The sequence below is a fragment of the Nonomuraea turcica genome, from assembly GCF_030718205.1.
GTDB lineage: Bacteria > Actinomycetota > Actinomycetes > Streptosporangiales > Streptosporangiaceae > Nonomuraea.
The window spans coordinates 167097-387130 of record NZ_JAUZQF010000011.1; the positions used below are offsets into that span (position 1 = coordinate 167097).

General features: G+C 69.2%; 220 protein-coding genes, 1 tRNA gene and 1 riboswitch (2 of these 222 cut by a window edge). Of the genes, 100 read left to right on the forward strand and 121 right to left on the reverse strand.

Annotated elements, in window-relative coordinates:
• The 5 genes from Q9G87_RS28090 to Q9G87_RS28110 form a co-directional block, all read right to left on the reverse strand.
• Positions 1-615, reverse strand: partial view of a hypothetical protein gene (locus Q9G87_RS28090; RefSeq protein ID WP_305919484.1) — the 5' portion only. It extends 603 nt beyond the left edge of the window; only the first 615 of its 1218 coding nucleotides appear in the window; the start codon lies at positions 613-615; its stop codon lies off the left edge, out of view.
• The gene (locus tag Q9G87_RS28095) at positions 612-896 is read right to left on the reverse strand and encodes a hypothetical protein (RefSeq protein ID WP_305919485.1); all 285 of its coding nucleotides are present in this window, start codon (positions 894-896) and stop codon (positions 612-614) included. The genes Q9G87_RS28090 and Q9G87_RS28095 overlap by 4 nt, the downstream gene beginning before the upstream one ends.
• The gene (locus Q9G87_RS28100; protein ID WP_305919486.1) at positions 896-3538 is read right to left on the reverse strand and encodes an SUMF1/EgtB/PvdO family nonheme iron enzyme; all 2643 of its coding nucleotides are present in this window, start codon (positions 3536-3538) and stop codon (positions 896-898) included. The genes Q9G87_RS28095 and Q9G87_RS28100 overlap by 1 nt, the downstream gene beginning before the upstream one ends.
• Positions 3535-4290, reverse strand: coding sequence for a class I SAM-dependent methyltransferase (locus tag Q9G87_RS28105; protein WP_305919487.1), 756 nt, complete (start codon positions 4288-4290; stop codon positions 3535-3537). Before Q9G87_RS28105 ends, Q9G87_RS28100 begins: the two co-directional genes overlap by 4 nt.
• A gap of 711 nt (positions 4291-5001) precedes the next feature.
• On the reverse strand, positions 5002-5253 hold the full coding sequence (locus tag Q9G87_RS28110) for a GntR family transcriptional regulator (RefSeq protein WP_305919488.1): 252 nt from the start codon (positions 5251-5253) through the stop codon (positions 5002-5004).
• A 166-nt stretch (positions 5254-5419) separates the two neighbouring features.
• Between Q9G87_RS28110 and Q9G87_RS28115 the strand changes: the two genes are divergently transcribed.
• Genes Q9G87_RS28115 through Q9G87_RS28125 form a run of 3 tightly spaced genes read left to right on the forward strand, consistent with a single transcriptional unit; the run spans position 5420 to position 6158 of the window.
• Positions 5420-5602 carry a hypothetical protein gene (locus Q9G87_RS28115; RefSeq protein WP_305919489.1) on the forward strand — a complete coding sequence of 61 codons (183 nt, stop codon included), beginning with the start codon at positions 5420-5422 and terminating at the stop codon, positions 5600-5602.
• Positions 5599-5889, forward strand: a complete 291-nt coding sequence (locus Q9G87_RS28120) for a hypothetical protein (protein WP_305919490.1) — start codon at positions 5599-5601, stop codon at positions 5887-5889. The genes Q9G87_RS28115 and Q9G87_RS28120 overlap by 4 nt, the downstream gene beginning before the upstream one ends.
• 8 nt (positions 5890-5897) lie before the next feature.
• Positions 5898-6158 carry a hypothetical protein gene (locus Q9G87_RS28125; RefSeq protein ID WP_305919491.1) on the forward strand — a complete coding sequence of 87 codons (261 nt, stop codon included), beginning with the start codon at positions 5898-5900 and terminating at the stop codon, positions 6156-6158.
• Between the two features lie 134 nt (positions 6159-6292).
• On the opposite strand, the gene Q9G87_RS28130 is transcribed toward Q9G87_RS28125, so the two are convergent.
• Both Q9G87_RS28130 and Q9G87_RS28135 read right to left on the reverse strand, forming a co-directional pair.
• A complete protein-coding gene (locus Q9G87_RS28130) occupies positions 6293-6910 on the reverse strand; it encodes a LysE family translocator (protein ID WP_305919492.1) in 618 nt (205 codons plus the stop codon).
• Entirely contained in the window at positions 6907-7656 is a 750-nt protein-coding gene (locus tag Q9G87_RS28135) for a metallophosphoesterase (protein WP_305919493.1), read from the reverse strand. The genes Q9G87_RS28130 and Q9G87_RS28135 overlap by 4 nt, the downstream gene beginning before the upstream one ends.
• Before the next feature lie 91 nt (positions 7657-7747).
• Here Q9G87_RS28135 and Q9G87_RS28140 point away from each other — a divergent pair, with 91 nt between their 5' ends.
• Positions 7748-8365 (forward strand): CGNR zinc finger domain-containing protein, encoded by a 618-nt coding sequence (locus Q9G87_RS28140; protein ID WP_305919494.1) that lies wholly within the window; start codon positions 7748-7750, stop codon positions 8363-8365.
• 160 nt (positions 8366-8525) lie between these two features.
• Here Q9G87_RS28140 and Q9G87_RS28145 read toward each other — a convergent pair whose 3' ends face one another.
• From Q9G87_RS28145 to Q9G87_RS28175, 7 genes are all read right to left on the reverse strand, one after another.
• Entirely contained in the window at positions 8526-9008 is a 483-nt protein-coding gene (locus tag Q9G87_RS28145; RefSeq protein ID WP_305919495.1) for a PPOX class F420-dependent oxidoreductase, read from the reverse strand.
• 38 nt (positions 9009-9046) lie between these two features.
• Entirely contained in the window at positions 9047-9886 is an 840-nt protein-coding gene (locus Q9G87_RS28150) for an MFS transporter (protein WP_371825836.1), read from the reverse strand.
• Between the two features lie 447 nt (positions 9887-10333).
• The gene (locus tag Q9G87_RS28155; RefSeq protein ID WP_371825837.1) at positions 10334-11509 is read right to left on the reverse strand and encodes an ABC transporter permease; all 1176 of its coding nucleotides are present in this window, start codon (positions 11507-11509) and stop codon (positions 10334-10336) included.
• The gene (locus Q9G87_RS28160) at positions 11506-12189 is read right to left on the reverse strand and encodes an ABC transporter ATP-binding protein (protein WP_305919497.1); all 684 of its coding nucleotides are present in this window, start codon (positions 12187-12189) and stop codon (positions 11506-11508) included. The genes Q9G87_RS28155 and Q9G87_RS28160 overlap by 4 nt, the downstream gene beginning before the upstream one ends.
• On the reverse strand, positions 12186-13253 hold the full coding sequence (locus tag Q9G87_RS28165; protein ID WP_305919498.1) for a peptidoglycan-binding protein: 1068 nt from the start codon (positions 13251-13253) through the stop codon (positions 12186-12188). Before Q9G87_RS28165 ends, Q9G87_RS28160 begins: the two co-directional genes overlap by 4 nt.
• Positions 13254-13258: 5 nt before the next feature.
• Positions 13259-13879, reverse strand: a complete 621-nt coding sequence (locus Q9G87_RS28170; protein WP_305919499.1) for a hypothetical protein — start codon at positions 13877-13879, stop codon at positions 13259-13261.
• 80 nt (positions 13880-13959) lie between these two features.
• On the reverse strand, positions 13960-15528 hold the full coding sequence (locus Q9G87_RS28175; RefSeq protein ID WP_305919500.1) for an alpha/beta fold hydrolase: 1569 nt from the start codon (positions 15526-15528) through the stop codon (positions 13960-13962).
• A 146-nt stretch (positions 15529-15674) separates the two neighbouring features.
• Here Q9G87_RS28175 and Q9G87_RS28180 point away from each other — a divergent pair, with 146 nt between their 5' ends.
• From Q9G87_RS28180 to Q9G87_RS28190, 3 genes are all read left to right on the forward strand, one after another.
• Entirely contained in the window at positions 15675-16967 is a 1293-nt protein-coding gene (locus Q9G87_RS28180) for a sensor histidine kinase (protein ID WP_305919501.1), read from the forward strand.
• Positions 16964-17623 (forward strand): response regulator, encoded by a 660-nt coding sequence (locus Q9G87_RS28185; RefSeq protein WP_305919502.1) that lies wholly within the window; start codon positions 16964-16966, stop codon positions 17621-17623. The genes Q9G87_RS28180 and Q9G87_RS28185 overlap by 4 nt, the downstream gene beginning before the upstream one ends.
• A 275-nt stretch (positions 17624-17898) precedes the next feature.
• On the forward strand, positions 17899-18333 hold the full coding sequence (locus Q9G87_RS28190) for a DUF3592 domain-containing protein (protein ID WP_305919503.1): 435 nt from the start codon (positions 17899-17901) through the stop codon (positions 18331-18333).
• A 220-nt stretch (positions 18334-18553) separates the two neighbouring features.
• On the opposite strand, the gene Q9G87_RS28195 is transcribed toward Q9G87_RS28190, so the two are convergent.
• Complete coding sequence (locus Q9G87_RS28195) at positions 18554-19642, reverse strand: hypothetical protein (protein WP_305919504.1); 1089 nt, start codon at positions 19640-19642, stop codon at positions 18554-18556.
• Positions 19643-20372: 730 nt separating this feature from the next.
• Here Q9G87_RS28195 and Q9G87_RS28200 point away from each other — a divergent pair.
• Positions 20373-20906: an SgcJ/EcaC family oxidoreductase gene (locus Q9G87_RS28200; RefSeq protein ID WP_305919505.1), complete on the forward strand. Its 534-nt coding sequence runs from the start codon at positions 20373-20375 to the stop codon at positions 20904-20906.
• On the opposite strand, the gene Q9G87_RS28205 is transcribed toward Q9G87_RS28200, so the two are convergent.
• The 4 genes from Q9G87_RS28205 to Q9G87_RS28220 form a co-directional block, all read right to left on the reverse strand.
• Complete coding sequence (locus Q9G87_RS28205) at positions 20869-22227, reverse strand: sensor histidine kinase (RefSeq protein WP_305919506.1); 1359 nt, start codon at positions 22225-22227, stop codon at positions 20869-20871. The two genes, Q9G87_RS28200 and Q9G87_RS28205, sit on opposite strands and share 38 nt — an antisense overlap.
• A complete protein-coding gene (locus tag Q9G87_RS28210) occupies positions 22224-22898 on the reverse strand; it encodes a response regulator transcription factor (RefSeq protein ID WP_305919507.1) in 675 nt (224 codons plus the stop codon). Before Q9G87_RS28210 ends, Q9G87_RS28205 begins: the two co-directional genes overlap by 4 nt.
• Before the next feature lie 376 nt (positions 22899-23274).
• Complete coding sequence (locus tag Q9G87_RS28215; protein ID WP_305919508.1) at positions 23275-23616, reverse strand: hypothetical protein; 342 nt, start codon at positions 23614-23616, stop codon at positions 23275-23277.
• 536 nt (positions 23617-24152) lie between these two features.
• Positions 24153-24728: a TetR/AcrR family transcriptional regulator gene (locus Q9G87_RS28220; protein WP_305919509.1), complete on the reverse strand. Its 576-nt coding sequence runs from the start codon at positions 24726-24728 to the stop codon at positions 24153-24155.
• 84 nt (positions 24729-24812) lie between these two features.
• On the opposite strand from Q9G87_RS28220, the gene Q9G87_RS28225 reads away from it, so the two are divergent.
• Together Q9G87_RS28225 and Q9G87_RS28230 are read left to right on the forward strand one after the other, a co-directional pair.
• Positions 24813-25172, forward strand: a complete 360-nt coding sequence (locus Q9G87_RS28225) for a DUF4267 domain-containing protein (RefSeq protein WP_305919510.1) — start codon at positions 24813-24815, stop codon at positions 25170-25172.
• Between the two features lie 109 nt (positions 25173-25281).
• Positions 25282-26592, forward strand: coding sequence for an FAD-binding oxidoreductase (locus tag Q9G87_RS28230; protein WP_305919511.1), 1311 nt, complete (start codon positions 25282-25284; stop codon positions 26590-26592).
• A 456-nt stretch (positions 26593-27048) separates the two neighbouring features.
• On the opposite strand, the gene Q9G87_RS28235 is transcribed toward Q9G87_RS28230, so the two are convergent.
• Entirely contained in the window at positions 27049-27510 is a 462-nt protein-coding gene (locus tag Q9G87_RS28235) for a hypothetical protein (protein WP_305919512.1), read from the reverse strand.
• A gap of 290 nt (positions 27511-27800) precedes the next feature.
• Positions 27801-28208, reverse strand: coding sequence for a nuclear transport factor 2 family protein (locus Q9G87_RS28240; protein WP_305919513.1), 408 nt, complete (start codon positions 28206-28208; stop codon positions 27801-27803).
• A 62-nt stretch (positions 28209-28270) separates the two neighbouring features.
• On the opposite strand from Q9G87_RS28240, the gene Q9G87_RS28245 reads away from it, so the two are divergent.
• On the forward strand, positions 28271-28840 hold the full coding sequence (locus Q9G87_RS28245; protein WP_305919514.1) for a TetR/AcrR family transcriptional regulator: 570 nt from the start codon (positions 28271-28273) through the stop codon (positions 28838-28840).
• 227 nt (positions 28841-29067) lie between these two features.
• Here Q9G87_RS28245 and Q9G87_RS28250 read toward each other — a convergent pair whose 3' ends face one another.
• A complete protein-coding gene (locus Q9G87_RS28250) occupies positions 29068-29658 on the reverse strand; it encodes a TetR/AcrR family transcriptional regulator (protein WP_305919515.1) in 591 nt (196 codons plus the stop codon).
• 80 nt (positions 29659-29738) lie between these two features.
• Here Q9G87_RS28250 and Q9G87_RS28255 point away from each other — a divergent pair, with 80 nt between their 5' ends.
• Positions 29739-30212, forward strand: coding sequence for a nuclear transport factor 2 family protein (locus Q9G87_RS28255; protein WP_305919516.1), 474 nt, complete (start codon positions 29739-29741; stop codon positions 30210-30212).
• A 79-nt stretch (positions 30213-30291) separates the two neighbouring features.
• Here Q9G87_RS28255 and Q9G87_RS28260 read toward each other — a convergent pair whose 3' ends face one another.
• From Q9G87_RS28260 to Q9G87_RS28270, 3 genes are all read right to left on the reverse strand, one after another.
• A complete protein-coding gene (locus Q9G87_RS28260; RefSeq protein WP_305919517.1) occupies positions 30292-30909 on the reverse strand; it encodes a cadmium resistance transporter in 618 nt (205 codons plus the stop codon).
• 11 nt (positions 30910-30920) lie between these two features.
• On the reverse strand, positions 30921-31262 hold the full coding sequence (locus Q9G87_RS28265) for a sterol desaturase family protein (protein ID WP_305919518.1): 342 nt from the start codon (positions 31260-31262) through the stop codon (positions 30921-30923).
• Positions 31263-31355: 93 nt separating this feature from the next.
• The gene (locus Q9G87_RS28270) at positions 31356-32771 is read right to left on the reverse strand and encodes an ABC transporter substrate-binding protein (RefSeq protein ID WP_305919519.1); all 1416 of its coding nucleotides are present in this window, start codon (positions 32769-32771) and stop codon (positions 31356-31358) included.
• A 428-nt stretch (positions 32772-33199) separates the two neighbouring features.
• Between Q9G87_RS28270 and Q9G87_RS28275 the strand changes: the two genes are divergently transcribed.
• Positions 33200-33727: an RICIN domain-containing protein gene (locus Q9G87_RS28275; RefSeq protein ID WP_305919520.1), complete on the forward strand. Its 528-nt coding sequence runs from the start codon at positions 33200-33202 to the stop codon at positions 33725-33727.
• Between the two features lie 251 nt (positions 33728-33978).
• Here the strand turns inward: Q9G87_RS28275 and Q9G87_RS28280 are convergent, their stop codons facing one another.
• Both Q9G87_RS28280 and Q9G87_RS28285 read right to left on the reverse strand, forming a co-directional pair.
• Positions 33979-34446 (reverse strand): GNAT family N-acetyltransferase, encoded by a 468-nt coding sequence (locus tag Q9G87_RS28280; protein ID WP_305919521.1) that lies wholly within the window; start codon positions 34444-34446, stop codon positions 33979-33981.
• A gap of 235 nt (positions 34447-34681) precedes the next feature.
• Positions 34682-35278 (reverse strand): TIGR03086 family metal-binding protein, encoded by a 597-nt coding sequence (locus Q9G87_RS28285; RefSeq protein WP_305919522.1) that lies wholly within the window; start codon positions 35276-35278, stop codon positions 34682-34684.
• 227 nt (positions 35279-35505) lie between these two features.
• Between Q9G87_RS28285 and Q9G87_RS28290 the strand changes: the two genes are divergently transcribed.
• The 6 genes from Q9G87_RS28290 to Q9G87_RS28315 all read left to right on the forward strand — a co-directional run bounded on the left by Q9G87_RS28290 (position 35506) and on the right by Q9G87_RS28315 (position 40064).
• Positions 35506-35997 (forward strand): YfbM family protein, encoded by a 492-nt coding sequence (locus tag Q9G87_RS28290; RefSeq protein WP_305919523.1) that lies wholly within the window; start codon positions 35506-35508, stop codon positions 35995-35997.
• 164 nt (positions 35998-36161) lie between these two features.
• Complete coding sequence (locus tag Q9G87_RS28295) at positions 36162-37085, forward strand: NADP-dependent oxidoreductase (RefSeq protein WP_305919524.1); 924 nt, start codon at positions 36162-36164, stop codon at positions 37083-37085.
• A 20-nt stretch (positions 37086-37105) separates the two neighbouring features.
• Positions 37106-37507: a DUF6640 family protein gene (locus tag Q9G87_RS28300; RefSeq protein WP_305919525.1), complete on the forward strand. Its 402-nt coding sequence runs from the start codon at positions 37106-37108 to the stop codon at positions 37505-37507.
• A gap of 95 nt (positions 37508-37602) precedes the next feature.
• Positions 37603-38100 carry a hypothetical protein gene (locus tag Q9G87_RS28305; RefSeq protein WP_305919526.1) on the forward strand — a complete coding sequence of 166 codons (498 nt, stop codon included), beginning with the start codon at positions 37603-37605 and terminating at the stop codon, positions 38098-38100.
• Positions 38101-38265: 165 nt separating this feature from the next.
• Positions 38266-38811, forward strand: a complete 546-nt coding sequence (locus Q9G87_RS28310; protein ID WP_305919527.1) for a TetR/AcrR family transcriptional regulator — start codon at positions 38266-38268, stop codon at positions 38809-38811.
• Positions 38812-38867: 56 nt separating this feature from the next.
• Entirely contained in the window at positions 38868-40064 is a 1197-nt protein-coding gene (locus tag Q9G87_RS28315) for an MFS transporter (RefSeq protein WP_305919528.1), read from the forward strand.
• 344 nt (positions 40065-40408) lie between these two features.
• On the opposite strand, the gene Q9G87_RS28320 is transcribed toward Q9G87_RS28315, so the two are convergent.
• Both Q9G87_RS28320 and Q9G87_RS28325 read right to left on the reverse strand, forming a co-directional pair.
• Complete coding sequence (locus tag Q9G87_RS28320) at positions 40409-40894, reverse strand: hypothetical protein (RefSeq protein WP_305919529.1); 486 nt, start codon at positions 40892-40894, stop codon at positions 40409-40411.
• Positions 40895-41043: 149 nt separating this feature from the next.
• Complete coding sequence (locus tag Q9G87_RS28325; RefSeq protein ID WP_305919530.1) at positions 41044-41469, reverse strand: spore-associated protein A; 426 nt, start codon at positions 41467-41469, stop codon at positions 41044-41046.
• A gap of 247 nt (positions 41470-41716) precedes the next feature.
• Between Q9G87_RS28325 and Q9G87_RS28330 the strand changes: the two genes are divergently transcribed.
• From Q9G87_RS28330 to Q9G87_RS28340, 3 genes are all read left to right on the forward strand, one after another.
• Positions 41717-42160 carry a hypothetical protein gene (locus Q9G87_RS28330; protein WP_305919531.1) on the forward strand — a complete coding sequence of 148 codons (444 nt, stop codon included), beginning with the start codon at positions 41717-41719 and terminating at the stop codon, positions 42158-42160.
• An 80-nt stretch (positions 42161-42240) separates the two neighbouring features.
• A complete protein-coding gene (locus Q9G87_RS28335) occupies positions 42241-42699 on the forward strand; it encodes a hypothetical protein (RefSeq protein ID WP_305919532.1) in 459 nt (152 codons plus the stop codon).
• 122 nt (positions 42700-42821) lie between these two features.
• On the forward strand, positions 42822-43109 hold the full coding sequence (locus Q9G87_RS28340; RefSeq protein WP_305919533.1) for a DUF4287 domain-containing protein: 288 nt from the start codon (positions 42822-42824) through the stop codon (positions 43107-43109).
• Between the two features lie 96 nt (positions 43110-43205).
• Here Q9G87_RS28340 and Q9G87_RS28345 read toward each other — a convergent pair whose 3' ends face one another.
• Positions 43206-43691 (reverse strand): phospholipase A2, encoded by a 486-nt coding sequence (locus tag Q9G87_RS28345; protein WP_305919534.1) that lies wholly within the window; start codon positions 43689-43691, stop codon positions 43206-43208.
• A 433-nt stretch (positions 43692-44124) separates the two neighbouring features.
• Between Q9G87_RS28345 and Q9G87_RS28350 the strand changes: the two genes are divergently transcribed.
• Complete coding sequence (locus Q9G87_RS28350) at positions 44125-45006, forward strand: hypothetical protein (protein WP_305919535.1); 882 nt, start codon at positions 44125-44127, stop codon at positions 45004-45006.
• Between the two features lie 191 nt (positions 45007-45197).
• Here the strand turns inward: Q9G87_RS28350 and Q9G87_RS28355 are convergent, their stop codons facing one another.
• The gene (locus Q9G87_RS28355) at positions 45198-45896 is read right to left on the reverse strand and encodes a DUF998 domain-containing protein (RefSeq protein WP_305919536.1); all 699 of its coding nucleotides are present in this window, start codon (positions 45894-45896) and stop codon (positions 45198-45200) included.
• Between the two features lie 184 nt (positions 45897-46080).
• Here Q9G87_RS28355 and Q9G87_RS28360 point away from each other — a divergent pair, with 184 nt between their 5' ends.
• Positions 46081-46746 carry a TetR/AcrR family transcriptional regulator C-terminal domain-containing protein gene (locus Q9G87_RS28360; protein ID WP_305919537.1) on the forward strand — a complete coding sequence of 222 codons (666 nt, stop codon included), beginning with the start codon at positions 46081-46083 and terminating at the stop codon, positions 46744-46746.
• 303 nt (positions 46747-47049) lie between these two features.
• Positions 47050-47436 carry a hypothetical protein gene (locus Q9G87_RS28365; RefSeq protein ID WP_305919538.1) on the forward strand — a complete coding sequence of 129 codons (387 nt, stop codon included), beginning with the start codon at positions 47050-47052 and terminating at the stop codon, positions 47434-47436.
• Between the two features lie 223 nt (positions 47437-47659).
• Here the strand turns inward: Q9G87_RS28365 and Q9G87_RS28370 are convergent, their stop codons facing one another.
• The 5 genes from Q9G87_RS28370 to Q9G87_RS28385 form a co-directional block, all read right to left on the reverse strand.
• Positions 47660-48118 carry a hypothetical protein gene (locus Q9G87_RS28370; RefSeq protein ID WP_305919539.1) on the reverse strand — a complete coding sequence of 153 codons (459 nt, stop codon included), beginning with the start codon at positions 48116-48118 and terminating at the stop codon, positions 47660-47662.
• A 194-nt stretch (positions 48119-48312) separates the two neighbouring features.
• Positions 48313-51150, reverse strand: a complete 2838-nt coding sequence (locus tag Q9G87_RS28375; RefSeq protein WP_305919540.1) for an AfsR/SARP family transcriptional regulator — start codon at positions 51148-51150, stop codon at positions 48313-48315.
• Positions 51151-51361: 211 nt separating this feature from the next.
• Positions 51362-54541: a CARDB domain-containing protein gene (locus Q9G87_RS28380; RefSeq protein ID WP_305919541.1), complete on the reverse strand. Its 3180-nt coding sequence runs from the start codon at positions 54539-54541 to the stop codon at positions 51362-51364.
• Positions 54542-54584: 43 nt separating this feature from the next.
• Positions 54585-54719, reverse strand: coding sequence for a LuxR C-terminal-related transcriptional regulator (locus Q9G87_RS60810; protein ID WP_371825838.1), 135 nt, complete (start codon positions 54717-54719; stop codon positions 54585-54587).
• Positions 54716-56131 carry an aminotransferase-like domain-containing protein gene (locus tag Q9G87_RS28385; protein ID WP_305919542.1) on the reverse strand — a complete coding sequence of 472 codons (1416 nt, stop codon included), beginning with the start codon at positions 56129-56131 and terminating at the stop codon, positions 54716-54718. The genes Q9G87_RS60810 and Q9G87_RS28385 overlap by 4 nt, the downstream gene beginning before the upstream one ends.
• On the opposite strand from Q9G87_RS28385, the gene Q9G87_RS28390 reads away from it, so the two are divergent.
• The gene (locus Q9G87_RS28390; protein WP_305919543.1) at positions 56130-57368 is read left to right on the forward strand and encodes an aminotransferase class V-fold PLP-dependent enzyme; all 1239 of its coding nucleotides are present in this window, start codon (positions 56130-56132) and stop codon (positions 57366-57368) included. The genes Q9G87_RS28385 and Q9G87_RS28390 overlap by 2 nt on opposite strands.
• Before the next feature lie 60 nt (positions 57369-57428).
• Here the strand turns inward: Q9G87_RS28390 and Q9G87_RS28395 are convergent, their stop codons facing one another.
• The 3 genes from Q9G87_RS28395 to Q9G87_RS28405 form a co-directional block, all read right to left on the reverse strand.
• Complete coding sequence (locus Q9G87_RS28395; RefSeq protein WP_305919544.1) at positions 57429-57884, reverse strand: GTP-binding protein; 456 nt, start codon at positions 57882-57884, stop codon at positions 57429-57431.
• Positions 57788-58228: a rhodanese-like domain-containing protein gene (locus Q9G87_RS28400; protein ID WP_305919545.1), complete on the reverse strand. Its 441-nt coding sequence runs from the start codon at positions 58226-58228 to the stop codon at positions 57788-57790. The genes Q9G87_RS28395 and Q9G87_RS28400 overlap by 97 nt, the downstream gene beginning before the upstream one ends.
• Before the next feature lie 21 nt (positions 58229-58249).
• Positions 58250-58345, reverse strand: a tRNA-Sec gene (locus tag Q9G87_RS28405).
• Between the two features lie 291 nt (positions 58346-58636).
• On the opposite strand from Q9G87_RS28405, the gene Q9G87_RS28410 reads away from it, so the two are divergent.
• Positions 58637-58837, forward strand: coding sequence for a helix-turn-helix domain-containing protein (locus tag Q9G87_RS28410; protein WP_371825844.1), 201 nt, complete (start codon positions 58637-58639; stop codon positions 58835-58837).
• Positions 58838-58919: 82 nt separating this feature from the next.
• Positions 58920-59411, forward strand: coding sequence for a cupin domain-containing protein (locus tag Q9G87_RS28415; protein WP_305919546.1), 492 nt, complete (start codon positions 58920-58922; stop codon positions 59409-59411).
• 261 nt (positions 59412-59672) lie between these two features.
• Here Q9G87_RS28415 and Q9G87_RS28420 read toward each other — a convergent pair whose 3' ends face one another.
• The 3 genes from Q9G87_RS28420 to Q9G87_RS28430 form a co-directional block, all read right to left on the reverse strand.
• Complete coding sequence (locus tag Q9G87_RS28420) at positions 59673-60203, reverse strand: RICIN domain-containing protein (RefSeq protein ID WP_305919547.1); 531 nt, start codon at positions 60201-60203, stop codon at positions 59673-59675.
• A 147-nt stretch (positions 60204-60350) separates the two neighbouring features.
• Positions 60351-61043, reverse strand: coding sequence for a tetratricopeptide repeat protein (locus Q9G87_RS28425; RefSeq protein WP_305919548.1), 693 nt, complete (start codon positions 61041-61043; stop codon positions 60351-60353).
• Positions 61044-61349: 306 nt separating this feature from the next.
• On the reverse strand, positions 61350-61751 hold the full coding sequence (locus Q9G87_RS28430; RefSeq protein WP_305919549.1) for a hypothetical protein: 402 nt from the start codon (positions 61749-61751) through the stop codon (positions 61350-61352).
• Between the two features lie 423 nt (positions 61752-62174).
• On the opposite strand from Q9G87_RS28430, the gene Q9G87_RS28435 reads away from it, so the two are divergent.
• Positions 62175-65936 carry an nSTAND1 domain-containing NTPase gene (locus tag Q9G87_RS28435; protein WP_305919550.1) on the forward strand — a complete coding sequence of 1254 codons (3762 nt, stop codon included), beginning with the start codon at positions 62175-62177 and terminating at the stop codon, positions 65934-65936.
• A 592-nt stretch (positions 65937-66528) separates the two neighbouring features.
• On the opposite strand, the gene Q9G87_RS28440 is transcribed toward Q9G87_RS28435, so the two are convergent.
• The 3 genes from Q9G87_RS28440 to Q9G87_RS28450 form a co-directional block, all read right to left on the reverse strand.
• Entirely contained in the window at positions 66529-67314 is a 786-nt protein-coding gene (locus Q9G87_RS28440; protein ID WP_305919551.1) for a class I SAM-dependent methyltransferase, read from the reverse strand.
• Between the two features lie 53 nt (positions 67315-67367).
• On the reverse strand, positions 67368-67916 hold the full coding sequence (locus Q9G87_RS28445; protein ID WP_305919552.1) for a type II toxin-antitoxin system Phd/YefM family antitoxin: 549 nt from the start codon (positions 67914-67916) through the stop codon (positions 67368-67370).
• A gap of 69 nt (positions 67917-67985) precedes the next feature.
• Entirely contained in the window at positions 67986-68348 is a 363-nt protein-coding gene (locus tag Q9G87_RS28450) for a DsrE family protein (RefSeq protein WP_305919553.1), read from the reverse strand.
• A gap of 116 nt (positions 68349-68464) precedes the next feature.
• Here Q9G87_RS28450 and Q9G87_RS28455 point away from each other — a divergent pair, with 116 nt between their 5' ends.
• Positions 68465-69157 carry a winged helix-turn-helix transcriptional regulator gene (locus Q9G87_RS28455; RefSeq protein WP_305919554.1) on the forward strand — a complete coding sequence of 231 codons (693 nt, stop codon included), beginning with the start codon at positions 68465-68467 and terminating at the stop codon, positions 69155-69157.
• Between the two features lie 13 nt (positions 69158-69170).
• Here the strand turns inward: Q9G87_RS28455 and Q9G87_RS28460 are convergent, their stop codons facing one another.
• The 4 genes from Q9G87_RS28460 to Q9G87_RS28475 all read right to left on the reverse strand — a co-directional run bounded on the left by Q9G87_RS28460 (position 69171) and on the right by Q9G87_RS28475 (position 73941).
• Positions 69171-70697, reverse strand: coding sequence for a nitrilase-related carbon-nitrogen hydrolase (locus Q9G87_RS28460; RefSeq protein WP_305919555.1), 1527 nt, complete (start codon positions 70695-70697; stop codon positions 69171-69173).
• A complete protein-coding gene (locus Q9G87_RS28465; RefSeq protein ID WP_305919556.1) occupies positions 70694-70930 on the reverse strand; it encodes a hypothetical protein in 237 nt (78 codons plus the stop codon). The genes Q9G87_RS28460 and Q9G87_RS28465 overlap by 4 nt, the downstream gene beginning before the upstream one ends.
• Before the next feature lie 100 nt (positions 70931-71030).
• On the reverse strand, positions 71031-73376 hold the full coding sequence (locus Q9G87_RS28470) for a LuxR C-terminal-related transcriptional regulator (RefSeq protein ID WP_305919557.1): 2346 nt from the start codon (positions 73374-73376) through the stop codon (positions 71031-71033).
• Between the two features lie 88 nt (positions 73377-73464).
• A complete protein-coding gene (locus Q9G87_RS28475) occupies positions 73465-73941 on the reverse strand; it encodes a MarR family winged helix-turn-helix transcriptional regulator (protein ID WP_305919558.1) in 477 nt (158 codons plus the stop codon).
• 92 nt (positions 73942-74033) lie between these two features.
• On the opposite strand from Q9G87_RS28475, the gene Q9G87_RS28480 reads away from it, so the two are divergent.
• On the forward strand, positions 74034-74486 hold the full coding sequence (locus Q9G87_RS28480; protein WP_305919559.1) for an SgcJ/EcaC family oxidoreductase: 453 nt from the start codon (positions 74034-74036) through the stop codon (positions 74484-74486).
• 43 nt (positions 74487-74529) lie between these two features.
• On the opposite strand, the gene Q9G87_RS28485 is transcribed toward Q9G87_RS28480, so the two are convergent.
• From Q9G87_RS28485 to Q9G87_RS28500, 4 genes are all read right to left on the reverse strand, one after another.
• Positions 74530-75162 (reverse strand): response regulator transcription factor, encoded by a 633-nt coding sequence (locus Q9G87_RS28485; RefSeq protein ID WP_305919560.1) that lies wholly within the window; start codon positions 75160-75162, stop codon positions 74530-74532.
• The gene (locus Q9G87_RS28490; RefSeq protein ID WP_305919561.1) at positions 75159-77213 is read right to left on the reverse strand and encodes a sensor histidine kinase; all 2055 of its coding nucleotides are present in this window, start codon (positions 77211-77213) and stop codon (positions 75159-75161) included. The genes Q9G87_RS28485 and Q9G87_RS28490 overlap by 4 nt, the downstream gene beginning before the upstream one ends.
• Before the next feature lie 23 nt (positions 77214-77236).
• Positions 77237-77869: a hypothetical protein gene (locus tag Q9G87_RS28495; RefSeq protein WP_305919562.1), complete on the reverse strand. Its 633-nt coding sequence runs from the start codon at positions 77867-77869 to the stop codon at positions 77237-77239.
• Between the two features lie 265 nt (positions 77870-78134).
• Positions 78135-80846: a SpoIIE family protein phosphatase gene (locus Q9G87_RS28500; protein ID WP_305919563.1), complete on the reverse strand. Its 2712-nt coding sequence runs from the start codon at positions 80844-80846 to the stop codon at positions 78135-78137.
• Between the two features lie 272 nt (positions 80847-81118).
• On the opposite strand from Q9G87_RS28500, the gene Q9G87_RS28505 reads away from it, so the two are divergent.
• The 9 genes from Q9G87_RS28505 (at position 81119) to Q9G87_RS28545 (ending at position 90734) form a co-directional block, all read left to right on the forward strand.
• Positions 81119-82012, forward strand: coding sequence for an ABC transporter ATP-binding protein (locus Q9G87_RS28505; RefSeq protein WP_305919564.1), 894 nt, complete (start codon positions 81119-81121; stop codon positions 82010-82012).
• On the forward strand, positions 82009-82731 hold the full coding sequence (locus Q9G87_RS28510) for an ABC transporter permease (RefSeq protein WP_305919565.1): 723 nt from the start codon (positions 82009-82011) through the stop codon (positions 82729-82731). Before Q9G87_RS28505 ends, Q9G87_RS28510 begins: the two co-directional genes overlap by 4 nt.
• Entirely contained in the window at positions 82731-83867 is a 1137-nt protein-coding gene (locus Q9G87_RS28515) for a sensor histidine kinase (RefSeq protein ID WP_305919717.1), read from the forward strand. Before Q9G87_RS28510 ends, Q9G87_RS28515 begins: the two co-directional genes overlap by 1 nt.
• Complete coding sequence (locus tag Q9G87_RS28520; protein ID WP_305919566.1) at positions 83864-84457, forward strand: response regulator transcription factor; 594 nt, start codon at positions 83864-83866, stop codon at positions 84455-84457. The genes Q9G87_RS28515 and Q9G87_RS28520 overlap by 4 nt, the downstream gene beginning before the upstream one ends.
• 116 nt (positions 84458-84573) lie before the next feature.
• Positions 84574-86439: a vWA domain-containing protein gene (locus Q9G87_RS28525; RefSeq protein ID WP_305919567.1), complete on the forward strand. Its 1866-nt coding sequence runs from the start codon at positions 84574-84576 to the stop codon at positions 86437-86439.
• A complete protein-coding gene (locus Q9G87_RS28530; protein ID WP_305919718.1) occupies positions 86436-87809 on the forward strand; it encodes an extracellular solute-binding protein in 1374 nt (457 codons plus the stop codon). Before Q9G87_RS28525 ends, Q9G87_RS28530 begins: the two co-directional genes overlap by 4 nt.
• A gap of 132 nt (positions 87810-87941) precedes the next feature.
• Positions 87942-88538 (forward strand): LGFP repeat-containing protein, encoded by a 597-nt coding sequence (locus tag Q9G87_RS28535; protein WP_305919568.1) that lies wholly within the window; start codon positions 87942-87944, stop codon positions 88536-88538.
• Between the two features lie 35 nt (positions 88539-88573).
• Positions 88574-89095, forward strand: a complete 522-nt coding sequence (locus tag Q9G87_RS28540; protein ID WP_305919569.1) for a hypothetical protein — start codon at positions 88574-88576, stop codon at positions 89093-89095.
• Positions 89096-89195: 100 nt separating this feature from the next.
• Positions 89196-90734, forward strand: a complete 1539-nt coding sequence (locus Q9G87_RS28545; protein WP_305919570.1) for a serine/threonine-protein kinase — start codon at positions 89196-89198, stop codon at positions 90732-90734.
• A gap of 4 nt (positions 90735-90738) precedes the next feature.
• Here Q9G87_RS28545 and Q9G87_RS28550 read toward each other — a convergent pair whose 3' ends face one another.
• From Q9G87_RS28550 to Q9G87_RS28565, 4 genes are all read right to left on the reverse strand, one after another.
• Positions 90739-91581: a hypothetical protein gene (locus Q9G87_RS28550; protein WP_305919571.1), complete on the reverse strand. Its 843-nt coding sequence runs from the start codon at positions 91579-91581 to the stop codon at positions 90739-90741.
• A gap of 177 nt (positions 91582-91758) precedes the next feature.
• Positions 91759-92187, reverse strand: coding sequence for a DUF6294 family protein (locus Q9G87_RS28555; protein ID WP_305919719.1), 429 nt, complete (start codon positions 92185-92187; stop codon positions 91759-91761).
• A gap of 170 nt (positions 92188-92357) precedes the next feature.
• Positions 92358-93110 carry a DUF429 domain-containing protein gene (locus Q9G87_RS28560; RefSeq protein ID WP_305919572.1) on the reverse strand — a complete coding sequence of 251 codons (753 nt, stop codon included), beginning with the start codon at positions 93108-93110 and terminating at the stop codon, positions 92358-92360.
• Between the two features lie 71 nt (positions 93111-93181).
• Positions 93182-93841 (reverse strand): maleylpyruvate isomerase family mycothiol-dependent enzyme, encoded by a 660-nt coding sequence (locus tag Q9G87_RS28565; protein ID WP_305919573.1) that lies wholly within the window; start codon positions 93839-93841, stop codon positions 93182-93184.
• 137 nt (positions 93842-93978) lie between these two features.
• Here Q9G87_RS28565 and Q9G87_RS28570 point away from each other — a divergent pair, with 137 nt between their 5' ends.
• Positions 93979-94362, forward strand: a complete 384-nt coding sequence (locus Q9G87_RS28570; RefSeq protein ID WP_305919574.1) for a nuclear transport factor 2 family protein — start codon at positions 93979-93981, stop codon at positions 94360-94362.
• Between the two features lie 6 nt (positions 94363-94368).
• Here Q9G87_RS28570 and Q9G87_RS28575 read toward each other — a convergent pair whose 3' ends face one another.
• From Q9G87_RS28575 to Q9G87_RS28585, 3 genes are read right to left on the reverse strand one after another with little or no spacing between them, the layout of a single operon-like run.
• A complete protein-coding gene (locus Q9G87_RS28575; protein WP_371825845.1) occupies positions 94369-95109 on the reverse strand; it encodes a class I SAM-dependent DNA methyltransferase in 741 nt (246 codons plus the stop codon).
• A gap of 48 nt (positions 95110-95157) precedes the next feature.
• Positions 95158-95871, reverse strand: a complete 714-nt coding sequence (locus Q9G87_RS28580) for a hypothetical protein (RefSeq protein WP_305919576.1) — start codon at positions 95869-95871, stop codon at positions 95158-95160.
• 51 nt (positions 95872-95922) lie between these two features.
• Entirely contained in the window at positions 95923-96465 is a 543-nt protein-coding gene (locus Q9G87_RS28585; protein WP_305919577.1) for a hypothetical protein, read from the reverse strand.
• Between Q9G87_RS28585 and Q9G87_RS28590 the strand changes: the two genes are divergently transcribed.
• Positions 96431-96619 carry a response regulator transcription factor gene (locus Q9G87_RS28590; protein ID WP_371825839.1) on the forward strand — a complete coding sequence of 63 codons (189 nt, stop codon included), beginning with the start codon at positions 96431-96433 and terminating at the stop codon, positions 96617-96619. The two genes, Q9G87_RS28585 and Q9G87_RS28590, sit on opposite strands and share 35 nt — an antisense overlap.
• A 10-nt stretch (positions 96620-96629) precedes the next feature.
• Here Q9G87_RS28590 and Q9G87_RS28595 read toward each other — a convergent pair whose 3' ends face one another.
• From Q9G87_RS28595 to Q9G87_RS28605, 3 genes are all read right to left on the reverse strand, one after another.
• The gene (locus Q9G87_RS28595) at positions 96630-97868 is read right to left on the reverse strand and encodes an FAD-dependent oxidoreductase (protein ID WP_371825840.1); all 1239 of its coding nucleotides are present in this window, start codon (positions 97866-97868) and stop codon (positions 96630-96632) included.
• Between the two features lie 113 nt (positions 97869-97981).
• Positions 97982-98929 carry a pectate lyase family protein gene (locus Q9G87_RS28600; protein ID WP_305919578.1) on the reverse strand — a complete coding sequence of 316 codons (948 nt, stop codon included), beginning with the start codon at positions 98927-98929 and terminating at the stop codon, positions 97982-97984.
• A gap of 10 nt (positions 98930-98939) precedes the next feature.
• On the reverse strand, positions 98940-100526 hold the full coding sequence (locus Q9G87_RS28605; RefSeq protein ID WP_305919579.1) for a pectate lyase family protein: 1587 nt from the start codon (positions 100524-100526) through the stop codon (positions 98940-98942).
• A 364-nt stretch (positions 100527-100890) separates the two neighbouring features.
• Between Q9G87_RS28605 and Q9G87_RS28610 the strand changes: the two genes are divergently transcribed.
• Positions 100891-102174 carry an ArsB/NhaD family transporter gene (locus Q9G87_RS28610; protein WP_305919580.1) on the forward strand — a complete coding sequence of 428 codons (1284 nt, stop codon included), beginning with the start codon at positions 100891-100893 and terminating at the stop codon, positions 102172-102174.
• Here the strand turns inward: Q9G87_RS28610 and Q9G87_RS28615 are convergent.
• Complete coding sequence (locus Q9G87_RS28615) at positions 102167-102616, reverse strand: nuclear transport factor 2 family protein (protein WP_305919581.1); 450 nt, start codon at positions 102614-102616, stop codon at positions 102167-102169. The two genes, Q9G87_RS28610 and Q9G87_RS28615, sit on opposite strands and share 8 nt — an antisense overlap.
• 70 nt (positions 102617-102686) lie before the next feature.
• Here Q9G87_RS28615 and Q9G87_RS28620 point away from each other — a divergent pair, with 70 nt between their 5' ends.
• Positions 102687-103241: a TetR/AcrR family transcriptional regulator gene (locus tag Q9G87_RS28620; RefSeq protein ID WP_305919582.1), complete on the forward strand. Its 555-nt coding sequence runs from the start codon at positions 102687-102689 to the stop codon at positions 103239-103241.
• Here Q9G87_RS28620 and Q9G87_RS28625 read toward each other — a convergent pair.
• The 3 genes from Q9G87_RS28625 to Q9G87_RS28635 are packed head-to-tail and all read right to left on the reverse strand — an operon-like array spanning position 103219 to position 106924.
• On the reverse strand, positions 103219-105477 hold the full coding sequence (locus Q9G87_RS28625; protein ID WP_305919583.1) for a xanthine dehydrogenase family protein molybdopterin-binding subunit: 2259 nt from the start codon (positions 105475-105477) through the stop codon (positions 103219-103221). The two genes, Q9G87_RS28620 and Q9G87_RS28625, sit on opposite strands and share 23 nt — an antisense overlap.
• The gene (locus tag Q9G87_RS28630; RefSeq protein WP_305919584.1) at positions 105474-106463 is read right to left on the reverse strand and encodes an FAD binding domain-containing protein; all 990 of its coding nucleotides are present in this window, start codon (positions 106461-106463) and stop codon (positions 105474-105476) included. Before Q9G87_RS28630 ends, Q9G87_RS28625 begins: the two co-directional genes overlap by 4 nt.
• Positions 106460-106924, reverse strand: a complete 465-nt coding sequence (locus Q9G87_RS28635; protein ID WP_305919721.1) for a 2Fe-2S iron-sulfur cluster-binding protein — start codon at positions 106922-106924, stop codon at positions 106460-106462. Before Q9G87_RS28635 ends, Q9G87_RS28630 begins: the two co-directional genes overlap by 4 nt.
• 97 nt (positions 106925-107021) lie before the next feature.
• Between Q9G87_RS28635 and Q9G87_RS28640 the strand changes: the two genes are divergently transcribed.
• Positions 107022-107663: a TetR/AcrR family transcriptional regulator gene (locus Q9G87_RS28640; RefSeq protein WP_305919585.1), complete on the forward strand. Its 642-nt coding sequence runs from the start codon at positions 107022-107024 to the stop codon at positions 107661-107663.
• A gap of 46 nt (positions 107664-107709) precedes the next feature.
• Here Q9G87_RS28640 and Q9G87_RS28645 read toward each other — a convergent pair whose 3' ends face one another.
• From Q9G87_RS28645 to Q9G87_RS28670, 6 genes are all read right to left on the reverse strand, one after another.
• Positions 107710-109746 (reverse strand): sensor histidine kinase, encoded by a 2037-nt coding sequence (locus Q9G87_RS28645; RefSeq protein WP_305919586.1) that lies wholly within the window; start codon positions 109744-109746, stop codon positions 107710-107712.
• Between the two features lie 65 nt (positions 109747-109811).
• Positions 109812-113804: a galactose-binding domain-containing protein gene (locus Q9G87_RS28650; RefSeq protein ID WP_305919587.1), complete on the reverse strand. Its 3993-nt coding sequence runs from the start codon at positions 113802-113804 to the stop codon at positions 109812-109814.
• 16 nt (positions 113805-113820) lie between these two features.
• Complete coding sequence (locus tag Q9G87_RS28655) at positions 113821-115617, reverse strand: glycoside hydrolase family 127 protein (RefSeq protein ID WP_305919588.1); 1797 nt, start codon at positions 115615-115617, stop codon at positions 113821-113823.
• The gene (locus Q9G87_RS28660; RefSeq protein ID WP_305919589.1) at positions 115610-116374 is read right to left on the reverse strand and encodes a carbohydrate ABC transporter permease; all 765 of its coding nucleotides are present in this window, start codon (positions 116372-116374) and stop codon (positions 115610-115612) included. The genes Q9G87_RS28655 and Q9G87_RS28660 overlap by 8 nt, the downstream gene beginning before the upstream one ends.
• Positions 116371-117285 carry a carbohydrate ABC transporter permease gene (locus Q9G87_RS28665; protein ID WP_305919590.1) on the reverse strand — a complete coding sequence of 305 codons (915 nt, stop codon included), beginning with the start codon at positions 117283-117285 and terminating at the stop codon, positions 116371-116373. Before Q9G87_RS28665 ends, Q9G87_RS28660 begins: the two co-directional genes overlap by 4 nt.
• Complete coding sequence (locus tag Q9G87_RS28670) at positions 117282-118442, reverse strand: ABC transporter substrate-binding protein (protein ID WP_305919591.1); 1161 nt, start codon at positions 118440-118442, stop codon at positions 117282-117284. Before Q9G87_RS28670 ends, Q9G87_RS28665 begins: the two co-directional genes overlap by 4 nt.
• A 228-nt stretch (positions 118443-118670) precedes the next feature.
• Here Q9G87_RS28670 and Q9G87_RS28675 point away from each other — a divergent pair, with 228 nt between their 5' ends.
• The 10 genes from Q9G87_RS28675 (at position 118671) to Q9G87_RS28725 (ending at position 126176) form a co-directional block, all read left to right on the forward strand.
• Entirely contained in the window at positions 118671-119684 is a 1014-nt protein-coding gene (locus tag Q9G87_RS28675) for a LacI family DNA-binding transcriptional regulator (protein WP_305919592.1), read from the forward strand.
• Positions 119685-119748: 64 nt separating this feature from the next.
• Complete coding sequence (locus tag Q9G87_RS28680) at positions 119749-120018, forward strand: sulfurtransferase TusA family protein (protein WP_305919593.1); 270 nt, start codon at positions 119749-119751, stop codon at positions 120016-120018.
• Positions 120019-120085: 67 nt separating this feature from the next.
• Positions 120086-121108, forward strand: a complete 1023-nt coding sequence (locus Q9G87_RS28685; protein WP_305919594.1) for a LacI family DNA-binding transcriptional regulator — start codon at positions 120086-120088, stop codon at positions 121106-121108.
• A gap of 116 nt (positions 121109-121224) precedes the next feature.
• Complete coding sequence (locus Q9G87_RS28690) at positions 121225-121950, forward strand: CAP domain-containing protein (protein WP_305919595.1); 726 nt, start codon at positions 121225-121227, stop codon at positions 121948-121950.
• Positions 121951-122453: 503 nt separating this feature from the next.
• Positions 122454-123107, forward strand: coding sequence for a response regulator (locus Q9G87_RS28700; protein ID WP_305919596.1), 654 nt, complete (start codon positions 122454-122456; stop codon positions 123105-123107).
• Positions 123108-123136: 29 nt separating this feature from the next.
• Complete coding sequence (locus tag Q9G87_RS28705) at positions 123137-123454, forward strand: DUF3140 domain-containing protein (RefSeq protein ID WP_305919597.1); 318 nt, start codon at positions 123137-123139, stop codon at positions 123452-123454.
• 3 nt (positions 123455-123457) lie between these two features.
• Positions 123458-123808: a nuclear transport factor 2 family protein gene (locus Q9G87_RS28710; RefSeq protein WP_305919598.1), complete on the forward strand. Its 351-nt coding sequence runs from the start codon at positions 123458-123460 to the stop codon at positions 123806-123808.
• Between the two features lie 37 nt (positions 123809-123845).
• Positions 123846-124058, forward strand: a complete 213-nt coding sequence (locus Q9G87_RS28715) for a hypothetical protein (RefSeq protein WP_305919599.1) — start codon at positions 123846-123848, stop codon at positions 124056-124058.
• A gap of 144 nt (positions 124059-124202) precedes the next feature.
• The gene (locus Q9G87_RS28720) at positions 124203-124868 is read left to right on the forward strand and encodes a CGNR zinc finger domain-containing protein (RefSeq protein WP_305919600.1); all 666 of its coding nucleotides are present in this window, start codon (positions 124203-124205) and stop codon (positions 124866-124868) included.
• A gap of 87 nt (positions 124869-124955) precedes the next feature.
• Positions 124956-126176: an MFS transporter gene (locus Q9G87_RS28725; RefSeq protein WP_305919601.1), complete on the forward strand. Its 1221-nt coding sequence runs from the start codon at positions 124956-124958 to the stop codon at positions 126174-126176.
• Here Q9G87_RS28725 and Q9G87_RS28730 read toward each other — a convergent pair.
• The gene (locus Q9G87_RS28730) at positions 126085-126684 is read right to left on the reverse strand and encodes a TetR/AcrR family transcriptional regulator (protein WP_305919602.1); all 600 of its coding nucleotides are present in this window, start codon (positions 126682-126684) and stop codon (positions 126085-126087) included. The two genes, Q9G87_RS28725 and Q9G87_RS28730, sit on opposite strands and share 92 nt — an antisense overlap.
• A gap of 47 nt (positions 126685-126731) precedes the next feature.
• Between Q9G87_RS28730 and Q9G87_RS28735 the strand changes: the two genes are divergently transcribed.
• Positions 126732-127670, forward strand: a complete 939-nt coding sequence (locus tag Q9G87_RS28735) for a beta-ketoacyl-ACP synthase III (RefSeq protein ID WP_305919603.1) — start codon at positions 126732-126734, stop codon at positions 127668-127670.
• On the opposite strand, the gene Q9G87_RS28740 is transcribed toward Q9G87_RS28735, so the two are convergent.
• The 3 genes from Q9G87_RS28740 to Q9G87_RS28750 form a co-directional block, all read right to left on the reverse strand.
• Positions 127640-128317: a glycosyltransferase family 2 protein gene (locus tag Q9G87_RS28740; protein ID WP_305919604.1), complete on the reverse strand. Its 678-nt coding sequence runs from the start codon at positions 128315-128317 to the stop codon at positions 127640-127642. The genes Q9G87_RS28735 and Q9G87_RS28740 overlap by 31 nt on opposite strands.
• Positions 128318-128693: 376 nt before the next feature.
• Complete coding sequence (locus Q9G87_RS28745) at positions 128694-129662, reverse strand: NAD-dependent epimerase/dehydratase family protein (protein ID WP_305919605.1); 969 nt, start codon at positions 129660-129662, stop codon at positions 128694-128696.
• 36 nt (positions 129663-129698) lie between these two features.
• Entirely contained in the window at positions 129699-130301 is a 603-nt protein-coding gene (locus Q9G87_RS28750; protein ID WP_305919606.1) for a TetR/AcrR family transcriptional regulator, read from the reverse strand.
• 64 nt (positions 130302-130365) lie between these two features.
• On the opposite strand from Q9G87_RS28750, the gene Q9G87_RS28755 reads away from it, so the two are divergent.
• Both Q9G87_RS28755 and Q9G87_RS28760 read left to right on the forward strand, forming a co-directional pair.
• A complete protein-coding gene (locus tag Q9G87_RS28755; protein WP_305919607.1) occupies positions 130366-131646 on the forward strand; it encodes an FAD-dependent oxidoreductase in 1281 nt (426 codons plus the stop codon).
• 131 nt (positions 131647-131777) lie between these two features.
• Complete coding sequence (locus tag Q9G87_RS28760; RefSeq protein WP_371825841.1) at positions 131778-132794, forward strand: fatty acid desaturase family protein; 1017 nt, start codon at positions 131778-131780, stop codon at positions 132792-132794.
• A 9-nt stretch (positions 132795-132803) separates the two neighbouring features.
• On the opposite strand, the gene Q9G87_RS28765 is transcribed toward Q9G87_RS28760, so the two are convergent.
• Entirely contained in the window at positions 132804-133022 is a 219-nt protein-coding gene (locus Q9G87_RS28765) for a hypothetical protein (protein WP_305919608.1), read from the reverse strand.
• 31 nt (positions 133023-133053) lie between these two features.
• Here Q9G87_RS28765 and Q9G87_RS28770 point away from each other — a divergent pair, with 31 nt between their 5' ends.
• The 4 genes from Q9G87_RS28770 (at position 133054) to Q9G87_RS28785 (ending at position 136944) form a co-directional block, all read left to right on the forward strand.
• Positions 133054-134178 carry a sensor histidine kinase gene (locus tag Q9G87_RS28770; protein ID WP_305919609.1) on the forward strand — a complete coding sequence of 375 codons (1125 nt, stop codon included), beginning with the start codon at positions 133054-133056 and terminating at the stop codon, positions 134176-134178.
• Positions 134175-134843: a response regulator gene (locus Q9G87_RS28775; RefSeq protein WP_305919610.1), complete on the forward strand. Its 669-nt coding sequence runs from the start codon at positions 134175-134177 to the stop codon at positions 134841-134843. The genes Q9G87_RS28770 and Q9G87_RS28775 overlap by 4 nt, the downstream gene beginning before the upstream one ends.
• Positions 134844-134939: 96 nt before the next feature.
• On the forward strand, positions 134940-136193 hold the full coding sequence (locus tag Q9G87_RS28780) for a cytochrome ubiquinol oxidase subunit I (RefSeq protein ID WP_305919611.1): 1254 nt from the start codon (positions 134940-134942) through the stop codon (positions 136191-136193).
• 10 nt (positions 136194-136203) lie between these two features.
• Positions 136204-136944, forward strand: a complete 741-nt coding sequence (locus tag Q9G87_RS28785) for a cytochrome d ubiquinol oxidase subunit II (protein ID WP_305919612.1) — start codon at positions 136204-136206, stop codon at positions 136942-136944.
• A 24-nt stretch (positions 136945-136968) separates the two neighbouring features.
• On the opposite strand, the gene Q9G87_RS28790 is transcribed toward Q9G87_RS28785, so the two are convergent.
• Positions 136969-137694 carry an SDR family NAD(P)-dependent oxidoreductase gene (locus Q9G87_RS28790; protein WP_305919613.1) on the reverse strand — a complete coding sequence of 242 codons (726 nt, stop codon included), beginning with the start codon at positions 137692-137694 and terminating at the stop codon, positions 136969-136971.
• Between the two features lie 66 nt (positions 137695-137760).
• Between Q9G87_RS28790 and Q9G87_RS28795 the strand changes: the two genes are divergently transcribed.
• Positions 137761-138357, forward strand: coding sequence for a TetR/AcrR family transcriptional regulator (locus Q9G87_RS28795; protein WP_305919614.1), 597 nt, complete (start codon positions 137761-137763; stop codon positions 138355-138357).
• Between the two features lies 1 nt (position 138358).
• Here Q9G87_RS28795 and Q9G87_RS28800 read toward each other — a convergent pair whose 3' ends face one another.
• Positions 138359-140020, reverse strand: a complete 1662-nt coding sequence (locus tag Q9G87_RS28800) for an alpha-amylase family protein (RefSeq protein ID WP_305919615.1) — start codon at positions 140018-140020, stop codon at positions 138359-138361.
• A 117-nt stretch (positions 140021-140137) separates the two neighbouring features.
• Here Q9G87_RS28800 and Q9G87_RS28805 point away from each other — a divergent pair, with 117 nt between their 5' ends.
• Positions 140138-140551, forward strand: a complete 414-nt coding sequence (locus Q9G87_RS28805) for a PPOX class F420-dependent oxidoreductase (protein ID WP_305919616.1) — start codon at positions 140138-140140, stop codon at positions 140549-140551.
• 33 nt (positions 140552-140584) lie between these two features.
• On the forward strand, positions 140585-141052 hold the full coding sequence (locus Q9G87_RS28810) for an SRPBCC domain-containing protein (protein WP_305919617.1): 468 nt from the start codon (positions 140585-140587) through the stop codon (positions 141050-141052).
• Here Q9G87_RS28810 and Q9G87_RS28815 read toward each other — a convergent pair.
• Positions 141042-142445 (reverse strand): MFS transporter, encoded by a 1404-nt coding sequence (locus Q9G87_RS28815; RefSeq protein WP_305919618.1) that lies wholly within the window; start codon positions 142443-142445, stop codon positions 141042-141044. The two genes, Q9G87_RS28810 and Q9G87_RS28815, sit on opposite strands and share 11 nt — an antisense overlap.
• A gap of 80 nt (positions 142446-142525) precedes the next feature.
• Between Q9G87_RS28815 and Q9G87_RS28820 the strand changes: the two genes are divergently transcribed.
• Complete coding sequence (locus Q9G87_RS28820) at positions 142526-143389, forward strand: helix-turn-helix domain-containing protein (RefSeq protein WP_305919619.1); 864 nt, start codon at positions 142526-142528, stop codon at positions 143387-143389.
• Here Q9G87_RS28820 and Q9G87_RS28825 read toward each other — a convergent pair.
• Entirely contained in the window at positions 143386-144366 is a 981-nt protein-coding gene (locus tag Q9G87_RS28825) for an aldo/keto reductase (RefSeq protein WP_305919620.1), read from the reverse strand. The genes Q9G87_RS28820 and Q9G87_RS28825 overlap by 4 nt on opposite strands.
• Positions 144367-144754: 388 nt before the next feature.
• Here Q9G87_RS28825 and Q9G87_RS28830 point away from each other — a divergent pair, with 388 nt between their 5' ends.
• The 3 genes from Q9G87_RS28830 (at position 144755) to Q9G87_RS28840 (ending at position 147112) form a co-directional block, all read left to right on the forward strand.
• Entirely contained in the window at positions 144755-145627 is an 873-nt protein-coding gene (locus Q9G87_RS28830; protein ID WP_305919621.1) for a LysR family transcriptional regulator, read from the forward strand.
• Between the two features lie 32 nt (positions 145628-145659).
• Positions 145660-145860: an EF-hand domain-containing protein gene (locus Q9G87_RS28835; protein WP_305919622.1), complete on the forward strand. Its 201-nt coding sequence runs from the start codon at positions 145660-145662 to the stop codon at positions 145858-145860.
• A gap of 64 nt (positions 145861-145924) precedes the next feature.
• Positions 145925-147112, forward strand: coding sequence for a helix-turn-helix domain-containing protein (locus Q9G87_RS28840; RefSeq protein WP_305919623.1), 1188 nt, complete (start codon positions 145925-145927; stop codon positions 147110-147112).
• Positions 147113-147128: 16 nt separating this feature from the next.
• Here Q9G87_RS28840 and Q9G87_RS28845 read toward each other — a convergent pair whose 3' ends face one another.
• Together Q9G87_RS28845 and Q9G87_RS28850 are read right to left on the reverse strand one after the other, a co-directional pair.
• Positions 147129-148412 (reverse strand): hypothetical protein, encoded by a 1284-nt coding sequence (locus Q9G87_RS28845; RefSeq protein WP_305919624.1) that lies wholly within the window; start codon positions 148410-148412, stop codon positions 147129-147131.
• Positions 148413-148497: 85 nt separating this feature from the next.
• Positions 148498-151038, reverse strand: coding sequence for an MMPL family transporter (locus Q9G87_RS28850; protein WP_305919625.1), 2541 nt, complete (start codon positions 151036-151038; stop codon positions 148498-148500).
• A gap of 211 nt (positions 151039-151249) precedes the next feature.
• Between Q9G87_RS28850 and Q9G87_RS28855 the strand changes: the two genes are divergently transcribed.
• Complete coding sequence (locus Q9G87_RS28855; protein WP_305919626.1) at positions 151250-152512, forward strand: MFS transporter; 1263 nt, start codon at positions 151250-151252, stop codon at positions 152510-152512.
• Here the strand turns inward: Q9G87_RS28855 and Q9G87_RS28860 are convergent.
• A complete protein-coding gene (locus Q9G87_RS28860) occupies positions 152494-152973 on the reverse strand; it encodes a hypothetical protein (protein ID WP_305919627.1) in 480 nt (159 codons plus the stop codon). The two genes, Q9G87_RS28855 and Q9G87_RS28860, sit on opposite strands and share 19 nt — an antisense overlap.
• A 111-nt stretch (positions 152974-153084) precedes the next feature.
• Positions 153085-153723 carry a hypothetical protein gene (locus tag Q9G87_RS28865; RefSeq protein ID WP_305919628.1) on the reverse strand — a complete coding sequence of 213 codons (639 nt, stop codon included), beginning with the start codon at positions 153721-153723 and terminating at the stop codon, positions 153085-153087.
• A gap of 71 nt (positions 153724-153794) precedes the next feature.
• On the opposite strand from Q9G87_RS28865, the gene Q9G87_RS28870 reads away from it, so the two are divergent.
• The 7 genes from Q9G87_RS28870 to Q9G87_RS28900 all read left to right on the forward strand — a co-directional run bounded on the left by Q9G87_RS28870 (position 153795) and on the right by Q9G87_RS28900 (position 160379).
• Positions 153795-154424 (forward strand): helix-turn-helix domain-containing protein, encoded by a 630-nt coding sequence (locus tag Q9G87_RS28870; protein ID WP_305919629.1) that lies wholly within the window; start codon positions 153795-153797, stop codon positions 154422-154424.
• A gap of 80 nt (positions 154425-154504) precedes the next feature.
• A complete protein-coding gene (locus Q9G87_RS28875; RefSeq protein WP_305919630.1) occupies positions 154505-155674 on the forward strand; it encodes a homogentisate 1,2-dioxygenase in 1170 nt (389 codons plus the stop codon).
• The gene (locus Q9G87_RS28880; RefSeq protein WP_305919631.1) at positions 155662-156438 is read left to right on the forward strand and encodes a hypothetical protein; all 777 of its coding nucleotides are present in this window, start codon (positions 155662-155664) and stop codon (positions 156436-156438) included. The genes Q9G87_RS28875 and Q9G87_RS28880 overlap by 13 nt, the downstream gene beginning before the upstream one ends.
• On the forward strand, positions 156435-157538 hold the full coding sequence (fahA, locus tag Q9G87_RS28885; protein ID WP_305919632.1) for a fumarylacetoacetase: 1104 nt from the start codon (positions 156435-156437) through the stop codon (positions 157536-157538). Before Q9G87_RS28880 ends, fahA begins: the two co-directional genes overlap by 4 nt.
• A gap of 80 nt (positions 157539-157618) precedes the next feature.
• Positions 157619-158797 (forward strand): L,D-transpeptidase, encoded by a 1179-nt coding sequence (locus Q9G87_RS28890; protein ID WP_305919633.1) that lies wholly within the window; start codon positions 157619-157621, stop codon positions 158795-158797.
• Between the two features lie 70 nt (positions 158798-158867).
• Positions 158868-159299 (forward strand): NfeD family protein, encoded by a 432-nt coding sequence (locus Q9G87_RS28895; RefSeq protein ID WP_305919634.1) that lies wholly within the window; start codon positions 158868-158870, stop codon positions 159297-159299.
• 3 nt (positions 159300-159302) lie between these two features.
• Positions 159303-160379 carry an SPFH domain-containing protein gene (locus tag Q9G87_RS28900; RefSeq protein ID WP_305919635.1) on the forward strand — a complete coding sequence of 359 codons (1077 nt, stop codon included), beginning with the start codon at positions 159303-159305 and terminating at the stop codon, positions 160377-160379.
• Positions 160380-160424: 45 nt separating this feature from the next.
• Here the strand turns inward: Q9G87_RS28900 and Q9G87_RS28905 are convergent, their stop codons facing one another.
• Genes Q9G87_RS28905 through Q9G87_RS28925 form a run of 5 tightly spaced genes read right to left on the reverse strand, consistent with a single transcriptional unit; the run spans position 160425 to position 163916 of the window.
• Complete coding sequence (locus Q9G87_RS28905) at positions 160425-160994, reverse strand: hypothetical protein (RefSeq protein ID WP_305919636.1); 570 nt, start codon at positions 160992-160994, stop codon at positions 160425-160427.
• Complete coding sequence (locus Q9G87_RS28910) at positions 160991-161578, reverse strand: RNA polymerase sigma factor (RefSeq protein ID WP_305919637.1); 588 nt, start codon at positions 161576-161578, stop codon at positions 160991-160993. The genes Q9G87_RS28905 and Q9G87_RS28910 overlap by 4 nt, the downstream gene beginning before the upstream one ends.
• 28 nt (positions 161579-161606) lie before the next feature.
• Positions 161607-162308 (reverse strand): nucleotidyl transferase AbiEii/AbiGii toxin family protein, encoded by a 702-nt coding sequence (locus tag Q9G87_RS28915; protein ID WP_371825846.1) that lies wholly within the window; start codon positions 162306-162308, stop codon positions 161607-161609.
• A 15-nt stretch (positions 162309-162323) separates the two neighbouring features.
• Positions 162324-162701, reverse strand: coding sequence for a hypothetical protein (locus tag Q9G87_RS28920; RefSeq protein ID WP_305919638.1), 378 nt, complete (start codon positions 162699-162701; stop codon positions 162324-162326).
• 45 nt (positions 162702-162746) lie between these two features.
• Entirely contained in the window at positions 162747-163916 is a 1170-nt protein-coding gene (locus Q9G87_RS28925) for a Gfo/Idh/MocA family protein (RefSeq protein ID WP_305919639.1), read from the reverse strand.
• 239 nt (positions 163917-164155) lie between these two features.
• On the opposite strand from Q9G87_RS28925, the gene tdh reads away from it, so the two are divergent.
• The 3 genes from tdh to Q9G87_RS28940 are packed head-to-tail and all read left to right on the forward strand — an operon-like array spanning position 164156 to position 166805.
• Positions 164156-165256: an L-threonine 3-dehydrogenase gene (tdh, locus tag Q9G87_RS28930; RefSeq protein WP_305919640.1), complete on the forward strand. Its 1101-nt coding sequence runs from the start codon at positions 164156-164158 to the stop codon at positions 165254-165256.
• Positions 165256-166425, forward strand: coding sequence for a glycine C-acetyltransferase (locus tag Q9G87_RS28935; protein WP_305919641.1), 1170 nt, complete (start codon positions 165256-165258; stop codon positions 166423-166425). Before tdh ends, Q9G87_RS28935 begins: the two co-directional genes overlap by 1 nt.
• A gap of 59 nt (positions 166426-166484) precedes the next feature.
• The gene (locus tag Q9G87_RS28940; protein WP_305919642.1) at positions 166485-166805 is read left to right on the forward strand and encodes a hypothetical protein; all 321 of its coding nucleotides are present in this window, start codon (positions 166485-166487) and stop codon (positions 166803-166805) included.
• An 18-nt stretch (positions 166806-166823) separates the two neighbouring features.
• On the opposite strand, the gene Q9G87_RS28945 is transcribed toward Q9G87_RS28940, so the two are convergent.
• From Q9G87_RS28945 to Q9G87_RS28955, 3 genes are read right to left on the reverse strand one after another with little or no spacing between them, the layout of a single operon-like run.
• Positions 166824-167378, reverse strand: a complete 555-nt coding sequence (locus Q9G87_RS28945) for a type VII secretion system-associated protein (protein ID WP_305919643.1) — start codon at positions 167376-167378, stop codon at positions 166824-166826.
• 6 nt (positions 167379-167384) lie between these two features.
• Positions 167385-168395 carry a scabin-related ADP-ribosyltransferase gene (locus Q9G87_RS28950; RefSeq protein ID WP_305919644.1) on the reverse strand — a complete coding sequence of 337 codons (1011 nt, stop codon included), beginning with the start codon at positions 168393-168395 and terminating at the stop codon, positions 167385-167387.
• A gap of 51 nt (positions 168396-168446) precedes the next feature.
• Positions 168447-168800, reverse strand: a complete 354-nt coding sequence (locus Q9G87_RS28955) for a YbaB/EbfC family nucleoid-associated protein (RefSeq protein ID WP_305919645.1) — start codon at positions 168798-168800, stop codon at positions 168447-168449.
• Positions 168801-168946: 146 nt separating this feature from the next.
• On the opposite strand from Q9G87_RS28955, the gene Q9G87_RS28960 reads away from it, so the two are divergent.
• From Q9G87_RS28960 to Q9G87_RS28975, 4 genes are read left to right on the forward strand one after another with little or no spacing between them, the layout of a single operon-like run.
• Positions 168947-169849 (forward strand): LysR family transcriptional regulator, encoded by a 903-nt coding sequence (locus Q9G87_RS28960; RefSeq protein ID WP_305919646.1) that lies wholly within the window; start codon positions 168947-168949, stop codon positions 169847-169849.
• Positions 169850-169909: 60 nt separating this feature from the next.
• On the forward strand, positions 169910-170455 hold the full coding sequence (locus Q9G87_RS28965) for an RNA polymerase sigma factor (RefSeq protein ID WP_305919647.1): 546 nt from the start codon (positions 169910-169912) through the stop codon (positions 170453-170455).
• Positions 170452-171309 carry a hypothetical protein gene (locus Q9G87_RS28970; RefSeq protein WP_305919648.1) on the forward strand — a complete coding sequence of 286 codons (858 nt, stop codon included), beginning with the start codon at positions 170452-170454 and terminating at the stop codon, positions 171307-171309. The genes Q9G87_RS28965 and Q9G87_RS28970 overlap by 4 nt, the downstream gene beginning before the upstream one ends.
• A 22-nt stretch (positions 171310-171331) precedes the next feature.
• A complete protein-coding gene (locus Q9G87_RS28975; RefSeq protein ID WP_305919649.1) occupies positions 171332-172501 on the forward strand; it encodes an MFS transporter in 1170 nt (389 codons plus the stop codon).
• On the opposite strand, the gene Q9G87_RS28980 is transcribed toward Q9G87_RS28975, so the two are convergent.
• The 6 genes from Q9G87_RS28980 to lhgO form a co-directional block, all read right to left on the reverse strand.
• Positions 172479-174194: a YfjP family GTPase gene (locus Q9G87_RS28980; protein WP_305919650.1), complete on the reverse strand. Its 1716-nt coding sequence runs from the start codon at positions 174192-174194 to the stop codon at positions 172479-172481. The two genes, Q9G87_RS28975 and Q9G87_RS28980, sit on opposite strands and share 23 nt — an antisense overlap.
• On the reverse strand, positions 174191-176203 hold the full coding sequence (locus Q9G87_RS28985; RefSeq protein WP_305919651.1) for a GTPase family protein: 2013 nt from the start codon (positions 176201-176203) through the stop codon (positions 174191-174193). The genes Q9G87_RS28980 and Q9G87_RS28985 overlap by 4 nt, the downstream gene beginning before the upstream one ends.
• A gap of 75 nt (positions 176204-176278) precedes the next feature.
• Positions 176279-176965, reverse strand: a complete 687-nt coding sequence (locus Q9G87_RS28990; protein WP_305919724.1) for a response regulator transcription factor — start codon at positions 176963-176965, stop codon at positions 176279-176281.
• Positions 176966-177009: 44 nt separating this feature from the next.
• Entirely contained in the window at positions 177010-178413 is a 1404-nt protein-coding gene (locus tag Q9G87_RS28995; RefSeq protein ID WP_305919652.1) for a sensor histidine kinase, read from the reverse strand.
• A gap of 8 nt (positions 178414-178421) precedes the next feature.
• Entirely contained in the window at positions 178422-179114 is a 693-nt protein-coding gene (locus Q9G87_RS29000) for a response regulator transcription factor (RefSeq protein WP_305919653.1), read from the reverse strand.
• Between the two features lie 17 nt (positions 179115-179131).
• The gene (gene lhgO / locus Q9G87_RS29005; protein ID WP_305919654.1) at positions 179132-180334 is read right to left on the reverse strand and encodes an L-2-hydroxyglutarate oxidase; all 1203 of its coding nucleotides are present in this window, start codon (positions 180332-180334) and stop codon (positions 179132-179134) included.
• Between the two features lie 108 nt (positions 180335-180442).
• Between lhgO and Q9G87_RS29010 the strand changes: the two genes are divergently transcribed.
• Positions 180443-180811, forward strand: a complete 369-nt coding sequence (locus Q9G87_RS29010; protein WP_305919655.1) for a hypothetical protein — start codon at positions 180443-180445, stop codon at positions 180809-180811.
• A gap of 134 nt (positions 180812-180945) precedes the next feature.
• Here the strand turns inward: Q9G87_RS29010 and Q9G87_RS29015 are convergent, their stop codons facing one another.
• Positions 180946-181959, reverse strand: coding sequence for a hypothetical protein (locus tag Q9G87_RS29015; RefSeq protein ID WP_371825847.1), 1014 nt, complete (start codon positions 181957-181959; stop codon positions 180946-180948).
• A gap of 60 nt (positions 181960-182019) precedes the next feature.
• On the reverse strand, positions 182020-183318 hold the full coding sequence (locus tag Q9G87_RS29020) for an MATE family efflux transporter (RefSeq protein ID WP_305919657.1): 1299 nt from the start codon (positions 183316-183318) through the stop codon (positions 182020-182022).
• Positions 183319-183368: 50 nt separating this feature from the next.
• Here Q9G87_RS29020 and Q9G87_RS29025 point away from each other — a divergent pair, with 50 nt between their 5' ends.
• On the forward strand, positions 183369-184337 hold the full coding sequence (locus Q9G87_RS29025) for an aldo/keto reductase (RefSeq protein ID WP_305919658.1): 969 nt from the start codon (positions 183369-183371) through the stop codon (positions 184335-184337).
• A 109-nt stretch (positions 184338-184446) separates the two neighbouring features.
• Here Q9G87_RS29025 and thpR read toward each other — a convergent pair whose 3' ends face one another.
• From thpR to Q9G87_RS29045, 4 genes are all read right to left on the reverse strand, one after another.
• Positions 184447-185004 (reverse strand): RNA 2',3'-cyclic phosphodiesterase, encoded by a 558-nt coding sequence (gene thpR, locus Q9G87_RS29030; RefSeq protein ID WP_305919659.1) that lies wholly within the window; start codon positions 185002-185004, stop codon positions 184447-184449.
• 12 nt (positions 185005-185016) lie between these two features.
• Positions 185017-186243 carry an MFS transporter gene (locus Q9G87_RS29035; RefSeq protein ID WP_305919660.1) on the reverse strand — a complete coding sequence of 409 codons (1227 nt, stop codon included), beginning with the start codon at positions 186241-186243 and terminating at the stop codon, positions 185017-185019.
• A gap of 23 nt (positions 186244-186266) precedes the next feature.
• The gene (locus Q9G87_RS29040; protein WP_127936955.1) at positions 186267-186719 is read right to left on the reverse strand and encodes a MarR family winged helix-turn-helix transcriptional regulator; all 453 of its coding nucleotides are present in this window, start codon (positions 186717-186719) and stop codon (positions 186267-186269) included.
• Positions 186720-186843: 124 nt separating this feature from the next.
• Positions 186844-188286: an NCS2 family permease gene (locus tag Q9G87_RS29045; RefSeq protein WP_305919661.1), complete on the reverse strand. Its 1443-nt coding sequence runs from the start codon at positions 188284-188286 to the stop codon at positions 186844-186846.
• A gap of 82 nt (positions 188287-188368) precedes the next feature.
• Here Q9G87_RS29045 and Q9G87_RS29050 point away from each other — a divergent pair, with 82 nt between their 5' ends.
• Together Q9G87_RS29050 and Q9G87_RS29055 are read left to right on the forward strand one after the other, a co-directional pair.
• Positions 188369-188578 carry a DUF2530 domain-containing protein gene (locus Q9G87_RS29050; protein WP_305919662.1) on the forward strand — a complete coding sequence of 70 codons (210 nt, stop codon included), beginning with the start codon at positions 188369-188371 and terminating at the stop codon, positions 188576-188578.
• 116 nt (positions 188579-188694) lie between these two features.
• Positions 188695-190173, forward strand: coding sequence for an alpha/beta hydrolase (locus Q9G87_RS29055; protein ID WP_305919663.1), 1479 nt, complete (start codon positions 188695-188697; stop codon positions 190171-190173).
• Positions 190174-190350: 177 nt separating this feature from the next.
• On the opposite strand, the gene Q9G87_RS29060 is transcribed toward Q9G87_RS29055, so the two are convergent.
• Positions 190351-193386 carry a sacsin N-terminal ATP-binding-like domain-containing protein gene (locus Q9G87_RS29060; RefSeq protein ID WP_305919664.1) on the reverse strand — a complete coding sequence of 1012 codons (3036 nt, stop codon included), beginning with the start codon at positions 193384-193386 and terminating at the stop codon, positions 190351-190353.
• Between the two features lie 407 nt (positions 193387-193793).
• A complete protein-coding gene (locus Q9G87_RS29065) occupies positions 193794-194600 on the reverse strand; it encodes a DUF3027 domain-containing protein (RefSeq protein WP_305919665.1) in 807 nt (268 codons plus the stop codon).
• A gap of 198 nt (positions 194601-194798) precedes the next feature.
• On the opposite strand from Q9G87_RS29065, the gene Q9G87_RS29070 reads away from it, so the two are divergent.
• On the forward strand, positions 194799-196316 hold the full coding sequence (locus Q9G87_RS29070; protein WP_305919666.1) for an MFS transporter: 1518 nt from the start codon (positions 194799-194801) through the stop codon (positions 196314-196316).
• A 54-nt stretch (positions 196317-196370) separates the two neighbouring features.
• On the opposite strand, the gene Q9G87_RS29075 is transcribed toward Q9G87_RS29070, so the two are convergent.
• Together Q9G87_RS29075 and Q9G87_RS29080 are read right to left on the reverse strand one after the other, a co-directional pair.
• Positions 196371-196766 (reverse strand): cold-shock protein, encoded by a 396-nt coding sequence (locus Q9G87_RS29075; protein WP_305919667.1) that lies wholly within the window; start codon positions 196764-196766, stop codon positions 196371-196373.
• 89 nt (positions 196767-196855) lie between these two features.
• Positions 196856-197476 (reverse strand): HAD family hydrolase, encoded by a 621-nt coding sequence (locus Q9G87_RS29080; RefSeq protein WP_305919668.1) that lies wholly within the window; start codon positions 197474-197476, stop codon positions 196856-196858.
• 100 nt (positions 197477-197576) lie between these two features.
• On the opposite strand from Q9G87_RS29080, the gene Q9G87_RS29085 reads away from it, so the two are divergent.
• Together Q9G87_RS29085 and Q9G87_RS29090 are read left to right on the forward strand one after the other, a co-directional pair.
• Positions 197577-197972, forward strand: coding sequence for a hypothetical protein (locus Q9G87_RS29085; protein ID WP_305919669.1), 396 nt, complete (start codon positions 197577-197579; stop codon positions 197970-197972).
• Positions 197973-198006: 34 nt separating this feature from the next.
• Positions 198007-198624: a TetR/AcrR family transcriptional regulator gene (locus Q9G87_RS29090; RefSeq protein WP_305919670.1), complete on the forward strand. Its 618-nt coding sequence runs from the start codon at positions 198007-198009 to the stop codon at positions 198622-198624.
• On the opposite strand, the gene Q9G87_RS29095 is transcribed toward Q9G87_RS29090, so the two are convergent.
• Positions 198617-199474 carry a hypothetical protein gene (locus Q9G87_RS29095; RefSeq protein ID WP_305919671.1) on the reverse strand — a complete coding sequence of 286 codons (858 nt, stop codon included), beginning with the start codon at positions 199472-199474 and terminating at the stop codon, positions 198617-198619. The two genes, Q9G87_RS29090 and Q9G87_RS29095, sit on opposite strands and share 8 nt — an antisense overlap.
• 45 nt (positions 199475-199519) lie before the next feature.
• On the opposite strand from Q9G87_RS29095, the gene Q9G87_RS29100 reads away from it, so the two are divergent.
• The gene (locus Q9G87_RS29100) at positions 199520-201850 is read left to right on the forward strand and encodes a helicase C-terminal domain-containing protein (RefSeq protein WP_305919672.1); all 2331 of its coding nucleotides are present in this window, start codon (positions 199520-199522) and stop codon (positions 201848-201850) included.
• Here Q9G87_RS29100 and Q9G87_RS29105 read toward each other — a convergent pair.
• Positions 201828-202520 (reverse strand): hypothetical protein, encoded by a 693-nt coding sequence (locus tag Q9G87_RS29105; protein WP_305919673.1) that lies wholly within the window; start codon positions 202518-202520, stop codon positions 201828-201830. The genes Q9G87_RS29100 and Q9G87_RS29105 overlap by 23 nt on opposite strands.
• A gap of 315 nt (positions 202521-202835) precedes the next feature.
• Between Q9G87_RS29105 and Q9G87_RS29110 the strand changes: the two genes are divergently transcribed.
• From Q9G87_RS29110 to Q9G87_RS29120, 3 genes are all read left to right on the forward strand, one after another.
• Positions 202836-204314 (forward strand): class I adenylate-forming enzyme family protein, encoded by a 1479-nt coding sequence (locus Q9G87_RS29110; RefSeq protein WP_305919674.1) that lies wholly within the window; start codon positions 202836-202838, stop codon positions 204312-204314.
• A 78-nt stretch (positions 204315-204392) separates the two neighbouring features.
• Positions 204393-204749: a DUF4190 domain-containing protein gene (locus Q9G87_RS29115; RefSeq protein ID WP_305919675.1), complete on the forward strand. Its 357-nt coding sequence runs from the start codon at positions 204393-204395 to the stop codon at positions 204747-204749.
• Positions 204750-204811: 62 nt separating this feature from the next.
• On the forward strand, positions 204812-206464 hold the full coding sequence (locus Q9G87_RS29120) for a DNA repair helicase XPB (protein ID WP_305919676.1): 1653 nt from the start codon (positions 204812-204814) through the stop codon (positions 206462-206464).
• Between the two features lie 234 nt (positions 206465-206698).
• On the opposite strand, the gene Q9G87_RS29125 is transcribed toward Q9G87_RS29120, so the two are convergent.
• On the reverse strand, positions 206699-207034 hold the full coding sequence (locus Q9G87_RS29125; RefSeq protein WP_305919677.1) for a hypothetical protein: 336 nt from the start codon (positions 207032-207034) through the stop codon (positions 206699-206701).
• 166 nt (positions 207035-207200) lie between these two features.
• On the opposite strand from Q9G87_RS29125, the gene Q9G87_RS29130 reads away from it, so the two are divergent.
• Both Q9G87_RS29130 and Q9G87_RS29135 read left to right on the forward strand, forming a co-directional pair.
• Positions 207201-209204, forward strand: coding sequence for a HelD family protein (locus Q9G87_RS29130; protein ID WP_305919678.1), 2004 nt, complete (start codon positions 207201-207203; stop codon positions 209202-209204).
• A gap of 27 nt (positions 209205-209231) precedes the next feature.
• Positions 209232-209798, forward strand: coding sequence for a YbhB/YbcL family Raf kinase inhibitor-like protein (locus Q9G87_RS29135; protein WP_371825842.1), 567 nt, complete (start codon positions 209232-209234; stop codon positions 209796-209798).
• 75 nt (positions 209799-209873) lie between these two features.
• Here Q9G87_RS29135 and groL read toward each other — a convergent pair whose 3' ends face one another.
• From groL to Q9G87_RS29160, 5 genes are all read right to left on the reverse strand, one after another.
• Positions 209874-211499, reverse strand: a complete 1626-nt coding sequence (gene groL / locus Q9G87_RS29140; RefSeq protein ID WP_305919680.1) for a chaperonin GroEL — start codon at positions 211497-211499, stop codon at positions 209874-209876.
• Positions 211500-211830: 331 nt separating this feature from the next.
• Positions 211831-212031 carry a cold-shock protein gene (locus Q9G87_RS29145; RefSeq protein ID WP_127936975.1) on the reverse strand — a complete coding sequence of 67 codons (201 nt, stop codon included), beginning with the start codon at positions 212029-212031 and terminating at the stop codon, positions 211831-211833.
• 243 nt (positions 212032-212274) lie between these two features.
• The gene (locus Q9G87_RS29150; protein WP_043633550.1) at positions 212275-212550 is read right to left on the reverse strand and encodes a MoaD/ThiS family protein; all 276 of its coding nucleotides are present in this window, start codon (positions 212548-212550) and stop codon (positions 212275-212277) included.
• A gap of 23 nt (positions 212551-212573) precedes the next feature.
• Positions 212574-213809 (reverse strand): threonine synthase, encoded by a 1236-nt coding sequence (gene thrC, locus Q9G87_RS29155; RefSeq protein ID WP_305919681.1) that lies wholly within the window; start codon positions 213807-213809, stop codon positions 212574-212576.
• 13 nt (positions 213810-213822) lie between these two features.
• A riboswitch (SAM riboswitch) is annotated at positions 213823-213964 on the reverse strand.
• A gap of 79 nt (positions 213965-214043) precedes the next feature.
• Positions 214044-214598 carry an RNA polymerase sigma factor gene (locus Q9G87_RS29160; protein WP_305919682.1) on the reverse strand — a complete coding sequence of 185 codons (555 nt, stop codon included), beginning with the start codon at positions 214596-214598 and terminating at the stop codon, positions 214044-214046.
• A gap of 31 nt (positions 214599-214629) precedes the next feature.
• Between Q9G87_RS29160 and Q9G87_RS29165 the strand changes: the two genes are divergently transcribed.
• Positions 214630-216054, forward strand: coding sequence for an alpha,alpha-trehalose-phosphate synthase (UDP-forming) (locus tag Q9G87_RS29165; RefSeq protein ID WP_305919725.1), 1425 nt, complete (start codon positions 214630-214632; stop codon positions 216052-216054).
• On the opposite strand, the gene Q9G87_RS29170 is transcribed toward Q9G87_RS29165, so the two are convergent.
• From Q9G87_RS29170 to Q9G87_RS29180, 3 genes are read right to left on the reverse strand one after another with little or no spacing between them, the layout of a single operon-like run.
• The gene (locus tag Q9G87_RS29170; RefSeq protein WP_305919683.1) at positions 216051-216626 is read right to left on the reverse strand and encodes a hypothetical protein; all 576 of its coding nucleotides are present in this window, start codon (positions 216624-216626) and stop codon (positions 216051-216053) included. The two genes, Q9G87_RS29165 and Q9G87_RS29170, sit on opposite strands and share 4 nt — an antisense overlap.
• A 35-nt stretch (positions 216627-216661) precedes the next feature.
• Positions 216662-217432, reverse strand: coding sequence for a trehalose-phosphatase (gene otsB, locus Q9G87_RS29175; protein WP_305919684.1), 771 nt, complete (start codon positions 217430-217432; stop codon positions 216662-216664).
• Positions 217433-217471: 39 nt separating this feature from the next.
• Positions 217472-217771, reverse strand: a complete 300-nt coding sequence (locus Q9G87_RS29180; RefSeq protein WP_305919685.1) for a DUF3263 domain-containing protein — start codon at positions 217769-217771, stop codon at positions 217472-217474.
• A 117-nt stretch (positions 217772-217888) separates the two neighbouring features.
• On the opposite strand from Q9G87_RS29180, the gene Q9G87_RS29185 reads away from it, so the two are divergent.
• Both Q9G87_RS29185 and Q9G87_RS29190 read left to right on the forward strand, forming a co-directional pair.
• Positions 217889-218713, forward strand: a complete 825-nt coding sequence (locus tag Q9G87_RS29185) for an SAM hydrolase/SAM-dependent halogenase family protein (protein ID WP_305919686.1) — start codon at positions 217889-217891, stop codon at positions 218711-218713.
• A gap of 229 nt (positions 218714-218942) precedes the next feature.
• A protein-coding gene (locus Q9G87_RS29190; RefSeq protein ID WP_305919687.1) for a S8 family serine peptidase crosses the window boundary here: on the forward strand, positions 218943-220034 show its 5' portion. 33 nt of this gene lie beyond the right edge of the window; only the first 1092 of its 1125 coding nucleotides appear in the window; its start codon is at positions 218943-218945; its stop codon lies beyond the right edge, outside the window.

Genomic DNA, 220034 nt, shown 5'->3' on the forward strand with positions numbered 1-220034 from the left:
GCTGGAGAGCCGGAGGATCTCACTGTCGGCCGGTTCGAGGTTCTTCGGGTCGGGGGGATAGTCGAGCAGGCTGCTGCGCGAAGCGAGGGACCACAGCCACTGGCAGGCGGGTGCCCAGCGCCAGTACCGAGGCTGGCGGTAAAGGCGCGGCAGACCTGACCCCGCCGAGGTGACGAAGGAGACGGTGAAGGGGCGGGCACCTGGCTCGATCTTGGCTTGGCCGCCGACGAGCTCCTGTGGGTCGAAATCGGTGAGCGGGGCGTTTCTGCGCCCGGCCAGTGCGCGCAGCAGCGCGATGGGGGCTCCCCGCATGAGCCGTACGTGGATCGCCACCAGCCCGCAGGCGTCCGGCTCGTCGGTCACGCGGAGGGCTTCCACACCGGTGACTGCGACGTCGCCGATGACGCGGTGGGACGCATCATGCCAGCGTCTGGGGTACGCCTCGTCGCCATACAGCACGCGGGCCGCCTTGGCGCTGTAGTACTCGCTGCGCGCCTCCGCGGTGGAGCGGACCTGGCCGTGTCGGAGGACCAGCGGCCCCGGCTCCCAAGCGGGCGCGGAGGGAAAGCGGGCCTCATAGACGACAATGATGATCCTTCGTGCCAGCCGGGTCACCGGTAGTAGTCCTCCACGTCCGGAAGGTCCATGCGGATGACGTAACAGGCGCGTTCAGAGTCCTCCAGGTCCACCAGGAACCGCACGCGTTCACCCGTCCGGACGGTTCTGAATCCCTCGGTCACGATGTCGGCGTACATGAAGGAGTGGTGCGTGCCCGTGTCAGCGTCACGGACGATGTAGGTGCCCTGACGCCCGCCTTGCCCACTGCCGTACGGCTTGCGGTCGACGATGTAGCCGAACCGCTGCCCACCGGTTTCGCCCGCCCCTGCGCCGCTCATCACAGCTCCTCGACGCATCGGAAACCGATCGCGTTGCTGCAGCCTCGCCGCCGTGCCAGCCCCTTGGAAGAGGACTGCAGCGCCCGGTAGGGATTGTCGTAGGAGCCACCGCAGATGACCACCTCGTTCAGGTCGTCGAGCACCGTGCCGGTGATCTCCCAGACGTTCCCTGCCATTTCCCGGATGCCGAAGGGGGAGACGTTGCCGGGGTGCGCATCGACCGGGCAGGGCATGCCCTGACTCAGCCGCCCGCGGTCGAGCTCCTCCCGCCACGCCTCGTAGGTGATCAGCGCACGGCCACTCCAGGAGTCCGCGCTGCTGACGATATCCAGGTCGATCTCGTCGCCCCAGGGGAACAGCCGGCCGTCGGCCCCTCGGGCGGCGGCCTCCCATTCCAGCGAGGTTGGCAGGCGCTTGCCTTCGAAGCGGGCGAAGGCGTAGGCGCTCCAGTAGTTGACGCAGACCGCCGGATGGTTCTCGTACGCCGGGTCCGTGAAGTACTCCTGGACCTTGAGCCGTTCCTGCCACGGCTCGTGCGAGTACTCTTCGGGCTTGTCCGGATGATCCCACTGATGTGAGCCGTGGTGGCGCACCGCTTCCAGGAAACGGTTGTAGCGGCGGACGGTGACGGGGAAACGATCGAAGCGGACAGGCCGCTCGACCCGCCGGAGCATCAGGTGGTGGCTCAGCCCGACCAGGTAGACACCGGCGGGCAGGACGCAGTCGTCAGCGGCGCTCTCCTGCCGGGACCTGCGATGGAGGAACTCGCGGACCTGCTCGGTCAAGCGTGGACTCGCTCCGAGGACCGCTTCCCGGTTGGCCGGGTCGCGGAGGAACTCCGCAGCCAGCAGCTCCTGGTAGGCACTGTGGACCAAGGCGACCGCGGACGGACCGGCGAGCCGGAACAAGGCCCGTAGCCGGAACGCCTCGTGGGTGAGCCGCCCGCCGTCGAAGAGCTCGATGCCCAGATCGTTGACGAGGTCCACGAACGTGAAGACCGTACGGCCGCGCAGGAAGGCCGACCCGAAGTACGCCGTGATCGACGGCAGAGCGGAGGCCAGCCCAGCCGCACCCGCGACGTGTGAGATGTGCTGCCCAGCCAGGTCGGCCAGATGAGGCAGGCCTCGGCTCCGATCGAGGTCAAGGTTGTCGGCCAGCCGTACCTCCAGCGGCGAGGCGGAGACGGTGACGTCGTGCAGGCGCAGCGCGGAGAAGCGTGGCACGAGCATCGGATTCACGCCCTGGGCGTGAAGCTGCTGGACCAGCTTCTCCGAGACCAGGGCCGTGCCGTCCAGCAGTCGGCGCACCTGCGGGGAGTCCTCCAGGAAGGAGACCCGGGAGGTGGTGATGACCGCCGATTCCGCCGACAGGACCTGGGCAATCTCGGTGAACAGCTCCAGGAACCCGGCTTGCGTCATCGACGGCACAGCCTCGTCGATGCCGTCCAGAGCGCAGAGCACCGACCCGGAACGGGCAAAGTAGTGGAACACCTCGAAGACGTACGCGCCCTCCACAGCCATGTATGGGGTGAGGATGCGGGTGACGAAATCGCGGAACTCCTCGTCCGGCAGCTTGAGGCTCATGTCGAAGTAGAAGCGGTACCGTCGTCGGCTCGCCGTGGCCGAGCGCGCGACCAACCGCTTGAGCAGCGTCGTCTTTCCGCTGCCCGACCGGCCGACGATGAGCAGGTTCCCGCCCGAGGCCGCCACCTCGTCCAGCAGTTGGTCAGCCGCGCCGACGCGCGAGATTTGCTGTTCGCCAGTGCGTTCGTCGGTGGTGAGCAGGTCGCCTGAGACGGTCAGCCTTCCGGTCTCCAGCAGTTGCGGGTAGGCGCCGACGATGTCAGCCAGATGACGGTCCAGGTCGACGAAGGCGTCCATGAACCGGTCGTATGTGAGCACTCGATAGTCGCCGCCCAGCGGGCTCGGCGCGTGGCTGATGCCGTTCTCCTCCAAGATCAGGAAGCGGGTGAGCTTCGGCAGCCGGGTCTGCAGCAGTTCGCCGTCGGTGGCTTCAAGGACCTGAACCACATCGTCGACGTTCCTGCTCAGCAGCAGCTCGACGTACTCGCTGCGGAGCCCACGCTCCCGGAAGAACAACTGATAAACGGTATTGCGGGACAGCTCGAACCGCTTGACCGGCTGGAAGCCGAGGGTGAGGTACAGACCCGCGAGGAATTCGGCCTTGGCCGCCACCTCCGGGGCCAGCTTGGGCACGTCCCCGCTCAGGATGCCGCTCCCGGTGCTGCTGAACCATGCCAGTACGTCCAGCAGCCGACGGACAGCGGCGAGCCCGTCCTCGTCCGCGATCTCGTACCCGTCGTGGGTGGACCTGTTCCGCAGCCGCTGGATGTCGCGGAGCGAGTCGAGGACGTTGCTGCTGCGGATGTACGGCTGCGCTCCCTTGATCAGCTCGTTCAGCGCTTTCCCGCCTGGATCACCGGGAATGTTGTGGTGCCGCCAGAGCTGTTTGAGAATCCGCTCGGTGATCTTTCCGACCAGGGCGATCGCGTTCTCGGGATAGCCGTCGCCGAGTGACTTGATCGGGCGCTCGAAGTCCAGGCCGAGATGGCGGGCGACCCGGGAATGATCGTCCAGCTCGTTCTTCAGCTGGAACAGGCGACTGTCGAGCTCGATGCTCACACGGTCTCCTTCGTCCCGAGCACGAAGGCGAACCGATCCCGGAACCGGACCTCGGGACCGGGATGCTTACGGTGGATCTCGGAGATCCCGGCCTCGATCTCGGCGCCGTCGAAGCTGGACAGCAGCGACATGTACCGGTCGCGGACCATTTGTGCGTAGCGTTCGACGGTGAACGCGAGTGGGAACTCGTCGTAGGTCAACTCGGTGCGCAGAGCGCTGCGGGCCATCGCGGCGGCGATGTCTTCCGGGTCGGGCTGCCGTTCCCTGAAGAGTTTCAGGGCCGCTTCGAACAGCGGGTAGTCGATGGTCGTGGGCAGCATGACGACGAGGATCCGTCCGCCCGGCCGTAGGAGGCGAGTCAGCCCGGCAAGGATGCGCGGCGGATCAGCCACGTGATGGAGCACCTCTTTGAGAAGGATGGCGTCGTAACCGTCATGCGGCGGTGCGCCGCGGCCTTCGGCGAGCTCTTCGACTCCCGCGTGCAGTGTGATCAGCCGCTCCCCCGCGGGAAGCTGCGCCAGCATCGCGGAGGAAAGGTCCGCGCAGACCACTGTGTTCGCCCGCTCAGCCAGACCGCGGGCGTAGAGGCCGGTCCCACATCCGAGATCCATCACCAGATCTCCCGGCTCGGGCTGCAAGCGGTCGAGAATGGCGCCGGTCATCCACTGAATGAACTCCGGGCTGTAGGCCCAGTTCTCGTCGTACTTGTCCGCCAGGCGCTTGTAGTGAGCCCGCGTGACATCGCTCCCCACGAGATGTTCCCTCCAAGCCGAGGCACCAGGGCAAGCCTCAGCATCCGACGGGCGGCAACGCCAGTCAACCGAAGGGTCAACCCTTATATGGGGTTTCGATCAGTGATGTCTGAGATCTTCCGTGTACTGTGGCCGCTCTCTCCTACGGCGAGTACTGCAAGTTTCAAATCCGTTCGCGGACACTCTTCTCGACCAGGCTTTTCGTACGCTGAACTGCAATTTTTCGGCCGCAGGTCCATTACTCCCAGGCCCCTTGCAGACCGCTAACGGCACCCTATGCAGCCCTAGGACCGCGATCCGGGGAGTATGGCTGGGATGATCTTGAAGGTGTTTCCCAGGCCATTGCTGCCATGGTGCCTTGCAGCGCCCCACATGAGGAATGTTGTCGCGGGCTGACGTCGCACCGTCTAACACTTCAGACCAATCCCAGCGATTCGGTTGCTGCGATAGGTGGAGCGACGTCCAATGGCCTCATATCTTGGCCTCAACCTCGATTCAAGCCTCTCTGAGATGCTGGCTTGATAACAGAGAGAAGTAACGAAAGATCTTGTGAGCGGCTCGTCCGCCACCGAGAGGTGGCAATGGCCGCTCTTGGCGACCCGCCTGCCCATCTGGCCTCTAGTAAGTGCGACAGAAGAAAGCGGACTCCGCCCACAATCTCCTCAAGAGCTGGGGGCGTTCTGGCACTTCAACTTAGTTAGTCGCTTGCGCCTAGCTCTCGGATGCCGTTGCGTCGCTGGGCTGGCTGACGAAAGTTCCCTTGCCGAGGACCGAATAGAGTGTGCCGTCCGCGAGCAGGGCGTTCAGCGCCCGTCGGGCTGTCCCTTTGGACACGCCCAACTCCACTGCCAACCGCGGCTCACCAGGGACTGGCATGCCGGGTCGGTACTCCCCTTCTGTGATCCTGCGCCGGATCTCATTTGCTACGGCTTGCCAGCGCAGCTCATCAGGCTTGAAGTCCATGTAGGTAACGATAGGAACCCATAGGTGCCCTTTCATTCCCCGGGGTACCTAGGGGTACCCCTAGGTAGCACTAGGAAGGCAGGCGTAGCATTCGAGAAAGCAACGGGCCCGTCCAGCGATGCAAGCGCCGGGACGGGCCCTTGATCGGACACGGGAGGTCCGACCCATGGGCAACTCAATCACAGACGTTCGATTCACGCCGCTGCTGACCGCGGAGGTCCAGGCCGTACTGGAGAGACACGGCTATCGGGTGCCCTCCGAGGGCGATCACGTCCACGAGCTCGTCATGGCTCGCGTCGACATCGCGCTCAAGAACCTCGTCGAGGTCTTCGAAGGGAGGACCTGGTGACCTGGCGAGACGAGATCCCCGACTTCCACGGCCCGCACGTCGAGCCGCCCAAGCCGGGCCACCTCACCCTCCCCTGGTACGAACCGGCCAACCGGGCACAGCGCATCCGCGTGGTCTCGCACACGTGCGAGTGCAAGGTGACGACGTACGAACTGTGCACCGCCGCCGGCCAGGGCTTCGTCCGCCGTACCGACCGGGAGAAGGGCACCGTCCGTGAGACCGCCTGGACGTTGATCGCGACCGCGAGGCACACCTTCGATCAGATCCTCCAGGGCGAGGCGCGATGAGAAGGGAAATGAAGACCTTCACCGTCACCATCGCCGGCACGGAGCGATTCGACGGCGAGGCACCTTACACCTGGGCCGTGGAGGCGCCTGACGTGACGAGCGCCATGAACAAGGCCCTGGCCTACCACGCGCTTTCGCAAGAGCAGCGATTGTGCGACCTGGAAATCGATCCTCTTCACACGTTCGAGGGGCTTCCCCCTGAGGACTGCGGATATCACTGGAACGACCTGCGCCCTGCTGCCCTAGACGCAGAAAGCGCTGATGGATGAGGTCGAGTGCTGCAGCCAAGGCCTCGAGAACGGATGCCCGGGCGCGCCTCGCGGGAGCTACGCGCCTAGCGAAGAGTTATGGGGGCGCCGAGCGCATCACGATCTCGCCCTGACGCCGCCAACCGCGACGTCGCCTACGTCGCGGCGGCCCGGACGCCGAGGATGACGAGCGCCACCGCCGCTACCCTGCCAACCGCACGCTTGAAGCGGGCCTTGCGCATGAAGTTCGCCCCTTGGTGGATGAGGGTCGTCCAGGTCAGCAGCCACACCGCCATCAGCAGGGCATGGGCGGTGGCCAGGGTGAGGATCTGCCCGCCGAGGGGACGGCCGGCCTGGATGAACTGCGGGACCAAGGTCAGGTAGATGGAGGCGGCCTTCGGGTTGAGTACGTTCGCGAGCAGGGCTTGGGTGTAAACGGAGCCGGTCCGTTTCGGCTGTTCCGTGAGCGTGGGAGGTGGGGTCAGGGCGGTGGAGCGCCAGGTCCACAGGCCCAGGCCGACGAGGTAGGCCGCGCCGAGGAGTTTGACAATGGCAAAGGCCTGGCTGGAGTGCATGACGAGCGCCGACAGGCCGGCGATGGCCAGGGTCGCGTGCGTGTACAAGCCGCTGACCGTACCGAGGATGACGGGGAGAGCTTGGCGGCGACCGCCGGTCGTGACGTGCTGGATCAGCAAGGTCAGGCTGGCGCCCGGAGTGGCGATGATGGGCAGGATCGCCAGAAGGAACGCGGCGACCGCGTACGGGTGGATCATGCCGGGAGCACGACGCGGTAGTGAGTGGTGAGGCGGAGGTCGTCGTCCAGGATGTGGAAGGCGAGTCCGGGCGGTTGCTCGCGGTCGGCGGGCTGGTCGCCCTCCCACGGCAGGCGCAGGGTCCAGGTGACAGCCGGTGCGACGATCAGGGGGCGGCCTGCGAAGGTGGAGGCGGCCGCGGTGTGTGCGTGGCCGGTGAGCACGGCGACGACTTGGGGGTGGGCGTGGAGCAGCGCGGCCAAGGCGTCAGGCCCTTGTAGCCGCTCTGAGTCGGGCAACGGGTGGTGGAGTTCGACGGGCGGCTGGTGGAAGGCGATCAGCGCGGGCGTGTCCGGGGTGAGCCCGTCGAGGGTGGTGTGCATCCAGGCGAGGGTTTCGGAGTCCAGGCGGCCCTCGTCGTGGCCGGGGATGGTGGAGTCGCACATCAGGATGGCGGTGCCGGCGATGTGGTGCACCTGGTTGATGGGGCCGGGACCGGGTGGCTGCCGCAGCAGCGCCTTGCGGTAAGCGGGGCGGACGTCGTGATTGCCGGGGCAAGTGAGCACCGGGAAGGGGGCGGCCAGGATCTCGGCGGCCTGCTCGTACTCGGCCTCCTCACCGTGATCGGCGATGTCACCGGTGACCAACAGGGCGTCGACCGGGCTGGGCAGGGCCCTCAGATAGTCCATGACCCGGGTGGCGCGCCGGGTCGCTCTGTCAGTGCCGTCGAGGTGTAGGTCGCTGATCTGGGCCAGCAGCAACGTCACGTGCGTCTCCCGCCAGGTGTCTAATGGTTAAATAAGATTTAGCGTTAGGACCTTAAGGTATGGAGGGGACGTAGGCAACCGGGAGGTTCGAGTGGAGCGCTGGCCGGCCCTGGAACTGGCGAGCACGATCCGTCACGACGGCAACGGCGGTGTCGCCGACGACCTGGCAACATTGCAGAGCGCGACCCGCTGGATCCACCAGCAGGCAGAGTTGCTGGCCGGCCACGTCGACCTTGCAGGGCTCACGATGGGCGAGGAACTCAGGAGCGAGATCGTCGAGTTGCGTCGGGCCGTGCGGGCGCTGTTCGCACAGGCGGTCAGCCCGGCGCCGCCCAGCCGGGCCGACGCCCATCGGCTGATGCCCGCCAAGCAGGCGCTGACGCACCTCAACGCGGCGGCTGCCGGTGAGGCAATCGTCCCGCAACTTGACTGGCCTGAGGGCGGGACACCTCGTACGGGAGTGTTGTCGGCCGAGCGCGACGCTAACGTCCGGCTGATCGCCGGCTTGGCACGGGCCGCCATCGATTTTCTGAGCAGTCCGCAGCGTGAGCAGTTGCGGGCCTGTAACGCGCCGCGCTGCGTACGCTACTTCGTCAAGAGCCACGGGCGGCAGGAGTGGTGCAAGCCGTCATGCGGCAACCGCGCCCGGGCGGCACGCCACTACCAGCGTCACAACGCCACGGCCGCCCGAGACCTGCCCGGGTCCTGACCGCCTCGGAACCTCGCCGTAAATCGATCAGCCGTTCCTGAGTGATGTGACACGGCCGCGAAAGTCTGGACCACGCTGCTTACGGCCGAAGCTGACGGGGTAGTGTCAGCGGCGCCGAGCAGGTCGGGGACGGCCGCGCCTCTCAACCACTCGCCTGTCCCTATCCTTCGGCGGGGATGTCCAGGGCTGTGCCGTACAGGCGCGAGACGTGCAGTCTGATCACCACGCGGCGCTCGTCGACCAGTTGCCGGAGGAAGGCGGCCTCGTCAGCCGGGTCCTCGAAGCCTGGCGTGAGTGACAGCAGCTCCTTGCCGACCGCGTCTCCCGGCTCGGTGGTCACTTCGGACACCTCCGCGTCGCCCTCGGCGACGGCGAACGACCAGACGTTCGGCCCGTTCACGTGCAGCGACAGGCGGGGGTTGGTGCGGACGTGGCGAGCCTTGAGGCGGCCGTCCGTGGTGGAGACCCGGATGATCTGCTCGACGGGGTTCCAGTTGTACATGACGGTGGACAGGTGGGGGTGGCCGCTGCGCTTGACGGTGGCCAGGACGCCGAACTGCCGGCCGGCGAGCAGGCTGCTGAGTTCCGCGTCGGTGAGGATGCGGGGTTCGGCGGGGCCGGAGTTCGTCTCGTTGTCGCTCATGTGAATCGAATCCTGTCTGTGCTGGTGGGGACGGTTGGTCAGGCTACGGGGATGGGCTGGGCCGCCTGCTGCGGGGCAGCGGTGTCTTGCCTGGGCTGACGCAGGACGAGGAGCGCGGCGGTGAAGGCGGCCACGAGCAGGGCCGCGGCGATGGCGAAGGCCACGTGGTAGCCGCCGGTCAGCGCGGCCGGCTGGCTCTGACCGGCGGCCAGCAGCTGATCGGTGCGGGTGGCGGCCAGCGTGGAGAGTACGGCGACGCCGAAGGCCATGCCGATCTGCTGGGTGGTGTTGAACAGTCCGGAGGCCAGGCCCGCGTCGTCGACCTTGGCGCCGGACATGCCGAGCGCGGTCAGCGCGGGCAGCACCAGGCCGCCACCTGCGATGAGTAGCATCACCGGGAGCAGGTCGGTGAGGTAGTCGGCCCGCACCGGGATGCGTGCCAGCCAACCCATCGCGCCGAGCAGCAGCACCAGGCCTGCCAGCAGGACGGCGCGCTCCCCGAAGCGGGTGTTGAGCCGGGCCGAGACGAACAGGGACACCCCGCCGATGGCCAGTGCCGCGGGCAGCATCGCCAGGCCGGTCTCCAGCGCACCGTAGCCGAGGACCTTCTGCATGTAGAGCGCGACGAGGATCTGGAAGGCGAACATGGCCGACAGGGTGAGGATCTGCACCAGGTTGGCACCTGACACGTTGCGGGAGCGGAAGATCCGCAGCGGCATCAGCGGCGCCTTGGCGCTCGCCTGACGCCAGACGAACGCGGCCAGCAGGGCAAGCGACACTCCGCCGAGGCCGAGGGTGTGGGCCGCGAGCCAGCGCGATCGAGGGGGGTTATCAGACATGGGACTTCTCCTGCTCCATAGAGTGACAGGAGAGACCATAACAGATAGTTTTGTTATAGACGATCCGTTGTGGACCTATTTAGGCTCGCTGCCGGGCGCGCCGTATCACTTGCGGCGCCTCGACGGGGGTCGCAAGATGTCCTGTGGCGACCAGGCGATTCATCGCCCGCAGGAGCGCCTCGCGTGATTCGACGGCGAGGCACCCTATACCTGGGTCGTGGAGGCGCCTGACGTGATGACCGCCATGAACAAGGCCCTGGCCTGCCACGCGCTTTCGCAAGAGTAGCGATTGTGCGACCTGGAAATCGATCCTCTTCACACGTTCGAGGGGCTTCCCCCTGAGGACTGCGGATATCACTGGAACGACCTGCGCCCTGCTGCCCTAGACGCAGACAGCGCTGATGGATGAGGTCGCGTGCTGAAACACGCCTTCACCCCGGCATGCTGAAGCCCGGCGCGACGGGTTTGCCCGTCGCGCCGGGCATGTCAGACGGTTCGCAGTGCCTCGGTGGGTTGCATGCGGGCGGCGCGAATGGCGGGGAGCAGCCCGGCGATGGCGCCGATGGCGACGGCCGCGCCCAACCCGCCGGCCCAGGCCAGCGGGGGTACCACGGTGGCCCAGTTCTTGAGGTGGGTGTAGATGGTGGTGGCCAGGGCGCCGAGGGCCACGCCGGCGAGGCCGCCGAGCGCGGCCAGCAAGATCGCCTCCGACAGGAACTGCAGGCGGATGTCTGCTCTGGTCGCTCCGAGGGAGCGGCGTAGGCCGATCTCGGAGCGGCGTTCCAGGACCGAGATGACCATGGTGTTGGCGACGCCGATGCCGCCGACGAGCAGTGCCACCGCGCCTAGGCCCAGGAACAGGCCGTTGAGCGCGGATTGGGCGGCCGCGCGGGCGACCAGGGCGGAGGAGGGCTGGCTGACGTTGACCTCGCCGGGGTTGCGCGGGTTGGTGGTGGCGGCCAGCACCTTATGCACGTCGGTCACTTGTTCGGTGGTCGCTCGCACGTAGATCGTGGTCGGATGGCCGTCGAAGTGCAGGTATTTTTCGGCGGCCGGATAGCCGATCAGTACTGCGGAGTCGATCTCCGGTGTCAGCTTCGCCGGGTTGAGGATTCCGGCGATGTAGAACCACTGCCCGCCGACCCAGATGCGTATCCCCTGGTGGATCTTCGCGATGCCGAGACGCCGGGCGGCGTCGGCGCCGAGGACGGCGACCGGTTGCCGGGCGGTGGCAGCGTTGAGATAGGCGCCTTGAGCCAGGCTGGTGCGCACCCCGCCGGGCAGGTCCAGGCTGGCCGCGTTGACGGTCAGCGAGTTGGTGTTGAAGGCGGGGACGTAGGGGTTGCGGAAGGCGTTGGCCTTGGTTTTACCGGTGTGTTCGACCTTCTCGACCGGGCCGATCCTGGCGATCATCCCCGGCGCGTCGTTGGGCAGCTTCGCATTGTCGCCGCCCACGGTCTGGCCGGGGGTGACGGTGAGCAGATTGGTGCCCAGCTTGTCGATCTCGGCCAGCAACCCGGCCTGGGAGGAGGCCGACAAGCCCAGCACGGCCACCATCGCAGCGACGCCGATGGCGATGCCGAGCGCCGACAGGGCCGCCCGCATCCGCCGGGTCCGCAGTCCCAGACTGGCCACCCGCGCCAGGTCGGCCAGATACATCATGACTCCCGCCCATCGGCGACGATATGCCCGTCCAACACCTCGATGCGGCGGGGCAGCCTCGCGGCCAGCTCCCGGTCGTGCGTGATCATGATGATGGTGGCGCCTTCGGCGTTGAGCTCCTTCAGCAGTGTGAAGATCGCGGCTCCGGAGACGCTGTCGAGATTGCCGGTGGGCTCGTCGGCCAGCACGATCGCCGGGTTGCCGACCAGCGCCCGGGCGATCGCGACCCGCTGCCGCTCACCGCCCGACAACTGCGGGGGGCGGTGGTCCAGGCGATGCCCGAGCCCGACCCGCTCCAACGCCTCGGACGCTGCCTGCAGTCTGGCGCGATGTTTAACGCCCGTATACAGCATGCCGTCGGCCACGTTCTCCAAAGCAGTGGCGTGCTGGGCCAGGAAGAACTGCTGGAAGACGAATCCGATCCGCATCGCCCGCAGCTTGGCCAGGGAGCGGTCGGACATGCTCGCGACGTCGTCGCCGACGATGTGGACCGTGCCCGAGGTGGGCCGGTCCAGGGTGCCCATGACTTGCAGCAGCGTCGATTTGCCCGACCCGGACGGCCCCACGATGGCGACCAGTTCGCCGGCCTCGACGGTGAAGCTGGCCTCTTGCAGCGCCACCACCGGTGTCGCGCCAGGGTAGAGCTTGGTCACCCTGTCCAGTTCCAGAACTTTCGTCATGACGCCGGCACCACGATGCGCTGACCTTCGGCCAGGCCGTCGCCGGTGACCTCGACCCTGCCCTCGCTGTCGTCGAACAGCCCGGTCGTCACACCGACCAGCCGATGCTGGCCACCGGTGCCCACGACCTCGACCGCGTAGCCGCCACCGGCCAGCGCGAGCAGCGAATTCACCGGCACGGACAGCACGTCCTCGGCGGTGCCGGTGATAATCGAGACCTGTACCGGTGCCTTGTCCAGGCTGCCGGTCTGCTTCGGCCTGGTCGGCCGGATCTTCACCTCGATGGTGGTCCCGCTGTCGGAGGTGGTGGCGACCTTGCCGACCTCGGAGACCACGCCCGGCACGGTCTTGCCGTCGGGCAGCGTGATGATCACCTTGTCGCCGACGGCCACCTGGCTCTGCTGGCCGGCATTCAACTCAACGGTGACCTGCCGGGCCGTGGAGGATGCCTGAAGCACCACGGTGCCGGCCGCCGTCTGCGCGCCGCTGACCGCGTTCACCTTCAGCACCCGGATCGTCTTGGCCGGCACGAACACCGCCTGGCCGAGCGAAAGGTTCCCCCACTCTTCCAGCCCGACCTTGTCCTGCAGTTCCCGAAGCGCGTTGTAGGTGGCCCTGCCGAAGTAGTCGGATTCAGGGTCGAGCTCATCCTTGGTGGCGTAGCCGAGCGCCACTAGCGCGGCGTTCAGCTGCCGGACGTCCACGCCGTCGGCGCCCCACGACAGCGACCGGTAGATGGGAACCGCACCGTAGAGCAGCATCACTGGCTTGCCGTCCACCCGGTAGAGCACTTTGCCCGCGGTAACGACCTGGCCCACGGCGGGCAGCTTGGTCACCGTGCCGGCGGCCTTGTTGACGATCTGGTGGTTGCCCGCGTAGCCAAGCGTGCCGTTCTGCAGGGTACGGGCCGACAGCGTGCCCTTGGTCACCTGTGCCACGCCGGTCCTGGCCGCGCTCTGGGCGGTGGTGCTCGCAGCGGGAGCGGCGAACGGGTCGGCGCCCAGGAACCAGACACCACCGGCCACCAGCACGCCGGCCGCCACCAGCGCGGCCACCCAGCGCATCGCACTCAACTGCCGCCGCCGGTCTTGTCGGGGGTCATGTTCCGGATGCTCTGCGGCTGGTATTGCTTGCAGGCTTCCTCGGCCTTCTTGAACTGCGGCGTGTTCGGGTCGTCGTTGAGTTTGAAACCGCCACCCGCGTCAGGGTCGGGGAACGACGGCACGCCGTTGTCACGCATGCACGCGGCGTACTTGAGCTTGTCCGCCGTGGACCACGTCGCGTTGGGGTCGGTCTGCGGGGGCGGGGCGGGCATGAACTCCGCGCAGGCCTCGGCAGCCTTCTTGAACGCCGGGGAGTTGAGGTCGATCCCCTCTCCCATGCCCTTGCCCGGCTCCGGGTCCTTGAAGTTCGGCACGCCGTTCTCTCGCACGCACTGGGCGAAGGCCACCGGATCGGCCTTGGAACCGCCCTGCGGGGCGGCGGCGGACGCCGAACCGGCCTGCGGCGCCATGGACGCCACAGTCCTGCCGGGTTCCTGGTTGTTCCCGCAGGCCGCGCCGGCCAGCGCGACGGCGGCCAGTGCGAGAGCCAGAGCGACGGCCCGCGCGGTGCTCCTGCGTGAGCGCTTCCGTCTGGCCACGCTCCGGCCGAGGGGGCTGTCCATGTCGTTCTCCATATCGATCTCCATCGTGTGCAGGTTGGAGGTGGCCCGGTCGCCAAGGCGGCACGTGTGGTGGCCGACCCGGCGACCGGGCGGGACCGCGTCGGCTATTTCCCGGGTACGGCAGTGCCGTCGCAGCCGCGGTCGATGCGGCCCGTGGTGAAGTACGACACGAGCTCGGTGGCGCAGTCCGGCACGCGCAGGACGGACCCGTGCACGTCGTCGGCGACGGTGAAGACGGTGCCGCCGATGGCGGCGTGCATCTGCTTGGTCCACTCATACAGCGAGACCGCTTCGTAGCGGTGTCCGGCCAGCACCAGTGACCCGCCGCCGCGCTGCACCTTGATCTTCTGCACCGGCAGCGGCCAGCCCGCGCACTGGGCGGAGAAGCTGCCGGCCCGCCCGGTGACCGGGTTGCGCGCGAGTCGTCGCTGGTAGGTGGTCCAGGCGTCGGAGAAGCCGAGCCGGCTGGGGTCCTCGTTGCAGAAGACCGCCTGGCCGGCGGTCGCGTTGAACCGCTCCGGGGCGCCGGCCGCAGGGCGCTGCAGAGCACCCTGCCCGAGGAGTTTCTTCAGGGCAGGCGGCACGGTGTCGCTCTCGTCCCGCATTTCCTTGAATGCCTGGGCGACCTGCGGCCAGTCCGGTGTGCTCTGGATGGCCAGCATGGCGACCGTGGCACCGTCGGCGACCATCTCCCAGTCGATGTAATGCCTCGGGCTCTCGTCGTAGGCGCGGCCGAGCGCCAATACCTTGGTCCGCACCCGCTTCGCAGTGGTGCCGAGGCCGTAGGTGTCGTTGCGCTTGGCGATCCAGGCCGCCATCCGCGTGAAGTGGCGCTCGGTGCCCGCGGCGTGGCCGTCCTCGAAGTCGTCGAGCCGGAAGTTCACCGGCGCCACGCTGTCCAGGAACATGCGTCCGACGCTGCCCGGGAACGTGCTGCGGTAGACCGCGCCCAGCCAGGTGCCCCAGGAGATGCCCAGGAAGCTGAGCTTGCGCTCGCCCAGCGCGATCCGCACCCGATCCAGGTCGCGGGCCGAGTTCAGGGTGGTGAGCTGACCGAGGAAGGCGGGATCCGAATTCCCGCATGCCTTGTTCGCCGCGACTCCGCTGTCGTGGAGGCGCTTGGCCGTCTCCTTGGTCAGCGGTCCCGGCTCGGGCGGCCCGCCCTGGCCCTGGGGGGACGGGCAGTCGACCTTGGTGCTGTAGCCGACCCCGCGGGGATCGAAGCCGATCAGGTCGTAGCGGTCGTTGAGTTTGGCGTTCGCCTGGTTCATCGAGGCGATCTGGAGCGGGAACAGGTAACCGGCGGCGCCTGGCCCGCCCGGGTTGAGCGCCAGGCTGCCCAGCCGGTGCTTGCGGTCGACGGCCTTGACCCGGGTCATCGCGATGGTGATCTGCCGTCCACGTGGTTTGCGGTAGTCCAGCGGAACGCTGACGGTTCCGCACTCCATCCGGCCAAGCAGCGCACGGAATTTCCGCCGTTGCTCGTCCGTGACGGCGAGGGTACGGATCACGTCGTCGGAGTAGGCGGGACACGACCGCCACGTGACCGAGGCCAGGGCTTGCCCGCTCGCAGCCGCCGCGACGGGCGAGCCCGCGATCAGCCCGGTCAAGGTGACGGCACTCGAGGCTACGGCGACAACCGCGCGGCCGGTCAGAAATCCACGTTGAGTCATGCGGCCAACCTTGCTGGCAGCGGTCGTGCACATGCGTCCGCCCTCAGCCACACGCGGGCATCTGTCGCCAGATGTATCCGGGCGCCGCCGGATCAGACTTGCGGCAGACGCGGGCGCATCGGTCCTGGCCATAAGCTCACAGGATTATGACGGCTCTTCGCGCGTGGTCACGCTCGCCGATGCTGCAGGACGCGGCGTCGGCCGCGGTGCTGCTCGTGACCTGCGTGCTGGTCAACGCCCCGAATGCGGTCGTGGGCAATACAGCGGGCACCCCCGTCGCCGGACAGGACGAGCAGCTCGCCCTGTGGTGGGCGGCTACGGCGCTCGCCGCCGCCGGCGTCGCGCTCCGCAGGCGCTGGCCGCTGCCGATGCTCGCCGTCTGCGTGCTCTCCGCCGCGGTGCACGTGGCGCAGGCCGCACCCCTCATGATCATCGATTTGAGCGTGCTGGTCCTGCTCTACACCGTGGCCACCCGCTATGCGCGGGTCGTCTCGCTCGCGGCTCTGACCTGCCTGTTGCTTCTGGCCGCCGGATGGAGCCTGTACGGCGAGGGCCCGATACCTGGCCCATCCGATGTGCTCTCCACGGGCCCCGGCCCGGTCACCCCATCCGGCCCGAAGGAGGTCATGAGGGTCCATCGCCAGGCCTCGGCCGATGACTGGAGCGGCCTGTCCGTACTTGGCTCGGTCTTGCTCGCCTCCTGGGCCATCGGCTCCGGCGCCCGCAACCGCCGCGCCTATCTCGACGAGCTCCACGCGCACGCCCAGGACCTCGAACGCGAGCGCGACCAGCAGGCCGCGCTCGCGGTGGCCGCCGAGCGCGCTCGAATCAGCCGGGAACTGCACGACGTCGTGGCTCACGGCCTGTCCCTCATGGTGATCCAGGCCCAAGGCGGCGCCGCCGCACTCGACAACAACCCGGCCGGCACCCGGACCGCGCTGGAAACGATCGTCACCACCGGCCGCGACTCCCTCGCCGACATGCGACGCGTGCTCGCCGCGGTCGGCGAGGTGGACGACGCCTGGCATCCACAGCCCGGCCTCGCGCACCTGCCCGCCCTACTCGTGCAGGTGAACAAAGCAGGCACGCCGGTACGGCTGCGTGTCGAGGGCTCACCCGTGACCCTGCCCGCGACCATGGATCTGTCGGCCTACCGCATCGTGCAGGAAGCCTTGACCAACACCATGAAACACGCTGGAACGGGCGTCGCGGCCAGCGTCGTCCTCACCTACCACGAGGCGGAGATCGGCATCGAGATCAGCGACAGCGGCCGCGGCCGGACCGGGGACACAGGCACCACTAACGTCGGCTCAGGTAACGGGCTGCGAGGTATGCGCGAGCGCGTCAAACTGCTCGGTGGCACGTTCGCCGCAGGCCCAGGGCCCAGAGGTGGGTTCGCCGTACGGGCAGCGCTCCCGATTCAGGGGCACACCACGTGATCCACGTACTGCTCGTCGACGACCAGGCCCTCGTCCGTACCGGCTTCCGCATGATCCTCGACAACGCCCACGACATGCAGGTCGTCGGCGAGGCAGGCGATGGCGCGCAGGCCGCGGAGATGGCCCTCGAACTCCAGCCCGACATCGTGCTCATGGACGTCCGGATGCCCGAGGTCGACGGCGTCGAGGCGACCCGCCGCATCTGCACCGGCACCAGCCAGGTTCGGGTGCTGATCCTGACGACCTTCGACCTCGACGAGTACGTCTACGCCGCCCTCCACGCCGGCGCCAGCGGATTCCTCCTCAAGGACACCCTCGCGCCCGACCTGCTCTCGGCCATCCGCGTGGTCGCACGCGGCGATGCGGTCGTTGCGCCCAGCGTGACCCGCCGGCTCCTCGAACGATACGTCGGCATCGGCGCCGCCCAGGCCGTACCCGCCGCCGGGCTCGACGTCCTGACAGAACGCGAACGCGAGGTGCTGAGCCTCATAGCCCGCGGCCTGTCCAACACCGAGATCGCCGAGTACCTCTTCCTGTCCGAGGGCACCGTCAAAACCCACGTCAGCCGCGTGCTGGCCAAACTCGGCTTGCGTGACCGTGTCCAGGCCGTGGTCTTCGCCTACGAGAGCGGCCTGGTACGCACCGGAGCCACCTAGGCACTGTCGAGCGGGATTGAGTGCGTGACCAGGCCATTGCTGCCCTTCCGGCGGACGCCCGGAGGACCGTCGGCACACGGGAGCGCGGCCGGGCAGCGAGATGTCCATCTAGCGGGCGCGCTTCCCACCGCCAGACGAGGAGCCACAGGTCCTTGACGGCCTCCGCGCTATGCCCGGGACACTGAGCCTTAGGGCCCATCGCGGCCCCTCGCCCTTCGTGAAGGAGCAGGATCATTCCTTGGGCGTACGTCGAGGAAGGGAACGGGGTCACAGCGATGGGGAGCCTTCTGCTAGCTCTGCTGGCATTCGCGATCAGCGGCACCGCGTTCTGGCAGGTCCGTCGCATGTCCGCCTCACATCGGCGTACGCGCGACTGGCCGACCATAACCGGACGTATCATCCATAAATCGATCACCGGAGAAGGCAGACGTTTTCGGGCTCTGGTGGCATATTCCTACACGGTCGACGGTGTCCAGCACACCAACGACAAGATCGGACGGATCGGCTTGTCCTACGGTCCGCAGAACTCGATCCAAGCGTTCGTCGACCGGCTGCCCGATCAGCCGCACGTTCACTACAATCCAGCCGACCCAATGGAGTCGTATCTGTTCGACCCGCCGAAGTGGCTGGCCTGGGTGGTGCCGACCATGGCACTGTTCGCGTTGTTCGTGGGCTTCGTCTGGCTGTCCGATGCGATCGGGTCGGCCTGACCCCCGTTCCCCGGCCAGTCCTCGAAGGAGCCACAACCCGGGTGGCTCTGAATGAGAGTGTTGGATCTGGCCCACGCCTGGTCTCGCACACCTGCGAGTGCCGCCGAACGACGTACGAGCTGTGCGCCGCCGGCCAGGGCTTCGTCCGCCCCTGGCCGCCCGGCCGTACATCTGAGGTCCGGCGATCCCACCGGGGACGGCGCCCGGGGGATCGCGGTGGTCAGAGGAAGTTGGCGATGCGAAGCACAGCGAACATGTCCTTGTCGCGCACGTCCTCGCCCGGTGGAGCCGAGTACGGGTAGACGGACGCCTCGACGCCGACCCACCCCTGGAACTGCCCGTTGTCGTCGATGATCTGCATCAGCGGCTTGACGTGCGAGTTACCGGTGTAGCACGGCGGCTCGTAGGGATCGGTGGCCGGGTCGTTGTCCTTGAGCGCCTGTTCCATTGCCAGGCAGCTGCAGAAGTGCCACAAGGTGTCCCGGCGGTCACCGTTGGAGATCATGGCAAGGTAGTACTGGATGGAAGTGATGTTGGGTGTGGTGCCGCCGCCGTAGGTGGGACAGCCGCCCTTCTGGCAGGCCGCGGTGGACGATGGCTGCAGGTAGGTCAGGCACCACGAGTCCTGGTCGCACTGGGTGTACGACGGGAGTTGGAAGACGCTCTTGCTGAGGTCGGCGGGCGGGGTGAGTATCTTGTTCGACCAGGACCACTGCCGCAGGTACAGCGTGCTGCTGTACTGCTCCACCGTTTCCATGGCCCGGCGAGTGCTGAAGCCGGAGGTGCTGCCGTAGCCGAAGCCGTGGGTGGCCTTGGTGTTGTACTTGAACTCGAGCTTGGCCAAGGTGCCGGCGGAGTTCGTGCTCACGTACCATTCCTCCGACCAGGAGCCGGAGGAGACGTTCCAGGTGATGTGCAGCACGTCGCCCGAGAGGCTGAAGGTGCCGGTCCGCTCCTCGGTGGGCGGGTCTGTGTATGCGTGGGCGGTGCGCACGTAGCAGGGCAGCACCTTGTCGAAGGGCGCCGTCCGGTCGGTGCAGTTGGAGCTGCCCGCCAGCGTCCCAGTCTTCGTGCGCGGGATCTCAGTGCGGCGCGCCTGCTCCCACGTCCAGGTGCGGGAGCTGACGGTGCCGCTGGTGGAGAAGGTGTACCAGGACAGGCGTCCCCAGTTCTGGTACGCGCTGTCGGGGGTCAGGTGCGCCGTGGCGACCACGTAGTACGGCCTGCCGCCCGGCAGCGCCGCCGCGGCCTGCGCCGGGGATGCCGCGAGGAGAGGTAACAGGAGTAGCGAGACAAGGAAGAGCCGCATGGAACCTCCGATTTCGGTCTGTGCCGGAACTCCATCTCTCGGCAAATATTAGCCGATCTTTGACTTACGGTCAGGACCCTAATTTGCGCGCACGGTAAGGTGATCCCAGCGGCCGGCCAGGAAGCCGGGGGCGAGGCGGGGCGGTACGTGAGGTCGCCGCCGGGGGCACGGTCATCGATCCTGACGTGGTCCACCAGCTGCTGGTCCAGCATCGCGCGCACGATCCGCTGGACGCGCTCTCGCCACGCGAACGCGAGGTGCTCGCGCTGGTCGCCGAGGGCCGGTCGAACAGTGCGATCGCGCGCGCCTGTACGTGTCGGAGGCGCCGTGGCCAAGCACGTCACCGGCCTCTACACCAAGCTGAGCCTCGGCCCGGACGCCGACGATCACCGCAGGGTTCTCGCCGCGCTGACCTTTCTCCGCTCGCGCTGACCTCGAAGCTGCATGGACGATTCGCAGTTCTGGTGTCCTCGGAGACAGCACTGGGGCCGTGACCCGGAGTCCTATCCCGAGCCGGAAACCCCCGTGGCGCTGGCCCGGTCGTATGAATGCTGATCCACCTGTCCCATACAGGCGGCGACCCACATCCCCTGAGGTGACCGGACCGTAACTCTGAGTGATTTGTCCAGGCGCTTCCCTTACGCGCCCTTGGCGCTGGACTGGTCTTATCCCGCTGCTCGCCATGGTGGTTGCGAACATTCCCCCAATTCGCACCGGAGTATGGGAGATCATGGTGAATCTTCGAGTTTCTACCTGCGCAGCCCTCGCCGCAGGAGCCGTTCTTCTCGTCACGGCCACGGGCGGCGGCCAGGCGACGGCCCAGACCCACGCGGCGCCCGCCGCAGCCAAGCCGGCCCAGCCAGCCGCCGCGGCCAAGCCGTCCAAGGCGCAGATCGCGGCACTCTTCATCACCTGGAACGCCGCCCTGACCAGCGGCGACCCCCGAAAGGTCGCCGACCTGTACGCGCCCGGCGCCGTCCTTCTCCCCACCGCCTCACCCAAGATCCGTACCAACCGCGCGCAGATCGTGGACTACTTCGAGCACTTCCTGCAGAAGAAGCCGACGGGCAAGAAGATCCGTACCATCGTCAAGGTCCTGGACGCCGACACCGCGATCGACACCGGCCTGTACCGTTTCACCCTCACCGGCAAGGACGGCAAGAAGCAGGCGGTCGACGCCCGCTACACGTACCTGTACGAGAAGCGCGGCGGCAAGTGGCTGATCGTCAACCACCACTCCTCGGTGCTGCCGCCCGAAGCCTGATCCGCACACACAGCCCGCCGCCGGGAGCGTCGCGCAAGGCGACGCTCCCACCGTCGTCGGTCACCAGTTGCTTGACGATAGCCAGGCCCAGGCCGGAGCCGGCCCGCCCGGTGAGTCCCCGGCCGCGCCAGAACCGGTCGAAGGCCCGGGCCTTCTCGGCCGGCGGCATGCCGGGCCCTTCGTCGAAAACGTCGAGCACGACTTCGTCGCCGCGCGGCTCCACCCGCACCGTGATCGTGCCGCCGTCCGGAGAGACCTCCAGGGCGTTGGACAGGACGTTGTCCAGGACCTGGTCGAGATGGCCGGGGCTGGCCATGACGAGAGGGCGGGGATCGGGCGGCCACGCGATCGTGAAGCGCACGCCCCGCTCTTCACCCGCCACGCGCCAGACGCCGAGGCGCTGCTCAACGATCTCGGCAAGCGGCAGCGGCTCGGCGGCGGTGGCCTCGCTCTCGGCCCTGGCCAGCACCAGCAGGCCGTTGACCAGGCGGCTCATGCGGACGACCTCGGCGGTCGCCTGCTCCACGTCCTCCCGTACGTACTCGTCGTCGACGCCGTCGGCGATGTTGTCCAAGGACAGCCGGAGCGCGGTGAGCGGCGTGCGCAGCTGGTGGGAGGCGTCGGCGACGAAGACCCGCTGGGCGTTGATCAGGGTCTCCAGCCGTTCAGCGCCAGAGTTCAGGGTCCTGGCGAGGGTCTGCGTCTCGGCCGGGCCGGTGACTGGGGAGCGGGCGGTGAGGTCGCCGTCGCCGAACTTGCTGGCCATCTCGTGCAGCTCGCGCAGCGGCCGGGTGAGCCGCCGCGCGGTGAGCGTCCCGAGCACCGCCGCCACCGCCAGCACGGCGGCGGCCAGGACCGCGCGGAAGCCCCAGACCTGCCACAACCGGTCGTTGAGCTCGCCGGGTGGGTAGACGATCCGTACCGCGCCGACGATCCGCCGGTCGGCGGCCCGCGCCGGCACCGTGACATAGAGCGAGGAGTCCCAGCGGACGGTGACGTCTCCCTGGAGCGCGCGGGTGAAGTCCGCGTCGCCGGCAGCCGTGGGCGCGGGCAGCGGCGGCACAGCGCCCCGGCGGAAGGAGATCACCTCGACCCTGCCGGGTGTCTCCTGCCCGTACGCCTCCGCCATGCGAGCCAGGGCCTGCCGGGCGGGTGCGTCGTCGTTGGCCAGCAGCAACGCCATCGTGGTGGCCTCGCGGCGGACGCCCAGCTCGATGTCCTCGCGCAGTTGCGTGGTCAGCGTGAAGGCGACGGGAACGGTGAAGGCCGCGAGCGCGACGGCGACCAGCAGCACATAGCTGACGATCAGCTGCCGGTTCATGGTGATCCGGGGCCGACGACGAGCCGGAAGCCGACACCCCGCACCGTCTCGATGGCGAGCACGCCGGCGAACTTGCGGCGCAGCGCCGCGACGTGCACGTCGAGGGTCTTGGTGGGGCCGAACCAGTTGGCGTCCCACACCGCTTCCATGATCTGCTCGCGGGTCATCAGCGCCCCCGGCTCTTCGGTGAGGAAGGCCAGCAGCTCGTACTCCTTGGGGGTGAGCGGCACCTCCTCGCCGTCGACGTACGCGCGGGCGGCTCTGCGGTCGACGCTCAGCCGGCCGTAGCGGTCAGGCGCGACTTCCACCTTCTCCTGCGGCGGCTTCACCCGCCGCATCACCGCCCTGATGCGGGCGATCACCTCGCGTACCCCGAATGGCTTGGACACGTAGTCGTCGGCGCCGATCTCCAGCCCGACCACGCGGTCGGTCTCGTCGCTGCGCGCGCTGATCACAATGATCGGCACCTCGCCCCGGGCTCTCAGCGCACGGCACACGTCCAGGCCGTCCGTGTCGGGCAGCCCGAGGTCCAGCAGGACCAGATCGGCGGGCTCAGCCTGCAGCGCCGCCGCTCCGGTCGTGACCCAGACCACCTCGAACCCGTACCGCGTCAGGCCGCGGCGCAGCGATTCAGCGATCGGCTCGTCGTCTTCCACCAGCAGTACGCGCACAAGAGCATCCCGGAAGTGCAGTCGCGGTTCGGATGACAGGGGAGTTTATGGCCTGCCTGGCGTATCCGGGCCGGTCGGCAGGGATGGTCGCGCCGCCTACGTTGATGATCGGCGACCGGGCGTTTCGGCGCGGATGGAGCGCCCGCTGTCGGTGGGCATGTCGGGATCGGTCGACCAGGTCATCAACTGCTGCGCGCTACCCAGTCCCGTCTCTAGACACCTCCGATGCGGCTTTGCGCCGCTGGCACCACTCTGCCGATCGTAGTGGCGAGCGTGGCTCCGAGGACGCTGACGCCGACCAAGGTCAGCCAGATCGCGGCTGCCCCGCTGGACAGCAACCCGGAGAGCGCGACCGGAGCGACAGCTCCTGCGACAGTCACGGCGAGCTGATTGAGGGCCAAGTACCGGCCGCGGAGAGCGTCTGGGGCGCTCTCGGCAGCGACAGTCGAACCGGCACCAGCACCGCGAGGGCACCGATGAGCAACCAAGTCGCAGAGCCCCCGACAAGACCGACCATGCCCCAGCGCGGCAGCCGGGCCATCTGCGCACCCACTGTGCCCAGGATTATCGCCAGCAGGAACATGTCCGGCAGGAGAGCGGTCCCGTCGAGCTCTTCCTCCTGCATGTCCGCCCAGATGATGGCCGTGGGGATAATGCCCGTCACCAACCCGATGAGGGCTGCACGCCCCAGGACAGCTCTGGTCGATAAATCCCGCATGTTCCTATTGTTGCCGCTGGCCATGCCAAAACGAGTTCAGAACAACTCGATCGAGGGCGAAGGTGAGCTGGTCAGCCATCGCGGGAGAGCTGACCTTGTACTGATCAGCGGCCCGAACCCTCGGCGACGATGGTGTTGATCGAGCGGGGACTCGGGAAGCACAACCACCTTTCGCGAAGTGATCGCGCCCGCGTGGCCTGCTCTCGAGTGGGCGCGTCCAGGGCAGAGCACCGTCAGCCAAAGCCTCTCGTCTCGCGACACTACGCGCGCACTCCGCTAGACCGCCTAAAGCTGGCGTGTGGCGTGTTCGGCCAGGGCCTGGTAGATGCTGGCCGGGCATGGGTTACGACCTTTGCGCCCGCCGGTGGGGATGATCAGGTCGGGCTGGATCTGTTCGACGGACTCGCGGGCGGCCCTTACGGCGTGGCCGGTCCACTTGGCGTGCCGGCGATCTGGGTGGCGAGGAAGCCGAGCCGCTCCGTTTGGCCGTTCGGGGGGTCGCCGCCGTGTGGAACGACTGACCGTACGTGGCTGGGTCAGCGGGTGGCGCTGAGCTGGTCGAGCAGCAGTGTCAGGCGGGCCTCGCGGCCTGAGGCGGGGAGTCGGCCGCCGCGGGACAGGACGATCAGCCCGTGCAGGGCGCTCCAGGCGACCTCCGTCAGGATCGCCGGGTCGCGGCCGTCGGCGAACTGCGCGACCCCGGACAAAAGCGCCTGGAAGCCGTCCCGGAGCGGCTCCGGGGTGTCGTCCTGGCCGAACGGGAGGTCCACGGCCATCGTGAACATGGCGTCGTACAGCGCGGGATTCTCCTCGGCGAACGCCATGTAGGCCCTGGCCAGCCCTTCCAGCGCGGCCCGCGGCTCGCCCGTCCGGGTCGCGGCGCGCAGGCGTACGGCCAGTTCCGTGAAGCCCTCCAGCGCCACCGCCGCGACGATGGCGTCCTTGCCGGCGAAGTGGCTGTACAGGACCGGCTGGCTGTACTCGATCTCGTCGGCCAGGCGGCGGGTGGTAACGGCGTCCCAGCCCTCGGACTCGGCCAGCTTGCGGGCGGTCTTGACGATCAGGTCGTGGCGCTGGGCGCGTTCGCGTTCTCTGCGCTGCTGTGTGGACACCCTCCAGATGCTAGCACCGCTAGACAAGTGAGCGCCGTTAGGCTAGCGTCGCTAATACTTCTAGCAACGATCGAAGGAGACGGCATGGTTACCATCGCCACCTGGCTCGCCGGACTGATCGCCATCGGGATCATCCTCATCGGCATCCGCTTCCTGCTGCAGCCGGTCGCGTCGGCGGCGGGCTACGGGGTTCCCGTGTCCATGAACGCGTACCTGACCGTCAAGGGCGTACGGGACATCACGGCCGGGCTCGTCGTGCTCCCGGCCCTCGTGACGGGAAACCAGCACATGCTCGGTTGGCTGATTCTCGCCAGTGTGTTCGCCCCGCTGGGCGACATGGTCGTCGTGCTCAGGAACAAGGGTCCGCGGGCGGTGGCGTTCGGCGTCCACGGCCTCACCGCCGCGGTGATGGTGGTGATCGCGGCCATTCTCATCCTGGCGTGATCGAGGTTTCGGGCCTAATCCTTGTCCGGGCTGGTCAGGGCGCCGTCCTTGCCGTAGTGCAGCACGGTATTCCTTCGCATTTTCTGAGAACTCGAAAAGGGAGACGACGATGACGATCAACGATCTGCGCGGTGTCCTCAAGGGGCGCGTGCTCCTGGCCGATGACGACGGCCTTGAACAGGCGGCCACCGCGTGGAATCTGACCGTCAGGCAGCCGGTGGCGGCCGTGGCGGAGGCCGCGGATGCCGATGACGTGGCAGCGCTCGTGCGTTACGCGCGGCGGACGGGTATGACCGTGACCGCGCAGCCGAGCGGGCATGGCGCCTCGGGTGATGTGGAAGGCCTGATCCTGTTGCGTACCGGCCTGCTGAACGAGGTGGAGGTACGCGCGGAGGAGCGCGTGGTCCGGGTGGGCGCGGGCGCGAAGTGGGGGCAGGTGCTGGCGGCGGCCGGTCCGCTGGGTCTGACTGGCCTGTCCGGCAGCGCGCCGGGGGTCAGCGTGACCGGCTACACCCTGGGCGGTGGGGTCGGCTGGTTCAGCCGCAAGTACGGCTTGGCCTCCGACAGCGTGCGGGCTATCGACATCGTGGACGCCGATGGCGAGCCGGGCCGGGTGACCGCCGAGTCCGATCCCGAGCTGTTCTGGGCGCTGCGCGGCGGTGGCGGGGACTTCGCGGTGGTGACCGCCCTCGAACTCGAGCTGTATCCCGCGCCAGTCCTGTACGGCGGGCGCGTGATCTGGCCGGAGCACCGGACCAGGGAGGTGTACGACGCGTTCCTGGAGATCACCGCCGAGGCGCCGCGTGAACTCAGTGTCTGGATCAACCGGCTCAAGCCACCCGGCGCGTCGCCGATGGTGACGCTGGATCTGGCCTACTTAGGTGAGGCGGCTCAGGGGGAGGACCTGCTGGCGCGCATCGACAAGATCGAGGGCGCGATCTTCGACAGCCGCGGCGTCGTCCCGGTTGCCGACCTGGGTGACATCGCCGCCGAGCCCACCGATCCGGCCCCATCCATCGCTCGCGCCGAGCTGCTCACCGGCCTGGACGCGGACGCGGTGGAGCTCCTGCTGGCCAAGCCGGTCGAACCGCTCATCAACGTGCAGATCAGGCACCTGGGCGGGGCGCTCGCCGAGCCGGGCGACGGGGCCGGTGCGAGCGGCGCAGTGGCTGAGCCGTACCTGCTCGGCCTGGTGGGTCTCGGCCTGCCGCACGCGGCCGATGCGACGCGCGCCAAGCAGGCCGAGGTCGTGGCCGACCTGGATGCCTACATCAGCGGCCGCAAGCCGTACACCCTGCTGTCCCCCGGTGAGACGGCGGCGAAGTCCTTCTCCGGCAGCGCGCTCGCGCGGCTGCGGGAGATCAAGCGGGCCCGTGACCCCCACAACGTGTTCCGCGCGAACTACCCGGTGCTCGGATAGATCGGTTCCCAGTTGGTCGGCCGCCTTGGTGTAGCGCTCGGTGATGCGCCGCTCGGCCGCACCGTGGTCGCTCAGCGCCGTAGCGACCTCTTGATGATGTTGCCCGGCGGAAGGCCGGCATCAAGCCGACTGCCGCTGCGGCTCCGGCGGCAAGTCCGGTTCGCACCGCCTCAATTCGAAGCTTGGCCCGCTCTAGTTCCGTCGGCACTTTGTCGGTCGTACTGAGCAGCCACGCGGTGGTGATCCAGATCGCTGTTCCTGCGGCGATGGCGGCGACGACCATCCAGAGTCCGGCCGCGAGGGGTCGAAGTGTGGGTAGTGATCCGGGTCTCCACCACCACCAGTTGGAGGCCAGTCTCTGTAGCAGGCGGTGGCCGAACCGCTCGTTGTCGTCTGTCGAGCGCTGGACGCTATGTTGATCTCCAGGATGTGGCGACCCGACTGCCACGCCTCAGATCAGGGGTAGAGCGTGTAGGTCTTGGTGTTGTTGCACACGATCGTGCCCGGGAGGCAGCGCTTGGCCCTGATCGTAATCCGGTCGAGGTTGGTGCGGGTCGTGGACCATTTGAAGCTCTTGTGGCCCTTGTTCCGGCCGGCCTCCTTGTACCCGCCGTAAATTTCGTTGCCGTTGCTCTTCTTGAAGGAGACCTCGACCACGGTCGTCCAGACGTCGTTCTTGGTGTCCGTCACGCTGCCGCGCGCCTCGCCGTAGCCGTTGCTGCAGAGCTTCAGGACGTAGCTGACGAAGCCGTCCTTCGTGTTCAGCTTGCTCCACTTGTCCTTGCAGCCGGCCGAAGAGACGCTCGAGGAGGCGGTGGTGGTGGAGGCCGTGGCGGTCGTGGCCGGCGTCAGCACGGCGAAGGCCGCAGAGACCCCGACAACAGTGGCGAGCATCTTCGAGGGGGAGAGCTTCCGCATGAGATTCGATCCTTGTCAGTTAACGAGAACTTCGCGGTGCTCCGCCTGTGATCAGAACACCGCGAAGAATGCTAAACACCGGCGGTATAGCAGTGGTATGTCCACAGCATGTCGTGGGTCGAACCCCCTGCCCCGGTGGGAGCGGCCAGATATCTCTGAAGGCTCGCGGCCACTTACAGATCTGGCGCACATCTCGTGATGGTTACGATTCGATCTTGAACGCTGGCCTTGGTCCGGATCGGCTAGGTGACGGGCGCACAGGGGTCACCCGAGGCAAATATGGTGGCGTTTCAACCAGTCACCGGCGCGAGAGCTTCGTGCCAGCGCGCGGTGTCGGTGTACTGGTGCAGCCAGGAGATCTGCCCATCGGTGACGCGCCACAGGTGGACGAACTCGGCCTGGTAGGCGCGTCCAGTGGCTCGCGCGGCGCCTCGGTAATGCCCGGTGACCACGACGATCCCATCGGTGGTCTCATGCCAGGCCTCCTCGAAGGGGGCGGTGTCGTACTCGGCGAAGACCGCGCCCCAGACCCGGGTGAGCGTCTCCTGCGGCCCCTGGAAGGTGCCTCCGGCGCCGCACGGCATGCCCGGTGCGGTGTGGGCCTGGAATTGCGGATGGAGGAGGGCGAGGATCGCGGCGCCGTCGCCTGCTTGGGCAGCGCTGTAGAAGCCTTGGACGATTTCGGACCCCGTGGGCATGTCGCTCCTTAGTAGACGACATATTCTAGAATGAGTTCACTACTATCATGGAGGGACGCCCAGTGGGAAGAGCAGCCAAGTTCAGCCAGGACCAGATTCTCAATGCGGCTTTGGCCATCACGGCCGAGGCCGGACTGGGCGCCGTCACGATGGCCGCCATCGCCGCCCGGCTCGGCGCTCCGACCGGATCGCTGTACCACCGATTCAGTTCCCGCGATCTCTTGCTGGCCACCGTGTGGATACGTAGCGTGCGGAGTTTTCAACGCGGGTTCGTCGAGGCCTTGGCCACCGGCGACGCTCAGGCGGCCGCCCTGCACACACCGAGGTGGTGCCGCCGGCATCCCGCGGAGGCCGCATTGTTGTTGCTCCATCGCCGACAGGAACTGGCCACCAGATGGCCTGCCGAACTCGGCGCGGACCTCGACACGTTGAACGCCCAGGTTTCGGACGCACTGAACTCCTTCATCGCCCGCTATCCCGGCGTCGACCGCGAACGGCTGACCTTCGCCACGGTTGATGTCCCATACGGCGCAGTCCGGCGCTATCTGCTGGAACGACGCTCGCCGCCACCACTGGTCGATGAGCTGATCACATCTGCCTGCCACGCAGTACTCCCGCTGCCAAATGCATGACAGTCCACACAGTCGCAATCAAGATCGAAACGTAACCATCACGAGATGTGCGCCAGATCCTGAGTTTGAACAGCGCTGAGGGCCGATCCACGCCGGGAATGTCGGTCAGAAATGACAGCGCCCACGAGCACTTAGAAGATCACGGCGTGGTTGATCAGCGACGGCGGAGTACGGCCAGTCAGGGATCATCTGGTGCTTGGTCTTCTCGCTGAACTTCAACGACAAGCTTAGTCGCGCATGCCGTCGAAGAGGATGGTCAGCGCGCGATGGCGGAACTGCTCGCTCCACCCATCGGTCATCGCCCCTTGGCAGATCGCCGCGAGCAGGGGGATCAACTCATCGGGTCGCAGGTCGTCGCGGACGGCGCCTGCCTTCTGGGCGCGCTCGAGCAGCATGTCGACGGCGGGCCGGAGGCGTGTCAGGGCGTCGCCGACATGGACCCGAGTTCCGGTTTCGGCGAGTCGCTCGAACAGGGCCCTGTTCTGGGCACTGATCGCCATGACGCGGGCGCAGAACTCGAAGAGGGCTGTTGCGGCTTCGGAGTCGTTGACCATCGCGTCGACTTCAGTGATGAGTCGGTCCAGCAGATTCATCACCACAGCCGCGAGGAGTTCGGGTTTGGTCGGGAAGTGGCGAAACACCGTGCCGATCGCGACACCGGCGCGTGCGGCCACGGCCTCGGTCGAGGCCGACGCGCCTTGCTCGGCGAACACGGCTTCGGCCGCCTCCAGGATGCGGCTTCGATTGCGGCGAGCGTCGGCGCGAACTGGTCGTTCACCAGCACCGTCGCTGGCAGGCAGCACGCTTTCTCGATTCATCGGTCCTCCAACAGTTGCCAAGGTGAGTGTGACTCATTATGTTGTCGAGTCCCACTCACTTTAACTCAGGAGATTCGACCATGACCCGAACCACGACTGAGACAGCAGGCCCACTCGCGATCTACGCCCGCATGCAGGAAGCAGTCCTGAACGGGGACGGCGCTGACGCAACACTCCTTCCAGCTGAGTTGCTGGCCGAAGATGTCGTGGTAGAGACGCCGTTCGCCCCTCCAGGCATGCAGCGCTATGAGGGTCGCGAGGCGTGGCTGTCGTACTACCGCACCGGCGGCGCGGGCCTGCTGGTGCGGTTCGAGCAGTTCCGCGAACTGACCACCCACCAAACCGACGACCCCGAGGCCATCGTCGTCGAATACGAGCTGACCGGAACGGTCATCGCCACCGGCATTCAGGCCTCGGTGACCTGCATCGCCGTGCTGCGGATCCGCGACGGCCTGATCAAGCATTGGCGCGAGTACCAGGACATCCCGGCGATCACCGAGGCGCTGACCCGGCCACCGCAGGACCTCGCCGGCGCAGACGCGCCAGCCCAGTAGCGCTCGGACCTGACACAGCCGCGGTGGTGCTACCAACTCCAACGCCTACCGTGGTGACGACGCCGCGCGCAACCGGGGGTCAGAAGATCGTGGCCAGGATGCCGGACTCGGCGATGATGACCACGCCGATGGCCATGAACACCAGCGGGACGATCCAGTGGCCGTGGCGTTCGACGGCGGCAATGACGGCGCGGTGGGAGCTGAGCCAGGAGGCGGCCAGGCACCATACGGCGACCCCGGCGGCGAACACCGCGATGGTCAGGATGGTGGCGGCCGGGCCGATGGTGCGAAAGACTGGGGTGTAGACGGAGATGTTGTCGGCCCCGTTGGCGATCGTCACCCCGGCCACCGAGACCACGCCCGTCGCCGTCGCTCGCCCGCTGTACTCGCCGCCGCCGGAGGCGCGCAGCGCGCCGAGCAGGCCGCGCACGCCTAGGGCCAGGGGGATCAGCCCGAGCAGGCCCACCCACCGCTCGGGCAGCAGGGCCAGGCCGAGCGCGGCGATGACCGAGATCGCCACCAGCGCACCGATGCCGGCGTACTGGCCTGCCCAGATCTGCCACGGCCGCAGCACGCGCCCGGCGCGGGCGGACAGGAACAGCACCGTCAACACGACGAGGTCGTCGATGTTGGTGCCGGCGAACATGGCGACGGCCGCAGCCAGGGTGGGGGCGAGTTGGTCGGCGAGCACGGTCATGACCGGCGAACCTACCGGGCGGCACTGGCAGCGTCCTGCCCGGCCTGAGGTGGAGGCGGGGTGAGGTCGGCATGGCAAGCGCCGGAGGCGCGGAAGCGTTCGGCGAGCTGGGCCAGGTAGGCAGTGGGGTAGTTGGCGGCCATGCCGAGCACCTCGGAGGTGAAACGGCGGGCCGGATCGTAGGAGAAGGTGCCCAGCAGGTGATCCCAGGCCAGAGTGAACAGGCCGAAGTTGACGTCGCCGATGCCGGCCCACTTCAGGTGGTGAAAGCGGTGGCCTTCGTTGAGGGCGAGCACGTACTTGAATGCGCCGACGTGGTAGTCGGCGTTGGAGTGCTGCAGCAGCAGTTGCACCGCCACAGCCAGGGCGAGGGGTGCGCAGGCGTGCGTTTCCCTGGCCGAGCCACCTTGTCATTGGCGTTATTGCGGCCCGTGTCTGGCAGGGCATCAGCCTGCGATGGAGGCGTTGGCCTCCGTGATGAACTTCCGTGCGGCGTCGTCAGGGGTCATCCGGCCGAACAACACCTCATCCGTATACCGCTTGAGGATGCCCTCCATGGCGCTGGCGAGCTTCGGCGGGGCGGCAGGCGGATCCGTGAGCTCGCCCTTGATCTCGTCGAGGAAGGCCAGCGTCTTCCTGTCAGTCTCCGAAAGCTTGTCCTGGACCGCCGCCAGCACCTTGGAGCTGGCCGGAAGGCCGCGGTCACTGAGGATGATCCGGCCCGCCTCCGGGTCGTTGATCATGAAGTCGATGAACTTGGCGGCCTCGGCCGCGTGCTCGGACTTCGCCGAGGCGGTGTAGAACATCGCGGGCTGCAGGAACATGCCGCCGGCGGAGGCGCCCTGTACCTTCGGCATCCGCAGCAGCTCCATTTCCTTGCCGCCCGACGCCTTGCTGATCGCACCGAGCTCGTTGCTCCACCACATCCCCATCGCGCCGTTTCCGGTGGCGAACAGCGACCGGTCCGCGTTCTGGGCACCGAGCTCAACGCTCTTGGGGATGTCAGGAGAACCCTTGGTCTTGGCCAGCTTCCGGTGGATGGCCCACCATGCCTTGAGCGTATTGGGCGAGACGCCGATCTTGTTGCCGTCGTAGAAGCGGTCGCCCCGCTGAGCGGCGAAGATCTGCAGGAAGGCCGGATTGAAAGCCTGCTGCGTGCCGTAGACCTTGCCGCCGGCCCCTGCGGTGATCTTCGCCGCCAAGTCGATGTATTCTTCCCAGGTCCACGTGGTGTCGTCGGGTAGTTTCTGCCCCGCGCTCTCGATCGCCTTCGGGTCCACGACCAGGGACCAGGCGTTGACCCCGGTGGGGATGGCGACCTGCTTGCCGTCGATCGAGCCGGTGGCCAGCACCTTGCCGTCGATGTCGGCAGTGTTGACCCTGCTGGAGAGGTCGGCGAGCGTGCCGCGCTCGGCGTACTCCCGCAGGCCGCGGATCTCGATCGTGATGACGTCAGGCGTATCCTCGCCCGCGACCTTCGTAGCCAGCGTCTCGTAGTAGCTGCCGAAGCCGGAGAACTCTCCCACGACGTCGATGTTCGGGTTCTTCGCCTCGAACCTCTTGATCGCCTCTTCGGTCATCTTCTGCCGAGCGTCAGTGCCCCAGTAGGAGAAGCGCAGCTTGATCTTGCCGTCGGCGCCTTCGCCACCGCAGGCCGCAGTGATCACCAGCACAGCAGTGGCCAGCAACGCTACCGTCCACATCTTCTTGCCAGAGCCCACGGCTCCTACCTCCTGGGGGTGGAGGACCTGCTTCGGTCCTGGGGTGATCACACCATGGATCAGGTACTTCGTTCCGGCCAGGAAGAGGTCGAAGATCAGCCCGAGCGCGCGTTGATCGGCATGGCGAGCATCGGGGCCCACGACGACTCTCCGCCGGAGTCAAAGAATCCTGCAAGGTTACCGGGGCAGAGAAGTTGTCGGAATTATTCAGGCGGAGGAAAAGGCCGAGAAAGTCGGTCCGTGCCTAAATGAGCGTTTAGTCCTTTTCGATCCCGCGTTCAGGTAATGCGTCATGCGGGGGTGGATTCGCCGGCGAGGCGGCGGGTCATGAGGTCGATTATGGCGATGTGGATCACGGCTTAGGAGCTGGTGACAGGGCCTCGTAGTCGCGGGTTTGACAGAAGGAAAACATGAGCCAGCCTCGGGGTGCGCTTGACCACCCAGGGGTGCGGAGGCCACATAAGCCCCGGCTCGGCCATCGACTGATCGCGGCACGTTTCGGGAAATCTCGCCTGTCAATTGCATAGACGAGAATGTGGGTCCCTCCTTCGACGGAAAGGTGCGTGCTCATGCCTCGATTGCTGCGCCGTTTGGCGGTCATCGCAGCAAGCCTTCTCCTCGCGGCGGCGACGGTCGTCGTGCCGGCCTCGGCATCGTCCGGTCTCGCGGCGCCCAGGATCGTCTACATCAAGCAGAAGCACTCCCCCACCCGGCACCTCGGAGTGCTCGGCTTCGCCGAATCCCGGGATCCGGTGAACCAACTGCTCGGCTCGGAGCAGTTATGGGAGATGAACGTCGTCTCGACGCACCAGGGCGCGTGGGTCGTCACCTTCAAGCTGTATGGGTCGAACCTGTGCCTGGACAAGTCCCTCGACACGTCCACGAGCAACATCGTCTACCTCTACACCTGCCTGGGGACGGCTAACCAGCGGTGGCTCCTGCAGCGAACGGGATCCGTCACCGGCGCGAATCTTCATTACATCAGGACCTATTATCAGGGCACCCCTGGAAACTGTCTCCGCACTTACACGACAGGCAATTCCATCGTCGGGAATTGCGCGGATGAGCTGGACGAATACGCCATTTACGTGATCTGAGCCGAATGGCGTGACCACCTCCTCATGCCGATCCGCGCATCTACGAGGGGCAGCGTCGTACGGGGCTGCTCAACGTGGCGCCTCTGGCTGGAGGTGGAGATGGTGCGCCCTGCGGCATCGGGCGCCTGCGAGTCGGCGCGAGCGCGGTACCGGGGCTGTAGCGGGCCGGACGATCGCGCCGACTGCTGATCCGGCTGACGTTGGATCCGCGATGATGTGCGGCTCTGGTTCGCTTTCTGGCAGCAGCTCATTCAGACAGGCACTTCAAATATGAGCTCGAGGCCGTCCACCTCGTCCCATTGCTCTCCGACCTCGACGAAGCCGAATCCGGAAATCGTGGCCAGGGACGCGGTGTTCCCGGGACCGATCGTCACCCGTGCAGTCCTGACTCCGGATTCGGCTGCGGCCCGGCGCATCAACTCGGTCAACATCGTCCTGGCGTACCCCTGACGACGGTAGCCAGGAGCCACCGAATAACCGATCTCCACCATGCCCATCTCGTCCGGCGGCCCGTGGAAACCGGCATACCCCACCACGACGCCCTCGGGCTCGGCCACTACGGCTCGGGTGAGCCACCCCACGCTACCCGGGTCCGAGGCCAGCTGATTGATCCGATACCCCCAGACCCACTTCGCCTGATCGGTAAGGAAGTACTCCGTGAGCTCGACTCCTGCCTCGACACTGGCCCGGGCAAGGTCGTCATCCAGCAAGGCGGTCATGGCCGTGCTCGTCAGATCAACAAATCTCACTGACTTCAATCCGGTAGGGGCCGGGGGCAGGCGTCCAAACTCATCTGTCACAGCGCAGATGATCGCGGAGCGCCCTGGCCCGTGTCCAACGGGTTTCAGAGTGGTCGATGTCCAACCCGGCTCACGTCGCGACCTCAAGGCGCTCACTTGACCCACGACCCGGTGAACGTTTCCGGTCACAGCAATCGCCAAACCACCTTGATGGTCACGCCAGTTTGGGCGTCCACGCGGGGTCGCGACCGGCGAAGCCGAGTGCGCGGTCGAACGCCGGGGCGTCCTCGGGGACCTCGACCACCGGTCCGAAGAGCCCTTCCCGGCTGGCTGCCTGGTCCGGTTGCGCCGAAGCGCTGGTGAACGCGAGGACGGCCGCCGTGTCGGCCGGGTTGCACGTGAACGGCTGGCCGGTGGCGCGGGCCAGGTCCCAGCCGTGCAGGACCAGTTCGTCCAGCGCGACCATGCCCATCTCTTGAGCGGGCATCGTCACGCCGCCGGCCTCGGTCATCCCCTCCCAGGCGATCGGGTCACGCCAGGCCTCCACCAGCTCATCGAGCCGCTGCGGAAGCAGCGTGCGCCACTGCGGATCGAGACGCTCGGCATTCGCGCTCGGCCCTGGTCCGCCTTCGGGCGGGGTGGTCTTGCGGGCCGCCCAGGTGAACGCGATCGACAAGCCCATGAGGTGGTCGAGCAGTGCGGCGACCGGGGTGTCAGCGCACGGCGTTGGATCGTCCAGTTGGTCCTCGGTCACGCCATCCAACAGGCCTACCACTTCGCGGGCAGCGGACTCCAGATCGATCATGGGCATGGCGGTTTCCTCTCCGTCGGACCTCATTCGCTGCACCCGTGCTGACTCCCCAGGATCGAAGAAGTCATCGGTTGCCGCCGACAATCTCCCGTCCGCGCGGCGGTATCCGCTGAGCGAACGCCACGCACCGCAATGCTGAGACCAAGCGCTCGCTCAGCGGCGTACGCGCCGGCGGCCGAAAGCTTGGCGGTACGATGCGCTCGGCCGTAAGGATCTTCGGAGGCAGCATGACAGGCCGTGGTGTTCATTTCGCTTTGTCCCGAGTGCAGGAGCAGCGGTTGCTCGCAGCGCCCGATGACGAAGCGGTCATGGGCCTCATCGAGGAGATCGAAGAGGAATGGGCCCGGCCGTTCCTCGTGGAGACGGACAAGGCTTGGGACGCGCTCCATCGGTGTCTGAGTGACGGAACGCTGGAACTCGATGCCGGCGGGTACCCGCTGACGTACGCCATCCTGGGTGGACGGCAGCTCTATGAAGGCGACGACTATGTCGTCCGATACGTGACCGCTGAACAGGTGCGGGATATCGCGACGGCGCTCAGAGACGTCAACGAAGCGTGGTTGCAGGGCCGCTACCTCGCGTTGGACACGACTGACTATGCCGGACCGCATACCGTGGACGACTTCCGGTACACCTGGGCAAGTTATAAGGATCTACGGCATTTCTACGACTTGGCGGCGGACGAAGGCCGCTCCGTGATTTTCACGGTAGATCAGTAGCGATCGGCCGATCGTTCGGGACGACAGTGGACAGAGCAGATAGCGGGCGTCCGTGACCTCACCCTAGGCGATCTACGGCGAAGAGCCTGCTGCTCTTCGGGCTAGGTGAAACCGTTCGAACGGCCAGTGCCGCTCGGCCGAACGGCCGGGCCAGGCTATGCGACATGAAGGCACTCATCGCTTCCTCATATGCTCCTGTTGATCAGCTCTCGGTCGCCGAGGTCCCGACATCTTCCCCCGGGCCCGGTGAGGTCTTGGTGAAGGTGGTGGCAGCGGCGCTCAACCCGCTCGACGCCAAGCTGGCCACTGGAGAACTGAAGGAGATGTTCCCTGTCCAGCACCCGTTCGTCCTCGGCATGGACGCCGTGGGGATCGTGACGGCGGCCGGCGAGGCGGTCTCCGGGTTCGCCGTGGGCGACGACGTGGCCGTCTACGGGCGCGGCACCCTCGCCGAGTACGTGGTCGTCCCCGTGGGTCCAGGGCTGGTGCATCTGCCGCGCGGGCTGGACGCGGTGCGGGGGGCGGCGTTGGTCACGGTCGCCATGACAGCCGAGTGCGTCATCGCCGCCGCGGAGGTGAAACCGGACCACGACGTGCTGGTCGTCGGCGCGACCGGCGGAGTCGGCGGGCTCGCCGTCCAGTTGGCCGCTCAGGAGGGTGCCAGGGTATTCGCCACGGCCGCGCCCGCTGACACCGCCTACGCCCGCGACCTCGGCGCGCACCTGACCATCGACCACACCGGCTCCGACACCGTCGAAGAGGCGTTGCGGCTGCGCCCCGAGGGGTTCGACACCGTTATCGACCTGGTCAATGCGGGTGTCACCCTGAGGGCCACGGCTCGTGCCGTACGGCGGGGCGGGCGGCTGGTCTCGACCCTCTACGGACCTGAGACCATCGACGACCTCACACCGGTGTACGTCTACATGACCCCCGAATCCGGCGACCTGGCACGGCAGGCCGCGCGAGTGGCCGAAGGGCGACTGGCGGTCGACGTCGCCGCGACGTACCCGTTCGCCCGGTCCCCTCAGGCGGTGGCCGACCTGGTCGCGGGTGTCTACACCCGCGGCAAGGTCGTGGTCACGTTCTGACTTCACCAAGGAGAGGCACGATGAGCGCAGGCAAGATCATCCTAACCGCGACCGCGCTGTTCACCGCGATCAGCCCGTTCGTGGCGGACTGGAACGAGACCCACATCCACAACCCCAACTGGCCGCCGCACGCCAAATTCCACAACGGGCAGACCATGAGCATGGGAGCGGCACTGGGACTGTCCACGCTGGCCTCGCTGTGGTTGCGGCGCACGGAGCTCTCCCATGACCGCCTGCTCGCCGCCACGACGGCGGCCTCGCTGTACTGGATCACCCAGGCGTCGGCGGCGCTCTACCCTGACGCCGACTTTTACGACCCGGAAACGCCGAGGCTTCCCGCGAACCAGATCGTGCTGTTCGTGCTACCGATCCTCGGCCTCAACGCGGCGGGATACGCCCTGGAACGCCGCCGTCTGCGGTGAACCAGGCCGATGCTAAAGCCACAACGATCGAGACAACGGACTATCCCTGCCGAAGGGGCAGGACCGTCCGATGTCAGCGCGCGAGGGGACACAGAGTGAAGAAGAAGACGAGCGTTGTCACGGGGGCGATCGTGGCGGCGGCCGCGGCTGTGACGCTCGCCACGCCGGCCCAGGCCGGTGCCGGTTCTGCCCAGGGTCCAAACCCGTACAAGCCCCACGCGGTGTGCGGAAGCGGGTACACGTTCGTCAAGCGGGTCGACATCCGGGCCGCGGACGTCTACCTCATGTGGAACAGGCAGAAGAACACCAACTGCGTGGTCACGCTGAAGAAGAAGGACGTCGGAACGCCAACCCCCGTGACCGCCTCGCTCCACCGGGCGGTGGACGGCAGGCCGGCCACCCGGCCTGGCCTGGGCAGCATCCAGCGGGGCTCCTTCAAGTACTACGCGGGCCCCGTCTACGTCCGCGCGACCGGGGCACTGCGGCTCGGCAATGCCTCGCACCTGGAGACATGCGTGTTCTGGGCGGGAAGCACCAGTCATGACGTCGACCCCGGCGCGTGGATCCACTGCAACCCCAGGCCCCGCGACTAGGAGCTGTTTCTCGGATAGGTGCGGAGCCAGGTGGAGGGGTGGCGCGACTATGGCGTGTTTCTCGCCTCTCTCCACCTCCTATTGCACCGATCGGTGTAAAACAAGTAGCGTGCCCGTATGGCGAGGCCGAGATCATTCGATGAGGACCGGGTCCTGGACACTGCGATGCGCACATTCTGGGCGAACGGCTACGAGTCGACCTCGACCAGGGACCTGTGCGAGGCGCTCGGCCTGGACCGCAGCAGCGTGTACAACGCCTTCACCAACAAGCGCGAGCTGTTCAAACGCGCATTGACCCGCTACATGGACGCCACCACTGCCGACCAGCTGCGGATCCTTGACAATCACGAGCTGCCGGCGATCGAGCGGATCCGCGCGCTGTTCGCCAAGATCCTCCAGACGGAAGCCGCGAACAGGCGCGACGGCCACGGCCTCGGCTGCCTGACCGTCAACACCACGATGGAGCTCGCCGGCCGCGACCCGGAGATCGCCCTGATGCTCGCCCGCGACACCGAGCGCCGAGTCGTCAACCTGAGTGCCGTCATCGAGAGCGGGCAGCGCGACGGCACCATCGGCTCCACCCGCGATCCCGCCGAACTCGCCAGGTTCGTCAATGCCGTGATCGCCGGGATCCGGGTGGCCGCTCAGGGCGGCGCCGACGACGCCACCATCGAGGCCATCGCGGCCACGGCCATGGACGCCCTGGCCTGACGTCTGCCTTTTCATGCCCAAGTTCTACACCGATTGATGCAAAAAAGGAGTTCCCCTTGCCCAGAGCCGTCTACGTCCTGGCCATAGGCATTTTCGCCATGGTGACCAGCGAGTTCGCCGTCGGAGGCCTGATGCCCGAGATGGCAGGTGGACTCGGCGTGACCATCTCCCAAATCGGCTATCTGATCACCGCCTTCGCGGTGGCCATGTCGGCGGGCGGGCCGCTGATGACCGTCGCGCTGGTACGGATACGCCCGAAACCCGCGCTCATGCTGCTGTTCGCAATCTTTCTGGTGGGCAATGTGCTCGCGGCGCTCGCGCCCTCCTACTCGATCATGATGCTCGCACGCGTCATCACCGGAGTCGCCTCCCAGGCCTTCTTCGGAGTCGCCATCTCGGTGGCGGTCCAGCTGAGCCGCCCAGAGGTACGCGGCCGCGCCCTCGCCATCGTCCTGAACGGATTGATGCTCGGCACCCTGCTCGGGCTGCCCCTGTCCACACTGATCGGCGGGCAGCTCGGCTGGCGCGCCGCCTTCTGGGCCGTCGGCGCCCTGACCGTCATCGCCGCACTCGCCACGATGATGGGCGTTCCCAGGCTCGGGCGTGCTGACGGCGCCAACGGCAACTTCCGGCAGGAGGTGGCGGTCTTCAGGAACGGCCGGCTGTGGCTGGCGCTGTCGACCAGCACCCTCATCATCGGCGCGACCTTCGCCGCCTTCAGCTATCTCAGCCCGATCCTCACCCAGGTCACCGGGTTCTCCTCGGGGGCCGTTCCCCTGCTCCTCGTCGCGTACGGCGCAGCCACCGTGATCGGGAACTACATCGTCGGCCGCCTGGCCGACAAACACACCACCAGCGTCCTGCTGTCCGGGCTGATCCTCAACACGATCTTCCTGGCCGGGTTCGCAATATTCGCCCACCTCAGCGTTCCCGCAGTGATCGCCATGCTGGGCGTCGGGCTGGTTGGAGTGACCATGAACCCCGCGATGGCCGTACGCATCCAGCGCATCGGCAACCCGGGGCCACTGGTCAACACCGTCCACGCCTCCTTCATCACCCTCGGGGTGATCGTCGGCTCCTCGGTCGGCGGGCTGGCCATCGACGGCTTCGGGTTGCGGGCTCCCCTCTGGCTAGGCGTCGGGCTGGCCGTACTCGGGATGGTGTCCCTCCTGCCCGAGCTCGGCCGTACCAGGGCGCAGTCACCGACGGAGAGTCTCGCTCAGGAGCGCGTCGAAGCCGCCACCACCCCCTGACGCGCCGCACAAACCGAAACCACCACCCACCGACGCGAGGCTCGGGCCGACCGCACAACGGGCGGCCCGTCCGCACGAGAGCCCGCCCGCTCGCACGATGGTGCGCCCTGCGGCACCGGGCGCCTGCGAGTCGGCGCGAGCGCGGTACCGGGGCCGTAGCGGGCCGGACGTGCGCGCCGCGCCGGTGCCCGGAACGGCGACCAGGTCCGACCAATGGAATCCGGTGTTCGCCGGAGTGACGCTCTTCCGGGTCAGCACGCCGCCCGAGCACGGTCTCCCGCTGGCCATCGCCGTACACATGACCGATCGTTGGGGGCGGTGTGAGCACCCCGCCCCGAAGCGGGTCACCTGCCGCAGTTACCCCACTCGTCGCGACCGCCCTTCCCCACCCAGGCCGAGTCTGGGCTCTGGATGGTGCCCGAGTACTTGACGCACAGGCCACGCGCGAACAGCTTCGTCGGCTTGGTGTGCCTGCTGTAGACGCCCGAGGTCGTCTTGGAGGAGGTCAGCGGAGGAGTGGTGGTCTGGACGGTCAAGGTGGCGCCCATCCGGACCTTGGCGTAGGCAACGTCGAACAGAGTCCGGAACGTCACTACGCAGTTGTAGCCGGTCCTCCTGTTGTAGAGCAGAAAGACCTTGCCGAGCTGGCGGCCCTGCCTGTCCTTGATCGTCCGGACGCCGTCCTTCACCACACGGAAACCGTTGCCGCAAACGCTCTGCGGCGTCTCGGTGGCCGCCTGCGCGGGCGCGGCGGCGGCGAGCGTTCCTGCGGCGAGGAGGGATGCGGCGACGATCGTCTTCGCGGACATGAGCACGGGGGTTCCCTTCATAGATCGAACACCGGATTAGAGACCGTGTCCGATCAAGAAGTTCACTGGTTCTCGTTCAGGCTCTCCACGACTCGCGCCGATCGTGCTGGTGTGGGACAGGGTGCCCTCCACATTCCCCCTGGAGGCCACCCGGTCTGGTCACAAGAGGTTCAGCCGCAGTGCACGTTGTTGAGCTTGACGCTCGTCCACGCCGGTGAGATTCCTTCTACGTCAATACACTGGCCGGGCGCGGAGACGTACACCGGGCCGGCGTAGTACTTGTAGTTGTCGGCGTCGGTGTCTTTCCCGCTGCCATCGCCTCTGGATATTATGACGCCCTTCCAGCTCGTGGTGTTGGCGTAGGGGCCGTCGCCGTAGGTCACGGCGCAGTTCTTGCCGGTGCTGGAGCTGTAGTACACCTCCAGAATGCCCGTACGGTACCCGTACTTTTCGATGCCGATGCTGTAGACACCGACCCGGGAGTAACTGCTGCCGCAGGGTCCAGCTGCGCCGGCCGGGGCGGCGCCGGCCACCAGCGTGGTAGAGGCAGCCAGGGCCGCGCCGGCCAGGAGGGTCGCAAGCTTGCGTGTGCGCACGAAAATCCTTTCGATGGCCATTGGTGTGATGATCATGACTACCACTGACTCACGACCCCCGCCCACGAGTCGTACTCGATGTGAGGATTCGCACACGGTTCCGCCCTGGGCTCCGGACTCGTCGAAGGCACCGTGAACCGCGGTCACGAAGCGTGAGCATACCGACGCTATACCGGAGGTTCGTATGGTGATCGGCACTGCTTGAAAGTGAGCGGTTTCGAAGAGCGAGCTAGTAGGAGATTCCTTCGTGAAGATGAACTTGCGTCGACGGAAGTGGGCCACCGCGATCGCCGCCGGAGTCCTGGTCGCCCTGACCGGCCTGTCCATCAACGCTCCCGCGGCCTCGGCCGCCAGCGTCTCCGGTTGTAAGAGCTCGAAAACGTTCAGCTACTCGACCGGCTGGGCGAAGATCAGTGGCGCCGTTGCGCGGGATTGCAAGGTCACGTCCGGCTCCCAAACCTACTACCGCCAGGACTTCGTCAGCTTCACGCTCAGGGACACGAAGTGCGACCGGTCCGGCCCCCGCGCCTACATCTATCACGGCAAAGTCGCAATATGGAACAAGTACAACAGCTCCGGTTGCGACAAGTCCGTGACCGGGACCGGGTGGACAAACAGCGCCGGCAAGATCTGGTACGTAAGGATGAACAGCGACAAGCAGGGCATGACCGACTACGTGAAGATCAGCTGATCAACAGCACCCCCGGACGTCACCGGTGCCTCTCCCGGGTGATCGATCGTAAGAGGTCTGATCGCAATAGCATGAGCGCCATGCATCCGCCCGCGCCGCACACCCCATGGAGCCAGCCGCCGCAACCTGTTCCCTCCGGAGGGCAGGCGCATCTCGTCCTCGAGGTGAAGCGGCATTGGCTCGGCTTCATGCTGGGTATGATCACACCCAAGATCATCCTTAATGGCCACCAGATGCTGGGCCGATGGGGCCTCAACACGATCCCGCTTCCTCCCGGCCAGTACCACCTTCACGTCCACCTGCCTTATTTACTCCCCGCACGGATCGGCCCTGCGGACCTGACGGTCTGGCTCCAGCCCGGAATGGCACTCGAACTCGAATACCGCGCCCCCCTGTGGGCCTACTCCCGAGGCGCCCTCGGCCCCGCCCCCCAGCCATGGAACGGAAAGGGCTGTATGATCGCGCTACTGGCGATCGCGTGCGGCTGGTTGGCGCTCCTGCTGATTTTGATCGTCGTTTTGGTGCTCTCCAGCCGGTAGGGCTGAAGCGCTCGTCCGCGGCCGCGGCATCGGTCGTCCTGCGGCGGACACCTGCTGCTGGGGCGGGTGACCTATGAATCGGACGCTACGGGGCGGGATCCCCCCGCAGAATGGAGACACCCATGTCCTTCCAGGCATACCTCGACAACATCGAGGACAAGACCGGACTGACACCACGCGAGTTCATCGCTCTGGCGAAAGAGCGCGGCTTTGACGACCCGTCCGTGAAAGCCGGAGTGATCATCGACTGGCTGAAGCAGGACTACGACCTTGGGCGTGGGCACGCGATGGCGTTGGTGCACGTGATCAAAAAGGGGCCGAGGATCGACGCCAAGCACGTCGGCAGTTCGGGCTCCCATCGCGACGAGTCCGACACGCTGTGGTTGGACGGCAAGAACAACCGGCCCTGACGGAGCTGGCTCGGCTGCCCCGTTCAGCATCCGCCGCGCCTACTACTGTCGTTCGCCTTCATGAAGGACCGTTTGGCGGCACAGGCGGGGCTGATATTACGCATTGGCCGCCCTGACGGCTTTGTAGTATGTTCCCGCGAGGGTCAGGCAGGTCTTCCTCTTCGCGGATGATGAGGCCTTGAGGCACACGTTGCTCATGTCGAAAAGAAACGCCTTGTCCACCTGCAACTTGTAAGTGTTCTTCCATTGGGTGGAGCCGACGAGGTGCTTGGTGTTCGCGTAACCGAAGTCGTGACGCGCGCAGGGGGTTCTGAAATCGAAACCCCCTGGCTTGTCCGGGCTGTAGTCACAACCGTCAGTAGTCCAGCTGAACTTGTACTGGACGACCCAGGTCTGGCTCTTGTTCTTCCGCATGAGGGCCCACTCGTCGAAGCTGGACATCGTGTCCTTGGTGATCGCCTTGGCCTTGGCGGTTATGGTCGCCTTCGAAAGGTCCAGGGACGCGGCACCGGCTGCCACCGAATGGGTGAACAGCGCTGTGGCGGCGATGGCGAGCACTGCGACCACCCGCATGCTTTTCATGGAGGCTCTTTCCTGTGAGGGAATGACGGCTTCTTATCCGAGACCGGGGAAAGAGTCGCAGTGACGTCCGCCTCAGCACAAGGAAACCGCAGGAAAGCAGCGTGCGGATATACCCCCGGCATACCTCCGCGGCTCGGCACTTTATGGGGAACGGATCGCTCGGGATCTGCGAGTGAGTGAGCGGTCGGTGGGTCGCTGGCAGCGTTCTAAAGAAGCCGCCGAGATTGGTCTGAGGACCGCATCCAAGCCGAGAAGTGGGTTAGACGTCGTTCCAGCACACCCCGACCTGGTGCGCTGTGCGCGGGAATACCGGGCCAGCAGGTAAATAGGCGTGGAGCAGCGCGAGGCTGGGGCCGACGGTGATGGGAGTCAGGGACGTGCTCCTCCCAGAGTGGGGAGACACCCGCGCCCCCAACCCTTGAGAAGGGTTTCCTTGAACACCTCAACAGCGAGCATCCTCACCGTGCGCAAGCGGGCCATCCTCGTGACTCTCCTCGTGATGCCGGCCGCGGCCGGCATGACGGTGCTGGCGAACCCGTCCTCGGCCGACGTTCCCGACCTGGAGTTCGTCGAGCAGTCCACCGGCTACGACTCCGACGACAAGGGCATCGACGTCACCTGCCCGGACGGGAAACGGGTCCTGGGCGTGGGGGCCGACCTCGACGGCGCGCGCGGCAAGGTCGTCATCGATCAGGTGGTGCCGACCACGTACTCGGTCAACGCCTACGCCTACGAGTACGGCTCCCGGTACAACACCGGGACCGGGGATGACTGGCGGCTCCGGGTGTGGGCCTTCTGCGGCAACCCGCACGGGGCCACGGTGATCAGTTCCAGAGAGAGCAACTTCGACCCTGACGACAGCAAGGTGGTAACCGCTCCCTGCCCCGCCGGCTACGACGTGCTCGGCAGCGGGGCCCAGCTCGACGGAGCCCGGGGGGAAGTGGTCATCGACGAGATGATCCCGTCGGCGACCAGCGTCGCGGTCGGTGCGATCGAGGACGACCGGGGACTCAACGCCAACTGGAAGATCCGGGCGTACGCGATCTGTGCCGAGAACCGGCCAGCCGGGCTGGAGATCGTCTCCCGTGACGGTGACGGCCCGATCACCTCGGACGACAACGACAGCACCTACGCCCACTGTCCAGGCAAGCAAGCCTTGGGCAGCGGGTTCGACATCATGGACGGCGGCGGCGAGACCGGCATCGAGAAGCTCATCCCGGGGAGCGACACCGTCGTGACCACCGCGGTTGAAGACTGGGACGGCAACAGCAGAGACTGGTTCGTCCGCGCGTACGTGATCTGTGCCAACGACTAGAGCGGTGCACTTCGTCGTTCTCAAGCCGTAACCAGGGCTGCCACCACGCTGTGCGGCCCCCTTTAAGGACGGGCTGGCGGCTGGACTCCCAAGCCCCGGACACCACCAGCCCCGGCACGGCCATACGGGGCTGGTGGTGGTGCTGGGCAGGCGGCCGCGGCGTGTGCCCTAGCGATCCTTGGTCGCTAGTGTCATGCGGTCGCGCCTGCGTGTGCGTCCTTTCGAGCTGAGCCATGCGTGCTGCGCAGTCGCACCGCGAGCACCGAGGCCCATCCCCAGCCCAGGAAAGCCATGGCGCGCAGCAGCAGGCTCAAGGGTTGCGGATCCTCGCCGCGGTCCGACAGTGCCGCCGCCAGTGCGTAGAGCGTGGGGAGCGCCGCGCCCGTGGCGGCGCAGTAGGCAGCCCACCCACGCGCTCCCTGTGCGGCGAACCGGCGGGCGAACACGAAGCACGCCGCGATCAGCCCGCCCATCACCACGATGAAGGCGGTGCCGTGCAGGACGTAGTGCCAACTTGGATCCTCAGGGAGGCCCTGCGGCGCCCCGGGCGGGTAGCCCCACGCCGGGTCGGAGACGAAGACCCCGGCGCCGATTAGGCCGATCCCGTAGGCGCCGATCAGCAACGGCCCCCAGGTCCCGCCGGGGCCAGGGTGCAAAGCCCGTCGTAGCCCGACCGCGAACGCGACGTTCAGCAGTCCGGTGGCCACGAAGTTGGTGATTTGGATCCACCCCAGCTCGCCCAGGCTCAGCATGCTGAGCGGGTGCACGCGGGGATCGAAGCCAGGGCGGGTGTAGTCCTGGATGATGACGACGAGGAGGAACAGCGGCCCGGCTAACATGCCGCACGCCAGCAGAGCCCTGGTCAGTTGCTGCTGTGGCAGGTTGGACATTTCTCTCCCGTCTGTAACCGAGCCTGATGGTCCAACGATCATTGGCGCCGTATGGCACGCGGTGGTGTTCGGGCGCGCTCGTGCTGTCACCCCCGGTGTCGCGCCGGCTGCCCGCACCATTTCCTTATCACTGCTAATGCCTTATCGCTGATAAGGTGCCTCAGCGGCGCTAAAATGTCAATCGATGGACGAAACGACGCCGGCACCGCGCCAAGGGCTGACGCGGCACACGGTGGTCAGCGCCGCGCTGAAGCTGCTCGACGAGGTCGGCCTGGACGGGTTGACCACCCGCCGCCTCGCCGCGGAGCTGGGCGTGAAGTCACCCGCCCTTTACTGGCACTTCCGCAACAAGCAGGAGCTGCTCGACCAGATGGCCGAGGCGATCCTGCTGGCCGGCGGGATGGGGCCGCCCCGCGCCGGCGAATCCTGGCAGGACTGGCTCACCCGCCGGGCCCGCAACTACCGCAGGGTGCTGCTGGCCTACCGCGACGGGGCCCGCGTGGTCGCCAACGCCCGGTTGGGGCCCGCTGCGATCAGGCTGTTCGATCAGGAGCTGACCGCCATGGTCGGCTGCGGGTTCACCCCGGTGCTGGCGCTCCACACAATCGCGGCGATCTCCCGCTATGTCACCGGGTTCGTCCTCCAGGAGCAGGCTGAGCGTCAGGAGGATACGCGGACCCCGGCGGAGCAGTTCCTGGCGCTGGCCGAACTGCTTGACGGCGGCACCTCGGCCACCTTGATCGCGGCGATCCGCGAGGGCGGCAGTCCGCTCGGCGAACAAGCCTTCGAGCATGGCGTTGGAGTGCTGATCGACGGCTCCGCCGCAGCTTTGGCCAGACATCAGGCTTGAGCCGCCGGGCGAGGTGACTTGTGCGGGTCCGGTCTTGGGGGTGCCCGTTCCACCAGGCGTCCAGGCGGATCAGGTTGAGCGCGACGGCGGAGACAGACGCGGGGACCTCGCGATCGGCGGTGCTACGAACGAGACCCCCAAAGGGATTCACAATTCCGTTATTCATGACAAAAATCACATAGCCCGATATTTGAAGCTATACGGGACATTTGGTGCGTAATACCGGGCGCAATACACGCAACGAAGCACGCTGATCGTCTGGAGCCGCCGGCGCGGCGTGCGGATCTAGGGAGGCACACCACGATGTCCAAGATCACTAGGCGTGTGGCGACTGTGACCGCCACTGTGGCAGTAACGGGCGGCGTCACCCTCGGCGCGAGCGGAGCCGCCTCAGCGGCCACGTACGAACACCGGGACCACAGCCACTCCGTCGCCACCAGCTATGGCGAGCGGCCGGGTGACCGGCACCACGACCGGGTCTTCTTCGTCAACGGCGAGCGCTTCCGGTTCGACGGCCACCACTTCTTCGTGTGGGTCGACGGCAAGTGGAAGCTGGTGTCGCGCGCCTTCGCCCGGCATCACCTCTTCGACCGCGACCACGACTGGGGCCGCTTCTCCCGTGACCACAAGAAGCACGAAGACAGAGACCGGTACGGTCACGACCGTCACAGCGACTACGACCAGTACTGAGGTCGGAAACCGGGCCGGTCCGGCGACGGCGCCGGGCCGGCCCGCCCATGTCCGAGAGGGTGTCTGCTCACGGTGAAGGCGAGCCGATGATCCCCGCGATACCGACGATGATGCTGACGACGGTGTTGATGCCGTTCAAGAAGGCCACACAGGCAACCTTGGCACACCCGTCGAGGGCTGTGCGGGACCGTGAAGGACAGCAACTCCGACGGCATCGGTGTGCCTAGCCGACCCACCGGGCGGTGTACATGATGCCGTATTTCTTGATATAGCCGTGGACTCTGACCCTGCCGTTGTCGTAGTCCATCGCCGGCCCGGCGTAGGAGGAATACCTTCCGGAATCGACGGCGTCCCAGCCCACCTTCCACTCCGCGTCGGTCGGGCTGGGGCGGCCGCAGCAGGTGTCCCGCTTGTTGTCCAGGCCGTCATTCAGGCGGACGGACATCCACTGGGTGCCCTTGGAGTTGTACGCCACCGTCCGGGCGCACATCATCCTGGCGTACACGTAGACCTCCAAGTAGCCGACTTCCGCCGGAGTCTGGCCTCCCTTGACGGGCACCTTGGCGATCCGCGTCCCTGAGCAGCCGGCCGTCGCCGCGGACGCGGGCGCCGTCATCGTGGCCATGCCGGCCACGGACATGGCCGTGACGGCCATGGCCGCCATCGTTCTACGCAGTCGCATCTGAGCTTGCTCCCCGAGGTCGTGCCGATACGTGTCACAGGTCTTCGCACAGCGCGATCGCTGTCCGAGACAGGCAGCAACGCTAGAGCCCGGGGTCCTCGTTTCGTCCTCGTAGGATCCTCGCCACTCGCCGTTCCGGAGTTCGGTGCGGCCAAGTCGGCCGAGCTCCCCAGTGGATCCGGCGAAACGGCTCGTCAGCTCACTGGGAGCGCCGCCAGCCTGGCCCGGGCCAGACCGGCATCGGGGTGGTCCAGCTCGTCGAACACGGTCAGGGCCTGCCGCCACGCCAGGCGGGCCGCGCCGATCTCGCCGACGCTCTGGTGGGTGTCGCCGAGGTGGAGGAGCGTTTCGGCCATATGGAAGCGGTGTCCGACCTCGCGGGCCAAGGTCAGGGATCGCTCGTAACTTGTGATGGCCTGCTCCCACTGGCCGAGATGGTGATGGGCGTAGCCCAGGCTGTCCATGGTGGTCGCAAGCCCGTGGGGGTCTTCTGTTTCGTCGTACAGGGTGAGGGCCTGACTGCAGTGGAGGAGGGTCTTCTCGTACTCGCCGAGCAGGGCGTGGAACCAGCCGATCGAGTTGAGGGCCCGGGCCTGTCCGGACCGGTTGCCGGTGGTCCGGTAGAGATCGAGTGCCTGCCGGGCGTGACGGAGAGCGTCCTGGTGCCGGTCCCACAGTTCGAACATGCTCGACAGCTGGCCGTGGGTGTGAGCCTGGCCGGTGCGGTCGCCGAGCCGGCCGTACAGATCGAGGGCCCGCTGGTAGTGAGTGTGGGCCTCGTCGTACTGCGCCAGCCGGGTGCAGGCCCAGCCGAGGCCGCGGCTGGCATGGGCCTGCCCGGATTGGTCGCCTTCGCGCCTCGCGGCCCCCAGTGCGGTGGCGTGGACGGCGGCGTAGTCGCGCCAGTATCCCCGGCGGTCGAGGAAGTCGGTGAGAGTCCAGGCCAGCTGCCAGGCGTGGGTGCCGAACCCGGTTTCGGCCGCCTGCTCCGCGGCCGCGAGCAGCACCGCGTGCTCGGTGGCGAACCAGGCCAGCGCCTCGTCGTGATCCCCGAAAGTCTCACGAACCACGCCGGGCGGGATCGGCGCCAGTGTGATGCGCTCCCGGTGTGGGTTGAGCAGCCGGTTGGCGGCCTCTGCGGCATGGAGGTAGTGGCCGAGAAGGCGGCGGAGCGCGGCCTGGCGCTCGGTGGCCGGTTCGTGGGCGTGAACCAGCTCGCCGGCGTAGGCGCGCATGAGGTCGTGGAAGGCGTAGCGGCCGGGCGCGTGCTCGATGAGGAGATGGGCGCGGGTCAGCTCGGCCAGCAGCGAACGCGCCCGGGACGCCGGGACGCCTGCCAGGCTCGCCGCCGCGGACACCCCGAGATCCGGGCCGCGATGCAGCCCGAGCAGCCGGAACAGCCGCGCCACATCCTCGCCGAGGATCCGGTAGGACCAGGAGAACACCGCCCGGACCTGCGTGGCCGGGTCTCCGACGTCGAACGCGTCCAGCCGACCGGCGGGCGCGCCCAGCTTGCCGGCGACGGACGCGAGGGAGAAGCCCGGCTGGACGGCGGCCTGGGCGGCCACGACGGTCAGCGCCAGGGGCAGCCGCGCGCACCGGGCGATGATCTCCGCCACCGCCTTCGGCTCGGCGGCTACCCGATCCGCGCCCAGGCGGCGGGCCAGCAGCTCCCGGGCCTCGGCGGCGGGGAGCAGGTCCAGCGGCAGCGGGTGTGCACCCTCTGCGGCGACCAGGCCGGGCAGCTGGTTGCGGCTGGTCACCACCACCACACAGCCGGAGGAGCCGGGAAGCAGGGGACGGACCTGCTTGGCGTCGTGCGCGTTGTCCAGCACGATCAGCACCCGGCGCCCGGTCAGCAGGCTGCGATAGAGGCCTGCCTGTGCCTCGACGGTCGCCGGGACCCGCTCCGCCGCCACGCCGAGTGCGGACAGGAACCCTCGCACCGCCTCTGCCGGGGTCATCGCCGCCCTGTCCGGATCGAAGCCCCGCAGGTTCACGTACAGCTGTCCGTCGGGAAAGAGGTCGCGGACCCGGTGCGCCCAGTGCACCGCCAGAGCGGTCTTGCCCACGCCCGCGGTGCCCCACATGGCGGAGACGACCACCGCGGTCGGCTGCCGTCCGGCCCCGGCCAGCACACCGTCCAGCCAGGCGAGTTCGGCCTCGCGCCCGGTGAATCCGTACGCGTCCAGCGGCAGCATCGCCGGGGCACGGCCGGTCACCGGCTCCCTGGGCGAGGGCGCGTCACTGGGGCCAGGCTCCCAGAGCGGGGACCCGTCACCGGGGCCGGGCTCGCACCGCAGCAGCGCGTCATGCAGTCGCCGCAGCTCCGGGCCGGGGTCGAGACCGAGCTTGCCGGTCAGCCGCGCCCGCAGGCCACGATAGATCTCCAGCGCGTCGGCCAACCGGCCCGCCTCGGCCGTCGCCCGCATCAGCAATCCGACCAGGGATTCCCGGAAGGGGTGCCGGTCCACCAGCGCCAGCAGCTCCACGATCACCTCTTGATGGCGGCCCAGCGACAACTCCAGCGTCAGGCACTCTTCCCAGACGACCATCTGGCGTTCTTGCAGAGCTCTGGCGGCGTTCTCGAAGCGCGGACCGCCCACGCCGGTCAGCGGCTCGCCCCGCCACAGCAGCAGCGCCCGCCGGAACGTGGCGGCGGCCGCGGCGGCATCGGCAGGCGCGGTTTGCCGCGCCTGCGTGACCAGCTCGTCGAAGGTCTGGGAGTCCAGGCAGCCGGGGGCCGGTCGCAGCAGGTATCCCCCTCGCACCGTCATGATGAGGTCGTCGGCCGCTCCGGCACCCACGAGCGTCCGCCGTAGCCGCGTCACCAGATCCTGAACCTGCCGCCGCGCGGTGGCCGGGGGGTTCTCCCACATGCTGTCGAGCAGCCGGTCGACTGTGACGACCTGGCCGGCCTCCAGCAGCAGCGCCGCGAGCGCCCTTTCCTGACGGGGGCCGTGCAACCCGACCGGGCGCCCGTCCGCCCTCACCTCAAGCGGCCCCAGGACACCGAACCAGATCGCAGCCAACGGGTACCGTCCAAAAGATCGAATCCACGCTCGAAGATCCCGGATCTCCGATGGAGACTATCGTTTCGTCCAATATGGATGCACCCAAAGCCATCAAAATGGACGCCGCATCGGCTCCCTTTCTGCCCGCATTCGTCGCTCCCGGCCGGGGATCGCACAGGTCACATGCGGGTGGCCCGCCGCGGACGGTCGCGGCGGGCCTGTCCTGGGCTCAGTAGCGTTCGCTGAGGTTGAGGTTGATCTCGGTCAGTACGGTCGTCGCCTTGCCGTACCGGAGCAGGTTCGTGAGGTTGTCCGGCAGCCGCAGGGTGGCCTGCGCGTGGCGGGCGGCCTGGCCCACGGACCTCAGTTCCAGCGCGGCGGCGACCAGCGAGACGATCTTCGTCGCGGCGTTGATCCGCCGGTCAGCCAGGTTGAGGTAGGTGGTCAGCAGCTGGGCGCGGAGGAGGTCGGACTGGCTGATGGACAGGGCGAAGACCGCCTTCACCTCGGCCCGGGTGAGGACGCCGTCCGGGGCCGAGCCGTCGGCTCCGTCGAAGCGGGAGTCGGTCGCCTGGATACGGGCCAGCAGTTCGGTGGTCTGCCGGTCGGCGTGCAGCTGCCAGGACAGCTGTGGCCATGGGTTTCGGGTGGGTGCGACCTCGGTGATGCTGGTGGAGGCCGTCGCGGTCACCGGCTCGTAGACGCAGCCGTTCCCGTTCCCGTACGAGGCCGTGGCGGAGTCGGGGATCTCGTTCCCGGCGACGAACAGCAGGCTGGGCCGGGCGGTGAACTGGACACCGGAGCTCGCGCCGCCGGCGAGCGATCCGAGCGACCAGGTGAGCGTGGTCGTGCCGTCCGGGTTGGCGGTCACGGACGAGGGCTTGGGCCCCGTGCCCTGGTCGAGGGCCTGACTGTAGTGGACCTCGGACGGGAGGGTGTCGGTGAGGGTCACGTTGGTGGCCGTGCCGCTGCCCACGTTGGTGACCTTCAGATCGATCGTCATCGCCTCGCCGGCGTTGACGGTCGGCGGCGCGCTCTTGTCCAGGGTGAGCTTCGGGGCATGCACAGTGGTCGTGGCCGTCGCGGTGTTGTTGGCCGTGTTCGCCTCGGCTCCGCCCTTGGTGTCGCGCGCGGTCGCCGTGGCCGTGTTGGGCAGGACGGTCCCGTTGGCGGTGTCGCAGGGGATCGCATAGCTGAACGTCTCGGTCCTGGACAGTCCCGCGCCCAGGTAGGGCACCTGGCGCGACTGGGTGCCGCCGCCGGGCGGGGTGTCGGTCAGGTCGATCGCCGTCGCGGCGCCGGTGCCGACATTGTCCAGCTTCACCTGGTAGTTCAGGGTGTCGCCGGGCTCGGCGTCGGACCGGTCGACGGTCTTCGTCGTGGCGATGTCGGGGTCGTATTCGTTGAAGAAGGACAGCTCCTGCCGTACCGCCGTGTCGAAGTCGAGCTCCTTTGCCGGCTCGCCGCCCGCGCCCGCGCCGGCGCAGAGTGACGGGCTCGTGGTCGTGAAGTAGCTACTGCAAGCGGGCCCGTCGGTGTCGGGGGACTGTGCCGCCCGGAACCTGACGGCCGACCAGTCGTCGTGATCCTTGAGGGGCGGACTGCCCTTGTTGTCGTTGATGTCCACGTCCACCGTGCCCGCGTCGATGATCGGCCTGCCGGCGGCGTCGCGGTTGTCGTTCCAGTTGAGCGGCCCGTTGCCGATGTCCGACCGCAACAGCCTGGGCCCGCCCGCGGTGGGGTTGTCATGCCACCAGAAGGTGTAGTCGGTGCCGTCCTTGATCCCGTCCGCCTCGTTCAGCTGGGGCTCCTTCAGCTCGGGAAGTTTCCCGCTCGAGTAGCCGAGGCGGACCGCCCCCTTCTTCCAGTCCCGCAGCTCGTCGACCAGCAGCGGCGGCGGGCTGTTGGGAATCCCCGTCTGGAAGAAGTAGTTCATGACGCTGATGTAGTTGGGCTTCCAGTTCTCGCCGGTGTCGCCGCCGTGCTGCAGGCTCAGCGCGTGCCCGAGTTCGTGCATGATGGTGCCGGCCTGGTCCTGTTCGGTGCCGACCCAGGCGTCGTCGGCGCCCGTATTGGGGGTGAGCACCTGCCGGTCGGTCGGGTGCGAGCTGGTCGTGTTGCAGGTGCGGTCAGGGCCCACGTGGATCTGGGTTCCGATCACCGTGTCGTCGCCGGCGCGCGTCGTCTGCAGCATGCCGTCGCCGGCGTAGTCACTGCCGAAGTCCGCCACGCACATGGTTCGCCATGAGCCAAGGGTGACGATGAAGTCCTTGTTGTTGTCTCTGGTGGGTTCGCAGCATTGCCCCGACGTTCCCGGGTCGGGCGTGCTTGAGGATCCGCTGCCCTGCATGATGTCATGCGCGAAGATCGCATAATGTGCGTACGGGGCCAGCTCCGCGGGGAAGTTGGCGGTGCGCGCATTGCGGAAGTCGTTGTTGTTGTTCAGGCCCATGGTCGCTTGTTCGGGAAGCTGCGTTCCCAGAATGTGGATGAAGTCGACGCCGTCCCGGTGTGTCCCCGGGTAGGGGCACGGATTCTCCGCTTTGACCGGCGCCGCGTCGAAGGCGTTCTTGACCAGGGTGATCGCGCCATCCTTGGGCCGGTGGGAGTGCCTGGCGTCGGCCATGAAGTCGGTCTGCAGGATGATCGTCTTACGGCATGGGTCGGCGCCGCGCGCTGGGAGGTCGGCGATGACCGCGCCGTTGCGGTCGCGTACCCCGGAAAGCTCAATGATGTCCGGGATGCCGTCGTGGTCGGTGTCGGGCAGCACGGTGGAGACGGTGATGCCGAGCCTGGTCTTCCTCCCGTCGTTGTCCCTGGGGAAACCGTGGTCGCCGTTGCCCTCGACGCAGCTCTGGCCCTTCGGCTGGCCGGTTTGGGTGTGAATGCAGGGCGTGCCGAAGACGATGCCGTCACCCGACAGGGAGCCGGAGCGGAGGTCGTAGACGAGGTTCAGTTCGAGATCGTTGCGCTGGGGGCTGATGTCCATCCTGTCGTCGTTGGTGTTGAGGCCGTCGTCCCAGTCCCACAGGGTGACGGTGATCTCCACGGTCGGCTTGTCACCGGGCAGGTCCGTCTTGGTGAAGCGCCAGCCGTTGGGCGCCTCGGGCAGGCCGAAGGGTTCGAATTCGTCGTCCTGGATCCGCGGGCCCACCTCGAGGGGCCCGTCTGCGATCTTGACTCTCGGGAAATAGTCCCCATCTCCTTCGCCCCCGCTGTCCGGGTCCTCGACCTGCAGGAGATAGTCGATGGAAAAGGTCAGCGACAGGGTCGGGGCCGCCGCTGCGGCCGGTGTGGCTAATACCGGAATCAAGGCGACGAGCAGCCCGCCGATCGCCCCGAGCGTGAGCAGCCGGCGCCACGACGCAAGCCGCCCCTGCCACGTTCTCGCTCCACGTTTGACGCCCACGGTCGTTCCTCCTGAGGGTTTGCCCTGCAGAGGAGCGTCCGGCTTATAGCGCGCTCACGCATGAGTAGCCCCTACTCAGGCCGGGCCGGAGCAGAGAGCTCAGATACGTCTTCACGGTCGTCTCGCCGATGAACAACGACGTGACGATCTGCGTATTGCTCAAACCCTTCGCGATCAACTGCGCGTGCCGGCGGCGTGCTCGTCGGCGGACGCGAGTCGGCGTGCGGCTTCGATCAGCTCGGTGCGGTCGGCGGTGGCGGCGAAGCCGAGGCGTAGGTAGGCCGCCGGGAGTTCGGTGGCGAAGTAGCGGTTACCGGCGCTGACGGCGACGCCGTGCTGACGGGCCGTGTCGGCGATCACGGTGTCGTCGGTGCCGTACGGCAGGCGGACCCACAGGTGCAGTCCGCCTGTGGGGATGCAGGTGAGGGTCCAGTGGGGAAGTTCGTGCGTGACCGCGGCCGCCAGCGCTCCGCACCGCTCCCGCAGGGCTGCGGCGAGAGAACGGACATGCCGTTCCCACGTGGGAGAGCTGAGGAGTTCGAGCGCTGTTTCCTGGAGCGGGCGCGTGACGAAGAAGTCGTCGACCAGGCGGGTGGCGCGCAGGCGTTCCATCACCGGGCCTCGGGCCACCAGGGCACCGATGCGCAGGCTCGGCGCAGCCGGTTTGGTGAGCGAGGTCAAGTAGACCACGGTGCCGTCGCGATCGTCGGCCAGCAAGGGCGGCGGCACCGGCGTGCCGTGACCGAGGTGCCGCGCGAAGTCGTCCTCGATCACGAATGCCCCCGCCGCCCTGGCCGCATCGATGATCTGTCGGCGGCGTTGTGGCGCCAGCACGGTGCCGGTGGGGTTGTGATAGGCCGGCTGGCAGTACAGCAGGCGTGCGCGGGTCATGGCGAAGGCGTCGGCCAGGAGGTCGGGTTGCAGGCCGTCGGCATCCATCGGCACCGGTACCGGGCGCAGGCCGGCTGCCCTGGCGGCGGCTATCGCTCCCGGATAGGTGGGCGACTCCATCAGGATGGGGTCACCCGGCGCCGCGATGGCCCGGAACGCCATGGACAGGGCGCTCTGCCCGCCGGCCGTGACCAGGATGTCGTCCGCGCTCACGCCGCCGCCGGCCATGGTGGCGAACACGCTGCGCAGGGCCGCCAGGCCGCTGGCGGGGGCGCGGTCCCAGGCGTCGGGGCGGCGTGCGGCGCGGGCCAGCGCCGCGGTCAGGATCTGGGTGGGCTGGAGCGATCGATGCAGGTAGCCGCCATCCAGCATGATCGTACCCGCGGGTGACGCACCGACGGCGCCGGTGAGGATTCGGGTGTCCACGGTCCGGTCGGCGAGGGTGACGGTCTGCCAGGCGGTGTCGGCCACATTGGCACGCCGCTGGGCGCGTGCTGCCACGTACGTGCCGCTGCCTGGACGGGTGACCACCAGGCCCTCGGCGGCGAGCGTGGCGAGCGCCTGTGACACGGTGGCGGGGCCGACCTGGTAGCGCCGGATCAGCTCGCGGCTGCTGGGCAGACGGTCACCCGGTGCCAGCCGGTCGACCACCGCGCGCATCCGGGTCGCCAACTCCGCAGAACTGCTACTGTCTGACATGAGAACCGATAATAGCGCTTCCAGGATTTCCCCAGAATCGCTTCTGGACGTCGCGGCCCTGCGCGCGGACACCCCCGGCGTCGGCGACGTCGTGCACTTCAACAACGCCGGTTGCGGTCTGCTGGCCGCGCCTGTGCTGGCCGCGATGGTCGACCACCTGCAGCTGGAGGCGAGCATCGGTGGCTACGAGGCCTCGGCCGCCCGCGCCGAGCAAGTCCGCGAGTTCTACGCCGAGACCGCTGCCCTGATCAACTGCGCTCCCGAGAACATCGCGTTCGCCGGTAGCGCCACCCACGCGTTCTCCACCGCCCTGTCGGCGATCCCGTTCGAGGCAGGTGATGTCATCCTCACGACCCGCAACGACTTCATCTCCAATCAGATCGCCTTCCTGTCGCTGAGCAAGAGGTTCGGCGTGCGTTTGGTGCACGCTCCTGACGCGCCCGAGGGCGGGGTGGACGTGGCGGCGATGGCCGCCCTGATGCGCGAGCACCGGCCCCGGCTGGTGGCCGCCACCCACATCCCCACCAACTCCGGCCTGGTCCAGCCCGTCGCCGACATCGGCCGACTCTGCCGCGAACTGGATCTGCTGTACCTGGTCGACGCCTGCCAGTCGGTCGGCCAGTACCCGATCGACGTCGCGGAGATCGGCTGCGACCTGCTCACCGCCACCTGCCGCAAGTTCCTGCGCGGCCCCCGCGGCTCTGGCTTCCTGTACGTGTCCGACCGCGTCCTGCGCGCCGGCTACGAGCCGCTGTTCATCGACATGTACGGCGCGCGCTGGGTCGAGCCGGGCCGCTACCAGCCCGTCGAGACGGCAGCCAGATTCGAGGACTGGGAGTTCCCCTACGCCATCGTCCTCGGCTGTGCCGCCGCCGTACGCTACGCCCGCCAGGTCGGCATGGACGCCATCGCCCGCCGTACCCCCGCCCTGGCCGCCGGCCTGCGCGACAGGCTCGCCGATCTGCCGGGAGTCCGCGTGCTCGACCACGGTCGGCAACTGGGCGCCCTGGTCACCTTCGCCATCGACGGCTGGCAGCCGGAGCCGTTCAAGGCCGCCATGGACGCACGCCGTATCAACTCGGCGCTCAGCTTCCGCCACTTCGCGCAGTTCGACTTCGGCGACAAGGACATCGACTGGTGCCTGCGCCTGTCGCCGCACTACTACAACACCGAACAGGAAGTGGACCAGGTCGTCGCGGCGGTCGCCGACCTCAGCGTCGCAGCGCGGCAGCCGTGACGACCGCTGAACCTCTCACCGAGCCGGCCACGTCTCGATCTGGGTCCTGCAGATCAATACCTAGCCGGGCTTAGCCCCAGAGCTTGTCACCTGGACCGTACAGTCCCTACGACCCCCGGTCACATGGTGGAATGGGCGATGCGGTCCGCAGACCCGGGGGATGTCGAGGCACTGTGGCGCGCTCACGATCATGACCGCGGGAGCCGGGCCGATACCGGCGAGCATGTTGGAGACGAACCGCTCATGCCCAGGAACGTCAACGAACGCCAACTGCCGTCCCGACCCGAGCGTGGTCCAGGCGAAGCCGAGATCGATGGTCATGCCCCTGCGTCGCTCTTCGGCCCAGGGGTCGGGCTCCATCCCGGTGAGTGCCCGGATCAGGGTCGACTTGCCGTGATCCACGTGACTTGCGGTCGCGATCACCCACGTGTGAGCTCGCTGCGGGCAGGCTCGCCTGGACCTCGTGGGCGGGTGGGGGTGGCGAGGCGGATGACCTGGAGCCCGGCCGCCGTCCATGCCTGGAAGCCACCGATCACATCAGTGGCGTTCGGCAGCCCGATCTGTCTGAGGGACGACGCGGCGAGGCTGGAGGAGTAGCCCTCGTCGCACAGGATGATCCACTGGATTTCTGCGGAGGTGGCCTCGGGGATCCGCGCGTCGCAGAGCGGATCAAGCCGCCACTCCAGATGGTTGCGTTCGATCACGATGGCGCCGGGCACTTCGCCACCGCTTCGACGCTGAAACTCCGGCCGCGTGTCCACGATGAAGGCATCGGCGCTGCCCGCCACGGCCCAGGCCTCGGCAGGCAGCAGGCGACGTAGTCCGCCACGTGTCTGAGCCAGCAACTCGTCGATGCTCACGGCGCTCCAGGGGGTGTGATCTGGCGGAGACGGACGAGAATCGAACTCGCCGCGCCGAGATACTCGGCGCCACCGGTTTTGAAGACCGGGAGGGCCACCAGGCACCTGGACGCCTCCAGCGGTGATCTTAGTCATCCCGAACGCGAAGGTGGAGGTTTTCGGCCCTATCACGATCGACAGACTCTGGCCACGCCACAACGCGGGCCGCCCCGGACTGCCGCTCAGCACGCCGCTCGGTAACGTTCGAGCGCAGAAGATCTGCGAGCGTGATCATTGGGGTCCGGTGACCGAGACCTTCGCAAGGCAGGTGTGATGGCTGGCTACCACACCCGCTGGGAGCGTCCTCCCGCGTGAGATGACGATCGCGAACGGATCGCCATCCGCGAGGCGCTGGCCTTCGGCAAGGCCCTGTACGACCGGCGCGTGGCCCTCGGCCTGAGCGTGACCGAGGTCGCCGATCGAGCAGGCATGACCGAGGATGAGATCGAGTGCATCGAGGAAGGCGGCACCACTCCGACCATCGCGCTGCTGCGCCGCCTGGCAGCGGATGTCCGCCTCACGCCCGGCCATGACCTCGGATCAGTGTGGTTCGAAGCGCACGCCGCATAACGATGTACGCCCCGCACATTCACCCCGTGAGCGGCTGGGTTGCGGCTACGCCGCCGCGGCAAGATAGCCAAGGGGGTGTGCTATGCCTGATCTCATCAAGGGCAAGACGCTGATCGCCAGGGACGAGGGCGACGACGCCAGCGGGGTCGTCATCAAGCTTTACGGCGAGGAGACGAACGGGGCCGTCTCGATCATCGAGCAGCCGTTCGAGCCGGGGTTTCTCCTACCACCACACGTGCACCAGAACGATGTCTGGCTCTACGTGCTCGAGGGGGAAATGCACGCCCGGGTTGGCGACGAGATCGTCAAGGCGACACCCGGCTGCTGGGTGCTGAAGCCGCGCCGGGTCCCCCACACCATGTGGAACGCGGGACCCGAGCCTGCACGCATCATCGAGGTGTACACGCCGGGTGGATTCGAGCTCTTCTTCAAGGACTTCGGAGACCGGTTGAGCCAAGGGTCGATCGGGCTCGACGAGCTGAATCGCCTTGGCGAGCCGCACGGCATCCGTTTCTTCGACGACTGGATTCCCGACCTCAAAGCGGCCTACAACCTGCGCGTCATCGGCGAGTAGCTCCTCGCCGCCCCGCCAACCCTCACCCCAAGCAGGTGCCATGGGCGCCCGTCACAGGAACGGGCGACCGGTCGAAGTCGTCCGGGTGCGCGCGGGCTTGGTCGATGCCGGTGACGCGCGGCACGGTGGCGGCGATGCGGCCGATCTGCTGGTCGGGTGCGGTCGCGCTGTGGCGGGGCGGCGCAGCAGCGGGCCGAGGAGGAGTAGCGCCGCCCCAAGGTCTATTCCGTGCTTCCTACCTGATCCCGGCAGCGACACCGCCTAGCCGACCTTGGTAATCTGCCAAGCCTGCTCGCTGCCTCCCTTCTTGCATGGCCACTGGATGGCGGACTTGCCCTTGCGCGCTTCGCCGTGGCCGATCGCCAGGCACATCTGGGTCGCGCCGTTCATGAAGTGATACGCCCGGAGCTCGTCCTCCGGGACGCCCTTGACTCGCAACAGCCGCTTGGGCTTCCAGCGCTGCGCCCACCCGCCGTTGCACGGCCACTGGATGGCGGACTTGGCCCTGCGCGCTTCGCCGCCACCGATCGCCAGGCACATGCCGGTGGCGGCGTTGGCCAGGTACCCATCGGACGACATCAGCCATTGCTGTTCCGGAGCATGGGTGCACGGCCACTGGATGGCGGACTTGCCCTTGCGCGCTTCGCCGTGGCCGATCGCCAGGCACATGCCGGTGGCGACGTTCTTGAGCTCGACGACGGCTCCGCTGGATCCGGTTGCCGCCTGGGCGGGAACCGCCAGCAGGCCACCGGCCAGCGTGACGCCGGCCAGAAGTGTGATCGCTGTACGCATATGTTTCGTCCTCTCGTGGGTTGTTGGGGGTTAGCCCCAGTTCGGGGACGTACTTATAGACAGTGGAGCCGCTGACCCCGAGTAGGCGCGATGGAGGAGACAGTGTTCTGCGGTCGGGTGAGCAGGTCGCGGGCGTGCCGGACCTGCTCAGGGGCCATCGCCGGCAGTCGGGCGAGGCGCTGGCGATCGGCGTGCTTCCTCGTCGCGGCCGAGCGCGGAGATGACGACGTCGAGGCCGGCCAGGGCATGGGCGAGGCCGGCGCGGTGCTGCTCAGGGGAGGCTGCGGCCAGCTCCCGATGAATGGTGACCGCCTCTTTCGCCAGGGGCAGCGCTTCGGCCGGCAGGCCGCGTTCGGTCAGGGTCACGCCGAGGTCGGCGAGCACGTCTGCGAGGTCGGCCAGGTAACGGCCGGGGGAGGCCGCAGCCAGTCGCCGGTAGATGGCGATGGCCTCTCGCTCGGCGCGCAGGGCGTCGGCCGGCCGGTCCAGCTCCGCCAGAGTCGTCCCAAGGTTGATGAGGGCATCGGCGAGGTCGGCCAGGTAGTCGTCGGGGGAGGCCGCGGCCAGCTGTCGGTAGACAGAGACTGCTTCCTCCTCGGCGTTCAACGCCTCGCCATGCCGGTCGAGCTCGGAGAGGGTCACGCCGAGACTGGTCAGGCAGGTGGCGAGCTCGGTCAGGTAGAGCTCGGGGGAGACCGCGGCCAGCCGCCGGTAGATGGCGATGGCCTCTCGCTCGGCGCGCAGGGCGTCGGCCGCGCGGTCCAACTCCCCGAGATGCACCTTTTCCATGAGCAACCGAGCCCGCCTGCTCCCCTCGCCCTCGTCCGGGACTTCCGCCACAGCTCATCCCTCCATCGACATCGGGCGGCAACCGCTGCGGTGCCGCTCTTTCCTCAAGGGCCGTCACGGGCCTGGAGGCGTGACGGTCTTTCAGGCGCGGTGGGTGCGGCTTGGACGGTTTGGGCCCACGCACACTGTGCTGGTGCTCTGCGCTCTTGTGGGCCTTGAGTGTCTGGCCGGGCCACCGGGGCAGGGATCAGAACCAGGAGGTGCAGCGCCACGTGCGGCCGGCCTTGGCACAGGCGCGCTCTTGGCCTGCAACTCGAATGCGGTCCACCAGCCGGCCTGGGCAGGATGAACAACCCATCAGGTGGTGCCGTAGGCGACAGCGCCACACGAATCGTGGAGGATGTAGCCGGTGCTCTGCTTCCCCAGGCACGCGTAGAAGACGACTATCAGACCCTCACCGACATCTCCGTAAGAACGCTCAGTGCACTCTCCGGCACCGCTCGTGTGCCACTTGTCCGGCTGGTCCGTGTAATTGATGTGGGCTCTGATGCGGATCGAATATCCATCGGCGTACCCATCGCAGATCACCATCTTGTCGCCGTCAGCGATCCATCGGCCAGAGCCGGTGCCCCAGATGCCGTAGCAGCCATTGAGCGTGCACGCGCGGGGCTGGGCGGCCACGGCGGGCGCGGCGGTCACCGTGGCGAAGGCCACGGTCGCGGCGGTTACTCGCGCCAGAAGTGAGATGCCGCGCCTCATGGCATTGAGCCTGGTTGCCCCACGCCATGCGTGACGCGTTGCTCTGCCGTTCATCTGTCCTCGAAATTCGGCGGTCCCGGAGCTCGTGCGCATGGATGTCCTTTCGCAGGTGGCCGATCAACAGGGGACGGGATCACGAGACTGGCCGCGATCATCAGCAGTGGCTGAGACCGATCTTCAAGCAGGCCGGGACGGGTCACACGGACGTGTGACCCGTCCCGGCGGTTCCCAAGGGCAAGCGGTCCCCGTGGCGCTTGCCCACCGAGGCCTGTTGGCACCAGGATCGTGGCGGCAAGATTGTTCGGCACCCCTCATCGGGCAGGCAAACAATGCTTTCCCCGGCGCATGAATCCGCTCCGCGCTGCAACGCTCGCGATCGGCGAGCCGGGGTGAACAGTTAGTGTGATCAGCGAGCACATCTGAATGTCGTCTGGTGAATGGAGTCCCGCAGCGGTGGTGGGCCGTCGTGAAAGTCCGGTGGACCCGGCAGCGGGACCGGTTCAACGCTTTGCCTCCGAGTTACGCAAGCTGCGCCAGGAAGCGGGCGGCCTCACCTATCGGGCCATGGCCAAGCGTGCCGGTTATTCGGTCACCACGCTGTCGCAGGCGGCGGCGGGTGAGCGTCTGGCTTCACTGCCCGTCGTCCTCGCCTTCGTGGAAACATGCGGCGGAGACGTCTCAGAATGGGAGCGCCGCTGGCAGCAGGTCACTCATGAAGTGGCCCGCGAGAGCGCGGACGATGACGGTGCCGCCGGGCCGTACCTTGGCCTGGCCCCCTACGACACCCACGATTCCGGACGTTTCTTCGGACGGGATCGGCTCGTCGAGGAATTGCACGAGCTGCTTCGACAGCATCGTTTCGCGGCGGTGTTCGGCCCTTCGGGCAGTGGCAAGTCGTCCCTGTTGCGGGCAGGGCTCGTGCCTGCCGCACACGGAGAGACGACGCCCACGGGCGAATCCCTCGGGCAGAGCCGGATACTCACACCGGGCGAGCACCCGATGCTGCACGCCGACCGGCTCCTCCCGGGCGAGGGCGACTCCGCCACGCTGATCGTGGTCGACCAGTTCGAGGAGGTGTTCACGCTCTGCCATGACCCGCGCGAGCGGGGGCAGTTCATCGACCTCCTGCTCAACGCGCGGAAACCGCAGAGCCGGATGAAAGTGGTCATAGCGGTGCGCGCCGACTTCTACGGGCGATGTGCCGAGCACCGCGAGCTCACCGGAGCCCTGCGCGAGGCCAACCTGCTGGTGGGCCCGATGAACCAGGAAGAGCTCAGAGAAGCGATCGTCCGGCCGGCCATGGCCGAGGGCTTGACCGTGGAGCGAGCGCTGACGACCGAGATCGTCACCGACGTCGCCGACGAGCCCGGGGCACTTCCGCTGATGTCGCACGCGCTGCGGGAGGTCTGGCGCCGCCGTACAGGGAAGATGCTGACCTTGGACGCCTACGAGAGCGTGGGCAGAGTCCACGGGGCGATCAGCCATACCGCGGAGAAGCTCTATGCGGGCCTGTCGCCGGCTCAGGCGAGGATCGCCCGGCGAATACTGCTCAGGCTGATCAATCCAGGCGAGCAGGCCCAGGACACCCGCCGTCCCGCCGCCCGGGCGGAGCTGGACCCGTACGAGGAGTCGGACACCGCGCTGGTCATCGAGCATCTGGCCAGGGCCAGGCTGCTCACGCTGCACCAGGACACCGTGGAGCTCGCGCACGAGGCCTTGATCGAGTCGTGGCCGCGACTGCGTGGATGGGTGGACGAAGGGCGCGATCGCCTGCGTACACATCGGCAGTTGACCGACGCGGCCAAAGCGTGGGAGGCGCATGGCCGGGATGCCGGGCTCCTCTACCGGGGCACCCGCCTGGCCGTCGTCGACAAGCTGTTCATTGAGCCGGGTGACCGCGACGACCTCACACCCCTGGAACGGAACTTCGTTGACGCAAGCGCGGCGCTGGCCCGGCGCACCTCCCAGAGGCGGGTCACCGTCTCGGCCGTCCTGGTGGTCTTGCTGGTCGCCTCCATGGTCGCGGCGGGAGTCGCCATCCGGCAAGCCGGCCTGGCCGACGATCGGCTGGAGGAGGCGACGGCCCGGCTGGCCGCCAGGCGCGCGGCCGCCCTGCGGTTGAGCGACCCGAAGCTGGCCCGCCGATTGAGCGCCGCGGCCTGGCGGATGGCCCAGGTCCCCGAGGCCAAGAGCGAGCTGATCGACTCGATGGCGCTCCCCTTGGTCGACGTCTTCACCGCCCCGTACAGCCCAACGGACTTGGTGCATGGGCTCAGCGTGGATGGCACCAGACTGGCCGTCTACACACCCGGCACGGCGGTCGAGCCGGGCGCACTGCGCGTGCTTGACCTGGCCACGAAGAAGGAGGTCGCCAGCGCCAGATGGCCGTGGCAACAGGTCTCGGAAGTGGTGTGGAGTCCTGACGGCCGTACGCTGGCGGTGAACGACCGGCGCAACGCACAGCTATGGACCGTCGGCGCCGGAGGCCTGACGGACCTCGGCGTGGCATTCCCCCAGCTCGACCCAACGGAGTTCAGCCCGGACGGGCGCTTTCTCATCGGGGCCCGCGATGGGATGAAGGAAGCCTGGAGCATCGCGGACCGGAAGCGCGTGCTCGACGAGCCGGTCAGTGCCATCAGCCCGGACGGCCGGCTGGCCCTGGTCATCCCGGCGGAAGCCAGTGAATCGACGACCACCCCGCCGTCCCCCGGCAGCAGGGCGAGCTCGAGGCGGCGAGTGGAGCTCTGGGACATCGAGAAGCGCAAGCCGCTCCGGGCCCCCTGGCTACCAGAAACCGCCACGGAAGGCGTGTTCAGTCCAGACGGGAAGCACCTGGCCGTCTCGACCAACAACGGTGTCCGGCTGTGGGAAATCTCCTCGGGCAAGGACGTCCTACGCCCGCTGCTCCCGCCTGCGGAACGTGTGGAGTTCAGCCCCGACGGCCGGTTTCTGGCCGGGATGCGGGGCGGCGGGTGGGCGATGCTGTGGCGGGTGGACGACGGCTCGCTGCTGATGAGCACCTCGCTTCTCTCCGGAGTTGTGGGAGCCGATCCCCGTATCTCGACGGATGCCCAGGTTCTCCGGGTGATCGGTCAGTTCGGCACGGTGAACGTCCTGGACATCTCCCCCTACACCCGCTCGGAGGTGCTCGCTCCGGGAAGCGACAAGCGGCTGTTCAGCCCTGACGGCCGCTTCCTGGTGACGACGAATCACCGAGAAGGCCGGCCGGAGGTGCGCATTTGGGATGTCGCCGCGCGGAAAGCGGTGAGCGGCCCGCTACCCGTCGACGATGTCCCCGAAAACGACCCGACGGAGACGGCGTACTCCCCGGTGTTCAGCCCCGGTGGGCGCACGCTTGCGCTCGCCCACCCCAGGTCGCCCGTGGTGACCTTGTGGGACGTCACGAACGGCCGCAACATCGGCGCATTGCGCGTCCGGAGACAAGGAGCCGTCGGAGTCTTGTCCATGGCCTTCTCCCCCGACGGCAGAACCGCCGCGGTCGCCCCCCTCAGCGCCAACCCGGATAAAGAAGAGTCGCTCGACGGCCTGATTTTCGACGACCTGGAGCTGTGGGACGTGAGAGCCAGAAGATGGATCCGCACCGTCTCCGGTGCGGGATCAGGGGTCATGATCTTCGAGCCAGACGGGCGCCGGTTGTTGGTGGACAAATCCAGCAAGGGGCGAATCCTGGTCGATACGGCCACCGGAGAGATACGCCAGCACTCATCCGACGCCCGCGCCCAGGGAGAGATTCTCTTCATCGAGAACATGGCCGCGATCGGGGACATGGACGGGCGTTTGGCGTTCTGGGACAGGGGATTACGCAGGCTCCTGGCCCCGCCACAGGCCGCGCACTCGGCATCGATCAACGCCCTTGTCCCTTACCCGCAGGCCGAGCTCCTCGCCACCGTCGCCAGCGAAGGCGACTTCGGCATCCAGCTATGGGACTGGCGGGGATATCAGCGGATCGCCTCACCGATCAGCTTCAACACCCATTCCGTACCGGCAGCCGTGGCATTCAACCGGAGCGCTCTCCTCGTCTCATCCACCGACGGTTCCTTACGTGAGATCATTGTCGATCCCGGCACTGCCGCCGCCCTGATCTGTCACCGCGACGGTGGCCTGTCCCCTGCCGAGTGGCAACAACACATCCCAGAACTCGCCTACCAAAAGACCTGCCACTGACGATAGCCCGCGAGAGACTGCGGCCGTTTCTCCCAGGGTTGCGATCTGCGGGGTCTTTGATCTCGGTGATTGTTTGGTCCCACGATCACACTCATGACAAGTAGCAAGAACGCGCAGCCATGGGGTTATGCGCGAAAGGTGTCGCCGCAAGCCGCATGAACCGGGCCATGCTGGGCCTGGCGCACAGCCGGTCCAGGTGTTGAGCAGCGAGGCGGTGTCGCGGCGCGAGATGTGGACGCCGGTCTCGGCTCCGCCGGGACCGCGCCCGCGACGGCATGGTCGCGCACGAGCTGCGGGCGGAGCCGGTCGGGCAGGACAGACGGCGCTGTTCCGCGGCTGGTCCACCCGGCTCAGCCGGGTCTTCGACGGCCTCGCCGGAGGATCCCTCCAGGAGGGGTGCCCAAGTATACGAGAGCGGCACGGTCGTCGATGTGGCGCTCGGGAGCCGAGCCGACACGCATCATCGAGGTGTACACGCCGGGTGGATTCGAGCTCTTCTTCAAGGACTTCGGAGACCGGTTGAGCCAAGGATCGATCGGGCTCGACGAGCTGAATCGCCTTGGCGAGCCGCACGGCATCCGTTTCTTCCAGCCTACGACGGTACCTCGACGACGAAGCACAGGAAGGCGAGCTTGTCCGCGAAGTCCTGGAAGTCGTCCGGAAACAGCTCACGGGCGGCCGGGTCGACCTGCGGCTCGCTGATGACGGCAAGGCGGAAGCCGGCGGTGGTGAAGGCGGCGGTCATCGCCTGCAACGGCCTGGTCCAGAAGGTCATCGGGTAGGACTGTCCGTTGAACGTCCATGCGTCGGTATAGCTGGTGGTGGCGAAATAGCTGGGCCGAGGATTCTGTGCCAGGTGCTCCACGAAAGGGTGGTTGACCGACGCGATCAGGCGGCCGCCGGGCCTGAGCACTCGCCGCATCTCGGCCAGCGTCGGCCCCCAGTCCTCCAGATAGTGCAGCACCAGCGACGCGACCACGTCGTCGAACGCACCGTCGGCGAACGGCAGCGGATCACGCACGTCGACCACGTGCAGGGCCGCGTCGTCACCGAGTCGCCGCCTGGCCAACGCCAGCATCCCGGCGCTGGAGTCGATGCCGGTGACGACCGCACCGCGATCGCGTAGTGCAGCGGACAGGGGGCCTGAGCCACAGCCGGCGTCCAGGACCCGGCGGCCGGCCACGTCCCCTACGAGGGCCATGATCGAGGACCGCGCCCAGTACTCGTTCATGATGCTGTTCTCGGTTTCCGCCGCGTACGCCTCGGCGAAACCGTCGTAGTCGTTCACCTGGTCCGGATCTGCAGGCTGGGTTGCGGGCGAATCCCAGACAGGATGCCCTACGGCGATGTTCTCGGGCCCGTCGGTTACGCGTTCCATCGTCGCAGCCTAACGATCTTTGGTCGCGTTTCTGGACGTTTGTGTCAAGTGGGTCAGCCCGGCTGACGCCATGGCGGCGGCTCGGCGAGGGCGCGCAGCGCTTCACGGGCGTTGCGCCCGGCCCCGGCCGAGACCTCGGCGCCGTCCTTATCGCGGGCGACGGCCAGGACGAGCCCCTCCACGGGATCGCGGGAGAGCGCAATGGTGTGGCCGCCGACCAGCAGTGCGTCGGCGGCCGGATGGTCCGAGGGAGCGGCCTTGTCCAGCAGGACATGGGCCGCGACCAGGCCGGCGACCGGGTTGCGGTGGCGGCCCAGAAGCACGGGCTCCCCGTAGGGGTCGGCGACCTGGCGGATGAGATCGCCGAGCTTGGACCGCGCCGTCGACACCGGCACGAGGGGCAGGCCGCTCCACACCCCGCCCACCTTCGACAACGGCACCAGCCCGGCCCACTGCCAGCGCTCGCGGGTGATCATGATGGTTCTGCCGTTCCTGGCCTCCTCCACGAGCGAGCCCCAGCGGGCGCGGGCGTCTTCGACGGAGAAGGGGACGCCGAGCAGCGTCACGAGCTGGTCGTACGACGGCCGTTCTGCGTTGATCATCCGAAGATCGTAAGGTGCCTTACGGAATTATCGCAAGCCGCCTTACGAATATGGCGCCCTGCCGCCCGGTCAGTAGCTGAACGTCGTCGCCCCGTCGCCGATCCAACGCCACATGGGCACCGTGCCGCCGATCTCGGCGGACTTGATCAGCTGGGTCTCGTCGAGGCCCTTGGCGTTGAAGCAGATCGGGCAGACCAGGAACGTTCCACCCGCGTTCTGGTACCGCTGGACCAGATCGGGCAGCGGCGGGCAGCCGTTGCAGGCCACTCCGGTGGCGACGCCGTGCAACGCCAGCCGGACCGCCTCCTTGGTCAGGAACATCAGCGTCGGCCGGCCTTCCTCGGCCGCACCGACCGCGACCAGGAACGCCACGGTGACCCGCTCAGGGTCCTCCAGGCCGGTGGTCAGGCTAATAACTGCTTTTCCGGACATATCACTCCTCCTCGAATGTGCTTTCCCCTTCGTCAATGAGATTGCGTGACGCGCGACCAACGGCCCAGTACTTTTTTTGTAGTGGCGAGGGCTGGGCCCCGCCGAGAGGTGGAGCCATGAAACGCTACGGCCAGTACTGCCCGGTCGCCCGGGCCGCCGAGATCCTTGCCGAACGTTGGACGCTGCTCGTCATCCGCGAGCTGCTTTGGGGTGAGGACCGGTTCAACGCCATCGCCCGCGGCCTCCCCCGGATGTCGCCGTCGCTGCTCGCGGCGCGGCTACGCGAGCTGCAGCGGGCCGGTCTCGTGCAGCGCCACCTCATCGACGGCGAGCCCCGCTACCGGCTCACCCCGGCCGGGCTGGAGCTGCAGCCACTGCTGGAGCAGATAGGCGCGTGGGGTGTGCGCTGGATGCACGAGCTGCGCCCGGACGAGTTCGACCCCGTACTGCTGATGCTCGACATCAAACGGCAGTCGCAGCCGGCCTGCATGCCCGAGCGAGCGGCCACGGTGCAACTCCACTTCCAGGACGCGCCGACCGGGCAGCAGCGATGGTGGCTGGTGCTCTCCCGGTCCGGCGGCGCCGACGTGTGCGACACCGACCCGGGCTTCCCCGTCAGCGTGTGGCTGGAGACCGAGGTAGCGACCCTCACCCGCATCTGGATGGGCGACATGAGCTGGTCGGCGGCGCTCCGCGGTGCGGCACTGCGCCTGAGCGGTGACCCCGCCGCCTGCCGGGCGCTGCCGCAGTGGCTCGACGTCAGCCCGTTCGCTGCCGTCGAGCGGGCGGCGGTGTCATTGCCCCGGTGAAACTGCCGACTGCCTAGCCCAGCAGAGCGGGTTCCGTGGCCCTGTCGGGCTCTGCTGTGGCCGGTCGGCGGAACCGGCGGACGGCTGCCGCGACCGTCATCGCGAGCAGGCCGGTGAGGCAGAGCCAGGCGACGCCGTCGCCCACCCACTGGCTGTACGGAGTGGACCGTCCGTGGACGGGCACCGTGACCGTCATCGTGTGGTCGGTCGTGCGGGCGTCGCCGGTGAACCAGCTCGCCTCGTACCCGATCATCCGGCCCTGGTGGTCGACGGCCATGGAGGTCCCGCGCCGAGCGGGCCGGACGACGCTCATCCCGTTCTCCACGCCGCGCAGCACGGCCTGCTGTGCGAGTGCGTCGGTGACCTGTGCCCAGTCGCTGGAGGGCAGGAGCAGGATGTCGGCCCCGGCCTGCCCGGCCTGCCGGATCAGCGGCATGAAGTTGGCGTCGAAGCAGATGGCGGTCGCCAGCCGGCCGTACGGGGTGTCTATGGTGGGCACCACCCCGGGGCCGGGAACATTGCCGTCACTGAGGGGCGTGGACGTCTTGAGGTAGTTCCAGACGACCGAGCCACCGGGGTCGATCATGATGGCCCGGATCTCGACGTTGGGGCTCCGCTCTCTGGGCAACCGGTAGACCACGCCGATCTGGAGGTAGATCCGTTCCGCTCGGGCGACCGCCTGCGCTCGTTCGACCACCGCTGCGCCGTCCTCGACGAAGTCGAAGGCCGCGGCCTCGGACCACGTGACGATTCTGGCTCCCGAGCGGGCGGCCGTCACCGTGCGGTCGAGCAGGTCGTCGAGCGCCGGGGCGTAGTAGCGTTGTCGCAGCTCCGCGCGTTCCGCCGCGCTACGCGGCCCAGCCTTGATGCGGGCGGCCGCAGCCGCGTCGTCGGCTGCCCGGTTCGGCGCCAGTGCGGCCACCCGGACGGTCGATCCGGCCGGTGGGTCGAACGCCAGCCGCGCCCCGCCCAGCAGCAGGACGGCGGCCAGGCTACAGACCCATATGACAGCGCTCCGGCCGGCGGCTCGCAGGTCGAAGCCGCGTTCCCACAGCTCGTTGCACACCGGTGCGGTCCAGGCCATCAGGAACGCGAGCCCCCACAGGCCGGTCACCGACACCGACTGCAGCAGCGGCAGGTTTCCCACCTGGGTGCCCGCCTGATGCCCCATCGTGCCCATATCGCCGGTGCTGAAGAGAAATCCCACCGCGACGTCGGCCGCCGGGAAGACGAGGGTGCGGGGCAGCCCGCTCAGCCAGCGGCCGAGCAGCCCGTCCAGTGCGTACGGCACGACGCCGAGCACGCCGGCGCCGGCCGCGAGTATCGCAATCCGGTCACCCGGAAAGGCGCCCCGGAAGCTGATCGCGGCACCGACGGCCACCGCGACGGCCAGGGCCGGCAGCGCCCATCGGGCCCGGGTGGTCCGGGTGAAACGCAGCAGCAGCACCGGCGCCACCCACGCGGCCAGCGGAATGGTGGTCTGCAGAAAGGTGAACGGCAGCAGGGCCGTACCGGCCAGCAGCCAGAGCCACGATCTCATCGGTCCCCCCGCTCCGCGTCTGACGGGATGGCCTTGACGAGCAGCAGCTCGCCGTCCACGTCCCACAGCAGATCGAGTACGGCCCGCAGCGCGGCCTGGTCGACGGCCAGGCTCGGGATCACCGTGCGGTCGCCGTCCGACTGGACGACCACCGCACTGAACCGGCGGCGTAGTTCGTCGTTGAGGCCGCTCGGGAGAACCCCGCGGACCTCCACCCTGTAGTTCGTCGTCATGTCGCGCCCTTTCGTCGTCTGGCGCGAAGCATCGCGGGCAACGGGGGGAGGGCACACCACCCAGGGGGTGGGACCACCCAGGGTGGAGCGCGGAGCCGCGTCAGATCAGCCCGAGGTCGCGCCCGCGTTGGACGGCTTCGGCGCGGGAGGTGACGTCGAGTTTGCGGTACAGGCTCTTGCTGTAGCCCTTCACCGTGTTCATCGACAGGTAGAGCTCCGCGCCGATCTCCCGCTGGCTCAGCGGACCGCACAGAGCACGCAGGATGGAGTGCTCCCGGTCGGTGAGCGGTTCCGCCAGCCTGCCGGCCCGGCTGGTCATGGCCGTTGTGTTCCGCCCGACCCGCAGGCGCGTCCCGGTGAGGGCGGCGGCCACCGCGGGGAACACCGGCCCGCTCCGCGCCACCTCGTCGGCCTCGGACAGAGCGGCCGACGCCGCACGGCGGTCCCCGCAGGCCAGTTCCAGCTCCGCCAGAGTGACCAGGGCCCGTACGACCTGGGTGGGATGACCGGTGATCTGGGCCAGGTCCACGGCGTGGCGCAGCAGCTCCCGCGCCCGGATCAGCTGCCCGTCGCGATGGGCGACGACGCCCTCGGCCAGCCGCAGGAAGACCACCGCCGGCGCGGCGGCCTCCCCGAGCTCGGCCTCGATCGCCGCGACCTCGGGCAGCACGCCTCGCAACAGCACCCGTACGTGCTCGGTATCGCCTCCGTTCGACAGGGCGATGGCGAGCAGGCCGGTGGCCTGGAGCCGGATGAACGCGGGCAGGCCGGCCACCGCGGCCCGCTCCACCGCCTGCGCCAGCACCCGCGCCGCGTCATCGTGGTGACCTGTGCCGGACATGACGCTCCCGAGAGCGATCCGGGAGATCACCCACCCAGGGATCCCGGGGTCCACCTCCAGGTCGACGGAACGGCGGGCCATGGCGAGCAGTTCCTCTGGAGTCCAGCCGTCCTGGGCGTACACGGCACGCAGCGTCATCGCCGCCGCGTGCCCCGACCGCCATCCGGCGGGCGGGGCGGTGCCGGCGGTCATGGCGGCCTCGGCGGTGTCGAGCAGCGGGGCCACGCGGTGGAGGCGGCCGGTCAAGCCCGCGGCCGACGCGAGCGAGATGCCCAGCCTCGGATTGGCCCGTACGGCCTCTGCGTCGAGGCTGTCACCGAGCCGCAGGTAGGCGCCGATCGCGCCGCGGGCAAGGAAGTCGTCGTCGGCGGCGGCCAGCAGCTCCGCCGCGCCGTGCTGGTCACCGGCCGCGATCAGGTAGCGGATCGCCTCCTCCTGATCTCCGGCGTCGGCATGCCACCCGGCGGCCCGGCTCAGGAGCTGCGGCCCGGCCTCGGGAGCCACTGTGGCCAGCTCGCGCCGGAGAGCTTCGCGGAACAGCCGGTGATAGCGGTACCAGAACCGCTGGGAGTCCAGCGCGACGAGGAACAGATCGGCCCGTTCCAACTCGGCCAGCGCCAGTTGGGAGTCGGCACGTTCCAGGACGGTGTCACACAGCGGCCCGCACAGCTGATCGAGCACGGATGTGCGGAGCAGGAAGTCGCGCTGCCCGGCGCGCAGGCCGTCGAGCACCTCGCTGGTGAGGTAGTCGATGACGTGCCGCTCGTCGCCGCCGAGCGTGTCCACGCCGGCCGGAGGGCTCGGGGCGGCCCGGATCGCCAGCGCCATCAGCTTGATCCCGGCCGCCCACCCTTCGGTCCGGTGGACCAGGGCGGCGACCCCATCGGTGCCGAGGGCGTCGCCTGCCACCCCGCTGACCAGGCCGGTCGCCTCGTCGCCGGTGAAGCGCAGCCCTGCCGCGCGGATCTCGGCCAGCTCTCCGCCGGCCCTGAGCCGGGCCAGCGGCAGCGCCGGGTCCAGCCGGGAGGCGACGATCAGGCGGAGGGAGGGCGGCAGGTAGCTGAGAAAGAACTCGACGGCCTCGTGGATCCGGCGGTCCCGGAGCACGTGGTAGTCGTCGAGCACGAGGGCGTGCCGCCCTGTCATCGCTTCGAGGTCGTTGAGCAGGGTGGGCACGGCCACCTCGAGCGGGTCGACCTCGGTCACCCGTAAGGCCTTCAGCGCCGCGCCGCCCAGCCCGGCACCGCCCAGCCCGGCACCATCCAGCCCCGTGCCGCGCAGCGCCGGGCTCACCGTCCGCAGGGCCGAAATCAGATAGGTCCAGAACCGGTGCGGCTCATCGTCGGAGTCGTCCAGCGTGAGCCACGCGACGGTGGTGCCGCCTGCGGGGGCGATTCGCCGGGCCCAGTCGGCGAGCAGGGTGGTCTTCCCCCATCCCGCGGGCGCGACCACGACGGCCAGGCGCTGGGAGTGGTCGTCGAGCACCGTGGTCAGCCTGCCCCTGCCGACGGTGCCCGGCCGGACTGGCGGGACCAGCAGTTTGCCATTGATAAGGGGGTGCGTGAGCCCTGGCGCGGCAGGCGGCCGCTCATCCTGCAGAGCCATCCGGCCTCCGCTCGCCCAGAACAGGTGATGTCGCCCAGTGTGTCACCCGATCGCGGCCTCTGCCTGCGGAGTGTCAGGCGTCGCGGCGTTAGCGGCCTCCCGCTGCTGGTTGGGGTATGGCTTCGTGGTCGCGGAGTTCGTTGGTGGCTTCCTGGTAGGCGGTGGCGGCGCGGGCGAAGTAGTCGAACAGTACGGCGCGCTGCTCGGGGGTGTAGTCCTGGATGATCGCGCCGATTTTCTCGCGGGCCGGGGCCAGGGCCTCGTCCAGGCCCGATGGAGCGGCGACCGGCTCGACGATGACCTTGCGGCGGTCGCCGGGGTCGGGGACGCGGCGGACGTATCCGGCCTGCTCCAGGCGATCGATCAGCCGTGTGGTGGGGCCGGTGGTCAGGCCCGTACGGCGGCCGAGTTCGCCAGGGGTCAGGGCCCCCGTCAGCGTCAGGATGTTCAGCGCATACAGGTCGGTCGCGCCCAGGTCGACGGCCTTGGCGCCGGCGTGGCCGTGCAACAGCACGGCGCTGAGATATCGCCGATAGACCGCTGCGGCCTTCTCGGGTGTTGACACGTACCGGCCTCCCTCCTAATCTCTTCCTTAAGGAAGAGAAATCTTCAAGGCATTAACTTCTCCTAAGAAGTTATCACGAGAGGGCCTCACCCATGAACGCTCACACCGCTGACACCCAGGCCATCACCGCCGTGATCGACCGCCTCACCACCGCCTGGAACCGCGGCGACGGCGCCGCCTACGGCGCACAGTTCACCGCCGATGCCACCTACATCACCTATGTCGGCACTCTCTACATCGGCGCACAGGAGATCGGAGACGCCCACCAGGTGCTGTTCGACAGTTTCCTCAAGGGCACCAACCTGGCCAGTCAGACCCTCAGCATCCGCTTCACCGGCCCCGACTCCGCCCTGGTCGTCACCCGCGGCGACACCTACAAGGGCAAGCCCGGCAAGCTGCACAAGATCCAGACCTACACCCTGCTCCGCCGGCCCGGCGGCGACTGGAAGATCGCCGCCTTCCAGAACACCAAGCACCAGGCCGTCATGGAGGCCATCTCCTTCGCGTTCCAGCCGGCCAGCAAGCCCGCCGCCACCCACGCCTGAACCACCGCCCGCCTCCAGCCCGCTGAACCTGCTTCCTGACGGCTCAGGTCAGTCCGCCCTGGCGTGCCTTGACAATCGCCTCGGCCCGGTTGGCCACATCGAGCTTGGCGAAGATGCTGCTCACCCGATTACGGACGGTCTTGTCTGACAGGTGCAGCCGCTGGGCGATGACCTGGTTGCCCAACCCGGCCGCGACCAACCTCAGCACCTCACGCTCCCCATCCGACAACTCGGGGAACGGCTTGGCCACCACGCCGCCGCCGGCGTTGAAGAACGCCTTCAGCCGTCGCGCGACGTGCGGGCCGTAGACGGCCTCGCCTGCCGCCACCGCCGTGAGGGCGCGGCCGATTTCGGCGCTTCCGGCTCCCTTGAGCAGATAGCCGAGGGCGCCGGCCTGGATGGCCGCGAACACCGCCTCGTCGTCGGCGACCATCGTCAGCATCAACACCCGGGCGTCGGGCCACTCCTCGAGGATCCGCCGGGTCGCGGTGACCCCGTCGATGCCGGGCATCTGGATGTCCATGAGGACGACGTCCGGCCGGTGCCGCAGTGCCTCCTGTACGCCCGCCTCGCCATCCGGGGCTTCCGCGGCGACGGTCACGTTCAGCTCTTCCAGCAGCACCGCCAGCCCTTTTCTGAACACCGGGTGATCGTCGACGAGCACGGCGGTCGTCATGAGCGGTCCCCTGGGTGGAGGGGGATCAGGGCGGCGACGGTCGTCCCCTTGCCGGGAGCGCTGTCGAGCCGCACGGTTCCGCCGAGTTCGGCGGCCCGTTCCCGCATGCTGGCCATCCCGACGCCTGCCCGGTTCACGGCGAGGTCGAAGCCGGTCCCGTCGTCGGTCACCGAGACCGCGAGGTCGTCGCCGGCCTCCCTGAGGGTGACGGTGACCTGCCGGGGACCACCATGTCGCAGCGCGTTGCTGACCGCTTCCTGGACAATCCGGTAGGCCGCGACCTCGACGGCGGCAGGCAGCTCCAGGGACGAGCCGAGTTCGGCGTGCACGGTGATCGACGGTACCTCATCGGTATCGACAGCGGCGGTGGCGGCCAGCCCCGAGGTCAGCGCGCCGACGAGCCCGAGCTCGTCGAGTGCCGGCGGGCGGAGCCCACGGACCAGGCGCCGTACGTCCGCGATCGCCTCGGCCGTCTGGTCGGCCGCCACGCCGATCAGGCGCGCGGTCCTGCCGGTATCGCCGCGGCCGAGCACGCTGCCCGCCGTGTCGACGGTCATCGCGATCGCGGCCAGCTGCGGTCCGAGGCCGTCGTGGAGGTCCCGCCGCAGCCGCCGGCGTTCCTCCTCCCGAGTGGTCACCAGCCGGTCGCGGCTGCGTTCGAGGTGGTGGGTCAAGCGCACCGCCTGCGCGGTGCTGGCCAGGGGGCCTGTCAGGGCGGCGAGCACCGCTCGGTCCTGCGGGTCCAGAATCGTCGAGCCGGTACGGGGCATCGCGTGCAGGACTCCCACGGTCTCACCGTGCAGCTCGAGGGGGAAGGAGCCGGCCAGGCGGAGGTCCACATGCCCGGCAGAGGTCTCGACGTCAGGCCCGTCAGGCATCCGTACGCTCACCGCGACGCCACGCAACCGGAGCCCAAGGGCAACGGCGGTGGCGGCCTCACGCATGGCCTGCCGGGGTGAGGCCGCGCCGCGGACCGCGGCATCCACCCGGAGAAACAGGACATGCGGGTCGGCCCGATCGCCGTACAACAGCCGGTCGATGGCGCGCTGAACCCGGATCCGAGCCGGATGGAAAAGCAGTGCGATCGTGAACGCCGCCGTGAACGAGGCGGCTCGGCTCGTCTCGCCCAGAACGATCCCGGCCCAGCCGACGACCGCGGCGTAGACCAGAGCCGCCCCGGACAGCAGCACCCCGGCCACGAGGGTGCGGTTGACCAGCACGTCGATGTCGTAGAGCCGATAGCGGAGCGCGGCGACGACGATGCAGGAAGGGATCAACAGGACGGCGAGCGCACGCACCCACCACGGTGCCACCGCGGTGGCGACGACGGTGGCCGCGACGCCGTACCCGATCCATGCGATCTGCCGTCGCTCCGCCCCATCGGCGCGCCGGAATCGCACCACCAGGGAAGCCAGGCCGAGCAGCATCAATGCGACACAGCCGCCCAGCAGCGCCAGCCCCACGGGAAGCACGACGGGCTCGATCGCGTCGATGCCCAGCGGGTTCTCCGGGACCGACGCGAACCCCAGCTCTCGAGGTGTCACCGCGGCCACCACCGTTGCCCCGGTGACGAGCGCGGCCGCCACCCTCGGCAGCCGCGACCACCACCCAGCCAGCGGCCGGCCTTCTGGCAGCAGCAGCGGCAGGAGCACCGCGACCAGGCCGAGCGGCGGGATCCAGCACCAGGTCGTCAACCACGCCGCGGCGCCGGCCAGCGGCCGCAGGTCCAGTCCCAGAAGCCGCGTGTCCAGACCGGCCGCGTCGCTCCAAGCCGTGAACGACAGAGAAAGGACATAGCATCCGGCGAACGCGCTGATCGTGACCAGGAGCAAGCCGATCCGCCGCGCCCGCTCGTGCCCGGCCAGCCAGGCGCCGGCGGCGGCATAGGCCGGCGCCAGGACCGCTTCCGGCGTGCCCATCAGCCGTTCCAGGTAATCGGCACCGGTCAGCACCGGCAGCGCGACCGCGGCGAGGGCGGCGGCCACGGCCAGCGCCGAGACCAGCCGGGCCACCGCCGGCACCGCCCGGCCTGTCCGGTATTCGTCCTGCATAGCGTGGCAAGTATAGGAGCGCCCTACTGTCCGGTTCGGCCGTTGACGATTGACGGGCGGGCGAACGTCACCAGGATCGAACGTGCGGCGCCGACGCAGGCCACGATCCACAACCAGTGCGCGTCGACGGGACCGGCGTTGCGGAGGCCGAAGTCCACGACCAGGAACGCCAGCATGGTGAGCGCGACCCACCGGGGTACGGACTTCGTGAGCAGCAGACCGACGATCAACACCAGCAGGCCGAGCGCGGTGCCGACCAGGAAGGGTGCCAGGAACGTCAGGCCCAGGAGCGGATGCGCCTCGACCCCGTCGAGCAGGGCGCCCGCCCGCACCAGGTCCGTGCTCTGGCTCAGCGGCACCTGCACCAAGGACATCACGTGCATGCCGAAGAAGCCGAACATGCCGGTGAGCAGCAACGCGACGGCGACGCGACCGGTGCGCGGCGCGCGTTGCCCCAGTAGGTGAGCCAGGGCCAGGAAGCCGATGCACATGAACGGAATCGCGAGCGTGCCGAGCATGACGAGGACCGGGTAGGTCACGCCCGAGCCGGCGATCGCCTGCAGCTTCTCTGCGCCTGTCGCAGGCTGTGCGGGCAGCAGCAGCCGCATCCCGATGGACTCGGCGCCATTGAGGAGCGCTCCCCCGACAAGGCCCACGGCTGCGAGCCGCCGGGAAACCGGGACCGTACGGGGGGTGGGCTCATCGTGGCCAGGCGGAGTCGACGTGGGGAGCGTCGATGTGGGGAGTGTGGTGTGGGGCATCGGATTCTCTTCCCTCTCGCCGGCGCTGGTTGCACCGGGTGTCAGCAATGAGAATCCATCGCGGGCTGTCCCTGCCGTGAGGGTCCGGTGTCCCTCCTCGGGAGGGACAGTCGCACGGCCAGGCGGAGCGTGCTCGCCTCGTTGAGGAGCCGACGGTGGCTCACTCATCGTCCAGCAGGTCGAACAGGTCCAGGCCGGCCCCTTCGGGGAGCAGGTCAGGCGATGAGCACGTGAGAGGTTGTTCGGTCCAGATGCATTTGCCGGTGGCGGTGAAGCGGGTGCCCCAGCGATGAGCGATCGCGGAGACCAGCTGGAGCCCGCGTCCGCCCTCGTCGGTTTCGGCGGCGCGGCGGATGCGGGGGGTGGTCTGGCTGCCGTCGGAGACCTCGCAAGTGAGCACATTGCTGCGGAGCAGGCGCAGGTTGATGGGGCCCTTGGCGTGGCGGATGACGTTGCCGACCAGTTCGCTGGCCAGGAGCTCGGTGGTCATCGAGAGGTCGTCCAGGTGCCAGGTGCTGAGCTGGGTCCGGACGTGCTCGCGGGCCTCGCCCGCGGCCTTGGGGTGATCGGGCAGCGGCCAGGAGGCCATGTCGTCGCCCGACAGCGCGTGGGTACGGACGACCAGCAGGGCGGCGTCGTCGGCGGTCCCCCGCCTGACGGGCAGCAGGGTAGCGATGAGGGTGTCGCACAGGGATTCGAGGTATTCAGCCCCCGTCGCGTCCGGCGCGGCGGAGTGATCCTTGCGCCCGTACAGACCTCTTGAGATCGTGCTGCTGAGCGCCCTGGAGAGGCTGGCCATGCCCTGGTCGATGTCGAGGGAGGACGACTCGACCAGGCCGTCGGTGTACAGCACCAGCAGGCTGCCGTCGGGCAGGTCCATTTCCACGGTGTCGAAGGGCGGGGTGGCGGCGCCGAGGGGCGAGTTCGGGTCGGCGTCGGGGAAGTGCACGCTGCCGTCGGGATGCACCACGGCGGGCGGGGGATGGCCGGCGCGGGCCAGGACACAGGACCGGTTGGTGGGGTCGTAGACCAGGTACAGGCAGGTGGCGTAGAAGTCGTCGCCGAGGTCGCTGACCAGGTCGTTGAGGTGGGCGAGCAGTTCGTCGGGAGGCAGCTCCAGGTCGGCCAGGGTGCGGACGGCGGTGCGCAGGCGGCCCATGGTGACGGCCTCGGACACGCCGTGCCCCATGACGTCGCCGATGACGATGGCGACCCGGTCCGCCGACAGCGGGATCACGTCGTACCAGTCGCCACCCACCTCCATCTCCGCGCCGGCGGGCAGGTAGCGGGCCGCGGAGGTGACCGCGGGCAGGTCGGGCAGTTCGCGCGGGAGCAGGCCGCGTTGCAGTTCCTTGGCGCGGGTGTGCTCCCTGTCGTACAGGCGGGCGCGCTCCATGGCCTGGGCGACCAGCCCGCTGAGCGCGGTGAGCAGGTTGCGCTCCTCGTCGGTGAACTGGCGCGGATCGGTGAAGGAGACGACGCAGCTGCCCACGGGGCGTCCGGAGGCGATCAGCGGCAGGAAGGCCCACGCTTGCTTGCCTCCCGACGCCAGAAGGCCGGCCGTCGTGGGGTAACTCTCGATGTACTCCTCGACCGAGGTGATGAACAGCGGCGTACGCTCCCGCAGAACCCCCGTGATCGGTAGCCCCCAGGAGGCCGGCATCCGGGCCACCTGGTCGATGAACTCCTTCGGAAACCCGGCGAACCCGACCGGCCGCAGGTGGTCGCCCTCCAGGAAGGCGAGCATCAGTCCGGTGGCGCCGAACAACGGCAGGATGTGATTGGCGGCGGCGTCCACGACGTCGCGAACGGTGACCGCCTCGGCCAGCGCTCTGGTCAGCTGCCTGATGTGGGAGGCCCGCTCCGCGGAAGCGCGCTCGGCGTCATGAGTCTGCGGTTCGATGACCAATTCCAGGGTCTCATGGGTCTTGGTGACGTCCCACAGGGTGCCGGCCATGCGTGCCGGTTCGCCGTTCTCATCGAGCACCACTTGGCCGCGGACCCGTACCCAGCCGGTCGTCCCGTCCGGGCGGCACACCCGATATTCGGTGCTGTGCATTCTCCCCGTGCGGATCGCCTCGTCGATGTCGGACAGCACCCACGGCAGATCCTCGGGATGGATGACGCCCGTCCAGGTATCGATGCGGCCATCGAAGGAATCCGGATCGACGCCGAGCACGGTGAACATCTCATCGTTCCAGATGACATCACCGGTCCAAATGTCCCAATCCCACGTGCCGACCGCCTGCAGGTCCGGCTGGAGATCCGCGCCGGTGGGCGGGTCCTGCCATCCCGTGAGGGTCAAACCGGGCGGAGGTACGGTGGACCTGTTCAGGCGTTCGCCGGCCCATCGGCCCAGCGTGTCGAGGAAGGCTCGTTGCCCGGCCGACGGGCTGCGCGAGGAGAGCGTCACGACCGACAGCGTGCCGACCGGCCCGCCGGGGCGGAGCAGCGGGACGGCCGCCATCGCCGTGCTTACCGCGGCTTCGGCCCTGTCCGGGCGTCCGCCCGCCGACGCGTCACGGTCGGGCATCCCATTGAGGTTCGCCATGGGCACCCGCACGAACGCACTGTCCCGGAACGCGCGGGCCGGGGCGAGCGGGCCGTTTCCGTCAAGGCGCTCCCATTCTTGGGTAAAGGCCGGGGGTAGCCCGCTGGACACCACCAGGCGCAGCCCGCCACCGTAGCCGGGGCTGCCGAGATGCACCATGCCGCCCAGCCCGGCAAGATCGGCCACCGCCTGCTGGATCGCGAACCGCAGGAGCTCGATCCCCCGCAGCTCGTCACCGGCCACCGCCAGGAACCGTTTCCGTTTCTCGGAAACCTGGTCCGGCCGCCTGATCCGCAGACCTGGCGCACGCCGTTCGCCCATCCCCATCTCCATCCCTTCAGCACGTCACCGGGGTCTCCGTCAGGGGCAGGTGCGATCCTGCGGAGCCCGGGCTCTGGGACGCGTCTGCGGCACTAATCCGGGAGGAATCTGCATGTATAGGGGGATATGTACAGAGTACAACTACCCGAACACACACTTCATCGCGCCGGACGCCATACCGTCCCCCGGGGAACACACCTGACATTCGTCACATCAGGCACGCTGACGCACGGCACTACAGCCGCCGCCCCTCCCTCAGCCAGCCTGGACGCATGGAAATCGCGCTGGAACTCAAGGCCGTCAGCAAGCGCTACGGCACCACCATCGCGCTGGACGGCGTGGACCTGGACGTAGCACAAGGGCAGACGGTCGCCGTGCTGGGGCCCAACGGGGCGGGCAAAACGACCATGCTGTCTATCGCCCTGGGTCTGCTCTCCCCTGGCGAGGGAACGGCCAGGGTGTTCGGGCGCCCTCCCACCGAGGCGCTCCAACGAGGCGAGGTCGGGGCGTTGCTGCAGGATGCCGGGCTGCTGGACGACGTGCGGGTGGCGGAGCTGGTGACTGCGGTGGCCGGGATGTACCCGCACCCGATGCCGGTCGAGCGGGTGATGCGGGCCGCGGGCGTACAGCACCTCGCGGGGCGGCGGGTCGGGCGGCTGTCCGGTGGGCAGCAGCAGCGGGTGCGGTTCGCTCTGGCGCTGGCCGGTGATCCGACGCTGCTCGTCCTCGACGAACCCACCGTCGGCCTGGACGTGGACAGTCGCCGCGCTCTCTGGCAGGAGGTGCGCGCCCGTACGGCGGAGGGCCGGACGGTGGTGTTCGCCACCCACTACCTCACCGAGGCCGACGACTACGCCGACCGGGTCGTGCTGCTCGCGGACGGCAAGATCGTGGCGGACGGGCCGGTCGACGCCATCAAATCCCTGGTCGGCGGTACGGAGGTCCGCTTCGCGACCGACGGCGCCGACGTGAGCCGGTTCGAAGGGCTGCCCGGTGTTCGGCAGGTGCGGTTCGAGGGACCTGCGGTCGCCCTGCGCACCGGCGACTCGGACGCCACGCTGCGCGCCCTGTTCGCGACGTTCGACGACATCAGGGACGTGCGGACGGCGACCACCGATCTGGAGAGCGCCTTCGTGAGCCTGACGCGCGGAGGACAGGAGCGATGAGGTCGTACTTGACGCTGGAGCTGCGGCGCGGGTTTCGCAACCCCGCCGGGCTGATCTTGCTGACCGGCTTCCCGGTGGCGCTCTACCTGCTGTGGACCAAGGTGCTCAACGTGGTGCCGCAGGAACAGCACGACGACTTCGCCGCCGTCACCATGGTGTCGATGGCCGCGTACGGCGCGATGGGGGGCGCGCTGTTCATCGGCGGCGCCATCGCGCTGGAGCGGGGCAAGGGCTGGGCGCGGCAGCTCGCGGTGACGCCGCTGCCGGCGCACGGCTATGTGGTGGCCAAGCTGATCAGCGGGGCGACCGGCGTGCTGCCCAGCATCGTCGTCGTGCTGGCCGCGGGGGCGTTGGTCGCCGGGGTACGGCTGCCGTGGTGGACCTGGCCGGCCCTGGTGGCGCTGATCTGGGTGGGTGTCATGCCCTTCGCCGCCCTGGGCATCGCCTTCGGCTACACGCTCAAGGGACAAGCCGCGAATCTGGCCATGATGGCGGTCTACTTCGGCCTGTCCATCCTGGGCGGACTGTGGCTGCCCGTACAGCTGATGCCGGAAGGGATGCGGGTGCTGGCCGAGTACAGCCCGGCCTATCAGGCGGGATCGCTCGGCTGGCGGGCGCTGGCGGGCGAGTGGCCCACGGGGACCTCCCTTGGGGTGCTGGCCGCCTGGACCCTGTTGTTCGCCGTACTGGCCGTCTGGCGTTACCGTCGGGCCCTGTGATGCTGGGGATGGCGCCGAGGGACTTCGGCCGGGGCCGCAGGGCGGGCCGGGCCGGGAGCGTGGTCTGGCTGCTGTTGCTGGTCTGGCCGCTCTGGGCGCTGCTGGAGTCGGGACCGAGCGCCTGGCAGGTGGTGTGGGCGCTCGGGGCGGTGGCGGTGTTCGCGGCCTGCTGGGTAGCCGTCATGTGGCGGATGTTCAGCGATCGGAGGCCGCTGCCGTGGGGCGTGGCCGGGCTGATCGTCGCGGCGCTGTCGCTCGCTCCGGTGCTGGGGCCGCCGTGGGTGTACGTCTCGTTCGTGTTCGTCGTCAGCGCGCTGGCCACCTCGCTGAAGGGGGTCGTGTTCGCCGTCGTGACGGCGGTGACGGCGGGCGTGGCGGTGGTCGCGCTGCTGGTGCAGGACATGTCGTTCGGGGGGATCTGGTGGGTGCCGGTCGCCATCGCGGCGCAGGCGGCGGCGGTGGACAGCATGAAGCGGATGGGGATGCTGCTGGCGCTGCTGGACGCGGCCCGCGCCGAGGTGGCGCAGCTGGCCGTGGAGAACGAACGGCTGCGCTTCGCCAGGGATCTGCACGACATCCTGGGGCACACACTGACCTCGATCATCATCAGGAGCCAGCTCGCCGCCCGGCTGGCCCCCACCGATCCCGATCGCGCCGCACGTGAGATGAGCGACATGGAGCAGGTCGCCCGCCAGGCCCTCGACGAGGTACGGCACGCGGTCGCCGGCTATCGCGCGCCGGCGTTGTCGGAGGAGCTCGACAAGGCGGCGCGCGGGCTGCGGCTGGCCGGGATCGAGGTGACGGTCTCACCCGCCGACGGGCCCATTCCCGCCGCCACCGAAACCCTGCTGGCCTGGGCCGTACGGGAGGCCGCGACCAACGTGCTGCGTCACAGCCGGGCCCGCCACTGCTGGATCGACCTGCGGGTGGACCAGGCAACCGCCAGCTTGGAGGTTCGCGACGACGGCTCGGCCGATGCACCTCCCCCGGCCCCGCCCGTCGGCCGGAGCACCGGTAACGGGCTCACCGGGCTGGCCGAGCGGGTCGCGGAGGCCGGCGGGCGGCTGGAGGTCGGCAGGCCGGCGGGCGGCGGCTACCGCCTCTACGCTCGAGTCCCGTTGGGTGATGCCGCATGATCCGCGTACTGATCGCCGACGACCAGGACCTCGTCAGGGGCGGCCTGGCGGCGCTGCTCGCCCTGGAGGACGACATCGAGGTGGTCGCCGAGGTCGGGCGCGGCGACGAGGTCGTCGCCGCGGTGGCCGAACACGACCCCGACGTCGTCCTGCTCGACATCGAGATGCCGGGCCTGTCGGGCCTGGAGGTCGCCGAACGCCTGCGCGGCCGAAGGGTGATCATCGTGACCACGTTCGGCAGGCCCGGTTACCTCAACAGGGCGCTGGAGGCGGGCGTGGCCGGGTTCGTGGTGAAGGATGCCCCGGTCACGGAGCTGACGGCGGCCGTGCGGCGGGTGATGGCGGGCGAGCGGGTGATCGATCCCACCTTGGCGGTCAGCGCCCTGACCGTCGGCCCGAGCCCGCTCACCCAGCGGGAGGCCGAGGTGCTGCGCGCCGCCTCCGACGGCTCGACCGTGGCCGACATCGCCGGTCGGCTGTTCCTCACCGACGGCACCGTACGCAACTACCTGTCCTCGGCCATCGGCAAGACCGGCGCCCGCAACCGCGCCGAGGCCGTCCGCGTCGCCGAGTCCCGCGGCTGGTTGTGACCGGTGACGAACCATCGCAGAAACGGGATACTCGGACCTATCGGCTAACAGCCGCACTGGCGTGTGAAGCAAATTAAGCTCAGAGTGATCCCGATCACATGAGGGCAGCCCTTCACATGAACGATCCCGGTCAGAAGGAGAAACCCGACCCGAACTTCGGCAGGTCGGCGAAAGAGGCACTGATCAGCGCCCTGGCCGCCGCCATCGTGGGCGTGGTGCTGGTGCCGTGGATCAACCTGTTCCGCACGCTGCCCCTCCACATGCAGTTGTGGCTGCCCTTGGGCATCGGGATCGTCGTCGCGGCCCTGCTGAACATTCCGTTCTTACGCGAGATCCTCCAGAGGTACGAGAAGCTGGTCCTGTTGTTCCTGTTGGGGTTGGCCGGGGCGGGATTGGCCACCTGCGGCTGGCTGGCGTTCGGCGCTCTCACCGCGGACGACCGGTGCCCGGCGCCGAAAGAGCTGCGGCTGGTCACCGCACCGGAGAACGTGACTGAGCTCACCACGCGCACGCAGCAGTACATGCGAGAGAACCGGATCGACGGCTGCCCCTCGATCCGGCTGACCGTGGCGGTCGCGCCGCCTCCCGTCCACCTCACGGACGCGTTCACCAACAGGTGGGAGTGGCGGGAGGACCGCCGCGACCAGCCATATGCCCGCCTGTACGACCTGCAGCCCGACGCCTGGGTCGCCACCACGACCGCCGAGGTCGACGAGTTCAGAGCGGGCGGGCTCAAGTCGGAGAACGGGAGCGCCCCGGAGATCGCCGTGGGGAAGGATCAGCTCGTCCTGGCGATGACCGAGCAGCGGGGCGAGGAACTGGGCAAGCACATGGACAATCCGGATCAGTACTCGTTCCGCGAGGTCTGGGACACGCTGACCAAGAAGATGGGCATGACGATCGCGCGTCCGTTCCCCGAGACCTCGATGGCCGCGCTGATCGGCACCAGGGACGTGTTCCACGGCCGCGAGCTGCCGCCCGACAACCATGTCCAGGCCGAGCAGGAGCTCGTCGCGAACGGGCTCGGCGCGGACACGGTCACCTCGCTGCTGTGCGAGTTCGACGCCCTCGCCGACGAGTCCCAGCGCCGGCGGACGGATCCCAAAATCGCACTGCTGGTCCCGGGGCACAGCGTGGAGGACTTCAATGCCGGCCGCGTCGAGGGCTGCGCGGGAACCGGCGAGAGCACGCACCTCATCGCGGTACGTCATGGCCATTTGAGCCCGCTCGGCTATCAGTACGTCAAGGTGACCTGGCCCGGCCAACGCTCTGCCGAACGGGAGAAGCTGATCGACCACTTCGGTGCCTGGCTGCAGAAGCACCCGCTCTTCCCCAACGTGCTGGAGTCCAGCACGATCAAGATCGACGACGTATGGCTCCGTCAGCTGAAGACACTGAAGAAGCAGTTGCTGGACGAGTTGCGCCCGCAGCTCGACCTGCGGCTGATCGTCGACACGTCAGGATCGGCGGACCGTCCGGTACGCATCCAGGCCGCCGAGGCGCTGCGCGCCAACAGCAGGATGCTCGCGCCGCGAGATCGCGTCCAGGTGTTCGGCCTGCACGCGCAGACCAGGAACGGACCTGCCGAAGTGACCGGCATCGCGGCCAGGAGCGACCCTGAGCAGCTCGGCAGCGTGGCCGTGAAGATCGAGAACACGCCGTTCGACAAGTGGGATGCGCCCGCCTCGGCCGGGCTCGCCCAACTGGGCGCGGGCGACGAGGCGGTGCCCGCGCCCGTGGTGCTGCTGACCGACGGCCGCCTGTTCGACAACGAGGGCGGCGGCGCGGCGGCTACGGTGATCGCCCGGGCGCTCGAGGACGCCTCCACCGTCTCGGGTCTGTACGTGGTCGTCTTCGGGCAGGATCAGTGCGCCGTGACCATGTTGCAGGGCACGCGGAAGCCGTACCAGTGCGTGACGGCGGGCACCAGCGCGGAAGAGGCGATCACCCGGGCCATCATCACGGTGCGGGGGTGGCGATGAAGCCGCCGCCCCGCAACCACACCCTCCTGGCGCTCAGCTGCGGGGCCGCGCTGATGCTGCTGCTCCTGCTGCTGCAGTCCCGCGGCGCGGCGCCCACCGTCACCCCGATCCCCACGCCGTCCACCCCTCAGGAGGAATGCGGCGGCCACGAGGGCGAACTGGTCGTGGCGACCGGCAACGACGTCAGCACGGGCAGCGTGCGGCGCGGGGTGTTCGACGAGTGGAACGACCTGATCAAGCCGGCCGGAGACCCGCCGGCCAAGCTGCTGGAGATCTCCGGCAGCACCGACGTGCGGCGCGCCCAGATGGCGGCGCTCGCCCAGGCCGGCAGCTGCGAATACGACATCCTCGTGCTCGACGTGGCATGGGTGACCGAGTTCGCCAGGCACGGCTACATCAAGCCGATCGAGCTGGGCGATCAAGGCGACCGCTTCCTGACCGGCCCGCTGGAGGCCGGGCAGATCGACGGGGAGCAGTACGGCGTTCCGTTCGCCGCCGACGCGCCGCTGGAGTACCGCCGGCTGGACCGGCAATCCGGCGACTACCTGCTGCAACTGGACGACAACGAGATGGGCACGATCAACTTCCTGGAGATGATCGAGCTTGGCGGCGGGCAGGTGCTCGACGGCGACGACAGGACCACGGTGGCCCTCGACGACGACCGCGACGACACCTGGGAGGCGCTGAGATCGTCCAAGCGCATGGTGTCCGGCACGGAGGAGAGCGTCACCGTGCTGCGCGAATCGCTTCACGTGGACGAGGATCGCAGCGTCGTGGCCTTCAAGGAGGGCAGGATCGGCAACCGGCCGGTGTCCTACATGCGCAACTGGCCGATCGCGTTCCACCAGCTGGCGTCGGACCCGCGCATGCGCGGCCCGGACATGAGGCTGTTGTTCGACGTACGCGCGCCGGCGGCGGACGGCGGCGTGCTCGGCGGCTCGGTGCTGGCCATCTCCCAGCACATCAAGCCGAACAAGCTGGACCCGGCCATGCGTTTGATCAACCGGCTCACCAGCCAGGAGGTGCAGGCCCGGCTGTTCGCCTGCGGCGGGTACAGCCCCGTGCTCACCGACGTGTACGAGAGGTATGAGGTCGGCGGAGGGCAGGCGTGCCAGCGCCAGGACGGCTCCGACATCACCAACGCGAGTCTGGCCGAGCTCGCCACACTGGCCTCGGAGATCAGGAGGTCGATCGACCGGGCCCAGCCGCGGCCGAAGTCACCCTACTACGCCCAGTTCAGCGAGGTCTTCCGCCGGTGCGCACGAGGCGTCTGGGAGCAGAGGGTGACGAAGGAGGCGTTCTTCTCATCCGTCGGCGCGCTGGAGGCGGCGCTGAACGGCCGGATACCCGACGACCTGCCGCCCTGTTGAGCCGCGCCCCAGACGAGCGCTGAAAGAGCAGGCGGCTCTCAAGCCGCCGTCAAGTTCCGGAATCCCGGGTGAAAGTGGCGTGCCTTACACAAGTGGTGTCCCACAGAACCTCTCGTGAAAAGGACACCCCCCATGGGCCGCACAGCTTCCCGTTCACTCACCGGTCTGGCCGCAGCCGTGGCGACGGCCGCCGTCTGTCTGGCCGCCCCGCAGGCCGCATCCGCCAGTAGCGCGTGCGACCCGTCGCTGGTGGCGCCCCAAGGCAGCCTCATCGGCGGCCTGTGGCGCTCCAACGGGGGCGAGACGAGCGTGTTCGGCTGCCCGGCCACCAAGGAGTTCGGCTACGCCGACAAGAAGGGCTCCTGGCAGCGCTTCCGCAACGGCAAGATCGTCTGGTCGCCGAACCTCGGCGGCGGCACCCTGGTCCGCGTCTTCCAGAAGGGCCAGAACATCGTCTTCAAGTGGAGCGGCCTGGGCCGTGACTGGGACTACTTCAACGTCCGATGGAGCAAGGACGGCGGCAACGCCACGCAGGTCCAGGTCGGCCGGCTGACCCCGTGGAGCGGCCAGTACCTGATGGCCCCGTACGTCCAGGGCGGCGTCGGCACCACGACCAACGGCCACGAGGTCAACAAGTTCGCCTTCATCGTCCAGGGCTGCGACAAGACCACCTTCGGCTCCGACTGCGGCCCGTGGAGCATTCCGACCTCCATCAGCCTCGCTCACTGACCCCGGCCTGACAGGCCTTCAGCAAGGAGACATCGATGAACAACGGCTCACGTGCCCTGATCGGACTCACTGCGGCGGCACTCCTGACGATGGCCGCGTTACCCGCCTCCGCCACGGCCGCCACGTCCGACGCCGGTTCCCAGCAGGCGCGGCCGGTCACCGCCGCGCCGGCCACCTGGGGCCCGTACTACTCTCCCGGCGCCAAGCGGGCCAAGGCGCTCGGCAAGATCACCGCGACCCGCGAGGACCACGCGGTCATCCCGTCCGCCGCGACGCTGACGGTCTCCGGCCAGGTCGCCGACCTGACCCGCGGCTCCACCTGCGGGTGGGCGGTCTTCGGCATCGCCACCGTCAACTCGGCCGGCAACAAGGTGAGCTGGAAGCAGCACCACGTCCGCACCTGCGCCTACCGCACGCCGAAGACGTTCTCCTTCACCCACCACCGGGTGTACCAGGTCGAGCTGAAGGTCTGTGCCGAAGGCCGGGCGGCCCGACCGTCCATCCAGTGCACCGCCGGCAACCCCGCGTGGAAGACCATCTACATCTCCCCGCACTGACAGCCGGGAGGACCTCACCACTTGTCACTACAATCTGGCATGAGCCTGGAGAATCACGGCGTGCCGGTGGCAGCTCGCCCCAACGTGCGTGGAGGAGTTCATGCCCGCTGGCCCGCTGGAGCCAGGAGACCCACGGGTGCTCGGAGCGTTCCAGATCGTCGCACGCCTGGGCGAGGGCGGGCAGGGGATCGTCTACGAGGGGCGAAGCCCGTCCGGCGAGCGGGTTGCGATCAAGGTCCTCAAAGGGGGCGCCGATCCTGACACCCGCCGCCGGCTGGCCAGAGAGCTGGAGTCGGCCCGCCGGGTGGCCCCCTTTTGCACGGCCCGCGTGCTGGAAGCCGAGCCCGACCGGCCGGCTCCGTACGTCGTGAGCGAGTTCGTGGCGGGCCCGTCGCTGCAGGAGCGGGTACGCGCGGGCGGCCCCCTGCGCGACGGCGACCTCGAGCGGCTGGCGGTCGGCACGGCCTGCGCCCTCGCGGCCATCCACGGCGCCGGGGTCGTTCATCGGGACTTCAAACCCGCCAACGTGCTGCTCGGTCCGGACGGACCACGCGTGGTCGACTTCGGCATCGCCCGGCCCCTCGACGCCGCCACGGCGCCCTCGACGATGTCGGGCACCCCGCCGTACATGGCGCCCGAGCAGCTCAAGGGAGAGCACGGATCGCCCGCGGCCGACGTCTTCGCCTGGGCCGCGACCATGGTCTACGCCGCGACCGGCCGGGCGCCGTTCGGCAGCGACACCGTTGCCGCCGTCTTCCACCGCATTCTCAGCCAGGAGCCCGACCTTTCGGGCATTCCGCAGAGCCTGCGCGGGACCCTGGCCGCCTGCCTGTCGAAGGATCCCCGGACCCGCCCCACTGCTCGGTCGCTCCTGATCCGCCTGGTCGACCCCGGGGCTCCTACCGTCACGGTTCCCGACGTCGGCCCGGTTCCCAGCGCGTACGTCCCGCCGAACTGGCCCGCCCCGGGTCCGACCCACGTGCTCCCGACCGAGCCTGCGCCCCGCCCGGCCCCCCTTCCCGCAGACGGATCGACGGTGCCGGCTCTTGGCGGCGCCGGCATCTCGGGGCAGGACACCTCCTCCGCGCCGCCGTACGGCCAACCGATCACCCGGCGGAGGATGCGGCCGGCCGTGCCGTTGATCGCCATCACCGTGGCGGCTCTCGCGACGGCCGGTGTCCTGTACGCGAGAGGAACGATCGGCGGCTCGGCCGCCGGCGACGGGGTGACGACGGTGCGGGAGTCGGCCTCCGGGGCGACCTCGACGTCGTCCCCGGAGCCGGCCTCTGGATCGACTACAGCAGCGCCCCCGGCCGGGACGGGCGGAATCCCCCAAGCCTTCGACGGGACCTGGACGGGACGGGTCGTCTCAGAGGACGACCGTAAGAAGAGCGTCGAGGTCACGATCACCCTGACGGGCGGGCAGAGCACCGGAACGTGGGCGGACGGCGACTGCGAGCAGCAGGCCACGCTGACCCGGGTCAGGAGCGGCACCGTGCTCGAGATGACCGTGGCTCAGCGGGATCAATGCGTGGGCGGGGACATGACCCTCACGCTGAAGGGTTCCGGGACTCTGGACCTCGTGCGGCAGGAGGGCGCGGGCGCACTGGAATACCGTGGGAGCCTGCGCCGCTCCTGACCGTTCAGCCGGCGCGCGCGATCTGGAAGGAGTACGCCCCGGTCTTCGCCTCGCCCGACTTGACGACCAGTGCATAGCGCCCGTCTCCGCCCGAAAGCGGGATGTCGAGTTCGTAGCCGCACAGCGGGATAGGCTGCCGGGCGTTGGCGACGCTCTTCTCGGCGGCGTCGTACAGTTCCAACTGGATGGCCATGCATGCCCCCGCGCCTCCGAGGATCTTGATGGCGGTGGCGCCGTCCGCCTCGAACTCGAAGCGGTCGATCCGTCCGGGGACGTCCAGCCGCCCGGCCCCGGCGGGGCTGCCCTCACCGACCTTCAGGCCGATCGCCACGGGAAACGTCCTGACCTTGACGGTCGCGACCCGGAAGCTGTAGGCCCCTATGACGTTTGTGTTCCCCCAGACCTCCAGCCGGTGCCCGCCAGCCTTGGTCAGCTTGAAGATGAAGGTGCCGAAGCTCAGCGCGATGCTCGACGGGCCCAACGGCTCGCCGTCGACTTCGGAGAACACCTGTAACTGGATGTCGTCACCCTGCATGTCGGTGACGTAGAACTCCTTGGCATCGCCCAAGTTCAGGGTGAACGTGTCCTTCTGCCCCGCGCGGGTCAGCTCGGCCGAAACCGTGCTGCCGTCGGCCAGGACGCCTCCCGGCTCGACCGCCGCCGGAGACTCACCGTTCTGGCCCGTCTCGGCCTGGGCCGGCGCGGTTTCAGCCGCAGCGGGCGCGCTCTCGGCCTGAGCGGGTGCGCTCTCTCTGGGCGCGGCGGTCGCGCTGCTGGTTACGGGCGCGGGAGCGGTGTCAGCGCCCCTTGTCCCACCGCCGGCGAGGCCGCATCCCGCGAGCGCCACCAGTGTGAGAACGAGGACGGCGCCGCAACGGCCCGGTGCGACTCGGCGCACCACAGGGAGATTCGTCATATGAGCCATTCTTCGGAGCGCGCTTTCAAGCCGATTGCCCGCAACTATCCCAGCTCCGGAAGGCCGGGGCCTGAGTATCCCCTACTCAGGCCCCGGCCCGGGATCAGCTCAGCAGTGCTTGCCCAGCGACATGCGCTGGACCAGGTCGAACAGGTCGGGGTCGAACTGCCCTTTGGCGATCCAGCGATAGGTCCGCCGATTGTGCAGGTTCTTGACGAACTTGGTGCTGGTGCTCCCGTACACCTGAATGTCGCCGAGCAGGGCGCCGCGGCTGTCCTTCATGTGCGCCCACATCAGCCAGGCGTCCTCGTCGCCCAGGCTGGAGACCGTGGCGTCCAGACGTGCCGTGCCATTGGAGTACAACGTCCACGTGGCGCCAGGCTCGATCGTGCAGTATCCGGCCGACTGGTAGCCGCGCCAGGTGAACGTCTTCTGCTCCACGGTCGTCGCGTCTGCCGACGCGGTGGCCGGGAGCGCCATGCCGAGGGCGAGGGCCGTGGCCATGGTCGCGACTACCCCTGTGGTCTTACGAATCATCTTCACGGTGATCTCCAACTCGTGGCCGGCCCGCCGCTTCGGGCTCCGTTGGGTCACAGTCAAGGCCGGTCTTCCTGCAAGCACCTTGCGCCGCGCTATCCGTCCCGCACCGCAACCGCCCCGCAGCCGCCATGTAACCGTCGAAGACGGTCATCACCTCGGCCTGCCCTTTATTCCTCTGTCATGAGGCGGTTCAGGGGTGTGGTGGGCAGGGCGATCCAGCCCTCCGTACCGGCCGCTTCGGCCTGCTCCGCTGCCGGCACGGTCACGAGGCCGAGGGCTGATGCGCGGGCGGCCAGCGCGGAGATGACGGCGTCGGTGGCGTCGTCCGAGGCCCGGCAGAGCGACTCGTACTCGCTCAGATCGAGCCACGGCGCCACCTCCAGCAACCGATCCACCAACCGGCCCAGCTCACCGAGGTTGGCGGCGCGCTTGTAGCCCCGATACGGCAACCCCCACTGCTTCAGGCAAGCCGCCGGATACACCTCCACCACGACCCCAGCACCTCGCCGATCCACCGGCCGCCCCCGCCGCGCGAGCTCGGCCAGCACAGCGGCACACCGCATGGTGGCGTGCCCGATGCGGTCGGCCGACACGCTCAGCGGCGTCAGGCCGGTCTGCTCGTGCACCACCTGGTCGGTGACCCGCAGCGCCAGATCCCGCCGCCAGGCTCGGCCGGCCAGCCCTTCCGGGACTCGAACGTGCCCGCTGCGGTGCGCGGTGACGAAGTCGACGAACCGGTCCGGCCAGCCGAGCGGGCAGTCGATCCCCGCCTTGCCGGCGTCCATCACCGCGTCGACGATCAGCGCGTCGTCCGCCCCGACCTCCACGCGGACGAGCTGGGCGCGGCCGGCCGCCCAGTCGAGCCAGGCCACCGCGGTCCGCACCGCCTCCGCGGCGAGATCGATCCCGACCGTCACCATTCCCCCACCTTAGGAGGGATCCCCCGGGCCCCGAGAGCAGCTTCCCACCGGAACACCCCCACGGCTCTTGATCACGGGGTTCCGCAGCGGTCGCGCAGGGTGGTGACGCCGGGCCCGTCGAGTTCGTCGCAGTATGCCGCGCGCCCCGTCATCGCCATCGTCAGCGCCAGCGTGCTGCCGGTGACGAGCGGGCCGGAGCCGGTGCTGAAGGGCCCATCGTTCGCGGCGAGGTGGAGGCCCTGGATGCGGCCCTTGGCGATGACGACCATGTCGGAGCGGCTGTAGTAGCCGGCCAGCAGGGTGAGCCTCTCGATCGGATGGGCGCGGCGGATGCCCAGCGGCCGGCGGATGTCCTCACCGTGCACGATCGTCTCGCCGAGCATCGCCATGGTCGGCAGGGGCGGTTTGGTGGTGCTGGTGATGACCTGGCGGAACCTGTCGAGTGTGTCGGCCGGGGACGTGCCGAGCTGCTCGGCCAGCCGCATGGCCACCTGTTTGTCGAAGTCGAACCGGCAGCGGATGACGCCCGCCAGCCACCGTACGCCGTTGAGGCGCGCCGCGGCGGTGAGGTGGGCGAGCACCTGGCGCACCGTCAGCCCTTCGCACAGGGAGGGCGTCGTCCACTGCTCTTCGGTCAGATCCGCGAGGTCGGCCGCCAAGGCCGCGCGCTCGGCGTGGACCAGCGGCCAGAGGCCGGTACGGCGACTCAGGGGTGATTTCGGGGCCGTCATGGCAGGGTTCCTCCCGGCAAGGTCCACACGATCGATCGTTCACGGGTAGGACGGCCCTCATGGGGCAGAATCGTCGCTCGCGACGCGCCCATCCTGAGCGAGATCAACTGTCGGTGCTCGGTTATAGGGTCCGGCGCGTGGACGAGACATCGAGAACCCGAAGCGCCGTGCACGCCTACTTTGAGCGCGTCGAGCGGCGTGATTGGGAAGGCTTCGGCGCCCTGCTGGCCGAGGACGTGGTCTACGAGATGCCGCAGAGCCGCGAACGGATCCGCGGGAAGGCGGCCTACCTCCAGTTCAACAGGGAATATCCCGGCGATTGGCACCTTCAGGTTCGGCGCGTCGTCGCCGATGGCAGCCATGCGGCGGCGTGGGTCGACGCGCGCGTCGGCGCCGAGCACCAGGATGCGTGCGTGTGGTTCGAGCTCTCCGGCCAGGGCTTGATCAGCCGGATCATTGACTACTGGCCGGAGCCGTATGATCCGCCGCCCGGTCGCGAGCACCTTGTGGAGCGCTGGTAAGACCTTCTAGTCCCGCCGAAGGCGGTAGACGGACACGTGGGACCGCGACTCGGCGGTGAACTCGGCTCCGGCCCAGTCGGCATGCCTGCTCTCCAGCTCGAACCCGGCCAGCTGAGCCATGAGGTCCAGCTCGGCCGGCCAGATGTAGCGGTGCGGGCTGCGGGTAAGCCGAGCCTGCCGGCTCTCGTCGAACCTGAAGTGGTGCGAGACCACGTGCTGACGCAGAACGTCGTAGGTGTCCAAGCCGATGTAGCCGGGCTCGGAATGCCAAACCATGGCCTGCTGTCCCGGCGGGAGTTTACGCAGCTCAGGCACCCAGAGCTCGATCACGAATCGCCCGCCGGGCGTGAGATGGCGGGCGGCGTTGCGGAAGCACGCGACCTGCTCGGCCTGGGTGAGCAGGTTGGAGATCGTGTTGAAGACGAGGTAGACGAGCGAGTATTCCCCCGGGGCGACGGCGGTCGCCATGTCACCGGCGATCACTGGGATGGTCGCTTCGTCCACCTTCGTGCGCAGCTGGTCGATCATCGGAGATGACAGCTCGATGCCGGTTACCGGCACTCCTCGCTCGGCGAGCGGCACGGCCACGCGGCCGGTCCCGATGGCGAACTCGAGCGCCCGTCCGTCACCCGCGAGCTCGGCGAGACGATCCACGGTCGGCTCCAGGACTTCGGGCGCGAACATGCCGGTCCCCGGCGTGTCATAGCTCTGGGCGATCTCGCTGTCCCAGATCTCCTCCTGACGCATGCCGCCCACGATGGTCGTGAGGTGCACGCGTTGTCCAACGATTTTCGGTCAGACCACGGCGATGGCGGGGGCCACGCGTGCGGACCCGATGCCGCGGTCCGGTTTGCCGAGCCGGAAACGTACCTTGCCTTTGAGCACGGTGCCGGACTCGGCCAGGCCATCAGTGAGACCTTCGCCGGGGAACAGGGTGAACGTCCACCTTGGGTTGGATTCGCAGTCCGGCAGGTCGCGGCCGCCTTGCAGGACCCTGGCTCCCCACAGCTGACGGATCATCAGTGCCCTGGTGTCGACGCCGGCGACCGTGAAAGCCGCCGCCGGACCGGCCACGATGTGGTGGTGACTGCCCAGGGAGGGCCCGTAGACGCCGGTCACAGTGGCCACCATGGTCCACGGCCCGCCATTCCGTACGCCGAGGACTCCTGCGGGTAGCCGGTCGTCGAACACGTCATCCACCGGCGTGCCGAGTTGGTCCGCTCTGACGTCGGCGGTCATCGGCCGCCGGGTGTCCAGCTTGCCCGGGTCCGGCACCAGCAGGATTCCGTACGTCGTCTCGTCGGCGAAGCGCGCCGAGGCGAAGTGGTCGCGGAGCGCGAGCACCGCCTCCTCAGCGGCGTCCCACAGCTTGCTGGGGAAGGCCGTCGCCAGGTAGCCCGGCGTCACCGCCGGCAGCCCGGCCCGCACCACTGCTTCGGCCACCGACGGGCATCGAGCCCATCCGGACTCGGCCAGCCTCACGATCTGCTCGTCCTTGAACGACATCACTCGCCCAAGACTGCCGCACAGCTGAAGCATGTGCCCACACGAGCGGGTGGGTCACGCGGCGGCGCGGGCGCGCTGGAAGATGCGCACGCCGGCCACCCCAAGGGGCAGGAACAGCAGGGCGAAGACGGTGCCCACCACGTACGTCATGCTGACCGGGATGAACATCATCCCAACGAAGGCGGCCAGGTAGATCGCTGTCAGCCACCAGCCCACGACCTCCGCCCGGGCGAGTCCGGCGCTCAGCGCGAGCAGGCCAAGGAAGGCGAAGATCTCGGTCCCGCTCCACAGGGGCATGAACGCCGACCCGTCCACGGTGTCGGAGATCCGCACCGCGGCGTCGAGAGGGAGTTGCTGCCCGGTGACCATCCGCCACCAGTCGTCCCGTACCGCGCCGGACACGTTCAGGAGGCCCAAGGCGGTGGCCAGCACGCCGAACACCGTGAGCCAGCGGCCCTTGCGGCCGCGGACCAGTCCGGGCACCGCAAGCGCGCCGAGTGCGCCGGCGATCAGGCCGTAGTGCAGCAGGATCGCCGACAGCTCCGTCAGGAAGCTGTCGGACGTGCTGAAGCTGCTGGCCCAGGGGCTGACGAACACCCAGATCGCGGCCCGGCTCTACCTGGGCGAGGCCACGGTCAAGACCCGCCTGTCGCGGATCCTGATGAAGCTCAACCTGAGCACTCGTGTCCAGGCGGTCGTCTTCGCGTACGAGAGCGGCCTCGTCCGCCCTGGGGAGCAGGACCGATCCTGAGCCGTTCAGCTCAGCCGGACCTGCGGGCGAAGGCCGGCGCATGTTCCGGACGGGGTCCGAAGCCGACCATCCGGGGAGGAATCTTGCGGAAGCCCGGGAACGCGCGAATGAGGAAGAGGAGGGACTTCGGCGGCCCGGACCGTTTGCCCGTGAACTGCGCCTCGAAGAAGCCCCGTTGCACCAGCCGCTGCAGACCCTGAATGATCACGGTCGGGAGGTGCCTGCGCCGTTGCACGGCCGCCAGGTCTTTGAGGGTGACCTCGTGCCGGCGCAGAGGGTCGGCCAGGATGGCAGCGGCGGCCACCGCGTCCTGGACGGCCAGATTGATGCCTACCCCGCCGGCGGGCGACATGGCGTGCGCGGCGTCGCCGATGAGCAGCAGCCCGTCGAGGTGCCAGCGCTTGAGCCGGTTGAGCTTGACGTCGAGCACGAAGACCTCGTCCATGCTCTCCAGCCGGTCCACCCGGTCGGCGAAGTCCGGCCGCAGGTGGGCGATGCGCTCGCGGAACCGCTCCACGCCCTCGGCCCGCAGCCGCGCGTCGGAGCCTTTGGCGGTGAGGTACGCCAGCTGGTAGTAGTCCTCGCGGGTCAGAGCGATCAGCGCCTCCGCCCCCCGCGCGACCGGCGTGATGCCGGCCGGCACGCCCGCCTCGTGCTCGAACCTGGGCAGGCGGAACCACCAGACGTCGAAGGGCACGTGAAACTCCTTGGGCACGAGACCCGCGTCCCGCCGCAGCGTGGAGTGCCTGCCGTCGCACGCGACCGTCAGCTCGGCGCGGATCTCCCCTTCCCGGCCGTCCGCCGTGCGATAGCTGACCCCGACGACCTTGCCGCGCTCCCTCAGCAGTCCGGTCGCCGCCGTGTTCATGCGCAGGGCGAAGCCGGGCTCCTCGCCGGCCGCCTTGGCGAGGAAGGAGAGCAGATCCCACTGGGGCACCATCGCGATGTAGTTGTACGGCGCCGGCAGCGACTCGAAGTCTCCCAAGGTGACGATGCTCCCGTCGGCGACGGGGAACGCCACCCTGGTCAGGCGGCTCTGCGGCAGAGCACGGAAGGCCTCCCCGAGGCCGAGCTCGTCCATGAGCCGGACCGTGGAGGGGTGCACGGTGTCACCCCGGAAGTCGCGCAGGAAGTCGCCGTGCTTCTCCAGCACGGTGACCTCAATGCCTGCCCTGGCCAGCAGGAGGCCCAGCATCATGCCCGCCGGGCCGCCGCCACACACCAGGACCCCTGTGCTTTCAGTCATCATGACCGTCCCTTTCGTGCACGGACCCCCTGCCCACTAGCATGCGCCCGTACCCGAAAGAATTCAACAGCGGATGAAAAACCGAGGGCGGCGCCATGCCGCCCTCGGCCGTCGTTCTAGATCTTGCCGACGCCCACCCCGGCCTGGACCTTCGCGGGGACGGTCGCCGGGTCGTCGAGCGTGTAGGAGTAGTAGGTGCCGGGCTCGACGACGCTGCCCGCCGTCTCCGGTGCGCCCGAGTTGACGTAGACATTGCGCCGTTCGACCACCCGGCCCGGATCGCTCTCCGCGTAACCGACGTGGATCGGGTGGGCGACGTTCTCGAAGTAGTTGCCCTCCACCAGCACGCCGGCGTTCTGCGTGGAGGCGATGCCGTACAGGGAGTTGTTCCTGTAGTAGTTGTTGAACACGTGGACCGGCTCGCCGAAGCGGGCGCGCGGGTGGCGCTGGTCGGTGCCGTCGAAGAAGTTGTGGTGGTAGGTGACCCGCAGCTTGCCGATGTCGGCCGTGTAGGTGTCGGAGTGGCCGAGCAACATCGCCTTGCTGTGGTGGTGGAACTTGTTCCAGGAGACGGTGACGTAGTCCGACTCCCGTTTGATGTCCAGCAGGCCGTCGTAGCCGGCAGACAGGTCGTTGTGGTCGATCCACACGTGGTGGGCCTTGTTGGTGACGCTGATGGAGTCGTCCTCGGCGTTGGTGAACCTGATGTTGCGAATGATCACGTTGTTGCCGGGGCGGGTCGTGGAGCCGAGTTGGAGACCGCCGCCGGTGATCTCGGCGGTCGCGCCGACGCCGATGATGCTCTTGTTGGCGACCACCGTGACCATGTCGCTGATCTGGATACGGCCCTGGATGCGGAGAATGTACGCCCCCGCCCGGCCGGCGTAGTCCTGCAGTTGGGCGCCCGTGGTGATGGTGACCTCGGTGCCGCCGGCGCCGCCGGTGGTGCCGTTCTGGCCGAGGGCGTTCACGGAGGCGAATCCGATCGGGCCGTCCGCGGCGCTCGCCGGCGCCGGGAAGAGGGCGATGAGCAGCGCGGCGGCCGCGGCGAATCGGAACAGCATGGCGGCCTCCTCAGATCTTCCCGGTCCCGGAGCCGGCGGTGACCGCCGCCTTCACCGTGTTCGGATCGTCCAGGGTGTAGCTGTAGTAGGTGCTGGGCTCCTGCACGCTGCCGCTGCAGTCGGGCGTGCCGGACTCGTCGACGAAGACGTTGTTGCGCGCGACGCATCGACCGCCGGGGCCCGCGTACGAGTTGCTCACCGGCTCTTCGACCCGCTCGAAGTAGTTGCCCTCGACCAGGCAGCCGGCGTTGGCCTGGCAGGCCACTCCGACGTCGGTGTTGTAGACGTAGTAGTTGTTGAACACGTGCACCGGCTCCCCGAACCGCACCCGCGGGTTACGTTGCGGCGTCCGGTCGAACCAGTTGTGGTGATAGGTGACCTTCAACCGGCCCACGTCCTGTGCGTCGTTGTCGTCGTCGTGGCCGAGCAGCATGGTCTTGGTGTGGTCGTGCACGTGGTTCCACGAGACGGTGACGTACGACGAACCGCGCTTGATGTCGACCAGCCCGTCGTAGCCGGCGGCCAGGTCGTTGTGGTCGATCCAGATGTGATGGCTGAACATCTGGACATTGATCGAGTCGTCGGTGGCGTTCCTGAAGACCAGGTTGCGGACGATGACGTTGTGGACGGCGTCGGCGGGCGGCGAGGTGATCGAGTCGTCCGCGGGGAGGCCGATGTTGAACCCGCCCCCGGTGATGCCGGACGCGGCGCCTACGCCGACGATCGTCTTGTCGGAGGCGACGTTGTGCATGCCGGCCGGCACTGTGATCATCCCGCGGACACAGATGTTCAGCGGCCCGCTCTGGCCGATCGCGCTGATCAGCTCGCCGGCCGTATCCACCTCGACCGTGGGGCCGCCCGCGCCGCCCGTGGTGCCGTTCTGGCCCCAGGCGTTGACGGCGGCGAACCCGGTGGGCGTGCCGGAGGTGTCGCACGTGCCGGGCGGCGGCAACGTCGGGGTGGTCGGCGGGTCGGTCGGGCCGCCGATGTCCGTCACCAGCACGTCGTCGAACGAGGCACTGGCGTAGTAGCCGGCCAGGCCCGCCCGTCCCGAGCCGATCGAGGCGTCCGTCGCCGTGGCGACCTGCACGTTGTTCACGAAGCCGCGTAACGTCGTGCCGAACGCCTCGAGGCGGAGGGTGTACCAGTCGCCGGCGGACACCGCGGCCGTGGCCAGCGTGATCGGCGCGCCACCGGTCCGCTTGCCCAAGACCACCGTGCCGGCGTTGCTCAGGCCGAGGAAGTAGTAGGTGCTGGTGCTCTGCGCCCTGGCCAGCACCGCGACGTGCCGGCCCGAGCCGTTGAACGCGATCGGCCTGACCCGCGCCTGCACCGCCTGGTCGCCCCATCCGGCGCCGGCCACCGCGCGGGCGTCCGCGCTGGTGCCGGACTGCCGGTACACCCTGGAGCCGTCGGTCACCACCGACCAGCTGCCGCCGGACCGCGACCAGCCCGTGGCGTCACCGTCCTCGAAGTCGTCGCCGAAGAGTGTGGCGGCGGACGCGCTGGGCACCCCCAGCAACACCGTTGCCGCCGCCGTCGCGGCGGCGACGCCCGCCGCGAGCGCGGCGAGCACTGATCGTCTGCTTCTGCGCACCGTGGAGCCTCCGGTTGTGAAGGCGACCGGGCGCACTCGACCCTCGCGAGGGGTGTACGCGCCCGATCGCAGTGGCGAACCGGAACCCGTCGTGGCATGAACGGGTCCCTCACTGGATGTGGTGTTGCGCGTAAACTCGCGAGCTTCACACCTTTATGCAGCCGATTGTTAAGACAGTCAATGCGTAGGCTGTGCAGTTTTGTTGCAATCGTTTGCTGCAACTGAAGTGCGGCGTCCATGGGCTTGAAGCCAGAGATCGTGCAAGCGATTGTCGAGACTGGAACGCGACGCTGCTTGATAGGTTATGGCGGCAGGTGGGCCGAAAGTCCGAATCGGCGGTCCGCGCGCTGATCCTGGAGACGCCTTGACGGTTACGGCCTGGGTGGCAGTGGCCGCCTTTCTCGCCGCGTACACGCTGATCGCCACCGAGAAGGTGCACCGGGTGGCGGCGGCGCTCGGCGGTGCCGGGATCATGTTGCTGATCCACGCCACCGACGCCGGCGCCGCGTTCTTCGACGAGGCCAGCGGGATCGACTGGAATGTGATCTTCCTGCTGCTCGGCATGATGATCATCGTCGGCGTGCTCAAGCAGACCGGCGTCTTCGAGTTCCTCGCCATCTGGGCGGCCAAACGGGCCAAGGGTAGGCCGTTCCGGCTCATGGCGCTGCTGATCGTGATCACCGCGTCCGCGTCGGCGCTCCTGGACAACGTGACGACGGTGCTGCTGATCGCGCCGGTGACGTTCCTGGTGTGCGAGCGGCTCAGCCTGTCTGTGGCGCCGTTTCTCATCGCCGAGGCCATGGCGTCCAACATCGGCGGCGCCGCCACCCTGATCGGCGACCCACCGAACATCATCATCGCCAGCCGTGCCGGGCTGACCTTCAACGACTTCCTCATCCACATGGCGCCGCTGATCATCGTGCTGGTCGCGGTGTTCGTCGGGTTGTGCCGGTGGTTGTTCAGGAAGTCGTTCACGTACGACCCGGACTTGGCCGCGGAGATCATGTCGTTGAACGAGCGGGAGGCCATCGCCGACCGCCGGCTGCTCTGGCAGTCGCTGGCGGTGCTGACGCTGGTGATGGCGGCGTTCGTGCTGCATCCGGTGCTGCACTACGAGCCGTCGGTCGTGGCGCTGCTCGGTGCCGGGGCACTGGTGGCGGCGACCAAGGTGACGACCGAGCAGGCCATCCGCGAGGTCGAGTGGCCGACCCTGGTGTTCTTCGCGGGGCTGTTCGTGATGGTCGGAGCGCTGGTGGAGACCGGAGTGATCCGGCAGATCTCGCAGGCGGCGGCGCAGGCCACCCAGGGTCAGCTGGCGCTCACGACCATGCTGCTGCTCTGGGCCTCCACCGGGCTGTCGGCGGTCATCGACAACATCCCGTACGTCGCCACCATGAGCCCCATCGTCGCCGACCTGGCCCAGGCGAACGACGGGGCCCAGGTGTTCTGGTGGGCCCTGGCCATCGGCGCCGACCTGGGCGGCAACGCCACGGCCGTCGGCGCGGCGGCCAACGTGGTGATCCTCGGCATCGCCGCCCGCAACGGCACCCCGATCAGCTTCTGGCAGTTCACCAAATACGGGATCGTGGTGACGTTCGTGACCGTCGCGCTGTCGACGCCGTACCTGTGGCTGCGTTACCTCACCTGAGCGGCAACGGCCCCTCCGGCCCCTGGCGCGGGCCGAAGATGCGGCGTTCGCTCTCGTCGATGGGCACGTCGTTGATGCTCGCCTCCCTGCGCCGCATCAGCCCGGACTCGTCGAACTCCCACTGCTCGTTGCCGTAGCTGCGCCACCACTGCCCGGAGGCGTCGCGGGACTCGTACTGGAAGCGGACCGCGATGCGATCGCCCAGCACCGCCCACAGCTCCTTACGCAGCGCGTAGTCCAGCTCCCTGTCCCATTTGCGGCGCAGGAACTCCCTGATCTCGTCGCGGCCCTTGAGGAACTCGCCGCGGTTGCGCCAGACGGAGTCCTCTGTGTACGCCAGCGCGACGCGGTCCGGGTCCCGGGTGTTCCAGGCGTCCTCGGCGGCCTGGACTTTGATGCGGGCGGTCTCCTCGGTGAACGGTGGGACGGGTGGGCGGGTCATGGAACCTCCTGGAGAACGTACGTTCTCCGGTAGCCTAGAGAACGACCGTTCTCCAGGCAAGTGAGGTGGCATGGAACACGCGGAGCGGGTTCTCGTCGCGGCGGGCGAGCTGTTCTACCGGCGCGGCCTGCAGGCGGTGGGCATGGACGACGTGCGCGCGGTGTCCGGGGTGTCGCTCAAGCGGCTCTACCAGAGTTTTCCGTCCAAGGAGGCGCTGGTCGTGGCGTATCTGGAGCGGCGGGACGAACGGTGGATATCCTCGCTGACCGCCTACGTCGAGGAGCGGCAGAACGCGATCTCCGCCGTGTTCGAGTGGCTGGAGCGCTGGTTCGGCGAGGACGACTTCCGCGGGTGCGGGTTCGTCAATGCCTACGGGGAGCTGGGCGCCTCGTCGGAGCCCGTGCGCAAGGTGGTGTGGCGGCACAAGCAGCGGCTGCGTGACTACCTGCGCGGGCTGGCCGCCGAGGCGGGGGCGGTGGACCCGGACCTGCTCGCCGAGCAGCTGCTCGTGCTGGTCGACGGGGCCACCGTCACCGCGATGGTGAATCCGCCAGGCGCGGCGACGGCGGCACGGGCAGCCGGCCAGGCCGCCGCCGCGGCTATCACAGCAGCTTGTCGAGAGTGATGGGCAGGTCGACGATCCGCTTGCCGGTGGCGTGACGCACGGCGTTCGCGACGGCCGCGCCGACCCCTGTGATGCCGACCTCGCCCACCCCGACCAATCCGAGCGGCATGGTCGGGTCAGGCTCGTCCAGCCAGTGCACGTCGATGCGGGGGATGTCGGCGTGCACGGGCACGTGGTATTCGCCCAGGCTCGCGTTCACGATCCGTCCGGTGCGCGGGTCGATCAGTGTCTCCTCCGACAGCGCCAGGCCGATGCCCATCACGATGCCGCCGCGAAGCTGGCTGGCCACCAGCTTGGCGTTGATCACCCTGCCGACGTCGAACACGCCGAGCCACCGCGACACCCGCACCTCACCGGTGTCCCGGTCCACCCGCACTTCGCAGAACTGCGCCCCGCACGCCGCCTTCACCCAGCGCCTCATGTCGCGAAGCGCCCCCACCATGCCGAGCGCGCCTGGCTTGATCGCGGCGTCCAGGTGATCGCGGCCCGCTCGGGTCAGGATGGCCGCGTACGTCTCGCCGCTCACCCCGTGGAAGAGGCCGCCGTCGCGGGCCTCCAGGTCGGGCAGCCGCCGGCCGCGCAACGGCGAGTCCGGGGCCCGGCGTGCCAGCGCCAGCGCGGACTCCTTGAGCTTGCGGCAGGCGGCCAGCACGCTCGACGCCACGCTCGCGGTCTGTATCGAGCCGCCCGCCATGGCGCCCAGCGGCAGCTCGGAGTCGCCCGACTCGACGCGTACGGCCTCCAGCGGCACGCCCAGCTCATCGGCGGCGATCTGCGCCTGCACCGTGGCGGCGCCCACCCCGATCTCGGCCATGGCGCAGCGCACCACGACCCCGCCGTCCGCGGACAGCCGCACGGCGGCGCTCACCGGCAGGTGCATCGCGGGGTGGTACGCGGTCGCGACGCCCATGCCGACGAGCCACCGCCCGTCCCGCATGGCGCCGGGCCGCGGGTCCCGCTCGTTCCAGCCGAACCGCTCGACCCCCAGCGCGTACGCCTCCCGCAGGAATCGCCGGGCGAACCGCTTGCCGTCCACCGGGTTGCGCTCGGGCTCGTTGCGCATGCGCAGCTCGATCGGGTCCATACCGAGCTCCCAGGCCAGCTCGTCCATGGCCGACTCCACGGCGAAGGTGCCGATGGACTCGCCCGGCGCCCGCATGGGGATGTTGGGGAGCAGGTCGAGCTGCACGAGGTGCTGGCGCAGGTGAATGTTGGGGGCGGCGTAGAGGTGCCGGGAGGCCGAGGTGATCTGCTCCTGCCAGCCTCCGACCCTTCCCGTCCTGGCCACACTGGTGTGGATCAGGGCGGTGAGCGTGCCGTCCTTGTCGGCGCCCAGCGCGACCCGCTGCGTGCTGGCGGTACGGCCGCCGACCGTGTGGTAGACGCCCGCCCGCGTGAGCGCCAGCCGCACCGGCCGGCCGGTCGCCCGCGCGGCCAGCACGGCGAGCAGCGTGCCCGCCCAGATCGGACCCTTGCCGCCGAATCCGCCGCCCACGAACGGCGCCAGCACCCGGATGTTCCGCTCCGGCACGCCGAACCGCAGCGCGAGCTGCTTGCGCACCCACGGGATGCCCTGCGTGGCCTCGTGCACGGTCAGGTGGTCGCCGTTCCAGGCGGCGGTGGTGGCGTGTGGCTCGATGGCGTTGTGGTTGTGCGGCGGCGTGGTGAACCGCAGGTCCACCGACACCGGCGCGGCCTCCAGCGCGGCCTTCGCGTCGCCCTTGTCGGCCTCGCTCTCCAACAGCATGCTGCGCTTCTGCGGGGTGGCGTTCGGCTCCTCGGCCGAGAAGTCCACCACGGCCGGCAGCTCCTCGTACGCGGGCCGCACCAGGGACGCCGCGTGCCGCGCGGCCTCGTGCGTCTCGGCGACCACGACGGCCACCGGCTGGCCGTTCCAGTGCACCTCGTCGGTGGCCAGGTAGTTGACCGACGTCCCGGAGGCCATCGCACCCAGAGGGTCCAGGAGGCTGACCTTGAAGGGCTTCATGGCGGGGCCGTTCTCGTGGGTGAGCACCTCGATCACGCCGGGTACGGCGCGGGCGGCCGCGGTCTCGATGGCGGTGATGCGGCCCCGGGCGATCGTCGCGTGGACCAGCGCGGCGTAGGCGAGGTCCGGGTAGTGGTGCTCGGCCGCGTAGCGGGCCTCGCCGGTGGCCTTGGCCCGGCCGTCGAGCCGGTCGATCGGCCGGCCGACGTATTTCGTGCCGGTCGCGCGCTCGATCTCGGTCGTGGTCATGCCGCTTCCCCTCCGTTGGTCAGCTCGCGCAGTGTGGCCGTGATCGTGGCGCGGGCCAGGCCGCTCTTGAACGCGTTGCCCGGCTGCGGGGTCGCGGCCGCGAGCTCGGCGTCGGCCGCACGGCGGAACGCCTCCTCGGTCGCCGGGCCGCCGAGCAGCGCCTGCTCGGCCTCGCGCGCCCGCCACGGCTTGGGGGCGACGCCGCCCAGTGCCAGACGGACGTCCGTGATCGTCCCGTCCCGCACCTCCATCGCCGCGGCCACGGAGACCAGCGCGAACGCGTACGACGCCCGGTCGCGGACCTTGCGGTAGCGGGAAGGGGCGGCGATCGGCGGCACCTCAACGGCCGTGATCAGCTCGTCGGCCGCGAGCGCGGTCTCGACCTGCGGCGTGTCGCCGGGCAGCAGGTGGAAGTCCGCCAGCGGGATCCGGCGCGTGCCGCGCACGCTCCGGGCCTCGACGACGGCGTCCAGGGCGAGCAGGGCCACGGACATGTCCGACGGATGCGTGGCGATGCAACTGTCACTCACGCCCAGGATCGCGTGGGAGCGGTTGAACCCGCCGACCGCGTCACAGCCGGCGCCGGGCTCGCGCTTGTTGCAGGCCGAGGCCTGATCGTAGAAGTACGGGCAGCGGGTGCGCTGCAGCAGGTTGCCGCCCACGGTCGCCATGTTGCGCAGCTGGGCCGAGGCGCCGGCCAGGATCGCCTGCGACAACACCGGAAAGCGGGTCCGGACCCGGCGGTCGGCGGCCAGAGTGCTGTTGCGGACCAGCGCGCCGATCCGCAGCCCGCCGCCGGGCAACTCGGCCACCTCGTCGAGCGGCAGCCCGGTGACGTCCACGACGGTGAGAGGCCGCTCGATGCCCTCGCGCATGAGGTCGACCAGGTTGGTGCCGCCGCCGAGGAACTTGGCGCCGGAGTCGGCGGCCACCGCCTGCACGGCCGCGTCGATGTCGGGCGCCTTGACGTAGGCGAACGGTCTCATCCGGCCACTTCCTTGATCGCGTCCACGATGCCGTTGTAGGCGCCACAGCGGCACAGGTTGCCGCTCATCCGCTCCCTGATCTCGGCCTCCGTGAGCTCCGGGACGCCTGCGGAGACCGCGCTCGGCATGCCCGCCGCATACTCATCGAGCATGGCGATCGCCGAGCAGATCTGGCCCGAGGTGCAGTAGCCGCACTGGAGCCCGTCGTGGCGGACGAACGCCTCCTGCAGGGGGTGCGGGGTCACGCCCTCGATGGTGGTGATCTCCCGGTCGGCGTATTGGACGGCCAGGGCCAGGCAGGCGTTGATCCGCACACCGTCCGCGAGGACCGTGCACGCGCCGCAGGCGCCCTGGTCGCAGCCCTTCTTCGGGCCCGTCACGCCCAAGCGCTCGCGTAGCGCATCGAGCAGGCTGACCCATGGCTCGACGTCGAGCTTCTCTTCGGTGCCGTTCACTCGCATCCGTATCTCGGTCACATCTCGGGACGTTAACAGAACATCGTCCACTTAACAAGAGAACGACGTTCTTTTAACGTCTGGGCCTTATCCTGAGACCGCGATGACTTTCCTCAGGGCCAGGCGGCCGGAGCACAAGCAGCAGCGGCGCGAGGCGATCCTCGACGCCGCGCGCGAGCTCGCCATGGCCTCGGGCGTGCGGAACGTGAGCCTGGGCGCGGTCGCGGAGGCCGTGGGTCTGGCGAAGTCCAACATCGTGCGCTATTTCGGCACCCGCGAGGAGATCTACCTCCACCTGGCCACCGAGGAGTGGGGGCAGTGGGCGGAGGCGGTGCGCGAGCGGTTGCGGCACGCCTCCGGCACACCCGAGGTGGTGACGGTGCTGGCGGAGACGCTGGCCGCGCGCCCGCTCTTCTGCGACCTGCTCAGCCACACCTCCACCAGCCTGGAGCACAACGTGTCGGTCGAGGCGGCGTACACGTTCAAGCGGGCCGTGGTGGGCGTGGTCGGCGAGCTGGGCTCAGAGGTGGCGGGCATCACCGACCTCACGGTCAACGAGGCGACCGAGCTCGTCATGGGCGCCGCCGGCCTGGGCGGCCTGCTCTATCCCGCCGCCAACCCCTCCCCCACGCTGGCTGAGGTCTACGCCCGGTACCCCGAGCTCGGCGCCACCTGCCCCCAGATGGTGCCCATGCTCGTCCGCATGCTCAGCGCGCTCGCCGCCGGCCTGCCGACGCTCCGCTGAAGGTTTCACCTAACCGGTTAACCCAAGGGAAGGGCACCTGCCATGCTCAGGTCAGCGCTTGGGACGGCGCGGTCAGGAGCGGGAGCATGACCTCCACGCGGGTGCCCGCGCCGGGCTCGCCGGCGACCACGCAGATGCCGCCCAGCTCGGCCGCCCGCTCGCGCATCGAGCCGAGGCCCACACCCGCCCGATACGACGCGGGCAGGCCCTTGCCGTCGTCGCTGATCAGCACGCGCAGCACCGACTGCTCCCGCTGCAGCACGATCCGGGCGAGCGACGCCTCGGCGTGCTTGCGGATGTTGGTCAGGGCCTCCTGGACGATCCGGTAGACCGCCACCTCGACGGCCGCGGGCAGGTCACGCAGGCTGCCCTCGACGTCCACCTCGACCTCCGTGTCCGGCGACGACTGGCCGGCCAGGTCGCGGACGGCCCTGGCCAGGCCCAGGTCGTCGAGCGCGGGCGGGCGCAGGCCGTAGACGAGCTCGCGGATGTCCCGGGTGACCGCGCTCATCCCGGCGTGCAGGTCCTGGAGCAGCTCGTCGGCCGCCTCCGGGGATCTCTTCAGGCTGAGCCTGGCCATGTTGATGGTCATGGCCATGGCGGAGAGGGTCTGGCCGAGCCCGTCGTGCAGGTCGCGGCGCAGGCGGCGGCGTTCCTCCTCCCTCGTGGTCAGGATGCGCTCGCGGGAGCGTTGCAGGTCGGCGGCCATGCGGACGGCGTGGGCGACGTCGGCGGCGTACGGGGTGAGCGTGGCCAGCACCCGCTCGTTGTGCGCGGCGGGGAAGCGGCGCGGCCCCGGCGGTCCGACGAACAGGCGGCCGACGCGCTCCCCGTGCCATACCAGGGGCACCTCGCGCGGGCTGTCGCCCACCCTGCCGCTCTCGACGTAGCGGGGCTCACCCTCGGCCACCTCGACGGCCACGCCCTCGACCGCCAGCCCGTCACGCAGCACGCTCACCACCGAGGTCAGCGCCTCGGCCGGGTCGCCGCGGCGCACGGCCTGGGTGAGGCGCTCGGCGAGCACGCCGGGGTCGCCGACGGCGCCGTACAGGAGCCGGTCCACGGCCCGCTGGAGCGCCCGCCGCAGCGGCTGGAAGAACGCTCCGGCGAAGAGCGCGGCGCTGATCCCGGCCACCTGGCCGTAGCCGGAGACCAGCACGCTGGACAACGTGCTGGCGACGAAGTAGACCGCGCTGACCGCGGCAACCAGCCCGGCGGCCACGAAGGCGCGGCTGATCACCGTGTCGATGCCGTAGAGCCGGTAACGCATCACCGAGAACGCGACCGCGACCGGGACGAGCGCGGCCCAGGCGACCGCAGGCCACATCAGGGCCTGGTCGAACGCGGCGGCGACCAGGAACACGATGTATCCGGTGAACGCCAGCAGCGGCCAGCCGATCTGCCGCCTGGTGATCGGGTCCACGTGCCGCATCCGCAACGCCAGTGACAGAGCCGCCAGCGCCATGGAGACGTAGATGCCGGTCCAGGCGATCACCGCGATCGTCTGCACGTACGGGGCGAACGCGGGGATCTGCAGGGGATTGGGGATGACCGCCGGGTACGGGTAGGCCTCGAGGGGCGGGGGCGGCTGGACCATCGTGCGCACGAAGTTGGCGGTGATGGAGGAGTAGCCGAGCACCAGGACGACCCGCCACCGCCGGGAAGGCAGGCGGCCGTCCGGCGAGTACAGCGGCAGCACCATCGTGAGCAGCACGCCGCACACCGCCCAGCCGATGTTCGTGGGAAGGCGCAGGTAGCCGGCGGTGAGCAGGTCGCCGGATGAGGCGGCGCGGAACATCAGCGCAGCGGAGACGTCGCTGACCCCGGCCGCGAGGCCGCCCAGGCACATCAGCCACGCCATGTTCAGCCGGGGGCGGTGGAAGAGCAAAAAGGCGCCGACCGCGGGGAACGTCAGCCCGGCGGCCGACTGGGGCGACACGGTCCTGGCCGGGATCCACTCGGCGGGCAGCCGGCTCCAGATGACCACCGCGGCGACGGTGAGGACGGGAGACACGACCGCCATGAGGACGGCCACGACCCGCGCGGCCTTCCCCCGGCCCGAGAGGTCGGTGAATTCGACCATCGGCTTGTCCGTCCTAAGCGCTGTCCTGGCCCCGCGAATGTGGCGGGGCCAGGACAGAATAGGCGCTACTGGACGGTGACGGTGGCCTTCGCGGTGAGGGTCGTGCCCTGAACCTGGCCGGTCACGGTGAACGTGCCCGGCTGGGCGTACCGGTCAGGGCTGATGGCCTCCCAGGTGACGGCGACCGAGCTGTCCTTCGACCCGTCGTTGTACGTCGCCACGACGGTCTTCGGCATCGCCGGCGCCACCCCGGCCTTGGTCGTGACCGCCTCCTCGGCGATCGAGGTGATGGTCACGGCCGCGGTGGTGCGGACGTACACCGTGGCCTGGACAGGCTGGCGCACGCCCTCGGCGAGGCCGGAGACGGTGAAGCTGGTGCCACCCGTCTTCACCTGGTCGGGCGTCACCTGCTGCCAGGTGACGGCGGCGGTGCTCCGGGCGCCGTCCGCGTACAGGGTCTCCACGGTGGCCGGCAGCTTGGGCAGCGTGTCGACCAGGGTGGGGACGTGCACGGGGCGCACGGAGTCCGGCGGGACCTCGTACACCTTGACCTCCAGCAACCCGAGCGACGCCCCGCCGGCCTCCAGCTGGACGCGCAGCTTCGAGGTGCCGACGGTGTCGAAGGAGACGGTGTTGTAGGCGTCGATCGCCGTCGGGTAGGAGGCGACGCCGGTGACGTCCTCGAAGGAGTCACCGTCCCACTGCTGGATCTTCCACGAGGCGGGCAGGCGCACGCCGCCGCCGTCGTCGAAGAAGTACACGTCGGCCTTGTTCACCCGCACCGGCGACGGCCATTCGAGCTGCACCCACTGCGTGCCCTGCTGCGGCCAGGTGCCCCAGCGCGGGTTGGCGCCGTCGTTGGAGCGCGGCGGGTCGATGCCGTCGTTGATCGCCGCGATCCGCTCCCACGGCGAGGTGTAGGAGGCGGTGGGCGTGGCCTTGGGCGCCACGTTCACCTGCGCGGCCTGGGCCGTGGCGGTGACGGTCACGGTCGCGGAGCCGCTCTTCTCGCCGTCCGAGGCGGTGAGCTTGAGCCGGTACGTGCCCGGCTCGGAGAACGACACGACCGTGCTCGTGCCCGTCGGGTCGGTGAAGAACGCCTCACCGGGCCCGTCGACCTTGGCCCACTGCGTGGTGAGCGTGCCCTTCGGCAGCGCGTCGTCCTTGGCCACCGCGTCGATCCTGACCTGGCCGGGGCGGCTGAAGGCCGGATCGACCACGGCCGCCACGTACGGGGCCCGGTTGGTGACCGTCCCCGCGTCGGCGCCCCTCTGGTACGCCTGGATCTCCTTCAGGCCGGTGGCGTAGCCGGGCCGGTGCGTGACCAGGACGCGTAGCTTCTGCGCGGTGATGCCCGGGAAGCGGACCTCATTGAGGTTCGCCCGTGGATAGACCGGTTTCCTGGCCTGCCCCGGCACGTCCTTCCAGGTGTCGCCGTCCTGATACTGCACCGAGTAGAAGGCGGGCTCGCTGTACCCGGCCGCCTTTCGGTCGTTGTAGAAGTACAGCTTGACCTGGTCGACCTTCTGGGCCGAGCCGAGGTCGACCTCCAGCCAGTCCTGGGTCTTGCCGGAGCCCTTGCTGCCCCAGTACGGCTCGTTGATCGTGAACCCGTCCACCGCGCCGGCCGGGTCGCCGTGGGAGGCGGTGGCGGACTTGACCACGTTCGGGCGGGTGGAGCGCAGGTCCACGCCGGCCCTCTGGAACAGGTCCTCGACCCGGTCGCCCTCGAGCTCGACCTGGGCGGGGGCCTTCATCGAGGAGGCCTTCTCGGCGTGCAGCACCGTGCCGCCCTCGACCTTGCCGGTCGCCGGGTCCCAGACCGCGTGCGCGAGACCGGAGAGCGTGACCTTGCGCTTGCCGTCGATGAGGATCGAGTACCCCTCGGGCACGCCGGCGTAGTGCGTCTTGCCGTCGCCGGGCTTGTCCCACACGATGGTGAGGTCGTTGCCGCGGTAGTTGATGCCGTTGACGGTGAAGTGGTCCCAGCCGATGTCCACCGGCCACAGCTCGACCTTGCCGTCCGAGCGCGGCCGCAGGCCCATGACGTCCTCGATCACCGTCCAGTTGCTGCTGCCCAGGATCGTGTGGTGGATCCAGGAGCGGTAGCCGATGGTCTTGGTGGTCTTGTTCCAGTCGGCCCAGAACTCGTTGGCGTCGGGGTAGCGGGTGTCCCCGCCGACATACTGCGACCAGGCGTTCCAGTAGAGCAGCTGCTTGTACTGGTCGGCCGTGATGTACGGCGTCTGGTACTCCCGCAGCGCCTTGCCGAAGAAGGCGAAGTTACGGGTCGAGTTGATCTGCGAGAAGTTGTTCGAGCCCGGGTTCCCCGCCTCGGCGGCCTCGGCCTTGTCCTTCTGGTTGGCGGTGTACGCAGGGAAGATCGGATACTCCGCCGGGTCGGCCCACAACCGCAGCGCCTCCCGATATTTCGGGTCATCGGTGGGGACCAGGCCGGTCGCGTACGGGATGTAGTTGTTCGACTCCTTCCACGGGATCAGGTTGCCCGTCTGCAGGTCGCGGTGCTTGAACAACTTGTTCTGCTCATCCCAGAGCAGGGTGAGGATGCCGTTCTTGACCTTGTCGGCCACGCCGCGCATCTCCGCGGCCTTCGCCCGGTCGCCCGACAGCTCGTACGCCTGCGCCGCCGCCATCGCGTTGGCGTAGACGTAGGCGCCTTCGAGCCGCTCGTTCGCCCGGTCGTAGTAGTGGAACGACACCGCGTCGGCGTCGTTGCCGGTCATGGCCTCCCAGTCGTACTCGATGACGCCGTTCTTGTTGGAGTCGTAGGCGTTGAGCTGCCCGTAGACGTCCTTCTCGGCATACCGGGCCAGGTTCCGCAGGATCTGCGGCTGCCCGCCGTGGATCTGGTAGCTCTCCAGCGCCGCGGCCGAGATGTACTGCGTGTAGCTGTTCGACCAGTTCTCCGGGTCTCCCGGGTTGTCGGTGTACTTGGAGTTGCGCGACACCTCGCCCGCCGACACCCACGGCCCGTACGAGTAGATGGGGTTGCGCAGGTACTTCAGGTCCTGCACGAACATCGGCACGGTCAGCACGATCGCGTTGTTGTAGCCCAGCGCGCCCTCCACCGACGTCGGGAACTGGTAGTCGTTCCCGGGGATGTCGGCGTCGAGGAAGTTGAAGCGCATCAGCCACCAGCGGTAGTAGATGAACTTCTTGATGTTCTCGTCGGGCACGTCGGTGTAGGGGACGTTGTCCGCCCACCAGGCGTTGTAGTCCTGCAGCTGGCGCCGCAGCGCCTGCTCCGGCGAGCGGCCCTTGTAGCCGTCGTACTCGGCCCGCGACCCGGCGAGCTCCTCGGTGACGAAGCCCATCTGGACCTTGGTGCGCACCGTCTTGCCCGGCTCGACCGTGACGGCGCCCTTGAGCGTGCCGTCGTCGACCTTGAGCCCGTCACCGCTGAGCCTGGGGAAGATCGTGGTCAGCCTGTTCTTGGCGAACACGGCGCCGGTCAGCTCCCGGTCGCCGTCGGCCGTCTTGGTGTAGGGGGAGGTCACCGTGATCGGGACCGACTTCGCCGCCGACCCCGTGTTAGTGATCTCCAGCGTCGTCACGGCCACGTTCTCGTGCGTGATGAACTTCTTCACGCCGACCGCCAGCCCGTCGCCGGCGTACTGGCCGGTCCAGTGGCTGGGCATCTGCAGCCGCTTCGACACGTCCTCGGTGAGCGTGCCGCCGAGCGAGATCGTGTACGCGTCCCGGTTGTCGATGCTCTCCCAGTACGCGACGTACCCGCCGAACCCGATCTTGCGGGGGTCGTGCTCCTTCATGAACAGCGCCCGCCCGCGCGACATCAACCACGGGCCGGCCGGGTCGTCGCCCGGCCGGGCCAGCATGCGGTCGATCCAGTACGAGTCGCCGCCCTTCTCCTTCTTGTAGATCTCCTCCATCATCTTGCGCGGGTGGTAGCCGACCGGCTCGTCGGGCACGGGGTCGGCACCCGTGAACACCGGCATCCCGAGGTCATCCACCGCGACCGCCGAGGTCGGTAACGCGACAAGAGAGGCTGTGAGCGCTAACACGGCTAAGAAACGCATGCATTCTCCAGAGGGTTCAGATCGGCAGCCAGACACGCATGGTCGCGGGACCCCGGTTGCCCCACCGGTGGTAAGGGATGAGCCGCAGCCGCGCGTCCGAAGCGTCCACGCGGCCGTTCTGCGACGCCGAATACGGCCAGCCGTCGCCGTCGCTGTCGCCGAGCGATGCCCCGACCTCCAGCTGGACCACGCCGTCCGCCTCGTGCTCCACGGGCGGCTCGACCCGCACGGCCAGGTCGGCGAGCGGCGGCTCGTCGGCCACCGACTCCGCGCAGTAAACGAGCGGCCCCCGCTCGACCGCCGCGCACCCCCGAAGCGCGTCGATCTTGCTGTTGGGGAAGGTCCACCGCGGCGACATCGCCAGCTCCAGCCGGAGTTCGTCACCCGCCCGCCACGGCCCGTCGGCGACCGCGTATCCCGGGGTCACCGCACGGACGGTCCCCCCGTGCGCGAGCGTCGCGTCCGAGGCCCAGGCGGGGACGCGTAGCTTGATCCGCCCGTCGCCGTCCTCCAGCACCCGGACCGTCACCGTGCCGTCCCACGGGTAGCCGGTCTCCACCCGCACCGCCAGGTCGCCGTACCGCATCTCCGATGGCGTGAAGTGGTGGATCTGCAGGCCGTCCGCCGCGGTCGTGGCCATGTAGGCGGGCAGCGAGGCCAGCGTGCGGGCGATGTTGTTCGGGCAGCAGGACACGTCGAACCAGGGCGAGCGCAGCCCACCCTCGGCGGCGTGGTTGACGCCTTCGAGCGGCACGGCGGGCACCCGTACCTGCAGCGGGTTGGCGTAGAAGAACGACCGGCCGTCCAGCGCGACCCCGGTGGCGAGCATGTTGTACAGGGTCCGCTCGGCCAGGTCGGCGTAGCGGACGTCGCCGGTGGCCAGCAGCAGCCGGTGCGCCAGCATGATGGAGGCGATGCTCGCGCAGGTCTCGTTGTAGGCGCGGTCCGGCGGCAGCTCGTAGTCGTCGCCGAACGACTCGTCGATGTGCCGCGAGCCCATGCCACCGGTCAGGTGCGTACGCCGGGCGACCGTGCGCTCCCACTGCGCCTCGACCGCCTTCAGCAACTCCTCATCGCCGGTCTCGACGGCCACGTCCACCACGCCGGAGGCGAGATAGAGCGCCCGCACGGCATGCCCGCGGAACACCTGCGCCTGACGGACCGGCACGTCGTCCTGGAAGTAGCCGCGGCCGAAGTGCACCTCGGCAAGCGCGGGCAGGCCGCGCCGCTCGACGAAGCGCCTGGCCATCTCCAGGTACCGCTCCGTCCCGGTCACGCGGTAGAGCTCGACGAGCGCCATCTCGATCACGGGGTGGCCGCAGGTCTCCGTGCCCTCCATGAAGCGGCGGCAGACGTGGTCGGCGGCCCGCACCGCCACCTGCGTGAGCCGGTCCTCGCCGTGCATGCGCAACCTGGCGACCCCGGCCTGGATGAGGTGGCCGTAGCAGTAGAGCTCGTGCCCCCACTCGAAGTCGGTGTACCGGCTGCCGGACCAGCGGGTGTTGATGTAGCCGTCGCCCTCCTGGGCCTGGGCCACGGTCTCGGCCAGCTCGGGCAGCCCCGGGTGGTCGGCCCAGGCCATGGCCTCCAGGAGCTTGTAGATCTCGGAGTCGCTGAACTCCCGGCCCCTGCGGGGACGTTCACCCCGGAAGTTGCCGATCCAGCCTTCGCGTTCTTCCCATTCCTGGCAGTGGGCGATGGTGACCTCGCGGTTGAGCGCCACCCGGTCGCCCCAGAAACCGGGCGAGAGGCGTACCGCGTCGAGGCCTAGAGGGGACAGAACGCCCGATGAGGGCAGGACGGGGTTAGCCACGCAGAGCTCCTGACATGAATCCGCGCACGTAGTGGCGCTGCAACACGATGAAGAGGATGAGACAGGGGAAGGCCATGACCATGACGCCGGCCTGGAGCATGCCGTAGTCGACCGCGCCGAACGTCTGCTGCGTCATGCTGACCACGGCCACCGGCAGGGTGAACGAGGCACCGTCGTTGAGCAGGATGAGCGGCGCGAAGAAGTCGTTCCACGAGGCGAGGAACGCGAACAGGCCCACCGTGATCAGCGCGGGCCGCACGGCGTGCAGCAGGATCCTGGTGAAGGCGCGGAAGGTGCCGCACCCGTCCACCAGCGCCGCCTCCTCCAGCTCGCGCGGCAGCGCTTCGAACGCGTTGCGCATCATGAACAGCGCGAACGGCAGCTGGAACATCACGAACACCAGCGACAACCCGACCAGCGAGTTCTGCAGGCCGATGTAGCCGAGCAGCACGTAGAGCGGGATGAGGATCGTCGCGTACGGCACCATGAGGATCGCCAGCGTGGCGAGGAACAGCAGGTTCTTGCCAGGGAAGTCGAATCGGGCGAAGCCGTAGCCGCCGAGCGCCGAGACGATCAGCGTGCCCGCCACGGTCATGCCGGAGACCAGCACGCTGTTGGTCGAGTACGTGCCCAGCCCCTCGCCGAAGCCGGCCATCTCCAGATAGTTGGACGGCTCCTCCAGCGAGGCGTAGCCGCTCCACACCAGCGGGAACAGGAACAGCACCGCCAGGGCGGACAGCGTGAGGTAACGGCTCATCGCAGCCTCCGCATCATCACCGTGTTGAGCCCGACAAGGGCCACGAGCAGCACGACCGACAACGCCGCGGCGCCGCCGAGGTCGAAACGGAAGAACGCGTCTCGGTAGACGACCATGACCATGGACACCGTGCTGTTGTCCGGGCCGCCGTTGGTGAAGACGAAGAACTGGTCGAAGGCCAGCAGCGAGCCCGTGACGCTGAGGATGAGCATCAACGCCAGCGTCGGGCGCAGCAGCGGCAGCGTGATCTTGGTGAACACCTGCCAGCGGTTGGCGCCGTCGCTGCGCGCGGCCTCGTACACCTCGGTCGGGATGGCCTGCAGGCCGGTCAGCAGGATGAGCATGTTGAACCCGGCGAAGCGCCAGATCACCAGCGTGATCGTGGAGAACAGCGCCATGTTGGGCGTGCCGATCCACTTCACGGGCTCGTCGGTGATGCCCAGCGACTGGAGCATGGGGTCGATCGGGCCGAAGTCGTTGTTCAGCATGCCGTAGAACAGCAGCCCGGCCGCGGCGAAGCCGACCGCGCCGGGCAGGAAGAACGCCGTCCTGAAGAACGCGATGCCCGGCTTGCGGTCCTGCACCAGCAGGGCCAGACCCAGCGCCACCGCCGACAGCAGGACGGTGGTGATGACGGTGTATTTGAGGGTGAAGAGCACCGCGTCGACGAAGAGCGGATTGTCAGCGATCTTGGTGTAGTTCGTGGGGGCGTTGAACGTGGCCTGGCCGAGCAGGGGCCAGCGGTTGAGCGACATCCAGACGACCAGCACCAGGGGCGCGATGAAGAGCACGCCCACGATGACGGCCGTCGGCGCCGCGTACAGCCAGCCCTGGACTTTCCTGCTCCGCCACCGGGCGGACGGCGCGGAGTGTGCCGGCCGCCGCCCGGATCGCGTGATCGTCAAGGTCATTGTTGCAGCGACTTCGTGATCTCGGTGTTGAGCTGCGGGAGCTTCGACGCGTCACCGAACACGGCCTCGCGGGCGAAGCGCAGCCACGGGCCCTGCGGGTCGTTGAACGTCTGGCCGAAGCGCAGGGCGAACGGGGTCTGGCCCTTGGCCACCAGCGAGTTGATCATCACCACGCGCGGGTCCTCGGAGGAGTACTTGTTGCTGGCCAGGTCGGTACGCGCGAGCACGTCCTTGTTCTTGGCCATGACCTCGACCTGCGCCTGGTCGGAGACCGTCCAGGACAGGAACTCCCAGGCCGCGTCGGCGTTCTTGCTGGTGGAGGAGATGCCGATGGAGTCGCCGCCGACGAACGTCGACTCGCCGCCGTCGGGACCGGCGATCGGGGTGACGCCGATCTTCATGTCCTTGGGCATCAGGCCGAGCGTGGTCGACGGCATGGGCATGACGCCGATCTCACCCTTGGGGAAGAAGCCGGTCCAGGTCGGGCCCTGCTCCTCCTTGGCCGTCGGGCCGGTGGCATCCTTCTCGTACAGCTCGCGGTAGATCTTGAAGACGTCGGTCATCGCGGGCTGGTCGTTGAGCGACTGCGTGCCCTCGGCGTTCATGACCTGGCCGCCGGCCGCCCAGACGGACGGCCAGAACGTGAAGACGTAGCAGCCGCCGCAGTTGCCGCCGAAGAACGTGCCGTGGACCTTGCCGTCCTTGCCCAGCTTCTCCTGGATGGTGGTGGCGTGCTGAGCGAACTCCTTCAGCGTCTTCGGGCCCTGCTCGGGGTCGAGCCCGGCCTTCTGGTACAGGTCCTTGTTCCAGAACCAGACCGACAGGTCGAGGGTGTGCGGCAGGGTGTACATCTTGCCGTCGAGCGTGCCGAGCTTCATGTGCGAGGGCGCGAGCCCCGCTTTGTACGGCAGGGCGTTTACCCTGTCCGTGACATCCATGAACAGGCCCTGGGAGGTGTAGTTCGGGACGAAGATGACGTCGGCCGCGAACACGTCGGGCAGTTGCTTGGCGCCGGCCGCGGCGGCGATGCGCGGCTGGTAGTTGTCCGTGGGGATGACGGTGAGCTTCACCTGGTTCTTGTGGGTCTTGTTGTACTCCTGGACCAGCCGCTCGCTCTGCGTCTGCGTGGCAGCGCGGGTCCACATTGTGATCGTCACGGGACTGTCCGCTGCTTGCGTGCTGCCCCCACCACCGCCTCCGCCGCTGCTGCCGCAGGCCGCTGCTGTGAGCGCTAACACACCGAGGAGGGAGATCCCGGCCAGCCTTCGTCTCATGATGTGCTCCTGGACTTAAAGGTTTTCGGAAACGTAGAAGAAACCTGTCTCACTGTCAATGGGTGTTAGGGTTCTATGCAGTTCACAGGCGACCGAAAAGGGTTTCGAAGAATGGCGACTAGGCGGGCGACCATCAGTGATGTGGCCTCGCTGGCGGGGGTGTCGATCGCCACGGCGTCCAAGGCGCTCAACGGGCGCCAGGATGTGCGCGCGGCCACGCGCGAGCGCGTGCTGGCCGCCGCGGCGGAGCTCTCCTTCCAGCCGAACGCTCTGGCCAGGGGACTGCTGTCCGGCCAGACCCGCACCGTGGGCCTGCTGACCTCCGACAGCGTCGGCCGGTTCGGCATCCCGGTGCTGCTCGGCGCGGAGAACGCGTTCGGGGCCGGCGAGATGGCCGTGCTGCTGTGCGACGCACGCGGCGACGCGATCAGGGAGCAGCACCATCTGCGGGCGCTGTTGTCGCGCCGGGTGGACGGGCTGATCGTGGTGGGCGAGAGCACCAACCCGCGGCCGTCGGTGAGCAAGGACCTGCCGGTGCCTGTCGTATACGCGTACGGGCCGTCCGAGGATCCCGGCGACGTGTCGTTCGTGCCGGACGACGTGGGGGCCGCGGCCATGGCCGTCAAACACCTGCTGGCGATGGGACGCCGCAAGATCGCGCACATCACAGGGCCTACCCACTACAAGGCCGCGCGAGACCGCGAGGAAGGGCTGCGCCTGGCGCTCGCCGAGGCCGGTCTCCAGCAGGTCGGCCAGACGTTGTCAGGGCCGTGGTCGCAGCGGTGGGGGCGGCACGCGGCCGAGATGCTGCTCATGGCCGAGCCCGAGATCGACGCCGTCTTCTGCGGCAGCGACCAGGTCGCGGCCGGGTTCGTGGAGACGGCGCGGGAGCGGGGGCGGCGGGTGCCCGACGACATCGCAGTGGTGGGCTACGACAACTGGGAGGTGCTGTCCACCGAGACCCGGCCGGCGCTGACGACCGTGGACATGAACCTGGAGCTGCTCGGCAGGACGGCGGCCCAGCATCTGTTCGCGGCCATCGACGGCAAGGCGACGCCCGGCGTGCACAAGATGCCCTGCCAGCTGGTCATCCGCGACTCCACCTCCCCGCCCGGCATCTCCTGATCGTCACCTTGAGCGCGTGGTGACCGCGTGCGGGATCGCTCGCCCGAGGTGGTTTCCTAGGCATATGCCTGATCTCGTTGTGGACGGCGGCGACAAGCTGTGCGTTCAGCTACTCATCGAGCTGCGAGGCCATGTGCGCCGGGCCGGTCCCGGTGCGGTCATCCACCTGATCGCCATCGACCCGGCCGCACCCGTGGACCTGCCGGCCTGGTGCCACCTGACCGGGCACACGTATCTGGGGCCGGTGGCGGGCGCCGAGCGGCCCACGTACGCGTTGCGCGTGGCCGGGGCCGCCGAGGAGACCGAGGACGCGAGACCTTGGCACGTGGCTTAATCGGTTAATGCCTCCGATCCGGGTTGGCCTACAGTATGAGTGGTTACCCGGTTCAGAGAGGAAGTCCGTGAAGCGACCGACGATCGCCGACATCGCCAGCCGGGCGGGCGTCTCCAAAGTGGCGGTGTCCTACGCGCTCAACGGCCAGCCGGGGGTGTCCGAAGCGACGCGGGCCAGGATCATCGCCATCGCCGACGAGATCGGCTGGCGGCCCAACAGCGCCGCCCGAGCGCTCAACGGCGCCCGGGCCAACTGCGTCGGCCTCGCGCTGTGCCGTCCTGCCAGGATCCTGGGCGTCGAGCCGTTCTTCATGGAGCTGATCAGCGGCATCGAGGGCGTGCTCGCCGACCGGTCGTACGCGCTGCTGCTCCAGGTGGTCACCAGCCACCAGAAGGAGAGCGAGGTCTACCGGCGCTGGTGGGGCGAGAGCCGCATCGACGGCGTCTTCCTCGTCGACCTGCACTATGCGGACGCACGCGTGACGGAGCTGGAGGGGCTCGGCATGCCGGTCGTCGTCATCGGCCATCCCTCCCAGTCCGGCTCGTTGTCGGCCATCTGGTCCGACGAAGGCCAGGCCGTCCGCGAGACCGTCGGCTATCTCGTGGCGCTCGGCCACCGCCGCATCGCCCGGGTGGCGGGGTTGCCGGAGCTGGTCCACACCGCCGTCCGCGACCAGGCGTTCGCCGAGGCCTGCCAGGGAGCGGCCGAGCACGTCACCGTGCACACCGACTACACCGGCGACGAAGGCGCCCGGGCCACCCGCCGGCTGCTCAGCTCACCCGACCGGCCCACCGCGGTCATCTATGACAACGACATCATGGCGGTGGCGGGCCTGTCCGTCGCGCAGGAGATGCGGGTGCGGGTGCCGGACGACCTCTCGATCGTGGCCTGGGACGACTCGCCGCTGGCTCAGGTCGTACGGCCGCCGCTGACGGCGCTCACCCGCGACATCCCGGCCTACGGGGCACACGCGGCCCAGCGGTTGCTGGCCTTGATCGCGGGCGAGAGCGTGCCGCCGTACGAGGACCAGGCGGCGGTGCTGACGCCGCGCGGCAGCACGGGACCCGCGCCCGCGCCGGCAAGGGTGTAAATCCGACTAAACACCGCATTCAGCCATAAACAGGTCGGCGGATGCTACAGTAGCGGCCGTTTCATCCTGTTCACCCTGCGTGGGATCGAAGGCGATTGGCACCGAGGAGGTTCGTCGTGCCGTTCAGCAGAAAGCTCGCAACCGGGCTCGGCGTCGGTGCGGCGTCTCTGGCACTGGTCGGGGTAGGGCTGCTCGCCGCCGTTTCGGTGCAGACCTCCGCCCAGGACATGGCCTCCACCGCCACGCGCCAGTCCGCCTCGCCTCCGGCTGCTCCCGGCCACTACGCCGGCGCCGAGATCACCCCCGAACCCACGACCACCCGGACGCCGACCAGGAAGGCCACCCCCCGGCCGACCGCTACCCGCAAGCCCGTAGCCCCCAAGAAGCCGACAGCCGCCCCAAGGCCGTCGAAGACCACCCGGTCCCCGTCCGCCCGCTCGACGTCGAAGCCGTCCACCGTCGGCACGACGCTCGAGAACCAGGTCGTGACTCTGGCGAACGCGCAGCGCGCCAAGGCCGGATGCAAGCCCCTCCAGCATGACGGCAAGCTCCGCAAGGCCGCCTACGGCCACTCCCAGGACATGGTCGCCAAGGACTACTTCGACCACACCTCACCCACCGGGAAAGAGGCCGATGACCGCATCGCGGCCGCGGGCTTCTCACCCGTCAGCTCGTGGGGCGAGAACATCGCCTACGGTCAGCGTTCGGCGGCCGCCGTCATGGACGACTGGATGAACAGCCCGGGCCACAAACGAAACATCCTGGACTGCTCCTACACCCACATCGGCGTCGGCTATGTCGCCTCAGGTTCGTATTGGACCCAGGTCTTCGCCGCACGCTGAACGGACGTGAATCCGGCGCGTGCCGCGGATCGGCCAAGCGGTTGGCAGACCGCTCGTTCCGAGCCGCGGCACGTGCCGTCCCCTCCTTCGCGGCAAACGCCTGGGAGCCGGCCCCCACACGGCTCCATGCTCTACTGAGTGCGCGGACCACCGCCTGAGTACCTCCCTACTCCATCGAAATCAGCTAATTTCTGGATCACGTGCCCTTGTCGCCGCCCACCCGGACGATCGCGGCGGTGGCGTCGGCCGCGGGCAGGCCCGCGATCACTCCGGCGCGGACCGCGCCGACATCCGGCTCACCTGGGAGGACCACACCCTGATGATCGACATTACCGACAACGGGACGGGCGCGGGACGGGCGCGGGACGGGCACTCCCCTCCGGCGGGAACGGGCTGATCGGCATCCGGGAGCGGGCCGCGGCCTGCGGCGGCGCGGCCACGGCCGGGCCGCGCCAGGACGGTCCGGGCTTCGCGGTGTCGGTACGGCTGCCGCTGGCGGCGTCATGACCGTGCGCGTCGTCGTGGCCGACGATCAGGAGCTCGTCAGGGGCGGGTTCGCGATGATCCTGGACGCCCAGCCGGACATCGACGTGGTCGCCGAGGCGGGCGACGGGGCCGAGGCCGTGGCCGCGGTCCGCGAACACGCCCCCGACGTGCTGCTGCTCGACATCCGCATGCCCAGGATGGACGGCATCGAGGCGGCCAGGATCGTGTGCGCGGAGAGCGGGTGCCGGGTGTTGATGCTGACCACGTTCGACCTGGACGACTACGTGTTCGACGCGCTGCGGGCGGGGGCGAGCGGCTTCCTGCTCAAGGACGTGCGGCGCGACGAGCTGGTGAACGCGGTGCGGGTGGTGGCGGCCGGCGAGTCGCTGCTCGCCCCGGCCATCACCGGCAAGCTGATCGCCGAGTTCACCAAGCGCCCGGCGGCCCAGCGCCCGGCGGCGACGCTGGAGGTGCTGACGGCCCGGGAACGCGAGACGCTGCTGCTGATCGCGCGGGGGCTGTCCAACGCGGAGATCGCCGGGGCCATGGTGGTCAGCGAGCATACGGTGAAGACGCACGTCAGCAACGTGCTGAGCAAGCTGGGGCTGCGGGATCGGGTGCAGGCCGTGATCGCCGCGTACGAGTCGGGGCTGGCCGTGCCGGGTGCGTAACGCGAGGAGCAACGGGTAGGCGAGGCCCTATGACTGAGGGCTTCGACAACGACATGCTCTGGGACGAGTTCCACCGCGTGGTCAACATGAGCTCCGAGGAGCTGCGCGCGTACCTGCTGGCCGACGCCTCGGACGAGGAGAGCTTCCCCCCTGACCCCGACTTGGGCATCGACGAGCTGGGGCGGGGCGTCCTCCACGTCCTGAGCAAGCGCAAGGGCGATCTGACCAAGGATGACCTGGACGTCATGCGGCAGGTCGTCGAGCTCGTCGAGACCATGGGCGACCAGACGGACGACGACTCGCGGCGCGAGCTTATGACCGTCGGGCACGATCCGCTGAGAGGATGAGCCATGGTCGAGCCGCGGCCGTGGATCGAGGGCTACGTGCGAGCGTGGAACTCCAACGATCCCGACGACATCTCCGCCCTGTTCACGGAGGACGCTCTCTACTACACCGAGCCCTACAGCGTGCCCTGGCACGGACGCGACGAGATCGTCGTGAAATGGCTGGACCGGAAGGACAAGCCAGGCGAGGCCACGTTCGAATGGCATCCGGTGTGCGTCACCGAGGACGTCGGCGTCATTCAAGGAGTCACCACGTATCCCGACAAAACCTATAGCAACCTTTGGGTGATCCGGTTCGTGCCAGACGGGCGATGCCGGGAATTCACCGAATGGTGGATGAGACACGACGCCAGATGATGCAATGGGCCGCACCGTCTTCACCCGAGGAGATTCGTTGAGAGACAACCTCGACCTCGCCGCGAGCGCCCAGCAGTTGGCCGACGCCGCCCCGACGGGATCGATCGACCGCGCTGCCGCTTCGTCCGTGGCCATCACGCTGGCCACCACGCGCGACATCACGCACGCCAGGAAGACGCTGGACGGGCTGTCTCCCGAGGACGTGCGCAAGGCCGCGCTGGAGCTCTTCGACCGGCTCGCCGCGAACTGACCGCCCAGGGCACCGCGCCGGCCCGCCTGCGCCGCCGGGCCGGTCTTCAACGTGCTACGCCCAAGCACTGATCGGCTGGGGCGACCTTAATGTATCCCTTCTGGTGCTACCTCCAAAACTGAGTTGATCGGTAGCATTCGATGTATGGACGTGTCCGAGCTGCCGCTGGTGGGCGGCCATCCGGCCCTGGATCTGGTCAACACCCTGGAACGAGGGGTCCCGGTCCCCGGCTGGGAGCCACGGGACTACGTGTCGGCACCGGCCACGCTGCTGCTGTGGGCGCACCGCGCCGGATTGATCACCGAAACCGAGGCCCCGGCGGTCGCCGAAGCCTGGGACCGCGACCCTGACGCGGCGCACGCCGCGCTGGCCGCCTGCCGGGACATCCGGGAGTCGCTGCACCTCACTCTGCTCGCCACCGCCGCACTGGATGTGGGGCCGATCGACCTCGCGGCCTCCAGCGCAGCGCTCGACCGACTGCACTGCCGTTGGCTCGCCGCGGCGGGCCGCTCCAGGTTGACACCGGATCCGCGAGGGGCTTCCGCGGCCCGGCTGGTGATCGGCGTCATCCCCGCGTCCCTGGTGCCGGACCGCGCCGTGGACGCCGCCCTCGACCTGCTGCGCACGGCCGACATCGGGCGCGTGCGCCGCTGCCCGACCGAGATCGGCGGCTGCGGCTGGATCTTCCTCGACCGCAGCCGCAACGCCTCACGGAGATGGTGCCGGATGGCCGACTGCGGGACGGAGGTCAAGGCGCGCCGTCTCACCGAACGCCGGCGCGCCGCCCGGCAGGCGACGGCGGGGGCCTGAAGCCCGCTTCGCCGATGCCCGCCCATCGCCCAGAGACCTGAAACCCGTCGATCTGCTACCGGTAAAAGCGGATACAGGAGAAGCAGCATGGACAGGCGCAGCACTGCACGGTCGATCGGCGCGCTGGCCGCGCTCTCGATGTCCACGTTCATCTACGTCACGAGTGAGACACTCCCCATCGGGCTGCTGACATTGATCGCGACGGATTTGTCGACCTCGCCTTCGGCCGTCGGCCTGCTGGTGACCGGCTACGGGCTCGTGGTCGTCATCACCACCATCCCCCTGACCCGGCTGACGTACCGGATGCCGCGCCGCCTCCTGCTGACGAGCCTGCTCGCCGTGTTCGTCGTGGCCGCCTGGCTTTCGGCCGCCGCGACGAGCTACGAGATCCTTCTCAGCGCCCGGGTGATCATGGCGGTCAGCCAAGCGGTGTTCTGGGCCGTCGTCATCTCGACCGCGACCGGTCTGTTCCCGCCACGCGTACACGGCCGTGTCATCGCCGTGGTGCTGGCCGGCGGCAATCTCGCCACAGTGCTGGGCGTGCCTGCCGGGACATGGCTCGGCCAGCAGGCCGGCTGGCGGGCATCCTTCGTCGCGCTCAGCGCGGTCGGTTTACTCGCCCTGGTGGCGATCGCTTTGCTGCTGCCGGCCACCGTGGCCGCGGACGCCCCCGCGACCACGGGGACCGCCCCCGACGCCCGCGCGTACTGGAGACTGCTGGTGATGTCCGCCCTCGTGGTGGCCGGGACGTTCACTGCGCTCACCTACGTCACCCCCTTCCTGACCGAGGTGAGCGCCTTCTCCGCCGGGGCGATCGGGCCGCTGCTGCTGTTACGGGGCATCGCCTCGGTCCTGGGCGTCGCCATCAGCGGGCACCTGGTCGACCGCTACGCAGGGGCGGCGATCGCCGTCCCGGTGGCGGCACAGGCCGTGGCGCTCCTCGGGCTGTACGTCCTCGGCAGCGTGCCTGGCGCAGCGGCCGCGCTGGTCGCGCTGTCCGGTCTGTCCTTCGCCGCTCTGGCCACGGCCTTGGCCGGCCGGGTGTTGCAAGTCGCCCCCGGCAGTGTCGATCTCGCCGGGGCGGGCTCGTCGACCGCATTCAACGTCGGGATCACCGCCGGGGCGCTCATCGGCAGCGGCCTGCTGTCCGGCTTCGGCGTACGCAGTACCGCGCTCGTGGGAGGACTTCTCAGTCTGGCTGGGCTCGCCCTACTGATCAGCCGCCCAGGCGGGCGTTCACGGCGCGGCGGGCCCGGGTCGCGGCATCGGGATCGCGATGCAGCTGGAGCGTATGGTTCATTGCCATGATGAGGCCGAGCAGCTCGAACGCCAGTTGGTCGGCGTCCGTTCCCGCCGGCAGGTCGCCGGCCGCCGCGGCGCGGCGCGCCTCCTTGCACAGCCGCCCACGCCAGGCATCGAACTGCGCCTCCACCGCGTCCCGGACCGGCCCCTCACGGCCGTCGAACTCGTGCGCCGCCGCCACGAAGAAACACCCGCCGGGGAAGACCCCGCGTTCCAAGTAAGAGATCCACGCCTCGCAGAGCGCGCGTAGCCTGGGCAGCCCGGGGTCGGCGGGCCGGGCGGGCTCCCAGACCTCGGCGCGGAAGATGTCCGCCGCCCGGTCGAGCACGGCGAGCTGCAGCGCCTCTTTGGAGCCGAAATGCCCGAGCAGGCCTGACTTGCTCATGCCCAGCTCGCCGGCGAGGCGGCCGATGGTGAGCCCTTCCAGCCCTTCGACGGAGGCGACGGCGACCGAGCGGTCGAGGATGGCGGAACGGGTGCCGAGGGCTTCGGCGACGGACTTGCGCGGGCTCATGCGAGCCACTTTAGCGTCCGAACGTTCGGTTGCTATAGTCCCGGCGTATGAGCGGATCACGACTTGTCGCCACAGGCCACTACCAGCCTGTTCAAATCCTGACAAATGATGATTTGGCAGGCATGGTGGACACCAGCGACGAGTGGATCAGACAGCGGGTCGGCATCCGCACCCGGCATGTGGCCGGTCCCGACGAGAGCGTGGCAGACCTGGCCGGGCACGCCGCCGCGAAGGCCCTGGCCGGCAGCGGCCTGGACCCGGCCGACATCGACCTCGTGCTGATCGCCACCTGCACGCAGACCGAGCGCGCCCCGAACATCGCCTCCCGCGTCGCGGCCCGGCTCGGCGTGCCGTCCGCGGCCCTCATGGACGTCGGTGTCTCGTGCTCGGGCTTCACGCACGCCCTGGCGGTGGCCGACCACACGATCCGCGCCGGCGCGGCCACGAACGCGCTGGTCGTCGGGGCGGACAGGATGACGTCGGTCACCGACTGGACCGACCGGACCACGTGCGTGCTGACCGGCGACGGCGCCGGGGCGGCCGTGCTGAGCGCTGCGGCCGAGGCCGAGGTCGGGCCCGTCGTGTGGGGGTCGGCGCCTGAGCTGGGCGCCGCCGTACGCATCGAGGGCACGCCCACGCGCTTCTCCCAGGACGGGCAGACCGTCTATCGGTGGGCCACCACCCGGCTGCCCGAGATCGCCCGGCGGGCCTGCGAGCGCGGCGGCGTGCGCCCCGAGGACCTGGCGGCCGTGGTGCTGCACCAGGCCAACCTGCGCATCATCGAGCCCATCGCCAAGAAGCTCGGCGCGGTCAACGCGGTCGTGACGCGCGACGTGGTGGAGTCGGGGAACACCTCGGCCGCGAGCGTTCCCCTTGCGCTGTCGAAGCTGCTGGAGCAGGGGGTGGTGCGGCGCGGGGCGCCGATGTTGCTCTTCGGCTTCGGGGGCAATCTGTCCTACGCGGGCATGGTGGTCCGCTGCCCCTGATGTTCGGACAGCACCGCCCGCATGTCCTTGATGGCCCGCAACGTGCCCCGTACGGTCCCCGTCACCTTGGAACGCCCGGCGCGCGGCAGGTAGTCGACCCCCGTCTCCGCGACCCGCCACCCCGCGGCGGCGGCCCGTAGCACCATCTCCAGCGGGTAACCGAAGCGCCGGTCGGCCAGCTCCAGGCCGAGCAGCGCGGTCCGGCGGCAGGCCCGCATCGGCCCGAGGTCGTGCACCGATATCCCGGCGGCGCGCCGCAGCCGGCGCGCCAGGACGGCGTTCGCCCAGCGGGCGTGCGCCGGCCACGCGCCCGCCGTCGCGGCCACCCTCCGGCCCAGCACCAGATCGGCGTCCCCGCCGACGACCTGGGCCGTGACCAGCGGGAGCTGCCGGGGGTCGAGGGATGCGTCGGCGTCCATGAAGCAGACGACGTCGCTGGTGGCGGCCAGCAGGCCGGCGTGGCAGGCGGCGCCGAAACCGCGCCGCGGCTCCCGTACGACCAGGGCGCCGTGGGCGGCGGCCACCTGATCGGAACCGTCGGTTGACCCGTTGTCCACCACGATGGGCCGGTAGCCGGGCGGCATGCGTTCCAGCACCCACGGCAACGCCTCCGCCTCGTCCAGGCAGGGCAACACGACATCGATCACGCTCCAACGCTAGAGCCCGCCTGCGGCTCCAGGCCTTACGAATCCGTGACGTCAAGCGGCAGGCGCGCGAGGCGTCAATCGGACCTCCAAGTCCGCGTCCAGGGCACGCGCCAACCGCTCCAGGACGGGCAACGTCGGCACCGTCCCTCCAGCCTCAAACCCTCGCCACCGCGGACTGAGTCATGCCTGCCTCGCGTGCCAGCCCAGCTCGGTCATCCGGCGGTCTCTGAGCTCTCGCCAGCTCTCCTCGCTCATGCCCCTGCTTCCTCCTCATCGACGGTGTGCTCAAGCGCGATACAGCGCCGCATGGCTCTCCACGCCCGCTTGGCCTCGCGATCGTCGCGCATCCCTGTCTTGCGGAACACGGTCAAAGCCTCTAACGCCGGGCGAACTCCTTCATGCCGTCTTCAAAGGAGATCTCGGCCGTGAAACCCAGGCCGGCGACCGCCCGGGCTGGAGAAGCGACAATGTGGCGGACGTCGCCGAGGCGGTAGGCGCCTGTGGTCACCGGGTCTGGGCCGCCTGTGTGGATGGCCAGGGCTGCGGCGAGGTCGCCGACTGTGTGTGGGGTGCCGCTGGCGATGTTGTACGGCGTCAGCGCCCCCGCCACGCCGGCCCGGAGCGCCAGCACGTTGGCCCTGGCCACGTCACGCACGTGGACGAAGTCGCGGCGCTGGCCGCCGTCCTCGAAGACCTGGGGCGCCCGCCCGGACAGCAGAGCCGACAGGAAGATGGACGCCACTCCGGCATAGGGCGTGTTCCGGGGCATGCGGGGGCCGTAAACGTTGTGGTAGCGCAGAGCCACGGCGGTGCCGCCGGTTTCCCGGGCCCAGTTGGCGGCCAGGTGTTCCTGGGCCAGCTTGGTCGTGGCGTAGGCGTTGCGGGGGTCGAGCGGGGCGTCCTCCTCGACGACCGAAGGGGAGAGGACGCTGTCGCACCGAGGGCAGCGGGGGTCGAAGAGGCCTTGCTCCAGGTCCGTGGACCGCCTCGGCCCGGGGCGGACGGGGCCGTGGCGGGGACAGTCGTAGGCGCCTTCCCCGTACACGACCATGGACGAGGCCAGCACGAGCCGCCCGACGCCGTGCCTGGCCATGGCCGCCAGCAGGGTCGCTGTGCCGTACGCGTTGACCGAGGCGTAGTCGGGCAGGTCGGCCACGTCGACGCCGAGGCCGACCTTGGCGGCCTGGTGGACGACGGCGTCGACGCCGGGCAGGAGGCGGTCCAGGGCCGCGCCGTCCCGCACGTCCACGCCGGTACGCAGGTCGGCGGGGACGACCTCGCAGTCGAGCGCTTCGGCGACGTGGCTGCCGATGAAGCCGGCGGAGCCGGTGAGGAGCACGCGCATGCCGCCGATCCAACACCTGCCCGGGTCCGGTGGATCTTACGAATCGGTGACCTCGGCCAGGTGCCCGACCAGTTTCTCCAGCTGCTCGGCATAGTGCCCGGCGAACTCGGGCGAGGCGGGATCGAGGTCGAAGGCGGCCCGGACCAGCTGCGGGAACGAGATGCCGGCCGCGGCCATCGCGAAGAACGCCACCAGCACGGCGGCCGGATCGAGATCCGCGGGGAGCTCGCCCGCCTCCTGGCGCTTCCGCAGTCCTTCCAGGTCGCGGCGCACGTCCTCGGCGAACGCGGCATCGGGCGGGCCGTCGTCGGTCAGCCCCTGCCAGACCAGGAGCTTGCCGAAGTCCCGTCGCTCGGCGTTGGCCCGCACATATCCGGCCACGAGCGCACCCAGGGAGGACGTGCGGTCGGCGAACGCGCTCTCCTCACTCTGCCAGCGGGTGGTGATCGCCTGGTAGAGGCCCTCTTTGCCGCCGAAATAGTACGAGATCAGCTGCTTGTTCACCCCGGCCCTGGCGGCGATCTCGTTGACCCGCGCCCCAGCAAACCCCTTGGCGGCGAACTCCTCCAACGCCGCCTGCAGGATCCGGGCCTTCGTGCGCTCGGGATCGCGTTGCCTCTCCTCCGGTGCTCGTCTCATGCTCGAACTCTATCATCCAACCGGATGGTTGACAGAATTATCCAAACGGTTGATAGTTGGAGCCATGACACACCACATTGCGATCATCGGTGGCGGGATCGGCGGGCTCTGCCTGGCCCAGGGACTGCGCAAGGCAGGCTGTGACGTGACCGTCTACGAGCGGGACCGGACACCGGCCGACCGGCTGCAGGGATACCGGGTGCACATCGATCCGAACGGCGCCCGCGCGCTGCGCGACTGCCTGCCGGACCACCTGTGGCGGTCCTTCCTGGACACGACCGGGCGGGGCGGGCAGGACTTCGGCTTCCTCACCGAGCAGCTCGACCTGCTGACGCTGATCGAGACGCCCGAAGCGGCCGATCCCGCCGACGACCACCACTCGGTCAGCCGCATCACGCTCAGGCAGGTGCTGCTGTCAGGGCTGGACGACGTCGTACGGTTCGGGAAGACGTACGAGAGGTATGAGCGCCTGCCCGACGGGCGGGTGGAGCTGTTCTTCGCGGACGGCACGAGCGAGACCGCGGACATCGTGGTCGCCGCGGACGGCGGGAACTCCCGGGTGCGTCGGCAGTATCTGCCGCACGCCGAGCGGGTGGACACCGGGATCACGACCGTGGCGGGCAAGTTCCCCCTCACCGACGAGACCAGGAAGCTGCTGGCGCCACGGCTGGTGGACGGGCCCAACAGCATCATCCCGCCCAAGGGCATCGGGCTGTTCTGCGCGCCGCACGACCTGAGCGACCTCGCGCCCGCGACCGGCGGGATCGGGATGACCGAGCAGGCCAGCGGGATCGGGGTGACCGAGCTGGAGGGTGCGCTGATGGACAACACCAGCAGTTACGTGTTGTGGGCGGTCGGCGCGGCGGCCGGGCGGTTCCCGTCCGACATTTCCGAAATGTCGGGCCAGCAGCTCAAGGACACCGTCGCACAGATGATCAGGTCGTGGCACCCGGACCTCCGCAGGATGATCGACCTGTCGCATCCCGACACCGTCAGCCTGCTGCCGATCCGCACCTCCATCCCGATCGACCCCTGGCCGGCCACGAACATCACCCTGCTGGGCGACGCCATTCACAGCATGACCCCCATGCGCGGCATCGGCGCGAACACCGCCCTGCGCGACGCCCGCCTGCTGTGCCGCGCCCTGACCGCCGGCGGCGACCCGATCGAGGCCATCGCCGGGTACGAAGCCGAGATGCGGGAGTACGGCTTCGCCGCCGTACGCGACTCGCTGCGCTCGGCTCAGCAGTTCGTCGGGGAGAACCGGATCGCGCGGATGGGCTTCAAGTCCTTCCTCCGCCTCGTCCACAGGATCCCCTCACTCAAGGCCAAGGTTTTCTCCTGACGCGGACTGTTGCATGCCAGGACGCGCGGCCGGCGCTGAGACTGCTCTCAGCCCTGTGACAAGACGGGCTACCGCACGCCGCCCCGATACGACAGGGTTGAGGCAACGTGCACCGCGAGGTAAGGAGACCTGTGGTCAGCCCTGGCACGCTCGACACTCGGGGAAGCGACTTCGCCCGACTAGCCCACACCATTGCGGACGCCGGTCTACTGGACCGGCGTCCCTTTTATTACGCGACGCGGATCACCATCGCCGTCGTCGTCTACGTCGGCTGCTGGACGCTGTTCGCCTGGCTCGGCGACTCGTGGCTGCAGTTGCTGGTCGCGGCCGCGCTGGCCGTGGTGTTCGCGCAGTTCGGGTTCGTCGCCCACGACATCGGGCACCGGCAGGTCTTCAGAAGGCGGCAATCGAGCGACGTGGCGGGACTGCTGATCGGCAACCTCGGCGTCGGGCTCGGCTGGGGCTGGTGGACCAGCAAGCACAATCGCCACCACGCCAATCCCAACCACGAGGACCACGACCCGGACGTCTCCCCCGCGGTCATCGTCTGGTCGACCGATCAGGCCATCAAGAGCCGGGGATTGCCGCGCTTCATCGCGAAATATCAGGCTTACTGGTTCTTCCCCCTGCTCACCCTCGAGGCCTGGCACCTCCACGTGGCCAGCGTCAAAGCGCTGTTCAAGCCCTCGGCCAAGCGGCGCGCACCAGAGCTAGGGCTGCTGGTCGTGCATTTCGCGGCGTACTTCGGAGCGGTCTTCACGGTGTTGCCGGCCGGCAAGGCACTGCTGTTCCTAGTGGTGCATCAGGGGTTGTTCGGGCTGTACCTGGGGTGCACGTTCGCGCCGAACCATAAGGGGATGCCCGTGCTGACGAAGGAGGACAAGCTCGACTTTCTGCGTAAGCAGGTGCTCACGTCGCGCAATGTTAGGGGCGGCTGGTTCGCCGACGTGGCGCTCGGCCAGCTCAACTACCAGATCGAACACCATCTGTTCCCCAACATGCCGGCCCCGAGCCTGCGCCGGGCGCAACCCATCGTCCAGCAGTACTGCGCGGAGATCGGCGTCAGCTACCTGCAGACCGGGCTGCTCGACTCGTACGGGCAGGCGTTGCGACACCTGCACGAGGTCGGCGCTCCGCTAAGGAGATGAGCCGCCTCATCACTCTTTTCCCTCGGCCAGTCGCTGAAGCAGCCAGTCGCGGCGGAGCTCGAGATCGGCGATCAGCTCGATCTGCTCATCCGCCTGGCTGATGATGGCCGCCTTCTCGATCTGGTCGGTCACGCCCATGTCGCGCATCTGCTCGCGAATGTCCCGGTTCTCGGCTCGCAGCCGTGCCAGGTCCTCTTCGACCTGCCGGAGTTCGTCCTTGGTGCTCATTCATCGGCTCTACCCTTACAGAATGGGAGGCATGCGAAGGCCGTCCACCAGCACGATCGTGTCGCTCGTGGCGATCGCGGCGGTGCTGGCCGGGCTGTTGATCACTTACGCCTTCCGCGCCGACAGGCAGCTGAACAGGCTGGATGTGGTGCTGCCGATCATCGCCTGCGCCGGACTGCTGGCGCGGCGTGCGTATCCCGTGGCGGCGCTGATCGTCGTGGCCGTGTCCGTCGCCATCTACTATCCGTGGGCGGGGCTCGACGGGCCGCTGATCGTGCTGGCGTTCATGGTCCTCTACACCGCCGCCGACCGGGGCCGCCTCATCGCGGCCATCACGGTCGGCGCGGTGTTGCTGCTCGGCATGGGGATCGGCGAGCTCGACGGCCCCCGGCACGTGGACGACAGCATGTTCGTCGCGATCGCCGGCTGGGTGGTGGCGGCCATCGCGTTCGGCGGGGTCACCCGCAACCGGCGCGCCTACCTGGAGGAGGCCGAGCGGCGCGCGATCGACGCCGAGCACAGCAAGGAGGAGGAGGCCATGCGCCGCGAGAGCGAGGAGCGCCTGCGCATCGCCCGCGAGTTGCACGACGTGCTCGGGCACAACATCTCGATGATCAATGTGCAGGCGGCCGCCGCGCTGCACGGGCTGAAGAAGCGGCCCGAGGACGCCGAGACGGCACTGCGGACGATCAAGGACACCAGCAAGGAGACGCTGCGCGAGCTGCGCACCACGCTCGGAGTGCTGCGGCAAGTGGACGAGCACGCGCCGACCGCGCCCCCTGACAGCCTGACGCGGTTGGACGCGCTGGTCGCCGCCTCCGGCCTGGAGGTACGCACGGAGCTGGCGGGCCCGCTCGACGCGGTGCCGACCGAGGTGGACCTGGCCGCCACCCGCATCATCAGGGAGGCGCTGACGAACGTCTCCCGCCATTCCGGTACGACGCAGGCCACGCTGGCCGTCAGCAACACGTCCGGAAATATCATGATCCGCGTGGAGGATGAGGGGCCGGGCGCCTCCTACGAGGGAGGCAGCGGCTTCGGCCTGCAGGGCATGCGCGAACGGGCGAGCGCGCTCGGCGGCACCCTGGAGGCGGGCCCCCGCCCCGAGGGCGGCTTCCGCGTCGTCGCCCGCCTGCCGTTGAACGGAGTGCGATGATCCGCGTGTTACTCGCCGACGATCAGACCCTGGTGCGCGCCGGGTTCCGGTCCATACTCAGCGACGAGGACGACATCGAGGTCGTCGCCGAGGCCCCCAACGGGGCGGCGGCCATCACCGGGGCCCGCGAGCACCGCCCCGACGTCGTGCTGATGGACATCCGCATGCCCGAGCTCGACGGTCTGGAGGCCACCCGCCAGATCGCCGGCGACCCGCGGCTCGACGGCGTCAAGGTGATCATCCTGACCACGTTCGACCTGGACGACTACGTCTACGGCGCGCTGCGGGCCGGCGCGAGCGGCTTCCTGGTCAAGGACACCGAGCCGGCCGAGCTGATCCACGCGGTCCGGGTCGTGGCCAGGGGCGACGCGCTGATCTCGCCGTCGGTCACCCGGCGGCTGATCGCCGAGTTCGCCGGCCGGGTCAAGCGCCCCGAGCCGGGACCCGAGCTCAACGCGCTCACCGAGCGCGAGCGCGAGGTCATGACGCTGGTGGCCGCGGGCCTGTCGAACGACGAGATCGCGGCCCGGCTCGTGCTCAGCCCCGCCACCGCGAAGACGCACGTCAGCCGCATCATGACGAAGTTGTCGGTCCGCGACAGAGCCCAGGTCGTGGTGCTCGCCTACGAGGCCGGCATGATCACTCCTGGCTGGCTTACACCCTGAGATGTATGCAGGACGGCGCTCTACATCCCAGGGATGTACGCAGGTGACCGCCTGAGGCGGACGCGGCGGGCGTAGCCGTACCCGGATGCTCTGAGCATGGAAACCGTGGACCTCGCCCGCCTGCAGTTCGCGCTCACCGCGGGCGCGCATTTTCTCTTCGTGGCGCTGACGCTCGGCCTGGCGACGCTGGTGGCCGTCATCCAGACCCGGGCGACGCTGTCCGGCAGCCCGGTCCACCTGCGGATGACACGGTTCTGGGGCCAGCTCTACATCATCAACTACGCGATGGGCATCGTCACCGGGCTGGTCATGGAGTTCCAGCTGGGGCTGTCGTGGAGTGGTCTCACCGAGTACGCGGGCAACGTCTTCGGCTCGGCGCTGGCGATCGAGACGCTGGTGGCGTTCTTCATCGAGTCCACGTTCCTGGGCCTGTGGATCTTCGGCTGGAACAAGCTGAACCGGTGGGCGCACCTGGCGCTGATCTGGATCGTCACGCTGACGGCTTACGCGTCGGCGTTCTGGATCCTGATCGCGAACGGCTTCCTGCAGAACCCGGTCGGCCACGTGGTGGACGGCGACACGCTGCGGCTGGTCGACTTCGGCGCGATGGTGGCCAACCCGGCGGCACAGGTCGCGTTCGGGCACGTGATGGGCGGCGCGATGATCACCGGCGGGTTCTTCATGGCCGGGGTGAGCGCGTACCACCTGCGCAAGCGCACCGCCGAGCAGGACTTCTTCCGCAAGTCCTTGCGGCTCGGGATCGGGGTGGCGCTGCCGGCGACGATGTTCACGGTGACGTTCGGCGGGCTCGGGTTCGAGACCATGCAGCCGAGCAAGCTCGCGGCCTGGTCGGGATCGGCCGCCGAGCGGGCCGAGGTCCAGGCAGCGATGGTCGCCGCGCACGGGCCCGGCGACTATCTGCCGCCGGTCGGCTGGGTGTATGGCGCCGGACTCACGATGATGCTGCTGTGGGTGGTGATGACGCTGGTCGCGCTGCTGAGCTTCCTGCTGATGGCCTTCCGGCCGGTGGTGCGGGGATTCCGGCTCTGGCACTGGCTGCTGACGCTGATGATCCCCGTGCCGTTCGTCACCATGATCTCTGGCTGGATCTTCCGTGAGGTGGGACGGCAGCCCTGGGCCGTGTACGGGCTGCTGAAGACGTCCGACGCGATGTCGCCGGTGACCGCGGGCCAGATGCGGCTGTCGATCGCGGCCTTCACCGGTGTCTTCTCCGTCCTCATCCTGGTCAACTACTGGCTGCTGGCCAGGCACGCCCGGCGCGGGCCCGGCGCCGTGGCCCTGGGCGACCGCCCGCTCGACACCCCCTCCGCCCCCGTTCTCAGCTTCTAGGGAGCCGATCATGGAGATCTTCATCCTGGCCTTCTTCGCGCTCGGCTACCTCGTGCTGGCCGGGGCCGACATCGGGGTCGGCATGACGCTGCCGTACCTGGGGCGCTCGGCGGACGAGCGGCGCGAGGTGATCGCCGCGATCGCGCCGTTCTTCCTCGGCAACGAGGTGTGGCTGGTGGCGACGGCCGGTGTGCTCGCGGGGCTCTTCCCCGAGTTGGAGGGCGAGCTGCTGAGCGGGAACTATTCGGTGGTCGTGGGGCTGCTGGTGGCGTGGGTCGTGCGGGACATGGGGCTGTGGCTGCGCGGGCGGGTGCCGGGCAGGCGGTGGGCGGGGTTCTGGGACGGCGCGACCGTGGCGGGCAGCTGGGGTCTGGCGCTGAGCTGGGGCCTGCTGCTCAGCCATGTGCTGCTGGGCATCCATGGGCCGATCGCCCTGCTGCCCGCCCTCGTGGTGGCCGCGTTGTTCGCCACGCACGGGCTGACGTTCGCGGCGCTGCGGCTGCGCGGGGCGCTGCGGGAGCGGGCCGCCGTATTGTCCGGCGAAGCAGGAGAGGGCCGCACGTACGCGCTGACCGCGGCCGCGCTGGTGGCCGTCGGGATGCTGGCGGGGCTGCGGTTGCCGCTGCACCCCGGCACGGCCGGGTCCCTGCTGGTGCCGGTGATCCTGGGGCTGATCCCGCTGCTGGTGGCGGTGCAGGGGTGGGTGTGGTGGACCTTCCGGCACCGGGTGACCGGCCCGTCCTACCTCTGAAGGTCCAGGCATTCCGTGGTGCTCCTAGAGGTTGCCGCCGCCGGTGGCGTCGATGGTGCTTCCGGTGATGAAGCTCGCCTGCTCCGAGGCGGCGAACGCGACCGCGTTCCCGATCTCGTCGGCCTGCCCGACCCGGCCGAGCGCGTGGCGGCTCGCCGCGTACGCCTCCGCGTCGGGGTTGCCGCGTAGCCAGGCCGCGTTGGCGTCGGTGTCGATGATGCCGGGCGCGACGTTGTTGACCGTGATGCCGCGCGGGCCCAGCTCTTTTGCCAGCGCCAGCGAGAACACCTGCACTGCGCCCTTCGTCATCGCGTACGCGATGCCCTCGGGAAAGGCGATGCGGGCCACGCCCGAGGTGATGTTGACGATCCGGCCACCGTCAGGGATCAGCGGCAGCACCTGCTGGGTGAGGAAGAACAGTCCTTTGACGTTGACAGCGAAGACCCGGTCGTACGCCTCCGGCGTCTCCTGCCCGATGGGCCCCGACGAGCCGATGCCCGCATTGTTGACCAGCACGTCGAGCACCTGCGTCTCCTGCCGGAGGCGCTCGGTGAGCCTCTGGACGTCCTCCTGCACGCCCAGGTCCGCCTGAACGGCGAAAGCGCCGTTCCCGATGAGGTTCACCACCTCCTTGGCCGCGCTCTCATCGGCGGCGTACGTGATGGCCACACGGAAGCCGTCCGAGGCCAGGCGCAACGCGATGGCGCGGCCGATCCCCCGGCTCGCTCCCGTCACGAGGGCAGTCTTCATGACGAACACCTTTCTGTAGCGATCGATACAGAAACTATAACATAGCGATCGCTATAGAATGGGTGTATGGCCAGACAGCGGGCATTCGACCGGGACACGGCGCTGGAGAGCGCCCTGCGGGAGTTCTGGCGGCACGGCTACGAGGCGACCTCGATCGCCGCGCTCACCGCCGCGATGGGCATCAGGCCGCCCAGCCTGTACGCCGCCTTCGGCGACAAACGGCGGCTGTTCGAGGAGGCCGTGCGCCGCTACCAGGAGACCTACGGCGCCTTCACCACCCGCGCCCTGGCCGAGGAGCCGACCGGGCGGCAGGCGATCGAGCGGGTGCTCCGGGAGGCCGCCGCCGAGTACGCGAGCGAGGAGCACCCGAGAGGCTGCCTGATCATCTCGGCCGCGGTGAACTGCGGGCCCGAGTCCGCGGAGGTGGAGGAGTTGCTGCGCGGGTTCAGGGAGCAGGCCAAGGCGGCGCTCAAGCGGCGGTTCGACGACGACGCGGCGGCCGGGCTCATCCCGGCGGACACCGACACGGCAGGCCTGGCCGGGTTCTACGCCTCGATGATCCAGGGCATGTCAGCGCAGTCCCGCGACGGGGCCGGGCACGATGAGCTCCTGCGCATCGCCACGCTGGCGATGTCCGCCTGGCCGGCCGCCACGGGCGATTGACCTACTGGGATTTGACCGAGGCGTCCTCCGGCGGCACTTCGGGCGGCGACGCACGCAGCCAGCAGCAGCCGTGCGGGTCCAGCGGCACCCGTACCACGCCGTCGCCCGACACCTCGAGCGTGCCGTCCACCAGCAGGTCCGTCAGCTCCTGGCCCTCGAGCCCGGTCAGCGTGAGCTCCACGTCCACCGCCGTGTCGCAGAGGTTGTGCGCGACCACGACCGTGGCGCCGTCCACGTCACAGCGGTGCGCCAGGACGGCGTGGTGGCCGCTGTCCAGCACCGTGTAATCGCCCCATGCCAGCTCCGGGCACTCCCGATACCGCTCGATGAGGAGCTGGAACCAGCGCAGGAGGGAGCCGGTGTCCCGCTTCTGGTCGGCCACGTTCACCCGGTCGGGGGCGAAGGAGCCCTCGGGGATCTCGCGTACCGGCTCCGTCTGGCTGAAGCCGCCGTCCTCCGACCACTGCATCGGGATGCGGACCGCCATGCGGCCTTCCTCGTCGAGGTTCTCCCCCATGCCGATCTCCTCGCCATAGAAGATCACGGGGGTGCCGGGCAGCGAGAACAGCAGGCTGTAGGCCATCTTGACGCGCCGCAGGTCCCCACCCAGCATCGTGGGCAGGCGGCGGCGCAGCCCACGGCCGAAGATCTGCATGTCCTCGCGCGGACCGAACGCCCGGAAGACCTCCTGCCGCTCCCCCTCGCTCAGCTTGTCCAGGGTGAGCTCGTCGTGGTTACGCAGGAATATCGCCCACTGGCAGTCCTTCGGCGGCTGGGGGCGCTCACGCAGGGCGGCGGCGAGCGGGCGCGCGTCCGCGCGGGCCAGTGCGAGCCAGGCGTTCTGCATGCCGATGAAGTCGAAGCACATGGTGATCTGGTCGCCGAGGCCCTCGCCGAAGTAGCGGACTAACTGCTGGTAGGGGACATTGACCTCGCCGAGCAGGATCGACCCGCCCTTGCGCCTGGTCATGAACGCCCGCAGGTCGGCCAGGAACTCGTGCGGAGTGGCCAGCTTGGGGTTGACGTTCTCGATGAGGAACGGCACGGCGTCCACCCGGAACCCGGCCAGTCCGAGCTCCATCCAGAAGCCCAGTATGCGCGCGATCTCGTCCCTGACCTCGGGGTTGCCGACGTTCAGGTCCGGCTGGTGCCGGTAGAAGCTGTGCAGGTAGTACTGCCCCGACCCTTCGTCGTACTCCCAGAAGGAGCTCTCCTTGTCGGGGAAGACCACCTGGCTCGGGTCGTCCGGCTCGGGGGCGTCGGACCAGACGTACCAGTCCCGCATCGGCGAGTCCTTGCTCTGACGCGCCTGCGCGAACCAGGGGTGCTGGTCGGAGGTGTGGTTGACGACGAGGTCCGCGATCACCCGCAGGCCGCGGTCATGGGCGGTGCGCATGAACTCCACGAAGTCGCCCAGCGTCCCCAACCGCGGGTCGACGCCGTAGAAGTCGGTGATGTCGTACCCGTCGTCCCTGTTGGGGGTGGGGAAGAACGGCATGAGCCAGAGGCAGGTCACGCCGAGCCCGGCGAGATAGTCGATCTGCTGCGTCAACCCGCGGAAGTCGCCCACGCCGTCGCCGTTGCCGTCCTTGAACGTCTCCACGTCGAGGCAGTAGACGACGGCGTTTTTCCACCAGACGTCGGAGGTATACGTCAGTCGCATTCGCTCCCGCTACCCGCCACGGATGCGTTCTACCTGCTCTGCGGTTTCGCTCATGCTATAGATCGGCTGTGTCGATTCCGGAGGATCCCGTTCGTATGGACGGTGAAAGGAGAAGACATGTCGTTCACCGATGAAGAAATCGCCTACCTGCAGTCGCAGCCGCTCGCCCGGCTGTCCACCGTGTCCGGGGACGGGCAGCCCGATGTGGTGCCGGTCGCGTTCGAGTTCGACGGTACGGGCTTCTGGATCGGCGGTTCGGGCGAGGAAGTGCTGCGTACCCGCAAGTTCCGCAACCTGCGGGCAGGCAATCTGAAGGTCGCCCTGGTCGTGGACGACATGGTGTCGTTCGACCCGTTCATCGCGCGCGGCGTGCGGGTCTACGGCCTCGCCGAGCCGCCCGTCGAACGGGTCGGGATGGTCGGCCCGGGCCTCTACAGCCGGATCACGCCGACCGTGTCATGGAGCTGGAACCTGGCGGGCGAGCCAGCCGGAGAGACCTGGTACGCGACGCGACGCGCAGTGCACCACTGAGAATTGTCCGGGTCGGTCGCTAAGGTCGATCGCATGTACTCGACGCGGGTCTCTCAGTACGTGAATGCGCCGCGGTCGGCTGTATACCGGGCGCTCGTGGATGCGGACGCGATCGCGAAATGGCGGGTGCCGGCAGGCATGAGCAGCCACGTCCACGAGTTCGACGCTCGCGAAGGCGGTTCGTTCCGGGTCTCACTCACCTACGACGCGCCTGGACCAACCGGTAAGTCGGCGTCGCACACCGACACCTACCATGGCCACTTCGCGGAGCTCGTCCCGGACGAGCGGGTGGTCGAGGTGCTGGAGTTCGAGACCGCGGATCCGGCGCTGCGCGGGACCATGACGATGACGACGACGCTTACCGAGGCCGGCTCCGGCACAGATGTCGTGATCGTGCACGACGGGATCCCCGACGCCGTGCCCATCACCGACAACGAGACGGGCACGCGGATGGCCTTGGCGAACCTGGCCGCGCTCGTCGAGGCCTCGCCTATCTCCTGACCATTTCAGACTCCGATGACAGCCGGGCTGCGCGGGGAAGTGCCAGCGCGGCCAGCACGCCGGTCACGGCGATCGCGGCGGCGACGAAGATCGCGGACCGCAGCCCATCGACGGTGGCGGCGCGTACCGCCTCCCCGGTCAGGCGGGTGAGGTCGCGGTCGGCCACGGCCACCATTATGGCCAGGCCCGCGCTGCTGCCCGCCTGCAGGACAGTGGAGGCGAGGCCGGAGACCGCGCCCTGCTCGTGCGGGGCCACGCCGGTCGCGGCGACGATGAACATGGTGTTGAACGACAGTCCCGCGCCCAGGCCGAAGCCGAGGAGTCCGGCCAGCAGGCCCGCGTAGGATCCACCGACGGACAGGCTCAACGCCAGCACCACGGTCCCCGCCACGCCCACCAGCACACTGAGGATCATCGTGCCACGCAGTCCCAGGCGCGGGATCAGCCGCTCGCTGAGCAGATTGCCGGCGGTGATGCCCAGCGTCGGGCCGAGGAAGGCCAGCCCGGACCGCATGGCGTCGTAGCCGAGGACGTCCTGGAAGTGCAGGGTGAGGAAGTACGGGACACACTGCAAGGTCAGGCCGTAGACCAGGATCGCCCCTGCCGCGGCGCTCGTGTGCCTGTTGGCCAGCAGCCGTAGCGGCATCAGCGGATTGCGGCTGCGGGCCTCGATCGTCAGGAAGGCGGCGAGCAGCGCGGCTGCCGCGGCGAAGGACGCCACGGCGCCGGCGGAGGCCCAGCCCTGCTCGGCACCGTGCGCGATGGCGAACACCAGCCCCGTGATGCCCGCCGTGCCGGTGAGAGCGCCAGGGAGGTCGAACCCGCCCACCCGCCGGACAGCGTCCGGCGTCAGCACCGCGAACGCCGCCACGGCGCCCGCCGTGGTCAGCGGCACGTTCACGAAGAAGACCGCCGGCCAGCCGAACGCGCCGGTCAGCAGGCCGCCGAGCAGTGCGCCGAGGCTGAGCCCACTGGCACCGCAGACCGCCCACACGGTCATCGCCCGATTGCGCGCCGGCCCTTCGTCGAACATGGTGACCACCAGCGACAAGGTGGCGGGCATCAGGACGGCGCCTCCCAGCCCCTGCACCGCCCGCGCGCAGATCAGGAGACCTGGAGAGGTGGCCAGCCCGCCGAGGAGCGAGCCGACGCCGTACAGCAGCATGCCCAGAACGAACATCCGCCGTCTTCCCACCATGTCGGACAACCGGCCGCCGAGCAGCAGGAAGCCGCCGAAGGGCACCGCGTAGGCGCTGACCACCCACTGCAGCGAGTAAGGGGAGAACCCCACGTCTCGTGCGATCTGCGGCAGCGCAACGTAGACAATGGTGAAGTCCAAGGCGGTGATCATGCTGCCCAGGCCCAGGAGTACGAGAGGGATCACGAATCGCATGCCGGACAGCCTGGTCGCGGTCCCGAATCGCAGCCAGCCTCGTGTCTTGACTACGCAAACCTTGCTTAGGCTGGATCGATGTGGATCGTGAAACCGAACTGAGCGAGTTCCTCAAGTCCCGCAGGGCGCGGCTGAGCCCGGAGGACGCCGGTGTGCCGTACAAGAACCATGGGACGCGGCGGGTGCGCGGGCTGCGCCGCGAGGAGCTGGCGCTGCTCGCCGGGGTGAGCGTCGCCCACTACACCCGGCTGGAGCAGGGCCGCAGTCAGAACGTGTCGGCCGAAGTGCTGGATTCCATCGCCGACGTGCTGCGGCTCACCGCCGACGAGCGGACCTACCTGCACGCGCTGGCCCACCCGGCACACCGATGCCACGACTGCCCGCAGACCCCGGTGCGGCCGGGGCTGCAGCGGCTGCTGGACTCCATGATCCTCACCCCGGCCTTCGTTCTGGGGCGGCATGCCAATGTGGTCGCCTGGAACCGGCTGGCCGCCGCGGTCTTCGCCGACTTCGCCGCGATCCCCGAAGATCGCAGGACCATCGCTCACCTGGTCTTCCTGGATGCGGAGATCAAGCGCATGCACGGCGAGGGGTGGCCGCGCCTCGCTCAGGAACATGTGGCCCAGCTCCGGCTCCTGGCCGCGCGCTACCCCAAGCATGTGCCGATCATGGAGCACGTCGATGCGATCTGCAGCCGGAGTCCCGAATTTCGGGCCCTGTGGAACGAGCACCACGTGGCCGCCGCGACCCACCGCGACTACGTCCTGAACCATCCGGTGGTGGGCGAGCTGCGGCTGTCCGCCGAGCTCGTCGGCTTTCCCGGCGATCCTGAGCTGCAGGGGATGGATCTGTTCGCCGCCGAGCCTGGCTCCGAGTCGGAAGACAGGCTGCGCCAGTTGGCCGCCACCACGTCACGCCGGCCGTCCAGCGCTCCCGTCGCCTAGAGGAGGGTGCCGCCGGTGACCTCGAACGTGGTGAGGGCCTCGTCCACCCTGGCCAAGGTGTCCGGGTGGAGGGTCAGGTCGGCAGCGGCCAGGTTCTCCTCGATGTGGGACGGGGTGCGGCTGCCGGGGATCGTGGCCACATGGTCGTCCTGGTGCAGGAGCCAGGCCAGGGCGAGCTGGGCCGGGGTGATGCCCAACTGGGCGGCCAGGCTGCGGATGGGGGCGTAGCGGTCGTTGTTGGCGGCCAGGTTGTCCGCGGAGAAGCGGGGGGCGTTGTGACGGAAGTCGCCCTCGCCCAAGGACTGGACCGTGCCGGTCAGGAAACCCGTGCCCAGCGGGCTCCACGCCACGATGCCCACGCCTAGGTCGCGCGCGGCCGAGAGCAGGCCGGGGTCCACGGGGCGCCACATCGACCACTCGTTCTGGACGGCCGTCACGGGGTGCACGGCGTGTGCGGCCCGCAGTTGCGCGGCCGTCACGTTGGACAGGCCCACGTGCTTGATCAAGCCGTCGCGCACCAGGTCCGCCATGGCGCCCACCGTGTCCTCGATCGGCACGCCCGGGTCCGGGTAGTGGGCGTAGTAGAGGTCGATCACGTCGGTGTCCAGGTTGCGCAGGCTGCGCTCCGCGTAGCGGCGGACGAGGCGGGGCTCGGCGTTCACGCGTAGCTCGCCGAACGCGAACCCGACCGGCTGCGACCGGCTCTGCTCCCCCTCCGGGATCGCCAGGCCGAACTTGGTCGCGACCACCACCTCTTCCCTGCGGCCCTTGATCGCGCGGCCCACCAGGCGCTCGTTGTGGCCGTCCACGCCGTACGCATCGCTGGTGTCCACGTGGGTCGCGCCCCCGTCCAGGGCCGCCTTCAGCGCCGCCGCGGCGCGGGTGTCGTCGATATCGCCGTAGATCCCCGGCGACAGCACCATGGCGCCGTAGCCGATGGCGGGGACCTGCAAATTTCCGAGCTTGCGTGTCTTCATGGGACAGATCCTGCAGCGGACGCGTGCCCGGTGTCCAAGTCCCCTTGCGATAACCAGCGGTTATGGACTTGCGTCGGCGGCCCCATACCGGCGACATACCGGCGATATACCGGGCATCTCTAGAGTCACCCGCGTCCCGTATGGACATACCGCCAAGGAGAAGGTCATGCGCAGTATCCGACGTGTCGGCGGCCTCGCGTTCATCGCGCTGAGTGTTGCCCTGCTGGGTTCGCCCGCTTCTGCCAATGCTGACGCGACATTGGAGTGGTCTCTCCATATCCCCGCGAAGGACGGAGGCCCAGACAACAGCGGCGAGCTCAGCGATTGTGAACCTGGGGACGTGACCTGCGAAGGGTAGCCCTCGGCTTGCGTGGTCCATGGTTGATACATGGATCTGAAGGTGCTCAAGAGCTTCGTGGTCGTGGCCGAGGAGCTCAATGTGACGCGGGCGGCCGAGCGGTTGTTCGTGTCGCAGCCGGCCCTGTCCAAGCAGCTCAGGGTGTTGGAGCGGCAGCTCGGGTTCCGGGTGTTCGAGCGGGTGCACAGCGGCGTCGTCCTCACGCGGCAGGGCGAGGTGTTGGTGCCGGTCGCCCGGGAGTTGCTCGAGCGGTGGGCGGCGGGGCTGGAGAGCGCTCGGGCGGCCGCTCCCACCGGGACACTGGTGATCGGAATGCAGACGGCCGTGGGGCGCGGGTTGCAGCAGGCGGCGTTGCGGCGGTTCAGGACAGCCATGCCGGGGTGGGAGGTGTCGTTGCGGCTGGTCGGCTGGGACGACCCCAGTGGCGGGCTGCTGGACGGCTCCTCGGACGTGGCGTTCATCTGGTTGCCGGTGCCGGCGGGACTGAGCACGTACGTGCTGGCCACCGAAGCCAGAGGCGTGGCCCTGCCCGCCGATCACCGGCTGGCGGGGCTGGCGCAAGTGCCGTTCGAGGCCCTGCGGCACGAGCCGTTCATCGCGTTGCCCGCGGCGGCGGGGCCGCTGCGGGACTTCTGGCTCGGGCTCGACGCGCGGGACGACGAGCCGGTCGTCGGGGTCACCGCCAACACGCCGGAGGAGGTGTTCGAGGCCGTGACCAGCGGGCTCGGCGTGGTGCTCGTGGCCGAGGGGAACGCGGCGCTCTACAACCGGCCCGGGATGGTGTACCGGCCCGTGGCGGGGCTGCCGCCCGGAGAGCTCGCGATCGCATGGAGAGATGAGGACAAGAGTCCACAAGTCGCGGCATTCATCGACGCGCTACGGCAGGTCGCCACTAAGGTCTGACGCGAACATCGGATCCGCGGAAGGGCGACTTCATGAGCGACTACACGATCACCTTCGACCTCATCGATGCCGACAACGACGGCCGTATCTCCGCTGACGAGCTCGTCCGGCTCATGGACGTGCTCGGCCAGCCGGTGACGTTGGAGGCCGCGCAGGAAGGGGTGCGCAGGCTCGACAAGGACGGCGACGGGCTGATCAACGTGGAGGAGTTCGGCGCCTTTATACAGAAGTGATACCGAAGCAAGCATTTGCTACACATCCTCTGTCGCCTACGTCACAATGGCGACAGGAGGGACGATGGCCATCAAGAGTGACATCACCGAAAGCCGTACACCCGCGGACATCGTGACAACGCTCAGGTCGCGCATCGGCCGGGTTTCCGACGAGGTGATCAAGGAGATCCAGGCCCGGATCCCCGAGTACGACCGGCCGGACGACGAGCTCTACATCAAGGTCGTCAGGATGGCGGTCGAGCAGGCCATCGAGGGTTTTCTCGACCGCATCGAGCACCCGGCCGTCCCGTGGGATCCGGAGCCGTTCCGCGCGATCGGCAGAGGCGAGGCTGCCGAGGGCCGCAACCTGGAGCCCCTCCAGACCGCGATGCGCCTCGGCGCCCGGGTCGGCTGGCGGTGGCTGACCGAGCTCGCCGGCCCCCTCGGGTTGTCTCCCCAATCCCTGTACGACCTGGGCGAGGCCATCTTCGTCTACCTCGACCAGCTGGCGGACGCGGCGGTCGAGGGCTTCGAGGAGGCCAGGACGCACGCCGCCGGCGAGATGGAACGCCGCCGCAACCGCCTCCTCGACCTGCTGCTGAGCCACCCGCCCGCCAGTCCGGAGGCCATCGCGGACCTGGCCAAGGCGGCGGGCTGGCGGCTGCCGAGGACGGTGGCCTGCGTGGCACTCGACGTTCGGCCTGGGGGTTGCCGTATGCCCCTGCTGCCGCCTGACGTGCTGGCGGGGCTGGAGCGGCCGGTGCCGTGCCTGCTGGTGCCCGATCCCAGTGGGCCCGGCCAGGCGCAGATGCTGGAGCAGGCGTTGCGTGGACGCTGGGGCACGATCGGGCCGGCCGTGCCGATGACCGCCGCGGCGACGTCGCTGCGCTGGGCGCGGGAGGCGCTGGAGCTGTCACGGCGCGGCGTGTTGCCGCGCGGGCTGCTGCGGTGCGAGGACCACATGGCGACGCTGGTGGTGTTCAAGGACGAGGAGCTGGTCAGCGCTCTGGCCGACGTACGTCTCGCGCCCCTCGCCCATCTGCGGCCCGCTCAGCAGGATCGGCTGGCCGAGACGCTGCTGGCCTGGTTGCGGCACGGCAGGGGCGCGGGCGAGGTGGCCGCGCGGCTGCACGTGCACCCGCAGACCGTCCGGTACCGGCTGCGGCAGCTCGAGGAGCTGTACGGCGATCAGCTGGCCGATCCGGACATTCGTTTCGAGCTGGAGATCGCGCTTCGGGCGCGGCAAGCCGTCATCGGGAGCCGGTCCCGCTAAGGCCCACGTACGTCCCTCAGGCGGCGTGCAGGTACACCTGGCCGAACACCTCGGACAGGTTCTTGAGGTCCGTGGCCAGGTCCACCTCAGGGTTGGCAGGGTCGTAGATGGTGGCCAGGCGGGCGCGGACCGAGCCGAGCTTCTTGAGCTGGTCCCAGGTGGTGTTGGCGGCCCACTTCTCGCCGTACACCCGGCTGACCTGCCCCTGGTCGTTCTGCCAGCGGGTCCACAGGGTGACCGTCTCCGCGGCGTCGTCCTGGAGCGGGGCGGCGATACGGTCGGTGATGGCCTTGGTGGCCTGTTCCTCGTTCAGCGGGGCGCCGGCGAAGCTCGCGTCCTCGACGGCGATCTGGGCGTAGGCGTCCCAGGCGCGGCCGCGTACCTGGATGGCCTGATTGCGCTGGGCCTCGGCGGCGTCGATCTTCCAGGTGGCGTACTCGGTGCCGAAGTGGCCACTGTCGAGGGCGAGCTGGTCGAGGTAGCCCTTGGCCAGCCAGACGCCGATGCGGTCCGGGTCGAGCAGCGGGTACTTCTTGGCGATCTCGGCCTTGCAGGCCTCGTTGGCGCCGCAGCCGAACACCGGCACCAGCGTGTGCGCGGCCAGCTTCTTGCCCGGGGCCAGGCCACGCAGCGCGGTCGCGGCCTCGGCGACGAACTTGTCGAGCTCCTCCGCCGTGGCGAAGGTCTGGTTGTAGCCGAGCTGCGAGGTGAAGCGGATGCCGACGACGCCCGGCTGTGCGGCGGCCAGGGCGGCGATCTTCTTGGCGGCCTCGGCGAGCGTGCCGGCCTTGTAGTCGTCGGCCAGCTCCGTCTCGATCCACAGGCGCATGTTCGTCTGGGCGGCGGCCTGCGCGGCCTGTCCGGCCGGCGTCTGCTGGGCGGTGCTCTTCTCGGCGGCGGAGATGCCGTCGGGGTCGACGTAGCACTCCTCGCCGTTCTGGCACTCCGGCGTGCCACCGTCCTCGGCCCCGTCGACGTCCGGGGCGCCGCCGTCGCGGGGCTCGCCGTCACCCTCGCCGTCGGTCGCGCACTGGTTGCCGGGCTCGGTGCAGTCGATCGTGACGCCGTTCACCGGGCCGGAGTCCTTCAGGTTCTCGCCGTCGTTGTCGAGCCAGAACCTCGCGATGTCCGCGGCTTCCTCGGGAGTGGCCATCCAGGTGCAGACCACGTACGCGGGGGTGTCGTCGGCGAGCAGGTCGTTGCAGCTGCGCGGGTCGTCCGCCGACCACGCGGGAACGCCGACGCCCAGGAACGAGAGGGCGAGTCCGATGACGAGGAGCTGCCGCAGCCGCTTTCGCATGGCACCTAACTTCCGGGGGGTGATCGTGGGCATATGCACCATATCCGGACGATCAACAACGTTCAATGAGATCGACGGCTCACGCTCATGAGTCCACCTCCACCCATGTCCAGCCGCGGCCGTCCGAAGTGGCCCGGACCACCCGGGTACGTCCCGCCGTGACCTTCACCCACCGGGGACCGTCCTCCTCCTTCGCGGGCGCTTCGGGGGTGGAGTAGGGGTGCTTGCGGAAGGACCTGGCCTGTACGAGCTCACGCCCGCCGGCCGGCGGCTCGTGCTCGGCCGCCAGCGGCACTGGATCGGTGTCCGCGCCGAAGACGGCGGGCCGCCCGTTGACGGTCACCACGGGCTCGGGCGGCTGCTCCGGAACAACCGGATCGAGCTCAGCCGACCACCGGGCCCCGGCCTGGGGCAGCGCGGCGGGCGGAGGCGGCACGGCGGGAGCTCTCCCGGCAGGCCGCTCGTGAATCTCCACGCGCCGGTGGAAGGCGCGGGGCGACCACCAGTTGGCGCCGCCCATCAGGCGCATGGTCGCCGGCGCCAGCAGCGCCCGCACGAGCGTGGCGTCCACCACGATCGCCACGAACAACCCCACCCCGAGCAGCTTCACGATCGTGATCCCGGCGGTGGCGAACGCCCCGATGACCACCAGCAGCAACAGCGCCGCACTGGTGATCACCCCGCCCGTCTGCTGCAGCCCGGTGGCCACGGACGCCGCGTTGTCCCCCGTACGCAGCCATTCCGCCCTCACCCGCGACAGCAGGAACACCTCGTAGTCCATGGACAACCCGAACACCACGGCCAGGATCAGCACCATCACCGTGGCATCGATGGACCCGGTGGGGGTGAACCGCAGCGCGGATGCCAGATGCCCGTCCTGGAAGGCCCACACGATCACCCCGAACGACGCGCCGATGGACAGCACGTTCATCAGCAACGCCTTGACCGGCAGCACCACCGACCCGAACGCGGCGAACAGCAGCACCCCCGTCACCGACCCCACCACCAGCGCCATCCACGGCAACGTGGCGCCCAGGCTGTCCATCAGATCCATCTGGGCGGCGGTCGGCCCGCCGACCACCACTTGCCGCACGTTCGGGTCCGGCGTCAGGTCCCTGATCGACCTGACCAGTTCCTGGGCCGCGTCCGACATCGGGTCCGCGTCGTAGCGGACGGCGAGCCGCACGGCCCCGTTGTCCTGCGACACCCCCGCCAGATCGACCCCGGTCACGTTCGGCAGCCGCCGCAGCCGGTCGATCAACGGCTTCACGTCGGACGGCGTCACGGGCGTGACCGCGCTGATCGGCGAATGCCCCTGGCCGAGCGGCCCCGGGACGACGGGCGACTCGGTGAAGGAGCGCCCGACCAGGACGTGGACGTCGATCGCCGCCATGGAGTTCCTGGGGAAGTCCCGGTCCACGGCCTCGGCCACGCGACGGCTCTCGGAGGCGGCGGGCAGCACCCGGTGATCCACGTTGCCGAACGTGACATGCAGAAACGGCAGAGCCAGCGACACCAGTACGACGGCCGCGGCGACCAGGTACAGCACCGGCCGGCGCATGACGCTGGACGCGATGGCGTGCCACATGCCGCCGTCGCGCCGCCCGTACCCGAACTGTGGGGTGATGCGGAAGGCGTCCACGCGCCGCCCCAGGATGCCGAGCACTGCGGGCAGCACGACCAGCGCGGCCCCCATCGCCACCAGCACCACGGCCGCCGCCCCGAGGCCGATCGAGCGCAGGAACATCTGGGGGAACAGCAGCAGCCCCAGCAGCGCCGTGGCCACCGTGAGCCCGGAGAACACCACGGTGCGCCCGGCTGTGGCCATGGTCCGCACCACGGCCTGCTCGCTCGACGCCCCGCCCCTGATCTCCTCCCTGAACGCCTTGAGCACGAACAACGAGTAGTCCACGGCCAGGCCGAGCCCGAGCATGGTGACGACGTTCAGCGAGAAGACCGAGACCTCGGTGACCTCGGTCAGCAGCCGCAGCAACACCAGCGCGCCGAGCACCGCGAACAGCCCCACGAGCAGCGGCAGCCCGGCCGCCACCAGGCTTCCGAACACGATGACGAGCAGCACCAGCAGCACCGGCATGGAGATGACCTCGGCGCGGGCCAGGTCGGCGGCGGTCTGGTCGTTGAGCTCCTTCAGCAGCGGCACCGGCCCGCCGACCTCGACGTGGAGGTTCTGGACGCGTCTGAGCCGGTCCGCCACGGCGGCGTAGGCGGCCTGCTTGTCGCCTTCGAGCGTGACCAGCGCGTACGTCGCCCGCCCGTCCTCCGACACCATCCGCTTCGACCCGGTCGTCCAGTACGTGGCCAGCCCGCGCACATGCTCCTTCGGCAGCGCCCGCAGCGAATCGTGCACCGCCTTCTTGTACCGGGGGTCCCGCGCCTTGACCGTCGGGTGCCGGTAGAGAACGACCACGTCGGAGGCGTGGCCGTACCAGTCGTCGGTCCAGCGGGCGGCGGTCGTGGAGTCCGCCCGGGGGTCCTCGAAGCCGCCGTCGGCCATCCGCCCGAACAGCTCCAGCCCCAGAGGCGCGGCGAGGACGGCCGCCGCCAGGCTCAGCACCAGCAGCGTCCACCTGCCGCGATAGACCAGGCGGCCAGCGGATTCAAACAAGGGCGCCCTCCAGGTACGCCCGCCCCGCCACCTGGGCGATCAACGTCTCCTGCATGCCGAGTCCCCTCGTTCAGGGACCTAGCAAATTACGGGAGAAGGAGGGCCGGATTCTTGCCAAACCCCTGCACATTCCTCTTTCTGTCTTGTTACGGGGTGACAAGAAGTACGGCAAAATAGGGGAGTTTGCCGGTCTCCTAGGGGGTTCACGCAGGTGCTGGGTTATGGACGCGATCTCGGCCTGCTCCGGGATCGCCGGTTCACGCTGCTCCTGACCGCCAGGACGATCTCCGTCCTGGGCAGCGCGTTCGCACCCGTGGCCCTGGCGTTCGGCATCCTGAACCTGCCCGGCGCGGACGCCACGACCCTGTCGATCGTGCTCACCGCCGAGTCGCTCCCCATGATCGTGTTCATGCTGGTGGGCGGCGTGATCGCGGACCGGCTGCCGCGGCAGCGGGTCATGATGACGGGCGAGTTCATGATGGCGGCGGCGTTCTTCGCGCTGGGGGCCATGCTGCTGGTCGGCTGGACCCCGCTGCCGGCGCTGGTCACGGCGGCGGCGCTGGGCGGGACGGCCACGGCGGTCACGTTCCCCGCGCTGACCGGGATCATCCCCGAGGTGGTGCCGAAGGACCGGCTGCAGACCGGCAACGCGCTGCTCGGCCTGGGCCAGAACGCCGCCCGGGTGGCCGGGACGGTGCTGGGCGGCGGCACGGTGGTGTTCTTCGGCGGTGGCTGGGCGCTGACGGCCAGCGGCGCCATGTTCGCGGTGGCAGGCGTGCTGATCGCGCTGCTGCGGCTGGAGCCCGGCGCGCGACCCGCGGGTGAGCGGCACTCGGTGCTGGCGGACCTGCGCGACGGGTGGCGGGAGTTCCGCTCGCGGCAGTGGATCTGGGTGGTGGTCGCGCAGTTCTCGCTGCTGGTCATGGCCATCCAGGCCGGGCACGGGGTGCTCGGGCCGTTGTGGGCCAAGGAGAGCATGGGCGGCCCGGCGGTCTGGACGGCGTTCCTCGCGGGCGAGGCCATCGGCATGATCGCCGGCGTGCTGGTGTCGATCCGGCTGCGGCCGAGCCGGCCGATCCTGGTGGCGGTGCTGCTCTGCCTGCCGACCGCGCTGCCCTACGTGCTGCTCGGGGTCGACGCGCCGATCTGGGCGATCGTGGCCGGGGCCTTCGTGCTCGGAGTCTGCTTCGACGTGTTCGGCGTGTTGTGGCAGACCACGATGCAGCGGGAGGTCCCGGCCGAGTCGCTGTCGCGGGTCAGCTCGTACGACATGCTCGGGTCGCTGATGTTCGGGCCGATCGGGCTGATGCTGGCCGGACCGGCGGCCGAGGTGTTCGGCACGGAGGAGTCGCTGCTCGGCTGCGCCGTCCTCATCGTGGTCAGCACACTGGGCGCGCTGCTGGCGCCGGGGGTGCGCAACCTGCGCGCCGGAGCCCGCCCGCGGCTCGAGCCGGTTCAGTCGGACCCGAAGTAGGCGTTGGCCCGGGGCTGGAACATCAGCGCCATCGCCCCGAGCACGGCCGCCACATGCAGAATCCGGCTGGCCGCGAAGGCCCAGCCCGCGGCGTCCAGGCCGGCCGCGGCCTCGGCGATCGACCCGCCCTCCAGCAGCCACCGGGCGGGCTCGATCACCAGCGACAACGTGCCGAACACGCCCAGCGTGCCGGCGAGCGTCCACCGCGCCCAGTTCTGGCCGCGCCGCAGCCGCAGCGCCAGGACGATCGCGCCGGCGAAGACCGCCAGCCGGAATCCGACGCCCGGCAGCAGCTCGGCCACGGCGGACGTGCCTTCGAGCAGCTCTCTAGTGACCATCAGGGCGGCCTCGAACGCGCCGAGCGCGACCGCCGACAACCAGAGGATGGCGGCCGCGTGCACGACGGGCGGTGGTCCGGCCGGCGTGGGGTCGTTTCTGCGCAGGCCGGTGACAGTGCTCATGACGGATACCTCCATGGGTGCGGGGGCGTGCTCCTCGAAGTCTCCGCCGCGGGGCCGCACCGGTCATGCCCGCCGTCCCCCCAGTTCAGGTGGGGTGCGCCCTACCCGGCATCAGACGATGATCAGCCGTACGACGACGCCCGCGCAGTTGCCCGCCACGCAGATCCGCACCGGGATCTCGGAGATGCCCGGCGTGGCGGGCACGCCACCCACGTGGCCGTCAGGACCGATGCTCACGCCCCTGGGCAACCTGGCGTGGTCGTTCACGGAGAAGGTGGGCAGAACGCCGGGCGGACCGCCGCTGATGCCGATCTCGCCGTCCAGCGGGACGCCGACCTTGCCGGGGAAGGTCAGCTGGCGCGGCACCCACGGCACGTTGCGGAGCACCACGAGGGTGACCTCCTGCTCCCGGCACGTCTGGCCGGCGCACAGCTGGACGGGGACGACGTACGTGCCGGAGCGCCGCGGCGTGCCGAACAGCCGGCCGCCCTGGTCGAGCTGAACCCCGACGGCGAGGTATTTCGCGCGGAACGCCAGGCCCTTGGCCGTGGGCAGCAGCCGGCTGGTGACCTCGATGCCCTCGGTGACGTAAATGGTGTCCTCGACCAGATGGCGTTCCGGTGGATCCGTGGGGGTCTGCTGGGATATGAGCGCCATGGTGTTGATCGACATGGTGGAGATCGACGGCACCGCGGCGGTCAGCACGCACACGGCCATGCCGGCGAGCACGAACACCCACCTTTGCCGCATCGTTACCCCCTGGCTGTGCCTATCCCCCTACGTACCCCCCGGACTGCGCAGCGTCACAGATAATCAGTCGCATGGCCGCTGAATCCGCTCAGACCCTCGAGCGCGGGCTCCGCCTGCTCAGACTGCTTGCCGACGGCAAGGGCGGGCGTACGCCGACCGAGTTGAGCGGCGAGTTGTCACTGAGCCGTCCTGTGGTCTACCGGCTGCTGACGACGCTGATGAACGAGGGGTTCGTGCGCCGGGACGCCGAGGGACGGGTGCATCTCGGGTTCGGGGTGCTCGTGCTGGCCCAGGCCGTGCAGCCGCTGCTGCGGGCGGCCGCGCTGCCGACGTTGCGGCGGCTGGCCGAGGAGGTGGGCGCGACCGCGCACCTGACCGTGGCCGAGGGCGACGACGGGCTCGCCGTCGCGGTGGTCGAGCCTTCCTGGACCGATATGCACGTGGCCTACCGGGAGGGCGCGCGCCATCCGCTCGCGAAAGGCGCGGCGGGCCAGGCGATCCTGGCGCTGCGTGAGGGGCGCGACGACTACTTCGTCACGGAAGGGCAGTTGCAGGAGGGTGCGCGGGGCCTTGCCGCCCCGGTGACTGGCTTGCCGTGGCTTGAGGCCTCTGTGGGGGTGGTGACGTTCGGACCGCTGGAGGAGTCGACCGGCCCGCGGGTGGTGGCGGCCGCCGCCGAGCTGTCCGCGGCACTGGGTTGACATCTCCCTACCCATGGCGGACGGTAGTCACATATAGAGGACACCTTCGTCCGATAAGCGGACAGGCAAGGGAGGGGCCGATGCCGTACTACCGCGTCGTTGGGGAGGTGCCGCGTAAGCGGCACGTGCAGTTCAGGCGGCCGGACGGCGGACTCTACGCCGAGGAGCTGATGGGCGAGGAGGGCTTCTCGTCCGACTCCTCGCTGCTCTACCACCGCTACCTGCCGACCGCGATCGTCAAGGCGGAGGCGGCCGAACCCGGCACGGAAACGCGACTCGAGCCCAATCTGCCGCTCTCGCCACGTCATTTCCGCACCCAGGAGCTTTCCAGCGCCGGCGACCTGGTGACGGGCCGCATGCTGCTGGCGGGCAACGGCGACGTCCGATTGTCGTACGCCACCAGCGACCGGCCGAGCGAGCTCTACCGCAACTCGATGGGCGACGAATGCGTGTACGTCCAGCGGGGTGAGGTGACTTTCGAGTCCACCTACGGCGTGATCGAGGCCGGGGAGGGCGACTACATCGTCATCCCGACCGGGACGATTCACCGGTGGGTGCCGAGGGGCCCGGTCAACGTGCTGGCCATCGAGGCGTCCGGGCACATCAGGCCGCCCAAGCGATACCTGTCGCAGTACGGGCAGTTCCTGGAGCACGCGCCATACTGCGAGCGCGACCTGCGCGCACCCGTCGCGCCGCTCCTCGTGGACGGCGAGGAGGTGCCGGTGCTGGTGCGCACGCGCGGCGGGCTGACCAGGCTCGTCTACCGGAATCACCCGTTCGACGTGGTGGGCTGGGACGGCTACCTCTATCCGTTCGCGTTCAACATCAACGACTTCGAGCCGATCGTGAAGAAGACGCACGCGCCGCCGCCGGTGCACCAGACGTTCGAGGGGCCCGGGTTCGTGGTGTGCTCGTTCTGCCCGCGGCCGCTCGACTACCACCCCGAGGCCATCCCGATCCCGTACAACCACCACAACGTGGACTCCGACGAGTTCATGTTCTACGTGGGCGGCGACTACTCCGCCCGCGCGGGCTCGGGCATCGACGTCGGGTCGATCTCGCTGCATCCGGCCGGGTTCACGCACGGGCCGCAGCCGGGCGCGGTGGAGGCGGTGATCGACGCGGTCGCCCGGGGTGTCACGACCACGAGCGAGATGGCGGTGATGGTGGACACCTTCCGCCCGCTCGACCTCGGCCAGGGCGCGCTGTCCTGCGAAGATCCCGGCTACGCGTGGACATGGGCACGATGATTCTCTACACGGCATTGGTGGACGACGCGGGCCTGTTCCCGCCGACGTCCCTGCACATGGACGAGGCGCTCGCCCGCCACCGGCGGGATCAGGAGCGCGGCAACCCGGTGCTCACGCACCGCTTCCTGTGCCCGGCCAGCCGGCTGGACCGGCTCCGCGGCAAGGACTACAAGCCGCGGCGGATCGGGCTGATCGTGGACACGCCCGAGGTGCCCGCCTTCGACGACCTGCCGGTGGACATCGTCGAGATGCCGCTGCCCGGCGACACGTCGGTCGCGGCGCTGGCCGACCGGCTCGGGCTGCCCGAAGGGGTGCGGCTCTTCGCCGAGGTCACCCCGGGCAAGCTGGCCATCACCGTGCCCGACGGCACGGGGCTGAAGGTGCGCTGCGGCGGCCAGGTGGCCGACGCCTTCCCGGCGGTGGAGCAGCTCGCGATGTTCATCAGGTTCTGCGTGGACCACGACGTGCCGTTCAAGGCCACGGCCGGGCTGCACCACGCCGTACGCCACTTCGACCCGTCGCTCGGCGTGGATCGGCACGGGTTCCTCAACCTGACGCTGGCGGTGTGCGAGGCCGTCGAAGGGCGCGATCCGGCGCCCGTGCTGCGCGCCACCGACGTGGGGCATCTCGTACGGCTGGCGCAGGACGTACCAGAAGAGACCGCGAAGCGGGCGCGGCGGCTGCTGGTGAGCTACGGCTCGTGCAGCACCAGCACGCCCCTCGAAGATCTGCGCGCACTTGGACTGATCGAGGAGGATGCGTGAGTTGGGGCGTCGACAATCTGCCTTTCGGGGTCTTCTCCTCGCCTGGAGAGTCGCCCCGGGTGGGGGTGCGGTACGGCGACCGGGTGCTCGACCTGACCGCCGCGCTGCATGACGAGGTGTTCGCCGCCCCGTCGCTCAATCCGTTCCTGGCCAGGGGTCGCGCGGCCTGGCACGACACCCGGACGCTGATCGGGAACAAGCTCACCGGCGACCTGGCGGTGACCGAGCCGCACCTGATCCCGCTGGAGCAGGTGCGGCTGCACATGCCGTTCGAGGTGGCCGACTACGTCGACTTCTACTGCTCGATCGACCACGCGAGCAACGTCGGCAGGATCTTCCGTCCCGACACCGAGCCGCTGCTGCCGAACTGGCGGCACCTGCCCATCGGATACCACGGCAGGTCGGGCACGGTCGTGGTGTCCGGCACGCCGGTCAAGCGGCCGCAGGGGCAGCTCGGGCCGGGCAGGTTCGGGCCGTGCGAGAAGCTCGACTTCGAGGCGGAGCTGGGGTTCGTGGTCGGCGTACCCACAGAGCTCGGCACGCCTGCCGGAGCATTCGAGGACCATGTGTTCGGGGTGACGCTGGTCAACGACTGGAGCGCGCGGGACGTGCAGGCGTGGGAATACCGGCCGCTCGGGCCGTTCCTGGCCAAGTCGTTCGCCACGTCGATCTCGCCATGGGTCACCCCGCTGGAGGCGCTGCCCAGGATCCCCGGGCGGCCGCAGGATCCCGAGCCGGCCGCGTACCTGCGCAGGCAGGGCGACTGGGGGCTGGACATCTCCGTCGAGGTCCTGCTCAACGGGGAGGTCGTGTCGCGACCGCCGTACGCGAGCATGTATTGGACACCCGACCAGATGCTCGCCCACATGACCGTGAACGGGGCCTCGTTGCGCACCGGCGACCTGTTCGCCAGCGGCACGATCTCGGGCCCCGAGCGTGGCGATCGCGGCTCGCTCATCGAGCTGACCTGGAACGGGACCGATCCGATCAAGCTGGCGAGCGGCGAAGTCCGCGCGTTCCTGCAGGATGGCGACACGGTGACCATCCGGGCCACGGCCGGCGACCTGACATTGGGGGAGGTTTCGGGAACTGTCGTATAGGTGACTCAGCGTGCTTGCTCGCGGACTGAACGCTACTCTTGGAGCGCTTCCCCGCTCCATCAGAAAGCAGGATTCACCCCATGCGGCGTGCCGGAGCTCGCGCGATGATGTGTGTCGCCTTCCTCCTGATCTGCGGCTGCAGTCCCGTGACGGCGGAGGCGCCGGCCACGGCGCCGGTCGTGCACATCTCACCGGCGCTTGACAGCAAGCGGGCGCGGCCCGATCGCGGCCTGCTGATCAGCGCGTCCGGTGGCACGCTCAGCAACGTCCAGGTCTATGAGGGCGGGGAGCCCGTGCCGGGCAGGCTCGACGGTTCCCGCACGACCTGGCGCTCCGACTGGACGCTCAAGCCCGCGGCCGAATACACGGTGACCGCCACGGCCGCGGGCCCGCGCGGCCCCGCCACGGTGGCGGTGGGCCGCATCCACACCCGCCCGGCCGAGCGCACCTTCGGGATCGTCGCCACCACGCCCCTGCCTGGCGAGATCGTCGGCACCGGCATGCCGATCATCATCGACTTCGACACGCCCGTGACGGACAAGGCGGCCGTCGAGCGGGCGCTGGAGGTCAAGAGCGAACAGCCGGTCGAAGGCGCCTGGCGGTGGACCAGCGACACTCAGGTGATCTACCGCACCCGCCGCTTCTGGGACCCCAGGCAGCGGGTCACCGTCACCGCCCACCTGGCAGGCCTGCGCCTGCCCGGCGGCGTCTACGGCGCCACCGACTCCACCTTCGCCTTCACCGTCGCCCGCGAGCAGGCCAGCGTGATCGACACCAGGACGCACCAGATGGTCGTCGAGCGCGACGGCGCGCCCGCGCAGCACATGGCCATCAGCGCCGGCGTGGCGACCACGCCCGAATACACCACGACCAGCGGCGTGCACCTGACCATGGACAAAGACAGCCCGGTCCGCATGGTCTCCCCCGGCCGGCGAAAAGGCGAGCCCGGTTTTTACGATCTGATGATCGACCACGCCGTGCGCATTTCCAACAGCGGCGAATACGTGCACGCCAAGGACAATGTGTGGGCCCAGGGCCGGGAAAACGTCAGCCACGGCTGCATCAATGCGCGGCCCGACCAGGCCGCCTGGTTCTACGCCACCTCCCTGCGCGGCGATCCGGTCACGATCACCGGCACCGACCGCGAGCTCGAATGGAACAACGGATGGGGTTTCTGGCAACTCCCGTGGGAGAAATGGATACAAGGCAGCGCGCTGCATGCCACTGATGACGCAGGTGGATGGGTGCCGCAGCACTGAAACCAGGATTACGGTAGAGGAGGGGAACCACCCACGCACTCAGGCCCGTTGTCCCAAGAGGAGGGCCGACATGGATGAATGGATCATCTGGGTAATCCTCGCGGTCGTGCTCGGCGTGGCCGAGTTGTTCACCTTCACGGCCGCGCTGGGACTCCTCGGCGCCGCGGCTCTCCTCACCGCCGCGACCGCCGCCATCGGATTGCCCGTGCCCCTGCAGTTACTGTTCTTCGCGGCCTCATCAGCAGCCGGTCTGATCGTGATCAGGCCGCTGGCGATGCGTCATATCAGGCAGCCTCAGCTGCAGCGGTTCGGCGTCGAAGCACTCGTCGGCAAACCCGCCTACGTGGTGTCGGAGGTAACCGGCCGCGACGGGCGGGTACGCGTCGGGGGCGAGGAATGGTCGGCGCGCGCCTACGACGAAACCCTGGTGATTCCCGCGGGGGCGACCGTCGACATCATTGAGATCGAGGGCGCGACAGCCCTCGTATATCCCCGGGAGTGAGCCATGGATGCGCTCTTGCTGGTCGGACTGTTCGTCATCCTCTTCGCCGTGGTCACCGTGCTCAAGGCCGTGCGGATCGTCCCACAGGCCCGGGCGGCCAACGTCGAGCGCCTCGGCCGTTACCATCGCACGCTCAAGCCCGGCCTCAACTTCGTGATCCCGTACATCGACCGCGTCTATCCCAAGCTCGATCTACGTGAGCAGGTCGTGTCCTTCCGTCCGCAGCCGGTCATCACCGAGGACAACCTGGTCGTCGAGATCGACACGGTCCTCTACTTCCAGATCACCGACCCGCGGGCGGCGGCGTACGAGATCGCCAACTACATTCAGGGTGTCGAGCAGTTGACGGTCACCACGCTGCGTAACGTCGTCGGCTCCATGGACCTGGAGAAGACCTTGACTTCGCGCGACACCATCAACAGCCAGCTTCGCGGCGTCCTCGACGAGGCCACCGGCAAGTGGGGGCTGCGCGTCAACCGGGTCGAGATCAAGGCCATCGACCCGCCCAAGACCATCAAGGACGCGATGGAGAAGCAGATGCGGGCCGAGCGGGACAAGCGGGCCGCGATCCTCAACGCCGAAGGCCAGCGCCAGTCGCAGATCCTCACGGCGGAGGGCGACAAGCAGAGCCGCATCCTGCGCGCCGAAGGCGGCCGCACCGCGGCCATCCTGGAGGCCGAGGGCCAGTCGCGCGCCATCGACCAGGTCTTCCAGGCCGTGCACCGCAACGACCCGGACCCGAAGCTGCTGGCGTACCAATACCTGCAGATGCTGCCGCAGCTGGCGCAGGGTCCGGGCAACACGTTCTGGGTGATCCCGAGCGAGGTCACCTCGGCGCTGCAGGGTGTCTCGAAGGCGTTCACCGAGGCGCTGCCGCAGTCAGCGGCCACGCGGGAGGAGGCCCCGGAGAGCTCGGCCGCCGAGGAGGAGGCCGCCAGGGCGGCGGAGGCCGCGGCCGAGGCGGTCGCCGACGCTCAGGAGGCGGAGAGCCCGAACGGGCCGCGCCAGCTCACCCAGGGCGTCCAGGAGCCTTCCCCGTTCCCCGACCTGGAGCGGGAGAAGAAGGAGACCGAGCGCTGAGGTTCGGATGAAGGACCGTGCGGCAGGCGCTGTCCTTTCGCCTGGTCAGTGCGACAGCGGTGCCTCCGTGGTGTCCACCAAGACGCACTCCGCGATCGGCCCCTCGGCCACTCTGGCCCAGATGCCGGCGATCACCCCGCCGTTGTTCTCCGACGAGCTGAACTCCAGAACCCCCGTCTGGCCCGGGCCGATCACGCTGGGGTCGATGGTGAAGCTGCCGAAGTGCTCCTCCGGCGCGGGCCAGACGGCAAGATCCGCTTCCTCCTTGTCCAAGAAGCGGGCCGCGCGGGGCTGCGGGCTGCACTTCTTGCCGATGGGGATGTAGTCCACGACCACGTTCGCCCCCATGCTCTGCAGCTCCGCCTGGAGGCCCTTCGGGTCCTTGGTCTCGTTGATGGTGATGTGGATCAGCCCATCGGCGCCCTTGGTCACCGCGTACGCAGGGGGGCCGCCGAAGAGCAGCGGTACGGCCACCGCGGCGGCGGCCGCCAGGGCCAGGGCAGGGGCTGCCAGGACGGCGCGGCGCTTCCGCGGCGCCTTGTCGATCTCGGTCATCACGAACTCCTTGAGCAGTCGGTGACGGCCCTCGGGAAGATCGCGCTCGGCCGGCTTCATCGGATCTCCTCCTTCTCGGGGCCTCGGTCACCTACTACCTGTCGCCTCGCCGGAGGCGGTTCCCCGGCGCCGGCGAGTTTCTTGCGGGCCCGTGAGAGCCTGGACCTGACCGTGCCTACCGGGATGCCGAGTGCCTCGGCAGCCTGCGCGTAGTCGAGCCCCGCCCACACGCAGAGCGCGAACACGTCCTGCTCCGCGCGGCGAAGCTTGCCGTACGCCTGCCGCACCGCCGCCAGCCGTTCGGCGTCGTCGATGCGGCTCACGACCTCCTCGGCGAAGTCCGGCACCCCCTCGCCCCTGGGCAGCCGGGCCAGCGCGTCGTCATGCCGACGGGCGGCCCGGCGCATGTTGCGGGCGATGTTGGTGGCGATGCCGAGCAGCCAGGGCCGCAGCGAGCCGCCCTCGGCGTCGATCTTGCCTCGAAGCCGCCACGCCTCCAGGAACGTCAGCGCCGTCACGTCCTCGGCTGTGGACCAGTTGCCGGTCAGGCGAAAGGCGTGGTTGTAGACGGCTTTGGAGCACTGGTCGAAGAGCTCACCGAACGCGGCTTTATCCCCGCGCCGTATCCGGGCCCGTAATGACATGTCCACACATATCTACTGTCCGGCTGATTCAACGGGTTCCCGGCAACTGCTGCATTCCCAGCCGGCGCCCGAGATCGTCCCGCCAGGCGGCGATCCACACCCGCAGCTCCGCCACTTCCTCCTCGGACACGCCGTAGGCGGCGAGGTCCTCGGTGACGAGGTCGGCCGCACGCGGCAACCGGATGGCGGCCAGGAGATCCAGCACCTCGCCGGGGTCGCAATCCTTCATCCGCGCGAGCCCAAGCGCCTCCAGCTCCTCGAAGGTGTAGGAGCCGGCGACCCCTTGCACGTCGAAGTAGTCACGCGGCTCGAAGCGCGACAGAAGAGCGATCATTTTCTGTCCGATCGCGTCCTCATGTGAGACAGTGCGAACCCTGCTCCCGGGGCGGATCTCGACCTCGACCGGCGCTCCGGCGAGGTCAAGGGTGTGGGCGGGCCGCTGGATGACGTCCACCTCAAGCATCTGACCGGTGGGAAACCAAGGGGCCGCGACGCGGAGGCGCGAGACCAGCAGGCCCACGATGACCTCGGCCGAATAGCCATGCGCGCGATACTCGTCGGCCAGCAGCGCGGCCACCCGCAGGCACGGCTCGCCATCCGCGTAGGCGAAGTCGAGATCGGCCGAGGGCCGGTCGGCGATGCCGTGCGCCTGCATGCTGTAGCCGCCGACCAGGAGCAGGCCATGGCGGTTGAGAAGGGCACCACGTCTTCGATGGCTCTGGCGTGCCAGTCGGGAATCCGCACCTCAGGAGGCCATCAGCCGTGGAATGCGGCGGATCTCCTCCGGAGCGGAGATCGCGGCCAGCTCGGGGAAGGTCAGCTCCCACACCGATCGGTAGACGGGATCCAGCCGCCACCAGAGATCGAACCAATGGCTGAGCAGGAGAGCGTGGTTGAGCAGCTCCACCATGTCCTCACGCCGCCCGGCCTGGATGATCCGGGCATAGGCCTCAAGGCGCTGCCGGTAGACGGCGAGGTCGTATTCGCGCCGTCCCGACCAGGCGATGTGGCCGGGCAGCGTGAGCACGCCGTGGACGGGGCCGTGGAGGTCGCACAGGGAGGATGGGAGGACACTCTCGGCGTATTCCCGTGACCCAGGTGGCAGATCCTCGAAGGTGGTCATCGCCCGGCCCCTTCCCGAGACATCTCTTTCCCCAGCGTATCCCGGTCAGCCCTGCCCGGCATCGAAGTACGCGGCCAGCTCCGGATCCAGAGCCGGCACGTCGTGCGGCATGCCCCCATCCCGCAACGACATCGTGGCCATATAGCCCGCCGCCACGCTCATCCTGGCCGCCACCGGAGAGGTGTCCGTCAGTCCCCCGTCCCGGACGAACCTGCAGAACTCCGCCACGATCTCGACGTCCGCGCCCCCGTGCGACCCCGTGGCGGGAGGCACCTTGTACGTGATGTCGCAGTCGTCCCGGTAGCCCGTGGGCCCGGTGTTCCACACCTTGACCGTGTCGCCGGGCCCGTCGCCGAAGTTCTCCAGCCGCCCCTCCGTGCCGATGACCGTGTAGTTGCGCACGTAGTCGGGCGAGAAGTGGCACTGCTGGTAGGCGGCGATGACGCCATTGTCCAGGCGCATGTTCATCACCGACACGTCCTCGACGTCGACGACGTGGTGCAGGTCGCGGCGCGCGGTCGGCGGCCAGTCGTACTCCTGGAGCCAGCCGTCGGGGCGCGGGGTGCCGGGTGCGCGGCGCGGCAGGTCGCCGTAGAGCATGAGGTCGCCCAGCGCGTTCACCCGGGTGGTGTAGCCGCCCGCGAGCCAGTGGATCACGTCGAGGTCGTGCGCCGCCTTCTGCAGCAGCAGACCCGTGGTGCGGGTGCGGTCCGCGTGCCAATCCTTGAAGTAGTAGTCCCCGCCGTACGAGACGAAGTGGCGCACCCAGACAGTCTTCGGCTCGCCGATGACGCCCTTGAGGATGATGTCGCGCATGAGCCGGACCACGCCCATATGTCGCATGTTGTGCCCCACATACAGGCGCGTGCCGGTCTCGCGGGCGGCGCGCAGGATGTTGTCGCAGCCCTGCACGGTGATCGCCATCGGCTTCTCCAGGTAGACGGCTTTGCCGGCCCGGAGGCAGTCGATGGCGATGCGCTCGTGGGTGTCGTCGGGGGTGTTGACGATGACCGCGTCGAGGTCGCGGCGGTCGAGCAGCTCCCGGTAGTCCCCGGTCAGGAACTCGGCCTCGAACCTCCCCGCCTGCCTCTTGAGCACCGCCGGGTCGGAGTCGCACAGGGCGGCCACGATCGAGCCCTTGCCCGGCCGGTGCGCGGCCAGGGCGAGGTTCGCCCGCAGGCCGAGGCCGATGACTCCCATTCGCAGGTCTTCCACGATGGTCCCTTCCGATTCAGCCCCGGCGCGCTCCTGAAGCCCAGTCCGTACGCGTCGACGTGGAGGCTAGTACGTATTTATGCAAATAACTAGAGAGAACAGAGCAGCTTTGAGCAGAGACGTCCAGAATTGCTGCGGCGTGAAGGAGAGCTGTGGGGGCACTTAAGAATCCCGCGATGGACATGCTCGGAGTTGAGAGGGCACAGTGCGTTAGGTTCGACCTAGGGGGATGGGAGCCAATGAAAGCGCTGGTCAAGGAGAAGGCCGAGCCTGGTCTCTCGCTGGTTGACGTGCCTGAGCCCACGATCGGCCCGGGCGAGGTGAAGATTCGGGTGTTGCGGACCGGGATCTGCGGCACCGACCTGCATATCCGGAAATTTGATGACTGGGCGCGGCACACCCTGAAGCTCCCGCTCATCGTCGGCCACGAGTTCTCCGGCCACGTGGTCGAGGTGGCACCGGGCGTCGAGGACGTCGCGGTCGGCGATCTCGTCAGCGGCGAGGGCCACCTGGTGTGCGGCAAGTGCCGCAACTGCATGGCGGGCCGCAGACACCTGTGCCGCAACACGGTCGGTCTCGGCGTCAACAGGGACGGCGCGTTCGCCGAATACGTCACGCTGCCCGCCTCGAACGTCTGGGTGCACCGCGTCCCCGTCCACCCCGACGTGGCGGCCATCTTCGACCCGTTCGGCAACGCCGTGCACACCGCGCTGTCCTTCCCCCTGGTCGGCGAGGACGTGCTGATCACCGGCGCCGGGCCGATCGGGCTGATGGCGGCGGCCGTGGCCACGCACGTCGGCGCGCGCAACGTGATGATCACCGACGTCCACGACGAGCGCCTGGACCTGGCGGGCAAGCTCGGCGTCTCCCTCGCGCTGAACGTCACCAGGTCCTCCATCGAGGAAGGCATGCGGCAGCTGCACATGCGCGAGGGCTTCGACGTGGGGCTGGAGATGTCCGGCCATCCCGCGGCGGTGCGCGACATGATCGCGCACATGACGCACGGTGGGAAGATCGCGATGCTCGGGCTGCCGGCCGAGGAGTTCGCCGTCGACTGGGCCACCATCGTGACGTCGATGATCACGATCAAGGGTGTGTACGGCCGGGAGATGTTCGAGACCTGGTACAACATGTCGGTCCTGATAGAGAAGGGCCTCGACCTCACGCCAGTGATCACCGACCGGTTCTCGTACGAAGACTTCGACGCCGCCTTCGACACAGCCGCCAGTGGCCGTACGGGCAAGGTCATTTTGGACTGGAGCGGAGGAGCTCGGCCGGAGAGAGCGAGGAACGAGCCAACGGAGGCCGAAGCGGCCGCGACCATAAGCAGGAGTCGTTGATGTTCACTCATGTGCGCGAGCAGTTGCGGACGACGCTCGACGAGATCACCGAAGCCGGGCTGCTGAAGCCCGAACGTGTGCTCACCACCCCGCAGAGCGCTCAGGTCAGCGTGGCAGGGCGCGAGGTGCTGAACTTCTGTGCCAACAACTACCTGGGCCTGGCCGACCACCCGGAGGTGGTCGAGGCGGCCAAGGAGGCGCTGGACCGGTGGGGCTTCGGCATGGCCTCCGTGCGGTTCATCTGCGGGACCCAGGAAGTCCACAAGGAGCTCGAAACGCGCCTGTCGGACTTCCTCGGCATGGAGGACACCGTCCTCTACAGCTCGTGTTTCGACGCGAACGGCGGCGTGTTCGAGACCCTGCTGGACGCCCAGGACGCGGTGATCTCGGACGCGCTCAACCACGCCAGCATCATCGACGGCATCAGGCTCTCCAAGGCCCAGCGCTTCCGGTACGCCAACCGTGACATGGCCGAGCTGGAGGCCAGGCTGAAGGAGGCGGCGGAGGCGCGGCGGCGGCTGATCGTGACCGACGGGGTGTTCTCCATGGACGGATATGTCGCGCCGCTGCACGACATCTGCGACCTGGCCGAGCGGTACGACGCCATGGTCATGGTCGATGACTCCCACGCCGTCGGCTTCGTCGGCCCGACCGGCCGCGGGACGCCGGAGCTGCACGGTGTCACCGACCGGGTCGACATCATCACCGGCACGCTGGGCAAGGCGCTCGGCGGGGCCAGCGGCGGCTACGTGGCGGCCCGCAAGGAGATCTGCGAGCTGCTCCGCCAGCGCTCCCGGCCCTACCTGTTCTCCAACTCGCTCGCTCCCGTCATCGCCTCGACGTCGCTGCGCATCCTCGACCTGCTGGAGACCTCGAACGACGCCCGCGAGCGGCTGCGCGCCAACACCGCGCGCTTCCGCAGCGAGATGACCAAGGCGGGGTTCGACATCCTGCCCGGCGACCACCCGATCGTGCCGGTCATGATCGGGGACGCGGCCGAGGCCGCCGCGCTGGCCGAGCGCCTGCTCGATCGGGGGATCTACGTGATCGGCTTCTCGTACCCGGTCGTGCCGCACGGCCAGGCCAGGATCCGCGTCCAGTTGTCGGCCGCCCACTCGGAGGAGGACGTCGACCGCGCCGTGCAGGCGTTCATCCAGGCCCGCGGCTGATCTGCCCAGGCGCGCCACACTAGACTGACCTGGTCCCTTGGGGTTCTGGAGGTGTTGGCATGCGCGAGGTGGACATCTCGCACAGCGATCTCGCCACGACGGTGTCGGGGCTCCGCCGATTGTCCGCCACCATGCGCGACCACGTGACCGCCCTGCAGGCCGATCTGTCCGCCGCGGAGGACTGCTGGGGGACCGGCGAGTTCGGTGCCGAGGCGGGGGCGATCTACCGCAACCTTGTCGAGCGGCTGTTCACGAAGGGCTACGGCATCGCCGACGGGTACGGCACGGTGTCGGAACAGGTCTGGAGCATGTCAAGCAACCACAGGGGCGCCGAACACGCGTCCGAGCAGGCGTCCGAGGCGGTCGAACGCCGGCTGTGAACCGTCGCGAGCACGCGATCAAGGACGGAGCCGGTCGAAGTCGGCCCGGGGCAGGTGGACGCCGAGCGTCGCGGGGTTGATCGCCACGCCGACGTCCGCGGGCAGCAGGGTGACCAGCTCGCCCCCGCGGATGTCGCGCCACCCTCGTACGCCGTCAGGGAGCGTTGCCGGAAGGTGGGCTCGGGCCGAGTACACGTGTGCGGCCCGGTCGCCATGGTCGCCGAACAGCGGGACGCGGTCATCCTCCCCGATGCCGGTCAGCACGTCGGCGTCCATGAAGAGTGGGGCGATCCTGGCGTCGTCGAGGTAGCCGGTGGAGCCGAACTGGATCGCGGCGTCCAGTTCATCGGTCGGCTCGGGGTAGCCGAGCGTGAGGGGTGACGGGCGGTAGTGGGGATTGGGCCGGAATTCGGCTATCTGGCCGCGCTCGTCCACCTGCCAGGCCCCGGCCACGCCGAACGGGGGCACCTCGCCATCGGGGTCGAAGTACTCATCGATGACGTAGAGCCACCGGCCGGGGTTGGCGCGGGCCGCCGCACGCAACTCGTCGCTGATCGGCGGCGGTTCCCTCATCGATGATCAGCTCCCGGGATCGTAGTGGGGATTGGGGATGAACGGGTGGTAACCGACGTCGCCCCTCCGGATCTTCTGGGCCCCGACGATGTAGCGCCGGTCGATGCCACCGAGAAAGTCGACTTCCCGTTCTCGCGGGTTGCCGATCCTGATCCCGTGCTGGCGCAACGTCGGGTTCATGTAGATGCCCCCGGGGGCGTCGATGAGGTAGCGGTAATCGCGGGCGTAGAGAGTGCCCACGTAAGGGCTCGTTGATGTCGACACGAACGCAGAATTGGAGTAGTCGTGCTGGTGCATCTCCAAACTCGTGGTGTCGCCCCGCGGATGGAATCCGTCCTCGAAGATCTCGTCAGGGGATCGATCGTCGCCGCGCCACAGAGAGCGGCGGTCGGTGCGCCACACAGGGTTCGACACGTCGAGCCGGCTGGGGTCGACAGGGCGTACGGCGGCGCGCAGAGGGTCGCCGTCGAAGGACGCCGGCCAGCGGCCCGGCCTTCGTACCATGGGAGCCCCGAGGTATTCACCTGCCCTGGCCAAGGGGCGCACCACCATGCGCGCGAACAGCTTCCCGATGATGCCGCGTAGCCTGGTCGCCGCGATCTTCTCGGCCGCGAACGCCGCCGCCCCGCCGCCCGGCAGCATCATCGTCGCGGAGAGCCGCATCACCAGCTGGAGGAGCGCGAAGATGACGCTCAGCTTGTAGATCATCACGATAAGGGCGGCGGCCGCCAGGGCGTACATCATGAGCAGGATCGCCGCGGCGACCTCCTCGCCATTGGCTGCCAGACCAGTCTCGTCGTGCCAGTCGTCGTGGAAGGCTCGCGTGCCCTCGCTGTCGTTGCGGTTGTGCACCCAGGTGACCAGGTCGTCGGCCTCGCCGGTGGTACGCGTGGCGTCGTCGTCGAACCTGGCCAGCCGCATACTGGTCGCGACCAGGCCCGCCTCGTCGATGTCGGTCCAGGTGTGGCCGGTGGCCAGCAGCAGTGGGTGGAGCGCCGGCGGTAGTTCCAGCCCCATCAGAACCTGCCGTTCATGCGGCGGGAAAGGCGGGTCGGTCGATCTCCTCGCTCACTGCCGCTTCAACCGATCCAGGCGCAGGCTCAGCTCGTTGACGGTGGACAGGAGCTCGTTCATCTCCGCATCGGTGTCGGCCTTGACCTTGTCGATCAGGCCGTTCAGCTCCAGCGGGTCCTGCTTCAGCACCTCAGGGATGGCCTGGGTGGCACGCTGCTGGGCCGCCGCGCGGGCCTGACCGAACGCCTCCCTGATCGCCTCGGCCAGCTCGGCCGTGGATAGCCGCAGGGCCCGCGGGTCGAGTTTGAGCGCGGTGAGATCGGAGGTACCGTCCACTTCCACGGTCACCAGCCCATTCGCGGCACTGGCGGTCTCGCGCACCGCCACGAACTCATCCAGAAAGTCCATGACCTCCGAGGCTAGGGACACGGACCGGGCAACCGCCACGAAAGATCATGAGCGTTCAGGCACAGTTCATCCAGCGTGCATGCGCGTCTCGGCCCGCAACGTGGCCTTGTGGAGGACCATGCTCTGAGGTGAGTATTCTCCGCAGCGTGATAGATACGCGGCGGCTCCGTACGCTGCGGGCGGTGGCGGACCACGGCACCGTCACCGCCGCGGCGGCCGCGCTGCACCTCACCCCGTCCGCCGTGTCCCAGCAACTCGTCGCGCTGGAGCACGAGGTGGGGCACCGCCTGTTCACGCGGGACGGCCGCGGCGTGCACCTCACCGCCGTGGGCAAGATCATGCTGGGCCATGCCAACGAGGTCCTCGCGCAGCTCGAACGCGCCGAGGCGGAAGTGGCGGCGTACACGGCGGGTGAGGCCGGCGAGGTCACCGTGGCCTGCTTCGCGACCGCGATCAGCGCCGTGCTCTCCCCCGCGATCAGCGTGTTGCGCGAGATCGCCCCCGGCGTCCAGGTGCGCGTGCTCGACGCCGAAGGCGACCACAGCCTCGCCATGCTGCTCGACTCCGAGGCCGACCTGGCCATCACCGTCGAATACCGTGGCGCCCCCGACGCCTCCGACCGCCGCCTGTCCCGCCTGCCGCTGTACGCTGAGCCGTTCGACCTGGTGCTCCCCCACGACCATGCCCTGGTGGAGTCGGCCACGCTCATGTCGCTCGCCGCCGAGACCTGGATCGGCCCTTATCCGGGCAATCCGGTGCACGACGTGATCACGTTCGCCTGTCAGCAGGCAGGCTTCACACCGAACTTCGCACACTGCTCGGACGATTTCCGCGCGGTCGTCGCCCTGGTCGGCGCGGGCGCGGGGGTGGCGCTGGTGCCGCGGCTGGCCCTGCGCGACATGGTCCTCCCCGGGGTCGTGGTACGCGACACGCCGGGGCCCGAGCGCCGGGTCTTCGCCGCCGTACGCAGGGGCGCGGACTCCCATCCCGTCGTGCGGCCGCTGCTGTCCGCCCTCCGCAGGGTGGCGGCGTCACTCGGTACGGGATGAAACAACCCGCTTTATCCGGACATCTCCTCAGGTGTGTTCGCCCACTGGAAGGACCACCACATGGGGCCACCCGAGCTCGAACAGCGCTTCGAGGAGATGTATATGGCGCATTATCCCGCCATAGCCACGTATGTCCGGCGGCGCGCGGGCTCGCCCGACGACATCGCGGACGTGATCGCGGAGACGTTCACCACCGCCTGGCGCCGCCTGAACGACGTCCCCGCGGGCGACGAGGCACGGCTCTGGCTGTACGGCGTGGCCAGGCGCGTGCTCGCCAACCACTTCCGCGCCGAGGAGCGCCGAGCCGCCCTGGCGCTGCGGCTCCGCGAGGAGATCACGACCTGGACGGACTCGGTCACCGGCCACGACACGGCCTATCAGGCGTTCAAACGGCTCTCTGACGACGACAGGGAACTCCTTGCCCTGGTGGCCTGGGAAGGGCTCACGGGGTCCGAGATCGCGAAGGTGCTCGGCTGCTCACGCGGCGCCGCCAGGCTCCGGCTGCACCGCGCCCGCAAGCGGCTGGCTAAGGAGCTCGCCGACCTCGACATCGACCTGACCACCTACGGCTCACGAGCCGTTTCCCTCGCGGAGGGCCGCTCATGAAAAGGGAGCTCGACCGCATCGTCGCCCGATTCGCCGCCGAACCGGTCTCGGACGTCAGCGAAGGCGCTCGCGAACTGCTGCGCGAGATCGTCGAGAACGAGCCCGCACCCACCCGGCGGCGAGCACCGCGCCGGCTACGTCTCCGGCTGGCCATCCCCACGGTGGCCCTGCTGAGCGCCGCCATCATGGCGCTGACTTGGGTGATGCCGAACGCCACCGCCACGGCGCTCGACATCAGGAAGGAAGGCGGCTACTACGTCATCGAGATCAAGGACCTCTACGCCGACCCAGAGCTCTACGAGACCCAGCTACGCACGGCCGGCCTGGACATCACGCTCAGGGTGATCCCCGCCACGGCCGCCTTCGAGGGCCAGGTCTTCCCCACGTCTCCCGACAATCGATACCTGACGGAGATCACGGGGATCTACCCGCCGGGGCCGTGTGACAAGCTGGACGGCTGCGCCATCGGGGTGAAGATCCCCGTCGGCTTCAAGGGCACGGCTCAGATCGACGTCGGCAGGAAGGCGCAGCCGGGCGAACGATATCAGAGCACCACCTCTTGGGAGGCCAAGGGCGAGCCTATGCACTGCGTCCCTTACTACAACAAGACCGTCGCCGAGGTGCGGGCGATGCTGAAGGAGCGCGGCATCACCATCGAGAAGTTCATCGTCGCCGACCCCAGCCGCAAGGACGCCCTGGATTACGAGGAGGCGGATTCCGTCCCGGACAGCCTGCTGGTGCACGGCGGCTTCCTTACCGAACCGCGCCGAACCAGCGTAATCGTGCACTCGTCTCGGCTGCCGCAGAGGGTCATCGACAAGCGCAACAAGGTCAACAGCTGCCCCTCGTCCTGATCTTGGGGCTAGCGTCATTCGCATGACCGTCCCGTACCGAAAGCTGCTCGGGATGCCCGGCGTGCCCGCGCAGGCGGTGCTCGGGTTCCTTGCCCAGCTCACGCAGCAGGTCGCGCCGGTGGGGATGGTGCTGGTCGTCGAGTCGGCGACCGGGTCCCTGGCGGTGGCGGGCCTCTGCGTCGCGGCCTTCTCCGCGGGCGCGGGCGTGGCCAGGCCCGTCCAGGGCCGTCTCATCGACCGGCGCGGGTCGCGGCGGGTGCTGGCGGGAGCGGCGTTCATGCACGTCTCCGCGCTCGTCGCACTCGTCGCCGGCGCGGTTGCCAGGTGGCCCGTGTGGACGTTCGCCGGGCTGGCCCTGGTCGCGGGGGCCGGGTTGCCGCCGATCTCGGTCACCATGCGGTTCGAGTGGGGCCGTCGTGTCGCGGACGAAGGGCGCACGGCCGCCTACAGCCTCGTGTTCCTGGTGCAGGAGCTGGCCATGCTCGTCGGGCCGCTGCTGTTCGGGCTGATGATCGCGGTTGCGGCGTCCTCCTCGCTGGCGCTCGGCGTGGTCACGGTGGCCGCCGGGGCCGCGACACTGACCTTCTCACGGGCCCTTCAAGCAGGTCAGGCGACGGGGACGCGGGATCGGGGGCGGGTGTTCGCCGATCGGCGGATGCTGGTGCTGCTGGCCGTGGTGCTGCTGCTCGGCGGAACCCTCGGGGCGATGCAGGTCGGGGTGCCCGCGCTGGCCGCCGCACGCGACATTCCAGCGGCGACCGGAGTTCTGGTGGCGGCGCTCTCATTGGGCGGTATCGCGGGTGCGGCCGCCTATGGTGCTCGTTCGTGGAGGTCGGCGGTCGGGGTGCGGCTGTTGGCGCTGATGCTGGCGCTCGGAGTCGTGCTGGCGCCACTGCTGCTGGTCGAGGCGCTGCCGGGGTTCTGGATGGTGCTGTGTGTGGGCGGGATGATCATCAACCCGGCGTTGACGACGTCCTCGCTGCTGGTGGACGAGTTCGCGCCTGGGGCACAGGCGGAGGCGTTCGGGTGGATGTCCACTGCGGCGAGTATGGGGGGTGCGGTCGGTTCGGGGTTGGCCGGGGTGGTCGGGGACCGGTTCGGCGCCTCGACGCCGTTCCTGGTGGCCTCGGCGTCCGCGCTGCTGGGTGCGGGGCTCGCAACGGTACTGCTCAGACGGCGCGGGCGCGGCTGAGCGCGTTGGTGAAGCGGGCGTACCTGTCCAGCTCCTCCTCCACGGGGTCCAGCACGTGTTCCTTGCCGACCTGGCCGATGGCCGCGCGCAGAACCCTGGCCGTACGCCGAGCCCGGCGCCTGCCACCCGCCCACGCGACCACCCGGGACAGCAACGCGGTCAGCACGCCGGCCAGCGCCCCACCCGCCAGCAGCACAGTCGGCCACGGCACCTCGGCAACAGTCGGGAGCGGCGGCTGGGGCAGGCGCAGGTAGTCCATCCCGAACAGCACTCCCAGCCACAGGGCACCGGCCACCACGCCGGCGAACACCAGCCACTGCAGCGCGTTCACGGCCAGCCACCACCTGGGGCGCCGGGTGGCGTCGACGGATGCCGTGGCGACCACCCGATCCACCGCGTCCGCCAGGTCCTCGGAGCGGGAACGCGCCGCCTGCCGCACCGCCGCGGCCCACGGCCCCGGCAGCCCCTCAGCCGCCGCGTCGCCGATGTCCCTGATCGCCGTCTCGACCTGCGCCCGCTGCACGGCTGACGCGGCAGGCACGGAGGTCCGCCCGACGACCTCCCCTGCCTGCTTCCCCGGCAGTTCCCTTGACGCCCTGCCAGCCGACCCGCGTGGCGGGGCGATGCTGCCGATGCGCAACCTGCGAAGCGGATCCGGCCGGAACCGCCGGGCCCATCGGGTCACCGGCCACCCGGTGGCGACGATGGCCCGATGCCGGTGCCCTTTGGCCACGGCCTCCACGACCAGCGGCACCCCGGCCGCCTCGGAGAGCGCCGCCGTGAGCGCCCAATCCCACTCTGCCGCGCGCTTCCCTCGGCCGCTCTCCCCACGACGCCCTGCCGCATCCGCACCAGACCTGGCCGCCGCGGCCCGCGACGTGGCCGGGTCGGTCGCGAGGTGGTCTGCGGCGGCGGTGACGTCCGCGGCCAGGCGGGCGGACCATGCCTTGCGGTGGGCGACGCGGTCTCCGATGAGGGAACGGAGCTCGGCCAGGCCGGTGCCGGTACGGGCCGAGACGGCGAGCACCGGCACACCTTCCAGCCCGTCGTCGTCCAGCAGGCGGCGTAGGTCGCGTACGCAACGGTCGACGGCCTGCGGGGGCAGGCGGTCCACCTGGTTGAGTACCACCACCGTCACTTCCCGGTGCCCGGCCAGCGGGCGCAGGTAGCGCTCGTGGAGTGCGGCGTCGGCGTACTTCTGCGGATCCACCACCCACACCAGCAGATCGACCATCTCGACCAGGCGGTCCACCTCGAGGCGGTGGGAGAGCCGGATGGAGTCGTGATCTGGGAGGTCCAGGAGGACGAGGCCGGACAGGTCGGGATGAGCGGTGGAGCCGGCGGCGTGGCGCTGGGGGATCTCGAGCCAGTCCAGCAGCGAGCCCGCGCCTTGCCCATCCCAGGTCGCCGCCTGGGCGGTCGAGGTCGTGGGCCGGGTGACTCCGACGGCCGCCAGGTCCTCGCCGGCCAAGGCGTTGTAGAGGGAGGACTTCCCGCTGCCCGTCGCGCCGGCCAGGGCCGCCACGGTGTGGTCGATGGACAGGCTGCGGCGTACGCCGGCTCGTTCGGCGACCGCCCGCGCGCCCGACACCACCTGCTCGGCCAGCCGCCCCTCACCCAGCGAGGCCGCCTCCAGGAGGGCGGCCAGCCGGGAGTCCAGCGAAGGGCCCTCTTTACGGCGCAGCAGCTTCACCGGCCCTCCTTCGGCGCCGTCCCGCCACCCGACGGCCGCAGCGGCCCCTCGGACGATTCGCCGCCCGGACGCGGCGGCCCCTCGGACGGCTCCCCACCCGGACCCGGCGGCCCCTCGGACGGCTCGCCACCGGCCGGGCCGCTGGCCGGGCGACGCGTCGCCGTCTCGCCCGGACGCCGCCCAGGCGCGTCGGCCGGATGCTCCGTCGCCTCCTCGGCCGCACGTCGCGTGGAGTCACCGGCTGAGGCGCGGCCCTGGCCGGAAGCCGGACCGGGGTCGCCCGCCGAACCGAGATCGGTGGCCGGGGTGGCCGCCGGGAGGTCGGCGCGGTGGGCGTGCACCGAGCGCAAGGCCGCGTGCAGCGCGTCCGCCGCGTCTCTCGGCGGCTCGATGGACTCAAGAAGAGTGGTGAACCGGGCGGACTCCGCATCCAGCAACCCCCGCACCCGCTCACGCAGATCGTCCCGCGCCCGCGCCGTCAGCGTACGCACCGCCTGGTCCCCGAACACCGCCTCCAGCAGCTTCTGTGACAACACACTGGTCCCGCCCGCGATCCCCACCTCGATCCCGGTCAGCCCACCCGTGGACGCGAACACGGCCAGCATGAGCAGCAGCCCCGCCCCGTTCACCCCGAACGACGCCACCCGCGCCGTGGTCCGCTTCTCGGCGCCTTCGGCCCGCACCAGGTCCAGGACGTACTCCTGCCACCCCCGCACCACCGCCTCGGCCTGCTTGCCGAGGCCGGGCGAGGCGCGGCCGAGCCGGGCGGACTCGATGGCGCCGAGCCGTTCGAGCAGGCCGGGCCCACCGGGGGCGGCCGACCAGCCCTCCAGCGCGCGCTCGGCGGCCCCGTCGGCGGCGCCCCGGAGCAGGGTCTCGACACCGCTCTCCAGGGCATCCCTGAGCTGGACCTCGGGCACTCGCCCCGTGAAGAAGCCGACGATACGGTCGCGGAGCCAGCCCACGCGGCTCTCCAGGGAGCGCATGAGGTCGCCGGTGCCGATGAAGTCCTGCCAGCGGGCCAGGACCTCCCCCCGCAGCAGCGACCCGTCCCGCATGCCTTCGTCGAAGTCGGCCATCCCGCCGGCGTACGCGCCCGACACGATGGAACGCAGCCCGTCGAAGGCGGCCTGCTGGCGCGAGACGGCCGCAGCCAGCGCGGGCACCCGGGTGTCGAGGCTGTCGAGCGCTCCCGACAGCGTCTGACGTACGACGCGGGCTCGTGCCGCGGCGTCGGCGGCCAGCCCGGTCAGCCACGAGGCGATGGGCTGGACCGACGCGACCGGCAGCCGCGCCTTCTCGGAGGGCAGAGCCGCTTCGGGGACGGTGAACAGGCGGGTGCCGTCGAGGCCGTTCTCGGTGAGGAGGCGGGAGAGGTCGCGGGCGACCGGCTCGACGGCGTCCGGCGGCACCCGATCGAGGACGACCGCCAGTGCGGTGCTGCGTTCCCGGGCCGAACGCAGGAAGCTCCACGGCACCTCGTCGGCGTACCGGGCGGCGGTCGTGACGAACAGCCACAAATCAGCGGCGGCCAGGAGCTGGGCGGCGAGTTCCCGGTTCGAGGTCACCACCGAGTCGATGTCGGGTGCGTCGAGCAACGCCAGGCCGTCGCCCAGAGCCGTCGATGACACCACGCGTAGCGCGCCAGGTCCGGAGCCGGTGGCGCGGGACAGGCCGGGCAGCACGTTCTGGCCCATGAACCAGGCGCGGTCGGCCGGGCTGGCCACGAGCGTGGGCACCAGCGTGGTGGGCCGCAGCACCCCCGGCTCGGCCACGTCGGCCCCGACCAGCGAGTTGACCAACGTGGACTTGCCCGCTCCCGTGGACCCGCCGACGACGGCCAGGAGCGGCGCGTCCAGGGCGCGCAACCGGGGCAGCAGGTAGTCGTCGAGCTGGCCGGTCAGCTCGCGCAGCGCACGCCGGTCCGCCGCCGTCTCGCCGATCGTCAGCGGGAACAGGTCACGATCGAGCGGCCGGCGCAGCGACTCCAACGCGCCGAGCAGGTCCATAAGCCCACGTTAGCCCTGTTCTTCGCACGATCGGGGTCGCGCCGCCCTTCCATGGCATTTCATGGGCATTCGGGGCTAGCTCGAGGGCGGCTCCCGCAGCACGTAACCGACGCTGCGCAGGGTGTGGATGAGCCGTGGCTCAACGTCGTCCACCTTGCGTCTGAGGTAGGAGACGTACGACTCGACGACGCCTGAGGTGCCGCCGAAGTCGTAGTTCCACACGTGGTCGAGGATCTGTGCCTTCGACAGCACCCGTCCGGCGTTGACCATGAAGTAGTGCAGCAGCTTGAACTCGGTTGGCGACAGCCGGATCTGGCGCCCGGCCCGCCACACCTCGCCGGCGTCCTCGTCCAGCTCCAGGTCGGCCACCTTCAGCTTGCTGGCGGGCGTGCCCTCCGCACGGGTACGCCGCAGCACCGCCCGGATCCTGGCCTGCACCTCTTCCAGGCTGAACGGCTTGGTCACATAGTCGTCCCCCACCCGCAGCCCGGCGATCTTGTCCTCGGTGGCGTCACGGGCGGTCAGGAACAACACGGGCGCGCCGATCCTCTTGGCCACTTCCAACCCGTCCAGGTCGGGCAGCATCACGTCGAGCACCACGAGATCGGGCGAGGCCCGCTCGGCCACCTCTACGGCCTCCTGCCCGTCGGCGGCGGTCAGCACCTCGAACCCCGAATAGCGCAGGCTGGCGGACAGCAGGTCCCTGATGCTGGGCTCGTCGTCCACCACCATGATCAGCGCTTCGCGGAGCTCGGGATTCATCACCTACTTAGCGTGACGCAGCCACCTGAGGGTTAGCTGAAGAGTCACTCCAAGGCGAGTGGGAGTTCCACGCGGAAGGTGGAGCCGTGCTCCGGCGAGCTGTCGACGGTGACCGTCCCGCCGTGGGCCCGCACGAGCGCCCGCACGATGGCCAGGCCCAGCCCGCTGCCCCGATCCTCGGCCGAGCGGCGGCGGGATCGGGCGGAGTCGGCGCGGTAGAAGCGTTCGAAGACGTGCTCGAGCTGCTCGGGGGTGAGGCCGGGCCCGTTGTCGACGACCTCGAGGAAGACCTTGTCCGTGCCGGCCCCCACTCTGACGATGATCGGCGAGCCGGCCTCGGTGTGCACGATCGCGTTGGTGACGAGGTTGCTGATGACCTGGCGCAGGCGTACCTCGTCGCCGGAGACGATCAGGGCCGCGCCTCCGACGACGTCCAGCTTGATCAGCCGGTCGGGCGCGAGGATCCTGGCATCCTGTACGGCGTCCGCGGCCAGCGCCAGCATGTCCACGGGCCGCATCTGCAGCGGCCGCTGCTGGTCCACCCTGGCCAGCAGGAGCAGGTCGTCCACCAAGAGGCTCATCCGCCCGGCGGCCTTCTCCACGCGCTGCATCAGCTCGGCGGGGTCGGCGCCGGGGTTCTGCCTGGCGTACTCGGCGAAGCCCCGGATGGAGGTCAGCGGGGTGCGCAGCTCGTGCGAGGCGTCGCCGACGAACTGGCGCATGCGGTCCTCGGAGCGCCGGGCCGCCGCCTCGGAGGCCGACCTGGCGGCGAAAGCCGTCTCGATCTGGGCCAGCATGCCGTTCAGCGACTTGGCCAGCCGGCCGACCTCGGTACGGGGATCGGCGTCGGGCACCCGACGGCCGAGCTGGCCGCCCGCGATGGCCTCGGCCGTGTGCTGGATCTGGCCGAGCGGGCGCATGCTGCGGCGTACGATCGTGACGCCCACGACGGCCAGGATGAGCAGGATACCCCCGCCGCCCAGCAGCTCGATGAGCACCAGGCGCCGGGTGATCGCGTCGACCTCCTCCAGGTCCACCGCGACCACGAGGGTGCGCCCATCGATCATGCTCTCGAGCACCCGCCACTCGCCGCTGCCTCTGACGGCGGACGTGGTGTAGGGCTCGTGGTCCGGGATGGGCGACAGAACCGGCTTGGGCTTCAGGTCGACGTCGCGGTCGGTGAGCATGGGCACGAACTCGCCGCCGGGTTCCTTGACCAGGACGATCGCGTCGGACTCGATGAGGATGGGCCGGTCGGAGATCTCCAGGTCCTTCTTGCCGATCGCGATGACCTTCTTGTACATGCGCACGCTGAGGAGCTGGAGCTGGCCGTCCACCCGGTCGATGAGGTAGCCGTGCAGGACCGAGACGCTCACTAGGCCGATGAAGGTCATGCCGAAACCCAGCAGCGCCAGCATCGACGCGATCAGCTTGATCCTCAGCGGCATGCCGCGCATCAGGGACTCGGCGGCAGGCGAAGGACGTATCCGACACCACGCAGGGTGTGGATGAGCCGAGGGCTGCGGTTGTCGATCTTCCGGCGCAGGACGGAGACGTACGACTCCACGATGCCCACCTCGCCCCTGAAGTCGTAGTCCCACACGTGGTCGAGGATCTGCGGCTTGGACAGAACCCGCCCTGCGTTCGTCATGAAGTATCGCAGCAGCTTGAACTCGGTCGGCGACAACGCCACCGCGTTGCCCCCGCGCCACACCTCGTGGCTCTCCTCATCCAGCTCGATGTCGGCGAACGTCAGCCGCGGCGGTGCCGCCTGCTGCTCGCCGGACGTCCTGCGGAGCACCGCGTGGATCCTGGCGACCACCTCCTCCAAGCTGAACGGCTTGGTGACGTAGTCGTCGCCGCCGATCGTGAGCCCGCGGATCTTGTCCTCGGTCTCGTCACGGGCGGTCAGGAACACCACCGGCGTGTGCACTCCGCCGCCGCGCATCCGCTTGACGATCTCGAAACCGTCCAGGTCGGGCAGCATGACGTCGAGCACGACGAGGTCAGGGCGGTGGCGTTGCACGGCGGCGACGGCGTCGAGGCCGCTCTTCGCCGTGGTCACGTCGAATCCCGCGAACCTCAGGCTCGCGGCGAGGAGTTCGAGGATGTTCGGATCGTCCTCGACGATTAGCAGGCGTGATTCCATCACATCCAAGGATGCCCTCATTGGACGAGTGCTGGGACAATTCCGGCAATGTGCCTGGCGATGGCCAGGCTGGACGTGGCGGCAGGGGAGGGCGCGTTGCGCACCAAAACCACATTGTCGTGCACGTCGACCACGAAGTCGTCGACCATGCCGCCATCCCTGGCCACGGCCTGAGCGCGGACGCCGCTACGGGCCCGAGTGAGGTCGGCGGCGGTCAGCTCGGGAACGTAACGCTGCGCGCCTTTGAGGAAGGCGCTCTTGATGAGCGATCCGCGGATCTCTTTGAGCCCGGTGCGCCAGTGGCGACGGGCGAGGCGCATGGTGCCCGGCCAGCCAAGAATTTGCCGGAAATTTCTGATATTTCGCCATCCGTAGCCGCGTCCATAGGCTTCGTAGGCGAGTGCAAGCACCGCATTCGGCCCCACCAGCACGCCGCCATCCGTCTGCCTGGTTAGGTGGACCCCCAGGAACGGATACCGCGGATCGGGCACCGGATAGATCAACCCGCGAACGAGATCCTTCGCCGCCCCTCTCAGCGCATAGAACTCCCCACGGAACGGGACAATCCTGACATCCCCCGGATGCCCGGCCATCCTGGCCACCGAATCCGTCCCCAGCCCTCCGCACACCACCAGCCGGTCGAAGGTGAACCGTCGGCGTCCCGCCAGCACCTGCACGCCTGCCGGACGCTCCCTGATCGCCCGTACCGGGTGCGAGAGCCGTACGGAACCGCCGAGCTCCACCACGTCCAGCGCGAGCCGGCGGGCGACCGCGGCGAAGTCGCAGATCGCGGTGTGCGGCGAGTGGATCGCCCCCACGCCGACCGCGTGCGGCTCGATCTCGCGCAGCGCCAGCGCGTCCAGCTCGGCGATGCCCGGCACCCCGTTGGCGCGGGCACGCTCGGCCAGCGCGTGCAGCCGCGAGCGCTCGGCGCCGGTGCTGGCGATCACCAGCTTGCCGACCTCGTCGTACGGCAGCTCGTTCGCGGCGCAGTAGTCCTTGAGCAGCGCCACACCCTCCCTGCACAGCCTGGCCTTGAGCGAGCCGGGCGGGTAGTAGATGCCCGCGTGCACGACGCCACTGTTATGGCCGGTCTGATGGGCGGCGACGTGGCTCTCCTTCTCCAGCACCGTCACCTCGGCGCCCCTGGTGATGGCGAGCTCGCGCGCCACCGCCAACCCGACGATGCCCGCGCCCACGATCCCGATCTTCTCCGTCACATGACGATTTTCCGGCTAACCGGCCGTCCCCGCCATATCCGGACGAATCGAACATGAGTACGATGCATTTATGCACCTCCCACCAGACTGGCCCGCCGAGGTGATGTGATGTATCTCCCGCCTGACTGGCCCGCCGAGGTGCGCCCGCCCAGCGTTCCCGACTGGGAGACGTCGGCGGTGGCGTGGCTGCTCGACGCGGTGCCGCCGGACTACCGCGCGTACGAGGTGCTCCGCCGGCATCCGGTGGCCCTGGCCAGCATGGCCAGACATCACGTGAGCTCCGCCATCGAAGCCGCCCGCGCCGGCTACCGCAACGCCGCCGTGGATCTCAAAGGCCATCTCCCGCCGCACGCCATCGAGGCGGTGCTGGACACCTATCGGGCGGAGGGGCCGCGCCTGGTGCGCCTGTCCCGCAGCATCGCCGCCGTCGAGGCGGCGCTCCGCGGCGACATGTTCACCACCCTCGCGCGCAATTAGACCCATGTTTTACGGTCGCCCAGCGACACTCCAATCGCCGACGCCGGTGACCGGCCCTCCAGGGAGACGCTCACCAGCTTCACCGGCGCGCCGCCGCAACGGCGCATACGTGGCCGAGTGCCAAGGCGAAGCAGTCACCGTGTGCGGCGGGCGATGAAGGTGATCACTCCTGTGGCCATCGCCGCCGCGGCCAGCCAGATGAGGACGTCCTTGGCCGTCAGCCCGCCCCCGCCACTGTCGGCGGCGGCCTGGGGCGACGGCTCCGGCGTGGTCTCGGCACTGGCCGGGCTGGGTGTGGCCGTGGGCTTGGCGCGGGCGGGGAGCGGGACCCGGTAGACCGGGCTCTTCGGGCCCTCCGTGCCGGTGAGCAGGGCGGTGCCGTCCGAGGTGTAGGTGATGGACTCGGCCTGCTTCAGCTCCGGCATCGTCACCCTGGAGATCGACTCGCCGGAGGGCTTGTAGAGGGTGGCGGAGAAGTAGGTGCGGATGACGTAGGAGGAGCCGTCGGGGGCGTAGGCCGCGTCCGTCGCCATGATGGGGGCGCCCGCGACCTTGCGGAGGATGTTCGTGCGGTCGGCGCGGAGCTTCTTGGGGGCGGCGTAGACGGATCCCGCGAACTCCTTGGACACCACGTAGAGGCGGCCGGTCTTCGGGTTGATCATCATGCCTTCGGCGTTGCGGGCGCCGTCCGCGTACCGGAAGCGGTAGCGGGTGGCGGGCAGGGTGGCGTCGCCGAGCGTGCGAGGCTCCATCACCTTGTAGATGGAGATGTCCGGCCAGGCCCCGTCCAGATTGTCGCCGATGTCGGCGAACCAGAGCACCCCGCGGCCGGTCGCCGCGTCCTTGGTCGCGGCCATGGCCTCCCAGTCCCGGGCCTGTGCGCCGCGGACCTGGTAAGTGGCACGGGTCCGGCCGTTCGCGTCGACGGCGTAGAAGGTCGGAGCGGCGGCGCTGTCGTTATGGGTGTAGTAGACGCCGTCGTGCGTCGGGGACACCGCCAGGCCGCTGGACTCCGTGATCCCCGGGTCCTTGAAGGTGAAGAGCTTCTCCGTCCCGTCGTCCGCCGCATGGGCGGGCACGGCGGCAAGACAGCAGGTCGCCGCGGCGACGGCCAGCACCCTGATCACGACATCCCCCACGCCAGCCATCATGCCTCACGTGCCGCCTTCCAACGCGGACGCGCACCGCCGCGTGCGTGAGCTCGCCGGCTACACCTTCCGCACCTGGCGTGGCTCGACATCACTGCCGGGCTGCTGACCGATCCGGGCGCTGTGGCGGTGGAAGCCGAGGCTCTGGAGCACCATCAGCAGCCCGTTGGCCGTCGCCATCGCCACCCACAACCCGGTGATCCCCCAGGTCCTGGCCACCGGCACGGCGACCGCGAGCAGCACGCCGTAGCAGACGGCGAAGTACCACAGGCTCGCGCTCGACCGCTTGAGCGCGGTGAGCCCGGTGCCCTTGACCGCCTGCGCGGCGTCGAACAACGACGACAGCAGCATCACCGGCAGCAGCGCCAGCGCCCGCTCACGGACCGCCTGGTCGTCGCTGAACACCGTCATGATCTGCGCGCCGAACACCAGTAACAGCAGCGCCCCCGCACCCGCACCCATCATCGCGAGCAGGATGGCGGTCCGGCCGACACGCCGGGCCTCGGCGGCGTCGCGGGCGCGGGCCACGTCGGGCACCGACGCCTGGGCGACGGCGACCGACGCCACCAGCATGATGGCGGTCAGCGTGGTCAGGACCGCGTGGGCGGCGGTGTCGCGCGTGCCGGTGGTGCTCGCGGCGAAGGTGACGACACCGAGCACCCCGAATTTGATCAGTACGGTCGCCGCCAGCGGAATGCTCACCCGCGCCAGCCGGACGATCTCCCCCATCCTGGGGCGCGACTGCCCGATGCCCTGCCCGAACGCCTGACGCAGGTTGAAGGTCGCCACGAGCGCCGCCGCCGTCCCCGAGATCAGCCAGGCCAGGCCGACTCCGGTCAGCCCGAGCGGCGGCACCAGCACGGCGGCCAGCACGCTCAGCAGCCCCGCGGCGGTCAAGCTCGCCCACAACACCTGAGGGTTGCGCCCGAGCGCGATCAGTATGGTGTTCGTCCCCCCGGTGGAGGCGAAGACCAGCAGATAGCCCGCCAGGAAGTACGGCAGCAGTCCCAGTTCGTTCACCACCTCGCCGGGCACCCCGGTGGCCCCCGCCAGCAGCGGCACGCACAGCACCGCCACAGCCCCGACGGCGCCGGCGGCGAGGCTGAGCCAGCGCGCGTCCCGCACGATCGGCACGGCCGCCGCGGGATCCTCTCGATGCGGGGCCACGAACGGCCCGAGCCCGCGGAACGCGCCCTGGATGGCGGCGGTCGCGGGATTGAGCACGGCGGTCATGACGGCGAACGCGGCGAGCGTGACGGTGTCGTGTCTGCCCAGCACGGACGTGACCACCAGCGACCCCACTGTGCCCGTGACCATCGCGACGAACAGCGGAACCGCGGCACGAAGCAGAACGATCACCTGAACACCCTATGGCCTGGAGCGCACTCCAGGTCTTTAGGGTTGGAAGCATGGAATACGTCAACCTCGGACGCAGTGGCCTACAGGTCAGCCCGCTCTGCCTCGGCACCATGAACTTCGGCCCGCAGACCTCGGAGGAAGACTCCTTCGCGATCATGGACAGGGCCCTGGAACTGGGCATCAACTTCTTCGACACCGCCAACGTCTACGGCTGGAAGATGGGCGAGGGCGTCACCGAGCAGATCATCGGCCGGTGGTTCGCCCAGGGCGGCGGCCGCCGGGAGAAGACCGTCATCGCGACCAAGCTGAACGGCGCGATGAGCGAGTGGCCCAACGACAAGAAGTTGTCCGCGCTCAACATCCGCAAGGCCTGCGACGCCTCGCTGAAGCGGCTGCAGACCGACTACATCGACATCTACCAGGCCCACCACGTCGACCGGGACACCCCGTTCGAGGAGTTCTGGGAGGCTATGGAGATCCTGCGCCAGCAGGGCAAGATCATCTATGTCGGTTCGTCGAACTTCGCCGGCTGGCACCTCGCCAAGGCGCAGGAGACGGCGGCCAAGCGTAACTTCAACGGATTCATCAGCGAGCAGTCCCACTACAACCTGCTCACCCGCGCGGTCGAGCTGGAAGTGCTGCCCGCGTGCGAGGACTACGGCCTCGGCGTGATCCCGTGGAGCCCGCTGGCCGGCGGCCTGCTCGGCGGCGTGCTCCGTAAGATCGACAAGGGCCGCTCGGCCGCCGACCACATGGTCGTGCAGCTCGAGAAGCACCGCGACAAGATCGAGCAGTACGAGAAGCTCTGCGACGAGCTGGGCGAGGAGCCGGCTTACGTGGCCCTGGCCTGGCTGCTCAAGCAGCGGGCGGTCACCGCGCCGATCATCGGGCCGCGCACGCTGGAGCAGCTCGACGGCAGCATGCGGACCCTGGAGATCGAGCTGGACGAGGCCGCCCTGGCCCGCCTGGACGAGATCTTCCCCGGCCACAAGACGGCCCCGGAGGACTACGCCTGGTAGGCCGGGCCGCGCCTGTCAGCTCAGCAGCGCGCCGATGACCACGATCAGCAGGAGCAGGCCGAGCACGACGGGCAGCAGCCAGGGGCGAGGACGATCCACGACCTGGAGCCTAGCCTCGCTCAGCGGGTGCGAGCGCCCATTCGGCGAGTGACTCGTACCTCACCTGGGGTCCCGGATAGCTGCGGACGAGACGGACGTGCTCCGCCCGCCACGGGGAGCCGCTGAACCCGGACAGCGACTCGACCAGCGGGCGGAGGTCCGTCTCGGTCTTGGCGCGGGCCAGCGTGAGGTGCGGGTGGAAACGTTTCTCGTCGGTCTGCGTGGCTCCGGCGCGGCGGGCGCCTGCCTTGACCGAGTCGGCGAGCCTGGTCATGGAGTCGCCGACGACGCCGATCCAGAAGACCCTGCCCCGGCGCGCGGAGGAGAAGGCGCCGAAGCCCTCGAAGGCGAGGTCCAGCGCCGAGTGGCGGTGGACGGCCCGGGCCAGCCGCACCTCCAGCTCGGGTAGCACCTCCTCGGGCACCTCGCCGAAGAAGCCCAGCGTGATGTGCCAGGTGGCCCGGTCCGGCCAGCGCAGCCCCGGCACCTGCCCGACGTGCGGCGCGATCGCGCGTGAGATCTCGTCCAGCACCTTGTCGGGCGGCACCACGGCCGCGAAAAGCCTCATGCCAACCGATTATCACGCCAGGGCGAGAGCGGGCTTCCTCCCGACGCGGCGGCCGATCAGGCGTGTCATGAGCACCGCCAGCCCGGTGCCGGCCAACACCAGCACGCCGGACAGGATCACGCCCGCACGCGGCCCGCCCAGCTCGGACAACCAGCCGATGAGCGGTGCGCCGAGCGGCGCGCCACCGGTGAACACCAGCATGTAGATCCCCATGACCCGGCCCCGCATCTCGGGGGACGTGGCGAGCTGGACGCTGGCGTTCGCGGCCGTGTTGATGGTGATCAGCGCGATCCCGGTCGGGATCAGCAGCAGCAGGTAGGCCGGGTAGAAGGGCGCCAGCCCGGTGGCGATCTGGAACAGCCCGAACCCGATCGCCCCGGCGAACAACACCTTCTTCGACAGCCTGGCCCGGCGCGCCGCGAGCAGGGCACCGCCCAGCGCGCCCACCGCGAACATGCTGGAGGCCAGCCCGAACGAGGACGCGCCCGCCTTGAACACCTCGCGGGCCATGAGCGCGATCGACATCGAGAACGACTGCGAGAACATCGACACGAACCCGATCAGCAGCACCGGCATGAGCAGCTCCTCGCGCCGGATGACGTACTTCAGGCCCTCCCTGAGCTGTCCCTTCGCCCTCGGCACCGGATCGGTCGGGTTGAGCTCGGCCTTCCTCATGAAGATCAGGCTCGAGATGACGCCGCCGAACGTGAGCGCGTTGATCAGGAAGAGCGGCCCCGTGCCGCCGAACACGTAGATCAGCACGCCGGCCAGCGCCGGGCCGACCACGCGGGCGAGGTTGAAGATGGAGCTGTTGAGCGCGATCGCGTTCGGCAGGTCCCGGCGGCCGACCATCTCGACCACGAACGCCTGCCGGGTCGGCACCTCCACGCAGGAGATCATGCCGAGCACGAACGCCATCACGTAGACGTGCCACACCTGGGCTGTGCCCGTCATCGTCAGGACGCCGATGGTGAGCGCCAGCGCGGCCATGAGCGTCTGCGCGGTGATGAGGATGGGGCGCTTGGGGTAACGGTCGGCGAGGACTCCGCCGAACATCCCGAACAGCAACATCGGGAGGAACTGCAGCGCGGTCGCCGTGCCGAGCGCCGCCGCGCTGCCGTGGGTCAGATCGAGCACCAGCCAGTCCTGGGCGGTGCGCTGCAGCCAGGTGCCGACGTTGGAGACGGTGCCACCGGCCGCGAACATGCGGTAGTTACGAATACGGAGCGACCGGAACATCCCGGTCTTGCGTTGCTCAGGCTCTATATCTTGCTGAGCTTCTCCAGAATCGGCGCGGCCTGCCTGAGGATCGACCTCTCCTCCGGCGAGAGCTCCTTCAGCCGCTGCGTCAGCCACGCCTCCTTGCGGCGGCGCTCCTCCTTCAGCAGCTTCTCGGCGGCCTCGGTCACGGTCACGGTCACCTGGCGCCGGTCGGTCGGATGCGGGGTGCGGGCGAGCAGGCCGCGCTCCTCGAGCGCGGCGATCACGCGCGTCATCGAGGGCGGCTGTACCTTCTCGAGCTCGGCCAATTCGCCGGGGGTTATCCCGGAATGGCGTTCCACGGCCGCGAGCGTCGCGAACTGTGTGGGCGTCAGCGAGTGCGCCGCCGCCTGTCGTCGTAGGCGCCTGGTCAGCCTTGCCAGTGAAACGCGCAAGGCCGAAGCCAGGCCTGCGTCGCTGCGCAGGTCCATCTTGTGCTGGGTGTTGGTTAGCATGAGTCATTACCTTTGCTAACTATAGCGCACAGCAAGATATTTCCCCATCCAGAAGTTGCGTCTCACCTCTTGATACCCGGAAGCCGCCCCGCTCGCGCGGGACGGCCAAGGCATGCTTTCGTACTCAGATTCCCAGCAGCGCCCGGATCGGGCCGATCGCGAAGTAGAGGGCGAAGAGGAGGGCGACGCCCCACAGCAGCGGGTGGATCTCCCGCGCCCTGCCGCGGACGACCTTGATCAGCACGTAGGCGATGAAACCGGCGCCGATGCCGTTCGAGATCGAGTAGGTGAACGGCATGATCATGATGGTGAGGAACGCCGGAATCGAGATCTCGTAGTCGCTCCAGTCGATGTCGCGCACCGCGGTCATCATCAGGAAGCCGACCAGGACCAGTGCGGGAGCGGCGGCCTCGTACGGGACGACCTGGACGAGCGGCGCGAAGAAGATCGCCACCAGGAACAACAGTCCCGTGACGACGCTGGCGAGGCCAGTGCGAGCGCCCTCGCCGACGCCGGCCGCCGACTCGATGTAGGTGGTGTTCGAGGAGACCGAGCCCGCGCCGCCGGCCGCCGCGCCGAGCGAGTCGACGAGCAGGATCTCCTTGGTACGCGGCAGCGTCCCGTCCTCCTGGACCAGGTTCGCCTGCCGGCCGACGCCCACGATCGTGCCCATGGTGTCGAAGAAGTCCGTGATGAGCAGCGTGAACACGAGCAACGCGGCCAGCAGCACATCGACGCGGATGAAACCGCCGAACGGGTCGAACTCGGTGAACAACACGAGCGGGTTGTGGAATCCGAAGATCTGCTCGGGGACGACGGGGCTGTTCAACTGCCAGCCGCCGGGGTTCTTCGCCGAGAAGGTGCCGGCCTTGGCGAGCAGCTCGACGATGATCGCCAGGATGGTGGTGCCGATGATGCCGATGAGGATGGCGCCCTTGACCTTGCGCGCCACCATCGCGGCCGTGGCCAGCAGCCCGATGATGAACACGAAGATGGGCCACGAGGTCAGGCTGCCCGCGATGCCCATCTCCAGCGGCGGCCCGGCGGGCACGCGGCGCACGAAGCCCGCGTCCACGAAGCCGATCAGCGCGATGAACAGGCCGATGCCGACGCTGATGGCGGTCTTGAGCTGGGCCGGGATGGCGTGGAACACCGCCGTCCTGAGCCCGGTCAACACCAGGATCGCGATGATGACACCTTCGAGGAAGACCAGGCCCATGGCCTCCTCCCAGGTCATCACCGACGCGATGCTGAAGGTGACGAAGGCGTTCAGGCCCAGCCCGGCGGCCATGGCGAAGGGCACCTTGCCGATGACGCCCATGAGGATCGTCATCACGCCCGCCACGAATGCCGTGCCGGCCGCGACGAGGGCCACGTTGGGCGTGCTTCCGTCACCGATGTACTGGCCGGTCACGTCCTTGCCGGTGCCGATGATGAGGGGGTTCAGCACCACGATGTACGCCATGGTGAAGAACGTGGCCAGGCCGCCCCGGATCTCACGGGAGAATGTCGACCCTCGTGCGGAGATTGCGAAAAATCGATCTATTGCGTTACGTGTGTCGCTCACGCGCGAAGAGTGACAGCATGCGTGAACTGCGGAAAAGTGGCAGTGATGAGATCGAGACCCGATTGGAAGCTAGGCTGGATCCGTGAAGCAGCAGTGGCACCCCAATCCCGAGCCGATCAAGACCAATGACATGGCCGCCGTCGCCGTGGGCACCGCCCTCTGGGCCGTCGCCCTGGTGGTTCTGCTGATCTTCCGCCCCGCTCCGGAGAACGAGTGGTGGCTCTGGACCTGCGCGACCGGGGTCGGCTTCGGCTTCCTCGGCATGTGGCTGGTACGCCGCCCCAGGACCTGACGCGCGTACGCCGTCGAAGCTGACATTCGTCATCTCCGGCACTTCCCCGAAGTCACCCTCAAGCGGTGTTACCACCCACTACATCGACATATCCCTGTACGACCATGCTTGTCGGCATGAAGAAGCCCATCGCGACATTCGTCTTGGCGGCCGCGGTCCTCGCTGGCTGCGGCATCGGAAATAAGCCGGCGGAGACCTCCACCGCCACGGGCACCCCCACGAATGCGGGCACGGTCGCGTGGACCCGATGCACCGACCTGACCGGCGCCGACGGCAGGCCGGCCGCCCCCGGCCCCGGAGTCGATTGCGGCACGATCCAGGTGCCGCTCGACCACGCCAAGCCCGACGGCGAGAAGATCGACCTCGCCCTGATCCGGGTCAAGGCCACCGGCGACGACCGCCTCGGCTCACTCGTCTTCAACTTCGGCGGGCCCGGCGGGTCGGGCGTGGACACGCTGGCCATGGCCGCCACGGCGTTCGGCAATCTGGGCACCCGGTACGACCTGGTCAGCTTCGATCCACGCGGCGTCGAACGCAGCTCCGGCGTCAAATGCGGCGGCCAGATCGAGAAACTGCTGGAGGCCGAGAACGACGCCGACGCCGACCGGCTGGCCAAGGAGTTCGCGGCGGCCTGCCAGAAGGACTCCGGCAAGATCCTGCCGTACGTCGGCACCGTACAAGCCGCCAAGGACCTCGACCTGCTCAGGGCCGCGCTGGGGGACGCGCGGCTCAACTACTTCGGCCTCTCCTACGGCACGCACCTCGGCGCCGTGTACGCCACCCACTTCCCCAAGAACGTCGGCCGCTTCGTCCTCGACAGCGCCTTCGACCCCACGGTCACCTTCGAAGAGCGCGCGGTCATCCAGGCGACCGGCTTCGACCAGGCCTTCGAGGCGTTCGCCCAGGACTGCGTGGCACAGAGCTGCGAGCTGGGCGCCGACCCGGCCGCCGTCGAGAAGACGGTCGAGCAGCTGCTCGACAGGCTGAAGGACCAGCCGCTCAAAGTGGGAGGCCGGGAGCTCACGTACGGGCTGGCCCAGCTCGCCGTCATCACACCCCTGTACGCCAAGGCCACCTGGCCGATGCTCGAGCAGGCCGCCGCGGCCGCCATCAAGGGGAACGGCACCGCGCTGCTCGCCCTGGCCGACTCCTACACCGGCCGCAAGGCGGACGGGACGTACACGACGGCGATGACGAGCCTGCAGGCCATCAACTGCGCCGACACCGCCGAACGCCCCACCGCCGCCGAGACCGCCCAGATCAACGAGCGGATCAAGGAGGTCTTCCCGATCCTGGCGACGGAGGCGTCGAGCGGCGTCTGCGCCCACTGGCCGGTGCCGGGGGACGACACGGCCAAGCGCATCGACGCGACCGGCTCGGCGCCGATCGTGGTGATCGGCGGCAAGGGTGACCCCGCCACGCCCTACCAGTGGGCCGAAACGCTCACGCGGCAGCTCAAGACCGGGGTCCTCGTCACGTACGAGGGCGAGGGGCATGGGGCTTACCTGAGCGGGAGCGGGTGCGTGATGAAGGCGGTGGACGCGTACCTGCTGGAGGGCAAGCTCCCCACCCAGAGCACCACCTGCCCCGCCTGACCCACCGGCCCCGGGCACGGCACGCAGGGTGTCCGCGCGCCCCACCGCACCACATCTCGCCAACGCGGTACGCCAAGGGACGCTCGCCACGCCGACGCGCGGCGAACCCGGCGCGGCCGGTGGGGCAGGCGGACCGCCAGAGGGCGCACGACAGAGCCGTGGCCAGGTGGCGGGCCATTAGGACAGGTCGGCCTCCGCCAGGAGAAGCGGCACCGACTCAGGGTCGCGGAGCAGGGCCGCCACCGCGAGCCGATCGTTCCACTGGCCCGTGGCCCAGGCCAGCCCGCGGGCCAGCCCATCGACCCCCGTGCAGTGGACGGCGCCCTCGAAGTAGCGCCACGCGCACTCCACCCCGTCCACCAGCAGCTTCTCGTGCGCCACATACGTCGATGGCGCCGTCGGCAGCAGGGACCGCACCTCGGCGGGCACCTCCCGTGTCTCCCCCTGCGAGGTGACCTCCCCCGAGGTCAGCTCCCCGGCCAGCGGCAGGTCGAGCAGCTCGGACAGGGACTCGGCCAGATCGTAAGGGGCCAGCACCAACGGCCGGTCCACGACGAGCTGGAGCAGGTCAGGCGCCTCCACCACGACCACGTCCTCGGCCGCCGCCACCACGATCGTCCCCCGGAGCACGGCCCGCACCCGGGACGGCGGCGCCACCCTCGAGGGATCCACGGCGGCCAGGGCGACCCAGAGCGCACGCAGCTGGGCCCGGTCCACCTCCATCGACTCGTCCGCCATCAGGTCCAGGAGCTCCTCCGGCCCCCCGTGCGAGGCCAGCAGCTCGGTCAGGGTCGTACGGACTCCCAGCATCGACAGCGCGCCCTCGTCGAACCCGGGGGGCGCGTCGGCGTAGAGGCCCTGGAGGAGCGGGTCGGCTCCGGGCAGCCGCAGCTCCCGAGGCTTGCGCCCGCCCAGCACCGGATGGTGAGCCAGCCACCACGCGGTGTAGGACGGCACCTCCACACCCTCGATCCGCAGCGGATGCAGGGCGGCCCGCAGCGGCGGCGTGGTGAGCAGCTCCAGCGCGGCCCGCCAGTCGGCCACCAGCTCCAGGTCCCGCACGGCCGTGAACTCGGGCACCAGGGGCGGCACGTCCAGCTCGGGCAGCAGATCGAGCACGTGCTCGAGCCACTCGTCCTCGCCGTCGAGATCGTGGTCGCACTCGTCGGGGTCGAGCAGCACGTCCTCGTCCCGCACCATCGCGAACCCGTCGAGCACCCCTGCCGCGGCCAGCACCCGGGCGCCGTAGGTCTCCTCCAGCTCGGCCGCGGCCACGCCGAGGTGCGTGCCGGACTCCAGGACCCCCGCCAGCGCCCCGTCGGCCAGCATGAGCTCCCCGGCCGGGTAGAGCTCACCGTCGGTGCCCGGCAGGGCCAGCTCGGCCAGCCACGGCGCCTCTCCGGGCGCCAGCCCGGCCGCGTCCACGAGGGACAACACCGCCCGCGCCACGGGCTCCGGGTCCGGGTTGTCGAGCGACTGTGCGACGGCGGCCTTGGTCAGCGGGTCCTCGAGGACGGTGCGCGGTGTGGCCTCGGCGGCGCCCAGCCTGAGCAGCGCGGGATGGGCGGCGTCCGGGTGCACGATGCGCAGCCCGAGCGGGGTCAGGTCCAGCTCAGCCCCGCCGTCGGTCAGGATCAGCGTGCCGCGCGGCCCGCGTACGAGCCGCCCGTCCGCCAGCGGCACCGGCAGGGCGCCGAGCGACTCGGGGTCGTCGGCGGGCAGCACCTCATACAGCGAGCGCCACCACGACGGCTCCCGCGCCTCCACGACCTCGCCGGACAGCAGGTCCACCACGTCGGACAGCTCCACCTTGCGTACGCCGAGCGCCGTGATGGCGGGATGCCGCGGCGGCCATCCCCCGGGCAGCAAACCGGGTATGAAGTCGGCGACCGTCTCCAGCAGCTCCCCCGACCCCGACGCGAGCACGGCCGCCTCACGGCCGGAGACCACCCACCCGTCGGCCCCGGGCTCCGGTGCCGGGTGCTCGACCTGCCACTCGGCGTCCGGCTCGTAGACCTCGGCGTCGGCGAACGACGGCGTCTGCACGACCGGCGCGGGGGCGGACAAGGCAGGCAACAGGGGCGTGCCGGGCACCCGGGCCAGCACTGCCCGGCGGATCCTGGCGTCGAGCTCGCCCTTGCCCATGAGGGAGGGCACCAGGTCCAGCAGTTTGGGCGTGCGCGGCAGCTCGCGCAGAAGCTTGACGTAGGTGTCCGCGGCGCGTTCGACGAGGAAGTCGGTCAGCGGCCCCCTGGCGACGTGCCGCCGGTCGGTGGCCATCGGGAACGACGCGATGAGCAACGCGGGCAGGTCGAGCGGCTCGTCGCTGGGCGTGGGCGCGTGGACGACGGGCGGCACCGTGCCGGGCAGCGGCCCGGGCTCCCCCGTGCCGGTGACGGGCACCGCCCAGCGCAGCGACCAGTAGGGGCGGGCGCGCTCCTCCGTGGGCCGGTCGGCGAACAGCCTGCTCACCTCGTCCGGGGTGAACTCGCCCGACACCGACACCACATGCCAGCCGTCGGCGCCCACGCTGCGGACCGAGCCGTCGAGGTCGATCTCGATGGCCTCCAGCGCGGGCATGCCGAGCAGCAACGCGGGGCTGGTCTCGGCCAGCATGCGCCGGACCGCCTCGACAGCACCCTGGTCGCGCAGCGGCAGGCGGACGAGCGTGTCGAACCCCTCGGGAATGTCGACCATGGGCGGCTCGTCGAACGGCAGCCTGAGCAGCGGCACATGCCCGGACCGGTCGGCGAGCTCGCCCGCCAGCGCGTGGATCTCACCGACCAAGGCGGCGGTCTCCGTACGCGACCAGCGCACGGCGCCGCTCTCACGCGAGCCGATGGACGGCGCGTCGCTGACCGAGACCACCGCCGCGAACCCGACGCCGAACCGCCCCGCCGCGCCGCTCTCGTCCCGCTTGCCCGAGGCACGCAGCGTGGACAGGCTCTGCACGCCGGTGGCGTCGAGCGGGGCGCCGGTGTTGGCGGCCGTGAGCACGTCGCCGCGCAGCGTCAGCCGCAACACCCCTGGCACACCCGCCCGCAGCGCCGCGTCGGCGGCGTTCTGGGCGAGCTCGACGATCAGCCGATCGCGGTAGCCGCCGAGCGCGAAGTCCTCCTCGGCGTTGGCGTCCTCGCGGAACCTGGCCGGCGAGGCCGTCCATGCGGCCAGGACGGCGGCTCGCATCCGGTCACAGCCAAAGGTGTCGGTCATCGATCACGTCCAGTGTTGAGGAGTAGGGGGCCAGGGTAGGTTAGCGGCCCTGGCCGACAACGATCTCCGTTTCGCCCCGCCCAAGCCGGACGTCCAGGGCTGCCCAGCCAAGCCGCACGACGCCCGCCCGTGCGCACCGGGTTCTGACCCGCATCGCCACCGGCCCGGGCGCACCGCCGACCGGCGCGCACCGCCAGCCGGCACGCACCGCCAGCCGCCCGGGCGCGCCACCGCCAAAAGCGGCCGCTTCAGGTCGCCGGCCAACCGTAGACACACGGCAAGCCGCCGACCAAACGCGAACCGCCAGCCGAAGGCGGACCTCCGATGGAAGGCGGACCGCCGGCCGAAGGTGAGCCGCCGACCGGAGGTGGGCCGGGGCGGTCCGGGCCATGGGTGCAGTGGGCGGGTCAGGAGTGGCCGAGCTCCTCGGAGGCCGACTCGTCGACCGAACCCGCCGCTTCCTCCTCCTCCATCAGGTCATATCCCAGGTCGTCAAGGATCGGGATGGCCTGCTCCACAGGCGGCGGCAGGACCGCGGCCTCGGAATGAGCGCCGCAGCCATGGTCGGCGGCGACCACCTTGCCGTCGTCCGGTGCGTACTCATTGGTGCAGACCCCGAACATCTGCCGCAGCGAACCCGCGAGCAGCCAGTAAAACCCGCAGGTGGAGCACTGCGCGGGAGCGGCGTGTGCGATCGGTGTGTGCGGCCCGTGCTCGCCCGAGTGCCAGCGTCTGGCTGCCCGGTCCTTGCCAATGGCCGAGAGCACACGGGCTCGGCCCAGGCCGTACTCGAAAACCGCCTGGTGGTCGGCGTCGCCGCCGGCTTCGGTGAAACCGGGCGCGAGTCTGTCGTCGTCTTCCGGGGTGGGCAGCAGGTCACCCACGCCGAGGTCGCCCGGACGCAGGCGCTCGCTCCATGGCAGCCATTCAGGGGCGAGCAACGCTCCCGAGCCGGGCAGCAGAACGACCTCGCTCACCGTGACCTTCTTGGCGCGCGAGGCGCGCGTGACCGTGACGGCCCAGCGCCAACCGTGGTAGGCCCGGTCGAGGCAGGCAAAATAGTGGGTGACGATCCGGTCGCCCTCGCTCTCGAAGCCGAGGTGCTCGCCTGGTCGACCCGGGCGCGCGAGCTGCTCAGCCGCGGCGCGCGCCAGATCGACCGCGGCCGCACAGGCCTCGTCGGGAGCGGAGACGCGGGCCCTGGTGCGGCTCATTGGGCCGCCTCCGGCGAAAGGTGCTGTTCGCTCACACTTCATTCTCACCCATGACCGGACCTGGACGGGCACACAACGGGGGATCCTCCGCCGACTCGGTGGACTAATCGGGTAAGACTTGTAGGCGTGGAGGGTGGCTGGGAGCGGGCTCGTCAGATCACGCGGCGCGTAGGGCGTGGAGTCGCCGACGCGGGTCGCGTGACCGCGCGCGCCGGAAAAGCCACGGCCAGCGGCACCGCGCGGGCCGGCAAGGCCACTGCCAAGGGTGCGCAAAAAGTCGGCAAAGCGACGCGCCGGCTCACCTATGCCAACGGCGCGGGCCGCACCGGGCTCGGCCGGCTGATCGAGCTGTCGGCCGGCAACAGCGCCAGTGACGCGCTGGTGACGGTGGCGCTGGCGAGCACGGTGTTCTTCGGCGTGCCCGTCGGCGAGGCCCGCGGCTCGGTCGCGCTCTACCTGGTCATCACGATGTTGCCGTTCGCGCTGCTGGCGCCGTTCGTGGGGCCGATACTCGACAGGTTCAGGTCGGGGCGGCGTTATGTGATGGCGGGCACGTTGTTCGGGCGGGGTCTGCTGTGCTTCGCGATGGCCGCGGCGGTCGGTCCCGGCGACCTTCCGACGTTGTTCATCGGGGCGCTGGGCGTGCTGGTGTTGTCGAAGGCGTACAACGTGTCACGGGCGGCGATCATGCCGAACGTGCTGCCCGCCGACATCACGCTGGTGTCGGCGAACGCGCGGGTGGCGCTGTTCACGCTGGTCTCGGCGGGAGTGGCGGTGCCCGTGGGGGCGGGCTTGACCGCGTGGCTGGGCAGCGCGGCGGTGCTGCGCATCGCGATGGTGGCCTTCCTGCTGCTCGGCGTCGTCGCCGTACGCCTGCCGCGCCATGTCGACTCCCCTGACCTGGAGGAAGAGGGGGCCCAGCCGTCCCGCTGGCGCACCCTGTTCAACGTCGGCCCCGCGGTCGCCGAGGCGGTCTGGGCGAACGTGGCCATCCGCGTCTTCTCGGGCTTCCTGCTGTTCTTCCTGCTGTTCCTGGTGCAGGACAAGGCGGTGCCGTGGCTGGCGGTGAACCAGGCGTGGGCGCAAGATCCGTTCTTCGACATCCCCAAGACGATCGCGCTGCTGGCGGCGGCGGCCGGGCTGGGCGGCCTGGTGGGCGCGGCCGTGGCCAACTGGACGCGTAACCACGCCCCTCAGCTGATCGTGCTGGTCACGCTGGCCGTGACCGTTGCGACGACCATCGTGACCGCGATCTTCTTCGGGCTGTGGGCGGCGCTGGCGATCTCCTTCGTCACGGCGTTCGCACAGGAATTGGGCAAGCTCGCGCTCGACGCGATCGTGCAGCGGGAGATCGGCGAGGAGGTGCGCTCGTCCACGTTCGGCGTGGTCGAGGCGGTGCTGCAGCTCGCCTGGGTGTTCGGCGGCCTGGTCGGGCTGGTGCTCTCGCTGGCCCAGAGCAGCCTGGCCGGGCTGATCACGCTGGCCGTCGCGCTGACCGCCGCACTCGGCTGGCTGCTGATCGCCAGGAGGAAGCGGGTACGCGCCACCAAGGCCAAGCTGGCCAGGCAGCGGGCCGAGGCCGAGACGGATGAGCAGGACCCGCGGTGGTCCCAGCCGCATGACCACGACCCGCGACCGGCGGAGACGGATGACCACGATCAGCGGCGAGGCGACACGCTGGACTCGACCAAACCGCTGACCAACCCCTTCGGCTGAGCAACTCGCGGTCAGGCCGCGGCCGGTGACCCACCCGCGGCCTCGGTTCGGCCCTTACGCGTCGAGGTCGTCGGCGACGGCCCTCAGCACCTGCGCGATCTTCTTGGCGTGCGCCGCGTCCGGATGCTTGCCCCGCTGATACGAGGTCGAGATCTCATCGAGCAACTTGATCAGATCCTCGACGATGACGACCATCTCGTCCGGCTTCTTCCGCTTGGCCTTGGGCTTGGGCTTGGCCAGGGTCGGTGGCTGCTCCAGGATCCTGACGGAGAGCGCCTGCTGGCCGCGGCGGCCCTCGGCCACCCCGAACTCGACCTTTTGGCCGGGCTTGAGCGGGCCTGCGCCGGTGGGCAGCGCGGAGGAATGCACGAAGACCTCACCGCCGTCGTCGCGGGTGAGGAAGCCGAAACCCTTGTCGGCGTCGTACCACTTGACCTTGCCACTCGGCACAGGAGGACCTCGTTCAAACAGTCGAAAAGCTGGATGGATGTAGGTTATGCCCCGATGAGCGCTGGAGCGAGCGCATAAAGGCCGGTGAATTACCGGAGTTCGTCGCGCTGGGACCAACCGGTGTACCACGTGGCGAATTCGGTCAGGTCAGACAGGGCCACATCGGCTCCGTGCTCACGCAGCTCTCCCACGGTGTAGGGACCGGTCGCGACGGCCACGCTCACGGCGCCGCCCGCGCGCGCCGCCTCGATGTCCGCGACATGGTCACCAACATAAGCCGCCGCGCCGAACCGCGCGAGCGCCGATCCCTTGTCCGCGCCGAAAAGCGAGCCGACCACCTCGTCCACGACCAGGCCGAGCGTCTCGACCGTGCCGACGGCGTCCCGCGGGTTCTTACCGGTCACCACGATGACCCGGCCGCCGGCCGCGCGTACGGCGGCGATCGCGTCGTATGCCCCCGCCATGGCGGTGTGCACCGGAACCCCCATTTCAGGATAGATCTCCCGATACAGGTCCGCCGCCGCGGCGACCTCCTCAGCCGGCAGCCAGTTGGCCAGCTCGACCTCCAGCGGCGGCCCCAGCCGCGAGACGACGGCCGCGCTGTCGATCGGCACCCCCAACCGCACGGAGAGCTCGTCGAAGACCGCCGCGATGCCCACCCGCGTATCCGCCAATGTCATGTCCAGGTCGAATCCCACCGAAGTCGTCACAGGTGCAGGATGCCAAACCCTCTTCTCCTCCGCATAACGCCCCTTGTTGTGGGACTGTTGGAATGGGAAGAAAGGAATTACTTATCGGAGAGGAGCGGTCGTGACCGACACCCCCAAACCGCCGCAGACCGGAGATCGCCTCGTCGCCTCCTCCGCTCCCGCCCGCCCGCACAGGCCCGCGAGACACCTCGGGTCACCGGTCACCCCATGGCAGCGTGTCGTGTCGTCCCTGGCCACCCTGGTGCGGCTGGCCTCCAGGGTGGCGGCGCTCTCTCTCGTGCTGTACGCGCTGTTCACGGTCTTCCGGGCCAACCCCGCCAACGTCTGGTACCAGTTCGTCGAGTCGCTCGCCGCATCGCTGTCCCTGGGCCTGGCCAACCTGTTCCAGCTCGCCGAGCCACGCTGGACGACGCTCGTCAATTACGGACTCGCCGCGGTCGTCTGGTTGATCATCGGCTCCGCCCTGGCGAGCCTGATCCGGCGCGCAGCTCCGTAACGACTACTCTCGATGCGGAGGTATCAGGATAGACATGACCAGATCTACCCGTGAGCGGATCATCGATGAGTCCCTGCGGCTGTTCGCCGAGCGGGGCTACTCCGCCACTTCCGTGGCCGAGATCGAGGCCGCCTCAGGGCTGTCTCCTGGCGCCGGTGGCCTCTACCGGCACTTCAAGTCCAAGTACGAGGTGCTCGCCGCGGCGATCAACGAGCACGCCGCCCGCACCAGGACGCAGGTGGCCGAGAGCCTCGCCGAGCTGAGCGGCATGGAAGCCTCCGTGGATCTGGAAGAGCGCCTGTCGCTGCTCTGCCGGGCCGGGCTGGCCAAAGTACGCGAGGAGTCGGAGCTGACCCGGGTGTTCTTCCGCGACCTGAGCCAGTTCCCCGAGCTGGTGGCCGTCGTCCGCGAGGGGCTGCTGCAGCCCATGTTCGACGCGATCGTCACCTGGTTCCGCGCGCAGCCCGAATACCGCGACGCCAAACTCGACTGGACGGGCATCTCGGCGGTGCTCGGCGGCGCCGTCGTGCATTACCGGCTGTTCCAGGAGACCGTGGGCGAGCTCCCCGGCCATGCGGAAAAGGACCAGTTCGTGGCGGCCTGGGTACGTCTGGCGGTCGGTCTGCTCCCGAGCCCGGCACCGGTCAGCTGACATCGAGCAGCCGGTAGGCCAGCCACACCACGCCGATGCCCGTACCGATCATGAACATGATGCCGCTCACCGCCCAGAACTGCGTCAGGAACGCGTTCAGCCCCGGCTCGCTCCCCACGCGCAGGCCGCCTATGAGCACCCCGCCGACCGAGTAGCCGAGCAGCGGCGCGCCCACCCCGAGGAACCGGTCACGCGGCGCCCAGCTCCCACTGAAGAGCACCACCACCGCGCCGCCCGCCCATACCACCAGCGGAATCGGGAAGATCGCCAGCAGCGGCAGGTCGAACGGCACCAGCAACGCCGCCACCACCAGGATCACCATCGAGGCCGTCTCGCGCGGGTGTTCTTTGACGATCGTCCTGGCGTCCCTGCCACCGGTGGCCATCGGGTTCGCGCTCGCCATGGCCGCCCGTCGCAGCCCCGCGAACGGCAGGCCCCTCCCGGGCGATCCGGCGAGCCGCTCCTCGGCGACCCTCCGGTACGCCCGCACGCCGGGCGGCGTGTCCCGGTCGTCGACGATCGTGGGGAAACGCCGCGTGGCCGTCGGCCCCTCGGCGCCGCGCTGACCGGTGTCGGAAGCACTGCCCGCTCCGCCAGCCCCCGCCTGCTCGGCGGCGGCAGCCTCGGCCAGCCTGCGGGCCTCGCGCTCGACCAGCGCCACCGGATCGCCGAACCTGGCCAGCACCTTCGCCACCTCGCGGGCGTTCTGGCTGCCGCCCCGCTCGACCTCGATCCTGGCCCGCAGCCGCCGGGCGAAGTCCAGCCGCTGGTCGGCCCGGAGCACGCCGTGGGCCGCGTCCGCGGCCTTGGACACGTAGTTCAGCACGAGCTGGTCCGCGCGCTCTATCACGTCAAGCCATGCTGCCCCAATCAGGGGGGACATACCATGGCAACGATGGAGTTCACGGAGTGGATCAGGGGGCGTACCGACGAACAGCTGCGGGCGCTCGTTTCCGCGCGCCCTGAGTTGATCACTCCGGTGCCCGCTCATCTGGAAGGTTTGGCGTCGCGGGCGGCGAGCCCGTCGGCGGTCGGCAGGGCGCTCGACCGGCTCGACCGCTTCGCGCTCGCGGTCGTCGAGACGCTGGCCGTGCAGGACGGCCCGGTGCCGAAGGAACGCCTGCGCGAGCTCGTCGGTGCGGCCCTGGAGGACGGTGACGCCGAGCCCGGCCTGTCCACCGCGCTCGACAGGCTGTGCGACCTCGCCCTGGTCTACGGCACCGACGACGCGCTCGACCTCGGCCCCGGCGTGCGCAAGGTCCTGGAGGACCCGGCCGGCCTGGGCCCCAGGGCGGTGGACGCGTTCCGGCACCATCCGCCCGAGCAGCTCGACGAGATGGCCGACGACGTCGCCCCGGGCACCGCGGGCTCGGGCAAGGAGCGTCTGGCGGCCGCGCTGGCCGTCCCCGCCGCGCTGGTCGAGGAGGTGTCGCCCGGGGCCAGAGCGGCGCTCGACCAGCTCGCCTGGGGCCCGCCTGCGGGCCGCCTGCCCAACGCCAGGCGCGAGGTGCGCCGTGACACGGCCCGCTCCCCCATCGAGGAGCTGCTGGCCCGTGGCCTGCTGGCCGCGACCGGTGAGGAGAGCGTGACGCTGCCTCGCGAGGTCGGGCTCTACCTGCGTGGCGGGCGGGTGCACCGCGGCCTGCTGGCCGTGCCGCCGCCGCTCGAGGGGGCCGTACGCGACCGGCAGCTGGCCGACCGGACGGCGGCCGGGCAGGCGTTCTCGTTCGTCAGGGCGGTCGAGGAGCTCTGCGAGCGGTGGAGCATCGAGCCGCCGGGCGTGTTGCGTACCGGCGGGCTCGGCGTGCGGGACCTGAAGCGCACGGCAAGTGAGCTGGACCTGCCCGAGTGGGTGGCGGCCCTGGTCGTCGAGGTGGCGCACGCGGCCGGGCTGGTCGCGGGCGGCGGCGGGGTGGACGGCGAATGGCTGCCGACCCCCGGCTATGACCTGTGGCGGGTCAGGGGTACCGCGGACCGGTGGGTGACGCTGGCCACCACATGGCTGCAGATGGACCGGGTGCCCGGATTGGTGGGCGAGCGGGACGAGCGGGACAGGCCGCTCAACGCCCTGCACACCGACCTGCGCCGCTCGTCCGCGCCCGGCGTGCGGGCCGCCACGATGGGCGTGCTGGCGGCGGCGCCGGGCCTGGCGCCCGCGCGCGACTCCGTGCTGGAACGGCTGGCCTGGGAGCAACCACGCCGCCGCGGCCCGCTGCGCGAGCAGCTGATCGAGTTCGCGTTGCGGGAGGCCGAGCAGGTCGGCGTGACCGGCCTGGGCGCGCTGTCCGGGCACGGGCGGGCGCTGATCGAGGGCGGGGACGCCCCGGGGTTGCTCGCGCCGCTGCTGCCCGAGCCCGTCGATCACGTGCTGCTCCAGGCGGACCTGACCGCGGTCGCGCCGGGGCCGCTCACGAGCGAGCTCAACCGCTGGATGACGCTCACCGCCGACGTCGAGTCGAAGGGCGGGGCCACGGTCTACCGGTTCAGCGAGGGGTCCATCCGGCGGGCACTGGACGCCGGGCACGGGGGCGAGGAGCTGGTGGCCATGCTGGCCCGGCACTCGGCCACGCCGGTGCCCCAGGCGCTGTCCTACCTGGTGACCGACGTGGCGCGACGGCACGGACGCATCCGCGTGGGCACCGCGAGCGCGTACATCCGCTGCGACGACCCCGCGCTGCTCGACCAGATCACCGCCGACCGCCGCTCGGCGGCATTGCGCTTGCGCAGGCTCGCGCCGACCGTGATCGCCTCACGCTCGTCCAGGGCGGCGCTGGTGGACTCGCTGCGCGCGATGGGGTACGCGCCCGTGGCCGAGTCGCTCGACGGCGACGTGATCATCTCCCAGCTCGACAGCCGCCGCACCGAGGCTGCGCCGCCGGTCCGCACCATGGCCGCGGCCAACGGCATCGACCTCGAGGTGGTCGCGGCGGCCGTCCGCGCGTTGCGGGCAGGCGACGCGGCGCACCTGGCGCGGCGCGAGCCCGTGGACGCCCCGAACGGCCGAGTGCCGCGCGGGCCCGCGACCGCCACCATCTCGGCCCTGCAGGAGGCCATCAAGCAGGGCGTACGCGTGTGGATCGGCTACCTCGACTCGCAGGGCAACGCGACCTCGCGCATCCTGGAGCCGGCCAGGATGGAGGGCGGCTACCTGACCGCGTACGACGAGACCAGGGCCGCCGTCCACCGCTTCGCCCTGCACCGCATCACGGGCGTGGCAGGCCTCTAGCGCCTTCGGCCGCCGGCTCCTCAGCCGGCGTCAGCCCGGCGGCCAGCCGCACGACCTGCGCGGGCGTGGCCAGGGTCGGCGCCCGGTCCCTGGCCCGGGCGAGCACGTCGGGCGCCAGCCCGGCACGCAGGTCGTACGTGCTCAGGCACAGGTCGAACAGCTCGCCGGGATCGGGCGCACCCCACGCCTGCTCCACCTCGACGGCCTGGGAGGGGGCGCCGTTCCTGGTGATGACCAGGTATGAGCCGAGCTCGGCCAGCTTGCGTGCCAGGTTGACCAGCTCGGTCCTGTCGGTGCTGACGGCGATCCAGTCGTGCAGCAGGTACGCCCTGCCGGGCGCGTACTCGGTCCTGGAGAGGAGCTCGCCGGCGGTCCCGGCCGGCGACAGGACCGTGATCGTCCCCTCGGCCAATGACATGCGTGACAGCAGGGCGATGCCCCCTAGGCGTTTGCCCGTCTCCTCCTCGCCCACCAGGACGAGCAAGTGATGCGCGGCCAGTCGGCGAACCGCGTCGGCGAAGCAGGGCGGCTCCAAGTAGGACCGCAGGAGGATGTCGGCCTCCCTCCGGGTCAGGTCTCTGGTGACCGGTCTGACCTTCACCCCTAACCGGTCGGAGATGTGCGTTATGTAGTCGAGGTCGATCTCGCCCGCTTCAGGCGTATCGGTCACGAAAGTCACCTCGGTGCTAACGAGAAAATTTCCTACAGAAAAATTCTTGACCCAACGAGTTTCTTCTTTTTATACGAGAGAGTTGCACTGCGTAACCATGCCGCCTGACCAGGCACTTCGCGCGTTTCTCGCATCCAGGGCCACTCACGCTCCCCTAGATCTTCCACCTTTACATGATCTAGGACCACAAGAAAACACGAACGGCTGCAGAAGCAGATTTATATCTATTTACCGTGTAGTCGCGCACCGCCCACAATGACTAGTCAAGCCGGCCGAGGGTTGACGGCGCGTCCCCCGTCGCATCAGGTTGGGCATGTGACCGAGCAAACGCTGGGCCAGCTGGCCGAGGAGTCCTGGGACCGCTTCGACGATCACGACGCGACATTCTACGAGGGCGTCTGGCACCGCCATCACACGCTTGCCGAGCGGGCGCGCCGGATGTGCGGCGGGTTCGCGGCGGCGGGCATCAGGCCCGGCGACCGAGTGGTCGTGATGATGGCCAACTCGCCCGAGGTGCCGCTGATCTACCAGGCGCTGTGGGCGGCGGGCGCGGTCGTGACGCCGGTGGTGTTCCTGGTCGGAGCCGAGGAGCTGCGGCACATCCTCCTCGACAGCGGCGCGGCGGCGATCGTCACCTCCCCTGAGCTGGAGGAGACCGTGCGGGCGGCCGGCGTCGACCTCCCCGTCTACGTGGACACGGCCGAGCTGGAACGGGCGTCCGAGCACGAGACGGTCCGCAGGGACCCCGGCGACCTGGCCGCGCTCATGTACACGGGCGGCACCACAGGCAAGGCGAAAGGCGTCATGCTGAGCCACCGCGGCCTCTGGCAGGTCGGCAAGGACGCCTGGGACATGTCCCACCAGGAGGGCAAGAACCGCGCGATCGTGCCGGTGCCGCTGTCCCACGCGTACGGGATGATCATCACGGTGGCCTCGATGCACGCCACGGAGCCGCAGCAGGCCGTGCTCATGCGCTGGTTCGAGCCGAAGGCGTTCCTCCAGCTGGCCGCCGAGCAGCGCGTCCAGTACGGCACCGTCGTGCCCGCCATGCTCCAGATGCTGCTGGCCGAGCCGCTGGAGTCGCACCCGCTACCCGACCTGTCCTACCTCACCTGCGGGGCCGCGCCGCTCGGCAAGGAGCTGCTGGAGGAGTTCGAGCGCAGGATGCCCGGCGTGCAGATTCTCGAGGGGTACGGCCTGACCGAGACCAGCGCCGTCACCACGTTCAACCCGCCCGGCCGGCGCCGGATCGGCAGCGTCGGCCTGCCGCTGCCCGGCTACACGATCACCATTCGCGACGGCGAGGGCGAGCCCATGGAGGTCGGGGACGTCGGCGAGATCTGCGTGTCGGGCGAGTCCCTGATGCTCGGCTACTGGGGCGAGCACGAGCCCGACCCTGACGGCACCGCGCTGGTCGGCGAGGAGCTGCGGACCGGTGACATCGGCTGCGTGGACGACGACGGCTACCTCTACATCGTGGACAGGAAGAAGGACCTGATCATCCGCGGCGGCTTCAACGTGTTCCCGCGCGACGTCGAGGACGCGCTCAACCAGCACCCCGACGTGGTGATGTCGGGGGTGGTCGGCCGGCCCGAGCCGCGCATCGGGGAGGAGGTCGTGGCGTTCGTTCAGCTCAGGCCGGGCGGTACGGCCACGGCCGAGGAGCTGATCGAGTGGGCCCGCGACCGGGTCGGCCGGGTGAAATACCCGCGTGAGATCCGGTTCGTCGAGGCGATCCCGGTCACGAGCGTGCTCAAGCTCGACCGCAAGGCGCTGCGGGCCCGCCTGCCCTGAAGATCTATCGCAGGATCGCGAAGCGAGGTCAGACACATCTCCATTCCGTGATAAGTGTTGACGTGTCTGGAGGTGAAGATGAGTCAGCAAGATCCGTCGGGGTATCCATCTCAGCCCTATGGCGCCCCCTACGGCGAGCAGCCGCCCCCGGGCTACGGCTACGGATACGGCTATCCTCCGCCCCCGCGCAGCCAGGGACCGAGCGCCAACGCCATCGTCTCGCTCGTCCTCAACCTTCTCGCCGTCGTGTCCTGCTGCAACATCCTCGGGATCCCCGGCGCGATCCTCGCCGGGATGGCGATCAGCCGGGCGTCCCGTGAGCCCGAGCGCGCACGTACCATGGTGATTTGGAGCTGGGTCCTGCTGGGGCTCGGCTTCGCGCTGGGGGTCGCCCTCTTCCTCTTCCTCGGCCTCAGCGGATACCTCAACGACTGATTGCCCGATCGGGGACTGTTCCTGCCGTCGTGTGTGTTGGATAAGGGTCACCCGTAGGAAGGATGTCCGTGAACGACGGCCCGCTCATCGTCCAGTCGGACAAAACGCTGCTGCTCGAGGTCGACCACGACAAGGCCGACGAATGCCGCAAGGCGATCGCACCGTTCGCCGAGCTCGAGCGTGCTCCCGAGCATGTGCACACCTACCGCGTCACCCCGCTGGCCCTGTGGAACGCCCGCGCCGCCGGCCATGACGCCGAGCAGGTCATCGACGCGCTGATCAGCTTCAGCCGCTACCCGGTGCCGCACGCGCTGCTCGTCGACGTCGCCGAGACCATGGCCCGCTACGGCCGGCTGCGGCTGGAGAAGGACCCGGTCAACGGCCTGGTCCTGACCTCCACCGACCGCGCCGTGCTGGAGGAGGTGCTGCGGTCCAAGAAGATCCAGCCGATGCTGGGCGATCGGCTCGGCGCCGACTCCGTCATCGTGCACCCGAGCGACCGCGGCAACGTCAAGCAGGCGCTGCTCAAGCTGGGCTGGCCCGCGGAAGACCTGGCCGGCTACGTCGACGGCGAGGCGCATCCGATCAAGCTGGTGCAGGACGGCTGGGGGCTGCGGCCCTACCAGCAGGAGGCGGCCGACGCCTTCTGGCACGGCGGCTCCGGCGTGGTCGTGCTGCCGTGCGGCGCGGGCAAGACCATCGTCGGCGCGGCCGCGATGGCCCACGCCCAGGCCACCACGCTGATCCTGGTCACCAACACCGTCTCGGCCCACCAGTGGAAGACCGAGCTGCTCAAGCGCACCTCGCTGACCGAGGACGAGATCGGCGAATACTCCGGCTCGAAGAAGGAGATCCGCCCGGTCACCATCGCTACCTACCAGGTGATGACCACCAGGCGGAAGGGCGTCTACAGCCACCTGGAGCTGTTCGACGCGCGCGACTGGGGCCTGGTCGTCTACGACGAGGTGCACCTGCTGCCCGCGCCGATCTTCCGCATGACCGCCGATCTGCAGGCCCGCAGGCGGGTCGGGCTGACCGCGACGCTGGTGCGCGAGGACGGGCGCGAGGGCGACGTCTTCTCGCTCATCGGTCCCAAGCGCTACGACGCGCCCTGGAAGGAGATGGAAAACCAGGGCTGGATCGCGCCCGCCGACTGCGTCGAGGTCCGCGTCACGCTGACGGACGAGGAGCGGCTGGCGTACGCGATGGCCGAGCCGGAGGAGCGCTACCGCTTCTGCGCCACCACGCCGTCCAAGACCCACGTGACCGAGGCGCTGGTCCGGCGGCACCTGGGTGAGCAGGTGCTGGTCATCGGACAATACATCGACCAGCTCGACGAGCTCGGCGAGCACCTCAACGCGCCGGTCATCAAGGGCGAGACCAGGGTCAAGGAGCGCGAGCGCCTCTACCAGGCCTTCCGCGACAAGGAGATCCAGGTGCTGGTGGTGTCGAAGGTGGCCAACTTCTCCATCGACCTGCCGGAGGCGGCTATCGCGATCCAGGTCTCGGGGACGTTCGGCTCCCGGCAGGAGGAGGCCCAGCGGCTCGGGCGGGTGCTGCGGCCCAAGGCCGACGGCGGGGGCGCCCGGTTCTACACCGTGGTCAGCAGGGACACGGTGGACCAGGAGTTCGCGGCGCATCGGCAGCGCTTCCTGGCCGAGCAGGGCTACGCCTACTCGATCATCGACGCCGACGACGTGCTCGGCGGCGTGTGACGAATGACCCGGCCGCTCGCCCGAGCGGCCGAGCATTCAGCGTGGTGTCACGTCCACGAGACTCCGCGGGCCGTCGACAAGCGAACCACCCCCCTCACCAGCGTCCTATCACGCCGCCTGCGACATACCCTCATGATCCAGCAAATCCACCTGATATGCCCGATTTTTTCGGTATTCGCGTATTGCTCCACACCAGAGGGTTCTGTCGCGTTCGTTACGTTAACGAGGGCATGCCTACCGGACCAACATTCCGCCGAGGAACAGCACACCCTCCGCGACGATCCACGCGATCACGGCGGCGCCCATGATCCGCCCGAACGCACGCGGGTCATGCCTCGCCCCCGGGAGCAGCCACGCGGCGGCCGTGCAGCAGGCGGCGAGCGCGGCGAACAGACTGGACACCGTGGAGACCGCGCCCAGGCGCTGAGAGCAGGTGGACGAGTCCTCGCCGCCCGCGCAGAACGCCTCCAGACCCCAGCCCGCGAACACCGACAGGCCCCACAGCGCTGCGAGGAGGAAGCTCGCGATCGTGGGGATGATCGGGGAGAACCGGAGCTGAACCCGCGCCACCTCCCATCTCTACCCATCCCACCCTCACGGCAACCGACCCGCCCAACGCGGACGGCCCCCACTACCACAGGCCGGTAAATGCGTTGGAAGCCTGCGGCGCGCGCTATTAAACTGGTCGATTCGCTGCCTTAACCACCTCCGCCACCGAACCGGGAGGCACTTTCGCATGCCCGCACACCAGCTGGCCCCAGACATACCCGCCGACGTCCTGGCCGCCGAGCAGGCCCACCTGGCCGAGTCCAGGGCCGCACTCGCCGCCATGCGGGCCCACGCCCAGTCCCTGTCCGCGGACGCGGCCGGCGACTGGGTGTCGCAGCAGATCCTGCAGTCCCTCCTCGACCAGCGGGTGGCCGCCCTGGCCGACCATCCGGACACGCCGTTGTTCTTCGGCCGCCTCGACCGCGAGGCTGGCGACGATCTTCCCGGCACGATCTACGTCGGCCGCCGCCACGTGCACGACGGTCACAGCAAGCCTCTGGTCATCGACTGGCGCGCGCCGGTGTCCCGCGCCTTCTACCAGGCCAGTCCCGCCGACCCCATGGGCGTCGTACGCCGGCGCCGCTTCGGCTACCACGGCGGCGCGCTCACCGCGTACGAGGACGAGCCACTGGGCGACGGCGTGGAGATCGGCCCGTCGAAGATCCTCACCCAGGAGATCGAGCGCCCGCGCACCGGCCCCATGCGCGACATCGTCGCCACGATCCAGCCCGACCAGGACGAGATCGTCCGCGCCACGCTGGCCCAGACGGTGTGCGTGCAGGGCGCCCCGGGCACCGGAAAGACCGCGGTGGGCCTGCACCGGGCGGCATACCTGCTGTTCACCCACCGCGAGCGGCTCGCCAGGTCAGGCGTGATGATCGTCGGCCCCAACCGGGCTTTCCTGTCCTACATCTCCTCGGTGCTGCCCGCCCTCGGCGAGGTCAAGGTCGACCAGACCACGGTGGCCGGCCTGCTGGGCGACCACACGGCCCCGGAGGACCCGATGGTGGCGGCGGTCAAGGGCGACGCCAGGATGGCGGCGGTGCTCGAACGCGCGCTCTGGCTGCACATCGTGAAGCCTGAGGAGGGCTTGGTCTTCACCAAGGGCGCCTACCGCCACCGGGTGGCCGACTACGAGGTACGCGAGATCGTGGCGTCCCTGCGCGGCACCACCCGCTATCTCCCCGGCCGGGCGGCATTGGCGCAGCGGCTGGCCCACCTGGTCCTGGTCCGCATGGAGCAGCGCGGCGAATCGCCCGACGACCGGGTGCAGGACGCCGTGGCCAGATCGAAGCCGGTCAAACAACTCGTTGACGCGGTCTGGCCGAAATTGACGCCGGAGCAGGTCCTTTATCGCCTGCTCTCGGATCCGGAATTTCTGGCAAAGGCTGCCTCTAAATCCGATTTGTCGCCTGACGAGCAAGAAATGCTTATCTGGCGGAAACCGTACCGGAGCTGGAAGTCCGCCAAATGGTCGGCCGCGGACGCCGCGCTCCTGGACGAGCTGCGCGATCTGATGGAACGCACGCCCTCGATCGGCCACCTGGTGGTCGACGAGGCCCAGGACCTCTCCGAAATGCAGCTGCGGGCGCTCGGCCGCCGCTGCCGCAACGGCTCGGCCACCGTGCTCGGCGACCTGGCCCAGGGCACGACGCCCTGGTCGACGAGCTCCTGGAAGTCCGTGCTCGAGCACCTGGGCCAGCGCGAGGGCGAGGTGACGGAGCTGACGCTCGGCTTCCGCGTGCCGAGGGAGGTCCTCGACTACGCGGCCCGCCTGCTCCCCTCGATCGCCCCCGACCTGGCCGCCCCGCAGTCCCTGCGCCCCGGCCTGGGTTCGCTCTCCGTACGGCGGGGCGGCTCGGTCGCCGCGGTCGCCGCGGAGGCCCTCGCCAAGGAGGGTTCGATCGGCGTCATCGCCCCCGACACGCTGGTCGGCGAGGTCTCCAGCGCCTTGGCCGAGCTCCCGCACGCCGTGCTCGACCCCGACTCCACCGAGGAGCACCGTCTGCTGGTGGTCCCGGCGACCCTGGCCAAGGGTCTGGAGTACGACCACGTGATCGTCGTCGAGCCGGCGGACATCGTCGCGGCGGAGCCGCGCGGGCTGGCCCGGCTCTACGTGGTCCTGACCCGCGCGGTCACCTCGCTCACGGTCCTGCACGACAAGGCGCTGCCGGCGCAGCTGGCGGCCTGACAGGCGGCGGGCACGGCCACTTCTAGGATGGCGGGCAGGAAGCTCTCTACCAAGGAGGATGCCGTGCCAGCACCGCTGCCACACGAATACCTGCCGTCGGTTCCCGCGCTCGTGGTCGAGAGCGACGACATTCAGGACGGCGAGCGGCTGAGCGACCTGCACGTCTTCAACGACTGGGGCATGCAGGGCCAGAACCTCTCGCCCCACCTCCGCTGGTCAGGCGCGCCCGCCGAGACCCGCGGCTACGCCGTCACCTGCTACGACCCCGACGCCCCCACGGGCAGCGGGTTCTGGCACTGGGTGCTGTTCGACCTGCCGGCCTCGGCGACCGAGCTGCCCACGGGCGCGGGCACCGCCCCGGACTTCAAGGGACTGCCCGCGGGCGCCGTGCACGCCCGCAACGACTACGGTGCCAAGGAGTATGGCGGGTCGGCCCCGCCGCCCGGCGCCCCGCACCGCTACGTCTTCACCGTCCACGCGCTGGGCGTGGACAAACTGGGCGTGGACAGCGACGCGAGCCCCGCGGTGGTCGGCTTCAACATCACCGCCAACACCCTGGCCCGCGGCCACATCATTTCCCACTACGGGATCTGACGGCGAGAAAGCGCGGAACGAAAAGAGCGGCCCGGAAAACCCGGGCCGCTCTTCGTTGCCGCGCGAAGAAAGGACCTAGAAGTCCATGTCGCCGCCGCCCGGCATGGCCGGAGCAGCGGGGGTCTTCTCGGGCTTCTCCGCGATGACGGCCTCGGTGGTGAGGAAGAGCGCCGCGATGGATGCGGCGTTCTGCAGCGCCGAGCGCGTCACCTTGGCCGGGTCGAGGATGCCCGCCTCGAACATGTTGACGTACTCGCCCGTAGCGGCGTTCAGGCCCTCACCCGGGGTGAGGTTGCGAACGCGCTCGACCACGACGCCACCCTCGAGGCCGGCGTTGACCGCGATCTGCTTCAGGGGCTCCTCGAGCGCCTTCTTCACGATCGCGGCGCCCGTGGCCTCGTCGCCGTTGAGCTCGAGCTTGTCGAACGCCTTGGCGCCGGCCTGCAGCAGCGCCACGCCACCGCCGGGGACGATGCCCTCCTCGACGGCCGCCTTGGCGTTGCGCACGGCGTCCTCGATGCGGTGCTTGCGCTCCTTGAGCTCGACCTCGGTTGCCGCGCCGGCCTTGATGACGGCCACGCCGCCGGCCAGCTTGGCGAGGCGCTCCTGGAGCTTCTCGCGGTCGTAGTCGGAGTCGGTGCGCTCGATCTCGGCGCGGATCTCGTTGACCCGGCCGGAGATCTGCTCGGCGTCACCGGCGCCGTCGACGATCGTGGTCTCGTCCTTGGTCACGACGATCTTGCGTGCCCGGCCGAGCAGGTCGAGGGTGGCGTTCTCCAGCTTGAGACCGACCTCCTCGGCGATGACCTGGCCACCGGTCAGGATGGCGATGTCGGCGAGCATGGCCTTGCGGCGGTCGCCGAAGCCCGGGGCCTTGACGGCCACGGAGCGGAACAGACCGCGGATCTTGTTGACGACCAGGGTGGCCAGGGCCTCGCCCTCGACGTCCTCAGCGATGATCAGCAGCGGCTTGCCGGACTGCACGACCTTGTCGAGCAGCGGCAGCAGGTCCTTGTTGGCGGAGACCTTGCTGTTGACGATCAGGATGTACGGGTCCTCGAGCACGGCCTCCATGCGGTCCGAGTCGGTGACGAAGTACATCGACGTCATGCCCTTGTCGAAGCGCATGCCCTCGGTGAGCTCGAGCTCGAGGCCGAAGGTGTTGCTCTCCTCGACGGTGATGACGCCTTCCTTGCCGACCTTGTCCATCGCCTCGGCGATGAGCGCCCCGATCTCGGGGTCGGCGGCGGAAATGGAGGCGGTGGAAGCGATCTGCTCCTTGGTCTCCACATCCTTGGCCAGCTTGGAGAGCTCCTCGCTGACGCGCTCGACGGCGGCCTCGATGCCCTTCTTCAAGGCCATCGGGTTGGCGCCGGCGGCCACGTTGCGCAGGCCCTCGCGCACCAGCGCCTGGGCGAGCACGGTGGCCGTGGTGGTGCCGTCGCCGGCTACGTCGTCAGTCTTCTTGGCGACTTCCTTGACCAGCTCAGCGCCGATCTTCTCCCACGGGTCCTCGAGCTCGATCTCCTTGGCGATGGAGACACCATCGTTGGTGATCGTGGGAGCGCCCCACTTCTTCTCCAGCACGACGTTGCGGCCCTTGGGGCCTAGGGTCACCTTGACGGCGTCGGCGAGCTGGTTCATACCGCGCTCGAGACCGCGCCGGGCGTCCTCGTCAAACGCGATCATCTTGGCTGCCATAAGGCTAGACCTCCCAGATACAGGGTGGCTTGTCCTGGACCGAGCCGACGCCCGCGACGGCATGAGCCTGCATCTCCTTCGGCAGACCCCATCGTCTCGATCCGAGTTGCTGGCACTCTGCTGCACAGAGTGCCAACGAACTGTTTAGCACTCTACCCTGCCGAGTGCAAGCGAACGTCTACCCTCCTGCGGTTCCCGCCCTGGTCAGTCTGTCTGTACGGCGAGCCGCTCACCGTGCGGCTCGCCGTAGGTCGACGAAAGAATGGAGGCCGCCTCGCCCGGACTGCGTTGCCGTGCGATGCCGCCACCGGGTGCATACCAGTGACGTAAATCAGACCGCCCGGACAGACTCCGCCTGCGGCCCCTTCTGGCCCTGCGTGATCTCGAACTCGACGCGCTGCCCCTGTTCGAGTGCTCGGTACCCGTCCATCAGGATCGCTGAGTAATGGACGAATACATCCTTACCACCGTCTACCGCGATGAAGCCGTAGCCCTTGTCCGCGTTGAACCACTTGACGGTGCCCTGCGCCACTTCCGACTCCTCTTACTGGGCTTACAGATCTCGCCCATTCCACCGCGAGACCGTAATCGCATGACTTAACTGAAAATCAGCCAGACGATCGCCTCGACCATACCTGTGGCACGGGGTTTGGCAACAGAGTCAATCCGCAAACGACGCATTTCTTCGCAGAGTACCTCGTTCAACGTTTAATTAGTCGGGAAAAGGAGAAGGCGCCCACTAGGGGGCGCCTTCCAATGATGTGACCTCTCGCACTCAACCGCCGGCGACCGCCGGGATGATGGAGATCTGAGTGCCCTCAGGGGCGGGAGTGTCGAGCCCCTCGGCGAAACGGACGTCCTCTTCTCCCACGTAAACGTTGACGAAACGCCGAATCTTGCCCGATTCATCAAGAATTCTCGCGCCGATCCCCGGGTAGTCGGAGTCGAGCTTGGCGAGCACGTCACGAAGCGTCGCACCCTCGCCACTCACTTCCGCGTTCCCCCCGGTGTACGTGCGCAGGATCGTGGGGATCCGCACAGAAACGCTCATGGTTATCTTGCCTTTCCTGGTTGTCAGACAGCCGCGCGGAACGCGTCGAGAGAGGGCCGGATCACGGCGGTGGGCTGGGCGTCGTCGCCGGTGATGGCGTCGAGCGTCTTGAGCCCGTCACCGGTGTTGAGCACCACGGTCTCGGCCTCGGGATCGAGCCGCCCGCTCTCGGCGAGCTTCTTCAGCACGCCCACGGTAACCCCGCCCGCGGTCTCGGCGAAAATGCCCTCCGTCGAGGCCAGAAGCTTGATGGCGGCCACGATCTCGGGGTCCGTGACGTCCTCGACGGCCCCTCCGGTGCGGCGGGCGATGTCGAGCACGTATGGTCCGTCGGCGGGGTTGCCGATGGCCAGCGACTTGGCGATGGTGTCCGGCTTGACCGGCTGGACGACGTCGTGCCCGGCCTTGTACGCGGTGGATACCGGCGAGCACCCGGCCGCCTGCGCCCCGAAGATCTTGTAGGGCGTGTCCTCGACCAGCCCCAGCGCCACCAGCTCCTTGAAGCCCTTGTCGATCTTCGTGAGCTGCGACCCGGAGGCGATGGGGATGATGATCTGCTCGGGGAGCCGCCACCCGAGCTGCTCGGCGATCTCGTACGCGAGCGTCTTGGAGCCCTCGGCGTAGTAGGGCCGCAGGTTGACGTTGACGAACCCCCACTTGTCGCCCAGAGGGTCGCCGATCAGCTCCGAGCAGAACCTGTTGACCTCGTCGTAGGTCCCCTCGATCCCGATCAGCTTCCCGCCGAACACCCGGGCCATGGCGATCTTGGCGGCTTCGAGGTTGGCGGGGATGAACACGCAGGCGTCGAGCCCGGCCCGCGCCGCGGCGGCCGTGACCGCGCCCGCGAGGTTGCCCGTGGAGGAGCAGGAAAGCGTGTGGAAACCGAAGTTACGTGCCGCCTCGACGGCGATGGCCACCACCCGGTCCTTGAAGGAGTGGGTGGGGTTGCCGGAGTCGTCCTTCACGTACAGGGACTTCAGGCCGAGCGCCTGCCCGAGGTTGCCCGCCTTGACCAGCTTGGTCCAGCCGGGGTTCATGTTGGGCTTGGTGGCGACGTCGGCCGGCACGGGCAGCAGGGAGCGGTAGCGCCAGATGTTGGCGGGACCGGACTCGATGTCCGCGCGGGTCACGGCGCCGAATTCGTAGGCCGCTTCGAGCGGCCCGAAACACTCCAGACACGCGAAGCTGGGGCCGAGAGGGTAGCGCGTGCCGCACTCGCGGCAGGACAGAGCGACAGCAGGACCAAAGTCGAGCGACATGAAGCGAGGCCTTCCCTCATCTTCGCCCGCGGCCACCTTGACCGCGAACCGGAATTGGCACCTTGTCCCGGTCGGCCTCGCCCTGTCGCGAGTCACAAGCCGGGAGGGTTGCCGGGGCTTCGCAGGGCCGGTCCCTCCACCCCTCTGGATGAGCAATATGCAGTTGTTGAAAGGGACTCTACCCGCTTAAGTAGGCGGAATTACCATCCGTCTCAGCATTCGAGACGGGCGGTCTCAGCGATAGTCCTCACCGAGCACACCCTGCACGTATTTCCTGGCCTGGTGAATGCGGGATTTGGCGGTGCCCAGGGGGATGCCGAGCTGCTCGGCCACCTCGTTGTAGTCGAGCTGGACGATGTCGCGCAACACCAGTGCCTGCGCCAGGTCGGGCTTGTCGGCCTCCAGCGCCTCCATCGCGTCGAGCAGGTCCAGCCGGGAGCCGGCGATCACGCTCACCCGCCGCGCGTCGGGCTTCTGCACGGGCAGTTCCTCCGACGTCTGCTCCGCCGCCCGGCGCTTGAGCGATCGGTACGTGGTCCGCGCGCAGTTGGCGGTCACGATGTGCAGCCAGGTGCTGAACCTGGCCCGCCCCTCGAAGCGGCCGATGTTGCGGGCCACGGCCAGCAGGGTGTCCTGGGAGGCTTCCTCCGCGTCCTGGTGGTAGGGCAGGATCCGGGCGCAGTGGCGCATCACATCGGGCTCGATCCTGGCCAATAGCTCACCAAGCGCGCGATGATCTCCGGCTGCGGCGGATCGGGCGAGTTCCTCGGTTAGCTCATCAAGCGCCATAGCTGGGATCCTATGATCGAAGGGAGCCATGATGAACAGCGTCCTGGTCGCCTCCAACAGAGGGCCTGTCTCCTTCACCGTCTCCGACGACGGCGAGTTGACCATGAAACGTGGCGGGGGCGGGCTCGTGTCCGGGCTGTCCGGAGTGGCCAAGGAAGACGGCGTCCTGTGGGTTTGCGCGGCGCTGTCCGACGATGACCGCAGCGCCGTCCGGTTGTCTCCAGGCGGCAGGATCGACCAGGCCGGCTACGACACCGGGCCGCTGCGGATGCTGGACATCCCGGCGGCCACCTTCCACCGCGCCTACAACGCCGTGGCCAACTCCACGTTGTGGTTCGTCAACCACCTGCTCTACGACATCCCCAACGCACCCAACTTCGGCACGCGGTTCGGGCGCGAGTGGGAGTCCTACCGTGACTACAACGGCGCGTTCGCGCTGGCCCTGGCCGAGGAGGCCGGGCACGGCGCGCGGGTGATGGTGCAGGACTACCACCTGACGCTGACCCCGGCGATGCTCCGGGCCGAGCGGCCCGACCTGCGCATCGCCCACTTCAGCCACACCCCGTGGGCGCCGCCCGAATACTTCTCCCTGCTGCCCGACGAGGTGGTCGGCGAGGTCCTGGAGGGCATCCTGGGCGCCGATCACGCCGGGTTCCTGACAGGAAGGTGGGCGGGGGCGTTCATGGACTGCTGTGAAGCGCTGCTCGGCGCCGAGGTCGACCGGGTGGCCCACAGCGTTACGCACGAGGGCAGGACGACCAGGGTCGGCGTGCACAGTCTCGGCGTGGACGGCGCGGCGTTGTGGGACCGGGCCTGCGAGCCCGATGTCGAGTCCTACATGACCGCGATCAGGGAGCAGGTCGGCGACCGCAAGCTGATCGTCCGCATCGACCGCACCGAGTTGTCGAAGAACATCGTGCGCGGCCTGGTCGCCTATGGCGAGTTCCTGGCCGCGCATCCCGAATGGCACGGGCGTGTGGTGCACCTGGCCTTCGCCTATCCGAGCCGGCACGACCTGCCCGAATACCGCGAATACACCGCCTCGGTGCAACGCAGCGCTCAGGAGATCGAGAACGAGTTCGCCACCGAGGACTGGGACCCGCTGATCCTCAATGTCAACGACGACTACCCGCGGTCGCTGGCCGCGTACCGGATGGCCGACGTGTTGCTGGTCAACCCCATCCGCGACGGGATGAACCTGGTCGCCAAGGAGGGCCCGGTCCTCTCGGACAACTGCGCGCTGGTGCTCTCGCGCGAGGCGGGGGCAGCGGCGGAGCTGGGCCCGTACGCGATCATGGTGAACCCCTACGACATCAGCGGCACGGCCGCCGCCCTGCACGAGGCGCTCATCATGCCGGAGGACGAGCGCAGGCGGCGCCGCGACAAGTTGTGCGCGGCGGCCACCGCCCTGCCGCCCCAGAAGTGGCTGGCCGCCCAGCTCGACGCCCTGGATTAGCTCCAGTCCGCGTACTTGAGCGCGTCGGACAGCCCCGGCGTGTTCCACTGGTCCACGATCAGGATCTTGCTCTTCGGCAGATACCACTCGCGCTGCGTGAAGCGGGCCTTCGTACCGGCGCCTGAGTAGGACACGCAACGAGCCTGCCAGGCGTTGTAGACGGCCTTGTGCCCCTCGCCGACCTGGCGCAGGCCCCGCGTCACTTTCGGGCCGATGATCTCGCCCCACTTCTTGTTGGCCGGGCAGGGCTGCACGTCGCTCGCCGTGTAGAAGGGTCTCTTGCCGGTGTAGGGGCCCCAGCCCTCCGCCCCGATCTTGATGTACTTGGGGCCGAGGAGATAGAAGGCGTCACATTGGGGCGTGCCCCAGCCCTGTGGTTTGCCGCACTTGCCCGTGACGACCTGGACCACGTCGGCGCCGAAGCGGTGCACCTCCCACTGGATCGGAATGTAGAGGGTCAGGCCGTTGCGGAACTTCAGCGGCTGGGCGGGCGCGGCGGCGTTCGCGGGCAGCGCGGTGGTCAGGACGGTGGCCGCGGCGACGGCCGCGACGGCGAGGGAGCGCTTGGACATGCGCCCGACACTAGAGATCGCGACTTGCAGTTCACTCATGAACGACTGAACGCCGACGTGAGCTCCTCCAGCAGCGCGACCACCCCGTCCGGGCCGTCCACCACGATGTCGGCGCGCTCGGCCAGCTCGGCCACCTCCGCCGAGCCGCTGCACACGGTCACGCCGGGCAGCCCGGAGGCGCGTACGGCCTCGAACGCGGCCAGATCCCCCAGATCGTCGCCGGCGAAGAGAACGGACCTGGCGGCTCGCTCGGCCAGGAACAGGCTGAGCGCGTGCCCCTTGTCCATGCCCGGCGGCCGCAGCTCCAGCACCATGCGGCCGGGCTCGACCACCAGCCCGTGCTTGTCGGCCACCCGCGCCAGCGGCTCGCGCAGCGCGGCCAGCGCGCCTTCCGGGTCGGGGCTGCGTCTGGTGTGCACCGCGACGGCCCGGCCTTTGTCCTCGATCCGCACGCCGTCCAGCCCGAGATCGTCGAGCAGCAGCTGCAGCTCCGCCTCGGCCCGCGGCACGCCCGGCGGGGGCGGCGGCGCGGAGATCCTGCCGTTCTCCCAGCGCTCGAAGCCGTAGTGCCCGAGTATGACGAGCCCGGGCACGTCGGCCAGCCCCGGCCCCAGCTCCAGTGCGGTGGCCGGGGGGCGGCCCGTCACGATGGCGACGGCCAGGACGTGCGCGCCCAGCTCGGCGAGGACCGCGGGCGCCTTCGGGTGGATCACGGCGGTGGCGGGATCGGGCACGATGGGCGACAGCGTTCCGTCGAAGTCGAGCCCGATCACGGCGCCTGCCGGATCCTTCAAGATCGCTTCCATTCCAGGGATGTTCCTCACGCGGCTGCCGTACCCAGCCGGTCAGGGACGCATGCCAAGCCTTCTTGCCGCACGGTCGCGCTGGCGGGTGGAGCGCAGCCTGCGCAGCCGCTTGACCAGCATGGGGTCCTGCTCGAGCGCCTCCGGCCTGTCGATCAACTCGCCGAGCAGCTGGTAGTAGCGGGTGGCGGAGAACCCGAAGGTCTCCTTGATGGCCTGCTCCTTCGCGCCCGCGTGGCGCCACCATTGGCGTTCGAAGGCGAGGAGCTCGAGATCGCGTTCTGTCAGGGGTTGGCGGGACGTTTCCTGGGCAGCATTGTCACCGCTGAGCGGTGCTCCCATGGTGTCCTCCTCGAAAGGGGCGTGCGACGATCTCGTCGCACGCACGCGGCCCGAGCCAATCGTAATGTGCGGAGTGGTGCTGTTCACGGCGGATTGGGAGACGTACAGTCACGAAATGTGACCTCAGTAATCACCCTCCTCACCGACTATGGGCTCGAAGACGGGTATGTGGCGGCCTGTCATGGCGTGATTGCCGGGATCGCCCCGCAGGCGCGGGTGATCGACGTGTGTCACCTGATCCCCTCCGGGGACGTGCGGCGCGGCGCGGCGGTTCTCGCCCAGACCATCCCCTACCTGCCGGCCGGCATCCACATCGGCGCGGTCGATCCCGGCACGGGCGGCGCCAGGCGCGCGGTGGCGGTCGAGGCGGGCGGCCGGGTGTTCATCGGCCCGGACAACGGGCTGCTGTCGTGGGCCGTGCGCGCCAGCGGCGGCGCGCGGGTCGCGTACGAGCTCAGCAACGACGAGCACTTCCTGCGGCCGGTCTCGCCGACCTTCCACGGGCGGGACGTGTTCGCACCGGTCGCGGGGCGGCTCTGCCGGACTCCGTCGGGCTCCGGCGGGCTGCGGCTCGCGGATCTGGGGCCCGAGGTCCCGGTCGACCGGCTGGTGACGCTGCCCGAGCCGACGTCGCTCCTGCGCGAAGGGTCGGTGGAGGGCGAGGTGGTCTCGGTCGACCGCTACGGCAACACCCAGCTGTCGATCGCGGCCGGGGACCTGCAGGCGCTCGGGGTCCGGGTGGGCGACACGCTCGGGGTGTGGCTGGGGCGGCGGCAGTTGTCGCTGCCGTTCCGGGAGACGTACGCGGCGGTGCCGCCGGGCGAGTTGGTGGCGTTCGCGGACTCGGCCGGTTTGATCGCGATCGCCGTCAATTCGGGTGACGCGGCGCAGCGGCTGGGGCTCCCACCGGGGGCGCATGTCCGACTTTCGCCTACTCAATAGGACGAAAGCGACAGATCGGAATTACTCCGCGTATCGGTCTGTTTACTGAAGCGTCGCATGCGGGTGGGCATTCGCGTGTCAGAATGCACATCGGCGTCCCCTCCTTACCGCTCGAGGTTGACGTGGACCACTCGCCCGTTGTGCCGCCCTCACCCATGTCCTTACTCCCAGCCATGCCGCCCAGCCCACCCCCGTCCCGGCTCAGCGATGCCGCCCGGGCAGTGACCTGATGAGCAGGATCATCATCCCCGTTCTGCTCGCCGCACTCGTGATCGGGGTCGCCTCGCCCAGCGCCTCCGACGACACGGGCGACGCCGCGCGTGCCGGTCAGTGGCAGCTGGACACGCTGCGCCTGCCCGAGGCCTGGCAGGCGACCAAGGGCGCGGGCGTGCTGGTCGCTGTGCTCGACACGGGCGTCAACGGCCGCCACCCGGATCTGGAGGGCGCCGTGATCCAGGGGCCCGACCTGACCGGCGCCGGCCGCAGCGCGGGACTCTGGGGGCGGCACGGGACCGCCATGGCCAGCCTGATCGCCGGTCGCGGGCACGGCCACCGGCACGGCGTCGTCGGCGTGGCGCCGGCGGCCAAGGTGTTGTCCATCAGGGTCACGCTGGAGAACGGCGACCCGCTGCGCCACAGACAAGCCTCCGGCGGACGTCAGCCGCTGGCCAAGGGCATCCGGTACGCGGCCGACCACGGCGCCGACGTCATCAGCATGTCGCTGGGCGGCGGGAGCGGCGCGTGGGAGGGATCGGCCGATGAGGAGGAGGCAGTCCGGTACGCGATCGGCAAGGGCGCGGTGCTGGTGGCCTCCTCGGGCAACGACGGCGAGACGGCCAACAGGAAGAACTTTCCCGCCGCCTATCCCGGGGTGATCGCCGTGGGGGCCGTGGACCGGCGGCTCAAGGTAGCGGGGTTCTCCAACCGGCAGGACTACCTGTCCGTGGTCGCGCCGGGCACGCAGATCGTCACGGCCGACGGCGGCGACTCCTACGTGGTCGGCGACGGCACCAGCTCGGCGGCGGCCATGGTGGCGGGCATCGCGGCCCTGATCAAATCCGCCTATCCCGATATGTCGCCTTACCACGTGCGCACGGCCATCGAACTCGGCGTCCTGAAGCGGCCGACGGCCGGCTACAACCGCAGCTACGGGCACGGGGTGGCCAACGCGCTGCTGGCCCTGCGCGCGGCGGAACAGCTGTCCGCCCCCGCACGCCCGCCGGCCCCCTCCATCGCGGCCGCTCCCACCCCATCGTCCAGGGCGGCGGTGGTGGCGGGCATGCTGGCGCTGGTGGCGGCCATGGCGGTGTGGGTCCTGGCG

What these genes read in the sequence shown, in the direction of transcription:
- Q9G87_RS28560 (WP_305919572.1), bottom strand. Translation starts at nt 93,110, where the DNA reads ATGGTGACGGTCGGGATCGATCTCGCCGCGGAGGCGGTGCGGACCGCG.
- Q9G87_RS28675 (WP_305919592.1), top strand. Translation starts at nt 118,671, where the DNA reads ATGGCGACTAGGCGGGCGACCATCAGTGATGTGGCCTCGCTGGCGGGG.
- Q9G87_RS28935 (WP_305919641.1), top strand. Translation starts at nt 165,256, where the DNA reads ATGTTCACTCATGTGCGCGAGCAGTTGCGGACGACGCTCGACGAGATC.
- Q9G87_RS28865 (WP_305919628.1), bottom strand. Translation starts at nt 153,723, where the DNA reads ATGCGGCAAAGGTGGGTGTTCGTGCTCGCCGGCATGGCCGTGTGCGTG.
- Q9G87_RS28595 (WP_371825840.1), bottom strand. Translation starts at nt 97,868, where the DNA reads ATGATGACTGAAAGCACAGGGGTCCTGGTGTGTGGCGGCGGCCCGGCG.
- Q9G87_RS28240 (WP_305919513.1), bottom strand. Translation starts at nt 28,208, where the DNA reads ATGCCCACGGGGTCCGAAATCGTCCAAGGCTTCTACAGCGCTGCCCAA.
- Q9G87_RS28880 (WP_305919631.1), top strand. Translation starts at nt 155,662, where the DNA reads ATGGGCACGATGATTCTCTACACGGCATTGGTGGACGACGCGGGCCTG.
- Q9G87_RS28175 (WP_305919500.1), bottom strand. Translation starts at nt 15,528, where the DNA reads ATGACTCAACGTGGATTTCTGACCGGCCGCGCGGTTGTCGCCGTAGCC.
- Q9G87_RS28255 (WP_305919516.1), top strand. Translation starts at nt 29,739, where the DNA reads ATGACCCGAACCACGACTGAGACAGCAGGCCCACTCGCGATCTACGCC.
- Q9G87_RS28130 (WP_305919492.1), bottom strand. Translation starts at nt 6,910, where the DNA reads ATGATCCACCCGTACGCGGTCGCCGCGTTCCTTCTGGCGATCCTGCCC.
- Q9G87_RS28900 (WP_305919635.1), top strand. Translation starts at nt 159,303, where the DNA reads ATGGATGCGCTCTTGCTGGTCGGACTGTTCGTCATCCTCTTCGCCGTG.
- Q9G87_RS28775 (WP_305919610.1), top strand. Translation starts at nt 134,175, where the DNA reads ATGATCCGCGTGTTACTCGCCGACGATCAGACCCTGGTGCGCGCCGGG.
- Q9G87_RS28920 (WP_305919638.1), bottom strand. Translation starts at nt 162,701, where the DNA reads ATGACCACCTTCGAGGATCTGCCACCTGGGTCACGGGAATACGCCGAG.
- Q9G87_RS28680 (WP_305919593.1), top strand. Translation starts at nt 119,749, where the DNA reads ATGCCTGATCTCGTTGTGGACGGCGGCGACAAGCTGTGCGTTCAGCTA.
- Q9G87_RS28145 (WP_305919495.1), bottom strand. Translation starts at nt 9,008, where the DNA reads ATGAGCGACAACGAGACGAACTCCGGCCCCGCCGAACCCCGCATCCTC.
- Q9G87_RS28195 (WP_305919504.1), bottom strand. Translation starts at nt 19,642, where the DNA reads ATGCGGCTCTTCCTTGTCTCGCTACTCCTGTTACCTCTCCTCGCGGCA.
- Q9G87_RS28640 (WP_305919585.1), top strand. Translation starts at nt 107,022, where the DNA reads ATGACTTTCCTCAGGGCCAGGCGGCCGGAGCACAAGCAGCAGCGGCGC.
- Q9G87_RS28095 (WP_305919485.1), bottom strand. Translation starts at nt 896, where the DNA reads ATGAGCGGCGCAGGGGCGGGCGAAACCGGTGGGCAGCGGTTCGGCTAC.
- Q9G87_RS28950 (WP_305919644.1), bottom strand. Translation starts at nt 168,395, where the DNA reads ATGGGGCTGGAACTACCGCCGGCGCTCCACCCACTGCTGCTGGCCACC.
- Q9G87_RS28440 (WP_305919551.1), bottom strand. Translation starts at nt 67,314, where the DNA reads ATGGAACGCGTAACCGACGGGCCCGAGAACATCGCCGTAGGGCATCCT.
- Q9G87_RS28290 (WP_305919523.1), top strand. Translation starts at nt 35,506, where the DNA reads ATGACAGGCCGTGGTGTTCATTTCGCTTTGTCCCGAGTGCAGGAGCAG.
- Q9G87_RS28540 (WP_305919569.1), top strand. Translation starts at nt 88,574, where the DNA reads ATGAACAACGGCTCACGTGCCCTGATCGGACTCACTGCGGCGGCACTC.
- Q9G87_RS28840 (WP_305919623.1), top strand. Translation starts at nt 145,925, where the DNA reads ATGGCCATCAAGAGTGACATCACCGAAAGCCGTACACCCGCGGACATC.
- Q9G87_RS28170 (WP_305919499.1), bottom strand. Translation starts at nt 13,879, where the DNA reads ATGGAGATCGATATGGAGAACGACATGGACAGCCCCCTCGGCCGGAGC.
- Q9G87_RS29135 (WP_371825842.1), top strand. Translation starts at nt 209,232, where the DNA reads ATGGCGGGCAGGAAGCTCTCTACCAAGGAGGATGCCGTGCCAGCACCG.
- Q9G87_RS28805 (WP_305919616.1), top strand. Translation starts at nt 140,138, where the DNA reads ATGTCGTTCACCGATGAAGAAATCGCCTACCTGCAGTCGCAGCCGCTC.
- Q9G87_RS29000 (WP_305919653.1), bottom strand. Translation starts at nt 179,114, where the DNA reads ATGGAATCACGCCTGCTAATCGTCGAGGACGATCCGAACATCCTCGAA.
- Q9G87_RS28510 (WP_305919565.1), top strand. Translation starts at nt 82,009, where the DNA reads ATGAGGTCGTACTTGACGCTGGAGCTGCGGCGCGGGTTTCGCAACCCC.
- Q9G87_RS29170 (WP_305919683.1), bottom strand. Translation starts at nt 216,626, where the DNA reads ATGTCCAAGCGCTCCCTCGCCGTCGCGGCCGTCGCCGCGGCCACCGTC.
- Q9G87_RS28310 (WP_305919527.1), top strand. Translation starts at nt 38,266, where the DNA reads ATGCGCACATTCTGGGCGAACGGCTACGAGTCGACCTCGACCAGGGAC.
- Q9G87_RS28415 (WP_305919546.1), top strand. Translation starts at nt 58,920, where the DNA reads ATGCCTGATCTCATCAAGGGCAAGACGCTGATCGCCAGGGACGAGGGC.
- Q9G87_RS29180 (WP_305919685.1), bottom strand. Translation starts at nt 217,771, where the DNA reads ATGGGAGCACCGCTCAGCGGTGACAATGCTGCCCAGGAAACGTCCCGC.
- Q9G87_RS28870 (WP_305919629.1), top strand. Translation starts at nt 153,795, where the DNA reads ATGGCCGCTGAATCCGCTCAGACCCTCGAGCGCGGGCTCCGCCTGCTC.
- Q9G87_RS28115 (WP_305919489.1), top strand. Translation starts at nt 5,420, where the DNA reads ATGGGCAACTCAATCACAGACGTTCGATTCACGCCGCTGCTGACCGCG.
- Q9G87_RS28600 (WP_305919578.1), bottom strand. Translation starts at nt 98,929, where the DNA reads ATGCTGTTCCGATTCGCCGCGGCCGCCGCGCTGCTCATCGCCCTCTTC.
- Q9G87_RS28160 (WP_305919497.1), bottom strand. Translation starts at nt 12,189, where the DNA reads ATGACGAAAGTTCTGGAACTGGACAGGGTGACCAAGCTCTACCCTGGC.
- Q9G87_RS28875 (WP_305919630.1), top strand. Translation starts at nt 154,505, where the DNA reads ATGCCGTACTACCGCGTCGTTGGGGAGGTGCCGCGTAAGCGGCACGTG.
- Q9G87_RS29060 (WP_305919664.1), bottom strand. Translation starts at nt 193,386, where the DNA reads ATGACCGACACCTTTGGCTGTGACCGGATGCGAGCCGCCGTCCTGGCC.
- Q9G87_RS28770 (WP_305919609.1), top strand. Translation starts at nt 133,054, where the DNA reads ATGCGAAGGCCGTCCACCAGCACGATCGTGTCGCTCGTGGCGATCGCG.
- Q9G87_RS28190 (WP_305919503.1), top strand. Translation starts at nt 17,899, where the DNA reads ATGGGGAGCCTTCTGCTAGCTCTGCTGGCATTCGCGATCAGCGGCACC.
- Q9G87_RS28320 (WP_305919529.1), bottom strand. Translation starts at nt 40,894, where the DNA reads ATGAAGGGAACCCCCGTGCTCATGTCCGCGAAGACGATCGTCGCCGCA.
- Q9G87_RS28700 (WP_305919596.1), top strand. Translation starts at nt 122,454, where the DNA reads ATGACCGTGCGCGTCGTCGTGGCCGACGATCAGGAGCTCGTCAGGGGC.
- Q9G87_RS29100 (WP_305919672.1), top strand. Translation starts at nt 199,520, where the DNA reads ATGGAGTTCACGGAGTGGATCAGGGGGCGTACCGACGAACAGCTGCGG.
- Q9G87_RS29165 (WP_305919725.1), top strand. Translation starts at nt 214,630, where the DNA reads ATGAACAGCGTCCTGGTCGCCTCCAACAGAGGGCCTGTCTCCTTCACC.
- Q9G87_RS29015 (WP_371825847.1), bottom strand. Translation starts at nt 181,959, where the DNA reads ATGGCTGGCGTGGGGGATGTCGTGATCAGGGTGCTGGCCGTCGCCGCG.
- Q9G87_RS28285 (WP_305919522.1), bottom strand. Translation starts at nt 35,278, where the DNA reads ATGCCCATGATCGATCTGGAGTCCGCTGCCCGCGAAGTGGTAGGCCTG.
- Q9G87_RS28795 (WP_305919614.1), top strand. Translation starts at nt 137,761, where the DNA reads ATGGCCAGACAGCGGGCATTCGACCGGGACACGGCGCTGGAGAGCGCC.
- Q9G87_RS28455 (WP_305919554.1), top strand. Translation starts at nt 68,465, where the DNA reads ATGAAACGCTACGGCCAGTACTGCCCGGTCGCCCGGGCCGCCGAGATC.
- Q9G87_RS28845 (WP_305919624.1), bottom strand. Translation starts at nt 148,412, where the DNA reads ATGCGAAAGCGGCTGCGGCAGCTCCTCGTCATCGGACTCGCCCTCTCG.
- Q9G87_RS28155 (WP_371825837.1), bottom strand. Translation starts at nt 11,509, where the DNA reads ATGATGTATCTGGCCGACCTGGCGCGGGTGGCCAGTCTGGGACTGCGG.
- Q9G87_RS29010 (WP_305919655.1), top strand. Translation starts at nt 180,443, where the DNA reads ATGTATCTCCCGCCTGACTGGCCCGCCGAGGTGCGCCCGCCCAGCGTT.
- Q9G87_RS28365 (WP_305919538.1), top strand. Translation starts at nt 47,050, where the DNA reads ATGTCCAAGATCACTAGGCGTGTGGCGACTGTGACCGCCACTGTGGCA.
- Q9G87_RS28735 (WP_305919603.1), top strand. Translation starts at nt 126,732, where the DNA reads ATGAGCGGATCACGACTTGTCGCCACAGGCCACTACCAGCCTGTTCAA.
- Q9G87_RS28545 (WP_305919570.1), top strand. Translation starts at nt 89,196, where the DNA reads ATGCCCGCTGGCCCGCTGGAGCCAGGAGACCCACGGGTGCTCGGAGCG.
- Q9G87_RS28480 (WP_305919559.1), top strand. Translation starts at nt 74,034, where the DNA reads ATGAACGCTCACACCGCTGACACCCAGGCCATCACCGCCGTGATCGAC.
- Q9G87_RS28745 (WP_305919605.1), bottom strand. Translation starts at nt 129,662, where the DNA reads ATGCGCGTGCTCCTCACCGGCTCCGCCGGCTTCATCGGCAGCCACGTC.
- Q9G87_RS28565 (WP_305919573.1), bottom strand. Translation starts at nt 93,841, where the DNA reads ATGACGGCCCCGAAATCACCCCTGAGTCGCCGTACCGGCCTCTGGCCG.
- Q9G87_RS29025 (WP_305919658.1), top strand. Translation starts at nt 183,369, where the DNA reads ATGGAATACGTCAACCTCGGACGCAGTGGCCTACAGGTCAGCCCGCTC.
- Q9G87_RS28555 (WP_305919719.1), bottom strand. Translation starts at nt 92,187, where the DNA reads ATGATTCGTAAGACCACAGGGGTAGTCGCGACCATGGCCACGGCCCTC.
- Q9G87_RS28750 (WP_305919606.1), bottom strand. Translation starts at nt 130,301, where the DNA reads ATGAGACGAGCACCGGAGGAGAGGCAACGCGATCCCGAGCGCACGAAG.
- Q9G87_RS28825 (WP_305919620.1), bottom strand. Translation starts at nt 144,366, where the DNA reads ATGAAGACACGCAAGCTCGGAAATTTGCAGGTCCCCGCCATCGGCTAC.
- otsB (WP_305919684.1), bottom strand. Translation starts at nt 217,432, where the DNA reads ATGGAAGCGATCTTGAAGGATCCGGCAGGCGCCGTGATCGGGCTCGAC.
- Q9G87_RS28650 (WP_305919587.1), bottom strand. Translation starts at nt 113,804, where the DNA reads ATGCGTTTCTTAGCCGTGTTAGCGCTCACAGCCTCTCTTGTCGCGTTA.
- Q9G87_RS28340 (WP_305919533.1), top strand. Translation starts at nt 42,822, where the DNA reads ATGTCCTTCCAGGCATACCTCGACAACATCGAGGACAAGACCGGACTG.
- Q9G87_RS28205 (WP_305919506.1), bottom strand. Translation starts at nt 22,227, where the DNA reads ATGAACCGGCAGCTGATCGTCAGCTATGTGCTGCTGGTCGCCGTCGCG.
- Q9G87_RS28620 (WP_305919582.1), top strand. Translation starts at nt 102,687, where the DNA reads ATGGAACACGCGGAGCGGGTTCTCGTCGCGGCGGGCGAGCTGTTCTAC.
- Q9G87_RS28460 (WP_305919555.1), bottom strand. Translation starts at nt 70,697, where the DNA reads ATGAGATCGTGGCTCTGGCTGCTGGCCGGTACGGCCCTGCTGCCGTTC.
- Q9G87_RS28810 (WP_305919617.1), top strand. Translation starts at nt 140,585, where the DNA reads ATGTACTCGACGCGGGTCTCTCAGTACGTGAATGCGCCGCGGTCGGCT.
- Q9G87_RS29040 (WP_127936955.1), bottom strand. Translation starts at nt 186,719, where the DNA reads ATGCTAACCAACACCCAGCACAAGATGGACCTGCGCAGCGACGCAGGC.
- Q9G87_RS28725 (WP_305919601.1), top strand. Translation starts at nt 124,956, where the DNA reads ATGGACAGGCGCAGCACTGCACGGTCGATCGGCGCGCTGGCCGCGCTC.
- Q9G87_RS28800 (WP_305919615.1), bottom strand. Translation starts at nt 140,020, where the DNA reads ATGCGACTGACGTATACCTCCGACGTCTGGTGGAAAAACGCCGTCGTC.
- Q9G87_RS28250 (WP_305919515.1), bottom strand. Translation starts at nt 29,658, where the DNA reads ATGAATCGAGAAAGCGTGCTGCCTGCCAGCGACGGTGCTGGTGAACGA.
- Q9G87_RS29160 (WP_305919682.1), bottom strand. Translation starts at nt 214,598, where the DNA reads ATGGCGCTTGATGAGCTAACCGAGGAACTCGCCCGATCCGCCGCAGCC.
- Q9G87_RS28275 (WP_305919520.1), top strand. Translation starts at nt 33,200, where the DNA reads ATGCCTCGATTGCTGCGCCGTTTGGCGGTCATCGCAGCAAGCCTTCTC.
- Q9G87_RS28645 (WP_305919586.1), bottom strand. Translation starts at nt 109,746, where the DNA reads ATGGTCGAATTCACCGACCTCTCGGGCCGGGGGAAGGCCGCGCGGGTC.
- Q9G87_RS28665 (WP_305919590.1), bottom strand. Translation starts at nt 117,285, where the DNA reads ATGACCTTGACGATCACGCGATCCGGGCGGCGGCCGGCACACTCCGCG.
- Q9G87_RS28890 (WP_305919633.1), top strand. Translation starts at nt 157,619, where the DNA reads ATGCGGCGTGCCGGAGCTCGCGCGATGATGTGTGTCGCCTTCCTCCTG.
- Q9G87_RS28525 (WP_305919567.1), top strand. Translation starts at nt 84,574, where the DNA reads ATGAACGATCCCGGTCAGAAGGAGAAACCCGACCCGAACTTCGGCAGG.
- Q9G87_RS28505 (WP_305919564.1), top strand. Translation starts at nt 81,119, where the DNA reads ATGGAAATCGCGCTGGAACTCAAGGCCGTCAGCAAGCGCTACGGCACC.
- Q9G87_RS29150 (WP_043633550.1), bottom strand. Translation starts at nt 212,550, where the DNA reads ATGAGCGTTTCTGTGCGGATCCCCACGATCCTGCGCACGTACACCGGG.
- Q9G87_RS29065 (WP_305919665.1), bottom strand. Translation starts at nt 194,600, where the DNA reads ATGAGCCGCACCAGGGCCCGCGTCTCCGCTCCCGACGAGGCCTGTGCG.
- Q9G87_RS29035 (WP_305919660.1), bottom strand. Translation starts at nt 186,243, where the DNA reads ATGTTCCGGTCGCTCCGTATTCGTAACTACCGCATGTTCGCGGCCGGT.
- Q9G87_RS28165 (WP_305919498.1), bottom strand. Translation starts at nt 13,253, where the DNA reads ATGCGCTGGGTGGCCGCGCTGGTGGCGGCCGGCGTGCTGGTGGCCGGT.
- Q9G87_RS28985 (WP_305919651.1), bottom strand. Translation starts at nt 176,203, where the DNA reads ATGGACCTGCTCGGCGCGTTGGAGTCGCTGCGCCGGCCGCTCGATCGT.
- Q9G87_RS28280 (WP_305919521.1), bottom strand. Translation starts at nt 34,446, where the DNA reads ATGACCGCCTTGCTGGATGACGACCTTGCCCGGGCCAGTGTCGAGGCA.
- Q9G87_RS28720 (WP_305919600.1), top strand. Translation starts at nt 124,203, where the DNA reads ATGGACGTGTCCGAGCTGCCGCTGGTGGGCGGCCATCCGGCCCTGGAT.
- Q9G87_RS29115 (WP_305919675.1), top strand. Translation starts at nt 204,393, where the DNA reads ATGAGTCAGCAAGATCCGTCGGGGTATCCATCTCAGCCCTATGGCGCC.
- Q9G87_RS28910 (WP_305919637.1), bottom strand. Translation starts at nt 161,578, where the DNA reads ATGTCATTACGGGCCCGGATACGGCGCGGGGATAAAGCCGCGTTCGGT.
- thpR (WP_305919659.1), bottom strand. Translation starts at nt 185,004, where the DNA reads ATGAGGCTTTTCGCGGCCGTGGTGCCGCCCGACAAGGTGCTGGACGAG.
- Q9G87_RS28965 (WP_305919647.1), top strand. Translation starts at nt 169,910, where the DNA reads ATGGGGCCACCCGAGCTCGAACAGCGCTTCGAGGAGATGTATATGGCG.
- Q9G87_RS28705 (WP_305919597.1), top strand. Translation starts at nt 123,137, where the DNA reads ATGACTGAGGGCTTCGACAACGACATGCTCTGGGACGAGTTCCACCGC.
- Q9G87_RS28830 (WP_305919621.1), top strand. Translation starts at nt 144,755, where the DNA reads ATGGATCTGAAGGTGCTCAAGAGCTTCGTGGTCGTGGCCGAGGAGCTC.
- Q9G87_RS29120 (WP_305919676.1), top strand. Translation starts at nt 204,812, where the DNA reads ATGTCCGTGAACGACGGCCCGCTCATCGTCCAGTCGGACAAAACGCTG.
- Q9G87_RS28235 (WP_305919512.1), bottom strand. Translation starts at nt 27,510, where the DNA reads ATGCGGAAGCTCTCCCCCTCGAAGATGCTCGCCACTGTTGTCGGGGTC.
- Q9G87_RS28435 (WP_305919550.1), top strand. Translation starts at nt 62,175, where the DNA reads ATGTCGTCTGGTGAATGGAGTCCCGCAGCGGTGGTGGGCCGTCGTGAA.
- Q9G87_RS28955 (WP_305919645.1), bottom strand. Translation starts at nt 168,800, where the DNA reads ATGGACTTTCTGGATGAGTTCGTGGCGGTGCGCGAGACCGCCAGTGCC.
- Q9G87_RS28450 (WP_305919553.1), bottom strand. Translation starts at nt 68,348, where the DNA reads ATGTCCGGAAAAGCAGTTATTAGCCTGACCACCGGCCTGGAGGACCCT.
- Q9G87_RS28445 (WP_305919552.1), bottom strand. Translation starts at nt 67,916, where the DNA reads ATGATCAACGCAGAACGGCCGTCGTACGACCAGCTCGTGACGCTGCTC.
- Q9G87_RS28630 (WP_305919584.1), bottom strand. Translation starts at nt 106,463, where the DNA reads ATGAGACCGTTCGCCTACGTCAAGGCGCCCGACATCGACGCGGCCGTG.
- Q9G87_RS28260 (WP_305919517.1), bottom strand. Translation starts at nt 30,909, where the DNA reads ATGACCGTGCTCGCCGACCAACTCGCCCCCACCCTGGCTGCGGCCGTC.
- Q9G87_RS28430 (WP_305919549.1), bottom strand. Translation starts at nt 61,751, where the DNA reads ATGAGGCGCGGCATCTCACTTCTGGCGCGAGTAACCGCCGCGACCGTG.
- Q9G87_RS28755 (WP_305919607.1), top strand. Translation starts at nt 130,366, where the DNA reads ATGACACACCACATTGCGATCATCGGTGGCGGGATCGGCGGGCTCTGC.
- Q9G87_RS28200 (WP_305919505.1), top strand. Translation starts at nt 20,373, where the DNA reads ATGGTGAATCTTCGAGTTTCTACCTGCGCAGCCCTCGCCGCAGGAGCC.
- Q9G87_RS28835 (WP_305919622.1), top strand. Translation starts at nt 145,660, where the DNA reads ATGAGCGACTACACGATCACCTTCGACCTCATCGATGCCGACAACGAC.
- Q9G87_RS28635 (WP_305919721.1), bottom strand. Translation starts at nt 106,924, where the DNA reads ATGCGAGTGAACGGCACCGAAGAGAAGCTCGACGTCGAGCCATGGGTC.
- groL (WP_305919680.1), bottom strand. Translation starts at nt 211,499, where the DNA reads ATGGCAGCCAAGATGATCGCGTTTGACGAGGACGCCCGGCGCGGTCTC.
- Q9G87_RS28945 (WP_305919643.1), bottom strand. Translation starts at nt 167,378, where the DNA reads ATGAGGGAACCGCCGCCGATCAGCGACGAGTTGCGTGCGGCGGCCCGC.
- Q9G87_RS28225 (WP_305919510.1), top strand. Translation starts at nt 24,813, where the DNA reads ATGGTTACCATCGCCACCTGGCTCGCCGGACTGATCGCCATCGGGATC.
- Q9G87_RS28485 (WP_305919560.1), bottom strand. Translation starts at nt 75,162, where the DNA reads ATGACGACCGCCGTGCTCGTCGACGATCACCCGGTGTTCAGAAAAGGG.
- Q9G87_RS28230 (WP_305919511.1), top strand. Translation starts at nt 25,282, where the DNA reads ATGACGATCAACGATCTGCGCGGTGTCCTCAAGGGGCGCGTGCTCCTG.
- Q9G87_RS28895 (WP_305919634.1), top strand. Translation starts at nt 158,868, where the DNA reads ATGGATGAATGGATCATCTGGGTAATCCTCGCGGTCGTGCTCGGCGTG.
- Q9G87_RS29130 (WP_305919678.1), top strand. Translation starts at nt 207,201, where the DNA reads ATGCCCGCACACCAGCTGGCCCCAGACATACCCGCCGACGTCCTGGCC.
- Q9G87_RS28470 (WP_305919557.1), bottom strand. Translation starts at nt 73,376, where the DNA reads ATGGCTCTGCAGGATGAGCGGCCGCCTGCCGCGCCAGGGCTCACGCAC.
- Q9G87_RS28500 (WP_305919563.1), bottom strand. Translation starts at nt 80,846, where the DNA reads ATGGGCGAACGGCGTGCGCCAGGTCTGCGGATCAGGCGGCCGGACCAG.
- Q9G87_RS28780 (WP_305919611.1), top strand. Translation starts at nt 134,940, where the DNA reads ATGGAAACCGTGGACCTCGCCCGCCTGCAGTTCGCGCTCACCGCGGGC.
- Q9G87_RS28575 (WP_371825845.1), bottom strand. Translation starts at nt 95,109, where the DNA reads ATGCGTCAGGAGGAGATCTGGGACAGCGAGATCGCCCAGAGCTATGAC.
- Q9G87_RS28860 (WP_305919627.1), bottom strand. Translation starts at nt 152,973, where the DNA reads ATGAGCACTGTCACCGGCCTGCGCAGAAACGACCCCACGCCGGCCGGA.
- Q9G87_RS29055 (WP_305919663.1), top strand. Translation starts at nt 188,695, where the DNA reads ATGAAGAAGCCCATCGCGACATTCGTCTTGGCGGCCGCGGTCCTCGCT.
- Q9G87_RS28520 (WP_305919566.1), top strand. Translation starts at nt 83,864, where the DNA reads ATGATCCGCGTACTGATCGCCGACGACCAGGACCTCGTCAGGGGCGGC.
- Q9G87_RS28125 (WP_305919491.1), top strand. Translation starts at nt 5,898, where the DNA reads ATGAAGACCTTCACCGTCACCATCGCCGGCACGGAGCGATTCGACGGC.
- Q9G87_RS28385 (WP_305919542.1), bottom strand. Translation starts at nt 56,131, where the DNA reads ATGTCAGACAGTAGCAGTTCTGCGGAGTTGGCGACCCGGATGCGCGCG.
- Q9G87_RS28295 (WP_305919524.1), top strand. Translation starts at nt 36,162, where the DNA reads ATGAAGGCACTCATCGCTTCCTCATATGCTCCTGTTGATCAGCTCTCG.
- Q9G87_RS28515 (WP_305919717.1), top strand. Translation starts at nt 82,731, where the DNA reads ATGCTGGGGATGGCGCCGAGGGACTTCGGCCGGGGCCGCAGGGCGGGC.
- Q9G87_RS28990 (WP_305919724.1), bottom strand. Translation starts at nt 176,965, where the DNA reads ATGAATCCCGAGCTCCGCGAAGCGCTGATCATGGTGGTGGACGACGAG.
- Q9G87_RS28765 (WP_305919608.1), bottom strand. Translation starts at nt 133,022, where the DNA reads ATGAGCACCAAGGACGAACTCCGGCAGGTCGAAGAGGACCTGGCACGG.
- Q9G87_RS28530 (WP_305919718.1), top strand. Translation starts at nt 86,436, where the DNA reads ATGAAGCCGCCGCCCCGCAACCACACCCTCCTGGCGCTCAGCTGCGGG.
- Q9G87_RS28625 (WP_305919583.1), bottom strand. Translation starts at nt 105,477, where the DNA reads ATGACCACGACCGAGATCGAGCGCGCGACCGGCACGAAATACGTCGGC.
- Q9G87_RS28790 (WP_305919613.1), bottom strand. Translation starts at nt 137,694, where the DNA reads ATGAAGACTGCCCTCGTGACGGGAGCGAGCCGGGGGATCGGCCGCGCC.
- Q9G87_RS28300 (WP_305919525.1), top strand. Translation starts at nt 37,106, where the DNA reads ATGAGCGCAGGCAAGATCATCCTAACCGCGACCGCGCTGTTCACCGCG.
- Q9G87_RS28180 (WP_305919501.1), top strand. Translation starts at nt 15,675, where the DNA reads ATGACGGCTCTTCGCGCGTGGTCACGCTCGCCGATGCTGCAGGACGCG.
- Q9G87_RS28785 (WP_305919612.1), top strand. Translation starts at nt 136,204, where the DNA reads ATGGAGATCTTCATCCTGGCCTTCTTCGCGCTCGGCTACCTCGTGCTG.
- Q9G87_RS28465 (WP_305919556.1), bottom strand. Translation starts at nt 70,930, where the DNA reads ATGACGACGAACTACAGGGTGGAGGTCCGCGGGGTTCTCCCGAGCGGC.
- Q9G87_RS28150 (WP_371825836.1), bottom strand. Translation starts at nt 9,886, where the DNA reads ATGGTCTCTCCTGTCACTCTATGGAGCAGGAGAAGTCCCATGTCTGAT.
- Q9G87_RS28615 (WP_305919581.1), bottom strand. Translation starts at nt 102,616, where the DNA reads ATGACCCGCCCACCCGTCCCACCGTTCACCGAGGAGACCGCCCGCATC.
- Q9G87_RS28360 (WP_305919537.1), top strand. Translation starts at nt 46,081, where the DNA reads ATGGACGAAACGACGCCGGCACCGCGCCAAGGGCTGACGCGGCACACG.
- Q9G87_RS29090 (WP_305919670.1), top strand. Translation starts at nt 198,007, where the DNA reads ATGACCAGATCTACCCGTGAGCGGATCATCGATGAGTCCCTGCGGCTG.
- Q9G87_RS28970 (WP_305919648.1), top strand. Translation starts at nt 170,452, where the DNA reads ATGAAAAGGGAGCTCGACCGCATCGTCGCCCGATTCGCCGCCGAACCG.
- Q9G87_RS28995 (WP_305919652.1), bottom strand. Translation starts at nt 178,413, where the DNA reads ATGCCGCTGAGGATCAAGCTGATCGCGTCGATGCTGGCGCTGCTGGGT.
- Q9G87_RS28940 (WP_305919642.1), top strand. Translation starts at nt 166,485, where the DNA reads ATGCGCGAGGTGGACATCTCGCACAGCGATCTCGCCACGACGGTGTCG.
- Q9G87_RS28390 (WP_305919543.1), top strand. Translation starts at nt 56,130, where the DNA reads ATGAGAACCGATAATAGCGCTTCCAGGATTTCCCCAGAATCGCTTCTG.
- Q9G87_RS28215 (WP_305919508.1), bottom strand. Translation starts at nt 23,616, where the DNA reads ATGCGGGATTTATCGACCAGAGCTGTCCTGGGGCGTGCAGCCCTCATC.
- Q9G87_RS28975 (WP_305919649.1), top strand. Translation starts at nt 171,332, where the DNA reads ATGACCGTCCCGTACCGAAAGCTGCTCGGGATGCCCGGCGTGCCCGCG.
- Q9G87_RS28905 (WP_305919636.1), bottom strand. Translation starts at nt 160,994, where the DNA reads ATGAAGCCGGCCGAGCGCGATCTTCCCGAGGGCCGTCACCGACTGCTC.
- Q9G87_RS28370 (WP_305919539.1), bottom strand. Translation starts at nt 48,118, where the DNA reads ATGCGACTGCGTAGAACGATGGCGGCCATGGCCGTCACGGCCATGTCC.
- Q9G87_RS28710 (WP_305919598.1), top strand. Translation starts at nt 123,458, where the DNA reads ATGGTCGAGCCGCGGCCGTGGATCGAGGGCTACGTGCGAGCGTGGAAC.
- Q9G87_RS28730 (WP_305919602.1), bottom strand. Translation starts at nt 126,684, where the DNA reads ATGAGCCCGCGCAAGTCCGTCGCCGAAGCCCTCGGCACCCGTTCCGCC.
- Q9G87_RS28355 (WP_305919536.1), bottom strand. Translation starts at nt 45,896, where the DNA reads ATGTCCAACCTGCCACAGCAGCAACTGACCAGGGCTCTGCTGGCGTGC.
- Q9G87_RS28490 (WP_305919561.1), bottom strand. Translation starts at nt 77,213, where the DNA reads ATGCAGGACGAATACCGGACAGGCCGGGCGGTGCCGGCGGTGGCCCGG.
- Q9G87_RS28110 (WP_305919488.1), bottom strand. Translation starts at nt 5,253, where the DNA reads ATGGACTTCAAGCCTGATGAGCTGCGCTGGCAAGCCGTAGCAAATGAG.
- Q9G87_RS28395 (WP_305919544.1), bottom strand. Translation starts at nt 57,884, where the DNA reads ATGGACGGCGGCCGGGCTCCAGGTCATCCGCCTCGCCACCCCCACCCG.
- Q9G87_RS28420 (WP_305919547.1), bottom strand. Translation starts at nt 60,203, where the DNA reads ATGCGTACAGCGATCACACTTCTGGCCGGCGTCACGCTGGCCGGTGGC.
- Q9G87_RS28535 (WP_305919568.1), top strand. Translation starts at nt 87,942, where the DNA reads ATGGGCCGCACAGCTTCCCGTTCACTCACCGGTCTGGCCGCAGCCGTG.
- Q9G87_RS28660 (WP_305919589.1), bottom strand. Translation starts at nt 116,374, where the DNA reads ATGAGCCGTTACCTCACGCTGTCCGCCCTGGCGGTGCTGTTCCTGTTC.
- Q9G87_RS28815 (WP_305919618.1), bottom strand. Translation starts at nt 142,445, where the DNA reads ATGCGATTCGTGATCCCTCTCGTACTCCTGGGCCTGGGCAGCATGATC.
- Q9G87_RS28335 (WP_305919532.1), top strand. Translation starts at nt 42,241, where the DNA reads ATGCATCCGCCCGCGCCGCACACCCCATGGAGCCAGCCGCCGCAACCT.
- tdh (WP_305919640.1), top strand. Translation starts at nt 164,156, where the DNA reads ATGAAAGCGCTGGTCAAGGAGAAGGCCGAGCCTGGTCTCTCGCTGGTT.
- thrC (WP_305919681.1), bottom strand. Translation starts at nt 213,809, where the DNA reads ATGTCGCTCGACTTTGGTCCTGCTGTCGCTCTGTCCTGCCGCGAGTGC.
- Q9G87_RS28345 (WP_305919534.1), bottom strand. Translation starts at nt 43,691, where the DNA reads ATGAAAAGCATGCGGGTGGTCGCAGTGCTCGCCATCGCCGCCACAGCG.